Consider the following 230,686-nt stretch of genomic DNA (forward strand, 5'->3'; position numbering starts at 1 on the left):
CTGATTGTACGTTGGTTTTAAAGGGGTTATCGTAATTAAATCAGGCACGGGCACCGAAAAGTCATTACACTCTTCTTCTATGCCAGGGCAACTTTGTAGCATGGATAATATCAATGCCGCAAAAAACACTTTTAAAAACTTAGTAGCCATAATGTTGGAATAGTAAAATTTCAGTATGCTGCTCCGGTTTTTCATTTTCATTTGCTGCACGAGCAAGAAAATTGAAGTTATTATTAGGAACTTCTACCATCTCAATCAGTTCAGTACCTCGTTGACTATTCCACAAGAACAGTCCGTCACTTGCAAATAAATATTTTTTCATGGTGTGTTGTTTTTTAAATTTCAAATAAAAGTAATCTATTTTAATGTCGAAATGTTAAGAATGTTACTTTTTTAGCACGCTTACTTGAAACCGAAAGATCGAAAAAGGGGCTATTGCCAGCTGCCCTGCCGCAAAGCCTCCTGAGTGTGTGCCCACAAAATATATTATACTGTGTATAATCCAGCTGCAAAATCATATATTTGAAAAACATTCGCGATAAAAGCAAGTCCCTGTTGAAGCAGGATTGGTTTTCCTTTGGGAAGATTACAGGTACAGCAGAGCCATAGATTACGCGGACGGACAAGAACTTCTGGCTGGAATAGTGGTTTTTTATGATATGATTAGTATTAATGTGGCTACACGAGGCAATTGTGCGGCAGCGGGGGGATAGATAAATTGCTAGATTATTCTCACAACATAGGAACAAATACAAGGTCTTTATTTCATTGGCAATGGTTAATGGCGAGAAAAAATATTAAAAAATGAAAAAGTCAATTCTTATAGTCGTATTGCAATTAATTTTTACAAGTTGCAGCGCTCAGCATAAAGATATTATTATAAAACAAAAAAAACATCTTAAAATGAATATACCAAATATAACTAAAGAAAATATAGAAGTTCCTAACTTAAGTGATTTATTGAAAGCAGAGAATGAAAGAATATTTGAAAAAACTAAAGATTCTTCTAAGTTATTAAAAAAAAATGATAACGAATTAGTTCTTGAATACAATGATTTTGGTTACAAATATCAAGATGGCAAATTGGTCTTGATTGGAGGGAGGAAAGATGATGATATACAAAAAGCGATTCCAAGAAGAAAAGAACATTTTAATAGTGCAAAAGAATTTACCCAAAATTTGCAAACTACAATAGAGTTTTACCCTAATGAAAATGTTCATATGATAAGGCATCAGATTAATACGCCAAATGGTTATTATCCAGCTGGCAATTGGTATGTTTATGATGAATTTGGAAATCTATTACAGCATATTGATCACGAAAAGCATTTCAAAATGAGTTATTATGATGTTACAGAAATTGCGGACACTTATGATTATTCAACAATAAGAATTTCCAGAATCTTTGATGCCAATAAATCTTATTGGATAATCCAAATGAATGGCTTGCAAGACGAACCTATTGAGCCTAAAACAATTATTATTGATGATAAAACAGGGAAAATATTATTTGATATGAATCAAGAAAACTTTAATAATTTCCAGGGATTTGAACAGATGGAAACCTATGGTGAGAAGTTATATAAGAAGTTTAAATATAAGTTGTAAACTTCAGTGACAAAGCCCCAAAAAAGGCAAAAAACAGTAAAAGAAGAAATGTTTTTTTGATCATGATTTAAAAGTTTAAAATAAAACAAAGCTACTTTTTTTCAAAAAAAAACGCCCTGAGGCGTTTGTAATTATTTAAAAAATGTAGTACGTGAGTTTCATATTTGGATAATAAATTTCCCCTAAATAATCCAACCTATGGATAAATATTTTGTCTTGATATTCCCACTCATATTGGTAATGGGAAGTTTTTTCCTGAATTTTTTGGAAAGGTATATTAAAGATCGCTCCAAACTCATACTGATTTCTTGAACCGAAATTTACCCCAAAACCAAGATTTGCACTTAAAGTATAGGATTTTTCATCTAGGTTGGTATTATAAAAATTGGTATACAAAATAGGCTCGGAAAATTCAACATCTGTTCCTTCTCCGTTTCCTCTTGTTGAAACGATGACATTTAAATTATAATCGGCTCCTACACTCACTTCAAAAAATTTTTGCAGTTTAAAGGAGGGTAAGGTTCTTCTGTAGCCAACATGCATGGAAATCGTGCTGTATTTTTGCCCTATGTTATCTTTTAATTTATACGGTATTTCCTTTTCATTCAAATCATAATTAAATTCTATCGTTTTTCGGGAATGGTTTAGTTCTAATAAAAAAGCATTTTTTTCATCCATATATTTTAACAACTTTACTCCGATATTGCCAGAAATAGGTGAATTAAACTTAAAATGATTTTCATCTGTGTCATATTTATTACTGTAAATATTAACCCCACCTCCTATATGCACACCTAATGAATAAGAGGATTGTGTGTAAAAAAGGGTGACTGCACAATAAAAAAAACAAAGAGTCAGATTTTTTTTCATTTTTGATATTTTGTAAATCAAAGATAGAAAGGTAATGCGACAAAAAGTGTCGTGTTTAAATTTTATAGTTATGTTGTTGTGTAAGCTCCTCCCGCTGCCGCGCGATTGCATTGCGTGCACGATAAGTCTAATATTATACATTAGCTTATGTGCATCAAAATCCTGTCGAAGCAGGATTGGTTTTCCGTGGGGAAGGCTTACAGGTAGAGCAGTGCCCCGGGTTACGCGGATGGACGAGGACATATAAATTCGGCACAGATGCGGGAATTTCTAATAGAGGCTATAGGGATTATCGGTATGATTCCAAAATGGACAAGATTGTTACAAGTATCCTAATTTGTACAAATATGAAGTAAATTATCCATTATTTTGTTTAAAATAGAACCAAAGTCTATCTTCATAGTTGCTAGACTTTATCTTTGTTAAAAATTTAATTTATGAAAAGAGTAATTTATTTATTAGTAATACTTTCTGCGTTGGATTGCGGTTTTTTTTAATCCGAAAAAGTTCGAAGCTTCCTACAAGTAGGACTGGCAAGAGTAATTGTTACCGTAAAACCGGGCTTTGAAGATGATGTAGCAGAAATTTGGAAAGAGGCGGCAAATGAGTTCAAGGCCTAATATTTATATTGGAAAGGATATTACTCATAGGAATGCAAAAAAAAATGTGTGAGAATATATAATAGATAAAAAATCATGCTTACAAATCATGTCTGAGAATATTATTAATAAGATAGGAAAATATGTATGGAAAACGAGGATATTGGATTTTTGGTATTGGGAATATATATATTAATAATAATACTAATCAAAATAATTTTTAAAAGAATTTATATTCCAAAATTAATTATTTTTTCAATGGTATTATTTTTATTATTAAGTTTCAGTTTTGGTATTTATATGCATTTGATTAATAAAAATGAAAAATATGAAGGACTTATTTATTTTTTTTATGCAATCGAAATAAATATATATTATGTAGTGCTAAGTATAACATCCTTATTATTATTTAATTTTTTTAAAAAATCGTAGAAAAATAAAATTTGCCCGAGTATCAGTGTATAGCAGAAAAATAGTAAATAGCTGACTTTTTGGCCCCCCGCTGCCGCGCTGTTACATCGCGTGCACAATCAGTATAATTTTATACATCAGCTTGTGTATATCAATCCTGTTAAAGCGGGATTGGTTGTCCGTGGGGAGGATTACAGGTACAGCAATGCCATAGATTACGCGGACGGACAAGGACTTCTGCATGAAATAGGGGTTTGCCGGATGTAGCTTTAAAAAGTGGTGGGTGTTTTAAAGGAAAGTAAATTGTCCTCTGAAAATTTCTGAGCTTTGAGGGCTCAAAATTTTCAGAATAACTTTTCAACTTACACAGGTTGTGGGATGCTACCCCCGTTCTCAACTAAAGAAACGGCTTCATCTCATCCTCAATCTGCTGCCTCAAATCCATCAACCGTATGGCGTAGGCCTCATTCTGCTTTTCCTTTTCGGTTTCGGGAACCCATTTGGTCACCGGTAGCTTCTTTCCGTTTTCATCCACAGCCACAAACACGATGATGCAGTGCGTTTTCTTGTCGAAATCCGGTTGCTTAAGATTCCTGGAAAATACGTTGATGGAAATATGCATGCTTGAAGTTCCTGTGTAAATGACCTGGGCTTCCACCTTTACAATCTCACCAATCTTGATTGGTTCATAAAACCTTATACCGCCTACATACACAGTTACCGAATAATTTCCGCTCCAGGTGGTTGCGCAGGCATAGCCGGCCTGGTCTATCCACTTCATTACGCTGCCGCCGTGCACGTTGCCGCCGTAGTTAACGTCACTGGGCTCGGATATGAACTGAAAACTGATAGGAGTGTTTACCATAATTCAATATTTAATTTAAAGTTAATGATTAAACCGGCTGGTAGTCCCGTAAATAGACAGTTTTCCTCCAAGTTTAACACCTTATTAACGATATTAAGCATAGAAGTTGATAAGTACAGCATGCTGAAGATAGACTTTGGTATTTAACATTAAAATATTACAAACAATGGGTTTAGGATCATTTTTAAAAAACGTAGGTGAGAAAATTTTTGGCGGTGGCGAAAAGCCGGAAGAACAGGCATTGAAGGTGAAGAATCATGTGGCCAAATATGGTTTCGATATTTCGGCACTTACTTTTACGGTGGCCGATGATAAGGTGACCATCCAGGGTGAGGCAAAGAACTGGGACGAGAAAGGAAAAATTTATGTAGCGGCCGGAAATGTGGAAGGTATTGACGGTGTAAATGACCGGATGACGGTTAAGGCTGCACCTGTTGCAGCTCAGACGCCGGCACCTGCCGCAGCAGCTGTTCAGCCGAAATTTCATACTGTCCAGAGTGGCGACACATTATCAAAAATTGCAAAGGAAGTTTATGGTGATGCGAATGCCTATAACAAAATTTTTGAAGCCAATAAGCCAATGCTTTCAGATCCCAATAAAATTTATCCGGGTCAGGTTCTGGTAGTTCCACAGTAGGGATATTTAAAATCTTATGAAAAGCATCCTTTTTTTTCGCGAAATGGGTGCTTTTTTAATGAAAATTTTCCATTATTTTTCCCGCCGCGCATTTATTTTTTATTATATTAGCAAGATGAAAAAAGTTTTTTACCTTAAAACCTGCGATACCTGCCTGAAAATCCTGAAAAAATTTAATTTGAAAGATTGGGAACTTCGCGAGATTAAGATAAATCCAATTACAGAAGAAGAGGTGGAGCAGATGCATAAGCTTGCCGGCTCTTATGAAGCTTTTTTCAGCAAAAAATCCAATCAGATCAAACTTCGTGAACTTGACCCCAAGAAGCTTACTGAAGAAGATTATAAAGAACTCATACTGGATCACTACACTTTTCTTAAGCGTCCCGTTTTCATGACGGACACCGAGATTTTCATAGGCAACGACAAGAAAAACCTTGAGGCCTTAAGGTCTTATTTTGCCGATTAATGTGAAATTGCTGTGGCTGATATTGGTGATCACCGGTATTTCGGTCGCTGCCCAGAGTGTTTACCGAACTCCCTCGGGTACAAAGTACCATCTCTCTAATTGCCGAATGGTCAGGAATGTTTCCTCTGTTTCGGGCATTGAAAATGCGCTTCGGAGCGGACTGACTCCATGCAGAATTTGCCGGCCGCCATACCGCCAGATCTCCGGAATAAAATCACTGCCGAAAAAGGTTTCAGGAACCAATTCCGCCAGCCGCTGCCGAGGGACTACCCAGGCAGGAACGCGCTGCAAGCGCAAAACAAGGATCGGTAATGATTTCTGTTTTCAGCATGTGCGTTAAAGTGACAAATTTTCACAGAATTTTTTTAAAATTGTGACTGATTTCTGACATAAATACCTGGTGTTCAGTATAAACTGTAAAAATGTCCGCAGATTATTGCGGGCATTTTTTTTGTGTCCTCTTCGGTATAATTACTTGATGTCTAACCCAAAAAATTGATGTATCATGTCTAATCTTATCAGAAGAAACAGCTTTTTTGATGATTTCATTACCAGAGATCTTTTCGATTTCAACAGACAAAGATTTTCACCTTCCGAGAACACATTACCTTCGGTAAACGTGCTGGAACAGAAGGATGCATTTGAAATACACGTTGCGGCGCCGGGAATTAAGAAAGAGAATTTCATGATTGACCTGGAGCGAAATGTATTGACGGTAAGCAGCGAAACACGTGAAGAACATTCGGAAAAGGATGAAAGCGGTTCCTTTACCAGAAGGGAGTTCAATTACAGTTCTTTCAGCCGATCTTTCACCTTGCCGGATAATGTGGCTCCCGAGAATATTGAAGCAGCGTATGAAGACGGTATCCTGAAGATTACCGTTCCGAAAAAGGATGTTACGATGGAGAATATTAAATCCATTGAGATTAAATAGATTTACGCAGGAAACAAAAGCGCCGCCCGGAATTTTTCCGGGCGGCGCTTTAAATTCAGCAGAAGAACCTAAACGAAAGGTGTCTTCACAACTTTAGCAGGTATATTCTTGTTCCTGATCTGTATATAGATATCCGTTCCTGTCTTGTAATGTGGTTTGTCCACATAGGCCAGGCCAATTCCTGTTGATTTCATTGGGCTCATGGTTCCGGAGGTCACCCGGCCAATCACATTGCCTTCCGCATCTACTACGGGATAGTCATGTCTTGGGATGGCTCTTTCCTGCATCTCGAAACCAACAAGTTTTTTGGTAATTCCTTCTTCTTTCTGTTTTGCAAGCCGCTCCTTATCCACAAAATCCTTGTCGAATTTGGTAATCCAGCCAAGCCCCGCTTCCAAAGGTGATGTAGTGTCATCAATATCGTTACCGTATAAGCAGAATCCTTTTTCAAGGCGTAAAGTATCTCTGGACGCCAGTCCGCAGGGAATAAGACCAAACTCTTCACCAGCCTCTGTTAAAGACTCCCAGATCTTCACCGCATCACCGTTTCTGAAGTAGATCTCAAAACCTCCGCTTCCGGTATATCCCGTGTTGGAAATGATTACGTCCTGCACTCCTGCAACTGTTCCCTCGGTAAAATGGTAGTAAGGCAGATCTGCAAGGTTGGTATCGGTAAGTTTTTGAAGTGTTTCAGCAGCCTTAGGACCCTGCACGGCGATAAGCGACATATCGTCTGATGCGTTGGTCAGTTTTGCACCGAAACGCCCGTTATGCTTTACAAGATGATTCCAGTCCTTTTCAATATTGGAAGCGTTCACCACAACGAAATATTTCTCATCTGCCATTTTGTAGATGATCAGATCGTCCACAATCCCTCCATTGCCGTTCGGCAGGCAGGTGTATTGCGCTTTACCCGTTTCCAGTGTATCTAAATTATTGGTAGTTACATATTGTAACAAATCTTTAGCTGTCGGTCCCTCAACGAAAATCTGACCCATATGGGACACATCGAAAATCCCAACCTTTTCGCGCACTGCAAAATGTTCTTCCGTAACACCGGAATATTGTACAGGCATATCAAATCCTGCAAAAGGTACCATTTTCGCTCCTAGTGACACATGCTTGTCAAACAGCGCAGTTCTTTTAGTCATTGCTTAATTATTTAATTCAGATTATTCATATTCGGTCGCGGAAATCCCTACCTATTCCGCCATTTCTTAAAAAGTTACAGATGGTGTTTGTATTCTTCCAGGATTATTTTGAACCATTCCGTAAACTGGTTCGGATTGGCCTGCATTTCCATATCGAGCTTTTCCATTGTAATAAATCGTGTTGCGCTCACCTCATCTTTATTTGGATGAATTTCTCCATTGTAAGTACCTGTGAAAACATAATCAAGCTCATGTTCCCAAAGATTCTGACCAACATCGGCCTTATAAATAAAATGAAACTTTTCTGCAAGAGTGGTTTGTATTCCCAATTCTTCCCTCATCCGTCGCTGTGCGCCTTCCAGATATGATTCCTCCAGTCGGGGGTGGGAACACACCGCATTGGTCCACTGGTCAGGCGAATGGTATTTTCCTGAAGCCCTGCGCTGCAGCAACATTTCACCTTTATCATTAAAGAGGAAAACCGAGAAAGCACGGTGCAGAATACCGTTTTCATGAGCTTTCATCTTTTCCATGGTTCCCAAAACCTCATCCTTTTCAGAAACCAGCACAACATGTTCTTCCATCCTTACAAATTTAGGACATATAAGGCGATTGGGGAAATATTTAAATATAATTTAGCAGTTGGAGTACTGGGCAACAGTAATTATTGTAAAATTGTAGGCGAATCTGAACCCGGCAGCATTTTTAAGGTTTTAAAATTGACAGAGTTTAATTGCAGGGAAGTCATCTTTCAAAGCCTGCTCCCCAACCGGATATTTAATACGACTATGAAAATATTAGCTAATGACGGACTGGATCAGTCCGGGATTGATATTTTGGAATCCAAAGGTTTCCAGGTAATCACAGAAAAGATCCCACAGGATTTCTTATCAGAATACATCAACGCAAACAGCATCCGCACCTTAATTGTACGCAGCGCTACGGAGGTGCGGCGTGAACTTATTGACCGCTGTCCTACGCTGGAGATCATTGGGCGGGGAGGTGTAGGCATGGACAATATAGATGTGGATTATGCGAGGCAAAAAGGGATTCATGTCATCAATACACCTGCTGCTTCTTCCGAATCGGTTGCGGAACTGGTTTTTGCCCATCTCTTTTCGGGATGCCGCTATCTTCAGGACTCCAACCGGCAGATGCCTGTAAGTGGACATACGCACTTTTCTCAACTTAAGAAATCCTATGAAAAAGGCATTGAGCTTCGCGGAAAGACCATCGGCATTATTGGTATGGGCCGGATTGGTCAGGAAGTAGCCCGTATTGCACTTGGCCTGGGAATGCGCGTTATAGCTGCCGACAGTAATGTGGGCAGAGCCAGCATCAAAGTCAAATTTTACAACAGCCAGTTTATCAATGTGGATATTGAAACCGAGCCACTGGATGGAGTCCTGCGCCACGCAGACTTTATTACCTTGCATGTTCCGGGTCAGGCAGGCGGTTTTGTGATTGGTGATAAGGAATTCGGCATAATGAAGAAGGGTGCGGCAGTAATCAACTGTTCGCGCGGAGGTGTGGTAGATGAGGAAGCTTTGCTTCGGGCACTTGATTCCGAGAGGATCAGGTTTGCGGGCCTGGATGTATTCGCAGATGAGCCTACTCCGTCACAGGCTGTACTCAGTCATCCGGCCATATCATTAACGCCTCATACGGGAGCATCCACGCTGGAAGCACAGGACAGAATTGGTCTGTCCCTGGCCCAGCAGATTTGCAGTATACTTCAGGTTCCCTAATTACTACGGAAGCAGGTGTATTACTGGTTGGTGCTTTTTTCCTTCAGTAAATCCCTGATTTCGGTGAGCAGCTGTTCTTCCTTCGTTGGTCCTGGCGCCGCGGCCGGCGTTGGGCGTGTTACCTTGTTGGCTGCCTTAATGAGCCAGAACAACACCATTGCGATACACAGAAAGCTGATGCCTGCCGACAGGAAACTGCCGTATTTTACACCATTCCATGAGAGCTGTGCGATGTTTTCCGCATTTACCGCTTCCAGGGTTGGATTCAGTATAAGTGGTGTGATGACATCTTCCACCAAAGAGGTTACGATTTTTCCAAACGCAGCGCCTATGATTACACCCACTGCCAAATCCATCACATTTCCTTTGAATGCAAATTCTTTAAATTCCTGTATAAAGCCCATAATTTAAGTTTTTATTCACTCAAATTTAATGAAATATTACTGAGAACAACCATGTTTCAGATAAGTTGAAAGATTCATTTCCTAAATTTTTACTTTTAAATCATTATTTTTAGATATTCAAATTATAATGAAAATTTTCTCGGCAAACCAGATCAGGAAGTGGGACCGTTTTACCATTGAGAATCAAAAGATATCATCACTTCAGCTAATGGAGCGTGCTGCGAAGTCCTGTACTGCCTGGATCATCAACCGTTTTGGAAGCAGTGTGGAATACTGCGTACTCTGCGGACCCGGAAATAACGGAGGCGATGGTCTTGCTGTCGCACGTTTACTTAACGCTGAAGGTACTGCAGTCACTGTATTTGCAGATTTGCAAAGCTCATTTAAAACCGAAGATGCCAGGTCTAACTTAAAAGCGCTGCAACAGGAATCTGCTGTAACTATAAGTGATCTGAACAAATTCCCGAATGTCTGGCTGGATGGGAGTGTAATCTTTATCGATGCACTTTTTGGTGCCGGTTTCAGTGGAAATCTTGGAGGCGTTTATAGGAGCGCTGTCCTTAAATTAAATGCGCTCGACAACATGAAGGTATCAGTTGATCTGCCATCCGGTCTGGGTGCCGACGAATATTCCGGTCCTGATTCTGTGGTTGTCAGCGCAGATTATACACTCACTTTTCAATCGCAGAAAAAGACTTTTCTACACACTGAGACCGGAACTTTTTGCGGTAAGGTTGTCGTACTGGATATAGGTCTGTCCAAAGATTTTTATGAGGCCGAAACCTCTGAGCAATTTACGGTGGATGAGCAATTAATACGTAGATCCTTCCATCGAAGAAGTTCCTTTTCAAATAAGGGCGATTTTGGAAAAAGCCTGATCGTTGCCGGAAGTTACGGTAAGACCGGTGCTGCGGTGCTCGCGGTACGGGGTGCGTTAAGGACTGGGAGCGGCATTACGGTATCGGCCGGACCTTCCTGCGGATATAACATTCTGCAGACTGCATGTCCTGAAGCAATGTTTGAAGCCTTTGGCACCACTCATCTCACAGCTTTTAAAGCCGGTGAAGACACCGTGGTTGGTGTGGGTCCCGGTCTGGGCAGACATCCGGAAACTGCAGCGGCACTGCGTGACTTTTTACATAGATGGCGTAAGCCGCTGGCATTGGATGCAGATGCCCTCAATATTCTGGCTGAAAATCCGGAATTTCTCCGATTGCTTCCCGCCCAAAGCATCATTACCCCGCATCCCCGGGAATTTGAACGTCTGTTCGGCAAGACTTCCGACTCTTTCAATCGTACCTCTTTAGCCAAACAAATGGCGGCAGAACTGAATATCTGCATTGTATTAAAAGACCATCATACGCAGGTCATCACATCCAGCGGAGAGGTGTATTATAACACTTCCGGTAACGCCGGTATGGCCAAGGGTGGTAGTGGAGATGTTCTTTTGGGAATGATTACAGCACTTTTGGCTCAGAAATACAGCCCGGAACAGGCAGCTGTACTGGGCGTGTGGATTCATGGAAAAGCCGGAGATCTGGCAGCCGAAAAAAAGTCGCAGGAAGCCATGCTGGCTACTGATCTGCTTGATGAAATCGGCAATGTTTTTCTGGCTTTGGCAAGTGAGGTGTGAATTTTGATACTGCTTCAGAAAAAAATTGAAATGAAATTAGTAAAGCTTTTATTTTCAGCGTTTGTAACAACCGCACTATGGTCATGTGCTGCCAGTGGTGCTGCTAAAACAGCCACTGTAACGCGGGACTGCACCGGAACATATCTTCGCGTGGACTCGAAGGACTGGCTGGTTTGCAATGCAGAAATCCTCAGCAGGCATCAAGAAGGTGCAGTTGTAAATGCGAAATTTATAAAAACAGATCAGTGTCCCGAATTTGCAGACAAGATTTTTTGCATGATGTATCATGAAAATGAAGGATTGATCCGGATTACAGAACTGAAGTAGTTTTATAAAAAATGCCTCCCGATATGAGAGGCATTTATTTTAATCAGGCTTTTCATTTTCGGCCTGTGTGATCCTGTTCTTTTGCGAGTACCACATAATCACTGCTCCGGCAATCATAAATGGGATAGACAGTACCTGTCCTGTATTTAATCCCGCAAACTGGATGAATTCGTCGCCCTGAGGTTCTTTCAGGAATTCTACGAAGAACCTGATGGCCCAAAGCAGTATAAAGAACAGTCCGAATAACCATCCTTGCTGGTATTTGCGGTTGGTATAACGGTAGAGTACCCAAAGGAGGATGAAAAGCAGCACATAACCGGTAGCTTCAAACAGTTGGGTAGGATATCTGGGTACAATTGCGCCATACTCCGTACTTTGCTGCGGAAACAGCACTGCAAAAGGTGAGTTTTCCGGTGCCGGCTTGCCGATGATTTCAGAATTGAAGAAATTCCCTATCCTCACAAAAGCTCCCCCGATGGCAACTACAATTGCAATCCTATCGAAAACCCAAAGCGGGTTCTTCTTAATAATTTTGTAAGAATAATACAAGGTAGTAAGAATTACGGCAATGGTTGCACCATGACTGGCAAGACCAGAGAAACCGGTGAATTTAAATTCCGGAACAGTCTGAATCGGAAGGAATACCGACCAGAAATCCTGCCTGAAAAGCTCAGGCTGATAAAAAACAACATGCCCGATTCTTGCACCCAGGATGGTACCTACCAAAGTCCAGGTGAATACTGGTTCCACATATTTCAGGTTTACATTATCAATCCTATACATCTTAGTCATCAGGTAATAGCCCAGGCCGAAGGCAATCACAAACATCAGGCTGTAATAGTGCAGGGTTATCGGTCCCAAATGAATTCCTGTAGATGGGTCCCAGGTTGTGTATAAAAGTGTAAGCATATTTTTTATCGTTTATTTATTTTTTTGGTGGCACGGGATCATAACCTTCGCCTCCCCACGGGTGACATCTTGCAATCCTTTTTGCGCCCAGCCAAAGGCCTTTGAAAACTCCGTGTACCTGCAGTGCTTCAGCCATGTACTGTGAGCATGTAGGCTCGTAGCGGCAGTTTTTGGGCAGTAATGGTGATATAAACCACTGATAAAAACGGATCAGCAGGAGTAAAGGGAAGGTAGTGATTTTGTTAAAGTTCAACTTCAAAGCAGTGCAAAAATACTTTAATTAATCAACAGACTGAAATTTTTGAAACCTTTGTGAAGAATTCCTTTTTGGTGAGAATCATTAACTTTGAAACTTAATTAACAATTTATGAATGCAAATGCACCGCTGGCCGAAAAAATGCGCCCCCAGAATCTGGATCAGGTGCTGGGTCAGGAGCATCTTACAGGCCGGAACGGCGCCATCCGCAAAATGCTCAGGAATGACACACTGAATTCACTGATTTTTTGGGGTCCTCCGGGCACCGGCAAGACAACGCTGGCTGAAATAATTTCCCTTCAGTCGGGGCGGAAATTCTTTAAACTTTCGGCAGTATCCAGCGGAGTGAAAGATGTCCGTGAAGTTATTGATGAGGCGAAGAAGCAGAATCTTTTTTCAGGTAAGTCACCAATTCTCTTTATTGACGAGATTCACCGATTCAACAAATCCCAGCAGGACTCACTTCTGCATGCGGTAGAAAAAGGCTGGATCGTTCTTATAGGTGCTACTACGGAGAATCCCAGTTTTGAAGTTGTTTCAGCATTACTTTCCAGGTCACAGGTCTACGTATTAAAATCACTGACCTACGAAAAGCTTGAGGAGTTGGCAGAAACCGCGCTTCATAATTATAATGTGGAACACGGTACGCATTTCAGTATTTCGGCAAACGAAGCATTCATAAAATATTCCGGTGGTGATGCCCGTAAACTCATCAATTCGGTTGAAAATGTGCTGAACAGTTTCCTGAACAGCGGCAAGTCTGATATATCCAATGATGATGTACTGGAAGTTCTGCAGGAAACCATGGCGCTGTATGATAAAAATGGTGAGCAGCATTATGATATTATATCGGCCTTTATTAAATCCATGCGCGGTTCGGATCCCAATGCAACCGTTTATTGGCTGGCAAGAATGCTGGTAGGTGGCGAAGATGTAAAATTCATTGCGCGCAGAATGCTTATTCTGGCAGCCGAAGATATCGGACTGGCAAATCCCAATGCCCTCGTGATCGCTAACAACTGTTTTCAGGCGGTGAATGTGATTGGCAATCCCGAAGCGAGGATTATCCTCAGTGAAACCGCCGTATATCTGGCAGTTTCACCCAAGAGTAATTCTACCTATACTGCAATCAATGAAGCCATGGCTTTTGTGAAGAAAACCGGTGACCTGCCCGTTCCTCTGCATTTGCGCAATGCGCCCACTAAGCTGATGAAGGAAATGGATTATGGCAGGGATTATGACTATGCGCATTCACATCCCGGTAATTTTGTGGACCTTGAATTTTTGCCGGCGGAAATTTCAGGCACACAGTTCTATAAACCGGGAAATAATTCCACTGAAAATAAAATTGAGTCCGAACTCCAAAGGAAATGGAAAGGGAAGTATTGAATCCGGCTGTAGGGCATGAAAAAAGCGCCCATTGAGGACGCTGACTTTTACCTTAAGAAATAGAGGTTACTTAAGTGCCGAGGCGGAAGTACTTTTCGGTGTAGTCGAGATGGAAAGCATTTTCTTACCGTTTACCTCAGTGACTTCCATATGTTCCAGAACATTACCCAATACAATAAGATCTGTATTGCTGATGATATTACCGTCAAAGTTAACGGGTGAGTTATCTGCAAGCTTGAAACCCTGGTTCAGTTCTTTCAGCGAAATTCTGTCGTAATAGTTTTCTTTTACTTTCACTGCGGTAATACCGTTAGCCGCCAGGCTCTCAAAGCTCTTAAGATTTTGCGGCAGGTTTCCGCTTTTATAGTTATTTGTAGTCTGAATATTCTTTTTATCCTGTGCAACAAGGCTGCTGGAGGCCAGCATTCCGTCTACAAGAACCACAGGCTTGCCTGAATTTTGCTGGGCAAAAGCAGTAGCTGAAGCAAAAATGGCGAAGAAGTAAAATAATTTTTTCATAAGCTTTGATTTATTTCTTTTACAAAAATAGTAAAACAATTGATTTATTAGATTATTTGTGCAAAAATTAATGCGATTGCCGCATTGTAGCCGTTAATCGGTATTTTGTTCGTCTTTCCAGTGATTTAGAATTAGCTGCATCAGAAAATCGGGACATTTTACAATTTTATTTCTTGCCGAATCCAGAAAAAAAAGAGTTGTGCTGGCTTCAGAAATCCGTTCACCCTCCTCGCCAAAAATCTCATATTCAAATTCGATTCTGACTCCCGGAATTTTTTTCACGTAAGTGTGGATGGTCAGAATTTGGTCATATCTTGCAGGTTGCAGATATTTAATTTTGAACTCAGAAACAGGCAGCCAGATTCCCCGCTTTTCAATCTCATCGTACGACATTCCGATACCTCGGAAAAGTTCCACGCGGGCCACTTCCAGGTATTCGGCATAGTTGCCGTAGTACACATATTTCATAGGGTCAGTATCAGCGTAACGTACTCGTAATGTGTTAGTTGAGTGTATCATTAAGGGGCTTCTTTTAGACATACAAATATATTTTTTAATAATCAAGGGTACAACAGTTTTTTTTTAATGATTAAATTATCCATCTTTGCTTTCCCGATAAAAATTAATAACAAGAGGCCTAATTGAAGTTGAACAAATGAATGAAAATTTAGTACTGATTTGGGAGAAATGCCTCCAGTTTATGAGGGACAATCTCAACGCTGCCGAAGACTCTTCCAACCTGAAAAAGCTCGAGAATTCTTTCGATTTACTTTTTGATAAGGTTCAGCCGGTTTCCCTGGTTGATAACAATCTTACATTGATGGTTCCGAGCGATTTCTACAAGGAATATATTGAGGACAATTACCTGTCCCTTCTTTCGGCTGCTCTCAAAAAGTACATCGGGAAAGGCGTAAAACTGTGGTACCAGGTAATGGAAAACAGGCCTGCCGGAAAGGAAAAGCCAATTACGGTAAATGTAAAAGGCAAATCCACGCCGGCACCAAAGCCGCAGGAAACAATGCCTCAGCATTTTTCATCGGACAAAATTGTTAATCCTTTTGTGGTGCCCGGCATCCAGAAGATTAATATCGACTCCAACTTAAAGGCCGACTTTTCTTTTGACAGTTATGTGGAAGGTGAAAGCAATAAATTTGCCTCCACCGTGGCAAAATCAATTGCCAAAAGACCGGGTGCAACCGCTTTTAACCCACTTTTTCTGCACGGAGGTTATGGTGTGGGAAAAACCCACCTTGGCCATGCCATCGGTCTCGAAGTGAAAAATTCACTGCCGGACAAAGTGGTTCTCTACCTTTCGTCCGAGAAATTTATACAGCAGTTCGTTTCTGCCGCCAAAGCGCACAAACAGACGGAGTTCGCCAATTTTTACCAGATGGTGGATGTCCTGATTATTGATGATATCCAGTTTCTGTCGGGGAAATCGGCTACACAGGACAGTTTCTTCCACATCTTCGACTATCTCCATCAAAACGGTAAACAGATCGTACTGACTTCTGACCGCGCACCTGTGGATATTATGGATATCCAGGAACGTATTGTTTCCCGTTTTAAATGGGGTCTTACCGCCGAGATTAAAGCGCCGGATTTTGACACGCGCAGAAAGATCATCATCGACAAACTGAGCCGCGACGGTATTGAACTGTCTGATGATATGCTGGATTTCCTGGCCAATGAAGTGAAGAGCAGCGTGCGGGACCTGATTGGTGTGATAAACTCTGTAATCGCTTACTCCACCATTTATAAATCGGATCTCACCCTGGAACTGCTGAAGGAAACCATCAGCAAGATTTCATCCACCAAGAAGAAAGTCATCAATATTCCTTATATTCAGGAGGTGGTTTGCGAATATTTCGGCATAGAGCGCGATCAGCTTCTCTCCAAAACAAGAAAGCGTGAGATTGCCTTACCCAGACAGCTTGCCATGTATTTTGCCAAGGAATATACCAATGCCACATTCACCAAAATTGGTGAGGAAATGGGTGGTAAAGACCATTCCACAGTAATGTATGCCTGCGATACGATTAAGGATGTATCGAAGATTGACAAAGAAATTAAGAAATATGTAAAGGAGCTTACGGAAAAATTAAAGCATTAAGATTTTTGCCGTACTCATAGAATAATAACCCTTTCAACTTTTAATCCAGCTGAAAGGGTTTTTTTTAAATTTAAAACATAAAATTCATGAAAATTCTAGTCGTATGTTTGGGAAACATCTGCCGCAGTCCTTTGGCTGAGGGAATCCTGGCGTCTAAACTGCCGGAACATTTTGTGGTCGATTCAGCTGGAACAATTTCGCTGCATGAAGGTGAACAGCCGGACAAGCGTGCGGTCGCTGTCGCTCATAAATATGGAATTGATATCTCCGCACAAAAGTCAAGACCCATTACGCCGCACGATTTTCAGATCTATGATTACATTTTCTGCATGGACAGGACCGTACTTCACGACGTAATTGAACTCACAGACAGTGAGGAAGAGAGAAACAAAGTATCACTTTTTCTTGAAGCTGCCGGTATGGATGTAAATAATTGTGAAGTTAAGGATCCTTACTGGAGTGATGCTGAGGGCTTCCGCGAAACTTTTGAACTCTTGAACCAGGCTTCCGAAGCGATCTGTAATAAACTTACCTCTAAAGCAAAGTAATTATGCTCTTTCTAATACCTGCGTACCTTTCCGAGAATTCGCCTTCATCCTATTTTGCGCCTGCAGTTGAGGAGTACATCATGAAAACGGACTTCTTTTTTGTTGAAAATGAAAAGACCGCGCGTAAAGTCATCAAATTTTTTGCACCTGGGAAAAAGCAGGCTGACCTGAAACTATATCTTCTGGATAAATATTCTGAAAGTTCCGACCTGAAGGAGGCACAGGACCTTATACGGAAAGGTCAGGACTTTGGTTTACTGTCCGAAGCCGGACTTCCCTGTATTGCGGATCCCGGAAACCTTATGGTGAAATGGTGCCATGAAAACAAAATTCAGGTCATCCCTGTAAACGGACCTTCTTCAATTATTCTCGCGCTTATAACCAGTGGCTTCAACGGTCAGGAATTCACCTTCCATGGTTACCTTCCCATAGACCGGTCTGAAAAGAAGAGTAAAATACTCTGGCTGGAATCTCAGGTGCAGAAAACCGGTTACTCACAAATCTTCATGGAAACTCCCTACCGGAATAATGCACTCTTTGAGGATCTCTGTAAATTCCTGGCTCCAAACACTAAACTTTGTGTCGCAGCAAACATCAATGATCCTGAGAACGAGTTCATCAGGACGCTCAGCATTAAGGAGTGGCAAAAAAACAAGCCGGAACTTCATAAGCTTCCGGCCGTGTTTGTTCTTGGCAAGTAGGGTTTACTTTTTATAATGGTAAGTGAGACCATTCACCGAATCGTCACCCAGGGAGAGGTCGGTCGCATTTACGCTGTTCACCATTTTATCCGGATCATTGGAAAAGTCGATATACATTTTCTCCACATGGTCTGTAGAGGTTACACCTTTGTAAAGCGAATAATTTCCCTGACTTTGAACGATATCATTTTCTTTTATCGTGTAGGTTCCTTCGGGCGTCAGAATTAACTGCGCGGTCTTGCCGGTATTTGTGGGATTTTCATTTACATTCACACCTGTTGTAGCCACCCAGTCCCAGGCTCCTACATACTGTTCATTTGAAAACTCGTCGTCGCGGCTGTCGCAGGAAACAATCGCAGTAAAGAAAAGGGCGGGCAGAAACAGTCTTGTAAACAATGTTTTTACAGTAATCATCTTAAGTAATTTTATACCCAAATTTAGTCAAATTATCCTGCAATATATTTTGTTTGGCTGGTGAATTACAGAATGCTGACAGTAATCATATTTTTGAAGGATATATAGCCGGGTCATAGAGGTTTCTGTGGTATTAGGGTTTATACCATACCTGTATTTGCTAAACTTTTTGCCTTCAGAAAAAACAGAAAGTTGTATTATTACGCTCTTAATTATTGATATATGAGTGAAACACTGTCTGTGGCTGAATTTTTTGAAAAAGTTATTCTAACAGCTAATGACCTTATATGGTCCAATGCCTTAATTATCCTGTGCATTGGTACAGGCATCTACTTCAGCATCCGAACCAAATTTGTACAGGTCAGGTTTATGAAGGACATGATTTCACAGTTGTTTACCGAAGGTTCAAGTGATAAAGGTGTTTCGCCGTTTCAGGCGTTTTCCATTGCCATTGCCGGCAGGGTTGGTACAGGGAATATAGCCGGCGTAGCTACAGCCATTGCAATGGGTGGGCCGGGTGCGGTTTTCTGGATGTGGGCCATTGCTTTCCTTGGAAGTTCCACAGCCTTTATAGAGGCAACCCTGGGGCAGATTTATAAAGTTGAAAAAAACGGGAATTACCGGGGTGGCCCGGCGTATTATATTGAGAGGGGTATGGGTAAAAAGTGGTACGCCGCACTCTTTGCAGTCTGCACAATTGTGGCCTGCGCGCTGTTCCTGCCGGGTGTGCAGTCCAACAGCATTGCGCAGAGTATGAACAGCGCATTTGACTTTGACCCGCTTTGGGTGGGGCTTGGTGTTGTACTTTTCCTTGTACTCATTATTATAGGAGATGTAAAACGCATAGGCAAATTTTCAGAATTAGCAGTTCCTTTCATGGCTGGAGCCTATATTCTTATGGCTTTGGTGATCATCGGGCTTAATATTGAACAGTTACCTGCCATGATTAAACTGATCCTTTCATCAGCTTTTGGTGCCGAAGCAACTTTCGGCGGAATCCTGGGCTCGGCAATCGCCTGGGGCGTAAAAAGGGGGATTTACTCTAATGAAGCCGGCCAGGGGACCGCTCCCCATGCCGCCGCTGCCGCCGCAACAACCCACCCGGCAAAACAGGGAATACTGCAGGCTTTCTCGGTGTATATTGATACATTGTTTGTGTGCACAGCTACAGCCCTAATGATTCTTTTCACCGGAATGTATAATGTAAGTGACGGCAACGGTGGGTTCCTTCAACATAACCTGCCGGGAGTGGAAGAGGGAGCACTTTTTACACAGGCGGCCATCTCGGCTCATTTTCCGGCCTTAGGCCATGGATTTGTAGCCTTAGCGCTTCTATTTTTCGCTTTCACCACCATTCTTGCCTATTATTTTATTGCTGAATCCAATCTCTATTATCTGAGAGAGAAAAAAATGCATCCTGCGGTTCTTTGGACACTGCGAATCCTGTTCCTTACCAGTGTGGTTTTCGGTTCTGTTACTACCGGTGGCAATGCATGGGCACTGGGAGACATTGGCGTTGGTTTGATGGCCTGGCTTAACCTGATCGCAGTACTTATACTTCAGAAAAAAGCACTGATTACACTCAAAGATTACGAACAGCAGAAGAAGGAGGGCCGGGACCCTGTCTTTGAACCCGAAAAGCTGGGAATTAAAAATACTTCCGAGTGGTAAGGCATCCCGCCGGGTTGTATAAAGAAAAAGGCAGGTCACCGCGACCTGCCTTTACTGTTTTTATGATATTGTCTTAGGAAACCTCTACGCCATTTTCAACCTGGTTTTCCGGAGTCACGAAGGTCAGTTTACCATCCGGTTTGGTGGCCAGCAGCAGCATACCCTGTGATTCGATACCACGGATTTTTCTTGGCGCCAAATTCAGTAATATCATTACCTGCTTTCCTACACATTCCTCAGGTGTGAAACTTTCAGCAACACCTGATACAACCGTGCGCACATCAACACCTGTATCTACGGTAAATTTGAGAAGTTTGTCCGCTTTTTCCACTTTCTCGGCAGTAAGGATGGTTGCAGTTCTTAAATCGATTTTCGTAAAATCTTCAAACTGTATTTCTTCTTTCATGGGATTGGCTTTAGGATTTGTTTTTTTATTTGACGCTTTGGTCTGTTCCAGTTTGTGGATTTGGAAGTCCACCGTCTCATCTTCTATTTTTGAAAATAAAAGTGCGGCCTCATTAATCTCGTGACCGGTTTCTATCATCAGCTCACGGTCTTTAAGGTCTTGCCAGTTCAGCTGATTACAATTGAACATTCTCAATAGCTTTTCGGAAGTGAAAGGCATAAACGGTTCAGAAAACTGAGCCAAGGCAACTGCGATTTGTGCTGCATTAAAGAGTGAATTGGCAGCCTTTTGCGGGTTTTCTTTTATTGTTTTCCAGGGTTCCTCTATCTGCAGGAACTGGTTGCCGTAGCGCGCCAGATTCATAAGTGCCGAAAGTGAATTGCGGAACTCAAATTTTTCCAGATACATCTCAATCTCACTACCCGCTTTTTTTATTTCTGCCTGCTCCGTTTCGCCTAAAGTACCTTCAGGAATAAAGCCGTTATAGTATTTGTGGATCAGGACCGCGACTCTGTTAATGAAATTTCCAAAAATCCCTACCAGTTCAGAATTGTTCTTGGTCTGGAAGTCTTTCCATGTAAAATTATTGTCTTTGGTTTCGGGTGCTGAAGACAATAAAGCGTATCTCAGTACATCCTGCTGGCCAGGGAATTCCTGCACATATTCGTGTGCCCAGACTGCCCAGTTGCGCGAGGTTGATATTTTTTCGTTTTCCAGGTTCAGAAATTCAAAAGCGGGAACATTGGCAGGCATAATGTAATTGCCGTGCGCCTTCATCATTGCCGGGAAAATAATACAGTGAAATACAATATTGTCCTTGCCGATAAAATGAATCAGATCGGAATTTTCATTTTGCCAGAACTCTTTCCAGTCCCTGCCGTTTTTCTCAGCCCATTCCTGGGTAAATGTTATATAGCCAATTGGAGCATCGAACCAAACATAAAGGACTTTCCCGTCGGCATCTGGCAGCGGCACAGGCACTCCCCAGTTCAGATCGCGCGTCATGGCGCGTGGCTTCAGACCGTCTGTAAGCCACGATTTCACCTGTCCGTATACATTTGGTTTCCAGTCATCTTTATGACCTTCAATAATCCATTCATTCAGGAAATCTTCATATTCATTAAGTGGCAGATACCAGTTTTTTGTCTCTTTCAGCACGGGCACATTACCGCTAAGCATCGATTTCGGATTCAGGAGTTCTGAGGGTGAAAGCGTGGCGCCGCATTTTTCGCACTGGTCACCATAGGCACCATCGTTAGAACATTTTGGACAGGTGCCTACAATATACCTGTCAGCCAGAAACTCACCGGCCTGCTCATCATAATACTGTTCGGATACCTCTTCCGTAAACTTGTTTTTATCATAAAGTGTCTTAAAAAAGTCCTGACTTACCTCACGGTGTCTCCTGGAAGTGGTTCTTGAATATTCGTTAAAGGAAATTCCCAGGTCAGAAAAGGATTTTTTAATCAACTCATGATATTGGTTCACGATATCCTGAGGAGTTACGCCTTCCTTTTTAGCACGTATGGTAATAGGAATACCGTGTTCATCGGATCCGCAGATAAATGCGACGTCTTTTCCCAACCTTCGCTGGAATCTCGCGTATACATCTGCAGGAATATAAACACCAGCCAGGTGGCCAATATGTACGGGGCCGTTAGCGTATGGCAGTGCGGCCGTGATTAACTTTTTATCTGACATTTCTTTGAAGCTGTTTGAAGTTGCAAAGATAGGCTTCTGATGTGGATTCGTGATTAATTCTCGCGTGAAAAATAGGGCAGGCAGGACAGAAAATGAGATTAGACAGATAATGTTAATTATTTTTTTGCCGGTTTTGCTGAAATAAAGTTCATAAATGCTGCGGGAACCCCATGCCGGTTATTCAGTCTTCAGCCAAAGTTTTCTCTGAGTATCTTTATTCAAGAATTATCTGCCAATTGATATTGAATTACATACTGTATAGAAGAAACTTTCCTACTTTTAAAGTTGAATTAATAACAGTTAAAAATTTGGTCATGAAAAAAATCAAGCTGATTACGGTACTCTTTGTGATAATTGGACTCTTTACTTCAGTAAACGGCCAGAATAAAGGCTTCTACGAAAATGTCCAGAAAAAAAACGTTAATAAAGTTCTGGACGACCTTAATGCCTTTGCTGCTCAGGCAGATTTCAAAAGCTATTTTGACCTTTTTGCGGAAGAGTCCACATTTATAGGAACAGATGCTGCGGAAGTTTGGGATAAGAAGCAGTTTATGGCGTATTCCAAACCTTATTTTGATAAAGGCAAAGCCTGGAATTTCAGGTCAGTGAAAAGAAATATTTATTTCAGCAAAGACGGCATGCTGGCCTGGTTTGATGAGATTCTGGATACACAGATGAAAATCTGCCGTGGTTCCGGAGTGCTTGAAAGGGTGGGAAACAAATGGAAAATTAAGCAGTATGTGCTTTCTGTGACGGTGCCCAATGATGTGGTGGACGATGTTGTAAAAATAAAGGCTCCACTGGAGGACAGTTATCTTAATCAACTTAAATAACGGATTTGATGAGATCTGGTGCTGACTGCAATTCACAGTTAAGGCATCTCTGTCGCAATACGCGCCGGATCAATGGAAGACGGAACTTAACCTAAGTCAATGTTCTACTGGATTACGAGCGGTAAATTTGTGTAATAAATCAATAATATATGAAAACAGTATATCACAAAGCAAATACAAGAGGTTTTGCAGACCATGGTTGGCTAAAATCCTATCACAGTTTCAGCTTTGCCAATTATTACAATCCCGAAAGAATGAACTTTGGCGCGCTGCGCGTTCTCAATGATGATCAGGTAGCCTCCGGCATGGGTTTCGGCGCGCACCCGCACAGCAATATGGAAATCATTTCCATTCCGCTGGAAGGTGATCTGGAACATAAAGATTCAATGGGAACCACGGCCGTTATTCGCAAAGGCGAAATTCAGGTAATGAGTGCCGGAACGGGTGTGCAGCACAGCGAATACAACAGGAGCAGGGATGAACTTGTGAAATTTCTCCAGATCTGGGTCATTCCAAACAAAATGAATGTACAGCCGCGGTATGACCAGATCAGTATCAGTGAAAATGCGGAAATAAATGCGTTCCAACAGATCCTTTCGCCTGATCCCGAGGATGATGGGGTCTGGATTCATCAGGATGCCTGGTTTCATCTTGCCAATTTTGAAAAAGGCTGCAGCCGGGAATACCGTCTGAAAAAAGCAGGTAACGGCGTGTATATCTTTGTTCTGAAAGGTTCCGCAAAGATCGGGGATCAGGTTTTGGAAACCCGGGACGGTTTCGGAATCTGGCAAACAGACGCTTTCCAACTGGAAACCCTTGAAGATTCAGAAATTTTACTGATGGAAGTCCCAATGGTTATCTGATTTCGCTTATATTTAACTGAATTATTCAGCTCAACCTGAACCTCAACCTGAACCTCAACCTCAGCCTTAACCTGAACCTCAACCTCAATATGAAAATACTGGCTTTCGCAGGAAGCAATTCCGAAGTATCTATCAATAAAAAACTGATTTCTTATGTCACTTTATTTTTCAATGAAGATGATGTAGAAATCCTCGACCTTAATGATTTCGAGATGCCCATTTACAAACATGACCGGGAACTGCAAAATGGCATTCCTCAGTTAGCAAAAGATTTTGCAGCTAAAATAGACAGCTCCGAGCTTATCATTATGTCGCTTGCTGAACATAATTCGGCTTATTCAACAGCTTTTAAGAATGTCTTCGACTGGATTTCGCGCATTAAAGACCGTAAGCATTTTGGAGACAAACCAATATTCCTGATGGCAACTGCGCCCGGAAACGGTGGCGGCAAGAATGTAATTGAAGTATTTTTGAAACGCGCGCCATTCAGCGGTGCCAACGTAATTGAAACCTTCTCTTTACCCAATTTCAGGGACAGATTCGAAGAAGGACTTGGAATTACTGATGCGGAAAAACTGACTGAACTGAAATCAAAGATTGAGACAGTAAAGCAGTTTTTTACCAATTAAAGTCTGGCCAATTCATACAGAAAGCGGGAATTCACCCGCTTTCTCTGTTTATATATAGTACTACTATTATTTCTTGAGTATGGAGAGTGCTTTCCCTCCGAAATGAAACACGGGCAGGGCAATGATTCCGCCTATTATACCTGCCAGTGTATCCCGGAGTAAGGAGTTGGCATTTGGAAGAAAATGATGATGGATCCAGTCAATATTGTGGACAAAGATGCCTCCGGCCACCAATATCAGGGCTACGGTACCGATTACCGCAAGTCCTTTTATAACCCACGGTAGTGCACTAACCAGAAAAGTTCCTACCGTTACCAAAAAACCTTTATCTTTTCCCGACCTCTTGATGATTTTATATCCGGCATCGTCCATGCGAACGATTAAAGCTACAATTCCGTATACACCTATCGTAGCGATGATGGCCACAATAGATACCGAAACAATTTCAACTAGCAATGGGTTAAATTGTGATTTCAGGGCTTCGTATCCCTCTTTTGCAGAGGCAAGCGCAATAATTACAATCTCCAGCGAAAGAATAAAGTCCGTTGTTACCGCCGACTTGATTTTGGATTTTTCCAGTTCATCCCCATTTGCATCATCCGCCACATTTTCCTCAATAACTTCTTCACCTTTTTTATTCCTGTGAAAAAGAAATTCAATAATCTTTTCAACACCTTCATAGGCCAGGTAAAATCCTCCGAAAACCAGGATAATGGTAATTGCAGGCGCATACAGCCACTGAAGCAGAAAGACCGCAGGAATGATGATAATCTTGTTAATGAAGGAACCTTTCATAATCTTCATCAGAACCGGAATTTCCCTTGATTCCAGAAAGCCGGTCGCTTTTTCGGCGTTTACGGCCAGGTCATCGCCCAAAATTCCGGCGGTCTTTTGGGTAGCCACTTTGGCCGTTACCGCTACATCGTCCATCAACCCTGCAATATCATCTAAAATCGCAAAAAATCCTGAAGCCATAGTCTGTATATTTGGCAGCAAAAATAGATAAATGAATTAAAACGAAGCGTAATTTTTTTTGAATCCATTTTTTAAATCCGCTAAAAAATCTTACTTTCGCAGAACAAAATTTTTTAACATTGAAGCCGCAGAGATTACATTCCCTAAGTGAAAAATTCCAGGATTTGGGATGCGCAATCTCCTCCAAAAAATAATAGTGAGCCGACGTCTGTATGATTGTCGGCTTTTTTATTTGGCTTTAGTATAACCTAATGAACATGAGTAACACTTACAAATCCGCCGGTGTAGATAAGGAAGAAGGCTACAAAACCGTTGATAAGATAAAATCTGCCGTGGCAGAAACCCATAATGAGAATGTCCTGAACAACCTGGGAAGTTTTGGAGCATTTTACCAGATCGCCGGTTATAAAAACCCGGTTCTTGTGAGTGGAACAGATGGCGTGGGTACAAAACTTAAGGTAGCGCTCGATTCTAAGAAGTATGACTCGATTGGTGTGGACTGTTTCGCAATGTGTGCCAATGATATCCTGTGTCACGGTGCAAAACCTCTTTTCTTCCTGGACTATCTCGCGTGCGGGAAACTGGATTCTGAAATAGCTGCCGAAATCGTAATGGGCATGGTGAAGGCCTGCAAGGACAATGAATGTTCGCTGATCGGCGGCGAAACCGCCGAGATGCCCGGTATGTACAAGCCAGGCGATTACGATGTGGCTGGTTTCTGCGTGGGGATTGTGGAAAAAGAGAACATCATCGACGGTTCCAAAATAAAGTCTGGTCATAAAATAATCGCACTGCCCAGTTCTGGATTTCACAGTAACGGATTCTCATTGGTTAGAAAAATATTCACTGACTTTAACGAAGAGTTTGAAGGCAAACCGCTCTATGAAACGCTTTTGGTTCCCACCCGACTTTACTATCAGCCAGTACACAAGCTGCTGGAGGAAGTTAAGGTAGACGGTATCGCACATATTACAGGTGGCGGCATCATCGAGAATATCCCGCGCATCATTCCGAACGGATTATCTGCACAGATCGATACATCTGCAATCAGGATTCCTTCTGTTATGCTGGAGCTTGAAAAACGCGGAAATATAGAGCGTACTGAAATGTACGGTACCTTTAATATGGGTGTTGGTATGGTGATCGTTATTGATGCTAACCATTCGGAAAAAGTCCTGAACCTTCTGGATGATGCCTATGAAATAGGAGAGATTACCGAAGGTGAAGAGAAAATAGTACTCAACTACTCAGGCGCTTACCAATTATAAAGTTTCGAACTCCTTTATGAAGAATATCGTTGTATTGGTATCCGGAGGTGGCACCAACCTTCAGCGCATCATAGACTGCACCGAAAATGGTGGGATTCCGGATGCTAAGGTTACCCTGGTGGTCGCAGACCGTGAATGTTTAGGACTGCAGCGCGCCGAAAAACATGGAATTCCTCGGCATTTGATTAAAAGAGGTCAGGAATTTTCATTAAAACTGGCTCAGGTAGTTCCCGGGGATACGGATCTGGTGATCCTTGCAGGTTTTCTGTCTATACTGAGCACAGAGTTTTGTGAAAAGTTCAGAGGAAAAATCATCAATATTCATCCCGCATTGCTGCCGAAGTTTGGCGGAAAGGGAATGTGGGGACATCATGTACATCAAGCTGTGCTTGATGCCGGAGAAGCTGAAAGCGGTGCTACGGTTCATTTTGTAACGCCGGGGATTGACGAAGGTGAAATTATCCTTCAGAAATCATTTGAAGTTGCGGAAGATGAAACTGTAGAGGGTTTAGCCGAAAAAGTACATAGGATTGAATATGAAATATTCCCCAAGGCAATAAATAAGGTTTTGGGGACGTGAGTTCCGTAGGAACGAACGATATCTGCATGGGAATTTATTCCAATGTATGACAGTTGAATAAAGTGGCATTATATTGAGACGGCAACTCGTATTTGTTCCGAAAAAGTTAGAAAAACGTCCGGTCGACAGACATTGGGACAGTCAAATAAAAAGTAAAGAAAGAAAGATGTCAAAGAAAAGAGCGCTGATCTCAGTTTCGGATAAATCCGGACTTATCGGTTTTGCAAAATTTTTAGAAGAACAGAATTATGAACTAGTTTCCACAGGTGGTACTTTTAAACACCTGAAGGAAGCGGGACTCAATCCAATTCAGATTGACGAGATAACGGAATTTCCGGAAATGCTGGACGGCCGTGTAAAAACACTTCACCCAAAAGTTCACGGAGGTTTACTTGCGGTGCGAAACAGTGAGGAACACATGTCCACCGTACAACAGCACGGAATCGGACTTATCGATATGGTTATCGTTAACCTGTATCCTTTCTTTGAGAATGCAAATGCAGATATTTCACTGGACGAAAAAGTGGAATTCATCGACATTGGCGGACCGTCTATGCTGCGTTCAGGAGCCAAGAATTTCAATTCGGTTACCGTAATTACTGATGTTCAGGATTATGATCTTGTTAAGCATGAAATCGCTGAAACAGGTAATACAACAGCTGAAACCAGAAAGAAATTGGCCGGAAAGGTTTTCAACCTGACTGCCGCTTACGACGCGGCAATTTCCAGAATGTTGCTGGACGAGGAATACCCTCAGTACCTGAATGCCTCCTATAAAAAAGTTTCTGACCTCCGTTACGGAGAAAACCCGCACCAGTCTGCGGCCTTTTACGCTTCTACTACCGAAAATGGTGCCATGAAGGATTTTGAAATCCTGGGCGGAAAGGAACTTTCCTTTAACAACTTGCGTGACATGGATCTTTGCTGGAAGGTAGTTAATGAGTTTAAAGAAGAAATGGCTTGCTGTGCCGTAAAGCACTCCACGCCATGCGGAGTAGCAGTCGGAACTTCAGCTTTGGAAACCTATACCAAAACGTTCGAATGTGATCCTGTATCCATTTTTGGTGGCATTATTGGCATGAATTTTAAAGTGGATGGTGCTACCGCCACGGAACTTAACAAAACCTTCCTCGAAATTGTAATGGCACCGGATTTTGATGAAGATGCCCTGGAAATCCTGAGGAAAAAGAAAAATCTCAGAATCATTAAGATCAAAAATCCCGTATCCGATGCGCAAACTTGGGTAAAGGTGGACGGCGGAATTCTGGTTCAGGGATCAGACAGTGACTTTTCAGATAAAATTGAAACAGTAACTGCGGCAAAACCCTCACCAGAGCAGGAAAAAGCGTTGCTGTTTGCTCAGCGCGTGGTAAAATACGTGAAGTCCAACGCTATAGTAGTATCAAACGGGGTACAGGCACTGGGTATCGGCGGTGGGCAGGTAAACCGGATCTGGGCTACAGAACACGCGGTTCAGCGTGCTAAGGAAAAGTTCAGCGGTGATCTTGTCCTAGCTTCAGATGCTTTCTTCCCATTTCGCGATGTGGTGGATTACTGTGCGGCCGAAGGTATTAAAGCCATTATACAGCCCGGCGGAAGTATGCGCGACGAGGACAGCATTGCTGCTGCAAATGAGCACGGTATTCCAATGCTGTTTACTGGTATGCGCCACTTTTTCCACTAAAAAGTGCGGTTAAACGGCGTAATCTTTTAATTGCTGAATTTGAATTACTCAACCAAAAGAGTAATTTTGTATCATCTAAAAAATAAACTTTAATATGAGAGTACTAATCATAGGAAACGGTGGCCGCGAGGCTGCAATAGGCCGCAAACTTGCTGAAGACCGCAGGATCAGCCAAATATTTTTCGCCAAAGGAAATGCCGCAACAGAGCAGATTGGCAAAAATATCTCCTTAACCGATAACCAGGACTTGGTGAATTTCGCTACTAAAGAAGCTATTGACCTTACGATTGTAGGTCCGGAGGCATTTCTGGTGAGTGGCATTGTAGATGAGTTTACCAAAGCAGGACTCAATATTTTTGGCCCCTCAAAAAAAGTGGCAAAACTGGAAGGCAGTAAGGCATACTCCAAGAAATTCATGCAGGACTACGGTGTGAAAACAGCGGATGCCCAAATCTTTAATTCCTATGTAGAAGCTAAGGCTTATTTGGAAACTGCTAAATATCCGCTGATAATTAAAGCTTCAGGCTTGGCTCAGGGCAAGGGTGTAGTTTTAGCCGAAGATAAGGATGAAGCTATGAAGACCATTCACGACTTCATGATCGACAAGATTTATGGTGATGCCGGTATCAAGGTAGTTATAGAGGAATATCTTCGTGGCTTTGAGGCGTCGATAATCTGTTTCTCCAACGGTAAAGACCTGTTCCCATGTATTGCTGCAAAAGACTACAAACGTGTGGGTGCCGGAAACCGCGGACCAAATACGGGTGGTATGGGCAGTGTGGCACCAACTCCTGAGTTTACGGCAGAACATGAGCTGGACTTCCGCAAGTATATCCTGGAACCTACCATCGCCGGTCTCAAAGACAATTACCTGATGTTCAAAGGATTTATTTTCTTCGGACTTATGGTTACCGATAAGGGCTGTCACCTGCTGGAATATAATATGCGCTCCGGGGACCCTGAAACTCAGGTGATCCTTCCGCTTTTGGAAAATAACCTGCTGGACACCATTAACGACTGTATCGAAGGAAAAGATATTGAACTCAAGTTTAAAGATGAAAAAGCGGTTTGCCTTGTAATGGCTTCCGGTGGGTATCCTGGGAAGTACGAAACAGGCTACGAAATTACACACCTGGACAGAGCAACTCAAAGTACTGTCCTGTTGGCTGGCGCCTCCACCAAAGCTGGTGGTGTATATACAGCCGGCGGCAGGGTAATTAACCTTGTTGCTACAGGGAAAGATTTTGAAGAAGCCAGGAAGAAAGTGTATAGTGACGCGAAAACGATACAGTTCGACTACGCTTTCTATCGGGACGATATCGCGAAATTCTAATAAATAAAACGTGAGTTTTCACGTTTTTTTGTTTAATATAAACTGCAAACTATTTAAGACACTATGAAGAACGGTATCGTTATTCTGGACTTCGGTTCCCAATACAATCAACTTATAGCCCGCCGCATACGCGAAATGGAAGTGTATTCGGAGGTAATTCCCTATAACACACCACTGGAGGAAATCCTTGCAAAAGAACCCGCAGGTATCGTACTTTCGGGTGGCCCCAGCTCTGTAAATGCAGAGAACGCCCACTTGATAGACAAAGCGCTGTTCGATCAAAATATTCCTATACTCGGTATCTGTTACGGAATGCAGCTTACCACACATCTTCTGGGTGGCAAGGTGAAGAAAGGGGTGAAAGGCGAATATGGTAAAGCAAAACTGCAAATCGATAAGTCCAACGAACTTTTGGCCGGCGTAAGCAGGTTCTCTACTGTTTGGATGAGCCATTTTGATGAAGTACAGACTGTGCCGCCAGGCTTTAATGTTAACGCTACGACTGATGTAATTTCAGCGATCTCAAACGAAGATAAAAAGATTTACTGCGTGCAGTTCCACCCCGAGGTTTCACACACTGAAGAAGGTACACGCATGATTGAAAATTTTGTAATTAAGATCTGTAAAGCGCCGCGGGAATGGAAACTCACCAATTATATTGAAAAAACCGTAGCCGAAATCAGGGAAAAAGTTGGCAATGAGAAGGTGATTCTGGGCCTTTCCGGAGGTGTGGATTCTTCTGTAGCTGCAGTGCTGGTACATAAAGCGATTGGAGACCAGCTTACCTGCATTTTTGTGGATACCGGGCTGCTTCGCAAAGATGAAGGCCGTAAGGTGATGGAGAACTATGGTGAGCATTTCCATATGAAGATTGATATGGTGGATGCTTCTGATCGTTTTCTGAGCAAACTGAAGGGAGTCTCTGATCCTGAAGCAAAACGTAAAATTATTGGCAATGAGTTTGTGGCCGTCTTTGATGAAGAATCTCATAAATTCGAAGGTGCCAGATTCCTGGCGCAGGGTACCATTTACCCCGACGTAATTGAGAGCCAGTCTGTAAAAGGACCTTCTGCCGTAATTAAATCACATCACAATGTTGGCGGATTGCCGGAGGAAATGAAGATGGACCTTCTGGAGCCACTGCGTGAACTTTTTAAAGATGAAGTCCGCAAAGTGGGCGAGGAGCTCGGGATTCCCCATCATTTGGTAATGAGGCATCCGTTTCCGGGCCCCGGCTTAGGAATCAGAATCCTTGGTGAGGTTGACGAGGAGAAAGTGAGGATCCTTCAGGAAGCAGATGACATCTTCATAGAAGAACTCTACAAAAATAACCTGTATGAGAAGGTGTCTCAGGCTTTTGTGGTACTGTTGCCGGTGAAGTCGGTAGGAGTGATGGGCGATGAGCGTACTTATGAATATACCGCTGTAGTTCGTTCCGCTAATACTATTGACTTTATGACTGCCACTTTCAGTAAGTTCCCGTGGGAATTTCTGGAAAACGTATCCAACCGTATTATTAACGAAGTACGCGGAATCAACCGTGTGGCTTACGATATATCCAGCAAACCGCCTGCAACGATTGAGTGGGAATAAAAACTGCAAAATTTATATTATTAAGCCCCGGGGTTACTGCCTCGGGGCCTATCATTTAATCCCGAAGGATCTTATTTTCTGCCGATTCCCTTTTTCTTAAGTCTTTCCTCGGTATACGATCGGGTCACTTTGAGTGTGTCGGCAGATCTGTAAGTGTAAGTCATATTTCTGTTAAAGTTATACCGAATGTAAAAAGGTACTTTCTCGTAGGTATTTCCCAAAAGTACAGCTGCACTGTCACCTTCCCAATACGCATCTTCAATGGTGAATGATGGTCCGAAGTAGGAGAGCTGCCGCACAGTTTTGGATGGCAGATGTACAAGCGAAACCTGCTGGTCTGCTTCAAATCCGGGATTTCCGTTTTCGTCAGTAAACCAGTGGTAACTGTCGAAATCTATATATTTCGATTTGTCCGGACTGTACACCAGGAAGGGTTCATATATCGGATTGAAATCTTCTTCAAAATTAGCTTTCACCGCAGATGGACTGTATTTAAGGTCAGCGCTGTCCAGTAAGGTAAAACTGTCTGCTGAAAAATCGGGATTTTCCGCTTTATAAAACTTGAGCCACCGTTCCAGATTTTCCGGAAGTTTCTTTGCCGTTTTTATTGTAGTTTCGTTATCATGCGGTACTACATCCTTCTGCACAGTTTCTTTTTTATCTGTACAGGAAATGCAAATGAGTATTGCGGTGAGCAGGAGGTGTTTAATTTTCATCATCAATCATCTTTCAGAAATTCGTTGATGGCATTTTCAGCGCATTGCCTGCCATATTCAATCTGCTGTTTAACTTTAAAAAAATCATGCATGCTGCAGGACTCACGCGACAGCTGAATCAAGATGTCTGGCGGAAAAGCGGTAAGTGAATTTCTGGCATTAGCTTCAATGAGAAGACTAAGTGAGTGCGAAAGCACATTTATGCTTGAGCCCAAATCCACAGCTGAATTTTTCGCGCCTTCATATTCGATAAAAGCATTTACATCTACCACAATCAGTAAGTCTTTCTTCTTCCTGCGGGCATACTCTATAGGAATGTTGTTCAGTACACCACCATCAACATAAACATCACCGTCAATTTCCACCGGAGAAAATATAGTCGGTATTGCGACTGAGGCCCGGATGGCGTCGTAAATATCACCCTTATTGATGCATACCGATTTTTTTGCATAAAGTTGGGTTGCAATCGCTGAAAAGCCAATTTCAAGATCTTCAATATTTACAGTTGGGAAAAGTGCCTTCATCTTACGGAATACCCTATTTCCTTTTAGAAGCCCCCGTCGACGTATAGACAGGTCAATCAGATCCAAAGCCTGAAGTTTCCCCATATGGGTTACCCAGGTTTTGAAATCTTCCAGTTTACCCATTGCGTACAAACCACCTATAAGCGCACCCATGGAGGTACCTGCAATGCTGTGAATATGGAACCCTTTTTCTATAAGTACTTCTATGACACCTATATGGCCGAATCCGCGGGCGCCACCCCCCGACAGGACCAGTGAGACCTCGCGGTATGATTTCTTTCTTTTCTTTGAATTAAATAAGGAAAGCAAGTCAGTCAATTCTTTTATTTTTAAAAATACAAAAAATAACATACCACTTGACGCCGATCTAGCTTAAAACACGCTAAAAAATAATTTCAGTAGCTTTGCACCACATTCCACGCGCTGTCTCTGCGCTTTTTAATTTAGAATACCCATGAAAACCACTTTTGCAGATTTTGATCTGTCCGGAAAGTTACTTGATGCTCTGGCAGACCTTAATCTATTTGAACCAACGCCCATTCAGGAAAAAAGCTTTAAAGCCATACTTTCCGGCCGCGATATTATGGGAATTGCCCAGACCGGAACCGGTAAAACCCTGGCTTATCTGCTGCCGGTTCTGCAAATGTGGAAGTACAACAAAACGGGTAATCCAACGGTTCTGATTCTCGTACCTACACGTGAACTCGTAGTTCAGGTTACCGGCGTTCTGGAATCTTTGGCTGCTAATACTACGGCAAGGATCATTGGGATTTATGGCGGGAAAAATATAAACACCCAAAAGCTCCTCTTTAACGACGGCTGCGATATCCTGGTAGGAACTCCGGGTCGTGTAATGGACCTCGCTATAGATAATGCCATTTCCCTGAAGGAAGTGCAGAAACTGGTTATCGATGAGTTTGATGAGATGCTGAGCCTGGGATTCCGTCCTCAGCTTACCCATATCTTCGAGATGATGAAAGCCAAACGGCAGAATATTCTGTTTTCGGCAACGATGACAGAGGCCGTTGATGCTATGCTGGACGAATATTTCGCAAATCCCGTTGAAATTTCATTGGCAAAATCGGGAACACCGCTAGAGAAAATTGCCCAAACCTCCTATTTAGTACGTAATTTTAACACCAAAGTAAACCTGCTTCAGTACCTGCTGGAAGCAGATGCAGAAATGTCCAGGGTATTGGTGTTTACAAACAATAAAAAACACGCGGATCTTCTCTTTACCAAAATTGATGAGCTGTTTCCTGCTGCTTTTGATGTTATTCACTCCAACAAATCTCAAAATTACAGGCTGAAAGCCATGAAGCGTTTTCAGGACGGCGAAATTCGCGGTCTTATTACAACTGATGTAATGGCCAGAGGTCTTGATATTTCAGATATCACTCATGTTATCAATTTTGAGATCCCGGAAATCCCGGAACAGTACATCCACCGTATTGGTCGGACAGGACGTGCCGACAAAGACGGTAAATCCATTTCATTCTTCACCGAAAAAGAAGAACCGCTTGTTTTTGATATAGAGGTTCTGATGGACAGACAGCTTGAAGTACTTCCATTTCCTGAAACTGTGAAGGTAAATCCCACAAAAATAGCGTCCGAACAGGATGAGGTTGTGATGAAAAATGCACATACCGTGAAAATTGTAGAGGGAGGCGGTGCATTTCACGAGAAAAAAGAAAAAAACAGAAAGGAAAACTGGGGTGGTCCGCATAAAAGGAATCCTCCAAAAACGAAGCCCGGCGCGAACCGCGGGCAGGCAAAAGCGAAAAGCAAAGCCCGCCGAAAGAAGTAGGATGTTACTTTAGGTAAACCTAAACTGTGTTTTTTACACGTTAATTCACAGCGTCCGTCCAACTTTTGTCCGTGGTTCCGCATTTCCCGGCGCTGTATAACTCTTATGCCGTTCTTCATTAATTTCCGTATTTTTGCATCTTCCTGTTTTCAATAACGAAAGCGGCATTTATAATGAGCGAAAAGAAAGAATATATAGAAATTTACGGGGCACGGGAACACAACTTAAAGGACATTGATGTCCGCATCCCGCGTAACGAACTTGTAGTGATTACAGGTTTATCCGGCAGCGGAAAATCTTCCCTGGCATTTGATACTATTTTTGCCGAAGGCCAGCGCCGCTACATTGAGACCTTTTCGGCCTATGCCCGGCAGTTCCTGGGTGGACTGGAAAGACCGGATGTGGATAAGATTGAAGGACTGTCTCCGGTGATCGCTATAGAACAGAAAACAACAAATAAAAATCCGCGTTCCACCGTAGGTACGGTAACCGAACTTTATGATTTCCTCCGACTTCTGTTTGCCAGGGTTTCCGACGCCTATTCCCTGACGTCGGGCCGAAAACTGGTAAGTTATACCGAAGAGCAGATCCTGGAAACCATTAAAGAAAATTATCAGGGCGAAAAAATATTGTTATTGGCCCCGGTTGTGCGCTCCCGAAAAGGACACTATCATGAACTGTTTGTACAGATGGCGCGCAAAGGGTACAGTCAGGCACGTATTGACGGTGTCCTGCAGGATCTGGAGTATGACCTGAAACTGGACAGGTACAAAACGCATGATATCGATATTGTAATTGACCGCTGGATCATTGGCGAAAAAGCAACTGAAGGGCGAATGGAGAAATCGCTTCGTACGGCTCTGGATATGGGTGAGGGCGTTATCGGAATCCAGAAACTTGGCGGCAGTGACATTCAGTATTTTTCAAAAAACCTGATGGACGATGATTCCGGGCAATCGCTGGCTTTACCGGAACCTAACACATTTTCATTCAACTCCCCCAAAGGTAGCTGCCCCAACTGTAAGGGACTTGGGGTCATCAATAAGATTAACACGGATTATTTTGTTGAAAATCCTAAGTTGTCAATCGGTCAGGGAGCACTTCTGCCGCTGGAGGATATCAAAAACAATAAATGGGTACTCGCTCAACTGAAGAATATCCTCGAAATTTCAAATCTGTCACTCACCACACCTTTCAGGGATATTCCATCGGAGGTGGTGGATTTTATGTATTTCGGGATGTCCCGCGAAATAAGTAAGGATCTTAAGTATGCAGGAATCTCCAAGAAGATCAAGGTGAATTTTGAAGGTCTGGTGGCATATATTCAGGATATTATCAATGACAAAGAAAGTTATGACGCGGTGTTGCTGGAAAGGCATTTTACAACCGAAGAAATTTGTCCTAAATGTAACGGAACCCGGCTGCAGCCCGAAAGCCTGAGCTTTAAAATAGATGGCAGTCACATTGCCGAAATCAGTGCCCTTTCGCTTTCAGAGTTTAAGGAATGGCTGGCTCAGGTGAAACCGAAATTTTCAAGCAAAAATGCCCTGATCGCCAATGAAATACTGAAGGAAATTGAAACCCGTCTGCAGTTCCTTCTGGATATGGGACTGGACTATCTGAGTCTGAGCCGCAGTTCGCGTACGCTGTCCGGTGGCGAAAGTCAGCGGATCCGCCTGGCTACACAGATCGGTTCACAGTTGGTTAATGTGCTTTACATTCTGGATGAACCCTCTATTGGTCTTCATCAGCGTGATAATGAAAGACTTATTAATTCACTGAAGAACCTGCGGGATATCGGTAATTCCGTTTTGGTAGTTGAACATGACAAAGATATGATCCTGGGAGCAGACCATGTGCTGGATATCGGCCCCCGCGCCGGGAAGTTTGGTGGCGAAGTTTTATGGCAGGGACATCCGGACGATCTGCTGAAAGCCGATACTGTAACCGCGGATTACATGACCGGTAAAAGGCAGATTGAAATTCCTGCTCAAAGGCGGTCAGGCAACGGGAAAAGCATTGTCCTGAAAGGTGCGACAGGAAACAACCTGAAGAATGTAACCCTGGAAATTCCACTGGGAAAACTCGTGGTGGTGACTGGAATTTCCGGTAGTGGAAAATCTTCACTGATCAACGGTACACTGTATCCCATCCTCAATCGTCATTTCTACCGCAGCGTGCAGGAACCTTTGCCTTATAAAAAGATTGAAGGCATCGAACATATAGATAAGATTGTAGATGTAGACCAAACCCCCATCGGGCGGACACCAAGATCCAATCCTGCCACCTATACCGGTATGTTTACTGATATCAGAAACCTGTTCTCTGAATTGCCGGAGAGTAAAATCCGCGGCTATAAACCAGGCAGATTTTCCTTCAATGTGAAAGGTGGGCGCTGTGAGACTTGTCAGGGAGGTGGTCTCAAAGTGATTGAGATGAATTTCCTGCCTGATGTGTACGTGCACTGCGAAACCTGCAACGGCAAAAGATTTAACCGCGAAACGCTGGAAGTGCGTTACAAAGGAAAATCAATTTCGGATGTGCTGGAGATGACAATTGATGAAGCAGTAGATTTCTTTGCTCCTATTCCCCGGATTTTCAGCAAGGTGAAAACACTCCAGGATGTGGGGTTAGGTTATATCACTCTGGGGCAGCAGTCCACAACGGTGTCGGGTGGTGAAGCCCAGCGTATTAAACTTGCCACGGAACTTGCAAAACGCCAGACCGGCAATACGCTGTATATTCTGGATGAACCTACTACAGGCCTTCACTTTGAGGATGTTAAAGTGCTTATGGATGCCATTAACAGACTTGTAGACCTTGGTAATTCCTTCATCATAATCGAGCATAATATGGATGTCATCAAGCTGGCAGACCATATGATTGACATTGGTCCTGAAGGCGGTAAGCATGGCGGAAAGATTGTAGCTAAAGGTACACCGGAGGAGGTGATCAAAAACTCAAAATCGCTGACCGGAAAATTTTTACGTAAGGAACTTAATTAATGTCATGAATTACGAAATCCGCAGGATGAAATCCTCCGACAGTGACTCGGTTATCAGCATTTTTAAGCAGGGTATTGACGGTGGTAATGCCACATTCGACAAAGAAGCGCCCAACTGGGAGAACTGGGATGCGGGATATTTTCATGATTGCCGCTGGGTAGTAGAGGATGAAAGTGAAAAGGTGATGGGTTGGGCCGCGCTGAAACCCATCAGCACACGTGAATGCTACAGGGGTGTGGCTGAAGTTAGTATTTACCTTGATAATGCGGTGCAGGGACGCGGACTGGGTTCAGTATTGCTCAAAAAATTAATATTGGATAGTGAAGAACATGGCTTCTGGACATTGCAGTCGGGCATTTTTGCTTGAAAATGCTGCATCTATCGCCATCCATGCCAAAATGGGCTTCCGGGTGGTGGGTACCCGGGAAAAAATTGCGCAAATGAACGGGCGCTGGCGCGATGTCTTGCTGATGGAGCGCCGCAGTTCTGTGATTTGACACAAAAAAAACTGTTTTTTTTTAAACTAAGGTTTAACTTTAAGGAATTGCTGATATCCAAAAATCGCCGGGGACAGTCTTTGGCATTAAGATTGAAAACAATACCTACAACATTTAAAACCTTTAAGAAATGAAAAGCATCTTCAAAATAATTTTAGCGTCAGGACTGGCTTTTACACTGGCTTCATGTGGCGCACTAAATGATCCTTACGGAAATAACTATCCCAATAATTATCCAAATAACGGTACAGTGTACAGAAGTCCGGATGGTACTGTATACCGTCAGGGCGATGTATACAGGGACCGTAACGGTAATGTGTATCAAAACGGAAGGGTAATAAGTTCAGGCGGTGTGTACAGTAACACCCGTGGCCGCAATCAGGTAGGTACGGTGTATCCGCGTAACAACAGAAATCTTCCTCCGGGACAGGCCAAGAAAGTGTATGGCGGTAACGCCGAAGATTATGCTCCGGGTCAGATGAAAAAGAAAAATGGCAACTGGGACAGCAGGAAATGGGACGATGGAAAGAAAAAAGGAAAGTCTTATAAAAAACATAAAAATCACAGATAACCTGTAAGAAAGCGGGCTCCCACCGGGAGCCCGCTTCATTTTAGATCTTTAGTAGAATTATCTGTAAATTAGATTTACCCAATGCCTGTGGGGCCGTCGGTTTCTTTAAGTTCATTAAGTAATGTCTTAAAAATCATCACCTCGTCGCCAAAGCGCTTTTCCACCCGCTCACGGATATTCTCAAACTCATTTTCCAGAAATGTGGCCCGCAGTTCCACCGTTTCAAAAATCAGGAGCAGATTAGTGTTTCTCCCCTCATTCAGCATTTCACTTTCAACATCCGAAAGGATGTACTTTTCCACATCATAGAGGTTGTGGGCCAACTGTTTCAGTTCGGTTCTGGCATATTGTTCCCATTGCGGCACAGTAGACTCAATGCAGTGGAAGGTAAGGCTTAAAATACTCATCTTATTTAACTGTTTTTTATGAAGATTGCTCCCGGGTTAAGCCGCAAAAATCGGTATTATTTTCGTAAATTAGCCCGTTATTATTAATTGAAAATCAATAAAAATTTACAGCCTTTTTAAAGCGCTGAAAATCATTTTAATAGTTAAATATGAATACAGAAGGAGAACGGTTGATACCGATCAGCATTGTAGATGAAATGAAGTCGTCCTACATTGATTATTCAATGTCTGTGATCGTCTCCAGAGCATTGCCTGATGTCAGAGATGGTCTGAAGCCTGTACACAGAAGAGTTCTGTACGGTATGTACGGTTTAAATGTATTTTCCAACCGGAAGCATCTTAAATCGGCCAGGATTGTAGGTGATGTTTTGGGTAAATACCACCCGCATGGTGACATTTCCGTGTATGATGCCATGGTTAGGATGGCGCAGCCCTGGAGTTTGCGGTATCCGCAGGTAGACGGACAGGGTAACTTCGGTTCCATGGACGGCGACCCACCGGCGGCTATGAGGTATACCGAGGCACGCCTTAAGAAGATTTCAGACGAAGTCCTGGCAGACCTGGATAAGGATACCGTGGATTTCCAGAATAACTTCGACGATAGTCTTACGGAGCCTACTGTAATGCCTACCCGGATACCTAATCTTTTGGTAAACGGTGCCTCCGGTATTGCTGTGGGTATGGCCACCAATATGGCGCCGCACAATCTTTCTGAGACTGTAGATGCCATCTGCGCCTATATAGACGACCGCGAGATTTCTATAGATGATCTGATGAAGCACATCATCGCACCGGATTTTCCTACCGGAGGAATTATTTACGGCTACGACGGCGTTCGCGACGCTTTCCACACCGGTCGCGGCCGTATCGTGATCCGTGCCAAGGTAAACTTTGAAGAAGTTCACAACAGAAATGCAATCATCATTACCGAAATACCTTATCAGGTAAATAAAGCCGAGATGATTGCACGTACCTCCGATTTGGTAAAAGAGGAAAAGATTCCGGGAATCTATGAGATACGTGATGAATCAGACCGCCGCGGTATGCGTATCGTTTACGAGCTTAAGAACGATGCCATACCAAATGTAGTCCTGAACCTGCTGTACAAGTATACTGCGCTTCAAACCTCTTTCAGCGTAAACAATATTGCCTTGGTGCACGGCAGGCCGGAGCAGCTTAATGTTAAAGACATCATCCATCACTTTGTGGAGCACAGACATGAAGTGGTTATCCGCCGTACAGAGTATGAGCTGAAGAAAGCAAAGGAAAGGGCACATATCCTGGAAGGGTTCATGAAAGTGATTGCTACACAGGAAAGCCTGGATAAGGCAATTGCCATTATACGCAACAGTGCCAACCCAGCCGACGCCAAAGATGGGCTTATAGCTGAATTTGATCTTTCAGACCTTCAGGCACAGGCCATCCTCGATCTTAGACTGGCCCGTCTTACAGGCATGGAACTGGATAAAATCCGGGCCGAGTATGAAGAGATCATGAACATGATCCGCGATTTTGAAGATATCCTGGCCAATGAATCCCGCAGGTTTGAAATCATCAAGACTGAGATGCTGGAGATCAAGGAAAAATATGGCGACGAGAGAAGGACTGAGATCGATTATGCCGGCGGCGATATGTCTATTGAGGACTTCATCCCGAACGAAAATGTAGTAGTAACCATTTCTCACGCCGGATACATAAAAAGGACCTTGCTTTCTGAGTACCGTGTGCAGAGTAGAGGAGGAGTGGGTAACAAGGCGGCAACTACCCGCGATGAAGACTTCCTGGAATATATCGTCTCAGCCACCAACCACCAGTATATGCTGTTCTTTACAGAAAAGGGCAAATGTTACTGGCTGCGAGTATTCGAGATTCCGGAGGGATCCAAAATATCAAAAGGCAGGGCCATCCAGAACCTGATCAATATTGAACCGGACGACAAGGTGAAAGCCTACATCCGCACAAATGACCTGAAGGATGAGGAATATGTAAACCAGATGAATGTGGTGATGATCACCAGGAACGGAACGGTGAAGAAGACATCGCTTGAAGCGTATTCCAGACCAAGAACAAACGGTATCAATGCCATTGAGATCCGCGATAATGACCAGCTTTTGGGAGCGCGGCTTACCGACGGTACTTCCGAGATTATGATTGCCACCAAGAACGGAAAATGCATCCGTTTTCCTGAAGAAAAGGCACGTGCCGTAGGTCGTGGTTCCATTGGAGTGCGGGGTATAGCTCTGGAAGATAATGATGAAGTGATTGGAATGGTCGTAGCCAATGACGTTGCCAATGAAAGTGTGCTGGTAGTGTCTGAAAAAGGATACGGTAAACGTTCAGCGGTGCAGGATTACAGAATCACGAACCGTGGCGGAAAAGGGGTGATCACACTTAATATCACCGAAAAAACAGGAAACCTGATTGCGATCCAGAATGTAAAGGACGGCGACGGTCTGATGATCATCAACAAATCCGGTGTAGCCATCCGCATGGGTGTAGACGAACTCCGCATCATGGGCCGTAACACTCAGGGAGTAAAGGTCATTAATCTGAAAGGGAATGACGAAATTGCGGCCATTGCCAAAGTGGAAATGGATAAGGAGGTGGAAGAAGCCGAATCATTGGACAGTGAGGGCATGCCAGCCGCGGTGATCAGTGACCAGGTAGCGTTCAGTGATGTGCCGCAGTCAGGCGATAACTCAATGACCAATATGGGAGATGAAAGCTTCCTGCGCAAAGTGGAAAAGGAGGAAGCGAAAGAGCAGAAAAACTATAATCCGGACGAGCGCACTGACACTGCGGAAGAGGATGACACTGATGATGAAGAGACTGACTCTTAAAATTAATTATTAATTTTATCAGAATTTTAAAATAAGGATTAACAATGAAAAAAATATTTTTAAGCCTTGCGTTGGTCTCGCTGACTTTCGCAACCGCGCAAAAAAAGGAAATAGCCAATGCGGTAAAGGCGGTGGAATCCAATGATTTTGCCGGAGCCACTGCGCAGATTGCTGCAGCGGAGTCTGCAATAGGCGGCAAGACCCAGTTGCTGGAACCCGCACTTTTGGAGCAGTATTACTACGCTAAAGGGTTAGCGCTGTTAAAAACAGGAAAATCGACAGAAGGTGCAGCCTACCTTTCCAGGATTAATGATTTGGGAAAATCGGATATCTATGTGGGCAAGGAAGGTAAAAGCAAAGTATACTTTGTTGGAAAAGCTGCGGCGGATGCTTCAGGCATCAGCGGTCTGAAAGCAGAAAAGTTTTCCACAACCACATCAGATAAACTCGCGGTGGCGATTAATCCATTGATACAGTCCAGTAATAAGGCTGCAATAGATGCTTACAACGCTAAAAATTATGCCGTCGCAGGAGCTAAATTCCGTGAATCATATGACTTGCTCAAGGCCGCCGGACAGGTTAATGGTCAGCTTCTGTATAATTCCGCTCTTAGCTACGCATATGCCCGTGATAATGATAAAGCGCTGGAAGGCTTTGGTGAGCTCATCAACTCCGGATATACAGGCGTTCAAACAACATATACGGCCAGGGAGAAATCTACAGGAAAAACCATCGACTTAGACAAAGCGACTTGGGAGACACTTAAGAAAAGTCCTGATTACAGTGATTTTAAGACCGAAATGTCGCCAAGTATAGAAGCTGAACTATATGAAACATATGCCAATATTTTGTCTGATGCAGGGAAGTACGACGAAGCTATCGCATTTATTGAGAAAGGTTTGAAGAAGTTCCCTACCAGTGTACGGTTGTCAGAATTACAAAGTCATGCATATTATAAGGCTGGTAAAACGGCGGAATTTGCTGCCTCGCTAAAAAGTTACCTCGCCAAAAATCCAAATGATGCGGTAAGTTGGTACAATCTGGGTGTACTACAGAGCAAAGACCCGGCTCTAAAAAACGATGCCGAAAGCGCTTTTAAGAAAGCGATTGATCTGGATGCAAAAATGATAAATGCCTATCAGAATCTTGCGTACTTAATTATGGGAGACGACGATACCACAATCACACAATATGAAACTTTAAGGAAAGCAGGAAAGGTAGATGAGGCAAATAAAGTAATGGATGCCAGACGCGAACGTTTTAAATCCGCGATTCCAGTTGTGGAAAAATGGCACCAGGCTCATCCTGATAACCTGGATGCAGTAACTCTGTTAAAAGGTATGTATCAGACAACCCGTAACGAAGCCAAGCATAAAGAATTCAAAGCCAAGGAAGATGCTTTGAAAGCTAAAGCAAAATAATTCTGATCTATATTCAGTTCAGGCAGTGCAGCGATGCACTGCTTTTTTATTTTACAAGCATCTTGTCCGTTGCGTTGGAGCTGAGGTGTACGGTTCCTGCGGGTGTATTCACCAGAAAAGATTTATCGAAATTTTCAACTTTAACTATCTCCAACTGCATTTCCAGCTGTATACTCCTGTCATTCAGATAATGCAGGAAGTCATCGTCCGAATAAGTTACTGCTTTAAAAACCACAGAATCCCCGCTTTTACAGGAACTCAGTTTCTTAAGTTCCTGAGCGATGATATTACCGTCCTTATCCGGAATGGGTTCGCCATGCGGGTCAAATTTGGGATAGTTCAGGATTTCGTCCATCTTGTCGAAAAAGAGGGTGGAGTGCACATGTTCCAGCTGTTCAGCGATTTCGTGCACATTTTCCCAGCCGAAATTCATCCTTTCCACCAAAAACATCTCGGTAAGCCGGTGTTTGCGCACCACCAGGGCAGCTTCCCTCATGCCTAGAGGAGTGATGATTAGTGGTTTATAATTTTCGTAAATCACCCATTTTTTCTCGGCAAACTTCTTCATCATATTGTTCACTGAAGGCATTTTGACATCCAGAATTTTGCTCAGCTCGTTGATGGTCACGCTATGCGTCTCCGTAGCCAGGTGGAAAATGGCCTTCAGGTAATTCTCTTCAGTATGGGTGTTTCTCAAAATGTTAGATTATATTTAATGCAAAGCTAACTTTTAATTTTTAAACCTGCAGTATTTCAAATTAACCTTAATTTCCTGCGGCTTGCTTACCTTTACGTAATGAAGTATTCATTCAAAAATGATTATGCCGAAGGCGCTCATCCACGTATTCTGGAGGCACTTGTAAGGACAAACCTGCAGCAGCAGAACGGATATGGTTCAGACGAATTCAGTCGGGCTGCAGAACAGCTGATCCTTGATGTAAGCAAAAGTCCCCATTCTCGCGTGCATTTTGTTTCCGGAGGAACGCAGGCCAACATTATTGTCATTTCTGCCCTGCTAAGGCCGCACGAAAGTGTAATCGCAGCAGACACAGGTCATATTTTCACCAATGAAAGCGGTGCCATAGAAGCCACCGGACATAAAGTTCACGGCGTTCCTACAGCTGACGGAAAACTGCGTGCGCAGGATGTCCAAAACGTGCTGGATCAGCATACCAATAAACCGCACCAGCTGAAGCAGAAGATGGTTTACATCTCCAATGCCACCGAAGTGGGTACATTCTATACAAAAAGTGAACTGCAGGAACTTTCTGACTTTTGCCGCCGGCAGGAGCTCTGCCTTTTTATGGACGGTGCACGTTTGGGAAATGCTTTAACTGCTGAAGGCAGCGATCTCACTCTTGAACATGTAGCCCGGCTTACCGATGTTTATTATTTGGGCGGAACCAAGAACGGCGCTTTGCTGGGCGAGGCCATCGTCATCAACAAAACCTCTTTGCAGGATGAATTTGGCTTCCACATCAAACAGAAAGGTGGAATGCTGGCCAAAGGCCGCCTTCTGGGCATACAGTTTCAGGAACTTTTGCGCGATAATTTGTATTTCGATCTCGCACGGCATGCCAACACCCAGGCTATGCGGATAAAAAAGGTATTTCAGCAGGCCGGCTGTATTTTTCTGTCAGAAACTTTTACCAATCAGATTTTCCCTGTACTCACTCACACTCAGATAGAAAAACTGTCCACCCATTTTGATTTTTATGTGTGGAAAAAAATAAATGCGGATCAATCTGCTATAAGGATTATTACGTCCTGGGCCACCACAGAAGAAAGTGTGGAGGCATTCATCCGGGAAATTGGAGAATTAGGTCACGAATAAATCCTGTAAAAAGGAAACTGGTTAATTTTCCTTTAGCATTTCGGCGAGCTGCACAAGAACCTGAGCTTGAGAAAACTCACCAAAATATGAGCTGTATTTGCCTTTTGAATTAAAGATGACAAATGAACTGCACGGGTAATGAAAATCAAAAAAAGTATGTTCTATGATTGCTTTCGGGTCCTTTTTCCAGGCGATAGATTATAACTCCTTTACTATGCCTTTCTCTGTTTTATAAAAATAAAGCGGCTTTACTCCTGCTATTTTTAATGTTTCCTTTTCCAGATCTTTGAACCATTTTATTTTGTAAGGTGTATTTGCAGTTCCGGAAGAGTTGCATCTGTCTGGGCCGGGATGGTAGATAACGATTACGGGCTTCATATCATCAATCAAAGTGCCTGTTCTGGACTCAATACTGCTCTTCAACTCCGTGTAATTTGCAAAGGTTCCGGCTTCCGAGCGGTTGGAGCGGAACATGGCCTTTGTAAGATTCAAAGAGTCATTTTTCACAATTAACAGGTTGGCGCGCTTATATCCGTTAAATTCCTGTTCCGTAATTTTTCGGTTATCCGGATCAAGGTACACAGTTTGTGCATGCAGGCAATAAGAGACTGTGAATATCAGGAAGAAAGTAAATGCCTTTTTCATATTGATAAGCTGTGCACTGCTAAGGTTTTTTATACCTGTACAGGACTAAGGCCAGATCCTTCGGGATTTCCATGGGTCTGAGCGGTGGGACATTGGCTCCACCGGTATTTCCGACGGGTATTTTCCCTACAAAAGATTTTACGCCACCCACAAGGAGTCTGGGAATCTGTCCGATGATTTCACGGCGGTCTTTTATCTTAATCCCAAATTTAAGCATCAGCCAGTGGCTGTAATTGTGCTCACGGGGCCAGGACTGTCCCAACACGTGTGCCCGCTCCAAATGCCGCCAGGCCGCAGGCAGATTACCAATTTTCATTTGCTGCCCGTAGGACTTAACTTCATCATTAAAATATACTTTAAGCCCTGCCGGCATACTCCAGTAGAATTTCATGGATTAGTTTAGTTTTGAAAACTGAAATTGCAAAAAATTGCAGAATTGGGCAAGTGATGGAATGATATTATTTGTATTCGTGGAAACGTGATGTTGTTATTGAAAGTTTTGTGCGTTCTGATTTCCCGGTTCATTGATGCTTATACTCTTTATCTAAAGTCCATTACCGGAAAGGTTCACCGCGATGCTCAAATCATGAACCTTCCAAAAGGGAAGTTTTTGGTTTTGCCGAAACCGCTCGCTCACGGCTTCCATACCTTCAGTATAAGCCAACATAAATTCCAAAGAATCAGTCTTGAGAAAAAGTAAAACCTCTCTTAAATCGCTTTAAAAGAGGTGGTTTTTATTGAATTTTCAGACCTTGCCGCTGAAATCTGAGGTTGCGCAACACTTAACCATGTTAGCAGAAGGTGTTGTTTTAAGTGTTTTGTACTTCCAAGATTATATTTTCAAAATTCTCGTTTACAAAATCAGTTTTATGTATTCCAAAATATAAAACACTGTCACCAAAAACTTCAAATTCTATTTTAGGATCAGATAAATTTAGTTGTAACAAAAGAATTAGATTTTCTTCTTCTTGCTTGATTTTATTCAATTCAAATTCCGAGTAATCACTTTTTAAAGGAAATCCAAGATAATTTAATGCCCAATGAAATTTTACAGTTCCTTGTATTGCTTGTGGATTTCCAAAGATCTGGTGTGCGAAATCATATTCGTAATTATTGATTTGACTATTTGTTTCAGTAATTATTTCTTCTATTTCTTCACGATATTGCTCATTAATATTAGAATCTAATATAATATTTTCTTGATATGAAGGAATTGTATAGCTTTTTGAAATGTCAATATTGAATTCTACAATTCTAGAGGATTCAGTGTTAGCATTTTTGTGAAATATTACTTTATAATCATTTTTAGTTATAGGATAATGATCAATTGATTTCTTTAGATAGAAGAGCAAATCTCCATTTGGTATTTTTTCTTCCCAAATTTCTTTTATTTCCGAAAAACTAATTTTTCCCAGAAAATTTAATTCATTTAGTTTGGTATTTTCAGTTTCAATTTTCTCTCCTAAGTTAAAAATCAAAGTTGGTTGAAGAAGATTTTTTAATTGTTTTAAGTGAGGAAAATTTTCCTTGATTATTTCATCTATTTGATTTTGAAACGAGATATTGTTCATACACTTTCTGCTAACGTTTTGGGGCTTGGCGTCAGTGGCGGATTTTCACCACAAATGTTGATACGAAGCACCAAATTTCAAATTTAGCAATAATGTTCATATGAAGCACTTCACCCGCCATTACGCCAAACCCTTGTGCCTGTTGCACAACTTCAATCAAATATACTTAAAAAGGGTAGACAGCAGCTTAAAATGCGTTCAAATTGTTATAATTAGTTAAAAAAACAGTTGTATGCGTGGACTATTTTCCCTATGAAATCTGAGGTTGCGCAACGATTACGCTTGTTAGCGGTTCGGGCTTTGCTTTTCGTTTAGTAATTTCAACTCATTTTCTTTTTTCCATCTTCCGAGAATAATTATCCATATAAAAATTGAAACGCCTAAAATAATTAGTTTTTGAGTTCCATCTAGTCCATCTTTGATTAATGAATTAAACATCATTATTTGGATTATTAAATGAAAACAGGAACTTGCCAAAATAGATTTAGTCGATTCTGCAACTTGTCCAATTCCCCAACTTCCAAATAACAAGATACCGAGAAAAAATAGATTTTCAGATAAAGTCGCTTTTGTCAGAAAAGACAAATGCCAAAAGTACCAAATGAAGCCTATTAGCAAATATCGTTTTATAGGCTTAATGTCTTTAAGTTCTTCTTGTAAATATCCACGCCAGCCAAACTCTTCCATAATGCAATAAATCAAACTTCCCAAGACAACAATTAAGCCGTACAAATTTACATTTATACCGTATTCATTCTTTACTCCGATAATTGCCAATAATATTATTGGAATTAAGGACATTAACAGACCTTTTCTTTTTGATGTTCCAAAAAATGAAATTTCAGTTTTCTGTTTTTTACGAAGTAAGTAAATGGCAATTAAAGCTCCTATAAAAACCCCACTTCCTTCAAGCAATATTACAGAAAGTAAATAAATCCAAGTTGGTAATATTTCCAAAATTTCTTTTGTTCCAAAAATGTCAAATCTAAATATATTGGAAAGTGAAATAGCTATTACTAAAAAAATTAATATTCGTTTAAAATTAATTGTATTATCTTTCATAGATTTATTTTCATTGCCTTTAATAGCCTGACCGCTAACGGCGGTTTGGGTATTGCCGAAGGCGGGGATTTTAGCACAAAAGTTCAATCTAAGAACGAATGTTGAGCCTTGAACAAATACCCAATCGAAGTCTTTCAGCCCCGCTTTTAGCAATACCTTGTGCCTGTTGCACAACTTGAATCAAATATACCTAAAAAGTGTGGACTGCAGCTTAAACCGCATTTATATTGTTATAAATAGTTGAAAAACAGTTGTATATGCAAGGTATTTTTCATAATTTTAATTATGCAGGGAAAGAAAAAATTCTACTTTTAAAGTGTACTGAAAATGGGGAGCTTACACCTGAAATTCATCACCCGAAAAGCGTACCGAAATGCCCAAATCATCAACCTTCCATAAGGGAAGTTTTGGTTTTGGCGAAACCGCTCGCTCACGGCTCCCATAAATTCAGTATAAGCCAATATAAATTCCAAAGAATCAGTCTTGAGAAAAAGTAAAACCTCTCTTAAATCGCTTTAAAAGAGGCTGTTTTTTATTGAATTTTCAGACCTTGCCGCTGAAATCTGAGGTTGCGCAACAGTTACCAATCTTTACTTTGTAATCTGAAAAACAGATAACTTTAGAATAGCAAAACAGAGGTGAACCAGGGTTACCCATAAATTAGTGATTTATCTAACATATCAGTCCTCTGTTTTGCTTTAAGGTTGAATAAGATTAAGATAGAATAGTAGATTAGAACTAATAAAGATTTTAAATCATTCAACCACTTTTGTGTAACCTAATATCAAAGTTATGAAAAATTTTAAATTTTATCTGGGGATAGACGTTTCCAAGCTCAGTTTGGATTATTGTCTGCTGGACGAACAGTGCACAATTGTTGAGAAAGGCAAAATAAGCAATCTTACGGAAGCGTTAAAAAAGCTCTTTTTCCACATTAATGCACAGTATGTGAAGGATTGTCCGATTCTGACAGTGTTTGAAAATACCGGGATTTATTCCAATCCCTTAGCTCGCTTTTTACACGAAAACGGATGGCATTATGCGGAAGTATCCGCATTGGAAATCAAGCGTTCCAAAGGTCTTTCCCGAGGCAAGAGCGACCGTGTTGATGCCAGGCAGATTGCACTGTATGGCTTGAGAAACCGTGATAAAACTGTGGTTAGTTCAGGTCCGGAAACACTCCACCAGCAATTAAAAATTCTAAATACGGAACGCGAAAAAATACTTTCTGCCATCAACAGCTTTTCCCGGACTTCGGAGGCGGAGGATTTTCTGGGACGCGAGGTGTACAGGGTGGTCAAAGCCATCAACAGGCAGACCATGAGCGCTCTGAAGAAGCAGCTGGCCGCTCTGGATGAAAAGATTGGTCAGCTGATCCGCAGTGATGAAGATTTAAAGCATAAACAGGAACTTTTAAAAAGCATTCCCGGTATTGGCGAAATCGGATCGATTTATTTCTTGCTCGTAACGAAAGGATTTACCCGTTTCAAAAACTGGAGAAAATTCGCCTGCTACTGTGGGATTGCTCCCTTTGAGTACAGTTCGGGTACCAGCATTCGGGGGCGGAACCGCGTCAATCCTTTGGCCGACAAAAAGATGAAGTCGCTGCTGCATCTGCTTTCGCTTACCTCCATCCGTCACGATGAGGAACTCAAGCTGTACTTTAACCGCAAGAAAGAAGAGGGCAAACATAGCCTTTTGGCACTGAACAATGTGAAATGTAAATTGGTAAGCAGAATATTTGCGGTTATCAAAAGAGATACGCCTTACGTGAAAACCCACCAATACTACTCCTGAAAAAAATCGAAATTATGTTTGTTTATTGACATAGAATATGTTAGCTGACGTTTCTTTATTCACTAATATTAATGTGTGGTAATTTTTCTTTGAATTTTTGTAAATCTGAATTTTTGAATTCATTGGTGTAAATTAATTCACGATTTTTTGAATCTAAAAACATTGTACCGAAATATTTTATTTTCCCCCTTTCAATACTAAACTCAAGGTTTTCTTTAATAGGATATCCAATTAATTCTTGTATATATCCAGAATTGAAGAAATATGTATACTCATTGAATTTATAATTTCCAGGTTTTTCTTTTAAAACGAAAAAAAAGTAAACATATTTATCATCTTTGTTTTTTTCAAAATCTGCAATAGCTTGAGGTGCTTTTGCTCCTGTTCCAATTTGAAAAGCAAACTTTTGTTTATTATTTTTATCTTGCTCAATTAGTGTCTTTATTTCTTCATTAGTATAATAAATGTTAGAACCTGATGAATAAGTTCTTTTAAGTATTCCAATTACACCAGCAATTGCTCCCTCATTTTCATTTAAACTAAAGTTTTCAGAAGTCAAATTTTTAGACGGTACAGTTGCACAAGAGATTAAAATCAAAGCAGTAAAGATCGTTAAAATTAAATTTTTCATAAATTGTATTGTGATTTTTTTTGAAATGGCAGCTAACGGAGCGCGGATTGGCGAAGTTTCCTCTGAAAGCTTGCTTTCCTGAGGGAATTTTGCTAATCTGTAGATGTGTTGAAGGTTTTTGCGGCAGCGAAAACGCTTTAACACATCTGCGGATGTAATCCGCGCTCCGATGTGCAAAAGTTGGAGCGGAGCGGAAACTTTTGCACATCGTCCCGGGCATTTCTGTAGCCGGGACTTTTAAGGTAAGTTTTTGTAAATATAACAAAAAGAACAGTCGGCGAAAGTCTTCATGAGGTAAACTTCAGCCCCGGTTACAGAAATGCCGTGTTGTAGGTAGCGCCATTTTTCAGGATCTTGAATCCGGCCGCAAAGTGCGCTGCATGCTTATCCAGTTTAAGCTCATGAGTGTGGACGGCTTCAGGTTGGTTTCGGGAGAAAAGAAGGCTGTTTTCGGGATTTACTATCAGCGGCAAGACTGTCAGTGGCGTTACCTACAACGGGCCGCGTATTGGCGATAGTGGCGGGTTAGAAAGCCAAAATTTTCAATTTTGCACTAAGCTAAGCAACAGCCTTTTATTATTTTCTAAATTTATGAAAAAAGGAAATATAAAAGGTTGTTGCGACAAAAAAAGGAGAAACTTTCAATTTCTCCCTTAAACCGCCATTTCGCCAATACGATGTTAGTGGCAGTGCTTATTTTTTTCTCCAATCTTTTATGAATAATTGGTGTTTATCGGATAATTGAATCGATTTGTTTTTGACTAATATTTGTTGTGTAGTATTAGAATATTTGCTGATTCCATCAATTGAAATAAAAATTTGCTTTTCAAATTTACTATAGAAATTTATAATATTTTCCATAACTAAGTCTCCAATATTTTTAAAGAAAGGAGAATCGTGAATTAAAAATGGTAATTGGGTAAGGTTTAAAATAGCTAAATCAAATTCAATTAAGTCAGAATAGGATTTTCCTGTTCCATCATCTCCTGAATGGTTATATGTGTATGAATTTATTTTTAATTTGAGATAAGGAACTTTCTTATCCTTAGAATGAATTATTTCATTTATTCTGATTAATTCGGTATTTATTTGACTTGAAATATCAACTAATATAGAATGAATTGAATTATCTAATGATACGCCAAGTTCTTTAATAATATTTGTAGTTTCAATTTTTTCAACATAAAATTTATTAGTGCGTTTAATGTTTTCTTCTTGAATCGTTAAATCGTGAAGTTTGTCTATTACAAACTTTGGACTTTCAATATTTTCTAATAATTGATTTATTTTTATACTAACATTATTAATTTCAGTTTCATAAAGTGAAAATTCCTCTTCTAATTTTGCTTTAGAAGCAATTAACTCTCTATTCAAAATTTCACTAATCTTGTTATGGAAATTTTCAATTTCTTGCAATTTTTCTTCATTAGTTGAAGGAATAAATTCAGAAAGTTTTTTAAAATATTGACTTTTTACGCTTTTTTTGTTCAGATTAAGTTCAATTCTTTCGATTTTATTACTTATTTCAGCTTGTCTTTTTATTAACTCAGATTTTTTAATTTTTAAATCAATAAGCTCCTTACTTGTCAATTCCTCTACATTTACAACAAAACTCAGGAGATTTTCTTTGATAGCATCTATTGAGGAACTTATTCTCTTAAGTTCATTCTGGTTTTCATTATATTGTGTTTTATTGATTTTTGAAACAAAATTCTGTTTGTGACTAGCATCAATAGCTCTTTTTTGTTCAGATTTTATTTTAATTTGTTCATTCAGTTTTGATATAGATTCATATGAGTTAAATAATTTAATCAAAACTTCAATAGATTCTTTTTCAGACTGTTTCAAATAAGATTGCAAAGGCTTATCTACATTATTGTTTTCTTTTCCCCAAACTCTTGAATAAACACTTACTATTGATCTAAAAGATAAATCTAAAGAAATATTGTATAAGCCTTTAAGTTCCTTTAAATAATCATCTGTTTTTAAATCAGCTAAGTGATTGTAATTTTCATCACAAATCCTTACGAGATTTGAGAATTCTGTATTTCTAGAATAAAAATAATTTTTGTTATTAAATTGAAACTGAAAATTGAACGTCTGATGTCCTAATTCTTTAACTGTGCCAGAATCTTTGCTTAGGAATGAATCACCTCCAAAAACAAAATCAATTATCATTAAAAGGGTTGATTTGCCAATAGAATTTGACGATAAACTATCACCCAGAACTGTATTCAGCCCTTGTGAGAAGATAATTTTTTTATCTGTGAAGTTTATATTTTTAATTTCTACTAGCATAAGTAATTAATTCTAATTCAAAATTTATATTAATTATATCAAGAAGATAAAGAACATCTAAAGAATAGATAAACTCATCGATGTTGTTGAATTTGTGTTTTGTTTTGTTGTAAAGTTCATTTATCCCAATAACTTTTAAGTTGTAATCTTCCAACAATGCAGTCATTTTGTAAATAATTGATTCTTCTACTTTTATATGTTTGTTTGGATATATCATTCGAATACTTCACAATTTTGAATAAAATATGAAACAATTATCTCGCACGCCTCTTTTGAACTATTTTGAGATGTTATTTGGAACCAATTTACCATAGCATCAAATACTTCTTTTTGGTTATAATCAGGTATTTCTTTTTTTAATTTTAAATAATGAAGCTTTATTTGAGTTGATATAGTTTCAGTAGTAGTTGGTTTGATTTTGTCAATTTCTGAAAATTTAAAATTAATAAAGCTAAAATAGTCTTGAACATTTCTTTCAATCTTCCTTTTAGTTAGAACTGTAATCGTTGCATTTGTTTTTTCCGTTATTGTTTTAGGATTATATGATAATATATCTCCATTTGTAAACACAAAATCTGTTGTAACTAAACAATTAATCAATTCAGAAATTTCGTTTTCTAATGTGCTATTTGACCAAAGTTTTTTTTCTTTTGCGAGTTTAATCAAGCCTGATTTTAATGTAAACAACTCTTCATATTCCTCCTTTGTTCTAGGATTATCAAATTTGGTATGACAACCATTACATAAACAAAGTAAATTGTCTAAATGATTTATGTCTGAATTCAATCTTTTTACATCTTTTAAAACTATCAACTCTTCAGGCTTAGGATTTAATGGATAAATGTGAGCAATTTCAAAATTTTTATTTTTAGTCTTGCTTTTTTCGTACATTAAATCGTTAGAACATAATGGACATACTCCTCCCACTTCTGAATACAGAACTAACTTTTCATTCTCAGTAAACTTTCTTCTAGGGTTACTCAAATTCTTTATGGTTACTTTGTTTTTAGCATTGCCACTAACGTTTTCGGGGATTTGCGATGGTGGGGCAATCGAAGCACAAATCTTCAATTTTGCACAAAAGTTCAATCGAAGAACTACCGTTGAACTTTGCAGTTTCGCCCCACTATTGCAAAACCCTTGTTGTAGGAAGTGCCTTTTTAGCGTGTTTATGATTCAATAATTAAATAATCATTAATTTCATCTGTTTTATAATAATCTATTGCTTGTCTTTTGAAACCGTTCATAGTAAAATAGTTGAATCCGCCACCAACGACAGCACCAATTCCAAAAGGAATTAATTTCCCAATTGCTATTCCACCTCTTTTAGCCCCAAATTTTGTAATAATTGTTGTTCCTACTTTTTGATTAATTTTTTGAAAAACTTTTCCTGAAACTTGTTTATTAAACTGAACAATAGCGACTTTTGTTCCTATTCTTGTAGCACTATCCTTTGCAACCTTTAATGCTCCGCACCAAAGACCCAAAATTTTGATAAATTCTTTGCTGAAATCAGACTGTATATCTTTTTCATAAATAAATGCAACACCATAACACATTGCGGACATCCAACGCAACATTAACAATAAATCGCCTGATACAGATGCTACTTCAGTTGCAACTTGCACTGCTGTTCCAATTCCTGGTATCGCACTTGGTAATGCAGATACTACACCAATTGAAGTATAATTTTTTATCAAACGGTCTCCGTAAATGTTAGCGATTTCATCCTTAGATTTCTTTGGATTACTTTTAATAATTTCTTCAATCTCATTTTGCACTGAATTGTATGATGGAGCGATATTTTGAACGATTAAAAATAAATCCATTGTTAATAGGAATAATTATAATTTAAAAAATCTTGTTAAAATAGAAAATATTTTGTTATTTGGTATATCTTCTTTATGGTCTCTCAAAAATTCAGGAATTTGGTCGTAATATTTATTACTCCGCAATTTTTCTAAATCTTTTTTTGTTTCTGCTATAATTGCTCTTATTTTCTCGTCCTTATTATATTTTTTATTTAATCTTTTTGCTTCTTTTTCATTTTCAATCTCTTTCAAGACTGCGTTTTTGTGTTTTTCAAATATATTGAGAGCATATAAAATTAATTCTAGAATAATTCTTTCTTTAAAAGTTTTAGTTTTAAAATCTTTTCCAAAATATTGTGCTAATTCAACTACAGGAAATAAATCAAGTGAATTATAAAATAAATTTTTAAAAGTTATGTCTTCTGTAATATCTGTTATTTTATTCGTAAATGATAAATATTTTTCTTGCGTGGAATAAGAAGTTTTTGCTTTTGAAATGATAAATTTATCATGCGTATCATCTATAAAATTTGAAGTTTTTGAATTAACATTATCAAAAATATTTGATGTTTTTGATATAAGAGATTGCGTAAATTCATTTTTCAAATCTGTAGATTTCTTAAAGATACCATTTAAGAAATTAGTTTGGTCAGTTATAAAATTTTCGCAGTTATTTTTATCAATTGAATCCATTACTTTCTACTTCGAGTATGTGCTTTTTTACATCTTTCAGAACAATAAACCCATTTTGCATCCCAAAAACTAAGCATTCCTTTTAAAGAATCAACTATTCCTGGATAAACGGATTTCCCATATTTAATATTTCGTCCACACCAATAACAAGGTTGTGAAGAATAACGAGGTCCAACTTTTGCGACGTTTCTTGCCATAAATTTCTATTTATTTGTTTTTTTTGTATGGTTTTTTTGGTGGCATTTCCTACAACGTTTTTGGTATTGCCGTAGGCGGGGATATTTAGCACGAAAGTTCAATCGAAGAACAAATGTTGAACCTTGCAAAAATGTTCAATCGAAGCCGTTCAGCCCCGCTTTTGGCAATACCTTGTTAGCGGTAGTTCTTTTTCCCGTCATAAGGTTTGAATACTACTTACTTGGTTATTTTCTAAATATTCAATATAACATTCTAAGTTGCTCGACACTTTGTCAAGAACTCGTAATAAATATGGACTAACTGTGTCCATATTCAAATCGTCATTCAAGTGGAAGCCGTGATAGTTATGTAAATGTTGCTTTATGTCAATTATTTCAGTTTGATCAAGCTGTTGGAATGGGTTTGAGTTTCGGTAGTCAGCCATTGGTGACAAATGAATAAATGCACAACCCAATTTATAAACTGAATTTGTCCAACCGTGAAGTCTGTCTGTTAAGTCAACCATATTTCTGTCTGTAACTACTGTCCTTGAGTTAGGGAGTGTCCATTTTGTATTTTGCAATGTTTGTGTTATAAAATGTTGTCTTGTGGAGAGGTCTTTACTCAATAGAAAAACTGCTCGAACTAAAGAGTCGAGTTCTTGTCTTAAAACTGATATAAGTTGTCCATAAAGTCTATTTTGAAAAAGTAGTCGACCAGCCGAAACATTTTCAGCAGAACGTTCTCGTAATATTTGGCAAAATTGTTCTGTTTCTGTCATTGTGGGTATGTCTTGTACAATTACCGCTAACACGTAAATATATGTATATTATATGATGACCTAAAGTTTTTTGTTAAAAAATCAACATTCTTTAATAACCATAAGATTATTAAAGCTTTACGTTTGTATTTGAAGTGCGTATTTTTGGTTGTTTAAATAGGATTACCGGAATTTTTAGTAAATATTAACATATCCAAAATGCGCAAAGGGTTTTTGGACTGTCCGACCTATAGTATCAAATCAAAAAGGTACCCCCGAATGATACGACTATAATTTTACCTGAACATACGGTAAGTTTTTCAAGTTAAATAATCGCTAAGTGTTATAACACTTTTCTTAAATCCCTACTGTTAAGCAAACCTGTATCTCAATTAGTTCCTATTATAGCAGTGTTTTCAATCTTTTAAGTAGCATTCCGCTCAGCGGAAATTTCGTAACTTTGTATTCTTTACAAATTCATTAAAATTTACAATATGTCAAAAGCCATTTCGCAGGTTCCGTTTGCTGTAAACGAGCCGGTTAGATCCTATGAGCCGGGCTCTCCGGAAGTAAAATCCCTGATCGCAACCTATAAGGAAATGTGGAAGGAGAAATTTGAAATCCCAATGATCATAGACGGCAAAGAGGTGAAAACCGAAGACAAGGTTCAGCTTCAGTCGCCGCAGGACCATCAGCATGATTTCGGCTTCTATTATAAAGGGGATATGCAGCATGTGGATCAGGCCATCAAAAGTGCCCTGGCTGCACGCCAACAGTGGAACGACCTGGGCTGGGAACAGCGCGCCGCCATCTTCCTGAAGGCCGCCGACCTTATTGCCGGACCTTACAGAGACCGTTTGAACGCGGCTACCATGATTGGCCAGTCCAAGAATGTGCACCAGGCTGAGATTGATGCTGCCTGTGAGTTTATTGACTTCCTGCGCTTCAACGTGGAGTTTATGACCGAAATGTATGGCGAGCAGCCGGTTTCCGACAGCGGAATCTGGAACAGGGCAGAGTACCGTCCGCTGGAAGGTTTCTGCTTTGCCGTAACTCCGTTTAACTTTACCGCGATCTCCGGAAACCTGCCTACATGTATGGCCATGCTTGGAAATGTGGTGGTTTGGAAACCTTCCGACAAGCAGGTGCTTTCTGCAAAAATCATCATGGATATCCTGCACGAAGCCGGACTGCCGGCCGGTGTCATCAACATGATCTTTACACCGGGTAAGGAAACTGCCGAGAAAGTACTGGCGCACCGCGATTTTGCCGGACTGCACTTTACAGGTTCTACGTCTGTATTCCAGAGCATGTGGAAACAGATCGGTAATAATATTGAAAACTACAGAACCTACCCGCGAATCGTGGGCGAGACCGGTGGTAAGGATTTCATCATGGTTCACCCGTCCGCAAACGTGCAGGAAGTGGCTACGGCTATGGTTAGAGGTGCCTTTGAATATCAGGGCCAGAAATGTTCAGCAGCTTCGCGTGCCTACATCCCGAAATCCCTTTGGAATGAAGTTAAGGAAGTGGTGGGTGCTCAGCTGAAAACAGTGAAGATGGGTTCTCCTGAAGATCCTTCCAACTTTGTTAATGCTGTGATCGACAAAAATTCATTCGACAAATGCAAAGGCTATATTGAAAGAGCAGAGCAGGCGGCAGATGCTGAAGTGATCTTTGGCGGTAAATGCGACGATTCCAAAGGCTGGTTTGTAGAGCCAACCGTCATCCTTACTGAAAACCCAAAGTACGAATCCGTTTGTGAGGAGATCTTCGGGCCAATCCTTTCTGTATATGTGTATGATGATGCCAACTGGGCTGAAACCCTTAAACTTGTTGACGAGACTTCACCATATTCACTTACAGGTTCCATCTTTGCAAAAGACCGTTACGCGATTGCTGAAGCTTACAAAGCCCTGGAAAACGCAGCCGGTAACTTCTACATCAACGACAAGCCAACCGGTGCCGTTGTAGGTCAGCAGCCGTTTGGTGGTGCACGTGCCTCCGGGACGAACGACAAGGCCGGTTCCAAGATGAACCTTTTGCGCTGGGTTTCTGTACGCTCCGTAAAGGAAACTTTCGTTACTCCAAAAGACTACAAATATCCTTATCTGGGTTAGGACCTTTAAATTTTATACTTAATCCGCGGCTCAGGCTGCGGATTTTTTTTAGCCGTCTTTTTCGGAAAAGTGTATATTTGCTTTAATCAAAACAAAGAAATAAATTATGAAAAAGCTTATCGTCCCTGTACTTATAGCCGTAGCTGCAGTTGTTGGCAGTTGTGCACAGGAAAAAGAAAAAAGAGAAGAATTTAAGGAGAATCATTATAAAAATGAAATGGTGAATGACCTTGGTGATTCGGCAGTGGCTGCGGGCGACAGTACGGAGGTGCGCACCGATTCTACACTGGTGAGATAGATTCCATTATTAAAGATGAAAAGCCGGCATTCATACGTTTGAATGCCGGCTTTTTAATTGACAATACCTTTTCCTTTTTAGTACTGAAACAACACGCTGCCCCAGGTAAAACCGCTGCCAAAGGCGGACAGGCAAACCAGGTCGCCGCGCTTTATTCGGTTCTGCTCAATGGCTTCGCTGAGCGCGATCGGGATGGAAGCCGCGGTGGTATTTCCATACTTCTGGATATTGTTGAATATTTTATCGTCGGGCAGTCCCATTTTTTGCTGCACGAACTGGGCAATCCTGAGGTTGGCCTGGTGAGGGATAAACATGTCCAGGTCGTCAATGGTTTTGCCGGCTTTTTTCAACGCTTCAGTAATGGTTTCCGGAAAACGGGTAACGGCGTGTTTAAAAACAAAATTACCGTTCATAATAGGGTAGATTTCACGGCTGGTGATACTTTCCGGCTCCAGACGCATGCGGTCGCTCCAGCCGTACTTGGTGCCGGGGAACAGCGTGCAAAGTTCCTCGGCATATTTTCCTTCAGAATGCATATTTACAGAAAGGATATCACCGGCGTTCTCATCCTCGGAAGCGGAAAGGATTACGGCACCGGCACCGTCGCCAAAAATCACAGAAACGCCACGGCCTTCATTGGAAAAATCAAGTCCGAAGGAATGGATTTCCGCGCCTACGACCAGGATATTTTTGTAGATACCGGACTTCAGGAAGGCATGAGCCACACTCATGGCATATACGAAGCCCGAACACTGGTTACGTACATCCAGCGCGCCGATGGTTCCGCAGCCCAGAAGGTCCTGCAATACCACACCGCTGCCCGGGAAATAGTAATCAGGAGAGAGGGTAGCAAATATAATATAATCAATATCCTGGGCAGTCATTCCTGCATTTTCAAGGGCTTTTTGTGATGCCTTGAAACCCAGGTACGCCGTAGTTTCCTCAGGATCATTGCGTTCTTCCCTGTGGTGGCGCTGCTTGATTCCGGTTCTTTCGGTAATCCACTCATCACTGGTGGTCATCAGTTTGGAGAGGTCGTCATTGGTGACTATATTTTCGGGGACATAATGACCTACGCCCTTTATGATACTTTTGATCATTAGTTTCGTTATTTTTGACAAATTTATCAATTTATTCCTGACCCTCTCATCTTAATATTCAGCCTATGCCCTTTACTTCCGTTTTCAGAAACAGCCAATGCGAATGGATCGATGTAGAAGCGCCTGATTTGACCGACCTTGATTTTCTGCATTCAAAGTTTGGCATAGACATGATGCTGCTGGAAGATACGGTGGATCCGGACCACCTTCCTAAATATGAGGAGAGCGGGGAAATCAGATTTATTCTCATGCGGGAGAATACTGATGCCGAAAGACAAAACCTGGGCGGCATCAGTGATGTTTCCACAAAACTTAGTGTTTTCCTGCTGCCGGGCAAAATTATCACTGTGCACCGTTTGAGGACAGCTACTGTAACTGATACTCTTGAGGAAATTTCTGCCAAAGACAGTGCAGAGATAGTGACCGCAGAAAATATTCTGCTGTTATTGGCCCTGAAGGTGATGAAAAGCTACAATGATGAATACAGTGCGCTGATGCAGATCCTGGACGGACTGGAACGAGAGGTATTTCTCAAGCGCACCGTAAATAATGAGTTGCTTCGCGAACTCTACCTATTGAAACGGAAATCCAGCCTGAACGCACGCCTGCTCAGTATGTCGGCTGAATGGATACACAGATTCCGCGGGCTGAAGCTTAAACCTGTACAGATAGCCGATTTGAATGATAAATACACCGATGTAAACTCAGACTTTGATCATCTGAGTGCAGAAGTAAACAGCCTGATCTCCATGTTTTTGGCACTCAGTGACCAGAGAGCCAACCGTGTGATGAAACTGCTGACCCAGTTTTCAGTCTACTTCCTTCCCATCACTTTTATCGCGGGTGTTTACGGTATGAATTTCAGGTATATGCCGGAACTGCAGAGTCCGTATGGTTATGTCCTTACACTTGCAGGCATGGGTCTGGTGGTGCTGATCATCTATATGTATATGCTCAGGAAACGCTGGTAACAGGAAAAACACCCTTTTTTTGAGCGTCCGGATGCGGGCGTTTCTTTTATTCCTAATTTTGGTTATGTAATGACACCCAATGCCTTACCCGCATTGGATAAAAACGATAACCATGAAAACTGACCAGCTGAACCAGCTGCTGCAGGACAATACGCTCAACCGGGAATCGAGGGCTATGCTTACCGCGATGCATGAACGTTTGTCGGCAAAGGAATATTCGGATATACTGGATGCTCAGGGTAATCAGTATATCAATTTTGTCCAGGAGGGCGGCGGTGTGTGGGGTACCGCTCTGGTGGGCTATCTTTATGCCCTCGAGACTTTCGGTATACGCTTCCTGAGGATTGCCGGAACGAGTGCGGGCGCCATTAACACTATTCTTATAGCCGCACTGGGTGACCGATCCCGAAATAAAAGTTCTGCGATAAAGGATGTTCTTTTTAACTGGAATTTTGTTGATTTTATGGACGGTAAATCCATTGTGCGCACGATGGCCGGCATTCTGCTTAAAAATCCAAAACTGCTTAAGCGGAGCGTGTATTTATTGGTTCTCCTTCTACTTATTATCATATTTTTCCCCGTAGTCACGCTGTTCCGTCCGTTCTCCATCTGGTTTTATCTTGTACCGCTTACCATACTCGTCATTGTCGCTCTCGGGGTGCGCTATTATTATGACCTCTTCCGCAAAAACCGTGTCGGTCTTAATCCAGGTCATGCTTTTGAGCGCAAACTGAAACAGACACTGGATCATTTCGGTATAAAGACCGTGGAAGAACTTAATGCGGTCTATAATAAGAAAGGCGCGGAACTTAATCTTAATTACCGTTTTGGCAATACTTCAGAATATTATTTTAACGCCCTGAATCATGTGGAAGAAATCCATGCTGAAAAAGCCGCTTCCATCGACGAAAACCGGTACCGGACTTTTCTTGAAACTATGAAGAATACCGAGCTGTATAAAAACAATCCGTTTATGCTGCTGCGGTCCGACTATACTGTCATAACCACTGACATTAATTCCCGGATTAAGGTAGAATTTCCGAAGATGGCTGATCTTTACTGGACACACAAAGACATCTGCGATATAAGCCCCGCTAAATTCGTAAGGGCCTCGATGGCTGTTCCCTATTTTTTTGAGCCCATGGTGCATAGGATTAACCGCAGCGAGCCGGAAATTATCAGCGCCTGGAAATTCAGGCTGAATGCCGATCCGAAAGGAGTGTTTGACGAAGCCGTGTTCATAGATGGCGGCAGCATTTCCAATTTCCCTATAGATATTTTTCACGAAAGTGATATTTTTTATCCCAGAATTCCTGTATTCGGCGTGCGGCTGACGGACAGCAGTGAGGCGGGTGCCGAAAATGGTCTGGGAAGTAAAGAAATACTTAAAGGTCCGGGAAGTTACCTGATGAATATTTTTGATACACTGCGCGGTTATAATGACAAAACTTTCCTTACTAAATACACCTTCTACAGCAAACACAGCATCCAGACGGTAGACTGCAGTCCAAGCAGCTGGCTTAACTTCTTTATGAAGGATGCGGAAAAGACTGAACTGTTTAACAAAGGTTTTCGGGCCGGTCTCGAATTTCTGGACCGTTTCGACTGGGAGAAATATAAAACCGAAAGAATGCTGGTCGCACTTAAGGAAAGAAAAATCCTTAAAGATGAAAATGAACCCACAGTAGGATAGGGTAGAATAAAAATAGAATGATTATACAGGCGGTGTTTAATTCCTTCAATTTAAATTTAGTAACTGCGCATGGACGAATTACTGAAAACCATTCTTACAGCTTTGCTTAGCGGTGCTGTTATCTCTGCCGTTCTGGGTCTTGTCTTCAAGCGCAGGACGGAGACGATTACGGCTGAAATAAAAAACCAGTTTGAAATGAATTTGCTTCGCAGGAAAACAGGCCAGCAGTGGAAAGAGAAAGCACTGATTGAGCTGTATGGTCCGTTAAACTACCATTTCACAAGAACAAAAAAAGCGCTGAGCCGCTATACAGACAAAAACCTGTATCTTGAGGTAAATGTATTTAAGGATTCCAACCAAAAGATAAGGGACCTCTTGCTGGAAAAATCCTACCTGATCTATCCGGAACTGACCGGTGATGCCGAGGAACTGATCACTCATTACGATGTCTGGCTGGAACAGTATCATAAACTGCGGGTGAATCCGGATGCCGCCGAGGTGGCAGCTACATTCGTATTTGTGCAGGACCTGGGATTCCCTTTCCCGCGTGCCGCTGAAGAGAAATTCAAGCAGAAATACCGTGAGCTTTGGAATGATGTTTATAAGAGCTGATGCTTTCCTGTTTACGCAGTTTTATGGATGTAGCGTGATAGTTTGATCCCCAGGTCCGTCCACACAATCCGTGGATTGGCATTGCGCTGAAGGTGATAGTCGGCTTCATTTATTTCGGTAATGATGCTTTCGATATTTGCGCCATGAATGAATTTGCTGAAGCTGTCCCAGTTAAAACTACCGGACTCAATTTTTTTGTGCACAAGTTCCTGTGCCCCGTAGTTTTGTATCATGGCCATGCGGAACATCTCAGCGCAGTACTCCAGGAAATTTTTTTGCTTTTCCCGGTTCCAGCCGGCAATGGAACGTGCCCAAAGAATGATGTTCTTCAGGAATTCCGGTCTTTTCTTTACCTGAAAAGCATCGCGTACCCACTGCACGAAGAGTTCCTCAAATTCGGTGCTGCCTTCCTGCTGCATCAGTTTTAAGGCGGTGTTAAGGTTGCCCTGCGACTGGTGAATGACTGATTTCTGCCGGTCTTCTGACATTTGGAAGTTCTTTGACAGATATTCACCCAACTCGGTGTCCGACAGGCGGGGAACCTGAACCAACTGTGTACGCGACAGGATAGTAGGCAGTAAATCATCAGCATTTTCGGCTGTGAGAAGGATTACTGTCTTTTCCGGCGGTTCTTCCAAAAACTTGAGCAGCTTGTTGGAGGCAGGAACGTTCAGTTTATCGGCGCGCCAGATAATAAGTATCTTACTGCCGCCTTCAAAACTTTTTAGGGCGAATTTTTTATTCTGCTCCTCAACTTCATCGGCCGAGATAAAAAGCTGTTTGTTCTCGGACTCCAAAAAACTGCTCCAGTCATCAAAACTGGAGTATGGATTGGCAAGTATCATTTCCCTGAACTGATAAAAGAACTGTTGGGACAGTGAAGACCTGTTCGCTGTAAAAACGGGAAAGCTGAAGTGGAGGTCCACATGGTTAAGATGCGATACACGCTGCGCCGCAGTAGGCTTTTCCTGCTCCAGGATTTCTGCGGCATACGCCAGCGCCAGCGGCAGGGTGCCATATCCTTCTTTGCCCAAAAACAATTGGGCATGGCTGATGCGTTGATTCTGTATACTTTTTTTGAGCTGATCCTTCAGCATTTGCTGTCCGGCAATAAGGTCCCAATCCATGTTTCAAAGATAGGCTTTTTGCTGTAATCCGGGAGTTCCCGTAAGGCAGTTGGAAGGGTCTGAACCAGGTTTTACGATGATAATCACTTAACAAACTTTAACCAAAGGAAATTTCCTGGTTTCAGTTATAATTAGGATATTTGCGCATTATTTTAAAAATTAAGAATGAAACATATTTTCGCCCTGTCCTTCATTACCGCGGGATTTTTCCTAAACGCTCAGAATATTGGAAATTCTCCCTACGCCGCTTACGGTATTGGAGATGTAAAATATGACAACACGGTAGAAAATACTGGGATGGCCGGACTCACCACTGCCTATATCACAGATTTCAACAGCAGTTTCAACTTTATGAATCCGGCTGCCAACGAAAACCTGCAGCTTACTGCAATCAAGGTAGAGGCAACCAACGAGAATAATTTCTTCCGCTCAGATTACAATGATTACAAGGTAACCAAGCACTCTACTTACCTTTCCAATATTTCTATCGCTTTTCCGCTGTCACAGAAAGTGAAGTTTGGACTGGGCTACCAGCCTTACAGTTCCAAAAGTTATGATGTGGTGGTTTCCCAGACCGAAGCAGACGGATCGGTAAAACTCAATGCCTACCATGGAGAGGGATCGCTTAATACGGTTCAGGCTGCGTTATCCTACCAAATATCGCCTGCTTTTGCATTAGGCTTAAGGACCAATTTCTATTTTGGAAATCTGTATGATATTGACGAATTGGTTTCCTCTAATGCCGAGCTGATCAACGGTTACGAAACCAGGAACCGTGTAAACAATTTTAACTTTACTGCCGGCGCCACCTATCAGAAAAAATTTGAAAATGACAGAAAACTTACGCTGGGCGCCACAACCACTTTTGGCAACAGCAGTAAGATGGAATCTACCTACATAAACAGTACCTATTTCTATAACAGCAACGAAGTTAAGAATTACGTAAGCATTATAGAACAAACAAACACTACAGCCAATAACCTGCTGCCTTTGGAAGCCTCACTGGGTCTTGGTTTCGGACATAATCAGCGCTGGTTTATAGGTTCTCAGGTTAACTACAGGAGAGGTGAGACCATTCAGTTCGTGGGCCAGGATTTCCTGAATAAAGATTCATACAGGGTTGCCGCCGGTGGTTGGATTCTGCCCAACGTTAACAACTTCCGGAATTATTTTAAAAGGATAATTTACCGTTACGGTGCGTTTTATGAGAAAGGTAATCTCCATATTAACGATACGGATATTAACAGATTCGGTGTGACCTTCGGTGCAACGTTACCATTCAAAAACACCTCAATAAACCGTATGAGTGGTCTTGATGTCGCGGTCGAACTGGGCAAGAGAGGAACTTTGAACAATAACCTGGTGAACCAGAATTATATTAACCTGAAAGTAGGATTCAACTTTGCAGACCGTTGGTTCCAAAAAAGGCTTTATAACTAAATGAAAGCGTTTCTTTGCGGTCAGAAATTTAAAAGTATAGCCTGCCTTTTGGGTCTGGCTATATTTTTTATATCCTGCGAGGAAGATCTTACCACCGTAAATTCGAAGACAAAGAAGGTAAACTTTCCTTCGCAGGTGATTTACGACGCTAAAATTGTGCAGCGTGATTCCGGAAGGGTTAAGATGCGGGCAACTGCACCGCTTATTGAAAAATTTGAACTTATCGACACACCCTACGTGGTGGCAAGAAAGGGTATTGATATTGAGTATTTCGACCGTAAGAACCCAGCCAAACCCGGGAGGATCACTGCAAAATTTGCGAAGATGACCGAAATGAAGCGTTTTTATGAAGCGCGCGGTAATGTGAAGGTGGTCACGAGTGAAGGACAGATGTTTGCCATGCAGACTGTGTTTTGGGATCAGGCAAAAAAGGAAATTTACACCTCCGACACGGTGTATGTAACAAACAAAGATGGCTCCACTCTCGTGGCAGCCAACGGAATGAGGGCTAAGGACGATTTTTCGGAGTATACCTTCCTCAACAATGCAGGAGACATCAACGCCAAGAAGATTCCCGAGCAGAAAAAATAGCAGGCCCGTCTGCCAGGGTGGACCAAAGAAGTTCCTTAAATAAAATTTAGTATGCTTTACCATGCACTTGGACTCATGTCCGGTACCAGCCTGGATGGTCTGGATATCTGTCACGCGTCATTCAGTTATGAGCACGCTGACGGCTGGAAATACCGTATCCTGAACTGTGAAACCGTTAAATATCCCGCTGCCTGGGAACAGGATTTAGGCGGCGCGCGGATGATTTCAGCAGAGGACCTCTTTGCGCTGAATACAGCTTACGGCAAATATTTGGGAGAACAGGTGAACCTCTTTCTTAAAAAAAATGGTTTAACGCCGCCGGATGTCATCGGTTCTCATGGACATACGGTCTTTCATCAGCCAGAGCGCGGATTCACCGTGCAGATTGGTGACGGGCGGGCCATAAAAATGTTGAATGATGTTCCCGTGGTCTATGATTTCCGCAGTGCCGATGTTTTGCGTGGCGGAAACGGTGCACCGCTGGTTCCGATTGGAGACCGGCTACTTTTTGCTGAATATGGAGCCTGTCTCAATCTGGGCGGTTTTTCCAATGTTTCACTGGAGTACGCAGGTCAGCGCATTGCCTTTGATATCTGTCCGGTGAATACTGTACTTAACCGTTTTGCCCAATTGGTGGGTAAGCCTTTTGACCTCGGTGGCCAACTGGCCGCCACCGGAACGGCAGACCACAAGGTTGTGCAAAAGTTGAACGAACTCGGTTTTTACTTGCAGTCTCCCCCCAAGTCATTGGGTGCCGAATGGGTGGAGCGGCAGGTTTTGCCGCTGCTTGAACCACTTTCTGCCCGCGATGCCCTGGCCACTTTTACGGAGCATGCGGCAATCCAGATTTCATTTGCGCTGGAAAACTATAAAGTGAATAATTTGCTGATAACAGGAGGTGGTGCTTACAATACTTATCTTCTGGAAAGAATAGCTGCCAGAAGCGGCTGTAAATTAACAGTACCGGAAAGCGTAGTAGTGGAATTTAAAGAGGCGCTGATTTTCGCTTTTATGGCCGTTTTGCGGCTGCGGCAGGAAAATAATGTACTGTCTTCGGCTACCGGCAGCGACAGTGACCACTGCAGTGGGATTTTGGTTTAACTTTCCCGGCGCGTAATAACCCGGTTTTTGACCTAAAATAATTCCATGGCTCGGGCAATAGCGATATCTTTGCCCTCTAAAATTTGAATAATAATGATATCCAGGATAATTATACATAAGGTAGGAAACAAAATCAATCAGGAAGCCCTTGTGCTTTCGCAGGAAGATTATAGACCGGAAGAGGAAATGAAGGAAATCCTGGAAGATTATTTCCTGAAATCCTTTAAATCTGAAGAGCATTTCCGCTTTTACAGTGATACTTATCTGGTAAATAATCCGGTTTACAGCTCAGTTTCTGAAATTTTTGAAGACCCTTCGAAATTCGTTTACGAATCCGAGAATATCGCCCAGCATCTGTATGACATCACAGAAAATCCCAGGGTACAGACGGGCGAACTTTTTATTGTCTATTTTGAAGGTGAGGAAAATGCAGATGGTAATAAAATAGATTCGATCGGAATATTTAAGACCGAAAACAAAAGTCCTTTCCTGAAAATCTTCCCGAACGGTGATGCATTCGACGTTGAGAAAGATTACGGTATTGGGCTGTCCAAACTTGATAAGGGCGCGCTGATCTATAATTCCGGAAAAGACACCGGGTTTGCCGTGAAGGTCGTGGATAATAACAAAAACGGCGATATGTATTACTGGTTTGAGGACTTTTTGAAGGTCAGACAGCGCGATGATGAATACTTTCATACCCAGGAAACACTTGCCGTTTATAAAGAATATATCACGAAACAGCTGCCGCAGGAGTTTGAAACTACCAAAGCCGATCAGGCAGATTTCCTTAACAAATCAATTAACTTTTTTAAGGAGAGGGAAGTGTTTGATTATGACCAGTTTACAAAAGAGGTGCTGGAAGATGACAATGTTATTGAAAGTTTTGGTAATTTTAAATCGGAATACGAACAGGATATGCAGGTGTCCATTGCTGAAGATTTTGCCATTAATGAAGCGGCTGTTAAGAAGCAAAGCCGCAGTTATAAAAGTGTGATCAAACTGGACAAGAACTTTCATATTTATGTTCATGGCGACCGTAAGCTTATTGAAACCGGTCAGGATGAGAAGGGAAAGTATTACAGACTCTATTTTGAAGAAGAGCAGTAGTATATTATGTTAAATTAAATGATTATCTTTGTTCATATACCTATCATTAATAATCTATGAATTTTATTGACTGCCACCAAGAAATGATCCACATTTCAGGTCATGTACAGGATTTCGGTTACCTGCTCGGTCTGGAAGCAGATACCAAAGGAATCAAATTTTACAGTCAGAATTTAACTCAGCTCTTTCCTATAGATGAGGCTGTGTTTGGTAAAACACTTGAGCAGAAACAGGAAGTTTTTGAACCATTGCTTTCTTCACCTGTGCTTTCATCGCTGGACATCGCTGGAATGACTGATACAGATGTCCTTTTGGATAAATTTGAGGTTGCGGGTGCTCATTATCATCTTACCATTTACCGCTACAATGGCGTGGTATATCTGGAGATGGAGCCCATAATCGAGTTTTTTAAACAGAGGAGTTTTGTTTCCAAAAAATACGAACGCATTCATAATGCCGTTGATTCCGCCGGAATTTGGCGCGAATTGCTGTCATCTGTGTCAGAAGCCATAGATTACGACCGTGTGATGATTTACCGCTTCCTGGAAGACGGCAGCGGGAAAGTTATTGCCGAGAAAATAAAGGACGGTGTTGAGAGTTTCATGCACCTGCATTATCCGGAATCAGACATTCCACGCCAGGCAAGGGAACTTTATCTGAAGAAAAGAAAGCGTATTTTCAGTGATGTCTATTCGGAGCCGGTGCCCATCATCAGTAAGGATCCGGAACCGATAGATCTTACCTATTCTTCAGTGCGCGCCATGTCGCCTGTACATGGGCAATACCTGAAAAATACAGGTGTGGCCTCCAGCTTCAGCACTTCAATCATTATCAATAACAAGTTATGGGGCATGGTTACCTGCCAGAATTTGGAGCCCAAGCATATAGATCTGGTAAACAGGATACGTGCAGAAGTTTTCACCGTGATGGCAGCAAATGCGTATACTTCTTATAAATCTGCGCAGATGCTGTCGGACAGCATAGAGCTGGAAAACAAGATCGGCAGCCTTAAAAGCAGGCTGATGGCTTGTGACAGTCTGGAGGATTCGCTCTTCAGCAATATAGATGAAATGCGGAGGTATCCCGATGCGGATGGTCTGGCAGTTATTGTACACGACCATATCCGAACTTCCGGTGAAGTCCCGTCAGACAGGGATATTTTGCAGATCGTAAAATATGCGCGCGAAAATCCATTGAAAAACTTTTATTCCACCAACGATTTTTCCGATTCGGAACAGGGAAATCTCGGTAATCTGGAGAATGCGGCCGGTGTGATGTTCGGGTTTACGGATGACAAGCGTAATGAGCTTCTTATCTGGTTCCGCAAAGAAATCGATACCCAAATCCTTTGGGCAGGTAATCCGTCCAAACAGATGGAAACGGTAGTGAAAGACGGCATAGAGCAAATGGTTATATCGCCACGAAAGTCATTCGCCACTTATATTCAGGATATAAAAGGTAAATCCCGCCCCTGGAAGAACAAAGATGTGTTTGCGGCCAAAAAAGTGGTTGCCACAATCCTGGAAACAACTTATTCGCAATTCAGACGTGTACAGGAACTTAACCGCGAACTGAAGAATCTGAATGAAGAACTGGATAGTTTTTCATACACGATCTCTCACGACCTGGGCACCCCGCTTACTGTTATGAAGTTGAATGCACAGCTTCTGGAAAAGTCGCATGGTAAGAACCCCGATGTGAAGAAACGTGTCACCAGTATACTGGATGAAATTATGGGAATGGAACTTATGATGAGGGGAGTTCTGGACCTGAGCCGGGCAAAGTCTGCACAGATAGCCGTAGAGGAAGTGGAAACTCGCTCACTGATAGAAAAGATATGTTATGACGTGAAGCTTACGCTGAATTGCCCTGAAACTGAGATTACAGTCCATGAATGTCCAACTGTTATGGCTGATAAGATTATGCTGATCCAGGTATTTCTGAATATCATAGGAAATGCAGTGAAATATTCCAGTAAAACAGATAAGCCCCGGGTCCTGATTAACGGCAAGGTGGTGGACGACACGGTAGTGTATACGGTGAAGGATAATGGCATCGGAATCGCCGAAGAGGATCAAGAGCATATGTTCAGAATTTTCCACCGTATGAGTAATTCCAAAGGATTTCACGGTAATGGAGTAGGACTCTCCATCGTTTATCGCATTATGAGCAGGTTAGGAGGGTTGATCACTTTCGACAGTGTGGAAAATGAGGGAACCTCTTTCCACCTTACCTTTTTAAAACCACCGGGAAAAGCATGATAGCAGATATCTTAAAGCATCAAACCAAGGAGCTTCATGACAGTGTGGAGCTGAAATTCAACTCCTCTAAAATCTTTCAGGATGATTACACATCGGACGATTACAGGAAGCTGCTTACTTTCAATTATATTTTTCTAAAAACTTTTGAGCAACCAGTTTTCCGCTTACTTTCTGAGAAATATGGCGACATGCTGATGCTCCGGCACCGGCGAAAACTGCACCTTTTTGATCTGGAAAGGGAAGACGTGATTTCTTCAGGCGACGACATCCATGAAATTGAGGTCAATTGTGAAGCGGAAGCATTGGGAATTCTTTACGTGATGGAAGGTTCCACGCTCGGTGGTACGATGATCGCTAAGAAACTGGAAGGGAATCCGCATTTTTCAGACAAAACCTTCCCGTACTTTCGCTGCTACGGCGAACGTACAGGCTCTATGTGGAAAAACTTTAGATTTGTTTTAAATGATGTTGTTCGCGAAGAGGAACATGACCAGGTTCTGATAGGTGCAGAGAAAGCATACCATTTCCTGCTTGGACTGCCGGATTAATTCCGGATGGTTTCATTTTTGCTGAAATCATCTGAAAAAACTATGGCAAAGGAACTTTACTATTCGCCGGAAATGGACCGGCTCACACCTAAGGAGCAGGAATTACTGGATAAGGATGTCAAGCTCACTAAAAGAGCAGTCCTTCTGTCAGCAAAAGTGAACGGCAAAAGATATGCTACACGTAATGCGCATGCCAAGGCTTTCGGTTACGTACGCGGCAAATTTATTCCCGTAAAGAATAATGCGGGCGACATTTCCGAGCTGCTGCAGGGAAATAATCTGGGAGTGATTATCCGCTACTCCCATCCAAATTTCTTTACTCTCAAAAATGGCCCCGAATATCCTTTATATGGGTGTTCGGTGAAAATATACAATAAAAGGTTACCTGTCAGTGCCAGGTTTCCTCTTGTAAACCTTCCTGTATTTATCACGAATTCGGTTTCTAAATTCCTTAATATCCATATTAACGCCAACAGGTTCTTTATATCGCGCGGTAAGATATATGGGCTTTCCTTTTTAAAGATTCCCGGACTTGTCCTGGCAGGATTGTCTCTGTTTTGGGACAGGCAAGTACTGTCGATTCTGAGAAATACACTGCGGGTACTGGATATTGAGAAAAGATTTATCGCTACGTATGCCTACCACTCGGTGGGCTGCTACAGGCTGGGGGATAAGGTGGTGAAAATAAGGCTGAAACCCACAAAACATAAAAATACACCTGAAGAACCACTGATGGACCAAACCCAAAAACTGTTTGAATATTTTTCTGCGGAAGAGCTTAGCCTCGATTTTCAGGTGCAGGTTGGTACCACTGAAAGGAAAACCCCCGTTAACAATTTATTGAAGATTTGGTCCGAAAGATCCACTAAATTTGTCACAGTTGGACGTATTATCCTTCCAAAACAGGATATAAGTGAGTACAGGACAATGGCCTACGAAAACCTGTCATTTAACCCTTTTGAAAATGCAGATGAGCTCAAACCCGTAGGCAGGATGCAGAAAGTCCGTCAGAAGATTTATAATGCAAGCATTGCTGCGCGCCAGCATTATAACCAAACTGCCAATGTCAAAAATAAAAAATAATGCCTGAAGGACCTACCATTTTAAACCTGAGGAATAAACTGAACCGTTTCCGCAAAAAAACTGTTACCGAAGCAGGCGGTTACGGCGATATGGATAAAACCGGTATTGAAGGTCAGCAGTTACTTGACATTGATTCCTACGGAAAGAACTTTATTTTTGTTTTCAGGGATTTCTTTGTAACCGTACATCTGGGTCTGTTTGGAAGCATGCTCATTAACAAGCGCAAGAAGTCTAATGCAAGTTTTTACCTTCATTTTGATGATGCGCAGATTAATTTTTACATAGCGAATACTAAAAGAATAGAAGGAAAACCGCAGGATCACTTTAATTACCGGACAGATATCCTTAAGGATAATTATGACGGCGAATTGGTGCTGAGCACGGTTCAGGATAAATATAAAGAGAGAATGATCGGAGATGTGCTCATGGAACAGGAAATATTTGCCGGTGTGGGCAATATTATCCGGATTGAATCTTTGTACAGAGCCAAGATTCATCCTGCAAGCCTGGTGAAAGATATCCCGGAGAAAAAACTGGTTTTCCTTATTGAGACGGTGGTTAATTACGCATTTGAGTTTTTGGAACAGTCCGATACGGTAAAGGAAAAAACCCTCATATATGGACGCAAAATTTGCCCCAAAGACAAGCGTGAACTTATTATTGAGGAAATGGGGAAGGTTAAGCGAAAAACATATGTTTGTCCCAAATGCCAGAAAATGTATTCATAAAAAATCCTGCCGACCGGCAGGATTTGCTGTAAAATATTTTTAAATATCCTTTAATATTGGAATACAGACTCTTCAAAAAGTCCTTCTACGGACCAATATCTTTCGCCGGTATCATAATTGAAGGTTAGAATTCTGGAACCCTCCGGAATTTCGCTGAGTTGCTTACTTATTGCCGCCAGCGATGACCCAGTTGAAATCCCAGCCAGTATACCTTCTTCGCGGGCCAGCCGTTTTGTAAATTCAAAAGCTTCCTCCTTTTCAACAGAAATTGTTCCGTCCAGGATGTCGGTATTCAGCACCGCCGGTACAAAACCGGCTCCAATTCCCTGAAGCGGATGGGGACCGGGTTTCCCGCCTGATATCACAGCTGAGTCCATAGGTTCCACCGCAAAACTTTTCAGGTTGGGGAACTTTTTCTTTAAAACAGCACTAACACCTGAAATATGACCGCCAGTGCCTACTCCCGTAATTAAGTAGTCGAATCCTTCCGGGAAATCTTCCAGGATTTCCCTGGCGGTAGTTGCTGCATGAATTTCCGGATTGGCATCATTTTCAAACTGTTGCGGTATCCAGACATTATCAAGTTCTACAGCCATTTCCGCAGCCTTCTTTACAGCGCCGGAAGTTCCCTGCTCGCGCGGTGTTAGTACGAACTTCGCACCATACGATGACATGAGTTTCCGCCGTTCCACACTCATGCTTTCAGGCATTACAAGCACCAGTTGATAACCCTTCACCGCACAAACCATAGCCAGTCCCACTCCAGTATTTCCGGATGTAGGTTCTACAATGAGGGTGTCCTTTGTTATTTTACCTTCCCTCTCGGCTTTCTCAATCATCGCCAGAGCGATCCGGTCCTTTATGCTGCCGCCCGGATTCTGCTTTTCAAGCTTCATCCATATCTCGGCCCTGCTATCAAAAATAGTGTTAAGCTTTACTGTTGGAGTATTTCCAATGGCTTCCAGTACATTATTCAGTTTCATACTATAGCTGTTTTGTTAGATTAATTTAAATGTTTAGCTTCCTCTTAAATAATGAAATTGATGGGTTCATTTTCAGGTATCTTGTTGCGGACGGTTACAAGCCCTTTATGAAAAACTACCGAGTTGGGAGCTACGCTTTCAGTGATCCACACATTTCCGCCGATAAGCGAATCTCTTCCGATGACTGTTTGCCCACCAAGAATCGTGGCATTGGCATAAATAACTACATTATCCCCGATGCTGGGATGCCTTTTCCTGTTCTGAAGCTCTTTTGTTACAGAGAGCGCACCCAGTGTGACTCCCTGGTAGAGTTTTACATTGTCGCCAATTACAGTAGTTTCGCCAATTACGATTCCGGTGCCGTGATCTATGAAAAAATTTCTTCCAATGCGCGCACCCGGATGAATATCAATCCCTGTTTTACTGTGTGCATATTCGGTCCAGATCCGTGGGATAAGCGGTACGCCGTTCTTCACCAGTTCATGTGCCAGACGGTACACAGCTATCGCAAAGAAACCGGGATAGGAAAATTTTACTTCTTCCACACTCTGTGCAGCCGGGTCGTTTTCGTAAATGAAACGCGCATCATCCTCAAGAGCCTGGTAAACCTGAGGAAAAGTATCAAAGAAAAAACCGGTGTCATGGCTGTTTCTGCCGTTACTGGCTGAAACCAGGATTTCTTCAAACTGTATTTTGAAATTTTTGAGTCGTCTTTCTATTTCTGAAAGCTGTGCGCAACTGTTCTTTTCCAGATAGAAAATGAACCGGAACAGGCTGTCTATGAATTCTTCAGTCTTCTTTTTGTCAATATTGAATTTCCGCGCGGTATAACCGGTATGCAGCTGTTTTGCGAAACTCATTGTCTTTATGGATTTTTATCCAAATGTACTGCAAGAATGTTTCCAAAGACCTTGATGCATGTTAAGTAAAGTCCATCGGTGCATAAATAATTAAGTATAAAATAGTCGGGTAAAGTTGGTCACCGCAGGTGAATTTCATAAATTTGTAGCACTTTTAAGCAGCCGGTGTTCCGGTTATGTCTCACCATATGGATCAGATAAATTAACAAAAAAATATTATGAAAGTAACCGTAGTAGGAGCAGGAGCAGTAGGCGCAAGTTGCGCGGAATATATTGCTATGAAAAATTTTGCTTCAGAAGTAGTTTTAGTAGACATTAAGGAAGGTTTTGCCGAAGGAAAGGCTATGGACCTTATGCAAACAGCCTCCCTCAATGGTTTTGATACCAAAGTAAGCGGAACTACAGGCGATTACAGCAAGACTGCCGGATCTACCGTAGCTGTGATCACTTCCGGAATCCCGAGAAAACCCGGAATGACAAGGGAAGAACTTATCGGTATCAATGCAGGTATCGTGAAAGAAGTTACCGCTAATCTTGTGAAGCATTCTCCGGAAGTTATTATCATTGTCGTTTCCAATCCTATGGATACAATGACTTATCTGGTGCATAAAACATCAGGTCTTCCAAAAAATAAAATCATCGGTATGGGTGGAGCTTTGGATTCCGCGCGTTTCAAATATAGATTGGCTGAGGCGCTTGATTGCCCCATCTCTGACGTAGACGGAATGGTAATCGCTGCTCACAGCGACACGGGAATGCTTCCGTTAATGAGCAAGGCAACAAGAAATGGTGTTCCTGTTTCTGAATTCCTGGATGCCGACAAGCAGGCTTATGTTGAAGAAGAAACCAAAGTAGGTGGCGCTACACTAACCAAACTCCTGGGAACATCTGCATGGTATGCACCGGGTGCTGCAGTTTCAGTACTTGTACAGTCAATCCTTTGCGACCAAAAAAAGATGATACCCTGTTCGCTGATGCTGGACGGCGAATATGGTGAGTCCGATATCTGCCTTGGCGTTCCTGCAATAATCGGAAAGAACGGTGTTGAAAAAATTGTTGACATCTCCTTAACTGAAGAGGAAAAAGAAAAATTCGCTACAGCTGCTAAAGCCGTAAGAGAAGTAAACGGGGATTTGAAATTCTAATTAGCCGTACAAAAAAGATCTAAAGCCTTCCCGTATCTGGGGAAGGCTTTTTTACTGAGAAAATGTTTCAACAGGGGCAGATATTGACCGTGACTTCCACCTGCGAGTTTCCCTCGTTGAAAAATAAGGTTTTCTCAAGAATTCCTTCCTGAATGAGTTCACGAATTGTTTTGTCGAAACTGTCAGTTTGCTTCCCGGACACACCTGTGAAACCGTCTCCGTTACTTCCTGCCGGATAAATTTTTATCCTGTATTGAAGATTGTCCACCACAAGGCTAACGGGTTTGCAGTTTAGTACCGACGAGGTATGATCCAAAGTCAATCCCGGTTTCAGGTTTATTGGAAGTTCAGTGCTGCCGTAACGGATGCGCGTGGTCGGAGGATTTAGTGATTCCAGATAGGAAGGCATTTCCTTACCATCTGCCAGCATTACCCGGTTTTTGTCGTTGTAGATATAAATGCAAAGGCAGCCGGATAGCTGTTCATAAGACCGCACGGCGTCTTCGGAGGGAAGTAGGGTAATTGATTTTATGGATACACGAATCTTCCGGGTTGTAAAACTATTCTTTTGTCTGATGAAAACCTCAGTCTTTAGGCATACCGGCTTTCCCTCCAGATCGGATATTCTCAAAGAGACAGGAATGAGCGGAAATTCCTGGAAGGATGCAGAAAAATATTCGTCCACTGTAGCTTTTGCTTTCTTGGCATCAGTTTCTATATAGGTCGGTTTTCCTGCGGCATGAACACGAAGTGAAATCTGTCTGAGGAGGTTGGAATCCTCAGGTTCTGCGGAAAGTCGGGAACAGAATTTTTCCCAGTTCAAAGTTCCGGTAGGGGTTATTCCGAATTTATCCAGTCTGATATGGGATTCAAAAATGATAAGAAGCTGACGTCCGTATTCCACCTCCTCAATAAAGAAGCAGTCGTCGCGTGCCCGTATTTTCTCCGCGAGAGAATCCACCGATGGATGACCGCTGATATTCACGTAATTCTGCCGGAAGGAGAACAGGTAAAAGTAGTTCGCCGCCGATGCAGTCGAAAAAGTGCTATTTGCATCAGTTGCGTCCATAAAAAACAGCGAGGGTGCAGTCTTGAGTTTTAGGAAATCCTCAATTGTGCTTTCTGCACTTTGCAAATGTGTTTCCGGCACGTCATCCGGAAATTCAGACGAGTTGATCAGTTGGGAAATGGCAGCTGTTACCTCTTCGCGGAAGTTGTTGCCGTTTACCTGCACAATTTTGCTTTCTGTAATCTTGCCGCTGTTGCTGCGTCTTGCCCGTAAAGTGACTGTTTTATGCCCGGTAATTTCAGGTATTTCTATCCTTCCGTATTCAAGCAGTTCATTTCCGGTGAACAGTGTGCCGGGAATGAGGTTTGCGCAGTCTGCAGGATCTGAAACGGCAACAGGGTTTTCCAGCTTTGTTCCGCCCACCTCTTCCTCACTGTAAAAGATTTTCTCATTAAGGAATTTAATCTTTGATTTCAAAGAGTCGCTGGGCTGCAGAAACTGCGTTGTAAACTGCATACGGATCTTGTTTCCGTTCCGCATGGGCAGAGTCCTTATTTTGGTGCAGCTGACTTTGCTTGCAGATTTGGCTTCTTTATTAGTTGTTGAAACACGTTTGCGTTCCTGCTTTATAGTTGTGTTTCGTTTCTGCGAAAGTTCCGGGTCTGCTTTGGTGCCGGCTTCTTCCGCGATTATGTTTTTTTTCGTCATTTTCTATTTTTTTTATTTTTTGATCCAAAACATAGCAGATGTTGCGCACACCAATCCTAAATTCCCACCAGTCAGGTTGTTTAATTGAGAGAAAAATATGCGTAATGAGGTTAAAAGTAAATAAAAATTACAGGGTAAAAGCCTGTAAATGGCGAAACTTTTACCTGAAACATTGAAATACTGTTTATATGTGATAATGATAATTAGGAGCTTTTTACTAGCAGATTTTTGGCCTTATCACCTTTTTTTGGGAGGTCTGAAACTGGCTTTTGTTCTCAACTAATTTTTAGGTGGATCCTTAACAATTTGTTATCGCTTCATACAGAGTTTCCCGCTCCAACGTTCTTATCTTTGCAGCCTAATACAATTCAAAATTTCATGAAAAAAATTAGTGCTGTTGTTCTTGTTTTTGTCTCTGTATTCACATTAAACGCGCAGAAGCCGAAAGATGTGGGAACCGGGAAACCCAAATTGGTAGTGGGAATCGTTGTGGATCAGATGCGGTGGGATTTTCTCTACCGTTATGAATCGAAATACGGCAACGGGGGATTCAAACGTCTTATGAATGAAGGATTTAACCTTAATAATGTGATGATTAATTATGTTCCTACGGTTACAGCATTGGGACATACCTCCATCTATACAGGTTCTGTGCCCTCCATTCACGGGATTGCAGGAAATGACTGGACAGACCGTGAAACGGGGAAAAATGTCTATTGTACCACAGATAATTCTGTAAAAGGAGTTGGCGCCAGCAACGAGAGGATCGGCGCACACTCCCCACATCAACTTTGGAGTACTACGATTACTGACCAGTTAGGAATAGCAACCAACTTCAGGTCTAAAGTGGTAGGGGTATCGCTGAAAGACAGGGCCTCCATTCTGCCGGCTGGACATAATCCAACAGGCGCATTCTGGTACGATGAAGGTACGGGTCATTTTGTTACGAGTTCCTATTATATGAATGATTTGCCAAAGTGGCTGAAGGATTTCAATGCGCAGAACTGGGGTGCAAAACTCGTAGCAAACGGTTGGGACACTTCGCTGCCTATAGCGCAGTACACAGAAAGTACTGCCGACGATGTTCCCTGGGAGCAATTACTGGGCAGCGCAAAGACGCCTACTTTTCCTTACACTAATCTGGCAGCCGATTTTGCCGCCAAGAAGGGAATTATCCGCACTACACCTTTTGGGAACACACTAACCCTTAAGGTTGCGGAAGCCGCACTGGATGCTTACCGCATGGGCCGCAATCAGGAAACCGATTTCCTGGCAGTCAATATTGCATCCACGGACTATGTGGGACATTCGTTTGGTCCCAACTCCATTGAAATTCAGGATACTTACCTGAGATTGGATAAAGACCTTGAAAATTTCTTCACCATGCTGGACAAAAAAGTTGGGAAGGATAATTATCTGGTTTTCCTTTCGGCAGATCACGGTGGGGCACATGCAATGGGCTATATGGAGGCGAACAAGATGCTTACAGGGCTTTTTGACGATGGCTTACAGAAAAATCTGGAAGAAGAACTTAAAGCGAAGTACACGCATGAAAAACTGATTTGGGCCATAGACAATTATCAGATTTACCTGAATCAGCAACTTATACGGGAGCATAAACTGGATGCCGAAGACATTAAACAAAATATCATCAACCGACTGAACAGGGATCCCCGTGTACTTTATGCGGTAGATTTGGCTAAAATAGGGTCGGCGGCGATCCCGGAACCTATTAAATCAAGAATTATCAACGGTTATAACTGGCAGCGAAGCGGTGATATTCAGATTATTTCGCATGACGGTATGCTGCCCAATTATGCGAAAAAAGGAACCACCCACAGCGTATGGAATTCCTATGATGCGCATATTCCTTTAATCTTTATGGGTAAGGGAGTAAAGAAGGGACAGAGTACAAAACCCTACCACATGACGGATATTGCTCCTACACTGGCACAAATCCTGAAAATTGAAAATCCCAGTGGAAACATTGGAGAACCTATTTCTGAGGTGATTGGCAACTAATCACGGTCTGTACATCTTAAACACAGAACGCGCCTGCCGGCGCGTTCTTTTTATAATTAAGCAGCTCAGTCCTCCTCATACTGCTCCAGATAATAGGAGAAACCAAAGTCTTCAACTTCATCTTCAGCATCTTCCATAGTCAGAAGCAAATCTTCAAAAGTTTCCAGCTGATCTACGGTCATATTCACAAATTCCAGATGTACAGGCTGTTCCGCCTGGCCGGTTATGAAATCATAAAAAGCATCCAGGTTGTCGCCAAAATCTGCCGGGACCGCCATTTTTTCTTTTACCTGAGCATAAAAATCCTCAAAATCACCAATATCGCTAAAGTCAATATGGACCGTTTTCATATTTTCCATCTCCTGATTTTCTATTTTTTAATCTTAATATTCACTGTTTCTTAAATGTTTTGTAATGGTCGGTAGTTAACCAGACCTCACCCTCTTTAGTATAAACGATCCGGTGGCCGTTTCTGTTACCGCAACTGTAATTGACATCTGCTTCAAAGTACTGTTTACCCTGGGGAAGTTGCTTTTCCCTGTTTCCGAACTTATCGCCTCCAATTGCTTTTCCCGGCAGTACCTTACAAAGGTTTCCTTCCGAAGGTATCCAGCCCAAAGCCCGCGCTTCGTTTTTCGTTAAATAGAAATCCGGCAGTTCCTTATTGGTTTTTACATAACTGGTTACCCTGCCGGCTTCAGTAAGTGCATCAACATTTTCCCGTGCAGGGTTCTGACCGGTTTTTATTTCAGTCTGTGAAACTGAAGCACTCTTGTCGCTTTCGACCTTATCTGCACTTAAATAATATAGGATCAGGTAAGCACTCAGCAGTCCGATAATGAAGATAAGGAATAGTTTTATATGATCTTTCCGCATAAACAGTAGCCGCAGACGTAAATTTGATCTGTCTTATTTATCTTTTAAATAGTTAGATATGTGAGCATTTCAATTACGCCATTCTTCCGGAATGTCACAAACCGGTATAGGCTGAATTTTGTGTTGAGCTGCCTTGTTCATTCTACTGAATATCCGGTAGACTTCCAGATCTCTTCCACTGTAGTCAGCCTCAGTTTTGGTTCCCCATTCTTTCTGAATTTTTTCCAGTTCCGGATAGGAAGCACCTATCTGTTGCTCGTCTGTACGCTCTGTGTCCCAAAGACCGTCTGTGGGTATCGCGTTCTGAATCGATTCTACGAGGTTAAGCGACCTGGCAAGTTTGTAAACTTCCGTTTTATAAAGATCAGCAATTGGGGAAACATCCACACCGCCATCGCCGTACTTTGTATAGAAACCTATACCGAAGTCTTCCACTTTATTTCCCGTACCGCAAACCAGAAGTCCATTGGTCTGACCAAAATAATATAAGGTTAACATCCTCAAGCGTGCTCTCGTATTGGCCAGAGCAAGTTTCTCATTTGGAGAATCCGTCTCATTCGCTTTAAAGGAGCTGTACAACTCGTCAAAGGAAGAAGTTAAGTCTGTTGTCTGCGCCTCGATATTATCGAATCTGCTTTTCAGGTCATTGATATGCTCCCACGCACGGCTTACATGCTCCGCGTTCTGGTGAATGGGCATTTCAAGCAGCATTGTTTTAAGACCGGTCATCGCGCAAAGCGTTGAGACCACAGCAGAGTCCACACCTCCGGAAATACCGATGATATAACCCTTCACCCCAGCCTGGTTCGCATAGGTGCGTAGCCAGGAAACAATTTTTTCGGTAACTTTTTCAGTCTGCATAATAGATGTTTTAAGACGGATGTTAAATAGGACAGTCCTTAAAAATTCATTATTTTTGTAAAAATATAAAATTAATCGTCACTGCCGTGGCAAAGCCCCGAAATTGAAAATAATGAACGTCAGAAATAGATTACATTCAATAAAACAACCGTCCAGCATCCGCGGTGCTTTAGGCGCTTTAGCTGTTGTTTTATCTTTAAGTGTTCTTCAAAACTGTAATAAGGAAAATAAAAATATTTGGGATGTAGAGGTGGAACAGCCTGCTGCAAAAGTTACTGTTACTGACATTTCAAAAGAATTTTTCTCGCCTGCGGTAAGTATGGAGCAGTTTAAAGAAAAATATCCTTGGTTTCAGGGTTCGGTAACAGATGAAGATTTCGTAAAACGCCGTAATAATCCCGAGGAGGCAAAACTGTACCGTGAGGCAGCCGCCAAGGTCGACCTGAACCGTTTGGGAACAGATCTGACTTCTCTTTTCGCTCGGGTAAAATACCATTTTCCAAATTTTACCAATCCAAAGGTTTACACCTTTTCATCCAGTACGCAGATGTATGAGGAACCGGTGATTTACGATCCGCAACAGGGTTTTCTGTTCATTGACATCTCTGGATTTATGGGAAGCAAGAATCAATATTATAAAGGTATTGAAGAGTATTTCAAGGTTTCCATGAATACTGAAAATATTATTCCGAAGACTTCGGAAGCCATTGCCATCAGTATTGTCCCATTTGACAAGACATCCCAGAAATTTCTGGATCAAATGGTATATAATGGTAAGATCATGACTTTGCAGGATGCTTTCCTGCCTCATTTGCCGGATCATCTTAAGATGAATGCGACAGCCGAACAGTATGAATGGAGCAAGGCCAGCGAAGCGAGCATCTGGGATTATTTTATTGAGAATGATTATATCTTCAGCCCAGACCCCAGGCTTACTGAGCGTTTTATTAATCCGGGCCCCTTCTCCAAATTCTATACTGATGTGGACAAGCAGTCGTCGCCACGCGTGGGTGTCTTTACCGGATGGCAGATTTGCAGGGAATTTTACAGTAAGAATCCTGAAACTCCGTTAAGTGATTTTCTGTCCATGAGCGCAACCGACTTATTTAACAAATCAGAATACAAACCTAAAAATTAATGCGAGGGAATATTCTCCGTCAGTAAAGAGGATTTCCCCAATACTTATATAATGAAGAAGACTCAGATTACCCTTGATGTGGAACTGGACGAAAACCATGTTCCCGAAAAGATGACCTGGAATGCCCAGGACGGCGGAATTGAAGCCCAGGAAACCAAAGCAGCTATGATCTCCGTATGGGACGATAAGACGATGGAAGCACTGAGAATCGATCTCTGGACTAAGGAAATGCCGGTGGATCAGATGAAGATGTTCCTGCACCAGATGCTTATTTCACTCAGTAACACTTACAAAACCGCTACTGGGGAAGAAGATGTTGCTCAATGGATGGAAGACATGGCAGAAGAGTTTGCTGTGAAATCGGCGATCAGGATGTAAAAATCGTTTCCCTGTGGCTAAAAGACTCGGCCAGCTTAGAAATAGTAATAATTTGCAGATTGGAAATGCTTACCGGTAAATCCATTTGCTGAAAAACAGTGAAAATATGAATTTCAACACTAAAGTAATACATGGAGGACAGCAGCATGAACCTACCACAGGTTCTGTTAATGTTCCTGTTTTTTTAACATCGACTTTTGCACAAAGTTCTCCGGGTGTGCATTCCGGTTACGAATATTCCAGAGCCGCCAACCCGACACGGCAGGCTTTGGAAGACAGTCTGGCCAGCATTGAAAACGGTGCCCGCGGCTTGGCATTTGGCTCCGGTCTTGCCGCGATAGACTGTGTTTTAAAACTTCTGAACCCCGGCGACGAGATTATTGCAGTAGATGACCTTTATGGCGGAACGTACAGGATGTTTACACGGCTCTTCGACAAATATCAGCTTATGTTCACCTTTGTGAATTTTGATGATGTTTCCAAAATCGCTAACCTGATTACCGATAAAACGAAATTGATTTGGGTTGAAACACCAACCAACCCACTGATGAAACTGGTGGACATTAAAGCCGTAACCGAGCTGGTAAAAGGAAAGGATATCTTGGTGGCTGTGGACAATACCTTTGCTACGCCGTATCTGCAGCGTCCGATTGATCTGGGTGCTGATATTGTAATGCACTCGGCTACAAAATATCTGGGCGGACACTCCGACGTGATAGCAGGCGCATTGATTGCCAAAACGGAAGAACTTGGCGAGAAACTTCATTTCATTCAGTTTGCCAGCGGTGGAATTTTAGGTCCGCACGACTCCTATCTGGTTCTGAGAGGAATCAAAACCCTGGCACTGCGCATGCAGCGCCATTCTGAAAACGGTTTGGCGGTAGCCAGATATCTGGAATCCCACCCGGCGGTAGACAGGGTGATTTATCCGGGCCTGGAATCACATCCTCAGTACGATCTTGCCAAGAAGCAGATGAAGGATTTTGGGGGAATGGTGTCTTTTACCTTTAAATCCGGTAAGAAAGAAGACGCTGTAAAATTTCTGGAGAATGTAAAAGTCTTCACTCTGGCAGAATCATTGGGGGGTGTAGAGTCATTGGCAAACCACCCGACCCTGATGACACATGCATCTATTCCAGCGGACAAACGTGCAGAGTTAGGGATTACAGATGATTTGGTAAGACTAAGTGTTGGTATTGAAGACAGTGAGGATCTTATAGCCGACCTCGAAAGAGCTTTCAAATAATAAAAACCTTCAGGGATATCAATCGCTGAAGGTTTTTTTATAAAACTCCTATGACTGATTTCCAAAAATACATTCAGCGTTATCTCGATTTAATTCCATCGGAAAAGTGGATTGATGAAATGAAAATTTCCGGTGTAAAAACCCTGGAATTCTTCAACAGTTTAACTCCGGAACATTCAGAATATGCTTACGCCAAAGGAAAATGGACATTGAAAGAACTGTTGCAGCACCTCATCGATGCCGAAAGGATTTTTGCCTACCGTGCCCTGCGCTTTGCCAGAAAAGACAAAACCAAACTTCCGGGTTGGGATGAGGAATTGTACGCAAAACATTATTCAAAAGAAAGAAATCTCAAAGGTCTCATAGATGAATTTGATGTGGTGAGAAGATCATCGGTACTTTTTTTCGGGAACTTAAATGCTGAGCAGTTCGCCGAAACGGGTGTCGCTAATGGAAACGAAATTTCTGTGGAAACTTTAGGTAAATTAATCGTTGGGCACAATATTCACCATCTGAATATCATCAATGAAAGGTATTTATAATTTTAAAACTGGTGACATTAGGACTGGGCTTTAGCCCGTTTATAAATTGTCTCTGCAAATTGGCTTTAGCCGAAATTTATAAAAAAAAATGAACTGTCCCTGCTGTTCCGGAAAAGATTATATGGACTGCTGCAAGCCCTATCACAGCAGCGAAAAAAGTGCGCCCACCGCGGAAGCGCTAATGCGGTCACGGTTTTCTGCATTTGCGATTCCGAACGGTGGATATTTAATGGAAACGACATTGCCTGCGAAAAGGAAATTTCACAACACACAAGATCTGCAGGATTGGGGAGAAATTAACCAATGGACCAAACTCGAAATCATCAGAACACCCTCTTCAGATCAGGTAGAATTCAAAGCATTTTATACCGACGATGACGGCAAACCCCAACTTCATCACGAACATTCCCTCTTTAAAAAAGTGAATGACAGATGGTTTTATGTTTCCGGGAAGTTCCTGGATTAATATTACCGATCTTTTCTTACGTTTTTCTTTTTTTGTCTTAAAACAAACAGATACAGGCTTTCCACTTTCGTTCTTGCCCAGTCCGTTTTTCTTAAAAACTTTAATGAAGAATTGATGCTTGGATTATCTGTAAAACATCTGATATTGATCTGCTTTCCCAAATTTTCAAATCCGCCGTAATACTCTACCAGTTCCTCTAAAATCGCATCCAGGCGCTTTCCATGCAAAGGATCTTTCTGTTTCTGTTCCATAATTATCGTTAAAATTAAACATTCCAAATAATTTACACTGGAGTTCTTAAAATTTCAGTATATTTTTGAATTCATTTAAGAAAACCAACGGTCAGGATTCAAAATAAAAACTCCAAATGGGTTAATGAATTGGACGGGCTTTAGCCCGTATATGAAGGTGTTAATTTCAACCACAGCGTAACAATAATTTAAATGATGAATAGGAACGGGCTTTAGCCCGTTTATTTAAAAAAAACCATCAAGATTCAAAAGAGGACCAAATTGGTTTATGAATAGGAACGGGCTTTAGCCCGTTTCAAAAAATTAATCCCACCATTGGCTTTAGCCAAAACCTATAAATTCATATTTTTGTCTCAGTTATGCCGTTTATAAAAATATATATCCATCTGGTTTTTTCTACATTAAACCGTAAACCACTGCTCAATTCTCCGGAGTTGAGAATAAAAGTATGGAAACATATAAAGGAGAACGCGGCCGGAAAAGGGATTTTTTTGGAAATGGTAAACGGATTTGCTGACCATTGTCATTGTTTAATTTCTCTAAGTTCCAATCAGACGGTAGAAAAAGTCGTGCAGTTGATCAAAGGAGAATCTTCATTTTGGATTAACAAAAATAATCTGACCTCGGAAAAATTTAATTGGCAGGATGAATACTTTGCAGTTTCTGTTTCGGAATCGATGATTGATCAGGTGAGAAATTATATTAAAAATCAGGAGAAGCATCACGCGCAGAAGTCATTCTCAGAGGAATATTCAGAAATTATGGAATAATATAATTTTAAAAATACTGATTAATAGGTTTTGGCTAAAGCCAATTCATGCTTAAAAAATGTAAAACGGGCTAAAGCCCGTTCTATTGATAGGCATAAATGCAAACCGGTATCTACTGATAATCTAAGATAAAAAAAGAATGCGGAAGAGAGTCAAAAATTTATAATAGGATTTAATCAATATCTACATTATGCAAAACCTTATTGACGCCCTTAATTCCGGCGGGACAATCCTTTATCCTACCGATACCATCTGGGGCCTGGGTTGCGACGCTACAAACGTGGAGGCCATTCAGAAAATATTCGAAATCAAGAACCGCGACCGTTCCAAATCCGTCATTATTCTTGTTGAATCTGAAAAACGTCTGCAGGATTTGGTGGAGGTGCCGGAGATCGCGTGGGATATCATGGATCTTTCCGAAAAGCCGGTCACTCTGATCTACGATAATCCTAAAGGCTTACCTGCAGAACTGCTGGCTGAAGACGGCAGTATAGGCATCCGTCTGGTTAAAGACGATTACCTTAAGAAATTAATTGGCAAACTGAATAAGCCATTGGTTTCAACCTCTGCAAACTTCAGCGGCGATAAATCTCCAATGAAATTCTCCGATATTTCCGAGGAAATCATCAAGGCTGTAGACGCTGTAGCACATGAGAACCGTGATGTGGTTTCCGAATACCCAGGATCTTCGGTAATCCGGATCTGGCCGGACAGCCGTGTGAAGGTAATCAGAGAGTAGGTTATATTCTAAATCTGCTTCATAGTTTAGGACACATAGTTTCGGCAGATAAAAAAAATCCGGTCTTAATTCCGGACTCCAACCCAACTTTATAAAATTTGTTCCCTGCAAGCTTTTGGATACCTTTGCAGAATCTCCGCATACGCTATTTGTAATGAACATCAACCTTACCCAAAATATCAATTTTAAGTTATTTAAACAGATCTCCGAAGTAGCACATCAGAAAAACCAGTCTGTGTACATTGTCGGAGGATACGTTCGTGACCTCTGGATGGGGCGCGAAGTGCCCACGGATATTGATTTCGTGACGGAAGGTAGCGGGATGGATTTGGCTAAATCCGTCGCTAAGGCTATTAATCCGAAACTTAAAGTCTCTGTCTTTAAAAACTACGGAACAGCCATGTTCCGCCATGATAATTTGGACCTGGAGTTCGTGGGTGCCAGGAAAGAAAGCTATTCCGAGGATTCCAGGAAACCTGATGTGGAATCCGGAACACTGGAAGATGACCAGAAACGCCGCGACTTTACGATCAATGCGCTGGCGATTTCGCTGAACAAAGAAAATTTCGGTGAACTTCTAGATCCTTTCGAGGGTATATCAGATATCTCAAACCGCATTATCCGGACTCCCCTGGAGCCCTCTCAGACGTATTCCGATGATCCTTTAAGGATGATGCGGGCCATTCGATTTTCATCAACCTTAAACTTTAAGATTGAAAAGCAGTCACTTGAAGCGATAAAGCGCGAAGCAGCCAGAATAAAAATTGTTTCCATGGAGCGCATCATGGTGGAGTTTAACAAAATCATGCTTTCTGAAAGACCCTCTGTTGGACTTAAACTTCTTGCAGATACCGGTCTGCTGGATTATTTTATGCCGGAACTTACAGCTTTGAAGGGGATTGAGGAGGTTGAAGGCCAAACCCACAAAGATAACTTCTGGCATACACTTGAAGTTGTTGATAATATTTCTAAAAATACCGATAAACTATGGCTGCGCTGGGCAGCTCTGCTGCACGATATCGGCAAGGCACCAACTAAGAAATTTGTTGAAAGAATCGGGTGGACCTTTCACGGTCATGAATTTCTGGGCTCCAAGATGGTGAAATCCCTTTTCCTGAGGTTAAAACTTCCCATGGGAGCAGATATGAAATATGTACAGAAACTTGTAAAACTGTCTTCAAGGCCAATAGCCCTTATCGATGACGGAACTTCAGATTCAGCGTTGCGCCGTTTGCTGTTTGATTCGGGTGAAGACTTGGAGGATCTTTTCACGCTTTGCAAAGCTGATATTACCACCAAGAATTCACATAAACAGGAAAAATTCAAAAAGAATTTTGAATACGTCGCGGTTAAAATAAAAGAGGTGGAGGAAAAGGACCAGGTCCGCAACTTTCAGCCGCCCATTACGGGTGAGGAAATCATGACTTTATTCAACCTGAAACCCGGGCGTGAGATTGGCATACTCAAAGAGAAGGTGAAGGAAGCGATCCTGGAAGGAGAGATTGGAAATGATAAATCCGAAGCCCGCAACTTCGTGATTGCACAGGGAAAACAGCTGGGTCTTCAACCTGTGGAGTGATGATTCTGTTAGCAGGTGAAACAGTTTTAAGATTAATTTAACCTTTAATTTAGTCGGCAGCATGTTTTAAAGAGCTAAATTTGAGTTAAACAAATAATTAAAAGCTATCATTATGGCAGATATAACATTGAAAGGAAACAGTATCAAATCAGTAGGCAATTTGCCCGAAGTAGGAGCTACAATGCCTGATTTCTCATTGGTGGATGGTGAGTTGAATGAAAAGAGTCTGAAGGATTATGCCGGAAAAAGAAAGATATACAACATTTTCCCAAGCATCGACACCGGAATCTGTGCTGCTTCTGCCAGAAAATTTAACGAAGAAGCCGCAGGCCTGGAGAATACTATAGTCATCAATGTGTCCAAAGACCTTCCGTTTGCTTTAAGCCGTTTTTGCGCTGCTGAAGGCTTGGATCATGTTGAATCCTTATCGGATTTCCGTTCTTCCTTTGGTGATGAATTGGGTGTTACCCTTGCAGATTCACCGATGAAAGGGTTGCTGAGCCGAGCAGTAATCGTTACCGATGAAAACGACAAAGTAATCTATACGGAGCAGGTGCCGGAGATTGTACATGAACCTGATTATGAAAAAGCGCTGAACGCTCTAAAATAAATACACTAAAACAGTACAGGTAAACGCAAAGCAATTTGCGTTTTTTTTGTCATTACAGTATGAAACGCTCGGGCTCAGCAGATCTACCTCTTCACTACGGCCAGGTTCCCGCATGGCTTTATGAGCGTATGTCCAAACTGGGACTTGCAGTGGTTGAGGTGATCTTAAGTGATTACGGAAAAGATGAGGTGATCCGGCGCCTTAGCGATCCGTTTTGGTTTCAGTCTTTTGGTGCTGTAATGGGTATGGACTGGCATTCTTCCGGTATAACGACCTCCGTAATGGGTGCGCTGAAAAGAGCTATAAACCCTAATTCAAAAACATTCGGTATTTATATTGCGGGCGGAAAGGGTAAATTCTCTCTGGAAACTCCCGCCGAACTGATGAGGATTTCTGAAAGTACCGGTCTAAACGGTAAGCAACTTGTAAGGGCCAGCAAACTTTCTGCAAAAGTGGACAGCACTGCCATTCAGGATGGCTATCAACTGTACACCCACAATTTCATCCTGAATGATGGTGGTCGGTGGGCCGTGATACAGCAGGGCATGAATACGCAGGACAAAACTGCGCGCCGTTATCATTGGCATTCCCAAAATCTGAAGTCTTTTGTTGAGGAACCGCACACCGGAATTGCCGGAATTAACCGTGGCAGAATCCTGAATCTTACCTCAGATCGTGCGGCAGACAACAGGGCCGGCATAATGGAGATCTCCAGGACCGCTAATGACAGTATGCTGCATGATTTTTCCCGGCTTATCCTGCCCGCTCATCACGGCGTCCGTGTTTCTGATGTCAATATGAAAAGGCTGGGCGCGCTTCTGCACATGACACGTGAAGTCCCACCGGAAAACTTCGAAGAACTCTTACTGCTGAAAGGCGTGGGGCCGCGTACCATGCAGAGTCTGGCCCTGGTAAGTGAAGTCATACATGGTGCACCTTCGCGCTTCAAAGATCCCGCCAGATTCTCGTTTGCTCATGGCGGAAAGGACGGACATCCTTTTCCTGTTCCGTTGGATATTTATGATGAAACTGTTGCTATCCTTCAGAAAGGAATTGAAAGATCAAAACTGGGTACTACCGACAAATTAAAATCCGTAGAAAAACTGCACCACATCATTTCCCGGGCAGAAAAGGATTTTACACCCTCTTTTGATCTAAATGAAGTAATTGAGGACGAGCGCAGTAACTCCTGGAAGTATGGCGGAAAGACTGTTTTTGGAGATGCAAAAAAGTCTGTGGATCGGGGCGGTATTCAGCTTTCATTGTTTTAATTTTATATCTGTGAAAAACTCATTGCAGCATATTTACTCCCATTTCCTTCTTAGCGAAGAAAATTTGCGCGAAATTATGGATGCTCACCATGAGGTAAGCATCGCTAAAGGCGAGATATTGCTGATTGAAGGGCAGATTGCTGAGGCTTATTATGTTGTTGAGAAGGGCTTGGTGCGGGCCTTTGTAAATGGTCTGGAAGGTTCAGAGATTACCACCGAGTTTTTTGTTGAAAATGAAATCGTTATCATACCGTCATCCCTTTTTCAGAAAATTCCCTCAGTTGAAAATGTGCAGGCGGTCACCGACTGCACTTTGTTCAGAATGGATTATGAAAAATTTCAGGAACTTTTCCACCGCCTGGAAGGCTTAAGGGAATGGGGGAGAGCCTGGTTCTCTTATCAGGTTTTTACCATGAAACAGCGTTCATTGGATATGATTACAGAAACAGCCTCTGCCAGATACCTAAAACTGATGAAAGAAAAACCCCAAATTATCCAACAGGCACCGCTAAAGCATATCGCCACGTCTCTTGGGATTACAGATACTTCCCTTAGCAGGATCCGAAAGGAGATTTCCACAAAATAATTTTCTTGTCCTATGACAAGCGCAGTTTTCTGTTGCCATTCTTAACTTTGATTGATGTTAAAGTAAAGAAATGACGGACACACCCAATTCTACCAAACTTGAAATTATAGTTCCTGCTTTCAGGATGCATTCGCAGAGTTTTACAAATGCACTCGACGGTATTTCTGAAGAAATTGCCCTGCAGCGTATTGACCAACGGACTAACCATGTAGTTTGGATGGCCGGTAACCTTGTGAACTGCCGCTATTGGCTGGCGGAACTTTTGGGACTGGAAGATAAAGATCCTAACGGCGAACTGTTCCGTGAGGGTCGTGCACTGGACCAAAGCCTCAACTATCCCTCACTGGAAATACTGAAGAAAAAATCACGCGCTGATTTCGCTGAAAGTTTATCATAAACTTCTGCAGGTAACAGATGAACATCTGGATGCTCCCTGTCATTTTGGAATGGGAATCTCTTTTGTGAAGGAAAACGTCCTTAATATGATTGGCATGTGCATAGGGCGTGAAGATTATCTGCTGGGTCAGATAGGGCTTATGCGAAAACTGCTGGGCTTAAATGGGATGAGCTACGACCTGGATGAAAGTCTGAATTACTGAATATTTCAACTTACTAATAGATCAAATCATGGACAACAAACAAATCGCCGGACAATTTTTCAATAATCTGTTTGCGGACAACGATAAAGCCTATGAGGTTTTAGCGGATGATGTGCGGGTGAACTGGCCGGGCTTCGGCATGGACACACTAGTAGGTAGGGAACGCCTGCGTGAATTTATGGACCGTGGCGGACCGGATAAAGTCCTTGGAATGGAGATAAGAACCTTAGTTGCCGAAGATGATACTGTAGTGGCGGCAGGAAATATCCGTACTGAAAGGGCCGGAAAAGTGGAACAGTCTCACTTTGCTGATATATATACCGTCCATGACGGAAAAATAACCTCCCTGGAAAGTTATATGGTTTTTGACAAGAGTAATGACAACTAATAAATTAAATTATAAATCATGGCAAAACTGAATCCTTATCTGAATTTTGACGGCACTGCACTGGAAGCATTTACCCATTACCAGAGCGTTTTTGGAGGTGAATTCGTTGGTGGAATTATGCGGATGGGCGATGCGCCGGGCAATGAGAATCTTCCTGAAGATGAAAAAAACCGCATCTTGCATATCGCATTGCCAATAGGCGATGATTTGCTGATGGCCTCGGACGTAAGTCCCAGCATGGGACAGTGGGTTTCGGCAGGCAACAGCAACTATATTTCTGTTTTCACCGAATCGCGTGCAGAGGCAGACCGTCTTTTTAATGCACTTTCCGAGGGTGGCGAAGTAGAAATGCCCATGGAAGATCAGTTTTGGGGCGATTACTTCGGAAGCTTCCGGGATCGCTTTGGTATATACTGGATGATTAATCACAATGACAGTTATAATGTGTAAAGAATGGTAGCGGATCTCCAAACGTTTCCGGTTTGAATATGGCCATTATTCTAAGTTAGCCGGAATACAGGCAATTTGGGGTTGTTTCCAACCGCAGCAGGCCCGCAGAACCTGTTAAAATAAATGAAAAAGTTGGTGAGCTTGGAACCTATGGCAATTTTTCATACTTTTAAAAGAAAAATATGGAGCCTATTAAGATCGATATTACCATTCTGGAACCTGTTCAAAAAGTTTGGGATTATATGAATGACCCAAAACACATCACCAAGTGGAGCTATGCGCATGATACGTGGCACTGCACCAAAGCCGAGAACTCTCTTATTGTTGGAGGCAAACTTAAGATACGTATGGAGGCGAAGGATGGCACTTTTGGTTTTGACTACGAAGGTATATATGATGATATAGTACTGTTTGAAGCCATTAAATATCATCTTACAGACGGTCGCAAAGTGGAAGTTTACTTCAATAAGATTGATGAAAAAACCACTGAAGTAATACAGATTTTTGAACCGGAAGAACAGAACTCACGGGAAATGCAGCGTGACGGTTGGTACGCAATCCTCAACAACTTCCATAAATATGTGGAAAACCATTAAAACTCTTTCAGTAGCGGCGCTGTTCCTGTTTGCGACAGCATGTGATCAGAAAAGCGTTAATAATTCACAGGGTACCACACAAACTCCAACTGCGGATGAGCCGCTGCCTGTCGATTCCGGTTCTGCTGGAATCATAAAGTATGAGAAGTACAACGGTGCGTGGTTTACCGTGGAAATCCCGGCCAATTTTTCAGTTACACATTCACTGCAGTCTGCGACCCGCAGCGAAGGTTATGACAGTGCGGTTTTTACTTCACCGGACGGTAAAGTTCAGTTCTATATCTTCTCGCCACAGTGGAGTGGAATCGCTACCGATATAAGTTTGCAGCCCGGCGAGACACAAACTGAATCTGTAAAAACCACCGAAAACGGACTGACTGTAGAAAGGTGGACAATAAAGGCCGATAACGGAGCCTACTTCCGTTCTTATGAATCTACTTCTGAAACCGGCGGGATTAATAAGATATTTGGAATCCGGTATACTTCGCAGGAAGAACTTGAGCGCTATCGTCCTGTATATTTACATTTTAAAAATTCACTTCAGCAATACGCAGATTAACAGTGGATAGGGTAGAACAATATATCAGCAGTTTTCCGGCTGACACACAGGATATACTGAGAAAAATCCGCAGGGTGATACTGGAGAATGCAAACGGAGCCGAAGAGCGCTTTTCTTACGGTTTGGCCGGCTATTATGTCTGCGGTAAGCCTCTTGTGTATTTTGGTGCATTTGCAAAACACATCGGTTTTTATGCCACACCGAATGCCCATGAAAAGTTCACTACCGAACTGTCTGCTTATAAACAGGGCAAAGGATCAGTGCAGTTTCCACTGAGCGCAGAAATTCCTTATACACTCATAAAGCGGATAGTTAAATTCCGTTTGGCGCAGATCAAGCAAAACGATTAATCTTAATTCAAATATGAAAAACAATATTTTCCCCTGCCTTTGGTTTAACGGAAATGGCCGCGAAGCTGCAGATTTCTACTGTAATACTTTTTCGGGTGTGATAAGTGCTGATGCCGGGATGGTCATTAACATCGACCTCTTCGGTCAAAAATTCATGATACTTGATGCGGGACCGCAGTTTGAAAAGAATGCGTCGATTTCCTTTATGGTTCTTTGCGAAAGTGAAGATGAGGTAAGCAGTTTCTGGCAGGCGCTTTCAGAGGGTGGTACAGTCCTTATGGAGCTTGGTGAATATCCATGGAGCAAAATGTATGGTTGGGTCCGTGACCGCTATGGTGTGACGTGGCAACTGTACCTGGGAGAGAAGCAGGGTAACCAAAAGATTATTCCAACATTAATGTTTCTTCATGAAAATAACGGCAGGGCTATGGAGGCAATGCAGTTGTACACCAGTATATTCCCGGGTTCCCGCCTGGGCAGAATATTGAAATATGGAGATGGTGTGGGTAATGAATCCCATGAAATTCCGCAAAATATTCAGCATGCCCATTTCGAACTGGACGGGTACTCGTTTTTCTGTATGGACAGCTCCTATGATCACAAGTTTGACTTTAGTGAAGGCATCTCAATTGTTGTAATGACAGCTGACCAGAATGAAACCGACAGCCTGTGGAACAGTCTCACTGCAGATGGCGGTAAGGAATCAATGTGCGGCTGGCTAAAAGATAAATTTGGTGTGAGCTGGCAAATAGTACCCCGGAGGCTGTTGGAACTTTTGAATGGTGCCGACCGTGGCAAAGGGGCAAAAGTTGCCCATGCCATGATGCAGATGCAAAAAATTGAAATCGCTGAAATTGAAAAGGCTTACAGTTCTTAGCAGAAGATGATGAAGGAACTTAAATTTAGTATCATTATTGAAGCTTCGCCTCAAAAAGTATGGGATGCTCTTTGGAATCAGGATTCTTACAGTCAGTGGACGTCCGCATTCCAGCAGGGCTCCAGGTACGAAGGTTCCCTGGATGAAGGCAGCATCGTACGGATGTTCGATGCCGGGAATAACGGAATGTATAATCTGGTGTTGGTGAACAAACCATTCCGCGAAATGAAATTCAGGCATTTGGGTTGGCTGCATAATGGAGCAGAAGACCCGCAGGACTGGACTGATTCTACTGAAACATATCTTCTCCAAACCCTAAACAGCACAACAGAACTTACCGTTTTGGTAAATGCACTGGAAGAGTTTGTGGGCTTCTTCATCAGCAGGATGCCGGAAGCGCTGAAGCAGATTAAAATTCTGGCTGAAAAATAAACCAAAACAAAATAATATGGTCACACTATCACATGCAATTGAAATTAAAGCACCGGCAGCTAAAATCTGGGATGTTCTTTGGAATCCCGGAACCTATACAGAATGGACCCGTTTCTTCAGTGAAGGATCGCAATACCGCTCAGACTGGAAAGTTGATGGCCGCACATATTTCCTGGATGCTTCGGGTGGGAATGGTATGGTTTCTACCATTGAAAGTCTTCGCGAGCCTTATGAGGTGGTTTTTAAACATCTTGGTCTGCTTACCGAAGGGGTGGAGGATATTCATTCCCGTGAGGTGATGGAATGGAGCGGTGCACAGGAAAAATATTTCCTAACTGAATTGGAGGGCTTTACAAAGCTGGTAGGTGAAGTTCAAACCGCGGAAATGTATGAGCAGCATATGAGAACAGGTTTCGAAAAAGGATTTGAAGTAGTTAAAGAACTGGCTGAAAGGTTATAATTTCAGCTCAGGAGCCTGAAATAGTGTGCCGGAAACTTTTTCGAAAGATCTTCTGCTTCCAATTGTGGGGTGTAACTAAAATTTAGTCTGAAAAAAATCCCGATATTTGCAATCAGTATGCAGGGCCCACATAAACCGCAGACGGGGCTGTACTCGACAATACGTTAATCAAAGAGTAATAGATGAAGATTTCGAACAATTGGCTGAATGATTATATAAAAACTGAACTGAAACCCGAAAAAACTGCTGATTATCTTACAGATATCGGTCTGGAGGTAGAAGGCATTGAAACATTTGAAAATATAGTGGGCGGGCTGGAAGGTATCTTGGTTGGTAAAGTGCTGACCTGCGAAAAACATCCCAACGCCGACAAACTGAGTATAACAACCGTAGATACCGGTGGTGAGCCCGTACAGATTATATGTGGTGCGCCTAATGTGGCTGCCGGTCAAACTGTGGCGGTAGCCGTTCCAGGAACAGTTATTCATACCCGCGACGGAGGTTCCTTTGAAATTAAGGAGGCTAAGATACGTGGCGAAAAATCACAGGGAATGATTTGCGCCGAAGATGAAATCGGATTGGGGGACAGCCATGATGGGATCATGGTTCTGGACAGTACCAAATTTGAGGTGGGTACGCCGCTGGCCGCTTATTACCATATTGAAAAAGACCATATTTATGAAATTGGACTTACTCCCAACCGGACAGATGCCATGTCGCATTATGGGGTGGCACGCGATCTTAATGCCTTCCTTGTTACCAACAGCTTAAAGTCGGAATTTGAAAAAGCATCTCTTCAACCCATATTGTTCACGGGAAGTAATGATTTTCAGATTGAAATTGAAGACTCTGCACTTTGTCCGCGCTATATCGGTGCTGTAATCGAGGGTGTAACCGTTGCTGAATCACCGGAGTGGCTTAAAAACAGACTGAAGAGCATTGGTTTGGCATCTACCAATAATGTGGTAGATATCACTAATTATATTCTTCACAGTTTCGGACAGCCATTGCATGCATTCGATGCCGACCGGATTGCAGGTAAAAAAGTGGTGGTGGGTCACAGTCATCCAGGCACTGACTTTACGACGCTGGACGGTATTTCGCGCAAGCTGAACGGTTCCGAAATAATGATTAAGGACGCTAATGGTAATCCGCTATGCATCGCCGGTGTGCTGGGAGGCCTGGATTCGGGTGTTTCCGCGTCTACCAAGACTCTGTTTTTGGAAAGTGCCTATTTCAATCCCGTGGCGGTGAGAAAAGCAGCAAAGGCACACAGCATTAATACTGATGCATCCTTCCGCTTTGAGAGAGGTGCAGATCCTGCAATGACATTAACAGCCCTTACATATGCCGTGAAGATGCTTGAAGAACTTGCCGGCGGCAGACTTACCGGCAGTATCCTTGAACATTATCCTGAATCAATTGAAGACCATTATATTATCTTAAGGTTTTCCCGTATCGAACAGCTGCTCGGAACGAAGATCCACCGCGAGAAGGTGAAAGAAATTTTAAAAGCATTGGAAATCACAGTCCTGAACGATATCCAGAATGGTCTTGAGATCTCCGTTCCTGCTTACCGCGCGGATGTAACCAGGGAGGTGGATGTGATAGAGGAAATTCTGAGGATTTACGGCTATAATAAAATAGAAACGCCTAAGAAAAACTCATTTTCTTCAGTTAAATTAGGTGTTCAGGACCGTGCACAATTGGAAAACGCCTGGGCGGCAAGCTTGCAGGGTAATGGTTTTAATGAGGTGATGAATAATTCACTGACCAGTGTAAAGGACACGGAAAACGCGGTAAAACTGCTTAATCCTCTGAGTAATGATTTGGCTTATATGCGCAAATCACTTCTTGAAGGCATGCTGGATAATGCGGCTTACAATATAAACCGTAAATCTGCTGACCTGAAATTTTTTGAACTTGGAAATATCTATCATAAAAAAGAGAAATACGAAGAAAGAAAACAGCTGGCCCTCCTGGTTACAGGCCGCGAAAAAGCGGAGAACTGGCTGGTGCAGAAATCTGCTACCGACTTCTATTATCTTAAAGGCTATGTAAATCTTTTGCTGAGTCATTTGGGCATTGTTCTGGAACAAAAGCCGCTCAGCGATGACCGCTTCTCCGAAGCACTGGAGATTGTTTCCGCCGGCAGGACTGTTGCGCGTTTAGGGAAAGTAAGTCCCCGGCTGCTTAAGGACGCCGATGTGGACCAGGAATGTTACTATGCAGAAATTGAACTTGATACTGCGCAGGAGCTCCGTCACAAAGGGACCTTTAAATTCGCTGACCTGCCAAGATTCAATAAGATCCGGAGGGACCTGGCACTGCTGGTTGATAAATCGGTATCTTATGGTGACCTGCATACACTTGCACTTAGAAATAAGTCAGCATTTTTGCGGAATGTCAGCCTTTTTGATGTGTATGAAGGAAAAAATCTTCCTGACGGTAAAAAATCATACGCGATGAGTTTTGAATTATTTAGTGAGGAAAAAACGCTGGAGGAAAAAGAAATTACAGCGGTAATGAATTCGCTGATTAAGAGTTTTCAGAAAGAATTTAACGCGGAGTTACGGGGATAGCCGGTAAGTGACTACAAGAAGCTGTCTGCGAACTTTCTAAGTTTAATTTTAAAAAAGAGAGTAAAATGAAAAAATATATAGTTACCGGTCTTATTTCTGCCGCACTGATATCCTGCGGCACAGCAAATACACTGCTGAGTACGGCCAACCAACCCTCGCTGAATGAAACACACTGGCAACTGGCCGATAATGTGAAAGGTAAAATTCCTACGCTGAATGTGCAGGAGGGCAGAATCACGGGCACGGGTGGCTGCAACAATTATTTTGGTGAGCTTGCGACTGAACCGGGCACAGGGACTTTTGCCGCTACAAAAATTGGATCTACAAAGATGGCTTGTGAAGCTATGGAAACAGAAACATCATTTTTCAACATGCTTTCGAAGGTAAATAAATACAGGGTCTCAGGAAATACTCTGGAACTCTACCAGAACGGTTTACTGCTGCTTAAATTCAACAGGATGCAATAAAAAAATGGAACTCAGCTGAGTTCCATTTTTTATTATTCTTCGTCTTCCTCGTCATCATACTTAGCGAGTTCCTCATCGCACCATGTGAAGGCCTGCTCAACCACCTTGGTGGCCTCCTCCGCCATAGATTCCTCATCGTCGCCTTCCAGATCGTCCAACCACTCCACTTCTTCTTCCTCCACATTCAGGATAAATCTCGGATATTCTGTGTGAACTACAAAAAGGTCTTCCGGCATTTCGGAATTATCTGCTAATAAAAACTTAGGTAATTTCATTTTCTTAATGTTTTAAACTTCTCAAAGATAATAAATTTATTGATAGCCGTTCTCGTCTAATTTAATTTTTGACAGTACGCGGTGTGGTGTCAGTGTTTCCTTTTTCAGCGTATCTGCGGCGTTCTTTGTATAGCGTACTTTCGGGTTCACGCTGCTTATGAGTTCTGCGACCTGCAACTGCCGGCTGCTCATGCTGTCATTGATGTAATAATAAATATCTGTCTCAAGCTTTTGTTCACTTTTCAGGTACTCGCGTATTTCTTTACGGTTTTCCAGATAATTGGCTCCCGACAGAAAAATGAATGCAGCGCCTGTACCTATACTGAGAACCGGCACGGAATACGCAAAAAGCCCAGCAATCCTGTAGAGTTTTTTGAAATACAGCATCCATAACGGCAATGCGAACGGAGCCAGCAGCCTGTAATCAAGGGGTGTAATTCCGTAGAAATACTGGATGAAGAATGAACAGGCAATTCCTGTGATGCCACATACAAGCAGGAATTTTTCAGTTTCAGATATTCCCATTTTTATAAGCAGCACAACAAGCAGTAAGAGGTTTGCGGTGCCAATGCCATAGATCAAATAATTAAGCAGTCCTCCACCCGGGCTGGCAATATGAATAAACGGATTGAAGGTGGTGGCAAGCCCCTGATAAAGTTCCACCAAAAGTTTCGGAGTAGGGTGCAGACCGATTTCAAGAAAGGTATCTACATATTTTTCATTAAAATAGTCAATGAAAGTAAACTTGTAAACAACCACAAAAATTATTGCAGCAATTGCAGAGGCTATAAACAATTTGCCATATGTCTTCCGGATACTGGCCAGTCCGAAAAGAAAAAACGCCCCCATAAAGAAAAGAGCCGGATACCGGACATTGAAAATCAGGATAAGCATCACACTTAACCAAAATAAAGCTTTCCAACCCTGCAGTTGTCCGATTATTACCTGCCGTCCTGTATAAAACAGCATAAAAACCAATGGCAGCATCATGGCCTCGCTCATTGTAAAAGAGAAAATGGAAACCAAACTGAAGAGGGCGCCTATACTTAACGCCTCCCGGAAGTAGTACCGCTTTATCCAGGCAAACCAGATCATCATACCAAATGCCAGTACCCCCAGCAATTTACTGGCCCAGAATTCATCTAAACCGAAATATGTGAAAAACCTGATGCCCAGAGGATAGCCCATAGGGGTGGTTGTGTTATCAATTTCGGGGAACAGATGTGCTGTGCGAAGAAAGCGGACCGAATCATAATTCATCCTGCCTTTTTCGTTCAGCAGGAAACGCAGAAAGATCATCACCAGGCTGGTGATGATCAAAAATATCTGTATTCTGTATTCCAGAATCCGCTTTCGCATGAGATTTCAAGTTATTTCATAAACGCCCGTGCTACTTTTTCCGCTTTTTTCGATTCTGAATAATCGTAGAAGCCTTCACCGGACTTTATACCCATCTTCCCGGCAGTCACCATGTTTACAAGCAATGGACACGGGGCATATTTTGGATTTTTAAAACCGTCGTGCATTACATTCAGGATGGCCAGGCATACGTCCAGCCCGATGAAATCTGCCAACTGCAGCGGGCCCATAGGATGCGCCATGCCCAGTTTCATCACCGTGTCGATCTCCTCTACGCCGGCCACTCCGTTATAAAGGGTTTCAATGGCTTCGTTAATCATAGGCATCAAAATCCTGTTCGCCACAAAACCGGGATAGTCATTAACCTCTACAGGCACTTTTCCCAGAGCTTTGCTGAGTTCATAGATTTCGTCAAACGTCTCTTTTGAGGTGGAGTAGCCTTTAATGATTTCCACCAGTTTCATAATCGGTACGGGATTCATGAAATGCATTCCGATCACCTTGTGCGGTCTGGAAGTTACCGAGGCAATTTTTGTAATAGATATCGATGATGTATTGGTAGCAAGGATACAGTTTTCGGGTGAAAGTTCATCCATCTGCCTGAAGATCTTCAGTTTGAGGTCAATATTCTCGGTTGCTGCCTCGACAATGAGGTCGGCCTCTTTTGCTGCATCTTCCAGCTGCGTGAAGGTGCTTATCCTGTTGAGTGTCGCTGATTTCTGATCTTCGGTAAGGTTTCCTTTGGCAATGATCCTGTCCAGGTTTGAAGTGATTGTTTTCAGTCCGCGGTCCAGTGCGTCCTGGGAAACATCAACCAGACTTACCTCGTATCCGGTCTGTGCAAATGTATGTGCAATACCGTTTCCCATAGTTCCGGCGCCAATGATTACGATTTTCTTGTTCATAGGTTTTTTTATCTTGAATTAATAATTTTTGTGGTAACTCTTTTTTTCCTCCAGTATTTCAGCTTCCTGTCCGGTAGTGCGGAACCGTGTTTTGATATACTTCCTTTTTCCGTCTATCGTGTTATGGAAAACTGAAAAATGAAGATGCGGTCCATTGGAAAAACCAGTGTTGCCGCTGTATCCGATATGTTGCCCGCGTGTCACTTTTTGGCCAGGCTTTACAACACTTCCGTATTGCTTCAGGTGAGAATAATCTGCAAAACTGCCGTCGCTGTGCAGAATGAGTATGTTATTATTGAAGCGGGCGCAGCTGATGTCGGGGCAATTGCGGTTATTACTTTGTTCTACTGCCACCACCATACCGTCTCTTGCTGCAGATACCTTATCGCCCATCTCCAGCGAGAAATCCAGTGCTGCCGCACCCTGGTGTGAGAATTTGCCGTTGTACCCCTGAAAGATGAGCTTGGTCTTGCCGGTTTCAAAGGGCAGCCAGTAAATATAGCTGTCGTCATGTGCAGATGCTGTTACATCACCAAAGTTATAGGTATTTGTATAACTGAAACTGTTTCCGGAGTTGGGTTTGTTCACTGTAACTCTGGAGACAAGGAATTTCTTCGTAAGCGGAGGGATAACCACCGTATGTCCGTTTGCCAATGAGGAAGTCATATTGCTAAGGGTAAATTCAAACACCGCAGACATTGGCATAAATTCATTATTGTCTGCATATATTTCAACCTCACGACCGTTAATTTCGTTATAGAATTTAATATCCCATTTCTGCTGCGCAAATCCCAGGAAGGCAGCAAGAATGAAAATTAAACTCAATAACCTCTTACTAAAGTTGAGGCCGAGCAGAGTAGATCGCTTGTTTAGAGTGATATTCATAAGGTTAATTGCCGCTAAAATGCTGCCACACTTTTTTTGACAGGTCCGAGATCAGTCTGCAGTTCACGGCATCTGTTTCCATGGAATCGGAAACAAATACGCTTAGGGTATACTGTTCTCCGCTGGGTAAGGTGATAATACCGGCGTCATTTTCAGCGCCGGTAAGACCTGCGCCGTTTTTGCCGGATGAGCCCGTCTTGTGGGCTACCGGAGTACCAGGCGGGAGTTGTTCCTTTATTTTATTAAGTCCCGTTTTGGTGTTCAGCATCACATTCATCAGGAAGTGAGTGGACTCAGGAGAGACTATCTTACCCAGAGTGAATTGCTTCAGTACCTGGTTCATGGAGCGGGCTGTGGTATAATTGGCATACTGCACATTCCAGTCCCTATGCATTTCCTCTTCATTGGCTTTTATGGAAAAATCCGTAATTCCTTTATCGTCCATAAATCGCTGCACCGATTCAGTCCCGCCAATAAGGCGCAGCAGAAGGTCACACCCGTTGTTGTCACTTTCGGCTACCGTGTAGCGAATGATTTCCTTAAGCGGAAGTGAAATGTTTCCATCCGGATATTTATTGCGTATAGGACTCCAGGTGTTCTTTAACAAATCTTTTTCAGCAATGAAAATTTCCTGATCCAGTTTTAAATTTCCTTTGTCCACCGCATCCAGAACCGCAAGTGCGATATGAAATTTAAAGACACTCTGCATGGGTTGCCTCGTTTTTCCGTTAATCTCCATGTTGAAGGAGCCGTCCAGTTTATGCACAGCAACACCTACGGTAGCCTTCTTGCCCCTGATGATATTTTCAAGCTCAGTCCTCAGACTTTGAGCCTGGCTGAAAATGCCGGTCAGCAATAAACTGAGGAATATAGTAGCTTTAATCATTTCCTGTACTGATGAGTCTTACAATTTCCAAAGCCACCCGGAGTGCTTCTGTCCCGTCTTCAAGCGACACCTCCACGGGTCGGTCGGCTGTAACAGCATTTGCAAAACTTTCCAGTTCGTCCAGGATGGCATTATTGGTCTGGATATTCGGATACTCAAAAATAATCTGGTTTCGTTCGCCTTCCGCATTTTCAATGATCATGTCAAAATCATTCGGAATATCCGGTGCGGGTTTCATACGAATTACCTCCGCTTTCTTTTCAAGGAAATCCACCGAGATGTAGGCATCTTTCTGGAAGAAACGGGATTTTCTCATAGACTTCATTGAAATCCGGGAAGTGGTGAGGTTGGCCACACAGCCATTTTCAAATTCAATACGTGCATTGGTGATATCGGGCGACTTAGAAACCACGCACACACCTGACGCATAAATATTCTTAACCGGAGATTTTACGATGCTCAGAAGGATGTCCAGGTCATGGATCATAAGGTCCAGAACTACAGAAACGTCGGTGCCGCGTGGATTAAATTCCGCCAACCGGTGAATTTCTATAAACATGGGGTCCACAATATAATTTCGGGCACCTGTAAATGCAGGATTATACCGTTCCACGTGGCCTACCTGTGCCTTTATGTTTTTTTCACGGCAGAGTTGCAGGATTTCTTCGGCCTGCTCAAGTGTTTGGGTCACAGGTTTCTCAATGAAGAAATGAAGACCGTTTTCAATGGCTTTCTTTGCATAACTGTAATGAAAAAGGGTAGGGGTAACAATATCAAGCATCTGAACCTGCCCAAGCAATTCATCCAGGTTGCTGAAATAGCGGTAACCAAATTCCTTCTCCAGTTTCAGGCCGTTTTCCGGATCGGCGTCGTAAAAACCTATCAGATCGTATTTTGGTGACTGTTGAAGTAGTCTGAGATGAATTTTCCCAAGATGTCCGGCGCCCACTAAACCCGCTTTCAGCATAGAAATAAATTTCGGTAAAGATAAGCAATGTGTCCGGACTGCTAAAACGGCAAATGATGTTCTGTAAAGTGATGAGAGAGTGGTAAACATTAGCAAAATTCGCTATTTTTGTCTCATGCAGGACTCATTTGTACACAAGGGTAAAAGGAAAATATTGGTAAGTTATCTGAAGGAAAAAATCGGCATCAGTGACCAAAACGTCCTTACAGCGATGAATTCCGTACCGAGGCACCTTTTTCTGGAAAGTATTTTTGAGGATTTCGCTTATGAAGACCGTGCATTCCCAATCTTAGCCAAGCAAACAATTTCGCATCCTTCCACCGTAGCAGAGCAGACTGAACTGCTTGAGCTTTCCGAACGCGAGAAAGTTCTTGAGATAGGCACAGGTTGTGGTTATCAGACTGCCGTGCTGGTATCTATGGGAGCTTTGGTTTACTCCATTGAAAGACAAAAAGACCTGTATGAATTTTCTACGCGCAAACTGCGGGAGCTGCACTTACGTCCAAGTTTCCAGACTTTTGGCGACGGATTTGCCGGGTTGCCTTCTTTCGCGCCTTTTGATAAAATCCTGGTGACCTGCGGTGCTGAACTCCTTCCCACACAACTTCTGCATCAGCTTAAAGTAGGTGGCAAAATGGTCATCCCGTTAGGTAAAACCGAAGAGCAGATCCTGACACGCTTTACAAAAAGATCCGAGAAGGAGTTCGAAAAAGAAGAATTCGGCGCCTATAAGTTCGTACCGATGCTTAGCAATACCAATCAGTGATTTTTATTCTGTAATTTTTTTTGGGTAGGCTGTAATACGTCCGATAACTGATGCATTAACTTTGAACTATAATATAGAATTATGGCAAAAGAAAGTAAATCGGAACAGGAGCAAAATCTGGAAAAGCTGAACTATCCGCCTAAGGAAGATATTTTCGAAAACGAAGAACATATTCCTATCGATGGAGACGGAAATCCTGTGGAAGAAAGCGAGCTTATAGCCGGACTTGCAGCAGATGATCCGGCTTCTGACCTGGATATTCCCGGTTCAGAGCTGGACGATGATCAGCAGGAACTTGGCTCCGAAGATGAAGAAAATAATTACTGGAGTCTGGGCGGCGACAATCATGACCAAACGTAATACATTAACAATAATCACAAAATATATAGTATGGATTCTAATAATTTTAAGAAATCACAGGATGTGAACAATGCCGACCGTAACATAGACAAAAGGCCGGAAAATCTGGACAACTACGACGACTATGTACGCGAATACAAACGCGAAATGAGAGATACCAAACAGAATGCTACCCAGGAAGGATTTATGGCAAGAGCAAAAAATGACTGTCCACCGGACGCGTGGGATGACAAAAAGAAAGCCTACAATGATGCGTGGGAAAACAATATGCACAGTTCCCAGGCCGAAGATGACATTTAAGACTTCTTTATTAAAAACCCTGACCTGAAGTTGGGGTTTTTGTTTTCTTTGATTATATTGATGAAAATCTATCTTTATGACGAAGTTCACCTATAAAAACCGAAAAATTACAAAGTTTTTATGATGGTTTATGCAGGCATAGGCCTCCTGTTTTTGGGCTTTGGCATTTATGGCTGGACCGAAGGTGATCTGATGGTATTAATGGTTATGGGATTTATGGTGATGCTTTTGGCAATGCTGCTAACTGCTGCCATTTTCCAGCTTAGGATTATATTACAAGGATCTCTGCTGAAAGTGTACTGCTTCGTAAAACTCTACGAGACTGATGTAAGCAATATCACTAAAATAAGAAAGGGCGAAACGATGTGGAGCGGGCTTCATAAATACGGCACTACCCGGCATGGCCTGATTATTTTCGCATCTTACAAAAACGACCTGTACATCACTCCCGAAGTTGAAGGGCATTTCATTCAGAAAATAGCAAAACTGAATCCCAAAGTGGTGTTTGAAGAGGTGCAGAAATCATGAGTCCATTTTTTCCTCTCTCCCCGATTTAACAATTTCCGCTTTTAGCGGACTTTTTTATTTTGTATTTTTGAAAAAATCAAAAATTAATGACTTTTCAGGAACAGATCCAGCAGGGAATACCTTCGCAACTACCTCAACCTAAACCTTATGAAAGCGGTATTAACCACGCACCTAAACGCAAAGAGATTCTCAGTGAGGAAGAGAAAAAACTTGCTTTAAGAAATGCGCTTCGGTACTTTGAACCGAAGTTTCATGCCGAACTCCTGACTGAATTCAAAGCCGAACTTGAGACGTACGGACGTATCTATATGTACCGTTTCCGGCCGGATTACGAGATGACAGCGCGCCCGATAACCGATTATCCCGGCAAATCTGAGCAGGCCAAAGCCATAATGCTGATGATCCAGAACAATCTGGACTATGCAGTTGCACAGCATCCACATGAACTTATAACTTATGGTGGCAACGGTGCCGTTTTTCAAAACTGGGCGCAGTATCTGCTCACCATGAAGTATCTTTCGGAGATGTCTGATGAGCAGACGCTGGTGATGTACTCGGGACATCCTATGGGGCTTTTCCCGTCGCATAAAGACGCACCTCGCGTGGTAGTTACCAACGGTATGATGATCCCCAACTATTCCAAGCCCGACGACTGGGAAAAATTCAACGCACTGGGCGTTTCGCAGTACGGACAGATGACAGCAGGAAGTTATATGTACATAGGCCCGCAGGGTATAGTGCACGGAACAACAATTACAGTGCTGAACGCATTCAGAAAAATCAACAAACCCACAGGCGGTGGACTGTTCGTAACATCGGGGCTGGGTGGTATGAGCGGTGCACAGCCTAAAGCCGGAAATATTGCCGGATGCATCACAGTTTGTGCTGAGGTTAATCCTAAGATCACCAAAATCAGACATGAGCAGAAATGGATTGATGAAATCCATGAAGATCTTGAGTCCCTTGTGGCTAGAGTTAAAAATGCAAAAGAAAATAATGAAACCGTTTCCCTGGCTTATCTGGGTAACGTAGTGGACGTTTGGGAAACATTTGACCGGGAAGATATAACAGTTGATATCGGTTCCGACCAGACATCACTTCATAATCCCTGGGCGGGTGGTTATTATCCGGTAGGCATTTCCTTTGAGGAAGCCAATGTGATGATGGCTGAAAATCCGGAACTCTTTAAAGCGAAGGTTCAGGAAAGTTTAAGAAGACATGCCGCAGCTATTAACCGCCACACTGATAAAGGTACCTATTTCTTTGATTACGGTAATGCTTTCTTACTGGAGGCCAGCCGTGCTGGTGCTGATATTATGGCCGAAAACGGTATTGATTTCCGCTATCCAAGTTATGTTCAGGACATTATGGGGCCTATGTGCTTTGATTATGGATTCGGCCCTTTCCGATGGGTGTGTACAAGTGGCGACCCGGCCGACCTGCAGAATACCGATGATATCGCTGCCCGGATCCTGGATGAACTTATGCATCACTCACCGGCAGAGATTCAGCAACAAATGGCAGATAATATAAAATGGATAAAAGGTGCACAGGAAAATAAACTTGTTGTAGGATCTCAGGCCCGGATCCTTTATGCGGACGCTGAAGGCCGGATGAAAATTGCCGAAGCCTTCAACAAGGCCATTAAAGAGGGACAGATTGGACCGGTAGTTTTGGGAAGGGACCATCACGATGTTTCGGGAACCGATTCGCCCTACCGCGAAACATCAAACATATACGACGGATCACGGTTTACTGCAGATATGGCCATTCAGAATGTTATTGGCGACAGTTTCCGCGGTGCAACCTGGGTTTCCATACACAACGGTGGAGGTGTAGGTTGGGGTGAAGTTATAAACGGTGGCTTTGGTATGTTGCTCGACGGGAGCGATGATGCCGACAGAAGACTCAAATCAATGCTGTTCTGGGATGTGAATAACGGTATTTCACGCCGCAGCTGGGCCAGGAATGAAGGTGCAGTTTTCGCAATCAAGCGAGCCATGGAAATGGAGCCAAACCTGAAAGTTACCTTACCTAATTTTGTGGATGACCGTTTATTATAGCTGAAAATTCCCCTCCTCTGGAGGGGTGGCGGCTGGCCTTAGGCCGGTCCGACGGGGTGGTTTATATTGCAGCGATGCAAATGAACCATCCCGTTTTTGTATTGATTATGGTCCATAATGTTCAATGATAAAATTCTCCAGATCTTTCATAACCTTTCTCAGCTGGTGCTTCATATCCCAATCACTGATTAAAAAAACGTTTAGACCTAAGACTTCTAAGAAAGCAATTCTGGCTGAACCATACTCCTTTTCAGGATCATGTGTACTGCCGTCAATCTCAACTACAAGCCCAAGGGCTTTCACATAAAAATCAACTATATAACTGCCTATAATCCGTTGCCTGTCGAAATCAATTCCATGAAAACCCCGGTTCCGGACCTGCTGCCAGAACAGTACCTCAGATAAGATTCTTTGTTTTCTTTTTATCCTGGTTAGAGGTATCAAGTTAGGATTATAAGGAAGATTTTTCACAAAGTTTCTATAGATGGGAATACCCTCAATACAGGTTAGAATTCGTTTTTCGGACATCACAATGTTTTTTTAAAGTTACGGAATTGCGATGATCAGAGACCACCCCGTCAATCGCGCCTTCGGCGGATTGCCACCCCTCCGGAGGAGGGGAATTCACGCCGGTTACACTTAACAATTCCTCACCATATATAATTTGGTGACAGTTCTTCATCCTATTAATGATGATAATAGTAAAATACTATACTAAAAAAATAAAAATAGTATGATTATTGCCTTTCATCAAGTAACTAAAAAAATATCTTATTATGAAAAATCTATTCAAAATTTTTGCTTTTTTACTGTTCGTGGGAATGATTACCACTGCCTGTGAGGACAGTAACAATGAAATGGAAATGCCCTCAAGTATTTACCAGCTTGCTGCTTCAGATCCTGATCTTTCCAATCTGAAGGCCGCAATTGATAAAGCGGGACTAGCTTCCACACTGAATGAGTCAGGGAATTTCACCGTATTCGCTCCATCTAACGCAGCCTTCTCTCAGTTTCTTTCGGCAAATGGCTTTGCAAGTTTAAATGATGTACCCACCGCTGCACTGAAAGAAATTCTTTTGAACCACGTACTGAGTTCGAAAGTAATGGCTTCACAGATATCTACGGGCTATGTTTCCACAATGGCTAAAGGTAGTGCTTCGGCAACAAGAAACCTGAGCATGTTCGTTAACACTGCTTCCGGAGTAAAACTTAATGGTGTATCCACAGTGACGCAAGCCGACATTATGGCCAGCAATGGCGTAATACATAAAGTAGATAATGTAATCGGACTGCCAACTGTTGTTACGCATGCTCTTGCAAATCCTAATTTCAGCACCTTGGTTTCTGCACTTACAAGAAGTGACATGCCTGACTTTGTGGGAATCCTGGGCGGAAATGCAGGCGCGCCTTTTACCGTCTTTGCTCCCAATAATGCAGCCTTTGGGTCACTGTTAACCGAATTGAATCTGCCGGGTCTTGGATCTGTGCCTACTGCAACTTTGGAAAATGCACTGAAATATCATGTGGTCGCCGGAGCTAATGTTGCCTCAACTGATATCATGAATAATATGAATGTAACCACTTTTCAGGGGGGTACTTTCAATATAACTACTTCTGGTGGGGTAAAAATCACAGATGCCAATAACCGCATGGCGAATGTGATTGCTACCGACGTACAGTGTGCCAACGGCATCATTCACGTTCTGGATAAAGTGATATTGCCATAGTTTTATAGTTTAAATGTTAATGTTGATAGGCGTCCCTTTCTGTAGGGACGTTTATTTGTAAATTGCATAAATTTTTTCAGATGAGATTTAGGTATTCCTTTCTGTTATTGCTGTTATCAGCTTTTACTTTTGCCCAGGTGGGCAGCATCAATATCAATGTATTTGACGATTTCACGAAAAAACCACTGGCCGCTTCGGTACGGATGCTTGGTTCGGAAGGTGCCGTTTTTACCGGTGAGGGAAATGTTATTATTGCAGACATTCCGTCCGGTACTTACACTTTTGAGGTTACTGCGGGAGGTTATACGCCCACTTCATTAAATGACATCGATGTGGTACCTAACCAAAACCTTACCTTTTCCGTAGGACTTATACGATCGGTAAATCAGATTGAAGAAATTACAATTACAAGAAAAAGTTATAAAACTACCGCTGAGAGCCCGCTGTCCCTGCGGAATATCACAAGTGAAGAAGTTCAGAAAAATGCCGGTTCCAACCGTGATGTCTCCAAAGCGATCCTGAGTTTTCCGGGGGTAGGAAGTACAGCGACCTTCCGGAACGACCTTTTCATACGTGGCGGAAGCTCGGCTGAAAATAAATTCTATATTGACGGTATTGAGGTTCCTGTGATCAACCATTTCCAAACGCAGGGAGCCAGTGGCGGACCACGCGGCATCATTACCGTTGATTTTATCAAAGATGTCGACTTTTACAGTGGTGCGTTTCCGGCCAGGCGAAATGGAGTACTCTCATCGCTTTTTGAATTTAACCTTAAATCCGCCAGGAAAGACAAACTGGGCTATAAGGTGATCCTGGGTCTGGATGACCTGCAACTGATGGCCGACGGTCCGCTTTCCAGGGACCAGACCTGGTCCGGTCTTTTCAGTGTGCGTAAATCCAACCTTCAACTGCTGTTCAAAGCCATTGGTCTGCCGTTTCTTCCAAGCTATTATGACGCGACCTTTAAGGTGTCAAAGAAATTTGAAAGCGGTGACGAGTTATATTTTCTGGGTATGGGTGCCAAAGACAGTTTTAAATTCAATGAAGATGCTGAACCCACACTCGCGAACCTGACGTTAATTGACCGGCTTCCTGTGTCGCCGCAATGGAACTACACTGTAGGCGCGGGTTACAGGCATCTGGCCGAAAACGGTAACTGGCTGTTTACCCTTAGCAGAAATATGTTGGATAACCAGGCTCTTAAATACTACCGCAATATTGAAGTTCCACAAAATCTTCTGTATGATTACAATTCACAGGAAAGCGAAAATAAATTCCGCGTTGACCGCAATTTCAATATTGCAGATTATCAGCTCAGCAGTGGAGCAAATATCAATTATGCCCGGTATTATAATGCTTCTGTAAGCAGAAATGTAACTCAGAGCACTGTTAATTTTGATCAGTTATCATCTGATTTTAACCTTCTTCAATACGGTTTATATCTCCAGGCCGCCAGAAAACTGTTTGATGACCGCTTACAGATCTCCGCCGGTTTACGGATGGATGCCAGCAACTATTCGGATAATACCAATAATCCTTTGGAGCAGTTATCGCCACGGCTTTCGCTCAGTTATAAGTTCACCGACAGGCTGGCGCTTAATTTCAATACGGGAATCTACTACCAGCTACCGGTTTACACGGCTCTCGGCTTTACGCAAAACGGTGTCCTGACAAATAAAAATACCCTTAAATACATACAAAATACACATCTTGTTGGTGGCATGGAATATAATGGGCCAAACAGTCTTCGTTTTACAGTAGAAGGATACTATAAAAAGTATAAAAACTATCCTTTCTCTCTTCGAAACCAAATATCACTTGCTAATGTAGGCGGTGACTTTGGTGTAGTGGGCAGCGAACCTTTGGATTCCCGCGGATTTGGTGAGACCTACGGTCTGGAAGTCCTCGCTCAAAAACGGACACTGAACAATTTCTACGGAATTGCAGCCTATACCTTCGGATATTCCCGGTTTTCCAACGCCAGCGGAATCTTACTGCCGTCAAGCTGGGACTCCAGACATATCTTAACGATGACAGCTGGAAAATACTTCAGCAGAAACTGGAATGTTGGAGCCAGATTCCGGATGCAGTCGGGACTGCCGGAAACTCCATACGACCTGCAGCGCAGCGCCCTTGTCAACATCTGGAACGTAGCCAACGGTCCGGTACAGAATTTTTCATTGCTGAACACTTCCCGCGGAAACCTGTCGCACCAGCTGGACATCCGTGGCGAGAAGAAATGGATTTTCAACAAGTGGCAACTCACCGCATATGTAGATTTGGTAAATGCTTATGGTTCTGCAAGCCCCAGTGCATTGCCCGTGGTTAATCTGCAGCGTGATGCACAGGGCAACGGTATAATTGCCAACCCTACGGCTCCGCAGGATCAGCAGTATTACGAACTGCAAACAGGTGAAAACGACCGTTCCACGCCGCTGCCTTATTTCGGGTTTATTTTTGAATTTTAAAGCAAATTTTTCAATTGACGTCCGGCTGGCCGGCTTGTGCAGAATGTTTTTTGATATCCTGCAGAATCCAGTCTAGCTGGATGTCTTTTTTTTGCAGGACCTCCTTCAGATCCGGAACAATCTCATGATGAGGAATGACACCTCTGCCTTTTCCGGAAAATTCAATATCGGGTTGTATAAGCATCAAACCAACGGGCAGTTTTAATTTTGAGTTCGGCAGTTTTCGGGTGGAGTACCTGCCGGCCACTGTACCGTCATTTGCGCCGCCGGTTTCCTCACCTACAAGAAACGCCCGTCCTGAATCTTTAAGTTTGGATGGCAGTATGGAAGCCGCCGAAAAGCTGCTTCCGTTTATCAGAACATAAATTTTACCTTTGAAATTGTCTTTCTTTGGCTTTCTTATAGAGAAAATACCGTTGTTCCGCAGAAAAGTTCCTTCCCTTGTCCTCTTTAGTGAAAGTGCGGTTCCCACAAGATAAAAGGGATAGGCAGCGGCAGCAATTGGTTTGGTAATATCTGGAACCATCCGGAAATAATCTGCCTTAAACATAGAGCTGGGCTTAGTAACCTCAATATCTTTAATGAACTTGAATTTTTCCGGTGCCAGGTAGGAATAGAGGTTATTTATTTCGGCCAATGACCCTCCCAAATTGTCACGCATATCAATGATAAGATATTTCGCAGGAGAATTTTTTAATGTTCGGAAGCTCTGCCGGTAGAAACGTCTTGAGAAAGTTCCGGAAAAGGTTTTGATCTTCATGTATGCTGTAATGCTGTCTGGAGTTGGAAACTGCAGGTCACGGTTGAAACTTCGTGTTACGATGTTGTAGTCTTTTGTTTTTCCCTGTTCGCTCTTAGTCAGTTTCCGGTTTTTCTGCTCCTCCTTTCTCTTCTGAATCAGCGTCTGTCTTTCACGTTTAAGCCAGAAGGTTTCTATTTCAGTGTCCCGCCTGGTCTCCAGTTTCACCGAATCAAGTATTCCGTTTTCGGCTGTGAAGAAATGGGGCCAGCGTCTTGCCATTGAATATCTTAAAAAAGTAGTGTTATAACCGTCACTGTTATTTAAAGGCTTGTAACGTGCAAGCATTTCACTTAACGGAACCTCATTGATCTTCAGTATTTCTGTCCCCACTTCCATACCCGGTACTTTATCGGAATTCTCCTTTACAAACACGCGGTCATTTTCCACCAGAAATTCATACCGGCTGAACAGGCCTTTCTGAAGTTTCAGCGCTTTTCTCTCTTTAGCATCCAGCCGTCTTTCGGGAAGTACCAGCCGAAGGTGTCCCTGCCGCACATCTGCCACTGCCGGTGCCAGCAGACGGTAGAATTCCGCAGGAGTCATAGGTTTCTTAATATTATTCTTTATTTCCGCGAAACGTCTGTCCAGACTGTCTTTGGAGATATACCAGTACAGTTTGGGGTGAAGTTCCTGTAAGCTGGCGTAGGTGTAATCTACATCGGCACGAAGTTTTTCGGGCGCAACAGGAGTTCTCAGTCTTTCGTTGTATCTTTTTACCGAAACACAGGAAGTAAACAGCGTAAACACTATAAATAGGTAAAATAGCTTCATAAATTAACTTAATATTTTCAGGAATGCGTTATTGTGAACCCTCATTGTATGCAACTGGCCCTGCAGCCCGACAGCGCTCCGTAAAACCCATCTGCTTCAGTCCAATCTGGATTATTTATTAGATTCAGAAAGGTTTTGCGTCCTAAAAATAATCCATTTCCGCTTTACATACAACCTGGAAAATTTTAAAGCGAAGTAGTCAGGAACTTATTTGTTGCGCAGCATGTTTTCGTTACCCAGAATACATTTTGCACAGTCTGGGGCAATACTTTGCACCTTACAAAAATACAGCTTGCGGTATAAACAAAACTTCCCGGAGCGGACCGGGAAGCTTGAATGACACACGGAATGGCATCCGCGCTATTTGTATGCAGAGTATATTTGCTTATATGGCGTCAATAATCTGATTCAAGATGGCTGAAGGACGCATAGCAGCATAGGTCTTTTCAGTATCTGTATGGTAATAGCCTCCAATCTCCTGAGGTTTACCCTGAGAACCCAGCAGTTCATCATTGATCTTGGTTTCATTTTCCTGAAGAGCCTTCGCAACAGGTGCAAATTTTTCGGCAATCGCACTGTCAGCAGTTTGCCTGGCCAAAGCCTCAGCCCAGTACATCGCCAGGTAAAAGTGCGAACCGCGGTTATCAATCCCGCCCAGTTTCCTTGCCGGTGACTTGTCCGTAGCCAGGAATTTTGCGTTTGCGGTGTCAAGCGCATCAGATAGAACCTGCGCTTTTTTATTGTCCTGTGTTTGGGCCAGGTGTTCCAGAGAAGCCTGCAGTGCCAAAAATTCACCAAGAGAATCCCACCTCAGGTAACCTTCTTCAATGAACTGCTCAATATGCTTAGGTGCAGACCCGCCGGCACCGGTTTCGAAAAGCCCACCGCCATTCATTAGCGGCACTATTGACAGCATTTTGGCAGATGTTCCAAGTTCCAGGATTGGGAACATATCTGTAAGATAGTCGCGAAGGACATTTCCGGAAACAGAGATAGTGTCCTTGCCTTCGCGGGCTCTTTTCAAGGTCTCCAGCATGGCATCTTTCACATCCATAATGCGTATGTCCAGGCCTTCCGTGTTATGGTCTTTCAAATATTTTTCCACCTTGGCAATGATCTGGGCATCATGAGCCCTTCCTTTGTCCAGCCAGAAAATAGCAGGGGTGCCGGAAAGCCTTGCGCGGTTTACTGCCAGTTTTACCCAGTCCTGTATAGGTGCATCCTTGGTTTGACACATTCTGAAAATATCATCCTTCTCAACTTTCTGTTCCAGAAGAATATTTCCGTTCTCATCTTCCACACGAACCGTTCCTTCTGCAGTGGCCTGGAAAGTTTTGTCATGTGATCCGTATTCTTCAGCCTTCTGAGCCATAAGGCCAACGTTTGGTACAGATCCGAAAGTTGTTGGGTCAATGGCTCCATTGGCTTTCATATCGTCAATGATAGCCGCGTAGAATCCTGCATAAGTACGGTCCGGGATAATACAAACGGTATCCTCTTCTTTGCCTTCGCTGTTCCACATTTTTCCGCCACCGCGTACGAGTGCAGCCATTGAAGCATCAACAATAACATCCGACGAGACGTGGAAGTTGGTAATTCCCTGGTCAGAGTTTACCATTGCAATGCGTGCACTGTTGGCAATGGCTGACTCTATATCTGCTTTAATGTCTGCTTCCTGTGGTGTGCCGGCGATTTTTTCGAAAAGTGTAGCCAGACCAAAGTTCGGATTGATGTCCAGTTCACTGAAAACCGACTTATATTTTGCAAAAACATCTTTAAAATATGTTTCTACAATAGCACCAAAAATGATGGGGTCAGAAATCTTCATCATTGTAGCCTTCAGATGGGCTGAAAGGAGTACATTTTTATCTTTGGCTTCGGCAATGGCCTTTTCTACAAATGATTTAAGTGCACTGATGCTCATTACGGAGCTGTCAATTACTTCTCCGGCTTTCAGCGGCGCAAAGTCCTTGAGTACCTTAGATGATCCATCGTTTCCGGTAAATACAATTCTGAATTTCCCGTCATTTTCTATTGTTGTTGAATTTTCAGAACCGTAGAAGTCGCCTGATTCCATATGTGCGACCGTTGTTTTTGAATCTGCCGACCACGCTCCCATGCGGTGAGGATTGGCCTTTGCATAGTCTTTTACAGATTTTGGCGCTCTCCGGTCCGAGTTACCTTCTCTTAGCACAGGATTTACCGCGCTGCCAAGGACTTTAGCATATTTTTTAGCAATGTTTTCCTCCTCAGCATTTTTTGGATCCACAGGAAAATCAGGCAAAGCATAGCCCTGCTTTTGAAGTTCAGTAATCGCCTCCTGCAGCTGCGGTACGGAAGCGGAGATATTGGGAAGTTTAATGATATTTGCATCCGGTTGCGTGGCCAGTTCGCCTAGTTGGGCCAGATAATCAGGAATTCGCTGGCTCTCAGTAAGTACTTCCGGGAAATTTGCCAGAATCCTGCCTGCAAGGGAAATATCCGGTACCATAATTTCTACCTCGGCCGGTTTTGTAAAGGCTTTTACAATGGGCAGGAAAGAATGCGTTGCCAGCATTGGAGCTTCATCCGTAAGAGTGTAGTAGATTTTTGCTTTAGACATTATTTATTTTTTTATGTTTTTTATTATTTACAAATTTAAGGTTTTTTGTTAAGCTTTGCCTCCCGGGCCGTAATCAAATAGGAACGACTTTTGCAGTTTGCAGTTTAACTATTAATAAATAAACGTATGGCAACTCAAAAAAATAATCCGCCAACCGGTGTTTTAGTCGCAGTGGGCACAATTGCCCTTATGATCATCTTGTATTTCATCATTCTTGCGATATTTCCGGAACTGTTTGAATCTTTGCCAAAGGCCGAAGTTCAGCCTGTGAAGGAATAAGAAAAAAGGCCTTCCTTCAGCGTGGCCCACTTGTACTGCTTTAAATATCAGATGAGCGGTCACGCTGAAGGAAGGCTAAATATTACGAAGAAGGTCCCGCTTAACGGCGCGACCTTCTTTCAGTATTAGTCATTATCATATAGCTGGTGATCCGAAAGGTAATCTATAAGACTGGCATCCACCATCTCTTTGTTTCTGATGTAGAAACTTTCCGGGTCATCGTAATCATCACCGGTCCCGTTAGGTTCCAGCAAAATTTCCCTATTGAACTGTACACCGTTAATCTCAAAGGTGACTTCCCGTTTTACCACTCTGTTCTCTTCTGTGGAGGGTCCTAATTTTACAAGGTAAATTTCATTTTCCTGAATCTCAATTTTCATAATTTATTTTTTTAATGTTTTAATTTTTCATTTTCCAGCATTTTCATCACTATCATTTCCTCTTTTGTAAGTCCTGACTTTCCGTCGTTGATTTCAATCGCATCCAATTCATCCAGATATTTTTTTATGGAATTGTTTTCATAAAGATTGATGACCAGCGGATGAACATAATATTTCCTGCAGACAGCAGGCGTATTGCCAAGAGAGGCTGCCACCATCTCCAGGGCCTCCTTTACTTTTGATTTATAGTCCGAATTGCTTTCGGCTTCACCAATTTCCCTGAAGGCAATCAGTGCGTTTACCGTTCCGGACCAGGTACGGAAATCCTTTGCTGTGAAATCATCGCCACTGATTTCCTTTATATACTCATTAACCATTCCTGAATCTACCGGATGTCGCTGTCCATGTTCATCATAGTATTGGAACAGTTCTTTTCCCGGGATGTCACGGCAGTTCTGAACAGCCTTCGCCAGACGTGAATTTTTAAGGTCGATATCATGATATACGCCTTTCTTCCCTTTGAATGAAAAGCTGATTTTCTGGCCTTTAACATTTACATGCTTGTCCTTTAGGGTGGTTAGACCAAAGGAGCCGTAAAGTTTTTCATATACATTATTCCCAATTCTGATATTAGTTCGCTCCATTAAGCTCACCACAACAGCTAGGACTTTTCTTTTCTCCAGCTTGCGGATAGCCAAATCTTTTTCCAGCTGAAGCCTGATTTTGGGCAACGCATAACCAAACTGCAGCATCCTGTAAAACTTAGTATGGTTCCGAAGCGCTGTCCAGACGGGGTGGTAACGGTACTGTTTGCGTTGTTTCGCATCTACACCTGTTGCCTGTAAGTGTCCGTTTTCCAGGGCGCAAATCCATACATTCTCCCAGGCTGGCGGTATGGCTAATTTGTTAATCCGCTGGATTTGTTCCGGGTCCTTTATCTTTTCATCTCCTTTAAAATAACGGAATTTTTTGCCCCAGAGCCGGCGTTCTATCCCTTCCGATTCCCGGTCGGTGGTATAAACCAATTGGACCGCTTTTGCAGATTTAACGGGATCCTTCATGATCTTTACGATTTTGGAGGGACTGATCCTGCTTACTGCCTCAAGTTCGGAAATTTCTGTCTTCATGATATTCCAGTTAGCCGTTTACAATTTCACCTCCGTTAGGATGCAAAACCTGACCGGTTATATAAGAGGCATCTTCCGATGCCAGAAAAAGAAAGCAGGTGGCCACTTCATTTGGTTGTCCGGCACGCTTCATAGGTACATCGCTGCCAAATTCTGAGACTTGTTTTTTCGAGAAGGTAGAGGCAATCAGCGGTGTCCAGATGGGACCCGGGGCCACGGCATTGACCCGGATTCCCTTTTCAGCAAGATTAGCTGAGAGACTGCGGGTGAACGATAGCACTGCTCCTTTGGTGGCGGCATAGTCAAGCAGATGGTCACTGCCGCGATATGCGGTAACGGAAGTAGTATTGATGATGCAGCTGCCTTTTTTCAGGTGCTTCAGCGCATATTTCGTGAGCCAAAATAATGAGAAGAAATTGGAGTGAAACGTTGTCATGAGTTGGTCTGTTGTAATCTCCTCAAGAGAGGTGGCTTCCCAGTGATTGGCTGCATTGTTAACGAGGATATCAATCTGTCCGAATGTATCGATAGTTTTGTCAACCACTTTACGACAGTGATTTTCCTTTCCTAAATCGCCCTTTATAATGAGGCATTCTCGTCCGAGGCGTTCAATTTCTTTTTTGGTCTCCTTTGCATCAGCGGTTTCGCTCAGATAAGGAATCACTATATTTGCCCCTTCCGAAGCAAAGAGCAATGCGGTTGCTTTACCTATACCACTGTCACCCCCGGAGATTATTGCTATTTTACCTTCAAGTTTAAGTGATTTCGAAGCCGGTTCACTTTCAGGCTTGGGTACCATTTTCTTTTCCAGTCCGGGTTTTCGCTGTTTCTGAGGCGGCCTGACTTTTTTCTTAGTATCTTTCTGCATAAGCTACGATTCTTCTCAACTATTTTTTACCCCGAGTAAGCATCCACAGAACAAGGCCGATAACTCCTACTACCAGGATGATTCCCCACCACATTCCGGCTTCGAAGATGGTTCCTATAGCTTCACACCCCGTAAGTGTGAGAAGCGCGAAAACAACTAAACTTAATAATGCAAATCTTTTCATAACAGTGATTTTTAATGGTTTATTTATTTTAAAACTTAAACCCTCCTATAATCAGGTTTCCAGTTTTTAATTGCTTTCTTTATTTCTTTAGGCGAAGTATTATCAGCTAACGCCATCTCCAGTAGCTCACGGAACTCTCCATCATGTGCGAAACGAAGCGCAGCGATCTGTCCGAAACTTAGTTGATTTTCCACGTCATCCGACCTTTTACCAAAGAGTTCAAAATACCTTTGCTTAAATTCCAGACGCAGCAGTCTGTCCTGCAGGGTGAGCGCATAATGCTGTCTGATCATTACAGCCAGATAAGTGAGCAGGAAAATAACTGCAGAGAACAATATCCAGATAATTTGTTGATCCGTAGAAGCAAAACTCATCCACAGGCCTGTCCCCAGAAGAATAAATAACAGAGGCAGATAAATAAAATGATGCGGTGCGTAAAAACGGATATGATTGGAATAGTCTTGCTTCTTCATAGATTTTACTCAGCAAAAATTCAACCAATTGTAATGCTAAATGTTATTCATTAACGAACTGGGATTCCTTAGATGTTTTCAAATAAAGACAGCGCTTCCAGCATATCGAAACCCGTACCGAGAGTTGGCTTAAACAGATCACCTTTTTCCTTAATTCGGTGCAGGGCATTTTCAATATTAAAATCCGTGGGTTTCAAACCGGGTTTCAGTTCTTCCCATTCTATAGGCATGGAAACGGGTGCACCGTTCCTGGGCCGCAGACTGTAAACACTGGCAAGTGTCTGCCCGCGGCGGTTTTGAAGATAATCGAGATAGATTTTTGCCTTATCGCGCTTTTGCAGGGCACGCTCCAGAGTTGTAAGTTGGGGCAGCTCTTTCTGGACCATCTGCATTATGATATGAGCAAAATTCTTCACCTGGTCAAAGCTGTATTTTGCGCCTGCGGGGATATAGATGTGAATCCCGGAACTGCCTGATGTTTTGCAGTATCCTTCTATCTTCCCCAAATCCATGATTTTCTTAACCGTCTGGGCGGTCAGGATAACCTCTTCAAAGGTGTTGTTCTCAGAAGGGTCAAGGTCCAGAACCAGATAGTCCGGCTTTTCCGTGGTTTGTGCCCGGCTGGTCCACACATTAAATTCAATACATCCCAGGTTGTTCAGATACGCCATTGTTGCTCTGTCATTACACAGGATATAGTTAATGAACTTATCTGTAGATTCCGAATGGACTTTTTTAGTTTCGATCCAGTCCGGTACATCGTCTGAAGCGTCTTTCTGGTAAAAACTCATGCCGCTGATCCCGTTTGGAAAGCGGTTCATGGACTGTGGGCGGTCCTGCAAATGGGGCAGGATATATTGGGCTATACTTTGGTAGTAGGCGACCACATCCCCTTTGGTTACCTGATCTTTTGGGAAATATATTTTATTTTGATTGGTCAGTTTCACTTCCTGATTTCCAAATTCTGTCCGCAGTTCATTTTCCCGGTGAGAAATGGACTTTTTCAAAGGAACAGGCCGCGCTGATTTTTCCGGCTGTTTAATTTCATTATTTGCAGAATTCACTTCCTGCGCATCTTTATCCTCACGTAAATGCAGAAATACAGGATGTCTGAAGATATGATCACCGGTAAGCTCAGTGAATTTAATTTCAGCTACAAGTTCAGGCTTTAACCATGTAGGTTTTTCATTGGTCTTTGGAATTGTGGTGAAAGGGCATTCCTCTGTAATCAGAGGTTTCATCTTTTTGTAGAGATCAGTCAATGCCTTTTCGCTGAATCCCGTTCCGGTATGCCCACAGAAAATCAGACCGTGATCATGGTATCTGCCGAGAATCAGTGAACCGAAATTCTTGCGGCTACCTCTCGGTGCAGTAAAGCCACAAATAATAACTTCTTCGGTTTTCTGACTTTTTATCTTCAGCCAGTCGCTATTCCGCACACCCGGCACATAAGTGCTGTCAGCTTTTTTCGCTATCATTCCCTCCAGACCCATATTTTGAACCACCGCAAAAAATTCTTTACCCTTTTCCGCCACATGGTCATGGTATTTTACGAATTCTGTTTCAGTGAGTGCCTCCTCCAGCAGTTCCTTACGCTGCAGAAGACTGAGTGCCTCGGTGGAATGCCCGTTCAGATACAGTAGGTCAAACACCTGGTACACTACAGTAATATTGGGGTTTTCGCCAATGCGCTGCAGCCACTGAAAGTTAGGTTGTCCTTTGTTGTCATAGGCCACCAGTTCACCGTCCAGCACCATTTCATGTTCCTGGAACCTTAGGGAATTGGCAATTTTTCTGAATTTTTCCAGGTAGGAGAGGCCATTCCGCGAATAAAGCTGAACATCCTTACGAAGGTCTGCAATGGCACGGTATCCGTCCCATTTTATCTCAAACACCCATTCGTCACTGTTAAACGGTTCACTAGCCGAGTCAGCCAGCATCGGTGTGATGAATTTTGAAAGTTTTCTTCCGCCGCCAAGCGTGCTTGAGTAATTTCTGGAGGGTGGGGTTTTGGCAGGCTCAGGAGTTACTTTTCTGCTTTTTTTTTTGAAGCCAAATAAGCACTTACTTTGGAATCAGGTTCGGTGTTTTGCTCAGCGTCATAACTGTCAGTTGCAAACTCATCACGGTGCTTAATGAGCAGCCATGGGTCACCACTTTCACTGTTTTTAATCTTCACTAAGGCAAATTCACCTTTCAGCTTTTTACCATGCAGTATAAATTTGAGCGAACCCTCACTGAGCTGAGCCTGCATAAGTGTATCGTCCTTTTTTCCTTTTACTTTTTGAAGAGCTTCATAGGTGCCTTCGTCCCAAATTTCCACTTCACCGGCGCCATAGTTTCCTTCCGGAATAGTTCCTTCGAATGTGCGGTAGTCATAAGGATGGTCTTCAACCATCATTGCCAGCCGTTTATGCTGAGGATTTAGTGAAGGCCCTTTCGGAACTGCCCAGGACTTCAGCACACCATCCATCTCCAGACGGAAATCATAATGAAGCCTGCTGGCCGCATGCCTCTGAACGACAAATCTCAATTTACCCTTCCCTCTGCTGGTTTTACCTTTGGGTTCGGCCGTCTGATTAAAATCTCTCTTTTTGTTATATTCCTCTAATGGCATTTTCACCTACTGTTTATTGAGTTAGCTATCCCGCTTTTGCTTTTCCGGCTTCCAGACTGGCCTTTAGCTGCGCCATAAGGTCTGTAGCTTTAGCCGATACATTTTCTTTGGCAGCGGGTTTCTTCACTTTTCCTTTGGCTTTGGCCTCGATGATTTTCATGAGATCATCGTTATAAGTGTTTTTATATTTTGAAGGATCAAATTTTGTTGCGCGCTGTTTGATCAGCGATTCTGCCATTTCCAATTCCTCAGCCTGAGGATTCTTGCCGCCCGGAATTTTAAGGTCTTCATAACTTCGGAGTTCTTCCGGATACCGCATACGGTTCACCATCAAAATTTTGTCTTCGTAAGGCCTCACGAGACATAAAATCTCTTTTTCACGAAGAATAAAAGTACCTATGCCGGCCATTTTGGTTTTTAGTAAGGCCTTTAAAAGCAGTTTGTAAGCCTCTTCGCCATTCTTTTGGGGTTCCAGAAAATAGGAAGATTCAAAGTAGGCACTGTCTATTTCATGAACATCAACAAACTGCTTAATGTTTAATAATTTTGATTTTTCAGGATTGACTTCCTCAAAATCTTCTTTAGTGAGCACTACGTAATTGTCCTCCAGTTTATAGCCTTTAACAATATTTTCCCACTTCACTTCTTTTCCGGTATTGGCATTCACCCTTTTGAAGTTAATATTTGAAAGGTCTTCCTTGTCCAGCATATCCAGGTCGAGGTTGCTTTCTCCGGTAGCCGAATAAAGTTTAATGGGAATATTAACCAGTCCAAATCCGATTGCGCCATTCCAAATTGCTCTCATAATTGCTGATTTGCGGTCGTTACATCAAATATGTGTCCAATTAAAACGTAACTTTTACCTTTGAATAAATAACTATCCATGAGAATAGCCACCTATAATGTGAATGGAGTGAACGGGCGCCTGCCTGTCATTCTCAGGTGGCTGGAAGAAACCCAGCCACATATTGCCTGTCTGCAGGAGCTGAAAGCGCCTCAGGAAAAGTTTCCTGAAGCGGAATTCCAGTCAGCAGGTTACGAATCCGTTTGGTTGGGCCAGAAAAGCTGGAACGGTGTAGCGGTACTCTCACGTGTCGGGATGCCGGAAGTCAGCAGACTCAGTCTTTCGGGAGATACTGAAGATGATGCCAGCCGGTATCTGGAAGTAAAAATTAAAGATTTAGTTATTGCCTGTATTTATCTGCCTAACGGAAATCCGGTGCCGGGACCGAAATTTGACTATAAGTTGAAATGGTTTGAACGTTTGGATGCACATGCAGAAATGCTGGTAACCTCCGGTAAGAAGGTACTTATCATTGGGGATTTTAATGTGATGCCAACTGAAAATGATGTGTATAAGCCAGAAAAATTCCTAAAGGATGCGCTTTTCCTGCCTAAGGTACGAGCGGCATTCCAAAATCTTTTGAACCAGGGCTGGACAGATGCAGTACGCCATCTCTATCCGGACGAGACTATCTATACGTTTTGGGATTATTTCCGGAAAGCCTACGAGCGTAACGCGGGGCTGCGTATTGACCATTTTCTGCTTTCCGCGGAAGTTTTGCCGCAACTTATTAATGCCGGAGTCGATAAAACCGTAAGAGGCTGGGAGAAAACAAGCGACCATGCGCCTGTGTGGATTGAGCTGCGGGACTGAGTATCCCGCAGGGCAAAATGATTTAGCTTTTGATCTTCATTTCTGAAAAGACCACCCCGTCAATTACGCCTGCGGCGAATTGCCACCCCTCCGGAGGAGGGGAATTTCCGAAGAAAAGTTCTGTAGCTTTCAGTCACTGCACTAAAGTGTGTTCAGTGGGGAAGATTCCTGCGTTTTTGTTTATGATTGTTGTTTAAACCTTCAAATTAAACCTTTGTGATAAGTTTCATATTACGCGTTACACTTTTTTAGGTAACTTTAGGATGAGGCAATTTTTTCTACTATGGATATGCAACTCCCAAAAAATTTGACCGGACTGACCGCTGAACAGGTAGCTATGTCGCGTGAATCTCATGGCTATAACAGCATGACCGCAGCTCCGAAAAATACCTGGTTCACGATTCTCACGGATATCCTGAAAGAGCCAATGCTTATTCTGCTTATGCTGATTGCTGTAATTTATCTTGTAGTGGGAAATTACGGAGAGGCATTATTTATGCTTGCTGCCATAGTTTTGGTTTCAGGAATATCTTTTTACCAGGACAACCGCAGTAAAAAGGCGCTGGAAGCTTTGCAGCGGCTTAATGAACCCTTAAGCAAAGTAATCCGCAATTCGACTGTAATCCAGATACCTACACACGAAATTGTAGTCGGAGATCTCTGCATTGCCGCTGAAGGTCAGATGATCAATGCCGACGGACGAATTGTTTACAGCAATGACTTTACGGTTAATGAGGCATCACTGACCGGAGAAAGTTTTACCGTATCAAAGGATAATAGTGAAGCAGATTCGCAAGTGTACAGTGGCACTGTTGCTGTTTCCGGGCTGGCTGTTTTTGAAGTGGAGGCGGTAGGAGCAGATACAAAAATAGGAAAGATCGGAGATTCATTATCATCCATTACAGAACAGAAATCCCCACTGCAGCAACAGATTGAGAAATTTGTAAAAGGTATGGCCGTTCTGGGCGCTATTGTTTTTCTATTGGTTTGTGCTGTTAACTGGTATCACACCCGCAGTTTTACTGACTCACTGCTGAACGGTCTGACGCTCGCCATGTCCATTTTGCCCGAAGAGATCCCTGTCGCTTTCACCACATTCATGGCTTTGGGAGCCTGGAAACTGATGCAGCAGGGCATCATCATCAAGAAAAGCAGCGTAGTGGAGACGCTGGGCAGTACTACCGTTATCTGTACCGACAAAACCGGTACGATAACCGAAAATTCGATGCATTTGAAATTAATCTATAACTTTAATGAAAACCGCACGTATACGGAGGATGAATTTGATGCATTGGGACTTCGGGAAATTGTAAGTTATGCCATGTGGAGCAGCGAGCCCATTCCCTTTGACCCCATGGAAAAGACTTTGCACAAGGTTTACAGCAAGACGGCGGTTATAGATCTGAGGAGCGCTTATCAGATGTATCATGAATATCCTCTTGAAGGAAAACCTCCAATGATGACCCATGTTTTCCGGAACACATCCGGACAGAGAATCATTGCCGCAAAAGGAGCTCCCGAGGCCCTTCTGCAGGTTTCAGGTTTGTCTTCTGCCGACCTTTCATCACTCAGAAAACTGATTGATGATTTCGGTAAAGAGGGGTATCGGGTTCTTGGTGTCGCAAAATCCATGTTCGCGGCTGAAGAGTTTCCCCAAAAGCAGCAGGAATTGCCCTTTGAATTTCTGGGTTTTGTGGTTTTCCAGGATCCACCCAAACAAGGCATTCAGGAGGTATTTAAAAAGATTAATGACGCCGGTATTAAGGTGAAGGTCATCACCGGCGATAACGCTGTAACCACCCGTGCCATTGCCGCACAGTCCGGTATTGTAAATGCCGGCCATTATATAACAGGAGAAGAACTTACAGGGCTGAGCGAGAATGAACTCCGTCGGAGAGCAGATGATAAGGTATTATTTGCCAGAATGTTTCCGGAAGCCAAATTGGCGGTTGTAAATGCGCTGAAAAAAAATGGGGAAGTTGTGGCGATGCTGGGTGATGGTGTTAATGATGGTCCGGCACTTAAAGCGGCCCATATCGGTGTTGCTATGGGGGTGAAAGGAACCGAAATAGCCAGGGCGGCCGCGTCGCTGGTACTCACTAATGACGACCTGTCCAAACTGCTTATTGCCATTGCAGCCGGAAGGCGGATTTACAGCAATATTAAGAAAGCGGTACAGTATATTATTTCCATTCATATTCCGATCATCCTGACTGTCTCGATGCCTTTGTTTCTGGGATGGGCTTTTCCGCAGATCTTTACGCCTGTGCACGTGATCTTCCTCGAACTCGTGATGGGGCCTACGTGTTCCATTGTTTATGAAAATGAGCCTATGGAGAAAAATACCATGCTGCGGAAACCGCGGCCCCTTAGGGAAACCTTTCTGACCTGGCGGGAGCTTAGTATCAGTGTCATTCAGGGTTTGGTTATCAGTGCAGGTGTTCTGTCCGTTTATCAGTTTACCCACAGCAGGGGTGGTGACGAAGAAACCGTACGTTCCATGGTTTTTACAACCTTAATATTTGCCAATATCCTGTTAAGTCTGTCTAACCGTTCATTTTATTATTCAGTATTTGAGAGTTTCCGGAACCGTAATCGATTACTTGTATACGTCACTGCTGCTACTTTAACTGTTTTAACAGCGATGCTGTATGTGGATGAGGTAAGGACCTTTTTCAGGATGGCAAGTCTCAATTATGAGCAGGTCCTCACAGGTTTGGCCGTTGCGGCTGCTTCCGTTCTATGGTTCGAACTGTATAAGCTGACCAAAAGATTAGTGTTTACACCGGATAAGTATAGCGCTGAAAAATAATGAAGCGGATGACAGCTTAATGAAAAAACGCTTACCCGGCAGGTAAGCGCTTGAAAATATTCTGTTGACAAGAGGCTAGTCAAGGCCACCTTTCCGCGTGGGTTCACGAAGTTCGGGCCATTTCATCGGTTGTCCCGTTCTTTCGTCCAAAGGCAGTTTAATCCTTTCGCCACTGGCTTTTTCAGGATCTTCGCTGGCCATATAGGTAAGGATGGCGATGAGTGCCACATTACTTTTCAAATCATCAAAAACAATTTTATCATAGGTATCGCGGTTGGTATGCCAGGTATAATTTCCGTAACTCCAGTTCAGTGATCCCAGCATAAAGGCTGGCACGCCTGCGGCCACAAAAGAAGCATGGTCCGAACCGCCACCGCCCGGTGTGCCGGGAAATGTAGTTTTAATATCTTTTGTAAGTTCCTTCGGAACAGCATTCAGCCAGCGGTTCAGATAGTCATAGGAGTGAAGGAACCCTTGTCCGCTGATGTTTGCAACGCGTCCAGTTCCGTTGTCCTGATTAAATACTGCCTGGATCTTTGGCATCTGGTCTTTATGTGCCGAAACATAGGCGCGCGAACCATTCAGGCCCTGTTCTTCACTGCCCCAAAGGCCTACAATTATTGATCTTTTAGGATTAGGATAAACCTTTTTCAAAATCCGCGCAACCTCCATCATGGTAATGGTCCCGGTACCGTTATCTGTAGCTCCGGTTCCGCCATCCCACGAGTCCAGGTGCGCCGAAATGATGATGTATTCGTCCGGCTTTTCGGTGCCTTTTATTTCGGCAACAGTGTTGAAGGTAGGCGCCATGCCTCTGTCTTTGGAGCTTGCCTGAATCTTAATCCTAGGCACTGTGCCATGCTGTGTCATACGGTACAGCTGACCGTAATCTTCCAGGGAAATATCCACAACAGGAATTTTTTTAGTGCCTGCCGAAAATATCTTGTTCACTCCAAATCCACGGGACCAGTTAGACGAAATTATTCCTGCGGCACCTGCCTCTTCCAGCTTTTGGTTCATTGTTCTCGATGTTTCACCTGTAACCTTAATTGAGTTCTGCCAACGTCGGGAGGCCTCTTCCGATTCCTTTTTCATTCGGTCATAAGATTCCGGCGTAGCAAATTCCTTCCAGTTGTAGTCCGGACGCCCGGAACTCTGATAGGGTGAAACCATTACCAGTTTTCCTTTAACTTTGGGTAGCCAGGCCGTGAATTCTTCTTTAGTGCCGAAAATCGGCAGCATCAGCACATCTGCGGTAATTCCTCGTGATGGAGTGGCAGGGCTAAAGGCCAGTTGCATCCCCTCTAAAGATTTCGCATAGGGATGCACCATTTCAATATATGAAGGACCTCTTTCCCAGGATTTCCATTCGCCCCACTGTTCATTCCGTGCTTCAATGCCCCACTTTTTGAACTGATTAACTGCCCAGTCGTGGGACTGCTGCATTTTGGGACTTCCTACCAGACGAGGGCCAATTCCATCCAATAACTCATAGGCCAATCTTTCCAGCTCTGAATTGTTATAGGTTTCGGTCATAATGGAACCGACTGTGGTTTCCCGCGAGGTCTGACCCCATGTAAACGTGCAGCTTAAAGCCGCTGAAATCATTACTATTTTACTGTAATTTTTCATGAAATTAATTTTGAAATGCTGAAGATAGTCATTTTGCCATGCAAGTCAAAAATGATTTCACTTTGGGGGTCTGAATCGAAATTTTTAACCATAAAAAAACTCCCGAAGGAGCTTTTGTTTATTTTTTTATCAGTTTTGAAGTTTTTATGCCTTCATCTGTGTGAATTTTCACGAGATAGGTTCCCGGGGCCAGCATCCTGGCATCGTATCGGTCTGCAGCCAGATATTCTTTAACCAACCTTCCGGACATATCGGTTAGTGTAACGGTCACCTTTTGCCTGTTGGACGTTTCCGGTAGGCTTACAGTGAAGAAATCTGAGGTGGGGTTGGGATAGACCTTAACACGGTTGTCGTACTGCAGGACTTCATTGGTTCCAAGAACTGAGTAAGTAATAATGAACGGTAGGTCCTGTGGGTAATCTGGTGCTGATGCAGGTGTTCCGGCATCTACCATTGCAGCCCAGGTTCCTGTATTCTGCAGTGCGTTATCTGTGGGCAGTCCTCGAAGTCCAACCGTTGTTACAGGAGGAGTCCACACGGTAGCTACAGAAGCGATGTCTTCCATTTGGAACTGCATCCAATACGTACCTGCGGACAGAGTTACGGGTGTGGTTGTATTCACTTTCCAAATTTTCCTTGTAGTACCCACCGCACTTCCCGGCGCAGGATAGAGTGAATTAAAAATTCGGTACATCAAAGCATCCTCGGCACTGGAAAACCGGTCGGTTGTATCATCTCCAAAAACTACAGTTGGTGTACCCACATTTGGAGCACCGTTCATGATTTTAACCCGGGCTCTCATTCCGGGAGGAGTAGACCCCACATATCCGGTGATATAGCCATACAAAGCAATGGAAGTAATATTCCAGCTTTGGCCTGCCGGAATTACGAAATCGTCTGCACAGAAATTATTGGTCGTGGTTCCTACTTTCTGACATCCGAAGCCGGAATTAGTGTTAGACTCAGTAGTATTGCCTGTATTGTTCTGAGCCTCAGACCACGTGTAACCTGCCGGTGCTGCAACACCAGATTTTGTGGTGGCACCGGTGCTTAGAGGGCCGTTGCTGTACTGACTTAGAAACAGCCCGGGAATCAAAGCGAGAATAGAAAATAACTGTTTTTTCATAAGATGATGTTTTTAGGAGTTCTACATTCAAAGTTATAATAAAATATTTATCAAAATGCAAGTCTTTTGGGAAAATTTATAAAAATGTTGATAATTTGTTATTTGAACAACGTGTAACCTTAAGCAGAGGACTGTATGATTTAATCAGCCGAAATTAAAAAATGTGCTTTTTTGCGTACTTTTATAGCATTAAATGAAATATATGACAACGGACAACAAACTTAGCCTGCTTCGTCAGGCAATGGCAAAGGAAAATATAGACTGTTTCATCGTTTTTTCGGCAGATCCTCATATGAGTGAGTACCTTCCTGCGGAGTGGCAGGAGCGTACTTGGCTGTCCGGGTTCACTGGCTCAGCAGGATTTGTAGTGGTAACGGCAGATGAGGCAGCACTTTGGACCGACGGCAGGTATTTCGTACAGGCGCCGGCCGAACTGGAGGGTTCGGGTATAAAACTCATGAAGGATGGGGTAGAAGGAACACCTCATTATATGGACTGGATCATCTCTGCACTTCCGGAAGGAGGCACTGTTGCGGTGAACGCACTTGCTACAAGCAATACCAGCTGGACAGCATTAGAGCAGAAATTGGCACCTAAGAACATCAGAGTTATAGACAGGCCTTTGCTAAAGGAGATCTGGACAGCCAGAGTTACTGACCAAACAAAAAATCCTGTTTTTGTTCACCCTGTAGAACGTGCCGGTAGATCTGTTTCGCAAAAACTGCAGGACATTCGTCAAAAAATGAGGGAGATGGATGCATCGGTACACATTATTTCAAGTCTTGACGATGTAGCCTGGACACTCAATTTACGGGGAAGCGATGTAGAAGCCAATCCTGTTTTCCTGGGATATATTGTCTTAACGAAAAACGACGCGGTACTCTTTGTAGATACTGAAAAACTCCAGCCAGAGGCCGTAAAACAACTGGAAGAAGCTGGTGTGGAGATTAAAGCTTACGATTCTTTTTTCGCTTATCTGAAAGAAATCAACGATCATAAAATCCTCATTTCAGCAAACAGCAACCAATCAATTTTTGAAGCTCTGCAGGCTCAGAACAATATCATTAAAGCTCCCGTTCCCGGAAACCTGATGAAAGCTCAGAAAAATGAAACCGAGCTTGAAGGTTTCCGTACAGTGATGCAGCGTGATGGGGTAACCATGGTCAAATTCCTTTACTGGCTCACACAGAATGCAGGTAAAGAACCTATGACGGAATATTCCATAGGCAGAAAGCTGTTGGAATTACGCAAGGAAGGCAAAAATTTTGTGGGCGAAAGTTTCGGCAGTATTGTAGGTTATGGTGGCAATGGTGCTATTGTGCATTATTCAGCGAAGGAGCAGGGAAGTAAGGAAGTTACAGATAACGGAAGCATTCTGGTGGATTCCGGTGGACAATACCTGGAAGGCACTACAGATATTACACGCACCCTGGCATTAGGCGCTGTTACGGACGAATTCCGCCGCGACTGTACGCTGGTGCTGAAAGGCATGATACAGCTATCAATGGTTAAATTTCCGCGGGGGACACGGGGTGTACAGCTGGATGCATTCGCAAGGATGGCGCTTTGGAAAGAAGGTAAGGATTATGCTCACGGAACAGGCCACGGAGTCGGCAGTTTTATGAATGTGCACGAGGGTCCGCAAAATATCCGCAAAGACATGAACGACCAGGAACTGCTGCCCGGCATGGTAGTTTCAAATGAACCCGGATTTTATCTGGAAAATGAATATGGAATCCGCCACGAAAACCTGGTAGCCGTAAGGGAGTGGAAGAAGACTGACTCAGGTGTTTTCTATGAATTTGAAACTTTAACAGTTTGTCCCTTCGATAGGAAGGTACTGGATTTGGATCTTCTGACACCTCAGGAAAAAGAATGGCTCAACAACTATCATTCCTGGTGCCGCGAAAAACTGGAAAAAGATCTTGAGGGCGGGGTAAGAGAGTGGTTCCTGGAGCAGGTAAAACCGCTATAGTCTTTAGCAAAGATCATATAACTTCAATGGAGCTTACCATTGAGGAAAGCTTTAAATATAAAAACAGTTCAATTATCACGATGCGGGGCCTTTCAGTAAGGCCCTGTTTTTTTATTATTTAAATTCTCAGTGCTGTCCGGTGACTGATCTATGACATTTTGCCTTTCTCCTGTGTAGCCAGGGACTCAATTTCCAGACCCTCATGAGTAATAACCAAAGTCTCGGCTGCTATATTACTGCTGCTGCTAATCAGGGTGGGTCCCACATACTTTACCGGAAAACAGTTGCGTAATTTCCAGATGATTATGGGCTCATGCCTTTCGTTCAAAAGCGAAATGCGTACATCCCGGCGCTCCACGGTTCCGAAGGACCGGGTATTTATCCAGTTGAATAAATCATTGTCACCTTTTTGAATGGTACGCGTTAAGGAAACATCTGAAAATTTCAACATACCGGGAATTTTATTCTCGGACTCAACTTTAGAACTGCCCTCACGTACTGCGATGACTTCAATTGCCATTTCAAGTCCGGAAACTTGCAGGAACTCGCTTCTGTTACCGCCCCAGTCTACCAGAAAATGGTAGCGGTTGATTAATCTGGTTGCCATGGTTTAATGTGTTTGTTTTCAGTAAAGTTACCTATTTGTTTTGCAGGTTCGGATACCTGTTTTTGCTGATATTTTTGTCATTTAGAAAAAAAAGGTCCGCGTTGCTTTAAACCAGCTATAAGCTCTAAATAACATTAAATTTATTTTTTCCAACGTCAAACGTCTGTATATAGGGTTTGCTTTCCTGATAACCTTTACCATCCTGTGAGCGCTTTTCCTGTCCTGCAGTTCGCCATCGTAATCCGTATTTCGTAATTTTGCTGAATGAATAAAGACACGATTTGCGCACTTGCCACGGCCAATGGCGTTGGCGCACTCGGAATCATCCGTGTTTCCGGTCCTGAGGCGCTTGCTGTTACTGACCGCTGTTTCAAGGGAAAAAAGCTGCAGACCGCAGCATCACATACGGTGCATTACGGTTTTATAACCGATGGCGACGAGACCATCGATGAGGTTATGGTTTCAGTATTCCGCGCACCCAGGACCTTTACCACTGAGGATTCAGCTGAAATCTCGTTTCACGGGTCACCTCATATTGCAGGCAGGATTTTGGAAGTCCTTACCCGCAACGGTGCACGGATGGCAAAAGCCGGTGAATTTACAATGCGTGCCTTTATGAACGGACGGATTGACCTGTCGCAGGCAGAAGCCATCGCTGATATGATAGCCAGCGAAAACGAAGCCTCACGCAAAATTGCTATGAACCAGCTAAAAGGCGGGATAACGGATGAGATTTCAATCCTGCGTAGTGATTTATTAAATTTCACCTCCCTGGTGGAACTTGAGCTGGATTTTGCTGAAGAAGATGTAGAATTTGCCGACCGTACTGCCCTAAATATGCTTCTGGACCGCATTGAAGAGAAATTACGCTCCCTTGTTGAGAGTTTCCGTTATGGCAACGCCGTGAAGAATGGGGTGGAGGTAGCCATCATTGGTAAACCCAATGCTGGAAAATCGACCCTGCTAAATGCCCTGCTGAAAGAAGAGCGGGCAATCGTAAGCGACATTGCGGGAACAACGCGTGATACGATTGAAGAAGTACTTCACATCAGGGGTACTGCGTTCCGCTTTATCGATACGGCAGGAATTCGCGATACCACCGATGTCATAGAAGCCATTGGGGTGCAGAAAGCGCACGAGAAGATCGCCGCTGCCAAAATCCTCCTTTACCTTTATGATGAATTCGACAGTACGTCGCAGGAGGTGGCTGCATTTATAAAAGAAGTTTACCGTGAAGACCTGAAAGTCGTACTTCTGCATAACAAATCTGATCTTTCTTCGGAAAAAGGCCAAAGTTTTGACCGCGATTTGCTTTCGGCTTTCAATGCGGACTATAAAGTCACGCAGTTGTCCATATCTGCCCGCGAAAAAGTAGGCATTGAGGAGCTTAAGAATGAACTCATCAGTTATGTGGAAGGTCTGAAACAGTCTGAAAACAATGTTATCATCACCAACCAGCGTCATCATGAGGCCCTTCTTCGGTCGCTGGATTCCGTACGTCGTGTAAAGGATGCCGTTTCCCAGAGTTTCCATACCGAACTGCTGGCCTACGAACTCCGCTATGCGCTGGAATACCTGGGCGAAATCTCCGGCGAATTCACTAACGATGAGGTACTGGGGAATATTTTTTCTAAGTTCTGTATTGGAAAGTAGAAACAGTTTTGCAATGTATATAAAATACATGCAGGTAATGTGTAAATTCATGATTTACACCGTAATATATAATTAAATTCCACAGCATGTTTCTAGATTAATTTTAGATCGTACAGAATATATACATTCTGTTTGTTGATATTTTGTATCCTGGGAAATCAGCCCACTTTTCCAAAGTTTGGGGTTAGTGTCCGAATCACATATTTCAATCGAAATTTATGAGGTATGGGTAAGGGTACAGGAATCAGGTTATGATCTCGAAATTATCGAAGCGTATGCCGACTGCTGCGGATCTTTTAACTCTATAGACGAAATTTTAGAACAGGTTGAGGAAAGTTATTCCGGAAAATATGATTCTGATGAAGATTTTGCCGAAAATCTACTGATCGATACCTGCTGCATACCAAAGGATTTACCTTCATACATCTACATAGATTGGGAACGTACAGCACGTGATATTATGATGGATTATTCCACAAGCAACGGATATTACTTCAGAAATGTTTAACTAAAATATGCACCCTGCCAGGTGGGGTGCTTTATCATATGAAAGCAAGATATATAAGGGTCTCCACTTCAAACCAAAAAGCTGGAAGGCAAGAAGCTAAATCAATATCGGAAGAAACAGTATTTATGGATGTTGTCAGCGGCACCATTCCTTTTGCGCAGCGTACAGAAGGTAAAAAACTGCTGCATAAGATCGAGGATGGTTCAGTGGAGTATGTTTCCGTCTCCTCCATTGATCGGCTTGGCCGTAACCTATACGACATTCTGACTACATTGGAACTGTTCAAAAAGAAGAAGGTTGTGCTCAAAGTTGACAATCTTGGTCTTGAATCGATGGTGGGCGGAAAGGAAAATCCGGCATTCAATCTAATTATTTCGGTAATGGCTAGTATTGCCGAAATGGAACGCGAAACCATGCTTGAACGTCAGCGGGAAGGAATCGCAATTGCGAAGGCAAAGGGGGTTTACAAAGGCAGGGAAAAAGGTTCAGTTGAATCAGATGCAGAGTTTCTAGCAAAATACAAAGAGGTCATTAAATCCCTCAAAAAGGGCAACTCTCTTAGGGATACCGCTAGAATTTGCAATGTAAGTTTAGGGACTGTACAGAAGGTAAGAAGAAAAAGTAAATAATTTTCATTACCTTAATTCCAGAAGAGCTTGTAATTTTTGTTTATTTTTCAAATTATCAATGATCTGGCTGTAAGGTATTGAAACAGTACTGATTCCAAATGCATATGGTAAAATCTGATAGGGGTTGAAGTTAAAGTCGATAGAAGTGGCTGATAGCAGTTTTATCTGAAAACTTTGCCAACGTCATCACCGCACAAAATAAAACGGACCGAAGTCCGCTTTGTTTAAAATTTCATTTTCTGAATCCTTACCGCATTTAGTATGGCAAGCAATGCTACGCCCACATCTGCAAAGACTGCTTCCCACATCGTGGCTAACCCCCCTGCTCCTAATACCAAGACCACTGCTTTTACTCCAAAGGCCAACGCGATGTTCTGCCAAACAATCTTTTTAGTCTGCTTGCCAATATTAATGGCCATTGGGATTTTTGAAGGTTTGTCGTCCTGAATTACCACATCAGCGGTTTCAATGGTGGCATCACTCCCAAGGCCACCCATCGCTATGCCAACATCACTTAAAGCTACAACCGGAGCATCGTTGACACCGTCGCCAACAAATGCAACCGTTTCATTGCGTGCTATTATTTCTTTGACTTTATTCACTTTATCTTCCGGCAATAAATCGCCAAAAGCATTAGGTATGCCCAGTTTTCCTGCCACAGCTTTGACCACCGTTGCTTTATCACCGCTCAACATTGTAACATTTACTCCTAAACTTTGAAGTTTCTGTACAGTTTCGGCAGCGTCTTCTTTGATACTATCCGCAATGGTAAGGTATCCCGCAAATTTTCCTTCATAAGCAATGGCAATCAATGTTTCTACAATATCGTTTGGATTTACATCATATTGGATATTGAATTTATCCATCAGTTTAAAGTTTCCTACGAGCAACTCTTTTCCCTGATACGATCCCTTCAGGCCATGTCCCGCTATTTCTTCTACATTGTCGAGAATTACAGTATGGTCGGGTTCACCGAGATGATCGTGAATGGCAGTTGCAACCGGATGGGTTGATGAATTTTCGATTACATTCACTAATTTTAGAATTAAATCCCGGTCAAATTCCTGCTTTAGATTGACGGTCTGTACTTTAAAGACGCCCTCAGTCATGGTTCCGGTCTTATCCATTACCACATTTTTGACCTCTGCTAACGCATCCAAAAAGTTACTCCCCTTAAATAAAATACCATTTCTGCTAGCGGCACCAATGCCACCAAAGTATCCTAGTGGAATACTAATTACTAATGCACATGGACAGGATATTACCAGGAATATAAGGGCGCGATATAACCAGTCCCGGAAAATATATTCATCGACAAACAAATAGGGTAACAGACAGATTGCCACAGCGAGAAATACCACGATTGGGGTATAGATGCGGGCAAATTTCCTGATGAACAATTCGGTGGGTGCTTTCTGTGCAGTCGCATTCTGTACCAATTCCAGAATCTTTGAAAGTTTCGAATCATTGTAGAGGGTATTGACCTGCACTTTTGCTACCGTATTCAGGTTAATCATTCCTGCAAGGACGATATCGTTTTTCTGTTTTGTATCCGGTTTGCTTTCGCCAGTAAGTGCTGAAGTATTGAACGAAGCACTGTCTGAAATTAAAATTCCATCCAGGGCCAGTTTTTCTCCCGGTTTCAACTGAATAACCGAATCCAGTGCAACCTCCGCAGCTTTTACCGTTTGTGGGCGGTTATCCACCAAGATGGTCACTTCATCGGGACGCTGATCTAACAGTTTCGCAATATTACCTTTTGCGCGCTGAACCGCTAGAGTCTGGAATACTTCGCCCACGGAGTAAAACAGCATTACCGCAACCCCTTCCGGATATTCACCAATCGCGAAAGCCCCAATCGTGGCGATGGACATTAGGAAAAACTCCGAAAATACATCTCCCTTCCTGATACTTTCAAACGCTTCTTTCAGAACCGGTAAACCTACCGGAAGATATGCCGCTGCATACCAACCAATACGCACCCAATCTTTAAACCACGATTGAGGGATCAAGTGATCCATTGCCAAGCCTGCCATTAAGACTACGAATGAAATAATTGCAGGCAGAAACATTTGAAAAGTTGACTTTCCCTGAGTAGAGTGATCGTGACCATCATCGTCGGTATGTTCATCAGCATGGTTATGCCCAGCGTCCTTTTTATGGCTGTCAGTCACGCCTGTCTTTTGCGTGAGCGGTGCATTCGCTTTATCACTGGTTGTACAGCAGCTGTCCTGGACTAACTTTTCTGCTCCTGCATCTTTATAAATTTTACCTTCCTGAGGCGTGCAGCACAACTGATTGCCATTCTCATCGAAAGTATGTGTATGTAATTTATTATTTGACATAAGTTATATTTTAATAGTATATTGTAGTTCTTATTTGGACGTACTTTCTTAATGTCCATGACCTTCCTCTCCCTTATTATTCATTTTAGCTAAGATAAAGAAGGCATTTTTAACTACTACTTTAGCATTGCCGGGAATTATTTTTAAAGGTGTAATTTGAGTATAGCCCAAATCTGTAACTCCTTTAGCAACCGGAATTTTCTCAAAGCTTACTTCCTTTTCCTCAGTTGTTTTTTTGTTACTTTCCTTTTTTAAAGCTGATACTTTTTCGTTTTTTCCTTCTTCTTCGTGCTCGTTCTGTATAATAAAGATAAAATCCTGACCCTTATCATTCACTATAGCTTCGGTAGGAACGGATGCAGCAGTTTGATTATCAAGACTTATGACTGCGGTAACATTCATGCCATCAATAAGACCTGTCCGGTCTCCGACGACTTGCGCGTGAACAGGAACAGTTTTACTTTCTCCTTCAAAGGCTGTACCTATTGAAGTTATTTTTGCATCGTACTCCTTTCCTGGACTGTTTGTTAATGTAAAGTGAATGGTTTGCCCCGGTTGTACTTTACCCAGATCTTTTTCATATACATAGATATCCAAATGAAGCGCTGAGTTGCTTACAATTTCGGCAATTGGCGAAGCCATGTCCACATTACTCCCTATTTGCGCTATCACTTTACTTACCGTTCCGCTGATGGGCGCGCGAACAGAAAGGGACGAGCTGTAACCCTGAGCAGCCCCAATGCTGCCCAGCTGTTTCTGCAGTCCGGAGCGCTGGCTTCTTAATGTTGCAAGATCTGTCTGTGCCTGCTGAAATTTCTTTAGCGGTGCAGCATTTCCTTTATAAAGCTGCTGGGCACGGGTAACTTCCAGTTCTGCCATTCTGATCTGACCATTAACCTGCTGAAGCTGCTGCTGCATCACGATTAAATCGGGGTTTGAAATGGTTGCTATAACTTTTCCCTTTGATACATAACTTCCAGGTTGTACATACAGGGAGCGTACTATACCGCTGTATGAGGGCGTGACAAATGCCTTATTCTGATTCGGCACCGTGAGCATACCGCTCACTTTTATGGTATTAGAAAGCTCCTTACTTTCAATACTTCCCATTTGAATTCCAACTGTCCTAATCTGTTCTTCGGTGAAATGTGCCACACCAGGTTCTTCATGCTCATCAGGCTTCTCCACTTCCGTTGCTGCTTTGGTTTCAGTGACTTCCGATTCTTTTTTACATCCTGTCAACAAGACAGAGACTGCAAACATAAGGGTGATATATTTTTTCATGTTATATTCTCTTTTGGATCCTTAATTTTTAATATAGTAGTTGTATTGTATTACTGCCATGTTGTATTCGTTCAGAGCAATCAAATAGTTTTTTCTGATATCTATCGCTTGGGTAAAAAACTGATGCATTTCAGAAAACCCTATTTCCCCAGCTTTGTAACTCAGCATTGCCGCATCAAAAATTTGATCTGCCTGCTTTAAACCTATGCCTTCATAATACTTAAGCATTTCAGCAGCCTTCAGAATTTCGGTATAGCTGGTGCGGGTTTGTGCCGCGAACTGATTTTGCTGATAACGCAACTGAGATTGTTGAATTTCGACCTCGGCTTCTGCAGACTTCAATTTGGATTTATAAGCAGTTTTTCCAAAAATGGGAAAATCTACCGCTACAGAAAAGCCCGTTATCGGATCCTTCATTCCGTATAATCTCTGGGAAAATACCCTTCCCGAAAAGTCAGGTTTATTCTGCATTTTCTGAACATCTATATTAGCCCGTGCGATTTCTATATTCTGCTGCTGCAGTGCCAGTGAAGGATGAAAACTGTCTGACGCTAAATCCTCCAAATCCAATTTCTGCAAGTTTGTGTCTACCGGCAAGTATAGCGCCTGACTATCAAGAAACAGACTGAGTTGTTGCTGCTGTGCTACAATATTTTGAAGATTCTGCTGCCGTTGAGCTTGAAGCTCTTTCATCCGTGCTTCCGCTGCAATATTTTCGAGACCGGCAGCTTCGCCAGTTTTAAAACGAAGATTAGCTGCTTCGTACATGGAAGTATAATACTCATCAAGTTTTTGGTAGAGTTTACCAACATCCTGAAGGTACCAAAGCTGGTAAAAAGCTGTATTTACTTCCCTTTTTATCACCGCGTCCAGCATGTTTTTATTCAGCTTGTGAAATTTCAACTGCTCCTCAAAATATTTTCTTTTTGCTTTATATAATCCGGGCCACTGGATGGATTGCTGGATTCCAATTTTAAAATCGCCATCCGGATCACTTGGTCTCATATCGTCGTTTTCTACAAAGATCCCAGTCTTGGGAATTTCACGTGCAGTTTTAGTTTCCAGTAGGGCTTTATTGACCTGGGCAGTGTTTACAGTGTACTGCAGATTATTCTCCAACGCTATTTTCACCGCTTCATTTGGTGAAATTCTTTCTTGCGCACTGAGTGCACCTACGGAAGAGCACAGTAAAATTATCAGCGTTAAATACGATTTGTTTTTACTATTTCTCAATTTGTTTTTGATTTGATTCTTAGAATTAAATATGATATACAGTAGAGGCAAGACAAATAAGGTAAGGAAGGTTGCTGTTACCAAACCTCCGATTACTACTGTTGCCAATGGTCTTTGAACTTCGGCACCGCTACCCGTAGAAAAAGCCATCGGGAAGAATCCGAATGATGCGACTGCCGCGGTCATCAACACAGGACGAAGCCTGGTGGTTGTACCCTGAATGACTCTCCTGATAATATTGTTAACGCCGGATTTCTGCAGATCCTTGAAGGTGCTGACTAAAACAATTCCATTAAGTACTGCCACCCCGAATAACGCAATGAAGCCGACTCCCGCTGAAATACTGAAAGGCATATCCCTAATCAGCAGTGCAAAGACCCCACCGATCGCACTCATTGGTATTGCGGTAAAAATAAGTATGCTGTCTTTGAAGTTACGGAAGGTGAAGTACAGTAAAAGAAAAATAAGAGCTAAGGCTACCGGAACTGCTATTTGCAATCGTGAAGAGGCCTGCTTCAAATTTTCGAATGTTCCACCATATGTATAGTAATAGCCGGCGGGTAAGATGTTTGCATCATTAAGTTTGCTCTGAATTTCAGTTACTACACTTTCTACATCTCTATCTTTTACATTAAAGCCTACAACAATCCGGCGCTTGCCATCTTCACGACTGATTTGTGCCGGTCCGTCTTTATATTCAACCTTTGCTACCTGAGAAAGCGGAATTTGCACGCCGTTTTCAGTTGGAATAAACAGGTTACTCACGTCGTCGATAGAACTTCGGCTCACACTGTCGAGCCGTGCGACCAAATTAAATTTCCTTTCGTCCTCGAATACTACTCCGGCGGTTTCGCCCGCAAAGGCTGTGCTCACTGTATGGTTTATATCCTCAATATTCAATCCATAAGAGGCCAGCCTCGCCCTGTCGTAAGTAATGGTTATCTGGGGCAAACCCACCGTTTGCTCAATTTGTGGTTCGGTGGCACCTTCTACTGTTTGTACTATTTTGGCAACTTCCGGTGCCAGTTTCGCAAGGGTATCTATGTTTTCACCAAATATTTTAACCGCTACGTCCTGGCGCACTCCCGTCATTAACTCGTTGAAGCGCATCTGTATTGGTTGGGATACTTCGAAGAATACTCCCGGAATCATTTCAAGCTTCTCCATCATCTCAGCGCTCAAATCCTCATAAGATTTATTGCTGTCCTTCCATTCTTTTTTGGGTTTCAGGGTCACAATAAGGTCAGTTGCCTCGGGCGGCATGGGGTCTGTGGGAACTTCGGCACTACCGGTTTTACCCACCACCGTGTTCACTTCTGGAAAAGATTTCAGAATTCGGCTTGCCTGCATAGAAGTCTCTATACTTTGTGAAAGTGAGGTACCCTGTGGCAGTATGCAGTGGACGGCAAAATCGCCTTCCTGCAACTGCGGTATAAATTCGCCTCCCATTCGGGAAAATAAAAATAGTGAAACAGCGAGGAATGCCACCGCTGCACCGACCACCGCATATTTAAACGCAATCGCTTTCTGCAAAAGGGGTAGATAAAAATTGCGGATCTTCGCCATTATTTTATCTGCAAAAGTTTTTTTGGCACTTATATTCTTAGACAGGAATAAGGCGGACATCATTGGTATATAGGTCAGCGAGAGTATTAATGCCCCTATAATTGCAAAAGACACGGTCTCTGCCATTGGGCGGAACATTTTACCTTCAATCCCCTGAAGTGAAAGAATCGGGAGATATACAATGAGGATAATGATCTGACCAAACACCGCAGAACTCATCATCTTTTTTGCACTTGACTGCACAGCCTGGTCCATCGTATCTTGAGACAGTTTCTGGGAACGGTGATGGACAGCAAGAAAATGTAGAGTGGCTTCAACGATAATAACGGCACCATCTACAATAAGTCCAAAGTCAATAGCACCAAGACTCATCAAATTTGCACTAACGCCAAATACATTCATCATTCCAAGCGCAAAAAGAAGTGACAGTGGTATTGCCGACGCCACAATAAGCCCGGCCCGTAAGTTACCCAGAAACAGAACTAACACAAGAACGACGATGAGTGCACCTTCGACCAAATTGGTTTCTACGGTGCGTATAGCACGGTCCACTAAACTCGTTCGATCCAGAAAAGGCTCCACGATAATATCAGGCGGCAGCGATTTTTGTATGGTGCTCATTTTTTCTTTGACCCGGCTCACCACATCCGCTGAATTTTCGCCTTTCAGCATCATAACAATACCCCCTACCGCTTCTTTATCGCCATTATAAGTTAAGGCTCCATATCTTACAGCACTGCCGATTCGGGTTTCTGCAACATCTTTTATAAGTACCGGAATGCCATTAACAGTTTTAATAACGGTATTGGAAATATCATCTAAAGAGGAAATAAGTCCGATTCCACGGATGAAATAAGCGTTGGGTTTTTTATCGATGTAAGCACCACCTGTATTTTCGTTATTTTTCTCAAGGGTGGTGAAAATATCTGCAATGGTCACATTCATTGCTTTAAGTCTGTACGGATTGATTGCCACCTCGTACTGCTTAAGCTTACCGCCGAAACTATTAATTTCAGCTACACCAGGTGTACCGTAGAGTTGGCGGGCGACGACCCAATCCTGCATGGTTCGCAGATCGGTAGCAGAGTATTTGTCTTCTGACCCTTTTTTAGGGTGAATAACATACTGATAAATTTCTCCTAAGCCTGTGGATACCGGAGACATTTCTGGCGTACCGATACCTTGTGGAATATTTTCCTCGGCCTCTTTCAGTTTTTCAGTAATCAGTTGACGGGCAAAGTAAATGTCCACGCTCTCATCAAAGACTACAGTAACCACCGACAATCCAAATCGTGAAATAGACCTCATTTCGGTAATTCCGGGAATGTTGGCGAGGCTCTGTTCAATTGGATAGGTTACCAGCTGTTCTGTTTCCTGAGCTGCTAATGTGGGTGTACTGGTTATGATCTGAACCTGATTATTGGTGATGTCAGGTACAGCATCCAAAGGGAGCTTAGTAGCACTATACACGCCCCAGATGATTAGTGCGAAAGTCATGAGCCCAATTATGAGCTTGTTCTTTACACTAAACTGTATAATTTTATATAGCATTTGTAAAAATTAAGGTTAATTGACAAGAAAAGCATGTTCCGTATTGTCTACGAAAATGAGCGACTATCAGATAGTCGTAATGTCCTACGGAAGCAAACCGAAGGAAAGAGAATTAACCTATTTTGGGAGGTTGCCAGATACCGACAGTATGGAGGACTGCGTAGTTGTAATTCTTTTCAGGAAGAGTGTCTTTAATTAAAAGAGCAATCTTCTCAGGGAGTAATTTTTTCAGCAGCATGACAGTCATTGACATTCCACAACAGTTGCAAACGCAGAAAGGCGTACAAAGATCAGCATGCTGATCCTGACCTTGCTCTAAATGAACGTTTTCTGCCAAACAAACTTTTTCGCCTAAACCTTTCGCAGCATCGCTGCATGGTACCATCGTGAGTACCATGAAGAATAAGGAAAGAAAAAAGGAAAAAGTTTTCACGGTGCTAATTTAACAAAAAATAATTTAACTCTTTCTGTTTAGTTAGAATAGGAATGGATAATGATATTGTAGTAGGCAGCGCGCATACTGAATGTTCATTATGCTACTTGCTGTGGTGGGCGGTGGTTTCAGAAAAGTGTTGTCGGTTCTAAAGGTTCATCAAGATTTAGTGCGATAAGTTCGGCTTCATGGTTGGGAAATGCAAAATCCTGGATATCTCTCTCCCCTAACCACTCCTGCTGCATCCTACCCGGCAGTATCACCGGCATGCGGTGTTTGGTGTTATGTATCTGCGCCATCAGTTCATTTGCCTGAGTAGTCACTATTGAAAATGTGGTAAGTTCCTGACCCGTCAGTTTATCGTGCCACCTGCTGTAAATTCCACCGAGCGCCATTATATCCTGATCCGGCAGTTTTAAATAGTGCTTATGCTTCTGTTTCCCTTTATCATCCAACCATTTCCATTCGTAGAATCCTTTCACCAAAACCAAGCACCGTCTGTTGATACTTTCACGGAATGACGGCTTCTCCGCTATTGTCTCAATCTTAGCATTGAGCGTCTGTTTCTGTATGTTCCTGTCCTTTGACCAAAACGGTATCAGTCCCCAGTTCGCGGAGGTAGCAGTCTCTGAATTATCATCCAGTATTACCTGAAGCAACGAGTGCCCGAAACCGTTGAGGAATTTTTCTGAAACGTAATCGGTTCCTTCAAAACCTATATTATAAATTTTCTTTATTTCAGCTTTTGTCAGGCTTGAATCAACGTAGTAACACATATCACCTTTGTTTTGCGTAAAATTAAATATATTCAGTGACTGAGCATTCACTGCCATTCTTATTTCTGCCGTATTCACGGGTTCTCTTTTTGATACGTAAATCCTTTTAACTTTTGTTTTTTATTATAATCTCTATTCATCGGATAAACAATTATATCTGACTATCTGTTTAAATTATAATGATTCTGATGAACTGTCAAATTAGATTCGGAAACCGGCGTTGTAGAGTTCAGGATTGTCTTTCAGGGTTCCAATTACTTCTAAGGAAAAGTGTGGTGAATCGAAAGTGGATTGTCCATCCTCATGATCAAGCAGAAATTTACCGTCCTTATAAATTACCAGTTCATTTTCAGAAAAGTTTGAATCTGCATTGCCGTAAGTTACCCGCACGATGTCGCCTACAAAAATCTTGTTGTTGTTCTTATCCTTTCTTCCTGTATAAAGTCTTTCTAATTCATTCATCTTATCCGATATTTTTTCAAAATGGAACACTGCATCTGAAATATGATGCTGAATTTATGTTTTGATTTTATGTCCGCTATTGTTTTCTTTATCCAACTGGTATAAAACCTTATCCAATGTAGTAAAAGTTTACTGCAAAAATCGAAAACTTATTTTAATCTACACACAACTTTTGAGATTGATCCAAATTTCTTTACTAGGATTAATCCTCATCAGATCTTTACACCTTTAAAAATAAACTTCTCAGATGGTTGTGGTAGTATTTTCCTACTTGTGCTACTTACTGTATCTAGTTTGTATCTATTGTTCATAATACATTGACTGTTAGTGTTTATAAATTATGTATTGGGAAATAGCTATTTTTTATATTTCTTAAACTGAACTGCCATTTTATAAGACTCTTTCGCCCAGCACTCTTTAACATCTAAACGAAAACAAAATTCTGTTAAAAATCGACAGTTTCGAGATTTAAAACCTTGCCATAATTGAACGTTTTATCCATGAAGGTTTCTTTTATTTGATGAACATGAATAATAACTGGACATCTAATTCAGAATCTTTTTTAATTGTATACAAGGGTGTTCGAAATTTAATACCTAGGAAATTATCTGCATTATGGACAGCTACTGAATAGAGTCTTTTCATAAACCTTTGCATCTCCCACTTCTTACTCTTAAAATTAATATCAATAAAATCCCGAAACATTATGTATCGGGATTTAATGATTTAAGGATGGTCATTACGTCTTGTACAACCTGTAGATGTAATAATTCTGTGCAGATCTGTGTAATCAGTGCGCAAAATCTCTCGCAGATTTCACAGATTTTTTAAACCCGCAGATTTCTGGATTACGCTGGGCTTATTATTTTGCGTAGATTCGTCATCTGACGGTCTCTAAGAATCCCTCAATGCTTTTACCAAAGCTTCGTTCACTTAAAATATTTTTATTTAACTATAAAAATAGTTGTACATAAAGATTATTCGTATACATTTGTATCACTATATAAATCGTTATATGAAATACCAACTTACTAAAGCCGAGGAGCAAACAATGCATTACCTCTGGAAAATTGGTGAGGGCTTTCTCAAGGATATTCTTGATCAGTATCCCAAACCCAAGCCACATTCCAATACCGTATCAACTATTTTAAAGGTTTTGAAAGACAAGTCCTTTGTAGACTATAAAGTCTTAGGCAGGCAGCATAAATACTTTCCGCTGGTGTCCAAGGAGCAGTATAGCGGTAAATCCATAAAAAGTTTTGTAAAAAGCTACTTTCAGGGTTCTTATACGAATGCAGTTTCTTTTTTGGTGGAAAAAAACGAGATCACTGTTGAAGATTTGGAAATGCTCCTGAATGAACTGAAACAAAACGACTGATGGAAACTGTATTGATTTACATTAGTAAGATGATCCTGTGCTCGGCAGTGCTGTTCGCCTACTATCATCTGGCCCTTAAAAACCGTACCTTTCACCATTACAACCGCTTCTATCTGCTGGCTGCTGTAATGGTAAGTCTCCTGCTTCCACTTCTTAAAATCTCGTATTTCACTCTGGAGGTGAATAGCAATATCTACTTATTGCTGAGCAGCTTGCATTATTCTGAAAGCTCATTCTCCAAAGGGAACGACCCGATTTATTTCAGTATCAGTTTGCTCTCAGCCGGCGCAGTTGGCGTTTTTCTGCTGAGTAAATTAGCAGTTGGGATTTTTAAAATCAGGAGCTTCAGGCGCAGATTTCCTAAGGAGGAACTGCGGGGAATTTCATTTTATCATACCGATCTGGAAGACGCCCCGTTTTCATTTTTCAAATCACTGTTCTGGAAGAACAGCATCTTGCTGAATTCAGATCTGGGAAAGCAAATCCTTAAACATGAAATGGTGCATATAGAGCAGAAACACAGCAGTGACAAACTGTTTATGGAAATAGTATGCTCCGTTCTGTGGTTTAATCCGGTCTTCTGGCTGATTAAAAAGGAAATCTATCTTATTCACGAATACCTGGCAGATAATAAGGCGGTAAAAAATCTGGATACAAAAGCCTTTGTACAGATGCTGCTTGCAAGTCATTTTTCCGGTAATAGTAGTCCAGTTATCAATCCCTTCCTAAGTTCTAACCTTAAAAAACGATTAAAAATGTTACAGAAACCCAAAACTAAATTCGGATACCTACACAGAATTTTAGCATTGCCGCTGGTATTTACAATGGCTTTTGCCTATGCTGTCAATACAAAAAACATCGAGATTGCGGAACTCAATGCGGACATCCTCAAGATTATTGATGAGCGGGAAGCAGTCGCAGTAATGGAAAAAACAGAAATATCAGAAGAGGCAGTATCCGGCACGTCCGTAACTGATGTTCAGGGAGTCAAGGCGGATACAGTCAAAAGCAGTCAAAAGCAAAGCAAAACTGTAAAGTCATATGATCCAATGGCTTTAAACCTGTTTCGCGCGACGGACGAAAATCTGTTCATAGTTAATGGAAAAGAAGTTCTTCGCGAAGATTTTATAAAATTTTATCTAGCTAACAGAAATGATAAAAAGTATTCTTTTGGATCTACAAACCAGACATTTTCTAAAATATTTGAATCTGGAAAGACTGCAGCGTTTTCGGTTTTTAAGGAAGGTGCAGATGAAGAAACGAAAAAAACTTTAGCTATCATTGGCAGATACCTTAACATGCCAAAAGAAGATACAACACTAAACCCTGTGCCGAAGTCAACTGCTTCTATTATAAAACGGAATAACGGTGAATTAAAGAATTTTTTCGACAAAGCTGAAAAAGAAAGAAACGAACAGGCGCAAAATACAGCAAGAAAAAAGGCAGAGATGGACGCCAGGATTAAGGACTTAGTGAAGTCTTCAAAATATAAAGACAACTATTTTCCCGGTAGAAATTATAATCTTCAGCCGTTGACAGCGGAAGAAACAGCAGATCTTAAAGAAGAGGCTTCTAAAATTGAAAAGATTGTGAGTGAATCTGCCGGTTCTTCCAGTTTTTTTATGAACTTTTTCCGCACCAATGCGCTGAGCAACTACACATTTAACCTGAATGGTGAACTCTTAAATGAAGATAAAATTAACAGGAGAGATATTGTATTACCGCTTAATTCGGACCATACCACATTTTATATGGACGGCAAAAAGGTACCACGCGACAAAGTGATGAAGAGAACCGACAGTGCTGCAGATGCAGAGACCTTTCTGAACGACACAAATATCAAGGAAATTAAACAAGAATACGTAACTGACGGTATACGAAAATATCTTTACCGCTTTGAACTTATTACAAAATAACAATATATCCCGGGACACTTCCGGGATTTTATGATTTAAATACGGTCATTACGTTCTTTTTTTTCAGCCTGCAGATGTAATTATTCTGTGCAGATCTGTGTAATCTGTGCGCGGAAATTTCACACTAATTTAAAAGATTTTCACAGAATTTTTTAAAGCCCGCAGATTTGGGGGAGTACGCAGATTTAATTTTATCTGTGCAGATCTGTGTAATCTGTGCGCGGAAATTTCACACTGATTTCACAGATTTTCACTGAGCGTTATTAATCCCGCAGATCTCGCTGATTACCCGGATTTAATTTTTCAGTGCAGATATGTACAATCTGTAAGCCCTAAAAAAAATCCCGAAACTTCACGTTCCGGGAATTTCAAATTTTATAAAAAGCATTACGCCATTTTCTTACTGTCCTCCACAAACTGCGCCAGACCTTTGTCGGTTAGCGGGTGGCTTAACAGGCTCAGTATCGGGCCAAGTGGCGAAGTAATTACATCGGCACCAATCTTTGCACAGTTAATAATGTGCATGGAATGGCGAATGGAGGCAGCCAGGATTTGGGTTTCGTAGCCGTAGTTGTCATAAATCGTGCGTATTTCGTCTATCAGCGCCAGGCCGTCAGTGGAAATATCATCCAGTCTTCCCAGGAAAGGCGAAACGTACGTCGCACCGGCCTTAGCAGCCAGCAGCGCCTGTCCGGAGGAAAATATCAGCGTGCAGTTGGTCTTGATGCCTTTGTCGGAGAAATATTTCAGCGCACGCACACCGTCCTTAATCATTGGGATCTTCACCACGATGTTGGGGTGTATGGCCGCCAGCTCGTCGCCCTCCTTTATCATTTCTTCATACGTCGTGCTCAGGACCTCGGCAGAAATGTCGCCGTCTACAATATCGCAAATCGTGCGGTAGTGCTGCATAATGGCATTGGTTCCGGCAATACCTTCCTTGGCCATCAGGGTAGGATTGGTGGTTACCCCGTCCAGGATTCCAAGGTTTTGGGCTTCGCGAATCTGGTCCAGGTTGGCTGTGTCAATAAAAAATTTCATTACTTTAAATTTGATTTCGGCAAAGATAATCCAATTTATCAGGAGCAACAAGATTGGGATTTCTGTGGACTGACCGTCCGGCTTTCCGCTGCAATCTTTTCCCGCCTCCAGGGCCTGGCATAAAAGGATTTCCGCTGCAATCCGGGCTGGGAGTGGGTGCCGTAATTCTTTCCACGCTGCGGGGTGCACCAGCCAAATAATTTCGGTAAATTTGCGGGAGTAGCTGTCGGTAGTAAGCTATAAGCTATAAGCTATATGCTGTAAGCTGTAAGCCATAAGCCTTGCTCCATAAGCAGAAGACATCAACCTACATTGAAAGCCAACATCCCAAACCCTCAAATCCTCAAATACTCAACCTCCAGTCACCAATCACCAACCACCAATCACCAACAAACCACTCACCAAATGAACATTCTCCTTGCCTCAACCTCTACGCTTTACGGCGGCAATTACCTGGAATACATCAAAACCGAAATAGAACAGCTCTTTCAGGGAATCGATGAGATTCTCTTCATTCCTTTTGCGCGCCCGGGCGGGATCTCGCACGAAGACTATACCGCCAAAGCCGCAGAATTCTTCGCCAAACTGAACATAAAAGTCCGCGGACTCCACGAGTTTGAAGATAAAGCTGAAGCCATCAACCTGGCCAAGGGCTATTTTACCGGCGGCGGCAACACCTTTCTTTTGGTTAAGACTCTGCACGAAGAAAACCTGATGCATTTCCTGAAGGAGAATGTAGAAGGCGGCAAACCTTATCTGGGTTCCAGCGCCGGCAGTAATATCGGCGGCATCAACATGAAAACCACCAATGATATGCCCATTGTTTACCCGCCCAGCTTCAGCTGTATGGGACTGGTACCGTTCAATATAAATCCGCACTTCCTGGATCCAAGCCCTGACCTTAAGCACAACGGCGAAACCCGCGAAACCCGAATCCTTGAGTTCCTGACCCAAAACGACCTGAAAGTCGTAGGTCTCCGCGAGGGCAACTGGATCCGCCGCATTGGCGACCGCATCACAACTGAAGGCACCGAGCATACCCGCATCTTCGAACAGGGCCGGGAACCTTATGAAGTAGAGCCGGGAACGGTGCTTTAAGATGGTTCGCATTTCGCTTAATCATCTGTACTGCAATAATAAACCGGCCTGTCCGCTGATAAAGGTAATTGTAAGAACTTTACCCGTGCTTTCTCTGCCATTAACCTGAGGAAAGCTATAGCAGAATGAGTTTTAAATGTCAATTCTTCTAATGAGAAATTGTACGTATATTTGTACAAATTTAAATATATGCTCATTGCCAGTGTTTCAGATTTCCGGAAAGACATAAAGTCTTATTTGGACAGAGTTGCGAAAAATTTCGAGACCCTAATTATTAACCGCGGTAAAGATTCTGCAATAGTTGTCATGTCACTGGATGAATATAATTCCCTAATGGCAACTAATTATGAACTGTCTTCGCGGAGAAATGAATTGAGGTTAGATGCTGCCATTGAAAAGCTAAAAAGTGGAAACTCCTTTTCCAAAGATTTGACCGAAGAATAGTATGAAATATATATTTGTCGATGAATCCTGCGAGGATTATTTATATTGGCAGAAGACGGACAAAAAGAAATTAAAGCGCATCAATGATTTGCTGAAGGACATCTCCCGAAATCCTTTTGAAGGTATTGGTAAACCCGAACCCCTAAAACATAAGTATTCCGGATTTTGGTCCCGCAGAATTGATGAGGAGCACAGACTGATATATAAGTATCAGGATGATGACATTTTAATTGCCAAATGTAGATTTCATTACGACTGAATAATTGCAAACTGCCTGAGATTCCTGCGGAGACAGAGGCGGTGCTTCTCTTTCCGGTATGGCATATATGTAATAACCCTTTGTGCCCTTTGTGTTAGGCTTTGTGCTCTTTGTGGTTAAGATGCATGAAGAAAGAACAAAGATATCTCTCTTCATACATAGACCCCCAACTCTTTGTGTCCTTGGTGTAAAAACTTTTGTGCTCTTTGTGGTTAAGAGATACTTGAAGAAAGAACAAAGAGCAAACTGCCAGAGATTCCTGCGGAATGACACAACCCACTGTAAAATTCGGCCTCCTGAAAACGCAAAAATCCCTACTCCTATCTTACTCTGAAACTTTAGGTAACGCCTTTGCCGGCGCACGGCCCGCTTCCAAAATAGGTAGGTTAGTTTCGGTGGGGATGTAGATCACCGTTTTATCGTTCAGATTGTTCTGCTGCCTTACCCACAGGTACTGTATGTATTTTTCAGACAGTGCACCGTTCTCAATTTTGATTGCCGCAGCTGCTCCTTTGGCACGCTCCACCTCAGCCATAGCATTAAGTTTTTCAGCTTCAAGGTTAGCTTTGGCTTCTTCAATCTTGATCCGCCGGTTCTGCTCAGCTTTAGCAAATTCGGCTTTACCCTCCATTTCCTGCGACCAAACCCGATAGGTGGGGTACCCGTACAGCATGACTCCCAGAAAGATCAGTCCGAGGACAGCAATAACTATTATTCCGGTAAATGTTAGATTTTTCATATTTGATGATTAAATGTTTACTTAATTAGGTAAATTAATGGGTTCTCTTAGCGCTTCTGTTCCTTGCCTTCAGCCTGGATACGGTTATAGATACTGTGTATCAGTCCGTCGGCCACCGAAATCTTAGGCACAAAAATCTTTGAGATTTCCGACCACTGCATAATATGGTTAAAGATTTCCAGAGCCGGAACAATCACGTCGGCACGGTCTTCACGCATCCCGAACTTCGTCATCCGTTCTGCAACTGTGAGTTCACTCAGCTCTTTATAGTATTTCCTGAGGTAGGAGGTGCTCATGGGCTTGCCCTCCTTGGTTTTGCTCATGGAGAAAATTTTATTGATGTTGCCTCCTGAACCGATAGCCACTACCGGATCTTTTGAGTTGATGTTTCTGCGGATTTCCTCTTTCATCTCTTTCCAGTGGTCATCAGTAACCAGCCCATTCAGCAAACGTATGGTACCTATATTGAAGGATTTTTTATACCTCATCTTGCCTTTTTCGTAAAAGGTAAGTTCAGTAGAGCCTCCACCCACATCAATATACAGATAGGCCGAATCTTCCGCAAGACCTTCTGCTACATGGTTTTCGTATACCAGGGCGGCTTCTTCATCCCCACTGATAATTTCGATGTCAATTCCGGAATCCTCCCGCACCTCAGCTATGATCTGCCGGCCGTTTTTGGCATCGCGCATGGCACTGGTTGCGCAGGCGCGGTAATGTTCTACCTTATAAATCTTCATCAGGTCCCCGAAGACCCTCATGCTGTCCACCACCATCTTTTCGCGCTCCGGACCTATTACGCCTTTGGCAAATACGTCCATTCCCAAACGGAGTGGGATGCGCAGCAGGTTCAGTTTGGTAAATTCTGCATGGCCGGCAGAATTTTCGTGCACTTCGTTTATCAGCAGGCGTGCGGCGTTACTGCCAATATCTATTGCGGCTATTCTCATCGTTTTTTTTCTTAAATTTTATTTCCTTTCTGCTTCAGGTAGCGGTAAATTTCAAGCTGAGAACGGATTTCGGCTCCTTCTTTCTTTACATATTCATTCCGCAGGTTCTTGTCCAGAATCCTGGCTTTCACATTATCGCTAAGCTGAATATCCAAAAGGTCTTTAATTTCTTTTTTCAGGTTTTTTTGGGTAATCTTTACGGCGGCTTCAATTCGGTAATCCAGATTCCGCGTCATCCAGTCGGCCGAGGATATATAGGTGTCCTCGGCGCCCTTGTTGTAAAAATACATGACCCGGGCGTGTTCCAGATACTCATCCACAATACTTATTGCCTGGATTTTCTTTTTAAAGTCTTTCTGATTTACGGCGCAGTAAATTCCGCGTATAATGAGCCTCACATTGACACCTGCTCTGGCTGCATCATAAAGTTTCTGTATCAGTCCCCGGTCACTGAGCGAATTGGATTTAATGACCATTTCTGCTTTGCGTCCTGCTTTGGCTTCCTCAATTTCCCGGTCTATATGCTCCTCAATTTTTTCACGCATAAATACTGGGCACAGCAGGAGTTTTTTGCAGGTTTGGAGCGCCGGCAGGTAATCTTCTTTTGGTTTACGCAATACATTAAATACTTTGTTCATGTCGGCCATAACCGCACGGTCTGAAGTCATCAGCAAATGATCACCATAAATCCTGGCTGTTTTTTCGTTAAAGTTGCCCGTACTTATAAATCCGTACTGCAATGTTTTACCCTGATACCTTTTCTTGATGATGCACAGTTTCGCATGCACTTTCCTGTCAGGGATGCCTAACAGCACGTTTACCCCTTCCTGTTCCAGCAGTTCCTTCCACTTCAGGTTGGATTCTTCATCAAACCTGGCCCGCAACTCAAGCATTACGGTTACCTCCTTTCCGTTTCGGACCGCGTTAATTAGGGCATTAATGATCTTTGAGCTGCTGGCCAGCCGGTAGGCCGTAATCTGTATGGATTTTACATGCGGATCCATTGCGGACTCACGCAGAAGGTCAATTACCGGCGTATAACTGTGATAGGGAAAGGTGAGCAGCACGTCGGTATTTAGGATAACATCCGTAACACGGCTGTCCTTCAGCTGAGGGTGATCAAAGGAGGTTCTTTCTTCGGGCTTCCTATAGGCAGCAAACACATCCGGGAAATCCATGAAATGCTTGAAATTATGGATTTTGCCTCCGGGAATGATGCTGTCCTTTTTGGTGAGATTCAGTTTTCTGATCAAAAATTCAAGGAGCGCCTTATCCATATTCCGGTCGAAACTGAAGCGCGTAGGTTTTCCTTTCCGCCGTGCCTTTATTCCCTTCTCAATCTTTTCTGCCAGGGTCGTGCGGATATCATTGTCCAGGTCAAATTCTGCATCCTTGGTTACCTTAAAACAATGCGCCTCAAAATCATCATAGCCGAAATAGGAGAAAATATGCGGCAGGTTGAAGGTAATAACATCCTCCAGCAGCATTACGTTTTTCTCATCATCACCCGGCAAAAGGACAAACCTGCCCAACACGCGGGAAGGAACCTCAATCATCGCGAATTTACATTCATACTGCCATTCCTTCCGCCTCATGGCGATGCCCAGATAAAGCGATTTGTCGCGCATATAGGGCATAGGCGTGTTTTCGTGAAGCAACAGTGGGATTACATTACTCTCCACAACCTCATCAAAATATTCCCGGACAAACTTTTCCTGTACGGGCGTCAGTTTATTGGGTGTCCGTATAAATACCTTCTGTTCCTCCATTTCAGCCTGGATTTTCTTCCAGGTTTTGTCGAAAGCCAGCTGCTGCTGGATGACAATTTCATTTATTTTCTGAAGAATTTTACTGGGAGGCTGGTAGAAGGATTCGGTGATGAATTTTTGCTTAAAATCCATAGCCCGTTTAAGTCCGGCTACGCGAACCCGGAAAAACTCATCAAGATTGTTTGAAAATATGCCGATAAACCGGATACGCAGATGCAGGGGCACCTGTGGATCCATCGCTTCCTGAAGGACCCGCTCATTAAAGGCAAGCCACGTGATGTCTCTCGGATTAAACTGGTTGGCCATTCTTTAATATTCTGTTTTTCCAAAAATAACAAAATCTGCTCATTGACCCCCCATTAAATTGCCGCCAATACTTAGTGGTTTTTCATTTTTGCAGCAATACAGTTCTCTGTGATACAGACTAAATTTTAAATTCGGGATTTAATTAATAAATTTACCCTTTTTCAAATCAGAAATATGAAACTGAAACATACCGTGCTGGCTTTAGCCGCCCCTTTTCTTATGAATGCGCAGCAAGTAATGACTCCGGAGATTTTGTGGACGCTTAACAAAATAGGTGTAACTGCCGTCTCTCCAGACCATTCGTCGCTGATATACAGTGTTGGAAAAACCGATCTGAAGACCGAAAAAAACAATAAAACCAATTATTTCCTCAACATCAGTAACCGTGAGGCTACCGCGGTGGATTTAGGTAAGAAAAGCCTTATACAGTGGGATAAGAACGGTCTTTACGCGCAGGAGGGTGATAAGATTTACCTGTCCAGAGACGCCGGCAAAACTTGGGCTGATTTTTATACGCTTGCCAATGCCGACAATGTTGTGATTTCACCGGACGGAAAGAAAATAGCTTTCAGCCGTGAAGTTTTGGTGGAAAAAGTACTTGGAAAAGACAAATATTCTGATGTTCCTAAAACTACAGCTCATATCTACACTGACCTGAATCACCGTCACTGGGATTACTTCAGCGAGGGCAGGTACAATCATGTATTTGTGGCAGATGTTTCCCAAAGTCAGGATCAGGCGAAGGATTTGCTGGAAGGCAAGCCCTGGGATTCTCCGCAGCGCCCGTTTGGGGGTGCTGAAGATTTTATATGGAGCCCGGACTCATCTCAGCTGCTTTATGTGACCAAACCTTTAAGCGGTGCTGAATATGCTCAGTCTACGAATACAGATATTTTTGCGTACGATCTGGCTACGGGAGTAACAAGAAACCTGACTGATGGCAATAAAGGATATGATGTGGCTCCTAAGTTTTCGCCCGACGGCAAATCACTTTCCTGGCTTTCCATGGCAAGGGACGGCTACGAGGCAGACAAGAATAACATTAAGGTAATGGACTGGAAGAGTGGAAAGACAACCAATCTTACCCAGGCCTGGGATGAGAGTGTAGTGGGCGAGGTCTTCTGGTCTAAAGATTCCAGGACCATCTAATTTACCACTGCTTACCGCGGTACACGGCAATTATTTTCGCTGAATCCGAAGACCTCCCAAATTCAGCAAATTACCAAAGGTAACCACGATGTAAACAGTATCTACGCACAGAGTAAAAATTCCCTATTGGTTTCCAAAGTGGACATTAATCACAATGCTGATCTTTTTTCTGTTGACCTGAAATCGGGTGCTATGGAACAGGTAACTGATGTCAATAAGGAAAATTATGCTAAGATTACGCCGGGCAAGTCTGAGCTACATATGGTTAAAACAACCGATGGCAAAGACATGGGAGTATGGATACACTACCCGCCGAATTTTGACGCTAATAAAAAATACCCTACACTGCTGTACTGTCAGGGTGGACCGCAGTCTGCACTTACTCAGTATTTCAGCACACGCTGGAATTTCGCCCTCATGGCGGCTAACGGCTACATAGTGGTGGCTCCTAACCGCCGCGGGATGCCCGGATGGGGAACGCAGTGGAACGAACAGATTTCCAAAGACTGGGGTGGGCAGGTAATGCAGGACTATCTGGCGGCTACCGACTATGCCAACAGTTTGCCTTATGTTGATGAAAACCGTGTGGGCGCAGTTGGTGCCAGTTACGGAGGTTACAGTGTATTTATGCTGGCCGGAATGCATCAGGACCGTTTCAAGACTTTCATTGCACACGACGGTCTGTTTGATATGAAATCCTGGTACGGCACAACCGAGGAACTTTTCTTTGCCAACTGGGATCTGGGAAAACCTACCGACAAACCTTTGCCGAAGGCTTATACCGACTTCAATCCCTCTAACTTCGTGGACAGGTGGAACAGGCCAATTATGATCATTCAGGGAGGTTTGGATTACCGTGTAGGATATGAACAGGGACAGCAGGCCTTCCAGGCTGCAAAGCTCCACGGCCTGAAAAGCAAATTCGTATACTTCCCCAATGAAAACCACTGGGTGCTGAACCCTCATAATGCATTGGTGTGGCAGCGGGAATTCTTTGAATGGCTGAAGGAAACACTTTAATGGGCAATAGCGCCTTCATTTATAGTTGATCGGCAAACTACAAATATAATAATGACAGGAATTATCAAAAGATCACTAATTGCAGCGGGAGTTTTTGGTTCGGTCGCCATTTTCGCACAGCAATACACATTTGATTATCTGATTACCACCGAACAAAATCATCTGAACAGCGAAACCTATCAGGTGTACCGGGATTCAAATTTCACGCTTAAATTTCGGGAAAGACCGGTAAACTCTAAAAATCCGGACATACAATTTATGTTCGACAGAATTCAGGGTAACCAACTGACAGCCATAATTCAGGATGGACCGCGCAAACTAAGACACTATTTCAAGGTTGTAATGGAGCCGCTTTATTTGCATACTGGATTTCGCCTGGAGTATATGCGCACGGAACGCTACAAAGAGAAATACCGTCCCCAAGCAGGGTTCACCATCGAGGCAGAAAAGCCAATGGTTTATGATGTAAAGATGCATCTGACTTCAACCAAAAGATATCACTTAACCCTTAAACTGACGGAAAGTGAAGATGACTTGCTGAATCTTTTCATTATCGACGGAGCCCCGCATGTGGAACCGCATATCGTTACCCAATTGCGTGCAAAGCTTAATCCTGCAAAGAAATATATGGTGAGTGAGTATGTCATACGTTATATGCCAGGATCTACCTTTCACAAATTTAACAAGGCAAAGAGAATCAACTTCACGGTGACTTTACCCAAAACTAAAAGAGTAAAAAAACTCATGGGAATGTAATTTCTGTTGTGTCAAAACAAAAATAGGTCGCTGCCGCAACTTCAGAAACGACCTTTGTTAATATACCCTACCTGTTCAATTCTTCAATTCTACAGCTGAACCTTAGCCTTAAAACTTGAGTTCATGGTAAGGGTAATGAAGTCTATAGTGGGTGCACTGGCCATGATCTCAACGATCAGGGAGTTTTGGGTTGTCTGAAAGTAGGGTAGCAGTTCCTGATCCACTACTGTAAATGTGATAACATCCGGGTTCGTATTGTTATAAGCAGTAGCTATAAGCACGTCCGGTTGGTTGGGTGCTCTGAGATAGATTCTTGCATTTTTGATGGCATCCAGCTTTGCACCCGCCTGTGAACTTACATAGAGCATCTCCAGCGTGTTCATCTTTACCGATTTAATATTGTTGATGGACTGGCTTGGTGAAATTTCCTTTATTTTCTGGTCCAGATCAATATTCATGTCAATGGGTGGGGTAGTGGTGTAGTTGGTACTGCTTACCGCGGCAAAAGGAACAGTAACTGTTGCCGAAAAGGGCGCATCAAACGGAGGGATGGCATCCAGAACGGAATTAATAATGTCCCGGCAACTGGACAAAAGGAACAAGCTCATTACTGTGAACATTAGGGTCAACTTTCTCATAATTGTTATTTTTAATAGATTTACTCTTACATTTATTATTCCAACCTAATTCCGGCATTGCAAACTGACTTAAAAACCGATTCATGAACCTTAGAATAGCCTCGTTTCCGCCAATTATTTCAGAAAGTTCGGAAATCCTCATCCTGGGATCGGTTCCTGGAGTCCGGTCACTTAAAGAACAGGAGTATTACGCGCATGCGCAGAATCACTTTTGGAAAATTGTCTTTCATTTATTCGGCGGCGAATTTACGTTAAATTATGCGCAAAAGATTGATTTTTTGACAGATAATAAAATTGCGCTGTGGGACGTGATCGAAACCTGCGAACGGAAAGGCAGCCTTGATACACAGATCCGTAATGAGGAAAGTAATGATATCCTCGCATTGTTAAATGAGTTTCCTAATATTAAAGCGGTGTTCTGTAATGGACAGAAAGCGCATAAAAACCTTTTAAAGATGGTGGGCAAAGATTATGATCTTCCTATCTTTGTACTTCCCTCCACAAGTCCATTGCATACCATTGGCTTCGAAAAAAAGTTGGAAGCCTGGGCCCTTATCAAGAAATATGTTTAATTTTTCATTTAAAACTTTACTATCCTGCTCGTGAGAAAATTAGTCATTAGCTCCCTTGTTTGGCTGTCCGCATTTTCTCCGGCACAGCAAATTTCCTTTGATCTTCTTCAGGAAGTGAGCACAGAACACAGCATAGGCCGCAACCGGGAGTCTTCACAATCCCTTTGGCTGGTAAATTCCCAATCAGGTAATTTTGTTAAACTGCAAAGAAACGGTTACAAATATTTAACCTCAATATATGAACCTGAAACTGGTTTGCTCCACTACTTCAATGTGTACAGCAAAGAAAATTCTCTTGTGCCGGTATACTCCAATTCGTACCGGTATGAATCCTCTGCACGTACGCACGCAGAGGTCAAAAACAATGTTGTAAAGACGACAGTTGTTTCGGAAACAGCACCGCTGGAATATGAAATAAAGGTTTTCCGTAAAGAAAGAGACAGTAAGCCTGAGTATATATTCAGGATAAAACTTGAAAAAGCACTGTATACCAATTTGGCCACATCTGTAGACAATCCCTCGGTAACGGCTGCCGTAGAGCAGTCACTGATTGATAAACTGGCGGGTTTGCCCTGCTGCTACCGAATCATAAGTTATGAAGGCACCCAACCCAAAGGTGACTATTCTACAAAATCCCGGATCGTTAAGGAGACTCCAGTCAGTATATTTTTCATAATACCCCAAGTTCCAAAAATAGACAATTTGTAAGCTCAAGCAGCTGGCTTACAGCCCTTTGCTCTTTTATTTGACTTTCGGTATTTTACGCCGTATCTTTGCGGATTAAATTTTTAAATAAAATCCGTAAATTTTATGAAGACATCAGACTTTAATTTCCACCTGCCGGAAGAACTTCTGGCTGAACATCCTGCAGAACACCGTGACGAAGCCAAACTTATGGTTCTTAACCGTAAGGACCAGACTATTGAGCACAAACTGTTTAAGGATGTGGTAGATTATTTTGATGAAAAAGATCTGTTCATCTTTAACAATACTAAAGTTTTCCCGGCCCGGCTGTATGGTAATAAGGAAAAAACAGGAGCAAAGATTGAGGTTTTCCTGCTTAGGGAACTTGATAAGGAAACACGTGTTTGGGACGTTCTTGTGGATCCGGCGAGAAAGATAAGAATAGGTAACAAACTTTTCTTTACTGAAGATGAAGCTTTGGTGGCTGAAGTTATTGACAATACAACCTCCAGAGGCAGAACCCTTAGGTTTTTATATGACGGTTCTTACGAAGAATTCCGCGCTAAACTGAAAGAACTTGGCGAAACTCCGCTTCCAAAATACATTAAAAGGGAAGTGCAGCCCGAAGATGCTGAGCGTTACCAAACAATTTATGCAAAGCATGAAGGTGCTGTAGCTGCGCCGACAGCAGGTCTGCACTTTTCTAAACATCTGATGAAAAGACTGGAAATCAAGGGTATTGATTTTGCCGAAGTAACTCTGCATGTGGGACTCGGAACTTTTAACCCGATTGAGGTGGAGGATTTAAGCAAGCACAAAATGGAATCTGAGGAGGCCATCATTGACCAGCTTAATGCAGATATCATTAACAAAGCAGTAGAAGAGGGCAGAAGGGTTTGCGCCGTAGGTACCACCACAATGCGTGCACTGGAAACTTCTGTTTCCTCAAACAAAAGGATCGGGCCTTATCAGGGGTGGACCAATAAATTCATCTTTCCACCGCACGAGTTTGGAGTTGCTAATGCCATGATTACCAATTTCCACACACCGAAATCTACATTACTGATGATGATTGCAGCCTTTGCAGGTAAGGATTTCCTGATGCATGCTTATGAGGAAGCCATTAAGAATGAATATAAATTCTACTCCTACGGAGATGCAATGCTCATATTATAAGAGCATTTAAGATATCTATTAAATTTTGGATTAAATGCAGAGCACCGTTTTTAATCCAAAATTTATAATTTAAAATCTAAAATCAATTGAAGGACATCCGCACCCTATCCCTGGAAGAACTGCAAAACTATTTCGTCAGCCTTGGCGAAAAACCTTTCCGTGCAAAACAGGTTTATGACTGGCTGTGGAGCAAGAACCTCCATTCCATTGATGAGATGACCAATCTGTCCCGGGATCTCCGCGACAGGATTGCACAGGAATATACAATTAACCCTGTTTCTGTAGATCTTCTTCAGAAATCTAAAGACGGAACCATTAAGAATGGCGTGAAACTCCACGACGGTCTGTTGGTGGAATCGGTACTGATTCCTACCGAAAGCCGGACGACGGCCTGTGTATCTTCACAGGTTGGTTGTTCACTGAACTGTGAGTTCTGTGCCACAGCACGTCTGAAACGGATGCGTAATCTTGACGTGGCTGAGATCGTGGACCAGGTAGCACTTATAGACCAGCAAAGTAAGACCTACTTCGGAAGACCTCTTTCCAATATCGTATTTATGGGCATGGGCGAACCCATGATGAACTATAAAAACGTAGTGGAAGCCATCAGGAAGATCACCGAGCCTGAGGGAATGGGAATGTCGCCGCGGCGTATTACTGTTTCAACTTCCGGAATTCCTAAAATGATCAGGATGCTGGCCGATGAAGACCTCAGGGTAAAATTGGCCCTGTCACTTCATTCCGCCATTGAAGAAAAGCGGAACGAAATCATGCCCTTTTCTGATAAGTTCCCCCTGACTGACATTATGGAAGCGCTTCAGTACTGGTACAGTAAGACAGGCAATACAGTTACTTATGAATATTGTGTCTGGAAAGGAATCAACGATAAGGACGAGGATATTAAGGCGCTCATTCGCTACTGTAAGCAAGTACCCTCCAAAGTGAATCTAATTCAGTACAACCCAATAGGTGACGGGAAATACGACCAGTGTAACAAGGATGCCGAAGACAATTATGTACGTCAGCTGGAGAAAGCAGGAATTACCGTGCTCATCCGCAGAAGCCGTGGTGGAGATATTGATGCCGCCTGTGGGCAATTGGCCAATAAATCCAGTGAGTAATGTTTATTCACCGCGGTAGAGCCAGAACCGAAAGTCATAATCTCGGCATTGCCTCACTGCTTGGGTTTGTAGCCGGACTGGTGAATGTTACTGGTTTTTTAGCGGTAAAAAAACTCACCACCAATGTAACAGGTCACTTTGCTTTTTTTGTTGATGAAGCTTTTCAACAGAACCTGTCGCAGGCCTTCCATACCGGACTTTATATTTTCTTTTTCTTTGCCGGTGCTTTTTTCTCCAGTATGCTGGTAGAGTTCTACACCCGCCGGCGCGAAAATGTTATTTATGTTGTGCCTGCGCTCACTGAGGCTGTAATTCTGGGAATAATTGCTCTCACCGGCACTCAGCTGATGAGGGAAAACCCGGATTTTATTGCTTATGCTTTACTTTTCGCTATGGGACTGCAGAATGCACTGGTTACGCGCATTTCCAATGCGGTGGTGAGAACCACCCATCTTACCGGGCTTTTCACCGATATGGGAATTGAGTTTGCGCAGCTGTTTTTCTATAAAGGAAAATTAAGACGTTTAAAACTCTGGAAGTCCATCCGTTTGCGGCTTACCATCATCTGGATGTTCTTTGCCGGTGGTGTGTGCGGTGGATTACTGTACGGTTCCCTGGGCATTAAGACGCTGCTGCTGGGAAGTTTTTTACTTTTGGCAGGTCTTCTTCTTGACTTTATCAAAATAAGGTTGCTCTTAAATACATTACGATGATCAGAGGACTTATACTCGTTTTACTGCTCGTTTTACAACCGTTGTATGCCCAAAAGCTGAATTTTCTTGGTTTAAATAAATACCGGATTTCAAAACTTCCGCATCAGCTGAACGAAAATTCAGGGCTCACAATTTTAAATGGGAAACTGTATACACTTAATGACGGTGGCAATTCAGCTGAACTTTTCGCGCTGAACCCGGATTCAGGAGCGATTGAGCATAGAGTTCTCACTACGCTGAAGAACACTGACTGGGAAGCTGTTGCAGGCGACTCCACGTCTTTTTATATAGGTGATTTTGGCAATAATGCAGGATCCAGAGAAGATTTATCAATATATAACCTGCCATTTGACAGAACGTCACCGTCAGACTCGGTGAAAACGCTTCACTTTTTTTATCCTGAACAAACCGATTTCCGTTCCCGGCTTCACCGCCATAACTATGATGCGGAAGCCATGATCTTCCATAACAGTCAGTTGCATATTTTTACCAAGGAGTGGATTTCACAATCAACTACCCATTACACAGTGGATCCTGCGATTTCGGGAAGTCAGACGGCAAAAAAAGTGGCCCGTTATGATATTGGATTTCTGGTGACCGATGCCGCTTATTTTGATAAAAAGCTCTATCTGGTCGGGTACACAAAAAAGGGTGAAGTGTTCATGACTACTTTCACTGAATCCGGACCCGGATATTTTTTTGCTGAAGAACCTCAGAAATATTACCTGGGAACAGCGTTTTCATTAGGTCAGGTGGAAGGAATTGAGGTTAATGAAAGCGGAGTATATTTTTCCGCAGAAGCATTCCGGACTCCCTTCGGAACTGTAAAGCCAAGTCTTTTCTTTGTGCCTCATGAAAAGATAAAGGCCGGAAAATAGATCCGGCCTTCGTGGGTTTTAATAGTTAAGAATCTTAAAGCTTTGCTCATAAATGTCTGAGGTCATTCTAGCAATATAGTTTCCTGTCGGGGCATGAAAAGGGAGTTTATTTATACCTTTTCTTAAATGTACCTTTCCGGATGTAACCAGCTTGCCCTCCATTGAGTATATTTCCATAGTGAATTCCTGGTTGGATTTTCCATTATACTCAATCAGCAGTTCATGATCCCTCACGGGACTAACAATTTTTATTTGAGAACCCTCTGGTACCTCTTCTGCGGTATTCAGAACGCCATAGCTGAAGGTATGTAATTGCGTGGATCCGCCTGCGGTAATCTGCGCTTTCCAGTTTCCCGTCTGGTTAAATGTGGCCGGAATAAAATTCCAGTACCAGTAGGACGCAGTATAAAACTGCGGCATATTAAAGGATTGGTTATAGGCAACTGAGTTATCAGGCCTGAGCAGCTGGATGTTTACAGGCGAACCAACAGCAATATCTGAAAGAAATGCGTATATATAGACTCCTTCTCCCGAGTTGAACTGGTTTTTGAAAAAAGTGCTTTCCTGAACTCCACATCCGTTATTTAAAACAACTTCACCGCTGTGACTGGACACAGCGTTAATTTTTGGGTTATTGTAATTTTTCTGTACCTGCCACCAGGATTGTGTAGCCGAGGGCCAGGTATTACAGGTACCCTGATAGGGATCAACTAATTGGTTGCTGCTGTTATATACTTCAAAATGAAGATGCGGACCTGTAGAATTGCCGGAACTTCCCACAATTCCAAGATATTCGCCGGCATTAACACTCTGTCCCACACTTTTGGATGTAAGTGAATTGTTCTTAAGGTGTCCGTACCAGGCCACGCTGCCATCGCTGTGCTGAACATAAACCGCATTCCAGTTGCTGCTGTTGAAGGCGCAGTTCCTGTCGTAGAAACCGTTGCTTTTTGCGATGATGGTTCCTGCTGCAGCCGCAATAACCTCTGCCTGATTATTGTCCATCTGATACCAGCCGAAAGGCCAGGTGAAAATATCGATACCGGCATGGTTATACCCGCCGGAAGTGTCATACGTACGCGTTCCGCAATTATAATCCTGAAGTTGGTTCGGGTATCCCGCATTGTGATCCACATAATTGGATATGCTCCATACTTCATTATAGCTGGCGGAAGCACTTTTCTTCACTGGCCAGGTGAAAAGGGGTGTAACAAGAGTGTTCTTAGATGTTAACTTGCCTTCCATTCTCAGTTTTTGCTGATTGGCCTTGATCATTTTTTGAATCGAGGCTCGGACTTCTTCAGACAGGCATTCCGTGTTTTGGAACTTGAATTCGCCGCCACCGGTTTGGGCAGCTGCGAACTGCAGAACTGTAAGCATTCCTAAGGTTAAAATTTTTGTTTTCATATCTGTGTTTTTAGTAGATCAAATGTACAAATTTGCCGCATGTATATTAATTGTTTAATAATTGAATTATATTTGCTGTAAAGCAAAATCTGTCATCCACAAACCGGAAGAAATTGGCCAATATTGTAGAAGAAATTAAGAGACCCATTGCAGATGAAATGAAACTTTTTGAGAAGAAGTTCTATGAATCCATGCAAAGCAATGTTCCCCTGCTCGATAAAGTGACCCGTTTTATCGTTACTACCAAAGGCAAGCAAATGAGGCCCATGTTTGTTTTCCTGTGTGCACGTCTCGTAGGCTCTGTGAATGAGAAGACCTTCCGTGGGGCCTCTATGATTGAACTGATACACACGGCTACTCTGGTTCATGATGATGTTGTAGATGAGAGTTTCAAACGCCGTAACTTCTTTTCAATCAATGCACTGTGGAAGAATAAGATCGCCGTTCTTGTTGGCGACTATCTGCTTTCCAAATCCGTATTACTTTCAACCGACCATAAAGATTTTGACCTTTTGTCAGTAATTGCCAGAACCATCCGCGAAATGAGTGAGGGCGAACTGCTGCAGTTGGAAAAAGCCCGTAAACTGGATATTACCGAAGAGGTGTATTATGAAATCATTAGGCAGAAAACCGCGACTCTAATTGCAGCTTGTTGCGAAATTGGTGTCCTTTCCAATGATGCAGATGAGCAACTTGCCCGCAAGATGATGGAATTTGGTACCTATACAGGTATGGCCTTTCAGATTAAGGACGATCTTTTCGACTATCTATCTTCCAACTTCATCGGTAAACCGGTTGGAATTGATATTAAAGAGCAGAAAATGACACTGCCCTTAATTCATACGCTGAAAACGGCTTCAGATGCGGACCGGAAATATTTCTTCAACACTATAAAGCGTTATAACAACGACAAAAAAAGAGTTAAGGAACTTATTGAGTTTGTAAAAAACTCCGGAGGTCTGGATTATGCAATGAAGGTGATGAAGGACTATCAACTAAAAGCAAAACTTATTCTTGATGAATTTCCGGATTCAGAAGCGAAGCAGTCTTTGCATCTGATGCTGGACTATGTAATTGAGCGGAAATTTTAGCAGAATTAAGGCTCACCTCCTACATCGTAATTCTCACGTCCGTTGAATTTTACCTCCGCGACTGAGGTTTTAGTGTAATTTACTCAATCAAAATTAAATATTTCCTTACTGTAGTTTTGCGGTCTTCCGGTGCACCAATTGGCAGTTCAAAAAATTCGAGCTGCACTTCACCTTTTTTTAAAGCAGTTATCTGATAGTACGCCGGCATCGGGTCTCCGGGTTTGGCATCTGCAGGGATCTGTTCTGTTTTAAGTTCGTGCCTTTCCACTTTCAGTATTTCTTCGGGCTCCATTTCGAAGTGCAGACGGACAGGAACTGCGCCCCGACTGGGAACCAGCAAATCAGTAGATTCGCCTGTTTTTAGTTTGATAATGTCTTGACTCATTGTTCTTCTGTCTGTTTGTTCCACTTCAGCAGCTTCTGAGTTTCTGTCTTTCATTTTGTTGGACTGCATACAGTTTATGCAGGTAACAAAACTCAACATAATAAAAATGAATTTCATAATTGAGGTTTTTAAGCAGGAAACCGCTGAATAACGGTCTCCTGCAAAAAGTCATTAGTCGTACCACTTGTGATGCATAGCGGAATCCATGCCGCTTACGAAGCAGTCCAAACGGTTGGCCGCCCAGGAACTAACTCCAACACCACTGGAAAGTTTTCCACCAAGGTCTTCCTCACCGCTCCAGCTGGAACCGTTCCACCAGCGGTGCATCATCCGGTATGACCTGCCGGGATAGAAGACATCAATCCGGTTTTTACCCCAGGAAACAGCACCGGGACTGTCGAACAGTTCGCCTCCCATATTTTCCCAGTTGCTCCAGCCGTTATCAAACCAGCGGTGCCAAAGTTTGTTGTCTGTCCCGCGTGCAAAGATGTCCAGACGACCGCTTGCCCATGAACATACCGTAGGTGCTGAAGTCAGCACACCGCCTAAACTTTCCCAGCCGTGCCAACTGCCGTCCCACCACAGGTGCCACAATGCAGAATCGGTTCCTCGCGCGAAAATATCAATGCGGTTGGGACCCCAGCTTACCGCGGCCGGTTCGCTTGATAACTGCCCTCCAAGGGCTTCCCAGTTACTCCATCCGCCCTGATACCATTTATGATGTAGCTGATAATCAGTGCCTACCGCAAATATATCAAGTCGGCCACTCGCCCAGGAACTTATGGCCGGAGCGCCGTGAATAAGGCCTCCCAGACTTTCCCAGCCCAGCCAGGCCGAGCCGTTCCACCATCTGTGATGCACGGCACTGTCCAGACCTCGGGCCACTACATCAATCCTGTTGGCACCCCAAGATACCGCATTTGGTTTGCTGGTGATCTTTCCACCCAAACTTTCATAGCCTTTCCAGCCTTTTTTTTGCGGCAGCTTTACTCCTGTACAGCCCATTTTAGCAAAGTCATCGATTTTACATTGTCCGTAGGCAATCTTGAAGAAGCCGGCTTCACCGAAATTATTGGCACCCCACGAATTCTTGCAGATCCAGCACTGTGCACTGTCATCATAGCCAATGACCTGTATACAGTGCAGACCTTCCAAAACACCTGATACTTTACGGTATACACCGGAACTGTAGCTGAAGAAATCGGTATACACTTCCATGATGGCGGCCAGCGGACCGGTATTGGCTAAATACTGTTTGGCTGCCGCTACTGTAGATACGGTATGTATATTTGTTATTTTCACAGCTCTGGAATTGCGATCTGTGCAGGATTTGCAGGAGGGAGTTCCGTTCCAGATATCGTTACCGGAGAATGCTGCTGTGTAGGGGTTGCAGGCCTCATCGCATACACCGCGGCTCTTAATCTGATTGAAACACTGGTCGTGCCACCAGCCACCGCAGGAAGCTCCGTGAGATGAGCAGAAGTGTGAATCAGCCTCCGAAAGGTCCAGAAGCTGGCCGTGTTCTATGGAAGCCATCGATTCGGTGACGGCAACACAGCAAAAGGATACACAGCTACCGCAGCCGCCCTGTTGTTTAACTGAAGTTACATGATTACCGTTTCTGTTGCGCCAATCTACTTTAGTGGGAAGTCCGGCGATGGGAGCAGCTGCAGAGACCGACGCAGTGGCAGTCGGCATTTTAAAACCAGCCGGCAGTTCTACGCCAAGCAAGGCTTTTCTTTTTAGATTAGGCAGTCTTGAAACTTCGGTTTCCATTGCGGTCCACGTCGCATTTTTTGCAATAAGATCATCTCTTAATTTTGCATAAGTAAGTTTTGCCATAGCTATTAATTTTTATTGCGCTTACTCTTTAAATGGGATTTTCAGCTTACTCCCGGAACAGGAAATACATGTTTTAAAGCTTAGGATTTTAAGTATAACACTCTTGGAAAGCAAAAATATTTTACGTAACATAAAGTTATGTAAAAAGAATTTTATAATAAGCATATTATTTCAAGAAATAATTCACTTGATGTCTCGCAATTTAATCAAAGCGTTTGGCTGATGTCAAGGCATTAGAAGAATCTTCCCGCTAAATGTCTGAAGGACTTGAAATCCGGACAGGTGCGGTCAGTATGCTGTATATTTCTTTGGAGATAACTGAAACTGTTTATGCTAATGGGTTTCACCAAATGCGGACTGTCATTATTTTTGAAAATATTGAGTTTCAACGGCAGTATTTATGACCTAAGGCAGTGATAAATGCATAAATGATAGTGAAAATTTGAAAGTAGTGCGGATACTGTAACGCATTGCATTCTGTTTAAAATTATCCGCTTTTTTCTGCTGATTTGTAATTTGTAAAAATTATTATCTTTGTCCAAATTCATATTTATGGAAACCACCTACATAGAAACACAGCAAATCTCCTTTCAGGACTTTAAGAAGTCTGTTATTGAAGACTATAAACTGGGACGTATCTCCCGGGAAATGTCCTATCTGGGCCGACGTGAAGTTCTTACAGGCAAAGCAAAATTCGGAATTTTCGGCGACGGAAAAGAATTGCCGCAGTTAGCAATGGCTAAAGTTTTCAGGAATGGTGATTTCCGCTCCGGTTACTATAGAGACCAGACTTTTGCAATGGCAATTGATGCCGTTACGGTCGAAAGTTTTTTTGCTCAGCTGTACGCAGATACCAGCATAGAACGTGAACCGGCGTCAGCAGGCCGCCAGATGAACGGTCACTACGCTACAAGGAGTTTAAATGAAGACGGCTCCTGGAAGAACCTGATGGAACAGAAAAATATCTCTTCAGATATTTCTCCTACAGCAGGACAGATGCCTAGATTACTTGGTCTTGCGCTGGCTTCCAAAGTATATAAATCAGTGAAATTTGACGGTTCCGAAAAATTTTCAAATGAGGGTAAGGAAGTGGCATTCGGTACCATTGGTGATGCTTCTACTGCTGAGGGTCATTTCTGGGAAGCACTAAATGCTGCCTGCGCACTGCAGGTACCAATGATTGTCTCTATCTGGGATGATGGTTACGGAATTTCCGTACCTACGCAGAACCAGCGTGCTAAGGCAGATATCGCTGAGATGCTTTCCGGCTTCCAGAGAAAAGAAGGCGAGAATCAGGGTTGCGAAATTATTCAGGTTAAAGCCTGGGATTATCCTTCACTCTTGGATGCTTATGCAAGAGCTGAGCACTTTGCCAGAACCGAAAGTGTGCCGGTAGTGGTTCATGTGATTGAGGTTACGCAACCTCAGGGTCACTCTACGTCGGGGTCGCACGAAAGATATAAGAACGAGGAAAGACTGAAGTGGGAAGGCGAATTTGATGGTTTAAGCAAGTTCCGCGAGTGGATTCTGGACTATTCGATTGATATTGAAGGTAATGAAGAACAACTTGCCACCGCTGAGGAACTGGACCGGATTGATGAAGAAGCTAAGAAGTTTGTAAAGGAGGGGCAGAAGAGGGCCTGGGAAAACTACCAGAAGCCTATTCTTGACCTTAAGAGCAGTGTTCTGCCTCTGGTTGAAGCTCTTCAGAAAAAGCATGCTGATATCGAGTCCGAGCTTTCAAAATTCGGTAAAATTATTGCGGTTGCGAAAAAAGATATATTTCATTTGGTCCGTAAAGCTCTGTTCTTAAGCCGCGGCACAGATTCTGCAGAACGACAGGCACTTGAGGCGAAGTACAACGAAATATTTGCCGTGGAGAAAGATAATTACTCCTCTCACCTTTATTCGCAGTCCCAGTGGAAAGCTACCAATGTTCAGGAAGTGCCACCGGTTATTACTGAAAACTCCGAAACAGTAGACGGGCGTGTGGTAGTTAGAAATAACTTTGACAAAATATTTGAAAAATATCCGGAAACACTTGTTTTTGGTGAGGATGCAGGGAATATTGGTGACGTGAATCAGGGTCTGGAAGGTCTTCAGGAAAAGTACGGTGAACTTAGGATCGCAGATACCGGAATACGTGAAGCGACCATCCTGGGTCAGGGTATTGGTCTTGCAATGCGCGGACTCAGACCTATTGCCGAGATTCAGTACCTGGATTATATCCTGTATTGCCTGCAAGGTATGAGCGACGATCTGGCTACCGTCCAGTACAGAACCCGCGGGGGACAAAAGGCGCCGGTAATCATACGTACGCGTGGCCATAGGCTGGAAGGTGTTTGGCATTCAGGATCGCCAATGGCAGGTATCATCAACCTTTCCAAAGGTATTTTGGTACTTGTGCCGCGTAACCTTACCAAAGCGGCAGGATTCTACAACACAATGCTGCAGAGTGACGAGCCTGCTGTAATCGTGGAATGTCTGAACGGTTACCGCCTGAAGGAAAAACAGCCGGAAAACCTTGGTGAATTTACTGTACCCGTGGGTAAAATAGAAGTGACCAAAGAAGGTTCAGATGTAACTTTGGTAACCTACGGATCTACCTGGAGACTCGTAATGGAAGCTGCTGAGGAACTGGAAAAAGTGGGTATTTCTGCAGAGGTAATAGACGTTCAGTCGCTTATTCCGTTTGATTTAAGTCATGAGATCGCTGACAGTGTTAAGAAAACCAACCGTTTGGTGGTGATAGATGAGGATGTGGAAGGCGGAACATCGGCCTTTATCATGCAGCAGGTAATGGAGAAGCAGAAAGCCTTCAGATATCTGGATGCTGATCCGCTGACCATCTGTGCGGAAAATCACAGACCAGCCTATGCAAGTGACGGAGATTATTTCAGCAAGCCAAGTGTGGACGATATGGTTGAGAAAATTTACAGCATGTTCCACGAAAGCAATCCGGCTAAATTTCCGGGACTTTAATAATTACTATTGAGCAACTTTAAGGGCGGACATTATTTGTCCGCTCTTGTTTTTGATTTTTTGTACTTTCGGTTAAAATTTTTTGAATTAACTAACCTTTACAATCATCAAAATATGAAAAAGATTATTTCAACCCTGGCCGTATTGCTTTTAATACAGTCCTGCTCCGAAAACAAAAAGAAAGCCCAAAACGAAACTGTAACAGCCACTGAGCAGACACAGGCTCCCGTCTCAGGTGAAAATCAAACTGCACAGCCTAATGAAATTCTGAAGGAAATGCAGGAAATCATGGATGAGATGCATTCAAAAACATTTTCCGGAAATAATGATGAGGACTATGCTGAAATGATGTCGGATCATCATGATGCAGCCGTGGAAATGTCCGAAATACTAATCCGCACCGGCAAAGATGAAGAACTGAAAAACTTTGCCCGGAATGTGATTATAACGCAGGAAAAAGAAATAAAAATGATGGACAGGTTCGATAATCTGACGGAACGTTCAGCAAACAGTGCAGAGTTCCAGAGGGAACTGAAAGCAACAATGGCGTCCATGATGAATTCTTCGGTACCAGTACATAATGACGTGGACAGGGATTATGCGGAACAGATGATTCCACATCACCAGAGTGCCGTGGAGATGGCAAAGGTGTATAAGAAATTTGGCAAGCAGCCGGAACTTCTTAAACTATCCGACGATATTATCGCAACGCAGCAAAAGGAAATTGAATTTCTTAAGCAATGGCTTTCTAAATGAAACGTTAAACATTAATTTTTTTGGACGATCTTAAATTGAAACGGCTATTAAGCTCCGTTGAGAAATTTTCCTTAAATTCGCATTAAATTTATTAATTCATGAACTACGATATTATTGTGATCGGTAGTGGTCCCGGTGGTTATGTAACTGCCATCCGCGCTTCTCAACTTGGTTTTAAAACAGCGATTATAGAAAAAGAAAACCTGGGAGGTATCTGCCTTAACTGGGGATGTATCCCAACCAAAGCATTGCTGAAATCAGCCCACGTTTTTAATTATCTGAAACATGCTGAGGAGTATGGCCTGAATGCCGTTGAAAATCCGGGTTTCGACTTTTCAAAGGTAATCCAGCGCAGCCGTGGAGTGGCTACCAAGATGAGTGGTGGAATTTCCTTCCTGATGAAGAAAAATAAAATCGATGTTATCATGGGAACCGCGAAGATTCAGAAGGGTAAGAAAGTAAGCGTAACAGATAAGGACGGTAAAGCTGCTGAATATTCAGCAGAGCATATCATCATTGCCACCGGCGCAAGGTCGCGTGAACTTCCTAACCTTCCGCAGGACGGTAAGAAAGTGATCGGTTACCGTGAGGCTTTGAGTTTGCCGGAGCAACCTAAATCCATGATTGTAGTAGGTTCAGGTGCCATTGGGGTGGAATTCGCAGATTTCTATAATTCCATGGGTACAAAAGTGACTATCGTAGAATATATGCCGAACATTGTTCCGGTAGAAGATGAAGATGTTTCCAAGCATCTGGAGAAATCACTTAAGAAAGCCGGTATTGAAATCATGACCAATGCTTCTGTTGAAAGTGTGGATACTTCCGGAGCCGGTGTTACAGCAAATGTGAAAACTGCTAAAGGAAACATTACCCTGGAAGCCGATATTGTTTTGTCTGCTGTAGGTATTGCTGCCAATGTTGAAGGTCAGGGCTTTGAAGAAGTTGGCATTCAGACTGATAAAGGTCGGGTTTTAGTAAACGAATGGTATGAAACTTCAGTGGCCGGTTACTATGCTATTGGTGATATCCTTCCTACGCAGGCTCTTGCGCATGTAGCTTCTGCCGAAGGTATTACCTGTGTGGAGAAAATTAAAGGTCTTCATGTAGAAAAGATCGATTACGGCAATATTCCCGGTTGTACTTACTGCAGCCCTGAGGTTGCTTCTGTGGGTCTTACCGAAAAGCAGGCTAAGGAACAGGGTTACGAACTTAAAGTGGGTAAATTTCCTTTGTCTGCAAGCGGTAAAGCAACTGCAAACGGCAATACCGACGGTTTTGTAAAGGTGATTTTCGATGCCAAGTACGGCGAATGGCTGGGTTGTCATATGGTAGGCGAAGGTGTGACAGATATGATTGCAGAAGCAGTTGTAGCACGTAAACTGGAAACCACAGGACATGAGATCATTAAATCAATACACCCGCACCCAACAGTTTCCGAAGCTATAATGGAGGCTGCTGCAGCTGCTTATGGTGAGGTGATCCACATTTAATAATATTCACAGCGACATCTTACAGAATGAGGTGTCTGCAGTGTGAAAAAGAAAGGAGCGGGAAAATTTTCCCGCTCCTTTTTGTCTTTGATATAAACGAAAACTATTCAGTTTCGATGCTTTCGGTTTCAGGAGTTCTATAAATATTAGTGGAGGTATAGCTCGCAAAGGCTTCTTCCAGGCTTGCAAATTTACCCTTAAATTCATCTACAGGTGAGTCCTGGATGATATTTCCGTTATGAATGAGAATTACACGGGTACAGAGGGCCTCCACCTCCTGCATAATATGTGTAGACAGGATCACCGTTTTTTCACGGCCTATCTCGCGGATTACATTGCGGATCTCAATGATCTGGTTGGGATCCAGCCCGTTGGTGGGTTCGTCCAGAATAAGAAGGTCCGGAGAATGCAGGATGGCCTGAGCCAGACCCACACGTTGCTTATACCCCTTGGAAAGTTGTGAGATTTTCTTGGATTTTTCCGGTGTAAGGCCTACCAGTTCTATCACTTCATTAATCCGTTCCTTAGGAATTTTATGCAGGTGTGCAACAAAGGACAGATATTCGCGGATATACATTTCCGGATAGAGCGGATTATTTTCAGGCAGGAAACCAATTCTGCGTTTACTTTCAGTCTCGTTATCAGCAATGTTCAGTCCGTTGAAGTTGATTTCACCTTCCTCAATGGCCAATACTCCTGTAATAGATTTCATCAGAGTTGATTTACCGGCACCATTGGGTCCCAGGAGACCGATGATCTCGTTTTTTCCTATGCTTAAGCTGATGTTGTTTAATGCGGTTTGGTTGCCAAACTTTTTGGTTAGACTGCTGATCTCTAAAGACATTGTGGCTGTTTTTGAACTTAAATAAAAACCCATTCAGAATGAACAGGTTTTTCTATTTGGATTATTTTTTCTTCTTGGTGGCCGTGGTTGTGGTACCGGAATCAGTCTCGGCCAAAGGTTTTATGGTTTCATTTTCTCTTGAAGCAATATTCGCTTTATCTTTTCCAAAAACCCTGTCAACCTGAGCCTTCGTAAGAAACTGGCTTTTGCCGATATACTTTTTGCTTTTGTTGATGTAGTGAATAAACTGAACCGTAGTCTGCCCGTAGTTGTGAGCGTATTTAAGACCAATTATATCGTTCGGAAGTTCCAGCTGGACCTCACCCATTGGCATGTCTATAAAACCGTCGGAAACCAGTTTGTAAAGCTGCTCAAAATCTTTGTTCAGGTCATGAAAATAAAATGACCGAAAGGTATTTAGATTACTTGTGTTGATGTCCTGGTAATTGAAGGTATACTTATTCTGTTTTTTATACAGCGCAACAGCATTTTCTTTCCCTATCTGGATCAGGTTGTCGTTCTTAAGCACTTTGATCTGTGCAAAAGCAGTGAATGAAAATAATGTGGTTAGAAGTAAAACTGTTTTTCTCATTATCTTTTTTTAAGAGGTTAAGAACTTCATTTCAGCCTCTGTGTTTTTGTATCTGAAGCAAATGTACCAATTTTTTTAAAAACAATTATGCTGACTGCCAGTGCACTCCATAAAAAAAGTCTGCAGTTTCTACTTGCAGACTTTAGTGACCTCGACAGGATTCAAACCTGTAACCTTCTGAGCCGTAATCAGATGCGCTATTCAGTTGCGCCACGAGGCCGTGTTTTTCGGTTTGCAAATATAGCAATTTTTTGATTCCTTTGACAAATGAAAGCAAAAATTTTTCAAATAATTGCACTTTTTTTTCTTTTCAGCTGTACGGGAAAGCCCGAAACAAAGCTGGAGGACTGGACCCGTATTTCAGAATTGCTGAAATACCGTGAGGATTCCGCTGACCTGATATTACATTCAGGAGCGTGGGCCTACCGTTTCCCTCTTGCGGAGCTGCCTTTTAAAAAAGTGGTATTACTGAACGCGAGTTTGGTGGGATACTTCACCGAACTGGGTCTGGAAGACAGGATCATTGGGATCTCCAGTCCGGAATATATTTACTCACCACGGGTACAGGCCCTAATAAATAATAACAGTATACTGAATGTAGGTAATGAACAGAAGTATAATGTAGAAAAGATTATCGCGTTGAAACCTGATGCGGTATTTACCAACAGGATCGCAACATTCAGCAGTACTTATGACCTGTTAGAGAAGAACGGTATTCCGGTAATCTTCCTGGACGAATATCTTGAAAAAGAGCCGTTGTCCCGCTCCAGGTATTTGTTGCTCATTGGGAAACTCATGGGGATGGAACGCAAAGCCGCCGGAAAATTCATGGATATTAAAAAAACGTATGATTCACTCGCCTTATTGGTTTCGGGTGAAAAGACAAGGCCTGTGGTTTTGGCAAATGAGATGTACGGCAGTCAGTGGTACCTGCCGGGAGGACAAAGTATGACCGCACATTTCATACGGGATGCCGGCGGCTCCTACATCAACGCCGGTAGTAAAGGTGCAGCTGCCGAAGTCAGAAGTTTTGAGGAAGTCTTTTCAAAATCGCAGAATGCCCGTATATGGGTCAATGCCGGGAATCACCAGTCGCGGGGAGATTTGTTGCAGGCAAATCCGAACTATTCAAAAATGGAAGTGTTCCGTTCAGGTAAAATTTATACCGTAACCCAGAAGGAGCGGGGGCGGTCCAATGATTATTTTGAAAGCGGCGTTGTACGTGCCGACCTTGTACTTAAGGATTACATCATGATCTTTCATCCAGATCTTCTTCCCGGTTATAATTTAACCTACCTCAAAGAGCTTAAGTGATTAATATTTCTATTTTTGCAAATTATTCTCCCTTTGGGGAAATTATGTAAAGCCCGCTTGAAATCTATGTTCAGAAAAATTAAGAAGTTTATTTTTATCCTTATCCTGGCCAATATACTCTTTATTGTGTGGGGCAAATTTCTCAATCCTCCTATAACCGCTACGCAGATAGGCGGTATCATGACGTTCGGAAAACTGGAACGCGATTATATTGCATACGGCGATATGGGAAGTCATATTAAAAAGGCAGTAATCGCTGCAGAGGACCAAAAGTTCTTCATCCATAACGGATTTGACTATAAAGCGATTGAAAAAGCTTACAAAGACAATGAAAAAGGGAAGAAAATAAAGGGCGGAAGTACCATTTCGCAGCAAACCGCCAAGAACGTTTTTCTGTGGCAGGGGAGAAGCTGGTTCCGGAAAGGCCTTGAGACGGTCTATACTTTCATTATTGAACTTGTCTGGGGCAAGGAAGTCATATTGGACCGCTACCTGAACTCAATTGAAATGGGGCGCGGCGTTTTCGGTATTGAGGCGGCCGCACACTACTATTACGGAAAAAACGCCAAAGACCTCACAAAAAGTGAAGCCGCGTGGATTGCTGCCATTTTACCTAATCCCAGGAAATATGATCCGCACAATCCCTCCAAATATCTTCGCAACCGCCACAGCTGGATTATGAAGCAGATGAACAATGTGACGCTGAAATAGTATCTTTGCATACAATGAAGATCTTCAATTCAGGTAAAACCACATTTCATGCGGTATTAAAAAAGTATTTCAGTTTCAGGAATGAAACGAAATCCTTAGATCCGCTGCATGAACTGCTGGAAAGCATGCGGGAGACCGAGTTCAGTGCGGTACTGAATGTACTCCGCGAAAATCCCGACCTTCTGGAGCATTTCCGGTTTTATATCCATCATATTTTCGCTGGGAAAACCTTTAACCTGTCACTTACGGAGGCAAATATCCTGTCGGAGAATGCCTTCTTTCCGGAGTTCCGTAAAAGGTTGCTCAACAAGGTCCTGCCGCCGGTAGAGAGTGAGGATACGGTATGGTACCTCATTGATTACGTGTCTGTACGTACGGCGCGCGACCTGACTTACTTTCGTAATGTGCATGAGGAAGATATGGATGAGCTGTTCCACATGCTCGAAATTTCGCGGCTCATCACCAAAAAAACGGTAAGACGCGAACTCTTCTTTGCTATGAATATACTGGCCTGGAGAGTCATCGGGAATGCCCTGGATGTGGAGGTTTCCAATATGGCACCCGAGTATAAGAATTTTGACAATCCCTTTCTGGCCCTGCAGGATGAGATGGATGTCCTGACCAAAGAATTCCGGGAAAACCCGGATTTTGAACTTAAATCAAAGGATGCCCAGTTTAAACAGGTTAAAGTATATCTTACTCAGTGCCTGAATTTTACAGACATTGCCTTCAAGAATTCCTCGAAGTACGGTATATCCGGAAAAATTAATCAGTCACTCCTGAAAATCCGCCAGCAGCTGAACCGGATACAGGATATCCTGAACCTTCTGGTTATTGATGACGAAAAGGATGTGAGCCGGAAATCAAAGGATTTGGTGTTCAACATTATGGAGTACAAATCCCATAAGAATAATCTGCGAGAACTGGTGGCCGACAGCAGCACGCTCATGTCCCATCTTATTACGAACCATACCGCACAAACAGGTACTCATTATATCACCTCCTCCTTTCGCGATTATGTCCGGATGTTCTGGATGGCCAGTGGCGGTGGGGTAATCGTAGGGGCACTGGTCGTGCTGAAACTCTTCTACGGACTGGCTCCGGGAAGTGATTTTGCGCATGCCGTACTGTACTCGGTAAATTATGCCATGGGCTTCATACTGATTTTCCTGATGAGATTTACGCTGGCCACCAAGCAACCTGCAATGACGGCCGCCACTATGGCAAAAGTGCTGTCTGAAGGCAAAAATACACAGAAAAATTATTCAGATTTTGCCCATTTGGTTTCTAAACTTTTTCGCTCACAGTTCATTGCCTTTGTGGGCAATGTGCTGTGGTCATTTCCTGTTGCGCTGGCCATCATCTACGGTCTCGATGTGCTTTTCCAGGAAAATTTTGCCACAGAGAAAGCGGCAAAATTACTCAACGACCACGATCCCTTTAACTCAAAAGCCATACTGCATGCCTGCATTGCAGGTTTCTATCTCTTTATTTCAGGAATCATCTCGGGTAACGTAGCAAATAACGCCGTTTTTTATCAGATTCCGAAAAGGATAGCCAAAAATCCTCTTCTTCTGCAGGTGTTAGGCCCTAAAGTAGCTAAAGCCGCGTCCGGATACTATGCCCGAAACTGGCCCGGTATCGTCTCCAATTTATGGTTCGGTATTTTCCTTGGCGCAACAGGTCCAATAGGGTCCTTTCTCGGTCTCGACCTGGACATCCGGCACATCACGTTTGCAGCAGGAAATGTTGCCCTCGGTCTTTATGGTCTTGACTTTTCTGTAACAGCGTATACCCTCTGGATTTCGCTGATCACCGTATTCCTGATTGGCTTCTTTAATTTTGCCGTCAGTTTTGGTCTGTCCATGGTGTTGGCATTCCGTTCGCGGAAAGTTAATTTCGGGGAAGTGAAGGAAATCTACAGGGAAATATTCAGGTATTTCCTGAAGAATCCTCTGAGGTTTTTCTTTCCCATACGGTCATTCCTGGACAGTAGGGCCAAGGAAATGATGGAGAAAACAATCCCTACAAAATCTCAAGAGCGCTAAAGTTTTCGCTACCGAATTTTTCCTGAAATTTTTGAAGGAAGAATGTTTTACGCATTCTGAAATCGTTCTTCAGAAGCGGCGATTTTATTTTGATCTGCAGTACTTTCCTGTTTAGATTAACGGATTCAATTTCCTGAAACAGATCGTCATTCAGATATTCGTGCAGATAATCCTTCACTTCAAATGCCATGAGTTTTTCTTCAAAGCCATGGATTCTGGCAAAAGATTTCACAAGCTCTGAGGACTGGAATTCTCTGTTTTTTTTCCTTTTCATTGGGTTCGGGGTTTTGAGATGCAGGATTTGAGGTGCGAATTACGAGTTATGGGTTTCGGGTTACAGATTACGGGTTACGGGTTGCGAGTTGCGGAACTGATTTTTTAAGTATTCCAGTTCTCACGAACCCATTTTATCTTACCGCCTAAAAGGTCATATTGTGAGTGCACATTTTCAAAATTAGTTTTCAGGTTTGGTTATAAATGACTGATTTTTTCCAAATGGGCGATGGTTTCATCGTTACTGGAAGGGCTGAATATCAGAAATCGCTCATATTCCCTTTTATATATTCTCCTTCCATAACCTTCAACGATGTTGGAGACAACAGAATCTGAGGAACGTCTCAGCTGACTGCCTAATTCAAAAAGCTCATATTTTGAAAGAAACAGCGAAGCTCTGTGCGGCTCAATAAACAGAGCGAAACTGATCCTGTATATATCCAGGTTGCGGTAACTCATAATCTGCTGTTCAAATAAAAACAATCAAAAATCGAGACTGCATACTTTACACATGCCTTAACCCGCCGCCCCGAAAACCCGAACCACAGCTCAGATTTCAAAAATTTTAGATTCCTCATTAATTTTTCTTACTACCGCTTCAGTTCTTTCTTTACTCGTATCGGTAATGAATATCTGGCCGAAATGTTCACGGTTCACAAGTTCAATAAGCTGTGCCACGCGTGTGTCATCCAGCTTGTCGAAAATATCGTCGAGCAGAAGGATTGGTGTTTTGCCGGTAAGCTCTTTTATACGGTTCATCTGCGACAGTTTCAGCGCGATCAGGAAAGATTTCTGCTGACCTTGGCTGCCTGTTTTTTTCAGAGGTTGTCCATTCATGTTAAACAGCAGGTCATCTTTATGAATCCCGCGCGAGGTATAGGTCAGAGCCCTGTCTTTTTCCAGATTTGTGCTGAGTAGGTCTTCAAAATTTTGATGAATAAGATCTGACCCGTATTCCACCGTTATTTTTTCATTCCCTTTTGAGATGATTTCGTAATAATTCTGGATAAGCCCCAGAATGGAATCGGTGAATGCGCGTCTTTTTTCAAAAATACGGCTGCCGAATTTAACAAGCGGTTCATCATAAATCTCCAGACTTTCCGCATCAAAATATCGGTTTTTTGCAAAACTTTTCAGCAGTGCATTCCGTTGCTGAACGGTTTTCTGATACTGAATCAAATTGAACAGATAATCTGAATCGGTCTGCGAAATCATAGCGTCCAGAAACCTGCGCCGGCTTTCACCGGAATCGGAAATAAGGTTCGAGTCGTAAGGTGAAATGATAACACTGGGTAGAAATCCGATATGATCGGCCATGCGGTCGTAGGTCTTATCGTTTTTCTTAATGATTTTTTTGGCGTCGCGCGGCATCTGAACTTTGATAATGCTTTCTTTTTCGCCATCAGAAATTATCCCTTCAATGCTGAAGAAATCTTCACCACTTTCAATATTGTTTTGGTCTGTGTTTCCAAGAAAACTCTTGCCCACCGAAAGGTAGTGCAGCGCATCCAAAACGTTGGTCTTTCCCGCGCCGTTATTGCCTACAAAACAATTGATTTGCGGTGAAAATTCAAAATTTCTTTCGGGATGATTTTTAAAGTGGATGAGTTGAAGCTTTTGGATAACCATTTGTCAAAAATACTTCATTAATATGGTAATTAAAAGTGGCAGCACTGAACACGATTCTACGCCAAAAGAAAAGTACGCATCCTTATTGGTGTTTTCAGAAAAGTAAACGAAGATCATGGAGATGACGTTGGTGATGACAAAAGCCGCAGCAAATTCTGTTTGGAGCGTAAAAATTGAAATAACTGCACCTGCGGTAAGCATTAGACTTGCCAGGTACTTCGTTTTCTGAACCCCAATCAGCCGGGGAAACGTCACAACGTCGTCGTGTTTCATATCGCGTATGTCAAAGGGAAGGACCAGCGCAGTTACGAAGAGCAGGCTCACTATGAATATGCCGGGATGAAAGTAGGGCAGTATCAGCCAGGAATTAACCAGGGCCCATGTAAATCCCACATAAAACACCTTGAGAAGCGGGATTTTGCGGATATAAGTGTCGAGGAAAAATGAGTTATACAGCAATCCGAGAGCAACGATGCAGAGCCATTTCAGCAACCGCACCTCATTGTGATTCAGTATAATAAGTGCTCCCGAAATCAGTCCGCAAATTATATTAAAAATAAGGATGCTGTTAAAGTGCCGGTGCTTCTGGTATTTGGTATACAGATAGCCGCTGAAATAGGTGATAAAAATGAGCAGTACCGTGGGCCAGCGCAATACGTTCTGTTCCAGCATGAAGAACACAGCCAACGCAGTTCCCATAAGTGAAACGTAGAGCTGACTGTCAATGAAGTATTTTTTTGCTACTTTTAAGAACTGCATCGGTGCAAATTTAACCAATAAATGCCGGCTCCATCTTAGTTACATTCAATTATAGATCTATGAAAAAGTTAATCCGGGTTTTTATCCTTCTGCTGCTCACTGCAGTCTTTTCACCTTTCTTTGGTCAGAAATACTATGACGACCAATGGAAAAAGGTTGCCGAAAACTATAAATCAGGTAAATTTAAGTCCAACCTCCCAATCATTTTAGAAATCCAAAAACAGGCGATGAAAGACGATAATGCCAACCAGCTTATACGCTCGCTGAAAGCCGAATTCAGCATTGTGAACCAAACACAGGACGATGAAAACAACGATTCGGCCAGCCAATTCTTTACTAAGCTGTCAACTTTTGGCGACAAACTGAAAGGAGAGCAAAAGTTGCTGTTTGATATGCTTCTGGCTGAATTTTTCTCGGATTATTATCAGAATGAAGCCTGGGAAATTAACCAGCGCACCAACATCAACAATCAGGATTTTTCGCAGATAGAAACCTGGAGTAAACTTGATTTCAAGAATTTCTTACAGAAGAAGTTTGCTGAGTTGGAAGCAAAAAAAGGTGATTTGCAGAAGATTCAACTCGCCAGGTATAAAGATATTTTTGAGGGCACAGAAGATTTGGAGTATTTTCCGACGCTATTTGACTGGAACGCGGTGAATCAAATTGAGTTTTTAAAGAACAGTAACTTTTTTACTCCAAATGAACTCAAAGTTAATCATCAGAAAATATTAACTCATTATGATGAACTGATTGCGAAAAACGCGGGTAATGCAAAACTTTATTTCCAGCATCAAAAAATTAACTATAACTGTCAGTTCCTGAACTGCAAGGATAAATTGGAACAGTTTCAGAATCTTGTTAATTCACCTATAGAAAGTGATTACAAGGTTCTTATTATCGCAGAAATGATGGACATGCGCAGTGCGGAGCAGAAGTTTATGGAGGCGCTGCAACTGGCAGAATCTGCAAAGAAACAGTATCCGAAATCTAAATTCCTCGATAATATTAAGAACCGCGAAAACCAGATCACGAATCCTTCGCTCATTATTAAATTTGAGAGCCATACGCAGAGCAACTGGCCGATCCATCTGGTTGCCGAGGCTAAGAATGTAGGCCAGTTTTCGTTAAATATTTATGAAGTAAAGGACGATGTACAGAACTTTATGAAGTATGTGCGCAATTCCTACGATAAAAACAGTTTTGCAGCGGTTAAAAAGTCTTTGGTCCGAAAAGACGTGTTCGAACTTCAGGACCTGAAAGACTATAAAACAATCAAAACTTCACTTGAAATTAAGCCTTTGCCTTCGGGAATTTACCTGGCTGAATACGTTGTGGATGGCGCCATCCGGGAACATTTTTATTTCATTGCGACCCAATCCCGTATTTTATATGATAAAAAGGATGACAGAAAGCCGCTTGCAAATCAGCTGAAGCTGGTGAACCGCGAAAACGGACAGTCCATTTCCAGTGAAGGCTTGAAAATCTACGAGTACAACGGAGCGAAAACCGTGACGGTAACGAACCAAAATACGGATAAAACGGCTAATTTTCGGTTTCCGGATTCCGGAAGTAAAGAGTATTACCGCTATTATCTGATTCAGCAGCCAAAGACCAATGATTTTAACCTGATGCAGGTCTATGGAAACCGATATTACGGCGAAAACGAATCTGGAAAACAGCAGGACCGAGCACAAATATTTATAGACCGTGCAATTTACAGACCCGGACAAACCATCTATTTTAAAGTGATCAACACAAAATTGTTTAATGAAAAAGAATCGGTTGCGACCGGAGTTTCACAAAAAATATCGCTCCACGATGCCAATGGTGAAGAAATCACCTCGCAGAATTTCACGACCAATGAATTCGGTTCCTATCACGGAAATTTTGTGCTTCCAAACGGTAAATTAAACGGGAATTTCTCGCTGCAAATAAATGACCGCAACGTTCATAGCTACAAGTCATTTCAGGTTGAAGAACACAAGCGTCCGAAATTTGAGGTGACTTTTGAGCCTGTAAAAGATGAATATAAATATGGGCAGACCTTAGAAGTCAAAGGCAGGGCCATGATGTTTTCGGGAGTTCCGCTGAGCAATGCTACGGTGAACTACGAAATTAAGAAAAAGAATATCCGCTGGATGTACTTTTGGTGGTATCCGCGCGGAACCGACAATGAGAATTCCATTTTAGGTGATGTAAAAACCAATGATAAAGGTGAATTCACGATCAGGATCGACCTTAAAAAGGATGAGACGCTGGAGGGGATCCAGGTGGATAATTATGAAATCAATGCTTCCGTGACTGATATCAATGGTGAAACCCAGTCGGAGACAGTCAATGTGAAAGTCGCCTCCGTGTCGCATTATATTAAAGCTGATGATATAAAAGACAGCTTCACCGATGAAAATATTAAGGTTAAGGTTGAAACAAAGAACTACAACGACCAATACTTAAAGAAACCTTATCAAGTTAAACTGTCGAAGCTGCTGCCGCCGGAACGGATCTACAGAAGTAATTTCCAAAATGAAGTACAGGATTTGCCTACACTTTCAAAACAGGAATTCATCCAGAAATTCCCGCACGATTATTTTTCGAAGGAAGAGAAAGATCGGATGACTGAAAGAGTTGTTCTTGAAAAGATGCAAGAGCCAGGAACCAAGAATCAAGATAAAAATAATGGTCTTGAATCTGATGTCTTGAATCTTGGTTCTTTACCTGCCGGTAAATACAAACTTGAACTTTATAACATCGAAGGAAAAGACACCATTAGAACCGAAAAAACCTTTGAAGTTTTCGACAAAAGGTTCCTTGTTGATACTCAGAAACCTTTCCTGAAGGTTATCCAGCCAAAAACGGAATACAACAGAAACGAAAAAGCGAAAGTCTATGTTTATTCGGCAGTTCCGAATGCTTTGGTTAATATTTATGTTCAAAATGGAAACGGGGAAACCATCACTGAGCAGCGGAAGCTTAAGAACGGCGTTTTGGAATACGACCTTGCCTTTCCTAAAGACGAAAGCATCGACCAGGTCAATGTTCAGTTTCAGGTGGTGGCATTCAATGACGTGCAGACAGAAAGCATTAACCTTAAAATCAGTTCCGACAAAAAACCATTAAGAATTGAAACGGTGACCTTCCGCGACAAACTGCAGCCCAATTCCAAAGAAAAATGGACTGTGAGGGTTTTAGGTGATGACAAAGAAAAAGTGAATGTCGAAGTTTTGGCAAACATGTATGATATGTCTCTGGACCAGTTTGCTGTGAATACGTATTCGTGGCAACAGCTTTACCGGAAATATTTCAGAATGATATCCTATGATGTAGACCGAGAGTTGGCGCGGGAGCATTACAGTAGGCGGATTCCCTATATTAACCAAAAAGGCGTTCGTATCCCGCAGTTCAGATGGTTTGATGGGGGCGTTTATGGACGTACGGAAAATCGTTACAGCACGACAGTTTTGAAAAGTGCACAAGCAGTGAGGTCTACATCAGATACTGCAGAATCCCAGGTAATTGAAGAGGTTGTGGTTTTGGGATATTCAAGATCGGCGTTCGCGCCACCAGTTGCAAATCAGATGGCTAAGGATGCAGACGGAGTTCCTGACAGAAATGATGTTCAGGTGATGGATAAAATCCCCGTCCGCCAAAACCTTAATGAAACCGCATTTTTCTATCCGAATTTAATGACCGATAAAGACGGAAATGTCACCTTTGAATTTACCTCGCCCGAAGCATTGACCCAGTGGAAACTCATGTTCCTGGCGCATACGAAAGACGCCAGAGCGGCAACTTTAGAAAAAGAAGTTGTGACGCAGAAGGAATTTTCAGTTACACCAAATTACCCAAGATTCCTGCGTGAAGGTGACGAGCTGAACTTGCAGTCCAAACTTTCGAGTCTGCTAACCCAGAGTTTAAATGGCACCGCACGACTTCAGATTTTAGATGCGTTTACAAACGAGGACATCTCGGATCGATTCGGGTTAATTCGTAATAATTCGAGCGCATTCTCCTTAGAAGAAAACGGAAATGCTGTTGTAAACTGGAAGTTAAAAGTACCGAACGATGTTTCTTCAATTATTATTAAAGTAGTGGCGCAGGCCGGCAACTTCTCCGATGGGGAACAGAAAGCCATTGCCGTTCTGCCGAACAGGATGCTGGTGACCGATGCGGTGCCGATCTATGTGAAGGAAGGCCAGACGAAAACGTTCACCCTTGAAAATTTAGCTAAAAATAATTCAACAACCGCCACGAACGTTGCCAATACTTTAGAACTGACGACAAACCCAATATGGGAAATTATGTTTGCGTTGCCAAGCCTCAAAAACGACCAGAACGGTTCGGCCGATGTGGTGTTCAACAAATGGTTTGCGGATGTTCTGGCCTCGGAAATATTTAAAGCCAATCCAAAACTTAAAACGGTTTTTGATGAATATCAGCAGAAAGGTTTATTAACTTCAAATCTGGAGAAAAATCAGGAACTGAAACAATTGCTGCTCGAAGAAACTCCCTGGGTTTTCGACAGTAAAAATGAGACGGAGCAGATGGAAAAACTGGCGCGTCTTTTCGATGCGAATACAATGCGGAACTCGATTCAGACCGACTGGGCAGAACTGAAGCAACTGCAGAATCCCGACGGAGGCTTCTCGTGGTATCAGGGTTATCCAAGTTCCTATTATACTTCGCTGTACATCCTTAAAAATTTAGGACGTATCAATGAATGGCTGAAAGGAAATATGGCCGATTATCAGGGTTCGGAACAGAAAGAACTGGTTTCAAAACTTATCGGTTATGTAGATCAGGAAGTCAATAAGTATGGGAATATTGACAAAAAAAATGTAGTTAATAATTTCCTGCTGGATTATCTGGATACCCGCAGCTACTGGGAAACACAGTATCCGCTGAAAGCCAAAGGAACATCTTTAAAAAATGCTGTGATTTCGAAAGCCAAAACGGAGAAAATCACGGATTTCACCTTCTTTGGCCTGCACCGTCTGGCGTTGCTGTTTGATAAATATGGAATGAAGGCTGAGTCTAAGAAATTCCTTACGTATCTGAAGGAAACCTCTACAGATACCGAAACTCAGGGCGTTTACTGGAAACAGAACCTGAATGACTGGGGCTGGTACTCATCCAAAACGGTGAATCATGCCGGCGCTTTGGAAGCCTTTAACAAGCTCACTCCAAACTATACCGATTTCATTGAGGAAATGAAAATCTGGCTCGTGACACAGAAGGAAGTCAATTCCTGGGGAAGTTCGCGCGGAACGGCCGAAGTGATCTTCACGATCCTGAATTCCGGAAAATCGTGGACAACTGCAGAAAGTGATAAGGCGACAATTATTTGGGGAGGGAAGGAAGTTGTGAACCCGGATACGAAAGCCAGCGGTTATGTGAAAACATCTGTAAAGCCTGAACAGATTGACAAAACGTTAGGAACCTTGACTGTTACTAAACCCGGTCCCGGAGTTGTGCAGGGTGGACTCTTCTGGCAGTATTATGAAGATCTTGACAAAATTAAGTCTTCCGAATCGTACATTTCCATCACCAAAGAACTTTACAGAAAGGTGAAGACAGTAAACGGTGAGGAACTTCAGAAAATAACTTCCTCGACACCTCTGAAAGTTGGCGATAAAGTTACCGTAAAAATGATTCTGAACACCGACAGAAATATGGAATTCATCCATCTGAAAGACATGCGCGCGGCAGGATTCGAACCTTTAAATGTAATTTCAGGCTACGAGTGGAAAAACGGATTGGGTTATTATCAGTCTACGAAGGATGCCTCCACCAATTTCTATATTGAATTTATGTCGAAAGGGAAGTATGTGTTTGAGTATGACTATATCTGCAATGCTTCAGGAACCTTCAGCAACGGAATTACGACGCTGCAGAACTATTACGCGCCACAGATGAATGCGCATACGATGGGAACACGGGTTGTAATCACTGAATAATTGGGTATAGGCCTATACGATGAAAATCTAGATGTATTTCGTGAAACCGCCTAATTATTTAAGGCGGTTTTTCGATAAAAAACATTATTTTTGCAAACATTAATTAAAGCCGGGCCCATAGTTTAATGGATAGAATTAAAGATTCCGGTTCTTTAGGTTGAGGTTCGATTCCTCATGGGCCTACAAACCACCTGATTGCGGGTGGTTTTTTGTTTTGGATTTTCAGGAATTCTGGAGGGGAGAGGTGGAAAGTTAAAAGGTTGGGAGGTTAAAAGGTCGTTAGAAAATTAATAGGACTGAAAGTTCACGGTTTGGAAATCCACAATTTTGCATTCACAATTTAGAATCATCGTGGTTTGTATGGCTGCTCTGTGTCTCCGTGGTTAGGTAGAACCAGGAGCCAAGGCAAAAGAATAAAGTTAAAGGTAAAAGTAAAAAGATTTATAAGCTGGAACCAAATTGTTCTGAGCAACCAAAAGCCGGGGGGCCATATTTCAGACATCAGACGTCAGATTTCAGAGCCCGGAAAGTAGTTACCTGAAGTTAAAAGGTTAATAAGTTAAAAGATTAGAAGGTTAGAAGGTTAGAAGGTTGCTGTATTGAAAAACTTTTCTGTAGGTTTAGGCGTCAGCTTAACCAAGAAAGGGTGACATGATTATAGATTTAACAGATGCATCACCAGAAAACCCCGAAGGGGTGACATATTTCATCACAATTCTGTCTGACCATCCGCAGTCCCATGCATTAAGTCGGTGAGTAGGTAGCAGGTCAGAAGGCGGAGAATTTGGAGGTTAAAAGGATATAGTAGGATAAAAAAAATATGGTCCGCAAATCCAGAATTGTGGTTCATATTTCACAACCTCTGTGCCCTCTGTGCTTTCTCTGTGTCGCTGTGGCTAGGTAGAGCCGAGATTTCAGACATCAGACGTCAGATTTCAGAGCCCGGAAAGCAGTTATCTAAAGTTAAAAGGTTAGAAAGTTAAAAGGTTAGGTGGTTAGGTGGTTAGAAGGTTCATGAATACTCAAAATCGGCCATACCTGCGCAGAAACTAAGTTTCTTTGACTGAAAACCACAGTAACAAATTGCCTTGATGATTTCGCCCATTCGTTAGGATTTTAAAGTGAATTCTAAAGATAACTATTTTTTTGCAAGGTCATAGCAGATTTTAATTTGCAGTTGCTGTAGCAGTTATGCTTTCCAATATTAGTCGGACCTATACTGATATTTATAATCAACGGTATTTTACGGAGCGGAATATGAGGTTCAATATGGATTAAATTGAGAGCATTTACCAACAAGGCTCTAAAAGGGCAAATCTGCTATTTGTGGAGCAATCTGTTCGGGCAGAATTCGTAATGGAGATACTTAGAAAGAAACAGTTACCAGCCTAAAAAGAATATTGCTGTTTTTCTGACGGCATATTTGACACTCTATCTGCTGTCCGTGATCACGTCTGGGTATTATGAGCAGCCGTGTTGAAGTGTCTACACTACACTTTGGGCTCCGGAACAATGGACCTGTAATTTTTTATTTTCCGGCACGATGTGAGGACGCTTCGCGCAGCAGGGAAGTAATGCAAACGTTACTTGGTATCCTGCTAAAAATCCCTTTTGCAATTATACAAAAGTTCTCTTCTTGGTAAAATAGACACTAAAGAAGTTAAATGATTTGATGTAATATTAAGTATTTTATACGCTATATTACGTACAAAATAGTTTTTTATTAATTTTTATAATCTTATTATAGTATGTACATTTGAATATCGATTACGTCATAGTAGTAGGAAAACTGTATGCATGGAGCGCCCATAAAAAAAATCAACTAGAATAACATAGAATTTTATGGCATTGAATTACCCTAATCTGAAAATTATTTTCCTTGCAACACTACAAATGAATTAAGCTACAATTCTTCTAAAAATTAGTTAAGTCAAGTATTTCTTAATAAATAAAGTTTAATTAAAAAATTTAGTCATGAAAACAATCTATTTTTATTTAATGTTGGTATGTTTTATTACATCTTTTACAATGCTTAAAGGTAATGAACCAATTGTTGAAAACTTTGGAATTGCTAACTACGAAGTTAAGAACATAAATACCGGTCGATTTTTGTTTAAAAAAAGCAATTGTACTGATAATGGCTATTCATTCTTTAGTCCATTTAACATTAATCCTGAACTGTTAAGCGCCTCATATAAAACTACATCTAATGATAAGGGTGAAGTTATTATTACAACTAACATAGGAGGCAATTCTACAGAATATAAGATGGCTAATTTCAACGTAGATAAATCAGGTTCATTTGTATCATTTGATATTTTAGTCGGAAAATATATCTTTAAATCAACTATTCAAGGACGCAATTTAACATCAAAATTTTTGCTTAACTATTTTGACAATTCTTCTACATCAGTCTATTTCAGTCAAGCGTGTCCACCTTGTGCTGTTTTCGTTGTTGCGGTAGTTGCGTCAGCCGCAATTAAAATATGTACCGATGCAAGCAGTGCATGTAGCCCATGTAATGGAACACTTATAGTAAGCGCTTGCTCGTGCTCCTGCCAACCAAAAAAATAATCTCTTTTAGACAATGTGCATATCTTTTTGTCCAGTTAACCTATTTCGTTGATTTTGATTATAATAATGATAATTGTACGCTACGGTTCTTGTCAGCTATAAACAGTTATACATGTACATGGAACTTGTTAAAAACATCCTACTCTTATGTATATAATTATAGCCTAAACTTTATAATAAAGGTCATGGAAAAAAATAAATGTTTTACTTCTGGTAATAAATTCTTACTAATCATTTTTAGTATGATTACCTCAATATTGTTTGCCCAAAATATGTATCAAGTTCAATATATTCTAACTTTTAAACCTCAACAAAATTCGACACTTGAGAAAAGTTGTCTGATGACCTTATACGTCCATGGTTTAAATTCTACATTTTTTGACAATGAAATGCTAAAGGCTGATTCAATTTTGACGTCGAGTAAGAATAAGTTTGAACAATCCGGTGAAATACTTGATTACGATACAGATATTGATGTCAATTTTACATTTGTAATTAACAAGAATCTAGAAAATAAGAATATAATTTATATGGATCATATTTTGAATGGATTGAATCCGTTAATGATTGCTTACCAAGAACCAGTGGAACTTGAATGGAAATTAACAAATGAAATCTCCACGGAACAAAATTATATCTGCCAGAAAGCTAACCTTCAATATGGTGGACGTAATTGGATTGCATGGTTTACTACACAAATACCGATTCAGGATGGCCCTTATAAATTTCACGGCCTGCCAGGCTTAATTGTGAAGATTCACGACAATGAGTTTAATTATAATTGGGAACTAGAGAAAATTCAGAGTAATAAAAGTAATTCATTTATAACTCCTATTTTCTCAAATCAAAAGATTAAATTTATGTCAAAGCAAGAATTTGAAAATGTATTTGCGACATATACTAAAAATCCCATGCAAGCATTTAATGAATTAAGTGAAGAAGTTTTGGATTCCTATGTTCCAGGTATTAATGTAAAGTTACGTGAATATATTAAAACGCAAGGAGATATTATTAAAAATAAATACTCAAGTAGCACAAATTTGATTGAACTTTAAATATTAAAGTAAATATTTCCACGAGCAGTAGTTTTTTATGTATAAAACTATAATATATTTCAAATTAACATATTACCGAAGAGAAAATTTTTGAGAAAGTCTATATATCATTTTATTCTGAAAGGATGAAATGAATTCAAAAAAATAATCCGTAAGCAGGTAAATGTACATCAATGGATGTGAATAATTTGGCATTTATTTTATTACAAAAAAGGAATAAAGAATTAATGGTTTATAAATAAACAACTACTACATTAATTTTAAAATATCTAGTAAATATGAAAATCATACCATTAATGCACGTTATTGCAGGTAATCTAATAATCAACTTTCCAATAGCTGTTTTCGGTTATTATCAATTGTTTAGTCTTAATTCAAATTTAACTTTAGCAAATGCATTTTTTGTTGTTACATTTCAATTCGTTTATTGGTCGTTAGTCGTTCCTTTTTACAAACTTTACAGTGTAAGAAATTTATTTACCAAAGACGATTTTCTGAAATGGGAAAAGTGGAGTGTTCGTTCATTTCTATTTTGGCCGCAAAGCTTTAATCTAGATAAATTAGAATGTTGGGATGCAGATAAGTTAAAAGAGTTTTTAGACTTACGATCTAAATTTCTACAATAAAACTGTTTTTGGGGATGAATACTTCACAAGAACTTTCTGAAAAGAATTAAATTCTGCCGGAGACAGTGGCATTTTAAGAATGGAAAAATCAGGGTTTGATAACAGTAATAGACCTGCTTACCTTGCTGATAACTTTCAATGGGTGCGTCAAATCACGCCTCACTACGCATAAACTCGATGTTTTTCAAAATCTGACGGCGGGAAATTGTTATTTCCTCGCTATAATGTTCTGAAAGAACAGCAGAGCAGTACGTGATTAAATTATTAATGTAGAAATTCCTGTATTAGTTTGAAAAACATTTGTCCAGAGCCTTATATCTTATTTGTGCATTTTTGTTCGTTGCCATTCCATCATTTGTGTGAATCTCAAATATACATATTGAAATTAAACTTCCACAGAATTTCTTACATATCAGATTTTAGGGAGGACAAATACAGTCTTTGCTGGTGATCTTAGATAACCCAAAAAAAAATCAGGACTTTCGTCCTGATCTGTGTTACATTGGGCCCTGCATGTCGTCGTCGCCCGAGGAGTTGTTGTTGATGTCCTTTTTGCGTTTTGGCTGATCCACTTTCTCGCCCTGCTTGAAGCGGTAGGTGAAGGAGAGGTTGAAGGAGCGCGGGTTCCAGCGCATCATGGACTCTTTTTCAAAGCCGGGGCCGAAGCTAGTGTATTCGCGGCCACGGGTTCCAAAGATATCCTGGATATTGAAGGCCAGGGTACCGTTTCCGTCCAATACCGTTTTGTTGGCACCAAAATTAAGGACATACATTGGTTTGGTAACGCTGGAAGCGGTTTCCTGTCCGCCTCTGTAAAAGCCCTGAAGCTGCATATTCAAGGTCTTGTCCACCTTAAATGTATTGGTGAGCCTGAATCTTGTGGAAAAACCCGAACCGTCGAATGATAAAGGCTCAGTCATCGTGGTGGCATCATAGTACTCCCCTTCGGACTTATACCCAAACAGGTCGGCGCTGGCCATGATCTTCCACCATGGCAGGATATCGGCAGTCGCGTTAAGGTCCAGTCCGTATTGGTGGTCATTCCCGATATTATACGGTTTTGTTATAAGCACATTGGAACCCGGACTTTCACTCATCACCACAAATCTTGTTTCATCTTTTGTAGAACGGAAATAGAGCGTGGGGTTGACAGTGATTTTACGCTTTTGGAAAGCGTAACCCAGTTCAAAAGAGTCTATATATTCCGGATTCAGGTCTTCGTTACCGCGGAAAAGGTTTTGGCGGTTGGCCAGGGAAGTCGGGTAGGGAATGAGGAACCAGGAGCGGGGTCTGTTGATCCTTCTGGAATAGTTAAGCAAAAGCTGGTTGTTGGTGCTGCCCAGGTCGTAGCTCAGGAAGGCACTCGGGAAAAAGCCGATATAATTTTTATCCTTGCTGGATACGTTTCCACTCAGGCTTCGGTAGTCGATGCCAATATCTGAATGTTCCGCCCGCAGACCCAACTGGTAACCAAACTTATCAATCTTGCTCTTGAACTGTGCATAGGCCGCGTTAATTTTTTCACTGTAGACCGTGTTTCCGCTGTATGCATCAACTGTTTCATAAGCCAGGGCTGCATTGGTTTCACTGTTCAGGAAATCATAGTCGTTATTATTGCTGTCGAATCGGTAGCCTGCTTCAATTTTTGACATTTCACCGACAGGAAGTTCATAATCCAACTTACCGATTACCGTTTTATTGATGGTATGGTTGTTCCCCAAAGAACCGTAACGGAAGACGGTGTTGTCCAGCTCTTTAGAGTCCTCATTGGACCTGTTGTCGCTCTGCTGAACACTTACGCTCAGGTAAATATTGTGACCGTTATCATTAAATTTATGATCCAGACCTGCATCTCCCTGAATGGTAAAGTTTCTGCTGTTCCCCAATGCATTGGTCTGTGTGAAACCATCAACCATTCGTGCAGCATTGTAGCTGATATTGTCTACATTGTTATCGCTGAAGCTTTTGTAAGCCCTACCCATGGCAGACAAATTAAAAGAGGTCCGGTCGGTGAGGTCTACAGAGAATCCTGCGGTAGCGTTGTAATTGTCGTTCTCGCTTTTGTTGAGTGAATTCTGCTCAAAATAAGAAGTAGTTGCACCGGTAACAGCATCAAAGAAACGCGTATCACTCTCATTGCGGCCCTCACTTTCACGGTAGCCGCCACCACCGTTCAGGAACCAGGTCCAGCTGCCTTTTTTCCAGCTTAGATTGGTGTTAAGGTTAGTGCTGGGCAACCACCCTAAACTTCCGGTCACGCTGCCGTTGAAGCCCATTCCTTTGGTCTTTTTCAGGATGATGTTCAGGATACCGGCGGTACCGCTGGCTTCAAATTTAGATGAAGGGTTGGTGATGACTTCAATGCGCTCAATCTGGTCAGCGGGTATGGACTGCAGTGCATTAGCACCACTGTCGATACCAAGAAGTGCAGAAGGTTTACCGTTGATAAGGAAACGTACATTGGAATTACCGCGCATGGATACAGTACCGTCGGTTTCTACAGAAACAGAAGGTACGTTGGTAAGCACATCCTGAAGGTTACCGCCTTTCGAAATGATATCCGTGCTGGGATCATATACTTTCTTATCAAGTTCAACACGGTAGGGCCGTGTGGCCTGTACCGTGAGGGTTACCCCTTCAATTTCCTGAGTAGGCGCGGTAACAGATCCGGTTTCTTCCTGTTCAATGGAAATGCCGGGCATGTTTCCTCCGGTAGTGATCTGTCTGGCCTCTGTGGTCTTTTTAAAATTAATGGCATCAACAGTAATGTCATAATTTCCCGGTACCAGCTGCAGCGTATAAAAACCCTTGTCATCTGCCAAAGCGGCATCACTGAAAGCGGGATTGGCTTTATTGGTAAATGTTACCGAGGCATAGGGCACGGGGTTATTTTGCTTATCCACCACCGTAGAAGATACTGTTATTTTTTCCTGGGCAAACGCAAAAGCGGCAGCCGAGAGTACGAAGGTAAGTCCGAGGACTTTTCTGGTTAGAATCTGATTAATTTCTGTTTTTACCATTTTGTAAAATAATTAGCAGGGGCAAAATTCCAATTTTAGTGCCCATTTGTTTTATAATATTCCAAAAAAATATTGTAGTTCAGTGAAGATTTGAAAATTCACTTGACTAATAAGACGCTTAACCAGCTGTTTTGTTAAAGCTGCGAGCTGTTAATTTGTGTTAAAGCTATTTTATCTCGCGTGAATTAAGCCAGGTCTGATAGTCGCGTGCATTTTTGGCATGTTCAGCATCGCTGGCCGTAAAGCGGTGATAGCCAAAACGGTCAGGATCGGCTGCCATAAAGATGTAATTGTTTTTTTCTGCATTAAGAACGGCATCCACTGAATTTTTATCAGTGATGCAGATCGGCCCGGGTGGAATACCTGCATTTGCGTAGGTGTTATATGGAGAGGGATGCCTCAGGTGCTTATAAAGAACCCGCCGAATAGGCGTAGTAAAATTTGTCTCTTTGTTAATTGCATAAATTACCGTGGGGTCACTCTGCAGTTTCATACCTTTACGGTAGCGGTTCAGGTAAAGGCCGGCAATGGTTTTCTGCTCGTCGGGTTTGCCACCGGATTCTTTGTACACAATGGAGGCCAGAGCATAAATCTGGTCGCGCGTCAGTCCGCTTTCTTTTTCTTTCTGAATGCGTTCAGCAGTCCAGAAGTCCTGGTACTGGTCATCAAATTTTTTGAAAAATTCCTTTGGGGTAACGGTCCAGAAGAACTGGTAGGTGTCTATGAAGAAATATTTTTTAAGGTCTTCGGCATTTCTGTGCCCTTTCTGCACGGCTATTTTGTTCAGTTCGGAAACGAACTGAAGCGAGTCGGTCTCTGTTTTGCGCGTAACACGGCCCACCATCTGATACACATCACCGAAATCACCGATACGAAAGGTGTTTTCTGTCTGGTTTCCGGCTTTGATCATATTTACAAGATCAGTGTTGCTGCTGCCATCCTTTACCCGGTACCGCCCGGCGTGGAAGAAGCGGTCCATACTTTTGTCTTTGGCAACATCAACAAAAGCCTCTCTGTTGTGCAGGTAAGGTGATATTGAGTCCAGGATCTGGTTAAAGTTGGCGCCGGTAGGAATATGAAAATAGCCTTCTTTGGCTACATTATCACCAAAATATTTCTTATAAAAACGGATACCAAAAAAGCCTGCTATAATAACCACGGCCAGGATAAAGAGTGCTGCTGTCTTTTTCATTATTAATATTTAAGCTGAGTTTGACCAAGCTGAATTTGCGAGTGCAAAAATGCGGTATTTTTTGTTAGTTAAGGGCTTTTTCCACTTTGATTGCATCTATTAATGTAATCAGTGGTCAACTTCTGAGGAATTGGAAGTTCTGAATCATGCTTCTGGCCTTTTAATTTCATTTTGAGACCGGTAAGCGAAATTTGTGCCGCTGTGAAGATATTTGTGCCACGACTTGGAATCTGCGTTTTAATTAACGGCAGGATGTGGCTGGGGCGCAGGTGAAGGGGATTTACTGCGAACCTGAATGACGCAGTTCCCGACCTTTCCGAACTACAGTCCAAAATTCGTCAGCAGAAAGAGGTGGCGGGATGTGCTCCAATTTAATATCTTGTATGTCCACCGGGCAATTATCTGACAATTCAAAATATAAGATCGCGCTGAAATAGTGAATAAGATCTCTGACGGTGAAAAAGGTGCGGTACTCGTCGCGGATCTCAGGACTTTGGGCGAAGCAGACACTAACATCGGGTTCATTTCCAGATTGAAATTGAAGACCCAGGCCCGAGGCCCATTTTTCCACTGTTGCCGGATTACGCTGAACAACTGAGTGAATTTGATCTCGCAGCGCTTCTAAAATTTGCATCTTATTAAAAAGGGGCGATGGATCCATTATTTGGTAATGTGCTGTACGATTAAACCGGCCATTCGCGGCCACTAAATTGAAATCTTGCCGCTGAAAACCTGAACTGCCGGTCCTTCCAGCCAGATATCGGAGAAGGTGCTGCCGCTTTGCCGGGCATGAATTTTCAGGTTTCCGCCTAGGACTTTCACATCAACCGCAGTAAGACCTGTATCCTTCATAAAAACCAGGGCTGAGGCAGTAGCGCCCGTACCGCAGCTGAAAGTTTCGTCTTCCACACCGCGTTCATACGTACGCACAAACAGGGAATGGTCTGAAAGTTTTTCTACAAAATTAACGTTAATACCTATGGAGCAGTAGGTGTCATTATTACGGATCTCATTTCCTTTTGTATACACCGGGAAATCCTTCACCGCATCCACAAACATTACAAAATGCGGAGAACCTGTATTGAGGACGGTATTCTCTCCATCATAACTGATATCTGCCACATCAATCATTTTCAGTTTCACATTTCCCTTGCTATAAGAAGCTTCGTGAAGACCATCCACAGCAGTAAATGTTGCCTTCTCTTCAAAAAGATCCAGGAAGTGGGCAAAGGCTACCAGACAGCGGCCGCCGTTTCCGCACATTGTACTTTCATTCCCGTCGGAATTATAATACACCATTTTAAAATCGGCCTGTGCATCATTTTCAAGAAGGATCAGTCCGTCGCCGCCAATTCCGAATCTGCGGTCACACAGGTATTTTATCAGATCTTTATTCTTCGGGAATTCCTGGTCCCGGTTGTCGATCATCACAAAATCGTTACCGGTGCCCTGGTATTTATAAAACTGAAGTATATTCTGCATATTGATGTGGATTTGCGCCTGTGCAAGTTACTGAATTAGAGTAAAAATTCGCTTACCTATTATAGTTGCGGTGATTTTTGGGGCTGGTTTTTGGGTAACGGCATTCCCTTTTTCCATTCCAGATAGCCCACATAAGCCATTATTGTAAACACCAAATATTGAATGGAGGTAATTCCGAGGCCTTTATAAAGCATCATCGGAACGCAGATCAGGTCGCCAATGATCCAGAAAATCCAGTTTTCGATTTTACGTTTCGCCATAAGCCACATGCCTACCAGGAAAATCGCGGTCGTAAGTATGTCGAGCCAGTTGGCCCAGTCCAGGTGATGAAGTCCTGCCTCCGGATTTTCGGAAACCTGATCCAGCAAGGGTTTATAGTAATATACTAAAATGATGAGAAAAAAACTGACAGCAAAAAGGACCGCAGAAAATAACCATTCATTTTTCGTGGTCCAGGAAACGTTTACATGAATATGGTCTTCGGAACTTTTGGCCCAAAGAATCCAGCCGTAGACACTCATGATGCTGTAATATACATTGATAAGCATATCACCCCATAGACCAAACTGAAAAAGGATGTAGACGTACAGGACGGTAGATATGATGCCCGTGGGGTAAACCCAGATATTTTTTTTTACTGAAAACAGAACGCTCAGGAGTCCAAAAAAAGCTGCCGAAGCTTCCAGCACGATCTGGCCGGTTTCGTAACTCTCATAGGGTTTTAGGAAAAGATCATGGAAATTCATGCAGGCCAAAGATAAAAATAATGGCATAAAGCAACAGCAGGCATTAAAGAGAAAGATTGGTATTTTGGTAGAGGTTAGATTGGAAATGCTGTTTTTTATAATAGAAAGGGGTATTAAAACAGGCATAAAAATGTTAATTACTGCAAATTTTTTATACTTTCGTAAATTCTTAAAAATTTGCTAATGTCAAACCTCTGGAAAACAAAATCCCTTAGTCAGCTGCTCCGAACAGCGGAAGATTCGGAAAAAGGACTTCGAAGAACCTTAAGTGCCACATCTCTGGTGGCGTTAGGAATCGGGGCCATTATTGGTGCCGGCCTTTTTTCTCTCACCGGCATTGCTGCTGCCGATAATGCCGGCCCGGCCGTAGTTTACTCATTTATCCTGGCGGCCCTGGGCTGCGCTTTTGCGGGTTTATGCTACGCAGAATTTGCCTCTATGATTCCGGTGGCCGGTAGTGCCTATACCTACTCATATGCGACAATGGGCGAATTTATCGCCTGGATCATAGGGTGGGACCTTGTTTTGGAGTATGCGCTGGGTGCTGCTACCGTAGCTGCCTCCTGGTCACAATATGTAGCCAAGTTCCTGTTGGGTGTGGGCATTGAAATTCCTGTTGAATTACTGCACGGACCATGGGATGAAACGCCGGGAATCCTGAATCTTCCGGCTATTTTGATTGTTTGCCTGCTTTCTGTTCTGCTTATAAAAGGTACTAAAGAATCAGCATTAATCAACAATATACTTGTTATCCTGAAGGTTACAGTTGTCCTTGTATTTATTTTTCTGGGCTGGGGCTTTATCAATCCGGAAAACCACCAGCCTTTCATCCCGGTTAATGAAGGTGAACAGATGGTCAGACAGGGCTCCATGGGGTTTTTCGACTTTTTCCAGAGTGATTATTTCGGGCAATATGGCTGGAGTGGTATCCTGAGAGGTGCCGGTGTGGTTTTCTTCGCCTTTATTGGCTTTGATGCGGTAAGTACAGCAGCTCAGGAAGCCAAAAACCCACAGAAAGGAATGCCTATAGGAATTATTGGTTCATTGGTCGTTTGTACGCTTCTCTATGTACTGTTTTCCTACGTACTTACCGGCCTGGAGAACTATGTGAATTTCAGGGGCGACGCAAGTCCGGTAACCACAGCATTTGCGCGTACCGGATATACATTTATCAATTCTGCACTTACCATAGCTATTATCGCAGGTTATACCTCAGTGATGCTGGTTATGCTGATGGGGCAGAGCCGCGTTTTCTACAGTATGAGTGTGGACGGACTTCTGCCTAAATTCTTTTCGGACCTTCATACAAAGAGTAAAACACCCTGGAAAACAAATATTATCTTTATGATTTTTGTTAGTCTGTTTGCCGGGTTTGTGCCGGTATCCGACCTGGGACATATGGTGAGTATCGGGACCCTGTTTGCGTTTTCACTTGTTTGTATCGGCGTTATCGTGATGCGTAAGACAAATCCTCATGCTGTGCGCGGATTCCGTGTACCGTTGGTACCCTTAGTCCCGATCCTGGGTGTACTCATCTGTGTGACCCTGATGGTAGGACTGCCAATTGAAAGCTGGGAGCGTTTGGCCATTTGGCTGGGACTAGGCTTCCTGATTTACTTCCTATACGGACGGAAACATTCCAAAATTAACAACCCGGATTAATATATTGTCCCACCATATGGTGGGATTTTTTAATTTTATCAGATGCTAAAGAAAATAATTTTAAGCCTTTTCATAATTACCGGCTCTTGCGTAAGCGGACAGCAGGTAAAAACGGATATCCTGCTTGAAGACAATATATCAATACGTGCCCTGGAAATCTGGGACCGCAAGGTTTGGTATACGGGAACGGATTCAAAATTTGGCTATGTAAGTCTTGCAGACAGTAAGGACAAAAAGCAAATCGTTCTGGCCGATGACAAACTGCAGTTCCGCACGCTGGGACAGAACAAAACGGACTTTTATGCCATTAATATTGAGAGTCCAGCTTTAATGTTCAAGATAAATAAAAGGACACTGGCAAAACAGGTTGTCTTTCGGGACACTGCCAAAACCGCTTTTTACGATGCGCTGCATTTTGTAAACGATGATCTGGGATATGCCTTTAGTGATCCCGATACGGATCTCAACCTAAAACTCGCGGTCTTTAACAGACAAGGAAATGGCAAATGGTATATCATTGATCGTAAGGACAAGGTTAATATGAATAAGGGTGAAGCGGCTTTTGCAGCCAGTAATTCCAATATGGCCTCATCGAGGAACTATCTCTGGATTGCGACGGGCGGTGCAAGTTCACGGATATTCAGACTTGATTTCAGAACAGAGAAATGGTCTGTTTATAATACTCCGTTTGTGCAGGGAAGTTCGTCACAGGGCATTTATGCGATTGATTTTTATGATGACAAATTCGGAATTGCCGTGGGCGGTGACTATACCAAACAAAGCGAAAACTTTAATAATATTGCGACTACGCAGGACGGTGGCCAAACGTGGACAGTCCAGGCTTCCGGAAAGAATGGCGGTTACAAAACCTGCGTCCGGATTCGCCCGGGTTCTAAGGGTAAGGATATCATTGCTGCAGGCGACCAAAACGTGGAACTATCCAGAGACTTTGGTAAGACATGGACCACCATATCCAATGAAAAGGGTCTATATGTTTGCGGGTGGATTAACCGCAACACGATTGTTCTGGCCGGCAAAAACAGGATATTGCGAATGACTCTGAAACTGTAGCCTGCCAAATCTCATTACCGTTAATTTTTCCGCCGTAAGTTATTTCGTATTTTTGCACTTCAAAACGATTGGCCATTTGGCTGAACTTTTCATCAAACTTATTCCAATGAATTCACTCATCGATAAATATAATATTCCGGGTCCCCGTTACACTTCTTATCCTACTGTTCCGTTTTGGGACGAGGAGAGTTTCACGCCTGAACTTTGGCAGAATTCAGTGATCCGCTCCTTCAATGAATCCAATGAGGCCGAAGGGATTTCGATTTATATTCATTTGCCGTTCTGTGAACAACTCTGCACTTTCTGTGCCTGTCATAAAAGAATCACCAAACAGCACTCGGTAGAAACTCCTTACCTGGAAAGCGTGCTGAAGGAATGGGACCTTTATCTGGACCTGCTTGCATCGGATCAGTTGACGCCGAATTCCAAACCCAAAATAAAGGAACTCCACCTGGGCGGCGGTACGCCTACTTTCTTTTCGCCGGAAAATCTGAGAACCCTTCTGGAAGGCATATTCGCCAAGGCAGAAATTGCTGAGCATCCAGAATTCTCCTTTGAGGGTCATCCAAACAATACCTCGCGCGAACATCTTCAGACGCTTTATGACCTTGGTTTCCGCCGCTGCAGTTTTGGTGTACAGGATTATGACCCACAGGTTCAGAAAGCCATCAACCGAATCCAACCCTTTGAAAATGTAGAGCGCGTGACCAACTGGGCACGTGAGATTGGGTATACCAGTATTTCCCATGACCTGGTATTCGGGCTGCCTTTCCACACCTGGGAAAAGATGGAATTTACCATCCGCCGTACCCTGGAACTGAAGCCTGACCGTCTGGCCTTCTATTCCTATGCCCATGTGCCGTGGATTAAAGGTGTGGGTCAGAGAGGTTTTGATGAAAACGATCTGCCAAGCGGCGAGGAAAAGCGCAAACTGTATGAAAACGGCAAAAAATTACTTGAAGAACTGGGATATATTGAAATCGGCATGGATCACTTCGCGCTTCCGCATGACGATCTTTATCAATCCATGGTTTCAGGCAACATCCACCGGAATTTCATGGGTTATTCTTCCGGTAAGACCCAACTGATGATAGGCCTAGGTATGAGTGCCATCTCCGATTCGTGGTATGCCTTTGCCCAAAATGAAAAGACTGTGGAGGATTATCAGAAACGTGTGGACGAAGGTATAATACCGGTATTCCGCGGACATATACTGAATGAGGAAGACCTTAACATCCGCCAGCATATCCTGAACATCATGTGCCGGCTGGAAACTTCCTGGGACTGGCAGAATACGTTCCCGGAACTGCCAAATGCCCTGGAAGCACTTCAGGAAATGCAGGACGACGGTCTGGTGGAAATCTCTGAAAACGCGATTAAGATCACGGAAAAGGGCCGCGCATTCACGAGAAATGTAGCGATGACCTTTGACCTGAGAATGATGAGGAAAAAACCCGAAACGCGCATTTTTTCGATGACGATTTAATTTGGGAATCCAATATAGAAATGAAAAAGCGACTTGTAAAAGTTGCTTTTTTTATTGAAATTGATATTTAATAAAGTAAATTTGAAATGTTCAACTTTCAGTAAAAACGTAAATAACTCTATGAAAAAAGCAATACCACTTATCATTGTATTTGTAAGTTTTAATTTCTATGGTCAGACTTTAGAGCAAAAAGCGGCGGAAAAAGCTTGCGAATGTGTCAAAGAAATAAGGACCTTAAATGATGAGAATTACATAGAATGTATCTCCAAATCATTGACAGAATCTTTAATAGAAACTGATCGTAAAGAGAATTTTAAGAAAATTTCGACTGTTGATGGGATGAAGAATACTTTATCTGAAGTTGACTCAATTGTAAAATTAATTTGCAGTATTGATCAAAATGCTCTACTTGAAGAAAAGACCAAACTGTATTATCGGTATTCCGAAAATTTAAATGCAACAAATTCCTATAAAATTGGGAAAGATTTTATGGATGCAGAAAATTATAAATTAGCAATTGAAGCTTTTCAATTAGCGTTAAAAAATGATCCTAATTTCGTCTTAGCTTTAGATGATATTGCAATGTCATATAGGAAAATCGATCAATATGAAGAGGCTATTCAATTTTATCAAAAATCCTTAGACATTTTTCCGGAAGGAGATTTTGCGTTAATGAATATTGCAGTAGTGTATAGTCTAAAACACGACTACAAAACCTCAGGTGAGTATTTTAAAAAGTTGATAAAATTTCATCCAAATTATGCTGAAGGATACTATGGTTTAGGGAGAAGTTTTGCGTTCTTAGAAGATTACGAAAATGCACTAACTAATATTATTAAAGCACATAAAATTTACGTAAAAGAGGGTTCACAGTACACAAAAGATTCACAACAAATGATACAAATTATTTTTAATGAAATGAAGAAAGGGGAGAAGGAGAAAGATTTTTATAGGATTGCTAAAGAAAATGACGTGAACATTAACCATTTTTAATCAATCTTACAGGTGATTCTTATCATGCGCTTAATGTGTCGACTAGCAGACTGCGTTTCGGAAGCTACCGACTGCGCTTGACGCACAGACCTAAATGCAGGACGACGGTTTGGTGGAGATTAAGGATAACAACATCAAAATCATGGAGAAGGCGCCCGCGAAAGATAACAACAGAGCCCGAGCAATTATAATACAATAATTTCTTATTTCACCATCAACTTTTCCGTAAACACCTTCACATTATCCGCGTAAATATTTACAAAGTAGATTCCCGGAACCAAACGCGAAATATCAACACTGCCGCCCTCGTTAAGTTTCGTTCTATGCACCATTCGGCCTTCAGCATTCGTAAAATCTGCTGTCCGATCTGTCCCGGTTACACCTTGTACGGATATTATTCCTGAGGCCGGATTCGGATATATTTTAACTCCACCAGCCACGTTTTCCTGAGTGCCGAGGGTGGTAGTCGTAACTTTATAAATTTTTCCGTTATTGATGGACGCCACATAAAGTTCTTTCTGAGCATCCTGACCGAAGGTAGAAAAGTTGTTTCCGCTGAAAGCCGTTGTCCATGTGATTGTATTGTCCGGACTCATCATTCCAATCTGAGCCGAGCAATAGTCTGCAAAGAAATACTTTCCGCTAAATGCCGGATAGAGAGAACCGCGGTAAACATAGCCGCCCGTAATTGAGCATTTACCCCCGGAGTGGTTATAAACCGCAACCGGATACGTCATAGTATTTGCGGCCGCACAACCCGTTGAGTTATAAACAGTGTTACCCTCGTAACACCGCCATCCGTAGTTCAGTCCGCCCTGTGATGCAGGCATTCTGTTAATTTCTTCAATCTGGTTCTGTCCTACATCCGCAATCAGAATATTTCCGGCAGTATGATCGAACGAGAATTTCCAGGCATTTCGCAGGCCGTAAGCCCAAACTTCATCGGCGCCGTCTGTGCCGACGAAAGGATTACCGGGCGGAATATTATATGGCGCAGCACCATTGATGTCAATTCTTAAAAGTTTGGCCAGTAAAGCATTTTTGTTCTGTCCGTTATTGTTGGGGTCTCCACCGCTGCCGCCGTCACCTGTAGAGATATAGAGATATCCGTCTGCGCCGAAGTGCATGCTGCCACCGTTATGATTGGAGAATGGCTTGGGAATGTTCAGTATAATATTTTCCGATGCCGGATTTGCAGTATCAGCATTTCCTGAGCTTACACTGTAACGGGCTACCGTTATATTACCGGACAAGTCGTTGTAGTACACGAAAAAATAACCGTTTGCCGCATATTGAGGGTGAAAGGCCAGCCCCAGAAGTCCTCTTTCTCCACCATAATTGATCTTGGTGCTGATATCCAGAAAATTAACTGGATTCACTGTTCCGGAAGGCTGCACAATTTTAATCTGGCCTGTTTGCTGTACCACAAACAGACGTGCATCATTTGCATGCACGATCTCCACCGGCGACGAGAAGCCGGTACTGAATTCCTGTAGCAGCACAGTTTGAGCCTGGATATGCATGGCGCCGACACAAATCACCAACGTGTATAAATGTTTCATAACAAGGTCATTTATAATTATTTATGAAGGTATGTTGATATAAACCTTTCTGTTTTACATCAGGATACTGAAAATTAATATAATGCACATTTTTTTGAAAGTCCTTCAAAAATCCCTAAATTAAGGAAGTTGAAATGTTAAAATAATGTGAAAAGTGCTAATAAAAACATTATATTTGCCGACTAAATTTTAATGTTGTATTATAATGCAAGGAAAAGGATTTATAACGCTTATTGCGGTTATACTAGGCTTAATCTGCATCAACGAGTTGCTGCCCACGTGGTATGCCGGTAAAGTTGAGAAGCAGGCTACAGAAATTTCGGCAGGGGATCCTGTGAAATATCAGAAAGAGCTGGACAGGCTCTCCAAGGATACCCTTAATCTTGGGTTTACAAAACTCCATTATAAAGGAGCCAAGGAAAAAGAAATGAAACTTGGTCTGGACCTTAAAGGCGGTATCAATGTACTGTTGGAAATTAACCAGAGAGATCTCATCAGTAACCTGACCAATTATTCAGAAAACCCTATCCTGATTGAGGCACTGAACCGTACTGATGAAGTCCAGAAGAACTCAACCCGTTCCTACATAGATAACTTTTTTGTGCAGTTTGACGCTGTGAATAAAGAGAAAGGTGCTAACCTTAAACTTGCCGACCCTGAAATCTTCGGCAATCCAAACCTTACTGAGATCCGGTTTAACACCAGCGACGAGGAAGTTAAAAAAATCGTAAGCAACAGAATTGAACTGTCTACCGGTACCGCATATGAGGTAATCCGTACCCGTATCGATAAGATGGGGGTAACGCAGCCAAACGTTCAGCGTGTACCCGGCACAGGTCGTATTTCCGTGGAAATGCCGGGTGTAAAAGATATTGACCGTGTAAAGAAAATGCTTCAGACTTCTGCAAAACTACAGTTCTGGGAAGTACAGCAACTTCCGGAAGTGGCTCCTTATTTTGAGCAGCTTTCACAAATTATCGCGGTTAAAGGTGATTCTATAGGCGTACCGAAGACAACAAACCTGATGAACTTGCTGCAGCTCAATACAATGGCTGCAAACGGTGTGGGTAATATAAAACTTAGTGATACCGCAACAGTAAATAAAATTCTGAACAGCGAGATTGCAAAAAAAGCCAGACCAGCCAATATCAAGCATACCAACTTCTTTTGGGGATATAAACCGGATGCAGGCAACGAAGGTAATTTGGTTCTGTATGCAATTAGAGGAAATGCCTCGCAGAAAGCTCCCGTAGATGGTGCCGTAGAATCTGCAAACATAGGATATGACGACTTAGGCAGAGTAGTGGTAGACATGCAGATGGATTCCAAAGGTGCAAAGGACTGGAAAACCATGACTGAGAAAAACGTTGGAAAGCCGGTTGCTGTTACCCTGGACAATGTGGTATATACCGCTCCTAATGTAAACGAAGCCATCCCAAGCGGAAGAACTCAGATCTCCGGAAACTTTTCTCAGGAAGAGGCCCAGGATTTGGTGAATGTTCTTGGCGCAGGTAAACTTCCTGCAGGTGCTAAAATCGTACAGGCAGAAGTGGTAGGGCCATCATTGGGTGCTGAATCTATCCAGTCCGGTATGTGGTCTTTCATCATCGCCTTTTTGATTATCGTTGTTTACCTGATATTTTATTATGGCGGCGCCGGTGTTTACGCGGTTATTGCAATGCTCATCAACCTGTTCTTCCTTATGGGTATTATGGATTCGGTGGATGCTACGCTTACCCTTCCCGGTATTGCGGGGGTAGTACTTTCCATGGCCATGGCCATTGATGCCAACGTAATTGTATATGAAAGAACCAAGGAAGAACTCTTCCTGGGTAAAAATATCAAGGAAGCCTACAAAGAAGGGTTCAATTTCTCCCTTTCTGCTATTATTGACGGTAACATCACTTCACTCCTTACAGCAATTGTACTTTATGTTTTCGGTACGGGACCAATTAAAGGTTTTGCTGTTACATTGGGTATCGGTATCCTGATGTCTATGTTTACCTGTGTACTTCTAACAAGGGTGATGATTTTTAACCGTCTTGAAAAAGGCAAAGGACTGTCAGTTTGGACACCGATGACCAAGAATCTGTTCCGCAATACGTGGATCGATTTTATCGGCAAAAGAAAATTCGCCTATATCTTCTCGGCCATACTTACAGTAATCTGTCTCGGATCAATCTTTACACAAGGATTTAAATTTGGTGTAGATTTTAACGGCGGGCGGAGTTATGTAGTTCGTTTCGACAAATCCGTTAATCCGGTTGATGCGGATGAGAGTCTGCAAAAGATCTTTGTGGCGAAGGATGGAGACCAGAATGCGGTTGATGTAAAAACATTCGGCAGCGATAACCAGCTGAAGATTACTACGGATTATATGATCAATGAGCAATCCGTAGAAGCTGATATGGCCGTAGAACAGAAACTGTTTGAAGGTCTTAAACCATACCTACCGGCAAATGCCTCAATTCAAAATTTCAAAGGCGGAGATGACGGTGCTGCTTATGGAATCATCAGTTCCGTAAAAGTAGGCCCTACCGTTGCCGATGATATTAAGACGGGTGGTGCCCTGGCACTGTTTATCGCACTTATCGGTATCTTCCTTTATATTCTTTTAAGATTTAAAAGATGGCAGTTCTCCACCGGAGCCATTGCTTCTCTGGTGCATGATGCGATCGTGATCCTGGGTGTGTATTCCTTACTCAGGAATATGATGCCGTTCAGCATGGAGATCAATCAGGACTTTATTGCGGCTTTGCTTACAGTTCTGGGTTACTCCATCAATGATACGGTAATCATTTTTGACAGAATTCGTGAGTATCTGAAGGAAAAGAAATCGTTGACACTGGAGAACCTTTTCAACGACTCGATTTCAAGCACGCTGGGCCGGACGTTTAACACAGCCTTTGCAACCTTCCTTGTAATCCTGGCCATCTTTATTTTTGGTGGTGAGAACCTGAGAGGGTTTATGTTTGCACTTCTGATAGGAGTAGGATTCGGAACATATTCCACATGGTTTATAGCCTCCGCAGTATCTTACGACCTTCTGAAGAAAAAGGGCACTAAAGCCCTTGCCGAGAAGCCTGCCGTAGAGGAGAACACAGGTTCAACACGCAATTAATAGTTTATCATATAGTGCCGATGTCCCCTTTTTGGGGACATTTTTTTTGTTGATGTATATGCAGCAATATAATTGTCTGCTCATTTTGAAAAAATAGCTGCTTCCACAGTATTCAATAATTCTTACCTTCGCAGCTGTGAAAAAGAATAAAAAATCGGCAGCCATAGGGTTTATATTTATTACTCTTTTGGTTGATATCACTGGCTGGGGGATTGTAATTCCGGTTGTACCATCGCTCATCCAGGAACTCATTCATGACGCTGATCTCAGCGTGGCATCCCAGTACGGCGGTTGGCTTAGCTTTGTCTACGCTTTTATGCAGTTTCTTTTTGCACCTATTCTCGGTAACCTGAGTGACAAATACGGTAGGCGGCCCGTTATCCTGTTTGCGCTACTGGGCTTTGCGCTAAACTTCTTCATCCAGGCCTGGGCACCAACTATATTCTGGCTGTTCGTGGGCCGGATTCTCTCCGGAGTTACAGGTGCGAGTATTACCACTGCCAGCGCGTATATCGCTGATATTTCTGATGACAGCAACCGGGCTAAAAATTTTGGGATGATAGGCGCTGCCTTTGGTCTGGGCTTCATCCTGGGACCTGTGATTGGCGGACTGCTGGGACAGTTTGGTCCACGTGTTCCGTTTATAGCAGCCGGTATTCTCTGCTTACTGAACTTCCTGTATGGTATCTTTGTACTTCCTGAAAGTCTCGGTCAGGAGCACCGGCGCAATTTCAGCTGGAAACGTGCCAATCCGGTGGGCACACTTTTCAATATCCGACGCTACCCAGCCATCCTTTATCTGATGATGGCCTGGTTCCTGGTTTATATCGCCGCACATGCCATCCAGACAAACTGGGCCTTCTTTACCATGTACCGCTTCAGTTGGGATGAGAAGATGGTCGGCATTTCGCTCGGAGTTATGGGAGCCATGACTGCTGTTGTGCAGGGCTTTCTGATTCGCCGTATACATCCTAAGTTCGGGACCGAACGCAGTATTTTGTACGGTATTATGCTTTATGCTACAGGTATGTTGCTTTTCGCATTCGCTTATAAGGAATGGATGATGTTCGCTATCTTAATGCTTTACTGTTTGGGTGGAATCGCCGGCCCGGCACTGCAGTCTGTGATCTCATCCAAAGTACCTGCCAACGAGCAGGGCGACATCCAGGGTGCACTCACATCAGTAGTAAGCATTACGTCCATCATTGGACCACCACTGATGACGAACGTGTTTTATTTCTTTACACATGATCAGGCGCCTTTCCAGTTCCCGGGCGCACCTTTCTTCCTGGGTTTTCTATTTATGGCTACCAGTGCGGGATTTGTGTACTACGTTTTTCACCGGAAAAAATCTAAAAAGTGAGATGCTGTTTTTTTCCATACAGCCTGCGCCGATTCTCATTAAAGGTTTAAGGCTGCATTACCGCAGACATTTGTTATTAGTTTTTGTATTTTTGTGCCATGGAATTAGGTTTCTCTGAAATTATTGTAGTAATACTCGCAATTATCGTTTTGTTTGGTCCGGACAAAATACCGTCTATCGCACGTGACCTGGGACTGGGTGTCCGGAAAATGAAAGGTGCAATGGAGGATATAAAAACCGAAATTTTGAAGGAAACCGATAATCCTGTTGCGGAAATTAAACGCGAGATTGAAAAGGTGAAAGAAGCTGCCAAAGAATATGATCCCACCCATGATTTAAGACGCGATCTGGATCTTACGGCCAAGGCAAAGGAAGATCAGCTTTCCGATACTCACCAGGGCCCTGTAAGCCGATAATGCAATGCAGGAGTTAGTAGCCGCAGATAAAGAGCTTTTTTTGTTCCTGAACGGACTCGGAAGTGTCGGTTTTGACAATTTCTGGCTCATGATTTCTGAAAAGTGGATTTGGATTCCGCTTTACCTTGTCTTTCTCATTGTGCTGCTGCGAACTTATGGATGGCGCGCGCTTCTCTATATGCTTGTCTTCATCGCATTAGGCGTGGCGGTTTCCGACCAGCTGGCAGGAATCTTTAAAGTGGGTATTGCCAGACTGAGACCCTGCCATGATCCCGCGCTTGAAACTTTGATGCGGGAAGTGGAATGTGGCGGCAGTTTTGGTTTCTATTCGGCACACGCATCCAATACGTTTTTTATTGCTAACTTTATGACGCTCATGCTGAAGAGAAAGTTCGGATGGTTTCCGTACTTCCTTTTCCTTTGGGCCGCCATAGTTTCTTACAGCCGCATTTACCTGGGCGTCCACTTTCCGATGGATATCTTAATGGGAGGGGGTGTAGGTTATTTATTAGGGGGTCTATTTGCAACATTAAGCCTTAAAGTAATGAATAAGAAATAAACCTGAATGCAATGAGAAAAATTTACACTTTTATGGCAATAGGCACGATGGCACTTGCTCCAGCCCAATTGCAGGATTCAAAAGCGGCGGATGAATGCTTCAAAAAAGCCGATTATAAATGTGCAGAAACAGCCTATGCTTCACTTGCCGATAAGGAGCGGATTGGCAAGCTGAAAGCTCAGTTCTACAATGGTTTGGGAACCTCACAGCGCCGTCTAGGCAAGACTCAGCAGGCTTTTACTTCCTATCAGAATGCACTGAAGGCCGATCCTAACAGTCTGGATACCTATGTTAATTTAAGTTCAATGCATGCCCAGTGGGGTAATAAACAAAATGCGCTGGATTTTGCCGCCAAAGGTCTGCTTCTGGACCCTGAAAATGCTGATCTTTTCCTTACCCGCGCCAAAATTTATGAAGAACTTAAAAAAAATGATCTGGCTGAAAAAGATTATAAGCATCTCATTTCCATTGCCCCGGATAATCTCATAGCACGTACCAATTACGCTACTTTTAAAATGAACAGCGGTAAACTGGATGATGCGCTTAAGGACTACAATACACTGATCGCTGAAAAACCTGAAAGTCTGCTTTACAACAACCGTGCATCGGTTTACCTGGCGCAGAAGAAGTATAAGGAAGCTACTGCAGATGTGGAAAAAGCAATTAAACTGGATCCGAAATTCTCACTCTCATACGTTACAAAAGCCCGGATTCAATTTGAGACCAACCGTGCTGCAGATGCCTGTCTGAACCTTGAAAAAGCACTGAAAACCGGTTTTGAGAAGTATCTGATCAACGATCTGCTGAAAAAGTGTGCAACAAAATAACGGCCTGGATTTCAGTCGTTGTGATAGGGTTTACCCTGTAGGATCTGATCGGCACGGTAAAGCTGCTCCACGAAGAATAGCCGGATCATCTGATGTGTGAACGTCATCCTGGAAAGTGAAAGTTTTTCATTGGCTTGATGGTGAAGTTCAGGTGCAAAGCCATAGGCACCGCCAATCAGGAAATTGATTTTTTTCACGGATGAATTCATCCACACATCCATCTTAGCTGCAAATTCACGGCTGCTGTACTGTTTCCCGTTTTCATCAAGCAGCACAGTGATGTCCGAAGGTTCAATTTGGTTTGAAAAAAGTTTGGCTTCTTCTTTTTTCAGCAGATCCGGTGACAGATTTCCGGCGTTTCTTACATCCGGAATTTCAATGAGTTCAAAGTTCCAGTGGCGGGGAAGGCGTATACGGTAATATTCCAGAAGACCCCTAATTTCGGCACTTGCAGTCTTGCCGATACACAGTAAATTGATTCGCATTGCTTATATTTGTTCTGCAAATATAGTTGAATGACGTTTAGAACCCCACGCTTCATAAGAAAAATTCATCAGTTCCTGGACGGCATCCATATACCTTTTCTGGGGGTATCGCTGTGGAAAATGTTTGAAATTTATATTCAGGGGGTTTTCAAAAATAAGATAGGCCGGACGGCAGGCGCCATCTCCTGGAACTTTGTTTTCTCACTTTTTCCCTTTATCCTCTTCCTGCTTTCCATAATGCCTTACTTGCCGTATTATGACAGGCTGCAGTTTTATATTTTTGACGTGCTCATGCACCAGATATTCCCTGGCAGAATAGAGGAGGATGTAATAAGCTATATTAAAAATACAATCATTCCCAATACAACCTCAATTAGTAAAATTACCATTGTACTGGCTTTGTTTTTTGCCACCAACGGCACTTTTGCATTAATTGACGGTTTTAATGAATATACGGATGTAAAGCATCACGATGTTAAAGAGTTCATCACCGCATTTTTCATTACCATAGCCTTCATCAGCGTTATTTTCCTGGCACTCTTTGGAGTGTACTACGCTGAACTTGTGTTGAAATGGTTTAAACCGTCCTACGATATTTCCTGGTTTGTGGAAAACCTTTCCAGGATCATCGGTTTTATCTCCTTTCCGCTTTTCTATTTCTTCCTGCTGGCCCTTTTTTATTGGGTAGGGACCGTTAAGATTACAAGATTTAAGCAGGCTGTACCCGGTGCTTTGCTTACAACGGTGCTTTTTGTGCTCACCACCTATCTCTTTGCGATTTATGCCCGGAATTTCGCCACCTATAATGTCCTCTATGGATCAATCGGAACCATGATCCTGTTAATGGTTTGGGTGAATGTAAATGTATATCTGCTGCTTTTTGGAAACGAGCTCAATTTGGCCATTCGCCGTGTGAGGCTGGACAAACTGATCGCTGATGAGCTGCAGAAGGAAATCCCAAAACAGGTACTTAATTCCGACTCAAAGCAGGTGATTGAAGAACATCAGATTATCCTTCCCAACAATTCTGCCGAAAACTCCTCCAAACCTTAATTTGAAAGTTGCTTCTGCCCGGACTTTATCAGAATAAGATAGCCTGTAAGTCCTGATAAAAATGATGCAATCAGTATCGCAAATTTTGCTTCATCCTGAATATCCACCTGTCCTTTATATGACAGAAGTGCGATAAAAATGGACATCGTAAATCCAATTCCGGCCAGGAATCCTGTGCCAACCATTTGTGTCCAGTTGCTATCGGCAGGGAGCGAACTCAGCTTCGTGCGGATGGCAATACCTGAAAAAAGTGTTATTCCGATTACCTTTCCCGCTACAAGTCCTAAAATTATTCCGTATCCCAGTGTTGAGAAAAGACCGTCAACCATTCCGCTTTTGAACAGTATATTGGTATTGGCCAGAGCAAATATGGGCATTATGAAAAAGTTTACCGGTGTGTGCAGGCTGTGCTCCAGCTTTTCCAGTGGCGATATTTCAGTATCCGAAGCATTGGTAGGAATAGTGAAGGCAAGGATAACACCCGCAATTGTAGCATGAATGCCTGAGTGATGCATAAAATACCATAAAAATAAGCCCGGTAGGATATAGTAAATATGGCGTGTAACCTTCAACCTGTTCAGCGCAATCAAAAGGATTATGACGAGTGCCGAGTAAAGTAAGTACATCCAGTGAATCTGTTCCGTATAAAAAATAGCTATTACCAGGATTGCACCCAAATCATCTACAATGGCAAGTGCTGCCAGGAAAATCTTGATGGAAGCCGGCACCCTGCTGCCAAGCATTGCCACAATCGCCAGCGAGAACGCAATATCTGTGGCCATGGGTATACCCCACCCGTTGGCATACTCAGTACCGGCGTTAAAGAAAGCAAATATGCCTGCAGGTACTACCATTCCGCCAACGGCAGCGAAAATGGGCAGCGACGCATTTTTAAAACTCGAAAGCTCTCCTTCTATGATCTCTCTTTTTATTTCCAAACCCACAAGGAGAAAAAATATGGCCATTAAACCATCATTTATCCATACCGCTGTACTGTAAGGCCCTAACCGCTGTTGAAGCAGGTTGGCAAAAGCTTCACCGGCAGAGGAATTCGCCAGGAGAAGTGAGATTACAACACAACAAAGAAGTAAGATACCAGATGACTGGCTGCTTTGAAAAAAATTCTGAAAATAGGTGGTTAAATTCATACTGATTTATAGTTATATCCGCTTCACCTTAGAGATTCCGCTGATGTTCTTAAGCTGTTTAAATGTTTCTTCCAGCTGGTTTCTGTTCTTAACTTCAAGATTGATGCTCCCCGTGAAGATCCCGTCGTTTGAGGCAATAGTCATGCTTTTCATATCTATACTCATGGCGTTGCTGATGACCTGAGTAATGTCGTTAATCATTCCCATTCTGTCCAGACCTTCAATTTCAATCTTGATCCGGTTCATGAAGCTTTCCGCATTCACCCATTTTGCTTCCATTACGCGGTAGTCGTACTGAGCGCGAAGATTGATTGCATTAGGGCAGTTATCGCTGTGCACCTTAATTCCTTCTGAAATGGTGATGAACCCAAAGATTTTATCGCCGGGAATCACATTACAGCACTTGGCGAAAGTATAATTAAGCTTTTCCTCATCTTTGCCAAAAACAATCATATCAAGATTGGTTTGCGCGGGTTCCTCGAAAGCGAGGTTTTTTGTTGGAGACTTGCGGAAACGGTTCAGAAGGTTATTGAAAACGCTCTTGCTTTCAATGTATTTTCTGAGATCACCGGTATCCAGCGTACCGTCCTGGAAAAAGAGAAAAAGTTCCTGTGAGGTTTTCAGGTTAAAGAATTTCTGCATCCTGTTCACCTCATCATCGTTAAAGTTGATCTTGGCGTGCCTCAGTTTCCTTTGCAGGATTTCCTTGCCTTCAGCAACGAGATGATTTTTTGTGGAATTAAGATAACTCTTTATTTTGGATTTGGCTTTAGATGTAACCACGAAGTCCAGCCAGTCCGCTTTGGGCTTCTGGTTTTGGGAAGACAGGATGTCCACCTGGTCTCCATTCTGAAGTACATGTGAAATAGGAACCAGTTTGCCGTTCACTTTGGCGCCAAGACAGCGTGTACCTAGGTCTGAGTGTACGGAAAATGCAAAATCGAGAGCGGTTGAACCTACAGGAAGGATTTTGATTTCACCCTGTGGCGTAAATACAAATACCTCTTTGGAATACAGGTTCAGTTTAATATTGTCCAGCAGCTCTGTTGTTGTAAGGTGCTGTTGCGTTTCCAGAACCTCGCGGATGCTGGTTACCCACTTCTCAAAATTTTTCTCATCCGAATTTGGCCGGTAGCCTTCCTTATATTTGTAATGAGCGGCCACTCCTTTTTCGGCAATATCATCCATACGTTCAGAACGGATCTGTACTTCAATCCACTTCTTATCTGGCCCCAGAACCGTGAGATGCAGACTTTCATACCCGGTAGACCGTGGTTGGGTAATCCAGTCGCGCATCCGCTGCGGATTACTGTGATATAAATCCGTTACAATGGAGTATATTTTCCAGGCCAGGAATTTTTCGTTTTTTGCGTCGGATTTGTAGATGATGCGGATCGCATAGTTGTCGTACACTTCCTCAAAAAGCACACCCTGTTTTACCATTTTCCGGTAAATTGAAGAAATGGCTTTTGCTCTACCCTTGATGGTGAAACTGAGGTTTTCTTCCTTCAGCCTTTCAGAAACCTCCTTTGTAAACTCATCTACATACTTATGCCGCTGCTCATTGGCAAGTTCCAGTTTTTCATCTATCTCTGCGTAAACCTCCGGGTTGTTGTATTTTAGTGAAAGATCTTCAAGCTCTGATTTAATATTGTAAAGACCCAGTCGGTGAGCAAGGGGTGCGTAGATGTAAACTGTTTCCGAGGCGATTTTCTTCTGTTTGTCAGGGCGCATACTCTCCAGGGTACGCATATTATGAAGGCGGTCTGCAATTTTTATAAGAATTACCCGGAAATCTTCGGAGAGGGTAAGCAGGAGTTTGCGGTAATTTTCGGACTGGATGGAGATGTTCTGGTGATTCATGATCGAAATCTTCGTCAGCCCGTTCACGATCTTGGCTATCTTTTCGCCAAAGAGTTTTTCCAGATCCTCATGGGTGTATTCCGAATCTTCAATCACATCGTGGAGCAGCGCGCAGGCAATGGATGTGGCTCCAAGGCCTATTTCATTGGCAACAATCTTGGCCACTTCTATCGGATGATAAATATAAGGCTCGCCGGATTTGCGCCGCTGGTCTTTGTGTGCATCCAGAGCTATGTCAAAAGCTCTGCGAATCAGCTTATTCTGTTCCTCATCCAGTGTTCGGTACGTGTTGGATATAAGGTCCTTATATCTGGCCAGAATTTCCTGTTTTTCCTGTTCTAAATCATATACCATCGTTGCCCTGCTTTAGCAGACGAAAGTACAAAATTCTTACCTAACCACGGACATTACAGTAATAGATGCAAAAAAAAACCTGCGTGTTGGCGCAGGCTTGACTTGATTATCATTCGTTGGGGAAAGACTGGATTTCTGCATTCATCCCTTCATGAAAATGTTTATGAGTGGCAATTGCCTTAGGTGTGAAAATCTGCTGGCGCGAATGTATTGAAATAATGCGCCTCAGTTCTTCGGCATTATCAATTTTTGTGCTTAGCTGATCTATGTGTGTTACACCGTAAAATTTGAAAATATTGTTCGCCATCTGGAGCTCGTATTCATCATTAAGTTTTACGCAGAGCATAAGAGGGTGGTCTTCGGAATCCTGAACAACGAGCGCACTGGGTTTGAAACCGGCTATTTCGAAACTGTTCCGGGCTTTCTGCAGCACTTCCGGCTTTTGGAAAAATCCAATATAGTTCATAGAAGTCATATCATAGCATTTATTTGGTTCCTACAAAGTTTACATAATCTTTAACAGATAGACAAGATAATTAACATATATTTGAGGATGCGCTATAATATATCTGCAACCACAGCTACCACATAGTCCTATTTTTCTTCAAAGAAGTAATTGGCGAATGGGTGAAGCCTTCGCTGGTATATAATTTGATGCAGTGGTTTGCTCAAAAGTATTAAACCCATTCTATTAAATTAATACTTGGGGTAATTTGCATAATTGATATATTATCACTATCTTACCCTCATAAATCAAAAACAAATATTATATGTCACAAACCACTTTAAGAAAATTCCTGATGGAAAACATTTCAACTACCGAGAATGTAAATCTTCTTTGCTATGATGAGCTGAAAAAGAAGTTCAGGGTAAGTGAACAGGTAATTAAGGATGAGATCAGAATTATACAGGAAGCTGAGATTGCCCGGTGCAGGCGTATGTTTAAGACTGAGTTTTACCTGTACAAATGTGCCCGCATGGGCAACACTTTCAATGATTCCGGCAATTCACGTAGAATTACCAATTCTTAATGTTTCCTATGCTTTTCGTACATGGCGGAAAGCCCTTCTCCAGGCAAAATCATTTTTATAAGGCTGTGCGGCAATATTTTGCTCACAGCTTTTTTTTGTGAATTCTCATTATTCCCGGCCTTAGGTAATCCTTGTAAGCGCATTCCAAATTCCATATCTTTACCGCAAAATATACCGATGAATACAGACTGGACCACCGTTAAGGAATACGAAGACATTACTTATAAAAAAAGAGGGGGCGTGGCAAGGATAGCTATTAACAGAGCTGAAGTGAGAAACGCATTCCGCCCTAAAACAACTTCTGAATTATATGATGCCTTTTATCATGTTTCTGAAGATGCGTCAGTAGGTGTTGTCCTGCTCACCGGTGAGGGACCGAGTGCAAAAGATGGTGGTCATGCATTCTGCAGTGGCGGTGACCAGAGAGCACGTGGCGAAAAAGGTTATGTGGGCGATGACGGACGTCACCGTCTTAATATCCTGGAGGTGCAGCGGCTGATCCGCTTTATGCCTAAAGTTGTCATCGCTGTTGTAAACGGCTGGGCAGTGGGCGGCGGTCATTCGCTTCATGTGGTTTGTGACCTCACCCTGGCCAGTAAAGAACACGCCATCTTTAAACAAACCGACGCCGACGTAACCAGTTTCGACGGTGGATACGGCTCGGCTTACCTGGCTAAAATGGTGGGTCAGAAAAAGGCACGCGAAATATTCTTCCTGGGCAGAAATTATTCTGCACGTGAAGCTGAGGCGATGGGAATGGTAAATGCGGTGATTCCGCATGCTGAACTGGAAGATACTGCTTATGAGTGGGCTCAGGAAATTCTTGGAAAATCACCCATGTCTATCCGAATGCTGAAGTTTGCAATGAACCTGACTGATGACGGCATGGTGGGTCAGCAGGTATTTGCCGGAGAAGCTACAAGACTAGCCTATATGACTGAAGAAGCAAAGGAAGGCAGAAACGCGTTCCTTGAAAAAAGAAAACCTGATTTTGGAGAAAACCAGTGGATTTCATAATGCTCAAATCCCTGTGAATGTCCCATTTTTTTAATGATAAAGTGTTGGATCACGACCTGCCAAGGTTTGAGGAGGTGGTGCTGACACCGGTTTCCAAAAAGTACCTGCAGGTGATCATTTTGAACACCCTTATTTTTTCCGTGATCTTATTGGGCGCTGCCGGAGTGGGTAACTTTTTTCTGAAAAATTCTTTTCCGGATTTGGCCTGGATTGTTCCTGTGGTAATTACAGCCTTGGTTGTAATCAACTTCATTTATCAGGTTCTGGCATTCCGACAGCGAAAATATGCTTTCCGCGAACGCGACGTAATCTATCAGTTTGGTCTTATCAGCAAAACGATCGTTATTATCCCGTTCAACAGAATACAGCATACGGCGTTGGAAGAAGGTTGGCTTTCCCGCTCATTGGGTTTGAAGTCCGTCACAGTATTCACGGCTGGTGCCGGCGGATCTGACCTTTCAATTAACGGACTTCCCGGGGATATCGCTGAAAACTTTAACCAGCTGATTTTAGCAAAAATTGACAGTGAAAATTCTACTGTTGATTCACTGGCAACGCCGGAATCAGCTACCGATGTAGTGGGAGAAAAGGGAAGCGGTGCAATTATCGAAAGTAGTAAGGAAGATGGATAAAGCGTTTAGCACACCCAGGCGTCAGTCCAAAATTGGAATTCTTTTGCTAACGCTTATTAATTTCGGCAAGTTCCTCAAGGCGGCCTGGCCTTTATATGTGCTTTTTTTTATCCGTGATAAAAATCCCGGCAGTATTGTTTTTTATATTATTGGTACAGTGGGCGTACTGGCCGTCATGTTCCTGGTCTCCTACCTTCAGTACCGCAACTTTTCCTACAGTATCAGTGAGCAAACTGGAGAGCTAATCATTAACAGTGGCATCATTAACAGGAAAAAGGTCAGTATCGAAAAAAATAAGATTCAGGAAGTGAATATCAACCAACCTTTGATTCACCGATTACTGAATATTTACAAACTTGAAATTGACAGTCCCGGCAGTGACAAGAAGGAAGTTACAGTAAATGCCATTTCACTTAAGAATGCGCGTGACCTGAAGCATTATCTGATGGGGTATCAAACGTTGGCCACCGATGTTTTGTCAACCGCCTCAACATCTGCATCAAGAGTTGATTCACCCGAACTTATAAAGATCTCTGTAACTTCTCTGATAAAATATGGCCTCACCGCAAATTATCTCAAAAGTTTTCTGGGACTTATCGGTATTATGATCTATGTGGGGCAAAGTGTCCTGGATTTGTTCCGTGAACAGTCTTTGGAAGAGTTTATTTCCGGAAGCGCATCTCAAAACATCAATGCCGCTCTGCTTCATCAGGTACCGGTCATTGCTATATTCCTTCTTGTCTTCATGCTTTTCATTGTGGGTATAGCTGTGAATTTGGTGACCAATCTGGTAATTTACTATGGCATGAAAATTTTTAAAGGCGGGGAAAGGCTGTCGCTGGAATACGGCCTGCTGAACACCAAAAATGCCATCATCAGCAAAAGTAAAGTGCAGATGGTGACCGAAATACAGAATTTTTTGCAGAAGAAGGTGAACGTCCTCCAGCTTCGCGTCAGCCAGATTTCAGGAGAAGTGAATAGCAGGGACAGCTATACAACGATCCCTGGTTGCAGTCCGAAAGAAAAAAATGATTTACTGGAATTTTTGTGGAACCGCATGCCAGTTTTCAAAAAAATGTTACGGCCCGACCTTCGCAAACTTATTATCGGACATTTGCTTTATATAGTTTTACCCGTAATTATTTTTGTCATATTTTTGGATACATCCTATTTTCCGCTTCTGGCAGCCTACCTCCTGGCCGCAGAAACAGGTATTATAATGGCATTCCGAAACAGCCGACTTTATTATAATGAAGACTTTATCATGGTGCAGTCCGGTATTTGGGACCTTAAACGGAAGACCATAGAAACGGAAAAAATCCAGGCAATTAAACTCCAGCAGTATTTCTGGCAGAACAAAAGTGATCTTGGGTCCGCAACTTTCTTTACGGCGGGTGGCAGGATTTCGTTCAGAAGTTCAAGCTACAGCAAGCTTCGGAAACTTGTGAATTATAGCCTGTATAAAGTAGAAAGCACTTCGAAAAGCTGGATGTGACACCTGCAGTAAATTATCAATTACTACAAATGAATAAGATTTTATGATAGATTGGATAAAAGCCGCAAGGCTCCGTACGCTGCCACTTTCAATGAGTGGAATCATCGTGGGCTCCTTCATCGCCAGATGGCGGATTATGGAAGAAGGCGGCACCTGGGACTGGCGAATTTTTGCTTTGGCGATGCTCGTAACTCTGTTATACCAAATCCTTTCAAACTTTGCCAATGATTATGGCGACGGAATTAAAGGAACTGACGAATTTCGGTCCCATGAGGCGGAACAACGGGCAGTGGGCTCCGGCCGTATAACCGCGCATCAAATGAGGAATGCGGTGATCCTTTTCGCCGTACTTTCGTTCATTGCGACTGTTGCGCTGCTTTACCTGGCCTTCTTCAGGGAAAACCTAATGAATGAATTCTACACCTTTACAGCGCTTGGAGTGGCCTGCATCCTGGCTGCCGTGGGATATACAGTTGGGAAAAAGCCTTATGGTTATTTGGGTCTTGGCGACCTCTTCGTTTTCCTTTTCTTCGGTATCGTCGCTGTTTGCGGAAGTTATTTCCTTTTCACAAAGACCTTCCACTGGGACATGCTATTACCTGCAACGGCCATTGGAATGCTGAGCGCTGCCGTGCTTAACCTCAACAATATGCGTGATATAGAGAGTGATGCTCTAAGCGGTAAGAAAACTCTGGCGCTCAAAATGGGTTACAGATATGCGATGGTGTATGAAATTGTCCTGCTGCAGTTGCCGTTGTTGCTTGTACTGGTATTTATGATGATGAATGAGCTGCAGAACAGCGGTAATTACTATGCCTATATTTTCTTTATTTTAATGTTTCCCATGATGGCACTAAGAAGAAGAATTATGCAGGTAAAAGATCCAAAGGAGCTGGATCCGTTTCTGAAGCAGATCGGCATACTTACATTGGTTATGAGTATTCTGATCGCATTCGGACTGAATTACTTTTAGACGAAAAATAAAAGGCAATTACAGGATCATGCGAAGTCATTAAGAAGGCTGTTACTCAGGAACTGTATCTTTGCAGTTGCTGAAATGGGCGTTCCGTAGGAATGCGACCTGTACAGCCATTAGCAAAACATAATGCGCAGTGTTCCTTAGGAACGCTACCTTACTGTTAAATGTCAAGATTAGATTAACCAACCAACAAAACATATAGAAATGAAAATTCAATACCTTGGACAGAACTGTTTTCTGTTCACGTACGACGGCAAAAATATCCTTAGCGACCCTTTCTATAACTTTGGTAAAGCCGAATCCGGTTTTGACCTCGAAGCTCAGACCATCGATTATGTTCTTATCACGCATGCCCATGGAGATCATACCGCCGATGTGAAGGAAGTTTTGTACCACCACCCGGCAGCACAGGTGATCGCTCAACCGGAAATCTGCGCTTATTTTGAACATCCGCAATCTATAGATATGAACTTTGGCGGTACCACTAAAATAGATGACCTGGAAATATCAATGGTTCCGGCAAGTCACACCAGCTCATTTCCGGACGGAAGATATGGTGGCGAACCTGCAGGCTATATGCTGAAAACACCAGATACCACAATTTATTTTGCGGGCGACACCGGCATTTCTGCCGAGATGGAAATCCTGCCTAAATTCTTTGGAAAAATTGATGTAGCCATCCTCCCCATTGGCGGACACTACACTATGTGTGCGGAAAAAGCAGCATTTGCAGCCTCAGAATTAATTAAAACTCCTAAAGTAATCGGATGTCATTTTGATACTTTTCAACCCATCAAGATAAACCATGATTTGGCTAAGTCAAAATTCAGTGAAAAAGGAGTGGAGTTGGTATTGCCGAAACTTGGCGAAATCCTTGAAATCAGGAAATAAAAAAATGGCAAGCGATCTACATCACACCGCTACAACCGTTTACCTTTGCTGCGTTCCCACCCTGGAGGATTCACAGGAGCTGGTTGTGTAGGACTTGCCGCTGCAAATATACAAATATTTATAAAACTTCAAACTTTAATTGCATTTATGTCCAAAAATCCTGTTACCCTGGGTATCATTCTCTTCGTTACCACGATGCTGCTTTTCTTCACCGTCTACCTTATAAGCGGTGTGGATTATTTTAACAACAGTCTTATTGTCAATGCCTTCGTACTGCCTTTGCTGTACTGCATATTCGCGTATCTATCAGTAAACAGTTACTGGAAATCAAAAGGTACAATTTCTTTCAAGGAGGCCTTCAGCAAAGCCTTTACACCGATGTTCGTGGGAGGTTTTCTCTCTGTAGTATCTATGTTTGTGTTCCTGAACTTTGTAGATACAGATGCCAAAGATCTTTTGAATTATCAGTATGTGGAACGCCAGAAGGCAGAACTGAACAAAGAGTACGAATCTGCAAAACAGGTCCTGGCAAAAAAGGAAGATATTGAAGAACTGGAGATCAAATACCGCCAGCGCATCCAAAGTTTTGAACCGGAGCGTGTAAAGGACAAGGACATGCTTACCTTCAGGCTATTTTCCTCCTACTTTGCGGCAATCCTTATTTTTTACTTAATTTTATCCCTGTTTTTCGGAGCATTTTTCCGCGGCAGAACCACTAAATAATTTATTCCATTTTTTTCAAATCAATGAATTTATCCATCATCATCCCCTTATTAAATGAAGAGGAATCCCTGGAAGAACTTTTTTCCAGAATTGATACAGTATGCAGAGGAGCAAATCTGACCTATGAAGTCTGGTTTGTAGACGATGGCAGTACCGATCTGTCCTGGAGCATCATAGAAAACCTTAAAGTGCAGCACCCGCAGATCAATGCCATACGGTTTTCGCGAAATTACGGTAAATCCCAGGCCTTACATGCCGCCTTCGAAAGGGCGCACGGCGATGTAATTATTACAATGGATGCGGATCTTCAGGATTTCCCGGAAGAGATACCCGAACTTTATCAGATGGTGAAAGAAGAGGATTACGATATCGTTTCAGGCTGGAAAAAGAAAAGATTTGACAATGTAATGACTAAAAACCTGCCCTCTAAACTCTTTAATTCGGCGGCCCGCAAAGTTTCAGGTGTAGAACTTCATGATTTTAACTGCGGACTTAAAGCCTATAAAAAGCAGGTTGTAAAATCTATTGATGTTTATGGCGATATGCACCGTTACATTCCTGTACTGGCAGCCAATGCAGGCTTCCGCCGTATCACCGAGAAAGAAGTTCAGCACCAGGCCAGACCTTACGGAACTTCCAAATTCGGGACGGAACGTTTCGTGCGCGGGTTCCTTGATCTGATCACCCTTTGGTTCGTAAGCCGTTTCGGTGGCAGACCTATGCACTTTTTCGGTGCAGTGGGAACCATCATGTTCATAATTGGATTTCTTTCGGCACTGTGGCTTGGCATTTCCAAACTCATCGACGTATCGCGGGGCGTTTATGGGCACCTGCTTACAGACAATGCTTTTTTCTTCATCGCACTTACCATGATGATTCTGGGGTCACTGCTGTTTATTGCAGGGTTCCTGGGCGAAATGATTATCCGGACCACCCGGGATAATAAGCATTACCACATTGACCAGGTAATTTAGCGTAACTATACGAATGTGAAGTATGAAAAACGGTTGTTTACTGATTCTGATTTTTAGCCTTTTATCCTGCGGAAAAATTAAACCCGAAGGCGATATTGAAAATCGGGATATTAAGGTGGAGGAATTTACAAAACTTGACCTGAAAGGTAAATTCCGGGTCTTTTACCTGCGGTCAGCGGATAATTTTGTTAATGTAGAGACCTATCCGAACATCCTGGATAATCTGCGGATTAAGGTGAAGGATAAAACACTGTATATTGAGGAAAAAAGGGAAACCCAGGAAGTTGATTTCTACAATATTAACATTTATTCAAGGTACAGTCCCGCCAGTATTTCAATAGCAGATTCTGCCGAGATGACCCTTTCCAGTGAGATAAAAACAGATAATTTCAAACTAAGCCTGAAAGATAATGCCAAGTTCATTGGCTCGGTCAATACCCGCCGGGCCGAAATTGATCTGATGAATACCAGCCGCGCCAATTTTCAGGGACAAACACGCGACGCTGTGATTAAGATAGCAGATACTGCCAACCTGATCGCACCTTACTGGATGATTACCAACCTGAATATTGACTCCAAAAACGGGAATTACGCGGAAGTAAATGTAAAAGACTCACTAAAAGGAAAGATTGGTAATACGGCTAAGTTCCTTTACTATAATGACCCTATCCGCGCATTTAAAATTGACAAAACGGCAAATGTGCAGAATAAGTTACTGGAGTAGGGTAGAATGGAGCAAGGAAGATGGAAGTCGGGAGAAGGAAGAAAATAACCGGTCTAACCTTAAACCATAAGTTTTAAATTTGAAAAATTAATTATTTGGCAAAAGGCCATGGATTTCGGAGAAAAAATTCATCATATGGCAGCCGCTTTTCCAAAAGATGAAATTATAATTTGTCCTCCCAGATTCGAAGAGCAGCAGATTCTATTGCTTTAAATATTTCGGAAGGTTCTATTTTACAGTCAGCTGCCGAATTCCGAAAGTTCCTGGGATATGCTATACGTTCGCTGGCGGAAGTGGTGACCTGTCTATATAAAGCAAATAGGAGAACTTATAAATATGAGGGTAATTTTATTAATTTATACAATCAAAGTTTTAATCTGATGAATCAAATTATAGCATTCAGAAACCAATTGAAGTAGGGCTGCAATTTGTGGATAGTAAATAAATCTGGACTTCCATCTTCCAACTTCCATCTTCCAACCTATAACATCATTCATAACTACAAACACAAATAAACAATGACTACATTAGAAAAAGCTCAGCTTTGGCTCACCGATACATTTGACAATGATACCCAATCCATTATTAAACAGTGGATTGCCGGAAACCCCGAAGAACTTGAGGATTCCTTTTACCGCGAACTCGAATTCGGCACCGGTGGAATGCGTGGCATCATGGGCGTGGGTACAAACAGGCTTAACCGTTACACGCTCGGCCAGGCCACACAGGGACTTGCCAATTATCTTCATACCCAATTTCCGGCTGAGGAAATTAAAGTCGCCATTGCCTACGACGTACGTAACAATTCCAAAGAATTTGGTAAGATGTGCGCTGATGTACTTACAGCTAACGGTATAAAAGTACTGCTTTTTAAAGAACACCGCCCTACACCTGAGCTTTCGTTTACCGTGCGGGATAAAAAATGTAATGCCGGTATCGTATTAACAGCCTCGCACAATCCACCTGAATATAACGGGTATAAAGTGTACTGGAACGACGGTGCGCAGATTGTTCCGCCACATGATGCGGCCATTATTAAGGAAGTCTACGCAGTGAAATTTGAGGAGATTAAATTTACCGGAAACGACGAACTTATTGAGTGGATAGGAGAGGAGCAGGATGATGTCTATATTGACGCCTGCATAGAAAATTCTCTCTACCAAAAAGATAAAACAGGTTACGATAATTTGAATATCGTGTTCACCTCTATCCATGGCACCACGTACACCACTGTTCCTCAAGCATTAAGGAAAGCCGGATTTACCAAAATTGACCTTGTAAAGGAACAGATGATACCAAGCGGTAATTTTCCTACGGTAGAGTCTCCCAATCCTGAGGAACCGGCCGCGCTGGAAATGGCCATGGACCTGGCACGCATCACCAACGGCGATATTGTGATCGGTACCGATCCGGACGGCGACAGGCTTGGCATTGCGGTACGCAACCTGGACGGCGAAATGCAACTGCTGAACGGCAATCAGTGTAATACAATTCTGACCTATTACATCCTTGATCAGTGGCAGAAAGGAGGCAGGATTACAGGAAAGGAATTCATCGGTTCCACCATCGTGACTTCCGATGTCTTTTTTGATATTGCTGAGAAATTCGGTGTAGACTGCAAGGTAGGCCTTACCGGTTTCAAGTGGATTGGAAAGATGATCCGTGATTTTGAAGGTAAAGAAAAGTTTGTTTGCGGCGGCGAGGAAAGTTTTGGTTTCATGACGGGTGATTTTGTTCGCGACAAGGATTCCTGCGGCTCAATTCTTCTAGCCTGCGAAATTGCTGCCTGGTGCAAAGCCAACGGCAAAACAATGTACCAGTACATGATCGAGATCTATAAAGAGATTGGGATGTACTATGAAGGGCTTATCAACGTAGTCAAAAAAGGCCGTTCCGGAGCCGAAGAGATCGTAACTATGATGCGTGACTTCCGCGAAAACCCGCCGAAAGTAATCGCGGGGTCACCGGTTGCCGAGATTAAAGATTTTCAGGAGCAGTCCATGGTTAATGTGACTACAGCCAAAAAGTCTGTAATGGACGATATTCCGAAATCAAATGTGCTGATATGGTATACAGAAGATGGGACAAAAGTTTGCGTTCGCCCTTCCGGTACAGAACCAAAGATCAAGTTTTATGTCTCTGTAAAAGATACTTTAGATTCGGAAGCCGAGTTTAACTCAAAGCTGCAACTATTGGATCAGAAGATTCGTCAAGTCAAAGCAGACCTTAATCTGTAAAGAAATTGAACACCTTATCCACATAGTTAGATCATTGATTATTACAATTCCACAGCGTAATGCTTAAAGCCTAAAGCTTATGGCTCCTTATCCTCATGAAAATTATCGCCGTAATACCCGCCCGCTATGAAGCCAGCCGTTTTCCCGGAAAACTGATGCAGTTGCTGGGCGACAAAACCGTCATTTCTACCACCTACAGAAATGTGATCTCCACCGGTCTTTTTGATGAAGTTTTTGTGGCTACGGATTCAGAAATCATTTTTGACGAGATTGCCCGAATTGGAGGAAAAGCAGTGATGACCGGAACTCATGAAACAGGAAGTGACCGTATTGCTGAAGCTGTACAGAATATAAGCTGTGATATCGTGGTAAATGTGCAGGGCGATGAACCCTTCCTGAAACTTGAACCTTTGACCCAGCTTATTAACGTATTCAAATATGATGTTGAACACCGGATTTCACTCGCTTCCCTAAAGATTAAACTTTCGGAAAAGGAGGATGTTGAGAATCCGAATAACGTTAAAGTAATCACTGACCTGAACGGATTTGCAATGTATTTCAGCAGGTCTGTCATTCCGTATTCGCGTGATGAATCTTATGCCACAGAATATTTTAAGCACATCGGCGTTTATGCCTTCAGGAAGTCGGCGCTGCTTAAGTTTGCAAGTTTGCCCATGAGCCCGCTGGAATCTGCCGAGAAAATTGAGTGCATACGTTACCTTGAGCATGGCATGAAGATCAAAATGATCGAAACCGATTTTGTGGGCGTGGGAATAGACGTTCCGGAAGACCTTGAAAAGGCAAAACTAATCCTGGAAGCACAACGGAAAGGTCTGTAAATAATAGTATATATTTGAAAAATATTTGATTGACTGAATGAGAAAGATAATTGCAGTGCTGATGATGATGATGTGTGGATTGGTAAATGCACAAACAGCGAAGGAAATCATTGACAAAAACATTGAACTGAGCGGCGGACTGACCAACTGGAAACTCCTGAATACTGTAATGCTGCAGGGCAGGGTGACCCTTGGAATTAATGACGAGTACCCAATTAAAATTTACCAGCAACGACCTAATCTTAGCAAGACTTCCATCATCATCGGCAAAAAGGAAACAGCAATTGAAGGATATGACGGTAAAAAAGGTTACGCCATGAATTATGCGAACAACAGGCTGCAGGAATATCCGAATTATATTGCGGAAAGCTTCGACAACGATTTCATAGACTGGGAAAGTAAAGGTTTTGAGGCAAAATATCTTGGAAAGGAGAAAGTAGGAAATACCTATTGCCACAAAGTACAGCTTACTAAAAATGTAAATACCAGCTTTTATTATTTCGATACAAAAAATTACCAGTTGCTGAAGGAAGTAAAGAAAGACGAAAGCCTGGTGTACAGCGATTATAAGAAAGTTGGCAGCCTGATGATGCCATTCCGCATAGAATCTTCGTCTGCGAAAAAGGACAGTGATTATGTCATCCTGATCAATAAAATTGAAACCAACAGGGTGTTCCCGGAAAACACCTTTAAGTTTTAGAAGAGACTATATGCAATACTCATTTTTCTAAGAAATTAACCCTATGAAAAAAATATTCATCTTCCTTCTTGCCGCAGGTGCGTTTTTGCAAAGCTGCACCAATATGAAAAAGGAACAGTCACCGGAAACATCAAATGTTATGAAAAGTATATATGATTACAAAGTGGAAAGCCTGGACGGCGGCCAGATTGATCTTGCAGATTACAAGGGTAAGAAAATCCTGATCGTGAACACGGCTTCAGAATGTGGTTTCACCTCGCAGTATGCCGATTTGGAAGAACTGTCAAATACCTATAAGGATAAACTTGTGGTGATAGGGTTCCCGGCCAATAATTTCGGCGGACAGGAACCGGGAACAAACGAAGAAATCGGTGCCTTTTGCCAGAAGAATTTTGGGGTAACCTTCCCAATGGCGGCCAAGGTATCTGTAAAAGGAGATGATACCGCACCTTTATTCCAGTTCCTGACCCAAAAAGAACTGAACGGTGTAAAGAATACAACCATCCTTTGGAACTTCACTAAGTTTCTTGTTGATGAAAACGGTAAGCTAATAGATTCGTACATCAGTACCACCAAACCAACCGACGGCGCCATTACAAAGCACCTTAAATAATACACAGAACGGCAATCAGCCGTTCTTTTTTTCTGCAAAACTGAAAATGTTGCCCAGTTTGATCTTGGAATAGCCGTTGGATTTAATCCCGGCTGCATTGATCATGGCTTTAGCCAAGACGGGAGTTGGCAAAGGTTTCTGCTGCTCCAGGATGCCGAACTTATTGGCGAATTTAATGATCTTGCCACCCAGCACTTCACCTGTACGTTCCGAATCATGTCGGTCCAGCATGCCGGGGCTGAAGATGGTCAGTTTATTGAAATGCAGCTTTTTTATTTCCTCCTCCAGCTCACCCTTCATTCGGGAATAAAAGATCTTTGATTTTGGGCTCGCGCCATAGGCGGACACCAGTATAAAATCGTCTACACCGTTTTCCTTCGCATTTTTGGCAAAATCCAGCTGATAATCAAAATCAACCTTTCGCTGCGCCTCTTTGCTGCCGGCGTTCTTCAGTGTGGTGCCCATACAGGAAAAGGCCACATCACCTTTCACCAGGCGTTTCCACTCTTCCTGCTTATCGAAATCAACAACGTGTACGCTAAGTTTTGGGTGTTGAGACGTCAGCGGTTTTCTCACAAAAACATCCACCTGAGTGAATCCGCTGTCCTGCAGCAGTTGGTTTACCAAATCTTTTCCGGTGGCGCCGGTGGCTCCTATAATGAGTGCTTTCATAAATTCTGATCTGCAGTTGTAAGTTCTGATGACTGAAATTTACGGATTTTTAATTAATATTGATGACTGAGACTTCAATATGGAAATAGACGAGATACTGGCGTATTGCAATGCAAAAAAAGGAGTGGAAGAAACTTTCCCCTTCGATCAGGAAACTTTAGTACTGAAAGTGGGAGGAAAAATGTTCCTCCTTATTCCGCTGGAGCAGCAGCCACTGACTATTTCCGTAAAGACTGACCCGGAATGGACCGCCGATCTCCGTGCCCAGCATTCTCAGATCACTGGCGC

The 230,686-nt window shown here is 42.5% G+C and carries 221 protein-coding genes, 2 tRNA genes, 1 other RNA gene and 1 pseudogene (2 of these 225 cut by a window edge); 130 read left to right on the top strand and 95 right to left on the bottom strand.

The window, feature by feature from the left end; all coding sequences use genetic code 11:
* Together F7R58_RS04880 and F7R58_RS04885 are read right to left on the bottom strand one after the other, a co-directional pair.
* On the bottom strand, positions 1-150 hold the start of the coding sequence (locus F7R58_RS04880) for a hypothetical protein (protein WP_158063824.1). The gene continues 381 nt to the left of window position 1, outside the view; only the first 150 of its 531 coding nucleotides appear in the window; its start codon is at positions 148-150; its stop codon lies beyond the left edge, outside the window.
* Positions 140-322 (bottom strand): hypothetical protein, encoded by a 183-nt coding sequence (locus F7R58_RS04885; RefSeq protein ID WP_158063825.1) that lies wholly within the window; start codon positions 320-322, stop codon positions 140-142. The genes F7R58_RS04880 and F7R58_RS04885 overlap by 11 nt, the downstream gene beginning before the upstream one ends.
* Positions 323-804: 482 nt before the next feature.
* Here F7R58_RS04885 and F7R58_RS04890 point away from each other — a divergent pair, with 482 nt between their 5' ends.
* On the top strand, positions 805-1,608 hold the full coding sequence (locus F7R58_RS04890) for a hypothetical protein (protein ID WP_158063826.1): 804 nt from the start codon (positions 805-807) through the stop codon (positions 1,606-1,608).
* 135 nt (positions 1,609-1,743) lie between these two features.
* Here F7R58_RS04890 and F7R58_RS04895 read toward each other — a convergent pair whose 3' ends face one another.
* From F7R58_RS04895 to F7R58_RS04900, 3 genes are all read right to left on the bottom strand, one after another.
* Positions 1,744-2,478 (bottom strand): hypothetical protein, encoded by a 735-nt coding sequence (locus tag F7R58_RS04895; protein ID WP_158063827.1) that lies wholly within the window; start codon positions 2,476-2,478, stop codon positions 1,744-1,746.
* A 1,112-nt stretch (positions 2,479-3,590) separates the two neighbouring features.
* Positions 3,591-3,731 carry a hypothetical protein gene (locus F7R58_RS12925; RefSeq protein ID WP_187695265.1) on the bottom strand — a complete coding sequence of 47 codons (141 nt, stop codon included), beginning with the start codon at positions 3,729-3,731 and terminating at the stop codon, positions 3,591-3,593.
* A gap of 154 nt (positions 3,732-3,885) precedes the next feature.
* Positions 3,886-4,353 (bottom strand): acyl-CoA thioesterase, encoded by a 468-nt coding sequence (locus F7R58_RS04900; RefSeq protein ID WP_158063828.1) that lies wholly within the window; start codon positions 4,351-4,353, stop codon positions 3,886-3,888.
* Positions 4,354-4,519: 166 nt separating this feature from the next.
* On the opposite strand from F7R58_RS04900, the gene lysM reads away from it, so the two are divergent.
* The 3 genes from lysM (at position 4,520) to F7R58_RS04915 (ending at position 6,390) form a co-directional block, all read left to right on the top strand.
* On the top strand, positions 4,520-4,990 hold the full coding sequence (gene lysM / locus F7R58_RS04905) for a peptidoglycan-binding protein LysM (RefSeq protein WP_158063829.1): 471 nt from the start codon (positions 4,520-4,522) through the stop codon (positions 4,988-4,990).
* A 115-nt stretch (positions 4,991-5,105) separates the two neighbouring features.
* On the top strand, positions 5,106-5,456 hold the full coding sequence (locus F7R58_RS04910) for an arsenate reductase family protein (protein WP_158063830.1): 351 nt from the start codon (positions 5,106-5,108) through the stop codon (positions 5,454-5,456).
* Positions 5,457-5,961: 505 nt separating this feature from the next.
* Positions 5,962-6,390: an Hsp20/alpha crystallin family protein gene (locus tag F7R58_RS04915; protein WP_158063831.1), complete on the top strand. Its 429-nt coding sequence runs from the start codon at positions 5,962-5,964 to the stop codon at positions 6,388-6,390.
* Between the two features lie 68 nt (positions 6,391-6,458).
* Here the strand turns inward: F7R58_RS04915 and gcvT are convergent, their stop codons facing one another.
* Positions 6,459-7,541, bottom strand: coding sequence for a glycine cleavage system aminomethyltransferase GcvT (gene gcvT, locus F7R58_RS04920; protein ID WP_158063832.1), 1,083 nt, complete (start codon positions 7,539-7,541; stop codon positions 6,459-6,461).
* A gap of 74 nt (positions 7,542-7,615) precedes the next feature.
* Positions 7,616-8,125, bottom strand: a complete 510-nt coding sequence (gene idi / locus F7R58_RS04925) for an isopentenyl-diphosphate Delta-isomerase (protein ID WP_158063833.1) — start codon at positions 8,123-8,125, stop codon at positions 7,616-7,618.
* Between the two features lie 204 nt (positions 8,126-8,329).
* Between idi and F7R58_RS04930 the strand changes: the two genes are divergently transcribed.
* A complete protein-coding gene (locus tag F7R58_RS04930) occupies positions 8,330-9,289 on the top strand; it encodes an NAD(P)-dependent oxidoreductase (protein ID WP_158063834.1) in 960 nt (319 codons plus the stop codon).
* Between the two features lie 20 nt (positions 9,290-9,309).
* Here F7R58_RS04930 and mscL read toward each other — a convergent pair whose 3' ends face one another.
* Positions 9,310-9,693 (bottom strand): large conductance mechanosensitive channel protein MscL, encoded by a 384-nt coding sequence (mscL, locus tag F7R58_RS04935; RefSeq protein ID WP_158063835.1) that lies wholly within the window; start codon positions 9,691-9,693, stop codon positions 9,310-9,312.
* Positions 9,694-9,820: 127 nt separating this feature from the next.
* On the opposite strand from mscL, the gene F7R58_RS04940 reads away from it, so the two are divergent.
* Entirely contained in the window at positions 9,821-11,326 is a 1,506-nt protein-coding gene (locus tag F7R58_RS04940) for an NAD(P)H-hydrate dehydratase (protein WP_158063836.1), read from the top strand.
* Positions 11,327-11,356: 30 nt separating this feature from the next.
* Positions 11,357-11,653, top strand: a complete 297-nt coding sequence (locus F7R58_RS04945) for a hypothetical protein (protein WP_158063837.1) — start codon at positions 11,357-11,359, stop codon at positions 11,651-11,653.
* 39 nt (positions 11,654-11,692) lie between these two features.
* On the opposite strand, the gene lgt is transcribed toward F7R58_RS04945, so the two are convergent.
* Positions 11,693-12,562 (bottom strand): prolipoprotein diacylglyceryl transferase, encoded by an 870-nt coding sequence (gene lgt, locus F7R58_RS04950; protein WP_158063838.1) that lies wholly within the window; start codon positions 12,560-12,562, stop codon positions 11,693-11,695.
* Positions 12,563-12,578: 16 nt separating this feature from the next.
* Positions 12,579-12,821, bottom strand: coding sequence for a membrane protein insertion efficiency factor YidD (gene yidD / locus F7R58_RS04955; RefSeq protein WP_158063839.1), 243 nt, complete (start codon positions 12,819-12,821; stop codon positions 12,579-12,581).
* A gap of 108 nt (positions 12,822-12,929) precedes the next feature.
* Between yidD and F7R58_RS04960 the strand changes: the two genes are divergently transcribed.
* Positions 12,930-14,207 (top strand): replication-associated recombination protein A, encoded by a 1,278-nt coding sequence (locus tag F7R58_RS04960; protein WP_158063840.1) that lies wholly within the window; start codon positions 12,930-12,932, stop codon positions 14,205-14,207.
* A 66-nt stretch (positions 14,208-14,273) separates the two neighbouring features.
* Here the strand turns inward: F7R58_RS04960 and F7R58_RS04965 are convergent, their stop codons facing one another.
* Both F7R58_RS04965 and F7R58_RS04970 read right to left on the bottom strand, forming a co-directional pair.
* Positions 14,274-14,726: a hypothetical protein gene (locus F7R58_RS04965; protein ID WP_158063841.1), complete on the bottom strand. Its 453-nt coding sequence runs from the start codon at positions 14,724-14,726 to the stop codon at positions 14,274-14,276.
* A gap of 93 nt (positions 14,727-14,819) precedes the next feature.
* On the bottom strand, positions 14,820-15,245 hold the full coding sequence (locus F7R58_RS04970; protein WP_158063842.1) for an acyl-CoA thioesterase: 426 nt from the start codon (positions 15,243-15,245) through the stop codon (positions 14,820-14,822).
* Positions 15,246-15,381: 136 nt separating this feature from the next.
* Here F7R58_RS04970 and dnaA point away from each other — a divergent pair, with 136 nt between their 5' ends.
* The 3 genes from dnaA (at position 15,382) to F7R58_RS04985 (ending at position 18,088) form a co-directional block, all read left to right on the top strand.
* Positions 15,382-16,839: a chromosomal replication initiator protein DnaA gene (dnaA, locus tag F7R58_RS04975; RefSeq protein ID WP_158063843.1), complete on the top strand. Its 1,458-nt coding sequence runs from the start codon at positions 15,382-15,384 to the stop codon at positions 16,837-16,839.
* An 86-nt stretch (positions 16,840-16,925) separates the two neighbouring features.
* Positions 16,926-17,387, top strand: a complete 462-nt coding sequence (locus F7R58_RS04980; RefSeq protein WP_158063844.1) for a low molecular weight protein-tyrosine-phosphatase — start codon at positions 16,926-16,928, stop codon at positions 17,385-17,387.
* Positions 17,388-17,389: 2 nt separating this feature from the next.
* Positions 17,390-18,088 (top strand): SAM-dependent methyltransferase, encoded by a 699-nt coding sequence (locus F7R58_RS04985; protein ID WP_158063845.1) that lies wholly within the window; start codon positions 17,390-17,392, stop codon positions 18,086-18,088.
* Positions 18,089-18,091: 3 nt separating this feature from the next.
* On the opposite strand, the gene F7R58_RS04990 is transcribed toward F7R58_RS04985, so the two are convergent.
* Positions 18,092-18,502: a hypothetical protein gene (locus tag F7R58_RS04990; protein ID WP_158063846.1), complete on the bottom strand. Its 411-nt coding sequence runs from the start codon at positions 18,500-18,502 to the stop codon at positions 18,092-18,094.
* A gap of 222 nt (positions 18,503-18,724) precedes the next feature.
* Here F7R58_RS04990 and F7R58_RS04995 point away from each other — a divergent pair, with 222 nt between their 5' ends.
* The gene (locus F7R58_RS04995; RefSeq protein ID WP_158063847.1) at positions 18,725-20,173 is read left to right on the top strand and encodes an alanine/glycine:cation symporter family protein; all 1,449 of its coding nucleotides are present in this window, start codon (positions 18,725-18,727) and stop codon (positions 20,171-20,173) included.
* 73 nt (positions 20,174-20,246) lie between these two features.
* On the opposite strand, the gene metG is transcribed toward F7R58_RS04995, so the two are convergent.
* Positions 20,247-22,280, bottom strand: a complete 2,034-nt coding sequence (gene metG / locus F7R58_RS05000) for a methionine--tRNA ligase (protein WP_158063848.1) — start codon at positions 22,278-22,280, stop codon at positions 20,247-20,249.
* A 314-nt stretch (positions 22,281-22,594) separates the two neighbouring features.
* On the opposite strand from metG, the gene F7R58_RS05005 reads away from it, so the two are divergent.
* The 3 genes from F7R58_RS05005 (at position 22,595) to F7R58_RS05015 (ending at position 24,605) form a co-directional block, all read left to right on the top strand.
* Positions 22,595-23,113 carry a nuclear transport factor 2 family protein gene (locus F7R58_RS05005; RefSeq protein WP_158063849.1) on the top strand — a complete coding sequence of 173 codons (519 nt, stop codon included), beginning with the start codon at positions 22,595-22,597 and terminating at the stop codon, positions 23,111-23,113.
* 149 nt (positions 23,114-23,262) lie between these two features.
* A complete protein-coding gene (locus F7R58_RS05010) occupies positions 23,263-23,976 on the top strand; it encodes a pirin family protein (protein WP_158063850.1) in 714 nt (237 codons plus the stop codon).
* Positions 23,977-24,065: 89 nt separating this feature from the next.
* A complete protein-coding gene (locus tag F7R58_RS05015) occupies positions 24,066-24,605 on the top strand; it encodes an NADPH-dependent FMN reductase (RefSeq protein ID WP_158063851.1) in 540 nt (179 codons plus the stop codon).
* Between the two features lie 66 nt (positions 24,606-24,671).
* On the opposite strand, the gene F7R58_RS05020 is transcribed toward F7R58_RS05015, so the two are convergent.
* Positions 24,672-25,580, bottom strand: coding sequence for a DUF808 family protein (locus F7R58_RS05020; protein ID WP_158063852.1), 909 nt, complete (start codon positions 25,578-25,580; stop codon positions 24,672-24,674).
* Positions 25,581-25,837: 257 nt separating this feature from the next.
* Between F7R58_RS05020 and purM the strand changes: the two genes are divergently transcribed.
* From purM to guaA, 5 genes are all read left to right on the top strand, one after another.
* On the top strand, positions 25,838-26,848 hold the full coding sequence (purM, locus tag F7R58_RS05025) for a phosphoribosylformylglycinamidine cyclo-ligase (RefSeq protein ID WP_158063853.1): 1,011 nt from the start codon (positions 25,838-25,840) through the stop codon (positions 26,846-26,848).
* 16 nt (positions 26,849-26,864) lie between these two features.
* Positions 26,865-27,428: a phosphoribosylglycinamide formyltransferase gene (gene purN, locus F7R58_RS05030; RefSeq protein WP_158063854.1), complete on the top strand. Its 564-nt coding sequence runs from the start codon at positions 26,865-26,867 to the stop codon at positions 27,426-27,428.
* 166 nt (positions 27,429-27,594) lie between these two features.
* Positions 27,595-29,112 (top strand): bifunctional phosphoribosylaminoimidazolecarboxamide formyltransferase/IMP cyclohydrolase, encoded by a 1,518-nt coding sequence (gene purH, locus F7R58_RS05035; protein ID WP_158063855.1) that lies wholly within the window; start codon positions 27,595-27,597, stop codon positions 29,110-29,112.
* A 94-nt stretch (positions 29,113-29,206) separates the two neighbouring features.
* Entirely contained in the window at positions 29,207-30,445 is a 1,239-nt protein-coding gene (purD, locus tag F7R58_RS05040) for a phosphoribosylamine--glycine ligase (RefSeq protein WP_158063856.1), read from the top strand.
* A 63-nt stretch (positions 30,446-30,508) separates the two neighbouring features.
* Positions 30,509-32,038, top strand: a complete 1,530-nt coding sequence (gene guaA, locus F7R58_RS05045) for a glutamine-hydrolyzing GMP synthase (protein WP_158063857.1) — start codon at positions 30,509-30,511, stop codon at positions 32,036-32,038.
* A gap of 71 nt (positions 32,039-32,109) precedes the next feature.
* Here guaA and F7R58_RS05050 read toward each other — a convergent pair whose 3' ends face one another.
* Both F7R58_RS05050 and F7R58_RS05055 read right to left on the bottom strand, forming a co-directional pair.
* Positions 32,110-32,757, bottom strand: a complete 648-nt coding sequence (locus F7R58_RS05050; RefSeq protein WP_158063858.1) for a hypothetical protein — start codon at positions 32,755-32,757, stop codon at positions 32,110-32,112.
* Positions 32,757-33,596, bottom strand: coding sequence for a patatin-like phospholipase family protein (locus F7R58_RS05055; RefSeq protein ID WP_229723849.1), 840 nt, complete (start codon positions 33,594-33,596; stop codon positions 32,757-32,759). The genes F7R58_RS05050 and F7R58_RS05055 overlap by 1 nt, the downstream gene beginning before the upstream one ends.
* A gap of 136 nt (positions 33,597-33,732) precedes the next feature.
* Here F7R58_RS05055 and F7R58_RS05060 point away from each other — a divergent pair, with 136 nt between their 5' ends.
* The 4 genes from F7R58_RS05060 to F7R58_RS13030 all read left to right on the top strand — a co-directional run bounded on the left by F7R58_RS05060 (position 33,733) and on the right by F7R58_RS13030 (position 39,158).
* The gene (locus F7R58_RS05060; protein ID WP_158063860.1) at positions 33,733-35,085 is read left to right on the top strand and encodes a DEAD/DEAH box helicase; all 1,353 of its coding nucleotides are present in this window, start codon (positions 33,733-33,735) and stop codon (positions 35,083-35,085) included.
* 173 nt (positions 35,086-35,258) lie between these two features.
* Positions 35,259-38,090 carry an excinuclease ABC subunit UvrA gene (gene uvrA, locus F7R58_RS05065; RefSeq protein WP_158063861.1) on the top strand — a complete coding sequence of 944 codons (2,832 nt, stop codon included), beginning with the start codon at positions 35,259-35,261 and terminating at the stop codon, positions 38,088-38,090.
* 4 nt (positions 38,091-38,094) lie between these two features.
* Entirely contained in the window at positions 38,095-38,457 is a 363-nt protein-coding gene (locus F7R58_RS05070; RefSeq protein WP_317132568.1) for an N-acetyltransferase family protein, read from the top strand.
* 260 nt (positions 38,458-38,717) lie between these two features.
* Positions 38,718-39,158, top strand: coding sequence for a hypothetical protein (locus tag F7R58_RS13030; protein WP_229723850.1), 441 nt, complete (start codon positions 38,718-38,720; stop codon positions 39,156-39,158).
* A 74-nt stretch (positions 39,159-39,232) separates the two neighbouring features.
* Here the strand turns inward: F7R58_RS13030 and F7R58_RS05080 are convergent, their stop codons facing one another.
* The gene (locus tag F7R58_RS05080; RefSeq protein ID WP_158063862.1) at positions 39,233-39,565 is read right to left on the bottom strand and encodes a DUF4286 family protein; all 333 of its coding nucleotides are present in this window, start codon (positions 39,563-39,565) and stop codon (positions 39,233-39,235) included.
* 149 nt (positions 39,566-39,714) lie between these two features.
* Between F7R58_RS05080 and gyrA the strand changes: the two genes are divergently transcribed.
* Positions 39,715-42,405, top strand: a complete 2,691-nt coding sequence (gyrA, locus tag F7R58_RS05085) for a DNA gyrase subunit A (protein ID WP_158063863.1) — start codon at positions 39,715-39,717, stop codon at positions 42,403-42,405.
* A 44-nt stretch (positions 42,406-42,449) separates the two neighbouring features.
* A complete protein-coding gene (locus F7R58_RS05090) occupies positions 42,450-43,826 on the top strand; it encodes a tetratricopeptide repeat protein (RefSeq protein WP_158063864.1) in 1,377 nt (458 codons plus the stop codon).
* Between the two features lie 46 nt (positions 43,827-43,872).
* On the opposite strand, the gene F7R58_RS05095 is transcribed toward F7R58_RS05090, so the two are convergent.
* Positions 43,873-44,523: a metal-dependent transcriptional regulator gene (locus F7R58_RS05095; protein WP_158063865.1), complete on the bottom strand. Its 651-nt coding sequence runs from the start codon at positions 44,521-44,523 to the stop codon at positions 43,873-43,875.
* 99 nt (positions 44,524-44,622) lie between these two features.
* Between F7R58_RS05095 and F7R58_RS05100 the strand changes: the two genes are divergently transcribed.
* Positions 44,623-45,660, top strand: a complete 1,038-nt coding sequence (locus tag F7R58_RS05100; protein ID WP_158063866.1) for a threonine aldolase family protein — start codon at positions 44,623-44,625, stop codon at positions 45,658-45,660.
* 198 nt (positions 45,661-45,858) lie between these two features.
* Here the strand turns inward: F7R58_RS05100 and F7R58_RS05105 are convergent, their stop codons facing one another.
* The 4 genes from F7R58_RS05105 to F7R58_RS05120 all read right to left on the bottom strand — a co-directional run bounded on the left by F7R58_RS05105 (position 45,859) and on the right by F7R58_RS05120 (position 48,938).
* On the bottom strand, positions 45,859-46,305 hold the full coding sequence (locus tag F7R58_RS05105) for a hypothetical protein (protein WP_158063867.1): 447 nt from the start codon (positions 46,303-46,305) through the stop codon (positions 45,859-45,861).
* Between the two features lie 19 nt (positions 46,306-46,324).
* Entirely contained in the window at positions 46,325-46,696 is a 372-nt protein-coding gene (locus F7R58_RS05110) for a DUF3703 domain-containing protein (protein WP_158063868.1), read from the bottom strand.
* 418 nt (positions 46,697-47,114) lie between these two features.
* Positions 47,115-47,876 carry a DUF1963 domain-containing protein gene (locus tag F7R58_RS05115; protein WP_158063869.1) on the bottom strand — a complete coding sequence of 254 codons (762 nt, stop codon included), beginning with the start codon at positions 47,874-47,876 and terminating at the stop codon, positions 47,115-47,117.
* 285 nt (positions 47,877-48,161) lie between these two features.
* The gene (locus F7R58_RS05120; protein ID WP_158063870.1) at positions 48,162-48,938 is read right to left on the bottom strand and encodes a CPBP family intramembrane glutamic endopeptidase; all 777 of its coding nucleotides are present in this window, start codon (positions 48,936-48,938) and stop codon (positions 48,162-48,164) included.
* A 792-nt stretch (positions 48,939-49,730) separates the two neighbouring features.
* Between F7R58_RS05120 and F7R58_RS05125 the strand changes: the two genes are divergently transcribed.
* On the top strand, positions 49,731-50,735 hold the full coding sequence (locus tag F7R58_RS05125) for an IS110 family transposase (protein ID WP_158063871.1): 1,005 nt from the start codon (positions 49,731-49,733) through the stop codon (positions 50,733-50,735).
* Between the two features lie 55 nt (positions 50,736-50,790).
* On the opposite strand, the gene F7R58_RS05130 is transcribed toward F7R58_RS05125, so the two are convergent.
* From F7R58_RS05130 to F7R58_RS05165, 9 genes are all read right to left on the bottom strand, one after another.
* On the bottom strand, positions 50,791-51,366 hold the full coding sequence (locus tag F7R58_RS05130) for a hypothetical protein (RefSeq protein WP_158063872.1): 576 nt from the start codon (positions 51,364-51,366) through the stop codon (positions 50,791-50,793).
* Positions 51,367-51,677: 311 nt separating this feature from the next.
* Positions 51,678-51,839, bottom strand: coding sequence for a hypothetical protein (locus tag F7R58_RS12930; protein WP_187695266.1), 162 nt, complete (start codon positions 51,837-51,839; stop codon positions 51,678-51,680).
* Between the two features lie 220 nt (positions 51,840-52,059).
* The gene (locus F7R58_RS05135) at positions 52,060-53,664 is read right to left on the bottom strand and encodes a DUF2326 domain-containing protein (RefSeq protein ID WP_158063873.1); all 1,605 of its coding nucleotides are present in this window, start codon (positions 53,662-53,664) and stop codon (positions 52,060-52,062) included.
* A complete protein-coding gene (locus F7R58_RS05140; RefSeq protein WP_158063874.1) occupies positions 53,648-53,881 on the bottom strand; it encodes an ABC-three component system middle component 7 in 234 nt (77 codons plus the stop codon). The genes F7R58_RS05135 and F7R58_RS05140 overlap by 17 nt, the downstream gene beginning before the upstream one ends.
* The gene (locus F7R58_RS05145; protein WP_158063875.1) at positions 53,878-54,735 is read right to left on the bottom strand and encodes an ABC-three component system protein; all 858 of its coding nucleotides are present in this window, start codon (positions 54,733-54,735) and stop codon (positions 53,878-53,880) included. The genes F7R58_RS05140 and F7R58_RS05145 overlap by 4 nt, the downstream gene beginning before the upstream one ends.
* Before the next feature lie 98 nt (positions 54,736-54,833).
* The gene (locus F7R58_RS05150) at positions 54,834-55,493 is read right to left on the bottom strand and encodes a hypothetical protein (protein ID WP_158063876.1); all 660 of its coding nucleotides are present in this window, start codon (positions 55,491-55,493) and stop codon (positions 54,834-54,836) included.
* A gap of 15 nt (positions 55,494-55,508) precedes the next feature.
* Positions 55,509-56,168, bottom strand: a complete 660-nt coding sequence (locus F7R58_RS05155) for a hypothetical protein (RefSeq protein ID WP_158063877.1) — start codon at positions 56,166-56,168, stop codon at positions 55,509-55,511.
* Positions 56,168-56,365 (bottom strand): hypothetical protein, encoded by a 198-nt coding sequence (locus tag F7R58_RS05160; protein WP_158063878.1) that lies wholly within the window; start codon positions 56,363-56,365, stop codon positions 56,168-56,170. Before F7R58_RS05160 ends, F7R58_RS05155 begins: the two co-directional genes overlap by 1 nt.
* 197 nt (positions 56,366-56,562) lie before the next feature.
* A complete protein-coding gene (locus tag F7R58_RS05165) occupies positions 56,563-57,126 on the bottom strand; it encodes a hypothetical protein (protein ID WP_158063879.1) in 564 nt (187 codons plus the stop codon).
* A gap of 473 nt (positions 57,127-57,599) precedes the next feature.
* Between F7R58_RS05165 and pruA the strand changes: the two genes are divergently transcribed.
* Both pruA and F7R58_RS05175 read left to right on the top strand, forming a co-directional pair.
* Positions 57,600-59,225, top strand: coding sequence for an L-glutamate gamma-semialdehyde dehydrogenase (gene pruA, locus F7R58_RS05170; RefSeq protein ID WP_158063880.1), 1,626 nt, complete (start codon positions 57,600-57,602; stop codon positions 59,223-59,225).
* A gap of 106 nt (positions 59,226-59,331) precedes the next feature.
* The gene (locus F7R58_RS05175; protein ID WP_158063881.1) at positions 59,332-59,523 is read left to right on the top strand and encodes a hypothetical protein; all 192 of its coding nucleotides are present in this window, start codon (positions 59,332-59,334) and stop codon (positions 59,521-59,523) included.
* 77 nt (positions 59,524-59,600) lie between these two features.
* Here the strand turns inward: F7R58_RS05175 and F7R58_RS05180 are convergent, their stop codons facing one another.
* On the bottom strand, positions 59,601-60,623 hold the full coding sequence (locus F7R58_RS05180) for a 3-oxoacyl-ACP synthase III family protein (protein ID WP_158063882.1): 1,023 nt from the start codon (positions 60,621-60,623) through the stop codon (positions 59,601-59,603).
* A gap of 65 nt (positions 60,624-60,688) precedes the next feature.
* Here F7R58_RS05180 and F7R58_RS05185 point away from each other — a divergent pair, with 65 nt between their 5' ends.
* The 3 genes from F7R58_RS05185 (at position 60,689) to F7R58_RS05195 (ending at position 63,899) form a co-directional block, all read left to right on the top strand.
* On the top strand, positions 60,689-61,594 hold the full coding sequence (locus F7R58_RS05185) for a CorA family divalent cation transporter (RefSeq protein ID WP_158063883.1): 906 nt from the start codon (positions 60,689-60,691) through the stop codon (positions 61,592-61,594).
* A gap of 112 nt (positions 61,595-61,706) precedes the next feature.
* Positions 61,707-63,287: a patatin-like phospholipase family protein gene (locus F7R58_RS05190; protein ID WP_158063884.1), complete on the top strand. Its 1,581-nt coding sequence runs from the start codon at positions 61,707-61,709 to the stop codon at positions 63,285-63,287.
* A 69-nt stretch (positions 63,288-63,356) separates the two neighbouring features.
* A complete protein-coding gene (locus F7R58_RS05195) occupies positions 63,357-63,899 on the top strand; it encodes a hypothetical protein (protein ID WP_158063885.1) in 543 nt (180 codons plus the stop codon).
* 11 nt (positions 63,900-63,910) lie between these two features.
* Here F7R58_RS05195 and F7R58_RS05200 read toward each other — a convergent pair whose 3' ends face one another.
* On the bottom strand, positions 63,911-65,026 hold the full coding sequence (locus F7R58_RS05200) for an ATP-binding protein (RefSeq protein WP_158063886.1): 1,116 nt from the start codon (positions 65,024-65,026) through the stop codon (positions 63,911-63,913).
* Positions 65,027-65,191: 165 nt separating this feature from the next.
* Here F7R58_RS05200 and F7R58_RS05205 point away from each other — a divergent pair, with 165 nt between their 5' ends.
* The 8 genes from F7R58_RS05205 (at position 65,192) to F7R58_RS05240 (ending at position 73,888) form a co-directional block, all read left to right on the top strand.
* Positions 65,192-66,466 carry a hypothetical protein gene (locus F7R58_RS05205; RefSeq protein WP_158063887.1) on the top strand — a complete coding sequence of 425 codons (1,275 nt, stop codon included), beginning with the start codon at positions 65,192-65,194 and terminating at the stop codon, positions 66,464-66,466.
* Positions 66,467-67,057 carry an LPS export ABC transporter periplasmic protein LptC gene (gene lptC / locus F7R58_RS05210; protein WP_158063888.1) on the top strand — a complete coding sequence of 197 codons (591 nt, stop codon included), beginning with the start codon at positions 66,467-66,469 and terminating at the stop codon, positions 67,055-67,057.
* A gap of 51 nt (positions 67,058-67,108) precedes the next feature.
* Positions 67,109-68,158, top strand: a complete 1,050-nt coding sequence (locus F7R58_RS05215) for an anhydro-N-acetylmuramic acid kinase (protein WP_158063889.1) — start codon at positions 67,109-67,111, stop codon at positions 68,156-68,158.
* A gap of 93 nt (positions 68,159-68,251) precedes the next feature.
* On the top strand, positions 68,252-69,268 hold the full coding sequence (locus F7R58_RS05220) for a nucleoid-associated protein (RefSeq protein WP_158063890.1): 1,017 nt from the start codon (positions 68,252-68,254) through the stop codon (positions 69,266-69,268).
* A gap of 56 nt (positions 69,269-69,324) precedes the next feature.
* Positions 69,325-71,529 carry an ATP-binding protein gene (locus tag F7R58_RS05225; RefSeq protein WP_158063891.1) on the top strand — a complete coding sequence of 735 codons (2,205 nt, stop codon included), beginning with the start codon at positions 69,325-69,327 and terminating at the stop codon, positions 71,527-71,529.
* The gene (locus F7R58_RS05230; RefSeq protein ID WP_158063892.1) at positions 71,526-72,077 is read left to right on the top strand and encodes a biliverdin-producing heme oxygenase; all 552 of its coding nucleotides are present in this window, start codon (positions 71,526-71,528) and stop codon (positions 72,075-72,077) included. The genes F7R58_RS05225 and F7R58_RS05230 overlap by 4 nt, the downstream gene beginning before the upstream one ends.
* A 42-nt stretch (positions 72,078-72,119) precedes the next feature.
* A complete protein-coding gene (locus F7R58_RS05235; RefSeq protein WP_158063893.1) occupies positions 72,120-73,160 on the top strand; it encodes a hypothetical protein in 1,041 nt (346 codons plus the stop codon).
* Positions 73,160-73,888: a DNA-formamidopyrimidine glycosylase family protein gene (locus tag F7R58_RS05240; protein WP_158063894.1), complete on the top strand. Its 729-nt coding sequence runs from the start codon at positions 73,160-73,162 to the stop codon at positions 73,886-73,888. Before F7R58_RS05235 ends, F7R58_RS05240 begins: the two co-directional genes overlap by 1 nt.
* 50 nt (positions 73,889-73,938) lie before the next feature.
* Here the strand turns inward: F7R58_RS05240 and cysK are convergent, their stop codons facing one another.
* On the bottom strand, positions 73,939-74,871 hold the full coding sequence (gene cysK / locus F7R58_RS05245; RefSeq protein WP_158063895.1) for a cysteine synthase A: 933 nt from the start codon (positions 74,869-74,871) through the stop codon (positions 73,939-73,941).
* 44 nt (positions 74,872-74,915) lie between these two features.
* Positions 74,916-75,731 (bottom strand): serine O-acetyltransferase EpsC, encoded by an 816-nt coding sequence (gene epsC / locus F7R58_RS05250; RefSeq protein ID WP_158063896.1) that lies wholly within the window; start codon positions 75,729-75,731, stop codon positions 74,916-74,918.
* Between the two features lie 218 nt (positions 75,732-75,949).
* Here epsC and F7R58_RS05255 point away from each other — a divergent pair, with 218 nt between their 5' ends.
* Positions 75,950-76,876, top strand: a complete 927-nt coding sequence (locus tag F7R58_RS05255) for a malate dehydrogenase (protein ID WP_158063897.1) — start codon at positions 75,950-75,952, stop codon at positions 76,874-76,876.
* Between the two features lie 67 nt (positions 76,877-76,943).
* On the opposite strand, the gene F7R58_RS05260 is transcribed toward F7R58_RS05255, so the two are convergent.
* Positions 76,944-78,593, bottom strand: a complete 1,650-nt coding sequence (locus tag F7R58_RS05260; protein ID WP_158063898.1) for a hypothetical protein — start codon at positions 78,591-78,593, stop codon at positions 76,944-76,946.
* Between the two features lie 378 nt (positions 78,594-78,971).
* Here F7R58_RS05260 and pafA point away from each other — a divergent pair, with 378 nt between their 5' ends.
* The gene (gene pafA / locus F7R58_RS05265; RefSeq protein WP_158063899.1) at positions 78,972-80,615 is read left to right on the top strand and encodes an alkaline phosphatase PafA; all 1,644 of its coding nucleotides are present in this window, start codon (positions 78,972-78,974) and stop codon (positions 80,613-80,615) included.
* 65 nt (positions 80,616-80,680) lie between these two features.
* Here the strand turns inward: pafA and F7R58_RS05270 are convergent, their stop codons facing one another.
* The 3 genes from F7R58_RS05270 to nadE form a co-directional block, all read right to left on the bottom strand.
* Complete coding sequence (locus F7R58_RS05270; RefSeq protein WP_158065395.1) at positions 80,681-80,965, bottom strand: barstar family protein; 285 nt, start codon at positions 80,963-80,965, stop codon at positions 80,681-80,683.
* Between the two features lie 40 nt (positions 80,966-81,005).
* Positions 81,006-81,491, bottom strand: a complete 486-nt coding sequence (locus F7R58_RS05275) for a ribonuclease domain-containing protein (protein ID WP_158063900.1) — start codon at positions 81,489-81,491, stop codon at positions 81,006-81,008.
* Positions 81,492-81,560: 69 nt separating this feature from the next.
* Complete coding sequence (gene nadE, locus F7R58_RS05280) at positions 81,561-82,352, bottom strand: NAD(+) synthase (RefSeq protein ID WP_158063901.1); 792 nt, start codon at positions 82,350-82,352, stop codon at positions 81,561-81,563.
* 112 nt (positions 82,353-82,464) lie between these two features.
* Here nadE and F7R58_RS05285 point away from each other — a divergent pair, with 112 nt between their 5' ends.
* The 5 genes from F7R58_RS05285 (at position 82,465) to F7R58_RS05305 (ending at position 86,122) form a co-directional block, all read left to right on the top strand.
* Positions 82,465-83,490 carry a gliding motility protein GldB gene (locus tag F7R58_RS05285; protein ID WP_229723851.1) on the top strand — a complete coding sequence of 342 codons (1,026 nt, stop codon included), beginning with the start codon at positions 82,465-82,467 and terminating at the stop codon, positions 83,488-83,490.
* Between the two features lie 51 nt (positions 83,491-83,541).
* Positions 83,542-83,868, top strand: coding sequence for a gliding motility protein GldC (gene gldC, locus F7R58_RS05290; protein WP_158063902.1), 327 nt, complete (start codon positions 83,542-83,544; stop codon positions 83,866-83,868).
* Positions 83,869-83,974: 106 nt separating this feature from the next.
* Positions 83,975-85,114 (top strand): cystathionine gamma-synthase, encoded by a 1,140-nt coding sequence (locus tag F7R58_RS05295; RefSeq protein WP_158063903.1) that lies wholly within the window; start codon positions 83,975-83,977, stop codon positions 85,112-85,114.
* Between the two features lie 50 nt (positions 85,115-85,164).
* Positions 85,165-85,656, top strand: a complete 492-nt coding sequence (locus F7R58_RS05300) for a DinB family protein (protein ID WP_158063904.1) — start codon at positions 85,165-85,167, stop codon at positions 85,654-85,656.
* 88 nt (positions 85,657-85,744) lie between these two features.
* Complete coding sequence (locus tag F7R58_RS05305; RefSeq protein WP_158063905.1) at positions 85,745-86,122, top strand: YchJ family protein; 378 nt, start codon at positions 85,745-85,747, stop codon at positions 86,120-86,122.
* 2 nt (positions 86,123-86,124) lie between these two features.
* Here F7R58_RS05305 and F7R58_RS05310 read toward each other — a convergent pair whose 3' ends face one another.
* Entirely contained in the window at positions 86,125-86,373 is a 249-nt protein-coding gene (locus F7R58_RS05310; protein WP_158063906.1) for a VF530 family DNA-binding protein, read from the bottom strand.
* 359 nt (positions 86,374-86,732) lie between these two features.
* Between F7R58_RS05310 and tnpA the strand changes: the two genes are divergently transcribed.
* The 18 genes from tnpA (at position 86,733) to F7R58_RS05395 (ending at position 99,688) form a co-directional block, all read left to right on the top strand.
* Positions 86,733-87,143, top strand: a complete 411-nt coding sequence (tnpA, locus tag F7R58_RS05315) for an IS200/IS605 family transposase (RefSeq protein WP_158063907.1) — start codon at positions 86,733-86,735, stop codon at positions 87,141-87,143.
* A gap of 190 nt (positions 87,144-87,333) precedes the next feature.
* A complete protein-coding gene (locus tag F7R58_RS05320; RefSeq protein ID WP_158063908.1) occupies positions 87,334-87,882 on the top strand; it encodes an L-threonylcarbamoyladenylate synthase in 549 nt (182 codons plus the stop codon).
* Positions 87,883-88,036: 154 nt separating this feature from the next.
* On the top strand, positions 88,037-89,461 hold the full coding sequence (locus tag F7R58_RS05325; protein WP_158063909.1) for a CCA tRNA nucleotidyltransferase: 1,425 nt from the start codon (positions 88,037-88,039) through the stop codon (positions 89,459-89,461).
* 112 nt (positions 89,462-89,573) lie between these two features.
* Positions 89,574-90,071: a thiol peroxidase gene (gene tpx / locus F7R58_RS05330; protein WP_158063910.1), complete on the top strand. Its 498-nt coding sequence runs from the start codon at positions 89,574-89,576 to the stop codon at positions 90,069-90,071.
* A gap of 59 nt (positions 90,072-90,130) precedes the next feature.
* Positions 90,131-91,342, top strand: coding sequence for a DUF763 domain-containing protein (locus tag F7R58_RS05335; protein ID WP_158063911.1), 1,212 nt, complete (start codon positions 90,131-90,133; stop codon positions 91,340-91,342).
* Positions 91,343-91,352: 10 nt separating this feature from the next.
* Complete coding sequence (locus F7R58_RS05340; RefSeq protein ID WP_229723852.1) at positions 91,353-91,928, top strand: Crp/Fnr family transcriptional regulator; 576 nt, start codon at positions 91,353-91,355, stop codon at positions 91,926-91,928.
* A 70-nt stretch (positions 91,929-91,998) separates the two neighbouring features.
* Positions 91,999-92,325, top strand: a complete 327-nt coding sequence (locus tag F7R58_RS13035) for a hypothetical protein (protein WP_229723853.1) — start codon at positions 91,999-92,001, stop codon at positions 92,323-92,325.
* 49 nt (positions 92,326-92,374) lie between these two features.
* Positions 92,375-92,527, top strand: coding sequence for a hypothetical protein (locus F7R58_RS13040; protein WP_229723854.1), 153 nt, complete (start codon positions 92,375-92,377; stop codon positions 92,525-92,527).
* Between the two features lie 28 nt (positions 92,528-92,555).
* Positions 92,556-92,915 carry a nuclear transport factor 2 family protein gene (locus F7R58_RS05350; protein WP_158063913.1) on the top strand — a complete coding sequence of 120 codons (360 nt, stop codon included), beginning with the start codon at positions 92,556-92,558 and terminating at the stop codon, positions 92,913-92,915.
* An 18-nt stretch (positions 92,916-92,933) separates the two neighbouring features.
* Entirely contained in the window at positions 92,934-93,365 is a 432-nt protein-coding gene (locus tag F7R58_RS05355; RefSeq protein WP_158063914.1) for a VOC family protein, read from the top strand.
* Between the two features lie 182 nt (positions 93,366-93,547).
* Entirely contained in the window at positions 93,548-93,961 is a 414-nt protein-coding gene (locus tag F7R58_RS05360; RefSeq protein ID WP_158063915.1) for an SRPBCC domain-containing protein, read from the top strand.
* Positions 93,945-94,520, top strand: coding sequence for a hypothetical protein (locus tag F7R58_RS05365; RefSeq protein WP_158063916.1), 576 nt, complete (start codon positions 93,945-93,947; stop codon positions 94,518-94,520). Before F7R58_RS05360 ends, F7R58_RS05365 begins: the two co-directional genes overlap by 17 nt.
* Positions 94,521-94,522: 2 nt before the next feature.
* Positions 94,523-94,870, top strand: coding sequence for an iron chaperone (locus F7R58_RS05370; protein WP_158063917.1), 348 nt, complete (start codon positions 94,523-94,525; stop codon positions 94,868-94,870).
* A gap of 13 nt (positions 94,871-94,883) precedes the next feature.
* The gene (locus F7R58_RS05375) at positions 94,884-95,747 is read left to right on the top strand and encodes a VOC family protein (protein WP_158063918.1); all 864 of its coding nucleotides are present in this window, start codon (positions 94,884-94,886) and stop codon (positions 95,745-95,747) included.
* Between the two features lie 6 nt (positions 95,748-95,753).
* Positions 95,754-96,179, top strand: coding sequence for an SRPBCC family protein (locus F7R58_RS05380; protein ID WP_229723855.1), 426 nt, complete (start codon positions 95,754-95,756; stop codon positions 96,177-96,179).
* Positions 96,180-96,195: 16 nt separating this feature from the next.
* A complete protein-coding gene (locus F7R58_RS05385; RefSeq protein ID WP_158063919.1) occupies positions 96,196-96,639 on the top strand; it encodes an SRPBCC domain-containing protein in 444 nt (147 codons plus the stop codon).
* Between the two features lie 182 nt (positions 96,640-96,821).
* The gene (pheT, locus tag F7R58_RS05390; RefSeq protein ID WP_158063920.1) at positions 96,822-99,221 is read left to right on the top strand and encodes a phenylalanine--tRNA ligase subunit beta; all 2,400 of its coding nucleotides are present in this window, start codon (positions 96,822-96,824) and stop codon (positions 99,219-99,221) included.
* Positions 99,222-99,286: 65 nt separating this feature from the next.
* Positions 99,287-99,688 (top strand): META domain-containing protein, encoded by a 402-nt coding sequence (locus F7R58_RS05395; RefSeq protein WP_158063921.1) that lies wholly within the window; start codon positions 99,287-99,289, stop codon positions 99,686-99,688.
* A 32-nt stretch (positions 99,689-99,720) separates the two neighbouring features.
* Here F7R58_RS05395 and F7R58_RS05400 read toward each other — a convergent pair whose 3' ends face one another.
* From F7R58_RS05400 to F7R58_RS05425, 6 genes are all read right to left on the bottom strand, one after another.
* Positions 99,721-99,963 carry a hypothetical protein gene (locus F7R58_RS05400; RefSeq protein WP_158063922.1) on the bottom strand — a complete coding sequence of 81 codons (243 nt, stop codon included), beginning with the start codon at positions 99,961-99,963 and terminating at the stop codon, positions 99,721-99,723.
* A gap of 36 nt (positions 99,964-99,999) precedes the next feature.
* A complete protein-coding gene (locus tag F7R58_RS05405) occupies positions 100,000-101,322 on the bottom strand; it encodes a glycosyltransferase family 39 protein (RefSeq protein ID WP_158063923.1) in 1,323 nt (440 codons plus the stop codon).
* An 11-nt stretch (positions 101,323-101,333) separates the two neighbouring features.
* Positions 101,334-102,227 (bottom strand): 3-hydroxybutyryl-CoA dehydrogenase, encoded by an 894-nt coding sequence (locus tag F7R58_RS05410; RefSeq protein WP_158063924.1) that lies wholly within the window; start codon positions 102,225-102,227, stop codon positions 101,334-101,336.
* 18 nt (positions 102,228-102,245) lie between these two features.
* Positions 102,246-103,052, bottom strand: coding sequence for a M23 family metallopeptidase (locus tag F7R58_RS13115; protein ID WP_187695267.1), 807 nt, complete (start codon positions 103,050-103,052; stop codon positions 102,246-102,248).
* Positions 103,053-103,116: 64 nt separating this feature from the next.
* Positions 103,117-103,995 carry a class A beta-lactamase, subclass A2 gene (bla, locus tag F7R58_RS05420; protein WP_158065400.1) on the bottom strand — a complete coding sequence of 293 codons (879 nt, stop codon included), beginning with the start codon at positions 103,993-103,995 and terminating at the stop codon, positions 103,117-103,119.
* On the bottom strand, positions 103,991-104,965 hold the full coding sequence (locus F7R58_RS05425) for a Gfo/Idh/MocA family protein (RefSeq protein WP_158063926.1): 975 nt from the start codon (positions 104,963-104,965) through the stop codon (positions 103,991-103,993). The genes bla and F7R58_RS05425 overlap by 5 nt, the downstream gene beginning before the upstream one ends.
* 115 nt (positions 104,966-105,080) lie before the next feature.
* On the opposite strand from F7R58_RS05425, the gene F7R58_RS05430 reads away from it, so the two are divergent.
* The 5 genes from F7R58_RS05430 (at position 105,081) to F7R58_RS05450 (ending at position 108,982) form a co-directional block, all read left to right on the top strand.
* The gene (locus F7R58_RS05430) at positions 105,081-105,731 is read left to right on the top strand and encodes a protein-L-isoaspartate(D-aspartate) O-methyltransferase (RefSeq protein ID WP_158063927.1); all 651 of its coding nucleotides are present in this window, start codon (positions 105,081-105,083) and stop codon (positions 105,729-105,731) included.
* Positions 105,732-105,812: 81 nt separating this feature from the next.
* Positions 105,813-106,091, top strand: coding sequence for a hypothetical protein (locus F7R58_RS05435; protein WP_158063928.1), 279 nt, complete (start codon positions 105,813-105,815; stop codon positions 106,089-106,091).
* A 30-nt stretch (positions 106,092-106,121) separates the two neighbouring features.
* Positions 106,122-106,391 carry a hypothetical protein gene (locus F7R58_RS05440; protein ID WP_158063929.1) on the top strand — a complete coding sequence of 90 codons (270 nt, stop codon included), beginning with the start codon at positions 106,122-106,124 and terminating at the stop codon, positions 106,389-106,391.
* Positions 106,392-106,511: 120 nt separating this feature from the next.
* Positions 106,512-106,919, top strand: coding sequence for a PH domain-containing protein (locus F7R58_RS05445; protein ID WP_158063930.1), 408 nt, complete (start codon positions 106,512-106,514; stop codon positions 106,917-106,919).
* An 86-nt stretch (positions 106,920-107,005) separates the two neighbouring features.
* On the top strand, positions 107,006-108,982 hold the full coding sequence (locus F7R58_RS05450) for a urocanate hydratase (protein ID WP_158063931.1): 1,977 nt from the start codon (positions 107,006-107,008) through the stop codon (positions 108,980-108,982).
* Positions 108,983-109,087: 105 nt separating this feature from the next.
* Here the strand turns inward: F7R58_RS05450 and F7R58_RS05455 are convergent, their stop codons facing one another.
* On the bottom strand, positions 109,088-109,510 hold the full coding sequence (locus F7R58_RS05455) for an endonuclease domain-containing protein (RefSeq protein ID WP_158063932.1): 423 nt from the start codon (positions 109,508-109,510) through the stop codon (positions 109,088-109,090).
* A gap of 248 nt (positions 109,511-109,758) precedes the next feature.
* On the opposite strand from F7R58_RS05455, the gene F7R58_RS05460 reads away from it, so the two are divergent.
* Together F7R58_RS05460 and F7R58_RS05465 are read left to right on the top strand one after the other, a co-directional pair.
* Positions 109,759-110,709: a fasciclin domain-containing protein gene (locus F7R58_RS05460; RefSeq protein ID WP_158063933.1), complete on the top strand. Its 951-nt coding sequence runs from the start codon at positions 109,759-109,761 to the stop codon at positions 110,707-110,709.
* An 80-nt stretch (positions 110,710-110,789) separates the two neighbouring features.
* Positions 110,790-113,177: a TonB-dependent receptor gene (locus tag F7R58_RS05465; RefSeq protein WP_158063934.1), complete on the top strand. Its 2,388-nt coding sequence runs from the start codon at positions 110,790-110,792 to the stop codon at positions 113,175-113,177.
* Positions 113,178-113,187: 10 nt separating this feature from the next.
* On the opposite strand, the gene F7R58_RS05470 is transcribed toward F7R58_RS05465, so the two are convergent.
* Both F7R58_RS05470 and F7R58_RS05475 read right to left on the bottom strand, forming a co-directional pair.
* Entirely contained in the window at positions 113,188-114,750 is a 1,563-nt protein-coding gene (locus F7R58_RS05470) for a S41 family peptidase (protein WP_158063935.1), read from the bottom strand.
* Positions 114,751-115,135: 385 nt separating this feature from the next.
* On the bottom strand, positions 115,136-117,352 hold the full coding sequence (locus tag F7R58_RS05475; RefSeq protein WP_158063936.1) for an NADP-dependent isocitrate dehydrogenase: 2,217 nt from the start codon (positions 117,350-117,352) through the stop codon (positions 115,136-115,138).
* A gap of 126 nt (positions 117,353-117,478) precedes the next feature.
* Here F7R58_RS05475 and F7R58_RS12935 point away from each other — a divergent pair, with 126 nt between their 5' ends.
* Positions 117,479-117,631 (top strand): hypothetical protein, encoded by a 153-nt coding sequence (locus F7R58_RS12935; protein WP_187695268.1) that lies wholly within the window; start codon positions 117,479-117,481, stop codon positions 117,629-117,631.
* Positions 117,632-117,756: 125 nt separating this feature from the next.
* Here the strand turns inward: F7R58_RS12935 and F7R58_RS05480 are convergent, their stop codons facing one another.
* The 8 genes from F7R58_RS05480 to F7R58_RS05515 form a co-directional block, all read right to left on the bottom strand.
* Complete coding sequence (locus tag F7R58_RS05480; protein WP_158063937.1) at positions 117,757-118,011, bottom strand: hypothetical protein; 255 nt, start codon at positions 118,009-118,011, stop codon at positions 117,757-117,759.
* A gap of 11 nt (positions 118,012-118,022) precedes the next feature.
* The gene (locus F7R58_RS05485; protein ID WP_158063938.1) at positions 118,023-119,138 is read right to left on the bottom strand and encodes a DNA topoisomerase IB; all 1,116 of its coding nucleotides are present in this window, start codon (positions 119,136-119,138) and stop codon (positions 118,023-118,025) included.
* 10 nt (positions 119,139-119,148) lie between these two features.
* Positions 119,149-120,006, bottom strand: a complete 858-nt coding sequence (locus F7R58_RS05490; protein WP_158063939.1) for an SDR family oxidoreductase — start codon at positions 120,004-120,006, stop codon at positions 119,149-119,151.
* A gap of 19 nt (positions 120,007-120,025) precedes the next feature.
* On the bottom strand, positions 120,026-120,190 hold the full coding sequence (locus tag F7R58_RS05495; protein WP_158063940.1) for a phosphatidate cytidylyltransferase: 165 nt from the start codon (positions 120,188-120,190) through the stop codon (positions 120,026-120,028).
* A 35-nt stretch (positions 120,191-120,225) separates the two neighbouring features.
* Positions 120,226-120,663: a DUF6526 family protein gene (locus F7R58_RS05500; protein ID WP_158063941.1), complete on the bottom strand. Its 438-nt coding sequence runs from the start codon at positions 120,661-120,663 to the stop codon at positions 120,226-120,228.
* A gap of 68 nt (positions 120,664-120,731) precedes the next feature.
* Positions 120,732-122,603: a DNA ligase D gene (gene ligD / locus F7R58_RS05505; protein ID WP_158063942.1), complete on the bottom strand. Its 1,872-nt coding sequence runs from the start codon at positions 122,601-122,603 to the stop codon at positions 120,732-120,734.
* A gap of 86 nt (positions 122,604-122,689) precedes the next feature.
* Positions 122,690-123,280, bottom strand: coding sequence for a DNA polymerase ligase N-terminal domain-containing protein (locus F7R58_RS05510; RefSeq protein WP_158063943.1), 591 nt, complete (start codon positions 123,278-123,280; stop codon positions 122,690-122,692).
* Positions 123,281-123,305: 25 nt separating this feature from the next.
* Positions 123,306-124,085 (bottom strand): Ku protein, encoded by a 780-nt coding sequence (locus F7R58_RS05515; RefSeq protein WP_158063944.1) that lies wholly within the window; start codon positions 124,083-124,085, stop codon positions 123,306-123,308.
* Positions 124,086-124,163: 78 nt separating this feature from the next.
* Between F7R58_RS05515 and xth the strand changes: the two genes are divergently transcribed.
* A complete protein-coding gene (xth, locus tag F7R58_RS05520) occupies positions 124,164-124,937 on the top strand; it encodes an exodeoxyribonuclease III (protein WP_158063945.1) in 774 nt (257 codons plus the stop codon).
* Between the two features lie 283 nt (positions 124,938-125,220).
* A complete protein-coding gene (locus F7R58_RS05525) occupies positions 125,221-127,749 on the top strand; it encodes a cation-translocating P-type ATPase (protein ID WP_158063946.1) in 2,529 nt (842 codons plus the stop codon).
* Between the two features lie 75 nt (positions 127,750-127,824).
* Here the strand turns inward: F7R58_RS05525 and F7R58_RS05530 are convergent, their stop codons facing one another.
* Entirely contained in the window at positions 127,825-129,381 is a 1,557-nt protein-coding gene (locus F7R58_RS05530) for a M20/M25/M40 family metallo-hydrolase (protein ID WP_158063947.1), read from the bottom strand.
* Between the two features lie 118 nt (positions 129,382-129,499).
* A complete protein-coding gene (locus F7R58_RS05535) occupies positions 129,500-130,507 on the bottom strand; it encodes a T9SS type A sorting domain-containing protein (RefSeq protein WP_158063948.1) in 1,008 nt (335 codons plus the stop codon).
* Between the two features lie 202 nt (positions 130,508-130,709).
* Here F7R58_RS05535 and F7R58_RS05540 point away from each other — a divergent pair, with 202 nt between their 5' ends.
* Positions 130,710-132,482: an aminopeptidase P family protein gene (locus tag F7R58_RS05540; protein ID WP_158063949.1), complete on the top strand. Its 1,773-nt coding sequence runs from the start codon at positions 130,710-130,712 to the stop codon at positions 132,480-132,482.
* 148 nt (positions 132,483-132,630) lie between these two features.
* Here the strand turns inward: F7R58_RS05540 and F7R58_RS05545 are convergent, their stop codons facing one another.
* Positions 132,631-133,089: a phage tail protein gene (locus tag F7R58_RS05545; protein ID WP_158063950.1), complete on the bottom strand. Its 459-nt coding sequence runs from the start codon at positions 133,087-133,089 to the stop codon at positions 132,631-132,633.
* A 264-nt stretch (positions 133,090-133,353) separates the two neighbouring features.
* Here F7R58_RS05545 and mnmE point away from each other — a divergent pair, with 264 nt between their 5' ends.
* The 3 genes from mnmE to F7R58_RS05560 all read left to right on the top strand — a co-directional run bounded on the left by mnmE (position 133,354) and on the right by F7R58_RS05560 (position 135,879).
* The gene (gene mnmE, locus F7R58_RS05550) at positions 133,354-134,742 is read left to right on the top strand and encodes a tRNA uridine-5-carboxymethylaminomethyl(34) synthesis GTPase MnmE (RefSeq protein ID WP_158063951.1); all 1,389 of its coding nucleotides are present in this window, start codon (positions 133,354-133,356) and stop codon (positions 134,740-134,742) included.
* 187 nt (positions 134,743-134,929) lie between these two features.
* The gene (locus tag F7R58_RS05555; protein WP_187695269.1) at positions 134,930-135,250 is read left to right on the top strand and encodes an antirestriction protein ArdA; all 321 of its coding nucleotides are present in this window, start codon (positions 134,930-134,932) and stop codon (positions 135,248-135,250) included.
* A 38-nt stretch (positions 135,251-135,288) separates the two neighbouring features.
* Positions 135,289-135,879, top strand: a complete 591-nt coding sequence (locus tag F7R58_RS05560; RefSeq protein WP_158063953.1) for a recombinase family protein — start codon at positions 135,289-135,291, stop codon at positions 135,877-135,879.
* Between the two features lie 6 nt (positions 135,880-135,885).
* Here F7R58_RS05560 and F7R58_RS13135 read toward each other — a convergent pair whose 3' ends face one another.
* The 7 genes from F7R58_RS13135 to F7R58_RS05595 form a co-directional block, all read right to left on the bottom strand.
* Positions 135,886-136,044 (bottom strand): RsiV family protein, encoded by a 159-nt coding sequence (locus F7R58_RS13135; protein WP_158065402.1) that lies wholly within the window; start codon positions 136,042-136,044, stop codon positions 135,886-135,888.
* 59 nt (positions 136,045-136,103) lie between these two features.
* Entirely contained in the window at positions 136,104-138,224 is a 2,121-nt protein-coding gene (locus F7R58_RS05570) for a heavy metal translocating P-type ATPase (protein ID WP_158063954.1), read from the bottom strand.
* A 48-nt stretch (positions 138,225-138,272) separates the two neighbouring features.
* Positions 138,273-139,508: an efflux RND transporter periplasmic adaptor subunit gene (locus F7R58_RS05575; RefSeq protein WP_229723856.1), complete on the bottom strand. Its 1,236-nt coding sequence runs from the start codon at positions 139,506-139,508 to the stop codon at positions 138,273-138,275.
* Between the two features lie 21 nt (positions 139,509-139,529).
* Positions 139,530-143,858 (bottom strand): CusA/CzcA family heavy metal efflux RND transporter, encoded by a 4,329-nt coding sequence (locus F7R58_RS05580; protein ID WP_158063955.1) that lies wholly within the window; start codon positions 143,856-143,858, stop codon positions 139,530-139,532.
* A 112-nt stretch (positions 143,859-143,970) separates the two neighbouring features.
* Positions 143,971-144,291, bottom strand: coding sequence for a DUF6660 family protein (locus F7R58_RS05585; RefSeq protein WP_158063956.1), 321 nt, complete (start codon positions 144,289-144,291; stop codon positions 143,971-143,973).
* A gap of 128 nt (positions 144,292-144,419) precedes the next feature.
* Complete coding sequence (locus F7R58_RS05590; protein WP_187695270.1) at positions 144,420-145,067, bottom strand: SOS response-associated peptidase; 648 nt, start codon at positions 145,065-145,067, stop codon at positions 144,420-144,422.
* Between the two features lie 201 nt (positions 145,068-145,268).
* Entirely contained in the window at positions 145,269-145,529 is a 261-nt protein-coding gene (locus F7R58_RS05595; protein WP_158063958.1) for a YopX family protein, read from the bottom strand.
* 1,015 nt (positions 145,530-146,544) lie between these two features.
* Between F7R58_RS05595 and F7R58_RS05600 the strand changes: the two genes are divergently transcribed.
* Positions 146,545-146,907 (top strand): BlaI/MecI/CopY family transcriptional regulator, encoded by a 363-nt coding sequence (locus F7R58_RS05600; protein WP_158063959.1) that lies wholly within the window; start codon positions 146,545-146,547, stop codon positions 146,905-146,907.
* Positions 146,907-148,823 (top strand): M56 family metallopeptidase, encoded by a 1,917-nt coding sequence (locus tag F7R58_RS05605; protein WP_158063960.1) that lies wholly within the window; start codon positions 146,907-146,909, stop codon positions 148,821-148,823. The genes F7R58_RS05600 and F7R58_RS05605 overlap by 1 nt, the downstream gene beginning before the upstream one ends.
* Before the next feature lie 387 nt (positions 148,824-149,210).
* On the opposite strand, the gene fsa is transcribed toward F7R58_RS05605, so the two are convergent.
* Complete coding sequence (fsa, locus tag F7R58_RS05610; RefSeq protein ID WP_158063961.1) at positions 149,211-149,864, bottom strand: fructose-6-phosphate aldolase; 654 nt, start codon at positions 149,862-149,864, stop codon at positions 149,211-149,213.
* 405 nt (positions 149,865-150,269) lie between these two features.
* Between fsa and pepE the strand changes: the two genes are divergently transcribed.
* From pepE to F7R58_RS05625, 3 genes are all read left to right on the top strand, one after another.
* Positions 150,270-150,962, top strand: coding sequence for a dipeptidase PepE (gene pepE / locus F7R58_RS05615; protein ID WP_158063962.1), 693 nt, complete (start codon positions 150,270-150,272; stop codon positions 150,960-150,962).
* Between the two features lie 189 nt (positions 150,963-151,151).
* Positions 151,152-151,406, top strand: coding sequence for a type II toxin-antitoxin system Phd/YefM family antitoxin (locus F7R58_RS05620; RefSeq protein WP_158063963.1), 255 nt, complete (start codon positions 151,152-151,154; stop codon positions 151,404-151,406).
* A gap of 1 nt (position 151,407) precedes the next feature.
* Positions 151,408-151,665, top strand: a complete 258-nt coding sequence (locus F7R58_RS05625) for a Txe/YoeB family addiction module toxin (protein WP_158063964.1) — start codon at positions 151,408-151,410, stop codon at positions 151,663-151,665.
* 325 nt (positions 151,666-151,990) lie between these two features.
* Here the strand turns inward: F7R58_RS05625 and F7R58_RS05630 are convergent, their stop codons facing one another.
* Genes F7R58_RS05630 through ppk1 form a run of 3 tightly spaced genes read right to left on the bottom strand, consistent with a single transcriptional unit; the run spans position 151,991 to position 155,429 of the window.
* Positions 151,991-152,404, bottom strand: a complete 414-nt coding sequence (locus F7R58_RS05630) for a hypothetical protein (protein WP_158063965.1) — start codon at positions 152,402-152,404, stop codon at positions 151,991-151,993.
* Positions 152,405-152,451: 47 nt separating this feature from the next.
* Positions 152,452-153,354 (bottom strand): exopolyphosphatase, encoded by a 903-nt coding sequence (locus F7R58_RS05635; RefSeq protein WP_158063966.1) that lies wholly within the window; start codon positions 153,352-153,354, stop codon positions 152,452-152,454.
* Between the two features lie 11 nt (positions 153,355-153,365).
* Positions 153,366-155,429: a polyphosphate kinase 1 gene (gene ppk1, locus F7R58_RS05640; protein ID WP_158063967.1), complete on the bottom strand. Its 2,064-nt coding sequence runs from the start codon at positions 155,427-155,429 to the stop codon at positions 153,366-153,368.
* 174 nt (positions 155,430-155,603) lie between these two features.
* On the opposite strand from ppk1, the pseudogene F7R58_RS05645 reads away from it, so the two are divergent.
* Together F7R58_RS05645 and F7R58_RS05650 are read left to right on the top strand one after the other, a co-directional pair.
* A pseudogene (locus F7R58_RS05645) lies at positions 155,604-157,598 on the top strand (prolyl oligopeptidase family serine peptidase).
* A gap of 51 nt (positions 157,599-157,649) precedes the next feature.
* Positions 157,650-158,354 carry a hypothetical protein gene (locus F7R58_RS05650; protein ID WP_158063968.1) on the top strand — a complete coding sequence of 235 codons (705 nt, stop codon included), beginning with the start codon at positions 157,650-157,652 and terminating at the stop codon, positions 158,352-158,354.
* Positions 158,355-158,443: 89 nt separating this feature from the next.
* Here F7R58_RS05650 and F7R58_RS05655 read toward each other — a convergent pair whose 3' ends face one another.
* On the bottom strand, positions 158,444-158,992 hold the full coding sequence (locus tag F7R58_RS05655; RefSeq protein WP_158063969.1) for a hypothetical protein: 549 nt from the start codon (positions 158,990-158,992) through the stop codon (positions 158,444-158,446).
* Positions 158,993-159,075: 83 nt separating this feature from the next.
* On the opposite strand from F7R58_RS05655, the gene F7R58_RS05660 reads away from it, so the two are divergent.
* From F7R58_RS05660 to F7R58_RS05685, 6 genes are all read left to right on the top strand, one after another.
* Positions 159,076-159,564: a DNA-deoxyinosine glycosylase gene (locus tag F7R58_RS05660; RefSeq protein ID WP_158063970.1), complete on the top strand. Its 489-nt coding sequence runs from the start codon at positions 159,076-159,078 to the stop codon at positions 159,562-159,564.
* Positions 159,565-159,594: 30 nt separating this feature from the next.
* Positions 159,595-160,272, top strand: coding sequence for a hypothetical protein (locus F7R58_RS05665; RefSeq protein ID WP_158063971.1), 678 nt, complete (start codon positions 159,595-159,597; stop codon positions 160,270-160,272).
* A gap of 102 nt (positions 160,273-160,374) precedes the next feature.
* On the top strand, positions 160,375-161,424 hold the full coding sequence (queA, locus tag F7R58_RS05670; protein WP_158063972.1) for a tRNA preQ1(34) S-adenosylmethionine ribosyltransferase-isomerase QueA: 1,050 nt from the start codon (positions 160,375-160,377) through the stop codon (positions 161,422-161,424).
* Between the two features lie 86 nt (positions 161,425-161,510).
* On the top strand, positions 161,511-162,545 hold the full coding sequence (rlmN, locus tag F7R58_RS05675) for a 23S rRNA (adenine(2503)-C(2))-methyltransferase RlmN (protein WP_158063973.1): 1,035 nt from the start codon (positions 161,511-161,513) through the stop codon (positions 162,543-162,545).
* Positions 162,545-163,258 carry a YoaK family protein gene (locus tag F7R58_RS05680; RefSeq protein WP_158063974.1) on the top strand — a complete coding sequence of 238 codons (714 nt, stop codon included), beginning with the start codon at positions 162,545-162,547 and terminating at the stop codon, positions 163,256-163,258. Before rlmN ends, F7R58_RS05680 begins: the two co-directional genes overlap by 1 nt.
* Positions 163,255-164,136 (top strand): hypothetical protein, encoded by an 882-nt coding sequence (locus F7R58_RS05685; RefSeq protein WP_158063975.1) that lies wholly within the window; start codon positions 163,255-163,257, stop codon positions 164,134-164,136. Before F7R58_RS05680 ends, F7R58_RS05685 begins: the two co-directional genes overlap by 4 nt.
* An 18-nt stretch (positions 164,137-164,154) precedes the next feature.
* Here the strand turns inward: F7R58_RS05685 and F7R58_RS05690 are convergent, their stop codons facing one another.
* Positions 164,155-165,543: a peptidoglycan DD-metalloendopeptidase family protein gene (locus tag F7R58_RS05690; RefSeq protein ID WP_158063976.1), complete on the bottom strand. Its 1,389-nt coding sequence runs from the start codon at positions 165,541-165,543 to the stop codon at positions 164,155-164,157.
* A 113-nt stretch (positions 165,544-165,656) separates the two neighbouring features.
* Here F7R58_RS05690 and F7R58_RS05695 point away from each other — a divergent pair, with 113 nt between their 5' ends.
* Positions 165,657-166,634 (top strand): polyprenyl synthetase family protein, encoded by a 978-nt coding sequence (locus tag F7R58_RS05695; protein WP_158063977.1) that lies wholly within the window; start codon positions 165,657-165,659, stop codon positions 166,632-166,634.
* Between the two features lie 79 nt (positions 166,635-166,713).
* Here the strand turns inward: F7R58_RS05695 and F7R58_RS05700 are convergent, their stop codons facing one another.
* A complete protein-coding gene (locus F7R58_RS05700) occupies positions 166,714-167,136 on the bottom strand; it encodes a hypothetical protein (RefSeq protein ID WP_158063978.1) in 423 nt (140 codons plus the stop codon).
* A 54-nt stretch (positions 167,137-167,190) separates the two neighbouring features.
* Positions 167,191-168,861: a C1 family peptidase gene (locus F7R58_RS05705; RefSeq protein WP_158063979.1), complete on the bottom strand. Its 1,671-nt coding sequence runs from the start codon at positions 168,859-168,861 to the stop codon at positions 167,191-167,193.
* Positions 168,862-169,413: 552 nt separating this feature from the next.
* Between F7R58_RS05705 and F7R58_RS05710 the strand changes: the two genes are divergently transcribed.
* The 3 genes from F7R58_RS05710 (at position 169,414) to lpdA (ending at position 174,089) form a co-directional block, all read left to right on the top strand.
* On the top strand, positions 169,414-171,843 hold the full coding sequence (locus F7R58_RS05710; protein WP_158063980.1) for a thiamine pyrophosphate-dependent enzyme: 2,430 nt from the start codon (positions 169,414-169,416) through the stop codon (positions 171,841-171,843).
* A gap of 114 nt (positions 171,844-171,957) precedes the next feature.
* Complete coding sequence (locus F7R58_RS05715; RefSeq protein WP_158063981.1) at positions 171,958-172,599, top strand: DUF305 domain-containing protein; 642 nt, start codon at positions 171,958-171,960, stop codon at positions 172,597-172,599.
* Positions 172,600-172,697: 98 nt separating this feature from the next.
* Entirely contained in the window at positions 172,698-174,089 is a 1,392-nt protein-coding gene (gene lpdA, locus F7R58_RS05720) for a dihydrolipoyl dehydrogenase (protein WP_158063982.1), read from the top strand.
* A gap of 103 nt (positions 174,090-174,192) precedes the next feature.
* Here the strand turns inward: lpdA and F7R58_RS05725 are convergent, their stop codons facing one another.
* The 3 genes from F7R58_RS05725 to F7R58_RS05735 all read right to left on the bottom strand — a co-directional run bounded on the left by F7R58_RS05725 (position 174,193) and on the right by F7R58_RS05735 (position 175,745).
* Positions 174,193-174,933 carry an ABC transporter ATP-binding protein gene (locus tag F7R58_RS05725; RefSeq protein WP_158063983.1) on the bottom strand — a complete coding sequence of 247 codons (741 nt, stop codon included), beginning with the start codon at positions 174,931-174,933 and terminating at the stop codon, positions 174,193-174,195.
* Between the two features lie 61 nt (positions 174,934-174,994).
* Complete coding sequence (locus F7R58_RS05730) at positions 174,995-175,525, bottom strand: hypothetical protein (protein WP_158063984.1); 531 nt, start codon at positions 175,523-175,525, stop codon at positions 174,995-174,997.
* Between the two features lie 146 nt (positions 175,526-175,671).
* Positions 175,672-175,745 (bottom strand) — tRNA-Arg (locus F7R58_RS05735).
* A 47-nt stretch (positions 175,746-175,792) separates the two neighbouring features.
* Between F7R58_RS05735 and F7R58_RS05740 the strand changes: the two genes are divergently transcribed.
* The 3 genes from F7R58_RS05740 to F7R58_RS05750 all read left to right on the top strand — a co-directional run bounded on the left by F7R58_RS05740 (position 175,793) and on the right by F7R58_RS05750 (position 179,598).
* Entirely contained in the window at positions 175,793-176,839 is a 1,047-nt protein-coding gene (locus F7R58_RS05740) for an ABC transporter substrate-binding protein (protein WP_158063985.1), read from the top strand.
* 66 nt (positions 176,840-176,905) lie between these two features.
* Positions 176,906-177,550 carry a monofunctional biosynthetic peptidoglycan transglycosylase gene (mtgA, locus tag F7R58_RS05745; RefSeq protein ID WP_158063986.1) on the top strand — a complete coding sequence of 215 codons (645 nt, stop codon included), beginning with the start codon at positions 176,906-176,908 and terminating at the stop codon, positions 177,548-177,550.
* 14 nt (positions 177,551-177,564) lie between these two features.
* Positions 177,565-179,598, top strand: a complete 2,034-nt coding sequence (locus F7R58_RS05750) for a recombinase (RefSeq protein WP_158063987.1) — start codon at positions 177,565-177,567, stop codon at positions 179,596-179,598.
* On the opposite strand, the gene F7R58_RS05755 is transcribed toward F7R58_RS05750, so the two are convergent.
* The 4 genes from F7R58_RS05755 to F7R58_RS05770 all read right to left on the bottom strand — a co-directional run bounded on the left by F7R58_RS05755 (position 179,576) and on the right by F7R58_RS05770 (position 182,259).
* On the bottom strand, positions 179,576-179,872 hold the full coding sequence (locus tag F7R58_RS05755; protein ID WP_158063988.1) for a hypothetical protein: 297 nt from the start codon (positions 179,870-179,872) through the stop codon (positions 179,576-179,578). The two genes, F7R58_RS05750 and F7R58_RS05755, sit on opposite strands and share 23 nt — an antisense overlap.
* A 197-nt stretch (positions 179,873-180,069) precedes the next feature.
* Positions 180,070-180,330: a four helix bundle protein gene (locus F7R58_RS05760; RefSeq protein WP_229723857.1), complete on the bottom strand. Its 261-nt coding sequence runs from the start codon at positions 180,328-180,330 to the stop codon at positions 180,070-180,072.
* Between the two features lie 90 nt (positions 180,331-180,420).
* Positions 180,421-181,500, bottom strand: coding sequence for a DNA replication/repair protein RecF (recF, locus tag F7R58_RS05765; protein WP_158063989.1), 1,080 nt, complete (start codon positions 181,498-181,500; stop codon positions 180,421-180,423).
* Positions 181,501-181,503: 3 nt separating this feature from the next.
* Positions 181,504-182,259 carry a hypothetical protein gene (locus tag F7R58_RS05770; RefSeq protein WP_158063990.1) on the bottom strand — a complete coding sequence of 252 codons (756 nt, stop codon included), beginning with the start codon at positions 182,257-182,259 and terminating at the stop codon, positions 181,504-181,506.
* Positions 182,260-182,318: 59 nt separating this feature from the next.
* Between F7R58_RS05770 and F7R58_RS05775 the strand changes: the two genes are divergently transcribed.
* The 5 genes from F7R58_RS05775 (at position 182,319) to F7R58_RS05795 (ending at position 192,468) form a co-directional block, all read left to right on the top strand.
* Positions 182,319-188,213 carry an alpha-2-macroglobulin family protein gene (locus tag F7R58_RS05775; protein ID WP_158063991.1) on the top strand — a complete coding sequence of 1,965 codons (5,895 nt, stop codon included), beginning with the start codon at positions 182,319-182,321 and terminating at the stop codon, positions 188,211-188,213.
* 111 nt (positions 188,214-188,324) lie between these two features.
* A tRNA-Arg gene (locus F7R58_RS05780) sits at positions 188,325-188,396 on the top strand.
* Positions 188,397-190,187: 1,791 nt separating this feature from the next.
* Positions 190,188-190,787: a hypothetical protein gene (locus tag F7R58_RS05785; protein ID WP_158063992.1), complete on the top strand. Its 600-nt coding sequence runs from the start codon at positions 190,188-190,190 to the stop codon at positions 190,785-190,787.
* 185 nt (positions 190,788-190,972) lie between these two features.
* The gene (locus tag F7R58_RS05790; RefSeq protein WP_158063993.1) at positions 190,973-191,842 is read left to right on the top strand and encodes a GLPGLI family protein; all 870 of its coding nucleotides are present in this window, start codon (positions 190,973-190,975) and stop codon (positions 191,840-191,842) included.
* Between the two features lie 278 nt (positions 191,843-192,120).
* Entirely contained in the window at positions 192,121-192,468 is a 348-nt protein-coding gene (locus F7R58_RS05795) for a hypothetical protein (protein ID WP_158063994.1), read from the top strand.
* Between the two features lie 497 nt (positions 192,469-192,965).
* Here F7R58_RS05795 and F7R58_RS05800 read toward each other — a convergent pair whose 3' ends face one another.
* The 5 genes from F7R58_RS05800 to pnuC all read right to left on the bottom strand — a co-directional run bounded on the left by F7R58_RS05800 (position 192,966) and on the right by pnuC (position 198,908).
* Positions 192,966-195,488: a TonB-dependent receptor domain-containing protein gene (locus tag F7R58_RS05800; RefSeq protein WP_158063995.1), complete on the bottom strand. Its 2,523-nt coding sequence runs from the start codon at positions 195,486-195,488 to the stop codon at positions 192,966-192,968.
* Between the two features lie 166 nt (positions 195,489-195,654).
* Entirely contained in the window at positions 195,655-196,680 is a 1,026-nt protein-coding gene (gene mltG, locus F7R58_RS05805; protein WP_158063996.1) for an endolytic transglycosylase MltG, read from the bottom strand.
* A gap of 280 nt (positions 196,681-196,960) precedes the next feature.
* On the bottom strand, positions 196,961-197,341 hold the full coding sequence (locus tag F7R58_RS05810) for a hypothetical protein (RefSeq protein ID WP_158063997.1): 381 nt from the start codon (positions 197,339-197,341) through the stop codon (positions 196,961-196,963).
* Positions 197,342-197,385: 44 nt separating this feature from the next.
* The gene (gene dapF / locus F7R58_RS05815) at positions 197,386-198,162 is read right to left on the bottom strand and encodes a diaminopimelate epimerase (protein WP_187695271.1); all 777 of its coding nucleotides are present in this window, start codon (positions 198,160-198,162) and stop codon (positions 197,386-197,388) included.
* A 59-nt stretch (positions 198,163-198,221) separates the two neighbouring features.
* The gene (gene pnuC, locus F7R58_RS05820; protein ID WP_158063998.1) at positions 198,222-198,908 is read right to left on the bottom strand and encodes a nicotinamide riboside transporter PnuC; all 687 of its coding nucleotides are present in this window, start codon (positions 198,906-198,908) and stop codon (positions 198,222-198,224) included.
* 183 nt (positions 198,909-199,091) lie between these two features.
* On the opposite strand from pnuC, the gene F7R58_RS05825 reads away from it, so the two are divergent.
* The 4 genes from F7R58_RS05825 to F7R58_RS05840 all read left to right on the top strand — a co-directional run bounded on the left by F7R58_RS05825 (position 199,092) and on the right by F7R58_RS05840 (position 204,120).
* A complete protein-coding gene (locus F7R58_RS05825) occupies positions 199,092-200,570 on the top strand; it encodes an amino acid permease (RefSeq protein WP_158063999.1) in 1,479 nt (492 codons plus the stop codon).
* A gap of 42 nt (positions 200,571-200,612) precedes the next feature.
* Entirely contained in the window at positions 200,613-201,641 is a 1,029-nt protein-coding gene (locus tag F7R58_RS05830) for a WD40/YVTN/BNR-like repeat-containing protein (RefSeq protein ID WP_158064000.1), read from the top strand.
* Positions 201,642-201,747: 106 nt separating this feature from the next.
* A complete protein-coding gene (hemN, locus tag F7R58_RS05835; protein WP_158064001.1) occupies positions 201,748-203,127 on the top strand; it encodes an oxygen-independent coproporphyrinogen III oxidase in 1,380 nt (459 codons plus the stop codon).
* Between the two features lie 120 nt (positions 203,128-203,247).
* Positions 203,248-204,120, top strand: coding sequence for a tetratricopeptide repeat protein (locus tag F7R58_RS05840; RefSeq protein WP_158064002.1), 873 nt, complete (start codon positions 203,248-203,250; stop codon positions 204,118-204,120).
* 203 nt (positions 204,121-204,323) lie between these two features.
* On the opposite strand, the gene F7R58_RS05845 is transcribed toward F7R58_RS05840, so the two are convergent.
* Entirely contained in the window at positions 204,324-205,682 is a 1,359-nt protein-coding gene (locus F7R58_RS05845) for a PQQ-dependent sugar dehydrogenase (protein ID WP_158064003.1), read from the bottom strand.
* A 205-nt stretch (positions 205,683-205,887) separates the two neighbouring features.
* On the opposite strand from F7R58_RS05845, the gene secD reads away from it, so the two are divergent.
* The 5 genes from secD (at position 205,888) to F7R58_RS05870 (ending at position 211,968) form a co-directional block, all read left to right on the top strand.
* Positions 205,888-208,803, top strand: coding sequence for a protein translocase subunit SecD (gene secD / locus F7R58_RS05850; protein ID WP_158064004.1), 2,916 nt, complete (start codon positions 205,888-205,890; stop codon positions 208,801-208,803).
* Between the two features lie 136 nt (positions 208,804-208,939).
* On the top strand, positions 208,940-210,166 hold the full coding sequence (locus tag F7R58_RS05855; protein WP_158064005.1) for a TCR/Tet family MFS transporter: 1,227 nt from the start codon (positions 208,940-208,942) through the stop codon (positions 210,164-210,166).
* 98 nt (positions 210,167-210,264) lie between these two features.
* Positions 210,265-210,582 (top strand): twin-arginine translocase TatA/TatE family subunit, encoded by a 318-nt coding sequence (locus tag F7R58_RS05860; protein WP_158064006.1) that lies wholly within the window; start codon positions 210,265-210,267, stop codon positions 210,580-210,582.
* Between the two features lie 4 nt (positions 210,583-210,586).
* The gene (locus F7R58_RS05865; RefSeq protein ID WP_158064007.1) at positions 210,587-211,141 is read left to right on the top strand and encodes a phosphatase PAP2 family protein; all 555 of its coding nucleotides are present in this window, start codon (positions 210,587-210,589) and stop codon (positions 211,139-211,141) included.
* Between the two features lie 11 nt (positions 211,142-211,152).
* A complete protein-coding gene (locus tag F7R58_RS05870; protein WP_158064008.1) occupies positions 211,153-211,968 on the top strand; it encodes a tetratricopeptide repeat protein in 816 nt (271 codons plus the stop codon).
* An 11-nt stretch (positions 211,969-211,979) separates the two neighbouring features.
* Here F7R58_RS05870 and F7R58_RS05875 read toward each other — a convergent pair whose 3' ends face one another.
* Positions 211,980-212,453, bottom strand: a complete 474-nt coding sequence (locus F7R58_RS05875; protein WP_158064009.1) for a 23S rRNA (pseudouridine(1915)-N(3))-methyltransferase RlmH — start codon at positions 212,451-212,453, stop codon at positions 211,980-211,982.
* 30 nt (positions 212,454-212,483) lie between these two features.
* On the opposite strand from F7R58_RS05875, the gene F7R58_RS05880 reads away from it, so the two are divergent.
* Complete coding sequence (locus tag F7R58_RS05880) at positions 212,484-213,506, top strand: YihY/virulence factor BrkB family protein (protein ID WP_158064010.1); 1,023 nt, start codon at positions 212,484-212,486, stop codon at positions 213,504-213,506.
* Here F7R58_RS05880 and nhaA read toward each other — a convergent pair.
* The 3 genes from nhaA to F7R58_RS05895 form a co-directional block, all read right to left on the bottom strand.
* Positions 213,503-214,654 (bottom strand): Na+/H+ antiporter NhaA, encoded by a 1,152-nt coding sequence (gene nhaA, locus F7R58_RS05885; protein WP_158064011.1) that lies wholly within the window; start codon positions 214,652-214,654, stop codon positions 213,503-213,505. The genes F7R58_RS05880 and nhaA overlap by 4 nt on opposite strands.
* Before the next feature lie 12 nt (positions 214,655-214,666).
* Positions 214,667-216,871: a RelA/SpoT family protein gene (locus F7R58_RS05890; protein ID WP_158064012.1), complete on the bottom strand. Its 2,205-nt coding sequence runs from the start codon at positions 216,869-216,871 to the stop codon at positions 214,667-214,669.
* Between the two features lie 109 nt (positions 216,872-216,980).
* Positions 216,981-217,346: a hypothetical protein gene (locus tag F7R58_RS05895; protein WP_158064013.1), complete on the bottom strand. Its 366-nt coding sequence runs from the start codon at positions 217,344-217,346 to the stop codon at positions 216,981-216,983.
* A 295-nt stretch (positions 217,347-217,641) separates the two neighbouring features.
* Between F7R58_RS05895 and F7R58_RS05900 the strand changes: the two genes are divergently transcribed.
* The 6 genes from F7R58_RS05900 to F7R58_RS05925 all read left to right on the top strand — a co-directional run bounded on the left by F7R58_RS05900 (position 217,642) and on the right by F7R58_RS05925 (position 222,916).
* Entirely contained in the window at positions 217,642-217,902 is a 261-nt protein-coding gene (locus F7R58_RS05900) for a hypothetical protein (RefSeq protein WP_158064014.1), read from the top strand.
* 177 nt (positions 217,903-218,079) lie between these two features.
* The gene (locus F7R58_RS05905) at positions 218,080-218,919 is read left to right on the top strand and encodes a 1,4-dihydroxy-2-naphthoyl-CoA synthase (protein WP_158064015.1); all 840 of its coding nucleotides are present in this window, start codon (positions 218,080-218,082) and stop codon (positions 218,917-218,919) included.
* Positions 218,920-218,936: 17 nt separating this feature from the next.
* Positions 218,937-219,551: a PH domain-containing protein gene (locus F7R58_RS05910; RefSeq protein WP_158064016.1), complete on the top strand. Its 615-nt coding sequence runs from the start codon at positions 218,937-218,939 to the stop codon at positions 219,549-219,551.
* Entirely contained in the window at positions 219,544-221,046 is a 1,503-nt protein-coding gene (locus F7R58_RS05915) for a PH domain-containing protein (protein WP_158064017.1), read from the top strand. Before F7R58_RS05910 ends, F7R58_RS05915 begins: the two co-directional genes overlap by 8 nt.
* Positions 221,047-221,089: 43 nt before the next feature.
* The gene (gene menA, locus F7R58_RS05920) at positions 221,090-222,019 is read left to right on the top strand and encodes a 1,4-dihydroxy-2-naphthoate octaprenyltransferase (RefSeq protein ID WP_158064018.1); all 930 of its coding nucleotides are present in this window, start codon (positions 221,090-221,092) and stop codon (positions 222,017-222,019) included.
* 210 nt (positions 222,020-222,229) lie between these two features.
* Entirely contained in the window at positions 222,230-222,916 is a 687-nt protein-coding gene (locus tag F7R58_RS05925; RefSeq protein ID WP_158064019.1) for a metal-dependent hydrolase, read from the top strand.
* 2 nt (positions 222,917-222,918) lie between these two features.
* Here F7R58_RS05925 and ffs read toward each other — a convergent pair.
* An RNA gene (gene ffs / locus F7R58_RS05930) (signal recognition particle sRNA small type) lies at positions 222,919-223,016 on the bottom strand.
* A 47-nt stretch (positions 223,017-223,063) separates the two neighbouring features.
* Between ffs and F7R58_RS05935 the strand changes: the two genes are divergently transcribed.
* From F7R58_RS05935 to F7R58_RS05970, 8 genes are all read left to right on the top strand, one after another.
* On the top strand, positions 223,064-223,639 hold the full coding sequence (locus F7R58_RS05935) for a DUF4199 domain-containing protein (protein WP_158064020.1): 576 nt from the start codon (positions 223,064-223,066) through the stop codon (positions 223,637-223,639).
* A gap of 23 nt (positions 223,640-223,662) precedes the next feature.
* Positions 223,663-224,613 (top strand): glycosyltransferase family 2 protein, encoded by a 951-nt coding sequence (locus F7R58_RS05940; RefSeq protein ID WP_158064021.1) that lies wholly within the window; start codon positions 223,663-223,665, stop codon positions 224,611-224,613.
* Positions 224,614-224,635: 22 nt separating this feature from the next.
* On the top strand, positions 224,636-225,337 hold the full coding sequence (locus F7R58_RS05945; RefSeq protein WP_158064022.1) for a GIN domain-containing protein: 702 nt from the start codon (positions 224,636-224,638) through the stop codon (positions 225,335-225,337).
* Positions 225,338-225,507: 170 nt separating this feature from the next.
* On the top strand, positions 225,508-225,756 hold the full coding sequence (locus tag F7R58_RS05950) for a four helix bundle protein (RefSeq protein ID WP_229723858.1): 249 nt from the start codon (positions 225,508-225,510) through the stop codon (positions 225,754-225,756).
* A gap of 99 nt (positions 225,757-225,855) precedes the next feature.
* Positions 225,856-227,574, top strand: a complete 1,719-nt coding sequence (locus F7R58_RS05955) for a phospho-sugar mutase (RefSeq protein ID WP_158064023.1) — start codon at positions 225,856-225,858, stop codon at positions 227,572-227,574.
* A gap of 95 nt (positions 227,575-227,669) precedes the next feature.
* Entirely contained in the window at positions 227,670-228,413 is a 744-nt protein-coding gene (gene kdsB / locus F7R58_RS05960) for a 3-deoxy-manno-octulosonate cytidylyltransferase (RefSeq protein ID WP_187695272.1), read from the top strand.
* 37 nt (positions 228,414-228,450) lie between these two features.
* A complete protein-coding gene (locus tag F7R58_RS05965) occupies positions 228,451-229,113 on the top strand; it encodes an outer membrane lipoprotein-sorting protein (RefSeq protein WP_158064025.1) in 663 nt (220 codons plus the stop codon).
* Between the two features lie 43 nt (positions 229,114-229,156).
* A complete protein-coding gene (locus F7R58_RS05970) occupies positions 229,157-229,726 on the top strand; it encodes a glutathione peroxidase (RefSeq protein ID WP_158064026.1) in 570 nt (189 codons plus the stop codon).
* 15 nt (positions 229,727-229,741) lie between these two features.
* Here F7R58_RS05970 and F7R58_RS05975 read toward each other — a convergent pair whose 3' ends face one another.
* A complete protein-coding gene (locus tag F7R58_RS05975; protein WP_158064027.1) occupies positions 229,742-230,398 on the bottom strand; it encodes an NAD(P)H-binding protein in 657 nt (218 codons plus the stop codon).
* A gap of 79 nt (positions 230,399-230,477) precedes the next feature.
* Between F7R58_RS05975 and F7R58_RS05980 the strand changes: the two genes are divergently transcribed.
* Positions 230,478-230,686, top strand: partial view of an MmcQ/YjbR family DNA-binding protein gene (locus F7R58_RS05980; protein ID WP_158064028.1) — the 5' portion only. It continues 145 nt past the right edge of the window; 209 of the gene's 354 nt are visible here — the first part of the coding sequence; the start codon lies at positions 230,478-230,480; the stop codon falls past the right edge of the window.

Source organism: Chryseobacterium sp., from assembly GCF_008831505.1.
In the GTDB taxonomy this organism is placed as follows: domain Bacteria; phylum Bacteroidota; class Bacteroidia; order Flavobacteriales; family Weeksellaceae; genus Marnyiella.

Bases quoted from the DNA above. Each gene is read 5' to 3' on its own strand.
- F7R58_RS04885 (WP_158063825.1), bottom strand. From the start codon at position 322: ATGAAAAAATATTTATTTGCAAGTGACGGACTGTTCTTGTGGAATAGT.
- F7R58_RS04890 (WP_158063826.1), top strand. From the start codon at position 805: ATGAAAAAGTCAATTCTTATAGTCGTATTGCAATTAATTTTTACAAGT.
- F7R58_RS04895 (WP_158063827.1), bottom strand. From the start codon at position 2,478: ATGAAAAAAAATCTGACTCTTTGTTTTTTTTATTGTGCAGTCACCCTT.
- F7R58_RS12925 (WP_187695265.1), bottom strand. From the start codon at position 3,731: ATGCAGAAGTCCTTGTCCGTCCGCGTAATCTATGGCATTGCTGTACCT.
- F7R58_RS04900 (WP_158063828.1), bottom strand. From the start codon at position 4,353: ATGGTAAACACTCCTATCAGTTTTCAGTTCATATCCGAGCCCAGTGAC.
- lysM (WP_158063829.1), top strand. From the start codon at position 4,520: ATGGGTTTAGGATCATTTTTAAAAAACGTAGGTGAGAAAATTTTTGGC.
- F7R58_RS04910 (WP_158063830.1), top strand. From the start codon at position 5,106: ATGAAAAAAGTTTTTTACCTTAAAACCTGCGATACCTGCCTGAAAATC.
- F7R58_RS04915 (WP_158063831.1), top strand. From the start codon at position 5,962: ATGTCTAATCTTATCAGAAGAAACAGCTTTTTTGATGATTTCATTACC.
- gcvT (WP_158063832.1), bottom strand. From the start codon at position 7,541: ATGACTAAAAGAACTGCGCTGTTTGACAAGCATGTGTCACTAGGAGCG.
- idi (WP_158063833.1), bottom strand. From the start codon at position 8,125: ATGGAAGAACATGTTGTGCTGGTTTCTGAAAAGGATGAGGTTTTGGGA.
- F7R58_RS04930 (WP_158063834.1), top strand. From the start codon at position 8,330: ATGAAAATATTAGCTAATGACGGACTGGATCAGTCCGGGATTGATATT.
- mscL (WP_158063835.1), bottom strand. From the start codon at position 9,693: ATGGGCTTTATACAGGAATTTAAAGAATTTGCATTCAAAGGAAATGTG.
- F7R58_RS04940 (WP_158063836.1), top strand. From the start codon at position 9,821: ATGAAAATTTTCTCGGCAAACCAGATCAGGAAGTGGGACCGTTTTACC.
- F7R58_RS04945 (WP_158063837.1), top strand. From the start codon at position 11,357: ATGAAATTAGTAAAGCTTTTATTTTCAGCGTTTGTAACAACCGCACTA.
- lgt (WP_158063838.1), bottom strand. From the start codon at position 12,562: ATGCTTACACTTTTATACACAACCTGGGACCCATCTACAGGAATTCAT.
- F7R58_RS04960 (WP_158063840.1), top strand. From the start codon at position 12,930: ATGAATGCAAATGCACCGCTGGCCGAAAAAATGCGCCCCCAGAATCTG.
- F7R58_RS04965 (WP_158063841.1), bottom strand. From the start codon at position 14,726: ATGAAAAAATTATTTTACTTCTTCGCCATTTTTGCTTCAGCTACTGCT.
- F7R58_RS04970 (WP_158063842.1), bottom strand. From the start codon at position 15,245: ATGATACACTCAACTAACACATTACGAGTACGTTACGCTGATACTGAC.
- dnaA (WP_158063843.1), top strand. From the start codon at position 15,382: ATGAATGAAAATTTAGTACTGATTTGGGAGAAATGCCTCCAGTTTATG.
- F7R58_RS04980 (WP_158063844.1), top strand. From the start codon at position 16,926: ATGAAAATTCTAGTCGTATGTTTGGGAAACATCTGCCGCAGTCCTTTG.
- F7R58_RS04985 (WP_158063845.1), top strand. From the start codon at position 17,390: ATGCTCTTTCTAATACCTGCGTACCTTTCCGAGAATTCGCCTTCATCC.
- F7R58_RS04990 (WP_158063846.1), bottom strand. From the start codon at position 18,502: ATGATTACTGTAAAAACATTGTTTACAAGACTGTTTCTGCCCGCCCTT.
- F7R58_RS04995 (WP_158063847.1), top strand. From the start codon at position 18,725: ATGAGTGAAACACTGTCTGTGGCTGAATTTTTTGAAAAAGTTATTCTA.
- metG (WP_158063848.1), bottom strand. From the start codon at position 22,280: ATGTCAGATAAAAAGTTAATCACGGCCGCACTGCCATACGCTAACGGC.
- F7R58_RS05005 (WP_158063849.1), top strand. From the start codon at position 22,595: ATGAAAAAAATCAAGCTGATTACGGTACTCTTTGTGATAATTGGACTC.
- F7R58_RS05010 (WP_158063850.1), top strand. From the start codon at position 23,263: ATGAAAACAGTATATCACAAAGCAAATACAAGAGGTTTTGCAGACCAT.
- F7R58_RS05015 (WP_158063851.1), top strand. From the start codon at position 24,066: ATGAAAATACTGGCTTTCGCAGGAAGCAATTCCGAAGTATCTATCAAT.
- F7R58_RS05020 (WP_158063852.1), bottom strand. From the start codon at position 25,580: ATGGCTTCAGGATTTTTTGCGATTTTAGATGATATTGCAGGGTTGATG.
- purM (WP_158063853.1), top strand. From the start codon at position 25,838: ATGAGTAACACTTACAAATCCGCCGGTGTAGATAAGGAAGAAGGCTAC.
- purN (WP_158063854.1), top strand. From the start codon at position 26,865: ATGAAGAATATCGTTGTATTGGTATCCGGAGGTGGCACCAACCTTCAG.
- purH (WP_158063855.1), top strand. From the start codon at position 27,595: ATGTCAAAGAAAAGAGCGCTGATCTCAGTTTCGGATAAATCCGGACTT.
- purD (WP_158063856.1), top strand. From the start codon at position 29,207: ATGAGAGTACTAATCATAGGAAACGGTGGCCGCGAGGCTGCAATAGGC.
- guaA (WP_158063857.1), top strand. From the start codon at position 30,509: ATGAAGAACGGTATCGTTATTCTGGACTTCGGTTCCCAATACAATCAA.
- F7R58_RS05050 (WP_158063858.1), bottom strand. From the start codon at position 32,757: ATGATGAAAATTAAACACCTCCTGCTCACCGCAATACTCATTTGCATT.
- F7R58_RS05060 (WP_158063860.1), top strand. From the start codon at position 33,733: ATGAAAACCACTTTTGCAGATTTTGATCTGTCCGGAAAGTTACTTGAT.
- uvrA (WP_158063861.1), top strand. From the start codon at position 35,259: ATGAGCGAAAAGAAAGAATATATAGAAATTTACGGGGCACGGGAACAC.
- F7R58_RS05070 (WP_317132568.1), top strand. From the start codon at position 38,095: ATGAATTACGAAATCCGCAGGATGAAATCCTCCGACAGTGACTCGGTT.
- F7R58_RS13030 (WP_229723850.1), top strand. From the start codon at position 38,718: ATGAAAAGCATCTTCAAAATAATTTTAGCGTCAGGACTGGCTTTTACA.
- F7R58_RS05080 (WP_158063862.1), bottom strand. From the start codon at position 39,565: ATGAGTATTTTAAGCCTTACCTTCCACTGCATTGAGTCTACTGTGCCG.
- gyrA (WP_158063863.1), top strand. From the start codon at position 39,715: ATGAATACAGAAGGAGAACGGTTGATACCGATCAGCATTGTAGATGAA.
- F7R58_RS05090 (WP_158063864.1), top strand. From the start codon at position 42,450: ATGAAAAAAATATTTTTAAGCCTTGCGTTGGTCTCGCTGACTTTCGCA.
- F7R58_RS05100 (WP_158063866.1), top strand. From the start codon at position 44,623: ATGAAGTATTCATTCAAAAATGATTATGCCGAAGGCGCTCATCCACGT.
- F7R58_RS05105 (WP_158063867.1), bottom strand. From the start codon at position 46,305: ATGAAAAAGGCATTTACTTTCTTCCTGATATTCACAGTCTCTTATTGC.
- F7R58_RS05110 (WP_158063868.1), bottom strand. From the start codon at position 46,696: ATGAAATTCTACTGGAGTATGCCGGCAGGGCTTAAAGTATATTTTAAT.
- F7R58_RS05115 (WP_158063869.1), bottom strand. From the start codon at position 47,876: ATGAACAATATCTCGTTTCAAAATCAAATAGATGAAATAATCAAGGAA.
- F7R58_RS05120 (WP_158063870.1), bottom strand. From the start codon at position 48,938: ATGAAAGATAATACAATTAATTTTAAACGAATATTAATTTTTTTAGTA.
- F7R58_RS05125 (WP_158063871.1), top strand. From the start codon at position 49,731: ATGAAAAATTTTAAATTTTATCTGGGGATAGACGTTTCCAAGCTCAGT.
- F7R58_RS05130 (WP_158063872.1), bottom strand. From the start codon at position 51,366: ATGAAAAATTTAATTTTAACGATCTTTACTGCTTTGATTTTAATCTCT.
- F7R58_RS05135 (WP_158063873.1), bottom strand. From the start codon at position 53,664: ATGCTAGTAGAAATTAAAAATATAAACTTCACAGATAAAAAAATTATC.
- F7R58_RS05140 (WP_158063874.1), bottom strand. From the start codon at position 53,881: ATGATATATCCAAACAAACATATAAAAGTAGAAGAATCAATTATTTAC.
- F7R58_RS05150 (WP_158063876.1), bottom strand. From the start codon at position 55,493: ATGGATTTATTTTTAATCGTTCAAAATATCGCTCCATCATACAATTCA.
- F7R58_RS05155 (WP_158063877.1), bottom strand. From the start codon at position 56,168: ATGGATTCAATTGATAAAAATAACTGCGAAAATTTTATAACTGACCAA.
- F7R58_RS05160 (WP_158063878.1), bottom strand. From the start codon at position 56,365: ATGGCAAGAAACGTCGCAAAAGTTGGACCTCGTTATTCTTCACAACCT.
- F7R58_RS05165 (WP_158063879.1), bottom strand. From the start codon at position 57,126: ATGACAGAAACAGAACAATTTTGCCAAATATTACGAGAACGTTCTGCT.
- pruA (WP_158063880.1), top strand. From the start codon at position 57,600: ATGTCAAAAGCCATTTCGCAGGTTCCGTTTGCTGTAAACGAGCCGGTT.
- F7R58_RS05175 (WP_158063881.1), top strand. From the start codon at position 59,332: ATGAAAAAGCTTATCGTCCCTGTACTTATAGCCGTAGCTGCAGTTGTT.
- F7R58_RS05180 (WP_158063882.1), bottom strand. From the start codon at position 60,623: ATGATCAAAAGTATCATAAAGGGCGTAGGTCATTATGTCCCCGAAAAT.
- F7R58_RS05185 (WP_158063883.1), top strand. From the start codon at position 60,689: ATGCCCTTTACTTCCGTTTTCAGAAACAGCCAATGCGAATGGATCGAT.
- F7R58_RS05190 (WP_158063884.1), top strand. From the start codon at position 61,707: ATGAAAACTGACCAGCTGAACCAGCTGCTGCAGGACAATACGCTCAAC.
- F7R58_RS05195 (WP_158063885.1), top strand. From the start codon at position 63,357: ATGGACGAATTACTGAAAACCATTCTTACAGCTTTGCTTAGCGGTGCT.
- F7R58_RS05200 (WP_158063886.1), bottom strand. From the start codon at position 65,026: ATGGATTGGGACCTTATTGCCGGACAGCAAATGCTGAAGGATCAGCTC.
- F7R58_RS05205 (WP_158063887.1), top strand. From the start codon at position 65,192: ATGAAACATATTTTCGCCCTGTCCTTCATTACCGCGGGATTTTTCCTA.
- lptC (WP_158063888.1), top strand. From the start codon at position 66,467: ATGAAAGCGTTTCTTTGCGGTCAGAAATTTAAAAGTATAGCCTGCCTT.
- F7R58_RS05215 (WP_158063889.1), top strand. From the start codon at position 67,109: ATGCTTTACCATGCACTTGGACTCATGTCCGGTACCAGCCTGGATGGT.
- F7R58_RS05220 (WP_158063890.1), top strand. From the start codon at position 68,252: ATGATATCCAGGATAATTATACATAAGGTAGGAAACAAAATCAATCAG.
- F7R58_RS05225 (WP_158063891.1), top strand. From the start codon at position 69,325: ATGAATTTTATTGACTGCCACCAAGAAATGATCCACATTTCAGGTCAT.
- F7R58_RS05230 (WP_158063892.1), top strand. From the start codon at position 71,526: ATGATAGCAGATATCTTAAAGCATCAAACCAAGGAGCTTCATGACAGT.
- F7R58_RS05235 (WP_158063893.1), top strand. From the start codon at position 72,120: ATGGCAAAGGAACTTTACTATTCGCCGGAAATGGACCGGCTCACACCT.
- F7R58_RS05240 (WP_158063894.1), top strand. From the start codon at position 73,160: ATGCCTGAAGGACCTACCATTTTAAACCTGAGGAATAAACTGAACCGT.
- cysK (WP_158063895.1), bottom strand. From the start codon at position 74,871: ATGAAACTGAATAATGTACTGGAAGCCATTGGAAATACTCCAACAGTA.
- epsC (WP_158063896.1), bottom strand. From the start codon at position 75,731: ATGAGTTTCGCAAAACAGCTGCATACCGGTTATACCGCGCGGAAATTC.
- F7R58_RS05255 (WP_158063897.1), top strand. From the start codon at position 75,950: ATGAAAGTAACCGTAGTAGGAGCAGGAGCAGTAGGCGCAAGTTGCGCG.
- F7R58_RS05260 (WP_158063898.1), bottom strand. From the start codon at position 78,593: ATGACGAAAAAAAACATAATCGCGGAAGAAGCCGGCACCAAAGCAGAC.
- pafA (WP_158063899.1), top strand. From the start codon at position 78,972: ATGAAAAAAATTAGTGCTGTTGTTCTTGTTTTTGTCTCTGTATTCACA.
- F7R58_RS05270 (WP_158065395.1), bottom strand. From the start codon at position 80,965: ATGAAAACGGTCCATATTGACTTTAGCGATATTGGTGATTTTGAGGAT.
- F7R58_RS05275 (WP_158063900.1), bottom strand. From the start codon at position 81,491: ATGCGGAAAGATCATATAAAACTATTCCTTATCTTCATTATCGGACTG.
- nadE (WP_158063901.1), bottom strand. From the start codon at position 82,352: ATGCAGACTGAAAAAGTTACCGAAAAAATTGTTTCCTGGCTACGCACC.
- F7R58_RS05285 (WP_229723851.1), top strand. From the start codon at position 82,465: ATGAACGTCAGAAATAGATTACATTCAATAAAACAACCGTCCAGCATC.
- gldC (WP_158063902.1), top strand. From the start codon at position 83,542: ATGAAGAAGACTCAGATTACCCTTGATGTGGAACTGGACGAAAACCAT.
- F7R58_RS05295 (WP_158063903.1), top strand. From the start codon at position 83,975: ATGAATTTCAACACTAAAGTAATACATGGAGGACAGCAGCATGAACCT.
- F7R58_RS05300 (WP_158063904.1), top strand. From the start codon at position 85,165: ATGACTGATTTCCAAAAATACATTCAGCGTTATCTCGATTTAATTCCA.
- F7R58_RS05305 (WP_158063905.1), top strand. From the start codon at position 85,745: ATGAACTGTCCCTGCTGTTCCGGAAAAGATTATATGGACTGCTGCAAG.
- F7R58_RS05310 (WP_158063906.1), bottom strand. From the start codon at position 86,373: ATGGAACAGAAACAGAAAGATCCTTTGCATGGAAAGCGCCTGGATGCG.
- tnpA (WP_158063907.1), top strand. From the start codon at position 86,733: ATGCCGTTTATAAAAATATATATCCATCTGGTTTTTTCTACATTAAAC.
- F7R58_RS05320 (WP_158063908.1), top strand. From the start codon at position 87,334: ATGCAAAACCTTATTGACGCCCTTAATTCCGGCGGGACAATCCTTTAT.
- F7R58_RS05325 (WP_158063909.1), top strand. From the start codon at position 88,037: ATGAACATCAACCTTACCCAAAATATCAATTTTAAGTTATTTAAACAG.
- tpx (WP_158063910.1), top strand. From the start codon at position 89,574: ATGGCAGATATAACATTGAAAGGAAACAGTATCAAATCAGTAGGCAAT.
- F7R58_RS05335 (WP_158063911.1), top strand. From the start codon at position 90,131: ATGAAACGCTCGGGCTCAGCAGATCTACCTCTTCACTACGGCCAGGTT.
- F7R58_RS13035 (WP_229723853.1), top strand. From the start codon at position 91,999: ATGACGGACACACCCAATTCTACCAAACTTGAAATTATAGTTCCTGCT.
- F7R58_RS13040 (WP_229723854.1), top strand. From the start codon at position 92,375: ATGGGAATCTCTTTTGTGAAGGAAAACGTCCTTAATATGATTGGCATG.
- F7R58_RS05350 (WP_158063913.1), top strand. From the start codon at position 92,556: ATGGACAACAAACAAATCGCCGGACAATTTTTCAATAATCTGTTTGCG.
- F7R58_RS05355 (WP_158063914.1), top strand. From the start codon at position 92,934: ATGGCAAAACTGAATCCTTATCTGAATTTTGACGGCACTGCACTGGAA.
- F7R58_RS05360 (WP_158063915.1), top strand. From the start codon at position 93,548: ATGGAGCCTATTAAGATCGATATTACCATTCTGGAACCTGTTCAAAAA.
- F7R58_RS05365 (WP_158063916.1), top strand. From the start codon at position 93,945: ATGTGGAAAACCATTAAAACTCTTTCAGTAGCGGCGCTGTTCCTGTTT.
- F7R58_RS05375 (WP_158063918.1), top strand. From the start codon at position 94,884: ATGAAAAACAATATTTTCCCCTGCCTTTGGTTTAACGGAAATGGCCGC.
- F7R58_RS05380 (WP_229723855.1), top strand. From the start codon at position 95,754: ATGATGAAGGAACTTAAATTTAGTATCATTATTGAAGCTTCGCCTCAA.
- F7R58_RS05385 (WP_158063919.1), top strand. From the start codon at position 96,196: ATGGTCACACTATCACATGCAATTGAAATTAAAGCACCGGCAGCTAAA.
- pheT (WP_158063920.1), top strand. From the start codon at position 96,822: ATGAAGATTTCGAACAATTGGCTGAATGATTATATAAAAACTGAACTG.
- F7R58_RS05395 (WP_158063921.1), top strand. From the start codon at position 99,287: ATGAAAAAATATATAGTTACCGGTCTTATTTCTGCCGCACTGATATCC.
- F7R58_RS05400 (WP_158063922.1), bottom strand. From the start codon at position 99,963: ATGAAATTACCTAAGTTTTTATTAGCAGATAATTCCGAAATGCCGGAA.
- F7R58_RS05405 (WP_158063923.1), bottom strand. From the start codon at position 101,322: ATGCGAAAGCGGATTCTGGAATACAGAATACAGATATTTTTGATCATC.
- F7R58_RS05410 (WP_158063924.1), bottom strand. From the start codon at position 102,227: ATGAACAAGAAAATCGTAATCATTGGCGCCGGAACTATGGGAAACGGT.
- F7R58_RS05425 (WP_158063926.1), bottom strand. From the start codon at position 104,965: ATGCTGAAAGCGGGTTTAGTGGGCGCCGGACATCTTGGGAAAATTCAT.
- F7R58_RS05430 (WP_158063927.1), top strand. From the start codon at position 105,081: ATGCAGGACTCATTTGTACACAAGGGTAAAAGGAAAATATTGGTAAGT.
- F7R58_RS05435 (WP_158063928.1), top strand. From the start codon at position 105,813: ATGGCAAAAGAAAGTAAATCGGAACAGGAGCAAAATCTGGAAAAGCTG.
- F7R58_RS05440 (WP_158063929.1), top strand. From the start codon at position 106,122: ATGGATTCTAATAATTTTAAGAAATCACAGGATGTGAACAATGCCGAC.
- F7R58_RS05445 (WP_158063930.1), top strand. From the start codon at position 106,512: ATGATGGTTTATGCAGGCATAGGCCTCCTGTTTTTGGGCTTTGGCATT.
- F7R58_RS05450 (WP_158063931.1), top strand. From the start codon at position 107,006: ATGACTTTTCAGGAACAGATCCAGCAGGGAATACCTTCGCAACTACCT.
- F7R58_RS05455 (WP_158063932.1), bottom strand. From the start codon at position 109,510: ATGTCCGAAAAACGAATTCTAACCTGTATTGAGGGTATTCCCATCTAT.
- F7R58_RS05460 (WP_158063933.1), top strand. From the start codon at position 109,759: ATGAAAAATCTATTCAAAATTTTTGCTTTTTTACTGTTCGTGGGAATG.
- F7R58_RS05465 (WP_158063934.1), top strand. From the start codon at position 110,790: ATGAGATTTAGGTATTCCTTTCTGTTATTGCTGTTATCAGCTTTTACT.
- F7R58_RS05470 (WP_158063935.1), bottom strand. From the start codon at position 114,750: ATGAAGCTATTTTACCTATTTATAGTGTTTACGCTGTTTACTTCCTGT.
- F7R58_RS05475 (WP_158063936.1), bottom strand. From the start codon at position 117,352: ATGTCTAAAGCAAAAATCTACTACACTCTTACGGATGAAGCTCCAATG.
- F7R58_RS12935 (WP_187695268.1), top strand. From the start codon at position 117,479: ATGGCAACTCAAAAAAATAATCCGCCAACCGGTGTTTTAGTCGCAGTG.
- F7R58_RS05480 (WP_158063937.1), bottom strand. From the start codon at position 118,011: ATGAAAATTGAGATTCAGGAAAATGAAATTTACCTTGTAAAATTAGGA.
- F7R58_RS05485 (WP_158063938.1), bottom strand. From the start codon at position 119,138: ATGAAGACAGAAATTTCCGAACTTGAGGCAGTAAGCAGGATCAGTCCC.
- F7R58_RS05490 (WP_158063939.1), bottom strand. From the start codon at position 120,006: ATGCAGAAAGATACTAAGAAAAAAGTCAGGCCGCCTCAGAAACAGCGA.
- F7R58_RS05495 (WP_158063940.1), bottom strand. From the start codon at position 120,190: ATGAAAAGATTTGCATTATTAAGTTTAGTTGTTTTCGCGCTTCTCACA.
- F7R58_RS05500 (WP_158063941.1), bottom strand. From the start codon at position 120,663: ATGAAGAAGCAAGACTATTCCAATCATATCCGTTTTTACGCACCGCAT.
- ligD (WP_158063942.1), bottom strand. From the start codon at position 122,603: ATGCTGGCTGACTCGGCTAGTGAACCGTTTAACAGTGACGAATGGGTG.
- F7R58_RS05510 (WP_158063943.1), bottom strand. From the start codon at position 123,280: ATGCCATTAGAGGAATATAACAAAAAGAGAGATTTTAATCAGACGGCC.
- F7R58_RS05515 (WP_158063944.1), bottom strand. From the start codon at position 124,085: ATGAGAGCAATTTGGAATGGCGCAATCGGATTTGGACTGGTTAATATT.
- xth (WP_158063945.1), top strand. From the start codon at position 124,164: ATGAGAATAGCCACCTATAATGTGAATGGAGTGAACGGGCGCCTGCCT.
- F7R58_RS05525 (WP_158063946.1), top strand. From the start codon at position 125,221: ATGGATATGCAACTCCCAAAAAATTTGACCGGACTGACCGCTGAACAG.
- F7R58_RS05530 (WP_158063947.1), bottom strand. From the start codon at position 129,381: ATGAAAAATTACAGTAAAATAGTAATGATTTCAGCGGCTTTAAGCTGC.
- F7R58_RS05535 (WP_158063948.1), bottom strand. From the start codon at position 130,507: ATGAAAAAACAGTTATTTTCTATTCTCGCTTTGATTCCCGGGCTGTTT.
- F7R58_RS05540 (WP_158063949.1), top strand. From the start codon at position 130,710: ATGACAACGGACAACAAACTTAGCCTGCTTCGTCAGGCAATGGCAAAG.
- F7R58_RS05545 (WP_158063950.1), bottom strand. From the start codon at position 133,089: ATGGCAACCAGATTAATCAACCGCTACCATTTTCTGGTAGACTGGGGC.
- mnmE (WP_158063951.1), top strand. From the start codon at position 133,354: ATGAATAAAGACACGATTTGCGCACTTGCCACGGCCAATGGCGTTGGC.
- F7R58_RS05560 (WP_158063953.1), top strand. From the start codon at position 135,289: ATGAAAGCAAGATATATAAGGGTCTCCACTTCAAACCAAAAAGCTGGA.
- F7R58_RS05570 (WP_158063954.1), bottom strand. From the start codon at position 138,224: ATGTCAAATAATAAATTACATACACATACTTTCGATGAGAATGGCAAT.
- F7R58_RS05575 (WP_229723856.1), bottom strand. From the start codon at position 139,508: ATGAAAAAATATATCACCCTTATGTTTGCAGTCTCTGTCTTGTTGACA.
- F7R58_RS05580 (WP_158063955.1), bottom strand. From the start codon at position 143,858: ATGCTATATAAAATTATACAGTTTAGTGTAAAGAACAAGCTCATAATT.
- F7R58_RS05590 (WP_187695270.1), bottom strand. From the start codon at position 145,067: ATGTGTTACTACGTTGATTCAAGCCTGACAAAAGCTGAAATAAAGAAA.
- F7R58_RS05595 (WP_158063958.1), bottom strand. From the start codon at position 145,529: ATGAATGAATTAGAAAGACTTTATACAGGAAGAAAGGATAAGAACAAC.
- F7R58_RS05600 (WP_158063959.1), top strand. From the start codon at position 146,545: ATGAAATACCAACTTACTAAAGCCGAGGAGCAAACAATGCATTACCTC.
- F7R58_RS05605 (WP_158063960.1), top strand. From the start codon at position 146,907: ATGGAAACTGTATTGATTTACATTAGTAAGATGATCCTGTGCTCGGCA.
- fsa (WP_158063961.1), bottom strand. From the start codon at position 149,864: ATGAAATTTTTTATTGACACAGCCAACCTGGACCAGATTCGCGAAGCC.
- pepE (WP_158063962.1), top strand. From the start codon at position 150,270: ATGAACATTCTCCTTGCCTCAACCTCTACGCTTTACGGCGGCAATTAC.
- F7R58_RS05620 (WP_158063963.1), top strand. From the start codon at position 151,152: ATGCTCATTGCCAGTGTTTCAGATTTCCGGAAAGACATAAAGTCTTAT.
- F7R58_RS05625 (WP_158063964.1), top strand. From the start codon at position 151,408: ATGAAATATATATTTGTCGATGAATCCTGCGAGGATTATTTATATTGG.
- F7R58_RS05630 (WP_158063965.1), bottom strand. From the start codon at position 152,404: ATGAAAAATCTAACATTTACCGGAATAATAGTTATTGCTGTCCTCGGA.
- F7R58_RS05635 (WP_158063966.1), bottom strand. From the start codon at position 153,354: ATGAGAATAGCCGCAATAGATATTGGCAGTAACGCCGCACGCCTGCTG.
- ppk1 (WP_158063967.1), bottom strand. From the start codon at position 155,429: ATGGCCAACCAGTTTAATCCGAGAGACATCACGTGGCTTGCCTTTAAT.
- F7R58_RS05650 (WP_158063968.1), top strand. From the start codon at position 157,650: ATGACAGGAATTATCAAAAGATCACTAATTGCAGCGGGAGTTTTTGGT.
- F7R58_RS05655 (WP_158063969.1), bottom strand. From the start codon at position 158,992: ATGAGAAAGTTGACCCTAATGTTCACAGTAATGAGCTTGTTCCTTTTG.
- F7R58_RS05660 (WP_158063970.1), top strand. From the start codon at position 159,076: ATGAACCTTAGAATAGCCTCGTTTCCGCCAATTATTTCAGAAAGTTCG.
- queA (WP_158063972.1), top strand. From the start codon at position 160,375: ATGAAGACATCAGACTTTAATTTCCACCTGCCGGAAGAACTTCTGGCT.
- F7R58_RS05680 (WP_158063974.1), top strand. From the start codon at position 162,545: ATGTTTATTCACCGCGGTAGAGCCAGAACCGAAAGTCATAATCTCGGC.
- F7R58_RS05685 (WP_158063975.1), top strand. From the start codon at position 163,255: ATGATCAGAGGACTTATACTCGTTTTACTGCTCGTTTTACAACCGTTG.
- F7R58_RS05690 (WP_158063976.1), bottom strand. From the start codon at position 165,543: ATGAAAACAAAAATTTTAACCTTAGGAATGCTTACAGTTCTGCAGTTC.
- F7R58_RS05700 (WP_158063978.1), bottom strand. From the start codon at position 167,136: ATGAAATTCATTTTTATTATGTTGAGTTTTGTTACCTGCATAAACTGT.
- F7R58_RS05705 (WP_158063979.1), bottom strand. From the start codon at position 168,861: ATGGCAAAACTTACTTATGCAAAATTAAGAGATGATCTTATTGCAAAA.
- F7R58_RS05710 (WP_158063980.1), top strand. From the start codon at position 169,414: ATGGAAACCACCTACATAGAAACACAGCAAATCTCCTTTCAGGACTTT.
- F7R58_RS05715 (WP_158063981.1), top strand. From the start codon at position 171,958: ATGAAAAAGATTATTTCAACCCTGGCCGTATTGCTTTTAATACAGTCC.
- lpdA (WP_158063982.1), top strand. From the start codon at position 172,698: ATGAACTACGATATTATTGTGATCGGTAGTGGTCCCGGTGGTTATGTA.
- F7R58_RS05725 (WP_158063983.1), bottom strand. From the start codon at position 174,933: ATGTCTTTAGAGATCAGCAGTCTAACCAAAAAGTTTGGCAACCAAACC.
- F7R58_RS05730 (WP_158063984.1), bottom strand. From the start codon at position 175,525: ATGAGAAAAACAGTTTTACTTCTAACCACATTATTTTCATTCACTGCT.
- F7R58_RS05740 (WP_158063985.1), top strand. From the start codon at position 175,793: ATGAAAGCAAAAATTTTTCAAATAATTGCACTTTTTTTTCTTTTCAGC.
- mtgA (WP_158063986.1), top strand. From the start codon at position 176,906: ATGTTCAGAAAAATTAAGAAGTTTATTTTTATCCTTATCCTGGCCAAT.
- F7R58_RS05750 (WP_158063987.1), top strand. From the start codon at position 177,565: ATGAAGATCTTCAATTCAGGTAAAACCACATTTCATGCGGTATTAAAA.
- F7R58_RS05755 (WP_158063988.1), bottom strand. From the start codon at position 179,872: ATGAAAAGGAAAAAAAACAGAGAATTCCAGTCCTCAGAGCTTGTGAAA.
- F7R58_RS05760 (WP_229723857.1), bottom strand. From the start codon at position 180,330: ATGAGTTACCGCAACCTGGATATATACAGGATCAGTTTCGCTCTGTTT.
- recF (WP_158063989.1), bottom strand. From the start codon at position 181,500: ATGGTTATCCAAAAGCTTCAACTCATCCACTTTAAAAATCATCCCGAA.
- F7R58_RS05770 (WP_158063990.1), bottom strand. From the start codon at position 182,259: ATGCAGTTCTTAAAAGTAGCAAAAAAATACTTCATTGACAGTCAGCTC.
- F7R58_RS05775 (WP_158063991.1), top strand. From the start codon at position 182,319: ATGAAAAAGTTAATCCGGGTTTTTATCCTTCTGCTGCTCACTGCAGTC.
- F7R58_RS05785 (WP_158063992.1), top strand. From the start codon at position 190,188: ATGAAAACAATCTATTTTTATTTAATGTTGGTATGTTTTATTACATCT.
- F7R58_RS05790 (WP_158063993.1), top strand. From the start codon at position 190,973: ATGGAAAAAAATAAATGTTTTACTTCTGGTAATAAATTCTTACTAATC.
- F7R58_RS05795 (WP_158063994.1), top strand. From the start codon at position 192,121: ATGAAAATCATACCATTAATGCACGTTATTGCAGGTAATCTAATAATC.
- F7R58_RS05800 (WP_158063995.1), bottom strand. From the start codon at position 195,488: ATGGTAAAAACAGAAATTAATCAGATTCTAACCAGAAAAGTCCTCGGA.
- mltG (WP_158063996.1), bottom strand. From the start codon at position 196,680: ATGAAAAAGACAGCAGCACTCTTTATCCTGGCCGTGGTTATTATAGCA.
- F7R58_RS05810 (WP_158063997.1), bottom strand. From the start codon at position 197,341: ATGGATCCATCGCCCCTTTTTAATAAGATGCAAATTTTAGAAGCGCTG.
- dapF (WP_187695271.1), bottom strand. From the start codon at position 198,162: ATGCAGAATATACTTCAGTTTTATAAATACCAGGGCACCGGTAACGAT.
- pnuC (WP_158063998.1), bottom strand. From the start codon at position 198,908: ATGAATTTCCATGATCTTTTCCTAAAACCCTATGAGAGTTACGAAACC.
- F7R58_RS05825 (WP_158063999.1), top strand. From the start codon at position 199,092: ATGTCAAACCTCTGGAAAACAAAATCCCTTAGTCAGCTGCTCCGAACA.
- F7R58_RS05830 (WP_158064000.1), top strand. From the start codon at position 200,613: ATGCTAAAGAAAATAATTTTAAGCCTTTTCATAATTACCGGCTCTTGC.
- hemN (WP_158064001.1), top strand. From the start codon at position 201,748: ATGAATTCACTCATCGATAAATATAATATTCCGGGTCCCCGTTACACT.
- F7R58_RS05840 (WP_158064002.1), top strand. From the start codon at position 203,248: ATGAAAAAAGCAATACCACTTATCATTGTATTTGTAAGTTTTAATTTC.
- F7R58_RS05845 (WP_158064003.1), bottom strand. From the start codon at position 205,682: ATGAAACATTTATACACGTTGGTGATTTGTGTCGGCGCCATGCATATC.
- secD (WP_158064004.1), top strand. From the start codon at position 205,888: ATGCAAGGAAAAGGATTTATAACGCTTATTGCGGTTATACTAGGCTTA.
- F7R58_RS05860 (WP_158064006.1), top strand. From the start codon at position 210,265: ATGGAATTAGGTTTCTCTGAAATTATTGTAGTAATACTCGCAATTATC.
- F7R58_RS05865 (WP_158064007.1), top strand. From the start codon at position 210,587: ATGCAGGAGTTAGTAGCCGCAGATAAAGAGCTTTTTTTGTTCCTGAAC.
- F7R58_RS05870 (WP_158064008.1), top strand. From the start codon at position 211,153: ATGAGAAAAATTTACACTTTTATGGCAATAGGCACGATGGCACTTGCT.
- F7R58_RS05875 (WP_158064009.1), bottom strand. From the start codon at position 212,453: ATGCGAATCAATTTACTGTGTATCGGCAAGACTGCAAGTGCCGAAATT.
- F7R58_RS05880 (WP_158064010.1), top strand. From the start codon at position 212,484: ATGACGTTTAGAACCCCACGCTTCATAAGAAAAATTCATCAGTTCCTG.
- nhaA (WP_158064011.1), bottom strand. From the start codon at position 214,654: ATGAATTTAACCACCTATTTTCAGAATTTTTTTCAAAGCAGCCAGTCA.
- F7R58_RS05890 (WP_158064012.1), bottom strand. From the start codon at position 216,871: ATGGTATATGATTTAGAACAGGAAAAACAGGAAATTCTGGCCAGATAT.
- F7R58_RS05895 (WP_158064013.1), bottom strand. From the start codon at position 217,346: ATGACTTCTATGAACTATATTGGATTTTTCCAAAAGCCGGAAGTGCTG.
- F7R58_RS05900 (WP_158064014.1), top strand. From the start codon at position 217,642: ATGTCACAAACCACTTTAAGAAAATTCCTGATGGAAAACATTTCAACT.
- F7R58_RS05905 (WP_158064015.1), top strand. From the start codon at position 218,080: ATGAATACAGACTGGACCACCGTTAAGGAATACGAAGACATTACTTAT.
- F7R58_RS05910 (WP_158064016.1), top strand. From the start codon at position 218,937: ATGTCCCATTTTTTTAATGATAAAGTGTTGGATCACGACCTGCCAAGG.
- F7R58_RS05915 (WP_158064017.1), top strand. From the start codon at position 219,544: ATGGATAAAGCGTTTAGCACACCCAGGCGTCAGTCCAAAATTGGAATT.
- menA (WP_158064018.1), top strand. From the start codon at position 221,090: ATGATAGATTGGATAAAAGCCGCAAGGCTCCGTACGCTGCCACTTTCA.
- F7R58_RS05925 (WP_158064019.1), top strand. From the start codon at position 222,230: ATGAAAATTCAATACCTTGGACAGAACTGTTTTCTGTTCACGTACGAC.
- F7R58_RS05935 (WP_158064020.1), top strand. From the start codon at position 223,064: ATGTCCAAAAATCCTGTTACCCTGGGTATCATTCTCTTCGTTACCACG.
- F7R58_RS05940 (WP_158064021.1), top strand. From the start codon at position 223,663: ATGAATTTATCCATCATCATCCCCTTATTAAATGAAGAGGAATCCCTG.
- F7R58_RS05945 (WP_158064022.1), top strand. From the start codon at position 224,636: ATGAAAAACGGTTGTTTACTGATTCTGATTTTTAGCCTTTTATCCTGC.
- F7R58_RS05955 (WP_158064023.1), top strand. From the start codon at position 225,856: ATGACTACATTAGAAAAAGCTCAGCTTTGGCTCACCGATACATTTGAC.
- kdsB (WP_187695272.1), top strand. From the start codon at position 227,670: ATGAAAATTATCGCCGTAATACCCGCCCGCTATGAAGCCAGCCGTTTT.
- F7R58_RS05965 (WP_158064025.1), top strand. From the start codon at position 228,451: ATGAGAAAGATAATTGCAGTGCTGATGATGATGATGTGTGGATTGGTA.
- F7R58_RS05970 (WP_158064026.1), top strand. From the start codon at position 229,157: ATGAAAAAAATATTCATCTTCCTTCTTGCCGCAGGTGCGTTTTTGCAA.
- F7R58_RS05975 (WP_158064027.1), bottom strand. From the start codon at position 230,398: ATGAAAGCACTCATTATAGGAGCCACCGGCGCCACCGGAAAAGATTTG.